This is a genomic window from Pseudomonas triticifolii, from assembly GCF_014358015.1.
Taxonomy (GTDB): domain Bacteria; phylum Pseudomonadota; class Gammaproteobacteria; order Pseudomonadales; family Pseudomonadaceae; genus Aquipseudomonas; species Aquipseudomonas triticifolii.
This window is the reverse complement of record NZ_JACONV010000001.1, coordinates 115,344-344,921: the sequence shown is the minus strand read 5'-3', so window position 1 is coordinate 344,921 and position 229,578 is coordinate 115,344. Positions and strand designations below refer to the sequence as shown.

Genomic DNA, 229,578 nt, shown 5'->3' with positions numbered 1-229,578 from the left:
CGTCCCATAGCAAGAGATGGCGAGCTTCCGGGTACTGGCTGCGCTGCCCTGCGTCATGAAGTTTTTGCTGCACGGTGATTAAGGCCATGATAGCCGGGTCATCGCCGAGTTGAGTCAGGTCTTCGCGTACGCTGCGGTATAACCGTTCGAGGAACCCTTGATCCGTCGGTGCGGCTTCGCGTAGAACCAGATTTTCAGAAATCTCATGCATGGGTTAGTCAGCCGGATTGCAAAAAACGTATCGTGGAGAGGTGAATGTTCTCGAAAAATAAAGCACGCTCGTTTTATATTCCACCGTCATCATTAAACGAGGGATGTTGTTGATGTATCCACAAATGACCATCGAATCATTGTTACCGTTGGTGGGCAGCTGCTTTATGTCGCAGACCTCGCACGGCTCGATGCCTCTGTATCTGTATAGCGTCGAGGCGCTGGATCGACGAGGACTCCCCGAGCACTTTGCTGCGCCTCTGTCTCTGATATTCAGCGGTTCCACGCAGCAGATGATGTCGCAGGACAATTATCTGTTGGAGCACGCCGAGATTGGTTCCTTGAAGTTGTTTCTCGTTCCCGTAGTGGCTCCGGGCACAGCCCCACGTGATTCAGCTCATTATTATCAGGCGCTGCTCAGCTGAGTCTGAGTGTCGTGCGGGATCGAAGCATTTCGGGCCCGCACAGGCATTCAGTTGCGCGATGGCCAGATCCCTTGCAGGCAGATGATGTACGTGACGGTCTGGAAGGGCGGTAGTGTCGCAGCATTGGCGCCGACCAGCCCAAGGTTGATTGCAAGCGGCTGACCACCATTGGAATTTGCACCTACTGTCACCGAGCCTGTACCTGTGACCGTGGTGTTAACACCGCCCAGATTGACTGTCGAAGAAGGTGTGGATGGTAGAAAGATCGCTGCTGACGTCGGGCCGCTGGTAGCTGTACTCGACAACGCGGCGCCTTCAGTTGCCGTTGTCTGCCCGTTGGTCCCAAGGCTGACGGCGACCTTGGTTTGACCGGTCAGGCCACTTAGCGACAACGATGCTGGGTGGCTATGAGGCGGCAGGTTAGCGGCCTGGATGTTCACGGTGCCGCTGACGACGCCACCGGTAACAGCGGAACTCGCTGCGCCACCCTGAGTTGCCAGTTGGGTAGTTGACGGTGGGAAGTTCGCAGCACCCATCGGCACCCGTCCGCACAAGTTCGGAAGCTTGAAGGTGGCACCTGCGGTGCCGCCGTAAATATTGCCGATCACTGCATAAAGTGCCTGATACTGTTGAACCTGCAACTCTGCGCCATTGCAGAATGCCCAGCCATGAGGGGCGTAGTTTGCGGGCCAGATCAGGATAGTGCCTAAAAATGCGTCCATTGCACCGCTCCTTGAAAAACCTGTGTTAGTCGACTCATCGTTTTAATGACCAGGCCTCTGTTGGCAGAAGCCTGGCTGCTCTCTGAATACAGCAGGTTGGCGGGGTGGCCGTCCGAGTATCCAACACCGGCGATCGTTAGTTCCGAATTGGGTAGATGCCGGAAAGACAAATGATGTAAGAGACGGTCTGGAAGGGCGGTAGGGTGGCCACATTCGCGCCGACAACTGGAAAAGTGAAAGGTAGTGGCTGGCCTCCTGTATTTTCACCTACGGTCACGGAACCGGTGCCCGAGACCGTAGTGGTGACGCCGCCCAGATTTACTGACGAGGTCGGTGCAGTGGGCAGGTAAATTGCCGCAGATGTCGGTCCGCTTGTTGCTGTACTGGACAGTACGGCGCCTTCAGTGGCTGTTGTTTGCCCGTTGACGCCGAGGCTGACGGGGACTTTGGTTTCACCGGTCAGACCGCCAAGTGAAAGTGTGGCAGGGTGGGTGTGTGCCGGAAGATTGGCGGCGCTAATCGATAACGCGCCACTCACTGTGCCTCCCGTAACCGGAGCGCTGGCTGCACCACCGTCAGCGCCTAAAGTCCCCGGAAACTGCGCCGCGCCCATCGGCACGCGTCCCCGCAGATCAGGCAGGCGGAAGTCAACGGTGCCGTTACCGCCGTAGGTGGTACCGATGATCGAAAAGAGTGCCGCATTTTGTGAAACAGGGAGAAGCGCTCCATTGCAAAATGCCCAGCCCTGAGGGGCGTAGTTGCCAGGCCAGATAAGAATGGTTCCAATAAATGAGTCCATGATTACTCCTGAGTATTACGACTACGCCGACACACTGTCGGCACTGTTTTCAGCAAACAGACAGCGTAAATCTCAATAAAATTAATTATTGAAATATTTTATAAGGGGTGTGATACCGATTGGTATTGGTAATCGCTAACTGGGTGCTATCCAGAGAATACGGGCAGTATCGGATAACTCAACAGAGGCAGACTTCCATCTGTAAATGGCAACTTTGCAGTCCATGGCATCACTCGCGGAACACTTCTTCGACCAAAGACTGCACGCAAGAGTGTCAATTGGCTAGCTGTGTTTTTATACAGGCAGAACGCCTTTGGTAAGCTTGAGATTCACTACCATGTCGGCACGTTTGTTCAATCCGTTGGCAATTTGACATCATTGAGATCGAAGGCTATTTTGTCTTGCCGATGAGTGGATGTTCATATCGTTTAAAAAAATCTAAAGATTTTGTGAAGCGAACGATATAAAGACGAGAGAACATCGCTATAGAACTGTTCAATTTTGTATAAGTTGGCTTGAGAGCGGCCTTACTCACCTATCGAGTATTTATCTGTTGTAAAAGATCGAGCTTTTGCTGAATGTCAGACTGCAGGTCGACAGGCGGCTGGGGCGAAATGGATATTCACCTAACGAGCCATGCTCGTTATTGACCGACGGTGTCAGGCCGTCATGGGCATAATGCCTTTCGATCAGGGGAACTTATGTTTTATCGGCTTGGCTGTGCCGCACCTCATTCATCACCCATCAATACACCTCGCTTCCTTAAAGGACTGCAACTGAGTGCGATCACTTCGGTATTGTTACTGAGCGGTTGCATGAGCCTTGTGCCAGAGCCCTTGGACAAATCCGCGCTCAAGGACCAGGCCAAGCAGGATGCCATTACGGCCCGGCAGGATGTCGCACCGATCACCGGCCCGTTGACGCTTGAAGAAGCCATCGCCCGCGCGCTCAAGTACAACCTCGATAGCCGCTCGCGGCAGATGGAAGAAGCGTTAGCGCTGAACCAGTTCGACGTTGGCAATTTCGACATGTTGCCCAAGATGATTGCCGCTGCCGGCTATAGCGAACGCAGTGAATACGCGACCACCCGCGCGGTGGACTCGGTCACTGGTCAGCCGTCGTTGGCCAACCCGTATATCTCCAGTGACAAACAACATGCCACCACCGACCTGGGCCTGACCTGGAGCGTGCTGGACTTCGGCCTGTCCTACTACAACGCCAAGCAGAACGGCGACCGCGTGCTGATCGCCTCCGAACGTCGCCGTCAGGCGATGCATGTGTTAGTGCAGGATGTGCGCAGTGCTTTCTGGCGCACTGCCAGCGCGCAGAAACTGCGTCAACAGGTTACCGACGCCACTGCCTTGGCCGAGTCGGCCCTGACCGATGCCCGCCAAGCCGAAACAGAGCGTCTGCGCGCGCCGATCGAATCCCTGCGCTATCAGCGCCAGGTATTGGAAAACCTGCGCCTGCTGGAAGCCATCGAACAGGAACTGGCCACCGCTCGCATAGAACTGGCTGCACTGATCAACGCGCCACTGGGTGTCGCGCTGCAAGTGGTGGAGCCTGCCGAAAGCTTCAACAAACAGATTCTCGATTTGCCGGTTGAGCAGTTGGAGGCTCAGGCCCTGGCGCAGAACGCCGAGCTGCGCGAACAGAACTACAACTCGCGCATCGCCAGTCAGGAAACCCGAAAGACCCTGTTGCGGCTGTTCCCGAACCTGAGCCTGAATTACAACCTGCGCCATGACTCCGACAAGTACCTGATCAACAATAACTGGAACGAGGCGGGCGCGCAGATCTCCTTCAATCTGATGAACCTGCTCAGTGCGCCGTCGCAATACCGTCTGGCCAAGGCCGGGATCAGCCTTGCCGATCAGCGCCGTGTCGCCACGCAAATGGCCGTGTTGGCCCAAGTGCACATCGCCCGTCTGCAGTACGCCAACGCCCTGCAACAGTACGACCGCGCCGATGCGATCTGGCAGGTCGATGACCGCCTTAATGCGCAGAGCGCCAACCGCGCCCAGGCCCAGACCACCAGCAAGCTCGACACCGTGGCCAGCAACACCTCGGCAATCCTGAGCCTGCTACGTCGCTATCAGGCGCTGTCGGTGGCCAATGCTGCGGCGAGCAAATTGCAGGCGACCCTGGGCATGGAGCCGACCATCGGTGACGTACAGGCGCAGTCGCTGGCGCAATTGCAAAGCAATGTCGGGCTGTCCCTGCAGCAGTGGAATCGGGGCAGTATTGGTGCCGAAGGGCAGGTCAAGTGATGAGGAACACTGCGCTGACAATGGGGGCTCTATTCGCCAGCGCAGTAATGGCAGCCGATCTGCAACCCGCCGCTCTGGTGCCCTCGGGTGCTGCGCCAGCCGTAACGCAGGCGGCAGCCCCTGCGGCAACAAATGAATCCCGGGATATCCGCGCGCAACTGTCTCCCCGCCAATTCACCACTCTGGCCGCTGAGGTCGGCGCGAAGATCAGCAGTCTGCCGGTGGCCGAAGGCGGTTCGTTCAAGAAGGGCCAGGTGCTGGTGAGTTTTGACTGTTCCCTGCAAAAAGCCCAGTTGAACAAGGCCCGTGCCGGGCTCTCGGCGGCCGAAAAGACCTGGACGGCCAACAAACGCTTGAGCGAGTTGAACTCCATCGGCCAGGTCGAACTGCAAGTGTCCGAGGCTGAGGTGTCAAAGAACCGTGCCGATGTCTCGCTGATGAGCACCATGCTCGGCAAGTGCAGCATCACTGCGCCGTTTTCCGGGCGAGTGGCCGAGCAAAAAATGCGCGAGCAACAGTTCGCCCAGCCTGGCCAAGCGATTCTCGACATACTCGACGACAGCGTGCTGGAAATCGAATTTCTTGCGCCATCGCGCTGGTTGTCCTGGCTCAAGACCGGCGTGGTGTTGCAACTACGCATCGACGAGACCGACAAGAGCTACCCGGCGCGGGTTACTCGTATTGGTGCACGAGTTGATCCGGTCAGCCAGTCGATCAAACTGGTGGCGACCATTGACGGTCATCACCCTGAGCTCATCGCGGGCATGAGCGGCACCGTGCTGCTTGACCCGCCGAGCGCACCGTAAGTTGACAGGGACGTTGCCCATGAGCGCTTCACCGCAAAAATACCATTTCATTTCCGGCCTGCCACGCTCGGGCTCGACCCTGCTGGCGGCCCTGCTATTGCAAAATCCCCGTTTCCACGCCGGGATGAGCAGCCCGGTGGGTGTGCTGATCAACAATATGCTTACCCAGTTTGGTGCGGGCGGTGAGTTGGGTTCGGTGCTTAATCAGGATCAACGCCGTCGCTTGTTGCGTGGTGTTTTCGATGCTTACTACGCGGACCAGTCGGATAAACAGGTGATTTTCGACACTAATCGCTGTTGGAGCGGGCAAATGCCGTTGTTGGCCGATCAGTTTCCTGATGCCAAGGTTATTGCCTGTGTACGCAATGTGGCGTGGATCATGGACAGTGTGGAAAGGCGCTTTCGCTCCAACCCTTATGAGATCACTCGATTGTTTGTCGATCATGTGGAGCGTAATACGGTCTATAGCCGGATCGAGACACTCGCTCAGCGTAATCGCATGGTGGGCTCATCCTGGACGGCGCTCAAGGAGGCCTTCTATGGCGAGCATGCCTCATCGCTGTTGATTGTCGATTACGACCTGCTGGCCCAGGCGCCGCACAAGGTCATGCCACTGGTCTACCGCTTTATCGGTGAGCCCGAGTTCGAGCATGACTTCAACGCGGTGAGCTACGACGCGCCGGAATTTGACGCCTCTCTGGGCGTGCATGGCCTGCACAAAGTCCGCGCCAAGGTCGAGCTGCAACCGCGTCGAACCATTCTGCCCCCGGATCTGTTCGCCCAGTTCAACGACCTGTCGTTCTGGAATGATCAGGACGGCAGTGCGGCCAATGTCATCGCGGCCAAGCCGACGACCGGCCTAACGTAACGCCAATGAAACACCGATAACCTTTCTATTCTTTGTTTCGTCTGCGCTGCACAGCATTTCTTGCAAGGATCGCTATGACTACTGATCGCACTTCCAGCCCTGATTTCCCCTCTGTGCCTCGCGGCCTGCAACGCCGTAAACCGGCACCGCTGGCTCTGGAAGCGCGGATCATGTTTGATGGCGCGGCAGTCGCTACGGCCGCTGAGGCGGTCAAGCCAGCCGCAGCCGAAGCGCCAGTGGCCCTTGTCGCCGAACTGGGTAGTGTGGTCGCGGCGTCCCAGGCCGATAATCGCAGCACTGCGCCTGCTGATACGGCCAAGGCCCCAGTTACCAGCAAGAATGTGACTGATACGGCCAAGCCCGCTGTAGCCGAACGCGCCACTGACGGCCTGGCCAGCAGTGCCTCGAAAGTGCTGTTTGTTGATTCGCGAGTGCCGGATTACCAGAAGGTCGTGGCCGCCGCCGATGCCGATGTGAAAGTCGTGATTCTCGATGCCGATCACGACGGCGTGCAGCAGATCGCCAATGCGCTGGCAGGCATGCACGACGTGTCATCGATCAGCATCGTCTCCCACGGCGACAGCGGTTTGCTGCTGCTCGGTAATACCGCCCTGCATGCCGGGGATCTGGCCCGGTATCAGGCTGAGCTGGGCCAGATCGGCTCGGCCATGCAGGCCGGTGGCGAGATTCTGTTGTATGGCTGTGATGTGGGGGCAGGCAGTGCGGGGGAAAGCTTTATCCGTAGCTTGGCCGATGCCACCGGGGCTGTAGTCGCGGCCTCCACTGATTCCACGGGTGATATCGCCCATGGCGGTAACTGGGATCTGGAAATCGCCACGGGGACGTTAATCAGTGCGCCGGTGCTGGATGTGGCGAAGCTGGCGGATTATGACCACACGCTGGTGACTACCACTGTCACGAACCTGACGGATCTCAAGGCCAAATTAGCCACTGCGGCAGGTGATGGTGTCGACGATATCATCACCTTGACCGGAGATATCACGTTTGCTTCAGCTTCCGACACCATCACCCTGACGATCACTGATGGCCACAAAACCACCATCGTCGGTGCTGGTTACAAAATCGACGGCGCCAACCTGACGCAGGTCCTGCACATCAACAGCGGCTCCGGCAGCGTTGAGCTGAATAATCTGACCATCACCAACGGTGTCTCCAGTGGCAACGGTGGTGACAGTCTGGATCAAAGCACCAACACAGTCGCTCTTAACGCCGGTGGATCTGCGTTGGGTGGTGGTATTTACAACGCGGGTAAGCTCAGCATCATCAATAGCTCGGTCATCAATAATAAAGCCGCTGCGGGTGGCGGTGGTGGCGGTCATAAGAATGACCCTACGGGTGGTGGTGGCGGTGGCGGTGGTGGCATCGCTGCGGCCGGTGGCACTGGAGGTACTGCGAAAGATGCTTCAGGAAACGTTGCTGTCGGAAGCACGGGTACCGTTGGTTTGGGCGGGCGCGGTGGTTCTCTGTTTGAACCGGAGAAAAACGGTGGCGCGGGTGGCAGCACGACTGGCGGTGTTGGTTACCAGCCTTATGACTACCTCGCCAAGGGCGGTGATGGTGGCACCGTCTCGATGAACGGTGCCCAGATTGGCGGTGGCGCGGGCGGTACGGGTATCAATGGCCTGGGTGCAAGAGGCGGGGATGCTGTCGGCGGGATTTATAACAGCGGAACGCTGGTGATCCTTAACAGTACCGTCAGCGGGAACATTGCAGCTGCCGGTGGTGGTGGCGGCAGCTCCGTAGGCACTGCATTTTCCGGCGGCGTGGATAATGTTGGTAAAGCCGGTGATGGCGGTAATGCCTATGGTGGTATCTGGAACACCGGTGTCCTGAAAATGGATGCTACCAGCACCGGGAACATGAGTAATGCCGCTGGCGCGGGCAAGGGTGGATTTGGCGGCGGAACGGGCAACTCGCCTGGTAACGACGGCTCAGCAACCGTGAACGCCTCGCTGGCAGGCGGCGATTTTGCCTACGTCTCACCGGTGCTTAGCGGCACCGCCAGCAGTCAGGCAGTCAACGACAACGCCACACTTTCGCCTTTCGGCACTGTGACACTCACCGGCTCCACCGCGACTCTGACCATTACCCTGGACAGCGCGAGCAAAGGTACTTTTACCGCTGCATCGCTGACGGCTTCGGGTTTTACTAGCAGTGATGGCGGCCTGACGTATACCCATTCATCAGCCACGGCCAGCGTCCTCCAAGCGGCGTTGCGCGCGCTGGTGTATCAGCCTGCCTCCAACCATGTCGCTGTTGGCTCGACCGAAACCACGACCTTTACCGTCAAGATGGATGATGGCGTCGCCACCGCCACCGGCACCGCCAGTGTGGTCGCTACCTCTATCAACGATGCGCCGACAGGGCTAGGCAACACCAGCATTCCGGCAGTTCTGGAAGATGCCGCGTCGCCATCGGGTGTAGCGATTTCGACGCTGACCGGTATCAATTTCACAGACCCGGACATCAGCTCTTCCCTGGGCGGTATCGCCGTGACGGGCAATGCCGCCAACTCGTCGACCCAAGGCGTCTGGCAATACTCTGCCGACGCAGGCGCGCATTGGTACGCTATTGGTACGGTCAGTGATGCGTCGGCACTGATCCTGTCGGCCAGCAGCCTGCTGCGTTTCGTACCGGTTGCCGACTTCAACGGCACGCCGACGGCCCTGAACGTCCGAGCGGTAGACAATACCAATAGCGGCTACACCACCTCGGCCGCGACTGAAACGCGGACAACTGCTAACGCAAGCACCAACGGTGGCAGCACGGCTTTTGCAGCCTCTACCAACACCATCAGCACCTCGGTCACGGCGGTCAACGATGTGCCGGTGTTCACCAAGGGCGGCGATCAGACCGTATCTGAAGATGCCGGTGCGCAAACCGTGAGCGCTTGGGCGACCGGTATCAGTGCAGGCGCTGCCAACGAATCCGGGCAGGCCCTGAACTTCATCGTCAGCAATAACAACAACGCCCTGTTCAGCACTCAGCCAAGCATCGATGCCAGCGGCAACCTGACCTTCACATCAGCTGCCAACGCCAACGGCACTGCAACCGTGACGGTATCTCTGCACGATAACGGTGGTACGACTAACGGCGGCGTGGATACCAGTACCACCCAGACCTTCACCATTACCATTACGCCGGTCAACGACGCACCCACCGGCGTGGGCAACCTGACCCTGCCTACGATGCTTGAGGATGTCACTGCACCCGCTGGTACCGCCATCAGTGCCCTGAGCGGCCTGGCCTTTACCGATGTCGATAGCGGTGACACCCTGGGCGGCCTGGCCATTGTCGGCAACACCGCCAACGCAACCACTCAAGGTGCCTGGCAATACTCCACCAACGGCACCAATTGGTACGACATTGGCACGGTCAGTGACGGGGCCTCCCTGATGATTTCGGCCAGCACCCAAATTCGCTTCGTGCCGGTGGCCGATTACAACGGCACGCCGCCGAGCCTGACGGTTCGCGCATTGGACAGTAGCTATGCCGGTTCCTATAGCGTCGCAGCGGCTACGCAGACTCGTCTCACCACCGATACCAGCAGCCATGGCGGCAGCACGGCGATTTCTGACAACACCAATACCATCGGCATCACGGTAACAGCGGTCAACGATGCACCGACCTTTACCAAAGGCTCCGACCAGACCGTACTGGAAGATGCCGGCGCGCAAACCGTCAGCAACTGGCCGACCAATCTGGTCAAAGGGCCGTCCGACGAGTCGTCGCAGACCCTGAGCTTCACCGTCACCAATAGCAATAACGCGCTGTTCAGTGCTCAACCGAGCATCGATGCCTCCGGCAATCTGACCTTTACCGGGGCTGCCAATGCCAATGGCACCGCGACCGTGACCGTGGTCCTGCACGACAGCGGCGGCACTGCCAATGGTGGCGTGGATACCTCGACCCAGACCTTCACCATTACCATCACCCCGGCCAATGATGCGCCGACCGGTTTACCAGCTCTATCGGGCAACAGCACCGAAGGTCAGGTATTGACGGCCAGCACCTCGGGTATCGCTGACGTTGATGGCTTGGCGGGCGTTCCCTTCAACCATCAATGGCAGGTGTCGGCCGACGGTTTGACCGGATGGGTCGATATCAGCGGCGCGACCGCGTCCACCTACACGCTGGATTCGGCCCAGGTCGGCAAGTATGTGCGCGACAAGGTGACGTTCACCGATCAGGGCGGCACCCTGGAAACCTTGTTCAGTGCCGCTTCGTCGTCGATCGCGGGCGTAGTGCCACAGGTGGACTCCATCAGTCGAGCGGGCAGCGCAGCGGTATCTGGCTCGGCAACGTCGGTGGTCTATAACGTCACCTTCAACGTGGCAGTGACTGGCGTCGATGTCGATGACTTTGTGCTCACGGCAACCGCAGGCAATGCTGCGGGCGTGATCTCTTCCATCTCTGGTTCGGGCTCGAGTTATCAAGTCACGGTCAATACGCTGACTGGTGACGGCGATCTGCGTCTGGACCTGAAGAGTTCCGGCACCGGTATCGCTTCCGGCAGCGCCACGGCCATTGCCGGCGGTTTTACCGCTGGCCAGGCGTACACCCTCGACCATACCCCGCCGAGCCTGACAGCCGTCAGCATGCCCAATTCGCCGCTCAGGGTCGGGGATGTTCAAACGGTGACCTTCACCGTCGCCAATGATGGTGGTTCGCCCCTGACTCTGGTCAGTGGCACTGTCGGTGGCTATAGCCTGAGTGGGCTGACTCGCATCAATAGCACGACCTACAGCGCGCAGTTCACCGTTGCATCGGGTGGCACCGATGTCGCCGCAGGCAGTGATGTGCCGGTCAGCATAGTGCTGGCCGACGCTGCCGGTAACCAGAACACAGCCTTTACCATCCCGATCAGCCAGGCCAACGACTCGATCAACGGCAATGCGCCGACGCTGTTGAACCTGAGCAACGCCAGCGTGCAGACCACCAGTGGTGCCAACGCTCTGGTTGGCGTCTTGTCCACTACCGACGCAAGCGTGGGTGACACCTTCACCTACGCCTTGGTCTCCGGCGCGGGTGACACCAATAACACCGCGTTCACACTTGTAAACGGCAATAACCTGACGGTCAATGACCCGGCGACGCTGGGCGACGGCATCTATTCGGTGCGTATCCGTACCACCGACAGCGGTGGTAACCAGTTGGAACAGACGTTCACCATCACTGTCAGCAGCTACTCGGCACCGGTCGCCGTTGCCGATACCGCCAGCGCTACCGAGGCGGGCGGGATCGCCAACGCCACTGCCGGGGTTAACCCGACCGGCAACGTGCTCAATAACGATCAGAGCAGCAACACCAAGACCGTCACCGCGATTGCCGGTGGCACGGTGGGTACGGCGCAGACCGGTACTTACGGCAGCCTGACTCTCAATGCCGACGGCACTTATACGTACACGGTCGATAACAGCAATGCGGCAGTGCAGGCACTGCGCACCAACGCCGACACACTGACCGAAACTTTCACCTACACCTTGGCCGACAATACGGCGGCCACCAGCACTTCGACCCTGACCATCACCATTAATGGGGCCAACGATGCGCCGCTGGTTGCCACTGCACTGACTACCCAGCAAGTGACGGTCAGAACGCCATTGCTGTATGTGGTGCCGGTCGGTACGTTCGCCGATGTCGATGCAGGGGATACCCTGACCTATACCGCGACCCTGAACGGTGGCGCACCGTTGCCTGCCTGGCTGACCTTCGACGCGGCAACCCGCACTTTCAGCGGTACGCCGACGGCGGTGGAAAACCTGAGCATTGTGGTGACAGCTACCGACCTGTCGGCAACCTCGGCGAGTAGCATCTTTAACTTGCAAGTGGCTGCGGCGGTGCCCTCGGGTGGCGGTGGTACACCGCCAACGACACCGACTGATCCGGGAACGCCGACGCCCCCGGTGACGCCACCGACCACACCTACGGACCCGGTGACGCCTGTGACCCCGGTAACGCCACCGGTGACACCAGTCACTCCGGTTACGCCCGAGCCGCCAGTAGTCACTACTCCGGTGCAGCTGCCGGATCCGCAGGTACCGAACAATCCGCAACCGGTGCAACCGATTACTGTGCTAGAGCAGACGCCGTTGCAGATCGTCGCTGAGACAGTGGTTGACACCGTCGCGACGCCGGACTGGAGCGCGAACCAGATGATCAGCGAAACCCTGATCATCAGAACGACCAATGCCCCGGTTGTGCCCACCACGTTCAGTAACACGGCGCTTGTCGGCACGGGGACCTCGTTTGTCTCCTCCAGTGGCAGTTTCAGCCCGGCCAACGAGCGCTACTCGCCGCTATCGCCGACGCCGTTCAATGACTTGCAGCGCACCCAGACCGACGGTGGTCGGGGGATTTTTTCGGTGGTCATTTCACCTACCGGGCAATCGGGCCTGACCATCTTGCGCGGTATGGACGATCAGTCGTTTACAACCAGCGACCGCCTGTCCTTCACCGTCCCGGCCGATGCCTTTGGTCATAGCGATCCACAGCCGGGCATAGTGCTCAAGGCGACCCAGGCTGACGGGCGTGCGCTGCCGACCTGGTTGACCTTCAACAGCGCCACCGGTCTGTTCGAAGGCACACCGCCACCGGGCTTCGAAGGCGAACTGGCGATCAAGGTGACGGCCAAGGACAGCAGCGGCGATCAGGCAGAAGTGATTTTCCGGGTCAAGGCGCAGTCCGGTCGTACCAGTGCTGAAGTGCCCCACGGTCGCAGCGGGCTGAGCGAGCAATTGCGTTCGGCGGCCGTTCGTACGGCATCGTGGGCAAGCGGGCGTACATGACCGATCTGTCCTCGGTGAACCAGGGTGTTTCGGCGATGGCCCTTAGCACCCTGACGCAGCTGTCGCATCAGGCCCGGCACGCGGTCGACAGCGTTGAGCTGGGCTTTCTGGCGGTCAATGAAAGCCATGCCCTGGCCACTTACCGCCAGGGCGCGATGTGGCTGGCGGAGGGTGGTGTGCAGGCGTTGTCCGGTGTGGTGCAACCGGAAGCCAACGCGCCCTACGTGCAATGGCTGACCCTGGTCTGTCGCGAGCTGCAAGGCCAGCAGCGGCCCAGCGGCAGCATCACTTCCAATGACATGCCCGAGCACCTCGGCGAGCACTGGCGCGAGTGGCTGCCAGCTTATCTGTTGTGGTTACCCATGCAGATACAGGGTGCGTCTGGTCATGTCATGGGCGGCGCGCTGCTGCTGGCTCGTGATGAGCCCTGGGCGCCCCATGAAATTGCTCTGCTCGATGAGTGGCGTGACATCTTGCAATACGCTTATTCCCAGCGTCTGCAGGCCGAGCCATTGACCTGGCGTCGGCGCATGACCCGTTTGCCGGGGCAGATTCGCCGCCGGCCCGGGCGCCTGGCTATCGGTCTGGTAGTCGTGGGCTTGTTGCTGTGTCTGCCAGTGCAACTGACGGTGCTGGCCCCTGGTGAACTGGTGCCAGCGCACCCGGCGATGATTCGCGCACCGCTGGACGGGGTATTGGGCAGTTTCATGGTCCAGCCCAACCAGCAGGTCAGCACCGGTCAGCCACTGTTCAGCTTCGATGACGCGACCCTGCAAAGCCGCCTGGATGTCGCACGCCAGGCCCTGACCACCGCCGAAGCCGAACACCGGCAAATGGCGCAGATGGCCGTCTACGACAATAAATCCAAGGCGCAACTGGCGGCCCTGGCCGGACGCATCGCGGAGCGCCGCGCCGAGGCCGACTACCTGCAAGGGCAGTTGCAACGCTCGCGGGTGGTCTCTCCTCAGGATGGCATCGCGTTGTTTGACGACCCTAGCGAGTGGATTGGCAAGCCAGTAACTACTGGCGAGCGGATCATGCGCATTGCCGTGCCCGAGGATGTGGAAATCCAGGCCTGGCTGGCGGTGGGCGATGCCATCCCGTTGGAGGAGGGCGCCGCGGTCAAGTTGTACCTCAATGCGAACCCGTTCTCTGCGGTGGCGGCCCGTTTGCGCTATGTAGCCCATGATGCCGAGCAGCAGCCCGACGGCAGCTACGCCTACCGCCTGCGCGCCACCCTTGATGCGCCGACCGACCAGCGCGTCGGCCTCAAGGGTACGGTCAAGCTCAGCGGCGAGCAGGTATCGCTGGCCTACTGGGTACTGCGCCGTCCCCTGGCCGTCATACGCCAGATGATTGGTCACTGATATGCAGTCCAGCGCAGCGCCCACCCTGTCGATGCAACCGGCACCGCTCTGCCTGCCGCCCCTGCGTGAAGAGCTGGAGCTGTTCAGCGCGCCTACGGCGGGGGACGGGCAGCCTAACTGGACCCTGCACGACCCGGTGCGCAACAGCTTCTTTCGCATCGACTGGCTGAGTTTCGAAATCCTCAGCCGTTGGCAGATGGCCGAGGCAGATGTCATCGCTGCCGATATCGCCCGCCACACCACTCTGCGTCCCGAGATCGAGGATGTGCTGGTGATGGCCAGCTTCCTTCAGGACAACCAACTGCTGCGCACCCCGCCCAATAGCGCCCGGCAGATGGCCGACAGCGTAAGACGCAGGCGCGGCACCTGGTTCAGTACCTTGTTGCACAGCTATCTGTTCTTCCGAGTGCCACTGGTCCGTCCTGATGCCTGGTTGCAACGCCATATCGGTTGGGTTGCGCCGCTGTTCACAAAAGGCTTTGCCTGGTTGACCCTGCTGGTGCTGTTGATCGGCCTGGTACTGGTCGAGCGCGATTGGACCCGCTTCACTTCGACCCTGATGGATACTTTTTCCTGGCAGGGTCTTGTCGGCTACGGCGTAGCGTTGATCGGGGTGAAGATCCTCCATGAACTGGGTCATGCCTTCACCGCCAAACGCTTTGGCTGTCGTGTGCCAACCATGGGTGTGGCGTTCCTGGTGATGTTTCCCATGGCTTACACCGACACCAACGAGGTGTGGAAGCTAAGCCAGCGCCAGCAGCGCTTCAAGGTAGCCGCCGCCGGGGTGCTCACCGAACTGGTAGTGGCCGTCTGGGCCACTCTGGCCTGGACCTTGCTGCCCGAAGGCCTGCCCAAGTCCATCGCCTTCATGCTGGCTACTACCACCTGGATTGCCACCCTGGCGATCAACAGCAGCCCGTTCATGCGTTTCGACGGCTACTTCCTGCTTTCGGATTGGTTGGACATGCCCAACCTACACGCGCGTTCCTTTGCCCTGGCGCGCTGGCACATGCGCGAATGGCTGTTCGGCCTGGGTCTTGAGCCGCCGGAATATTTTTCGCGCAGGATGAGCGTCGGCTTGATCCTGTTCGCCTATGCCACCTGGATCTACCGCCTGCTGCTGTTCCTTGGCATCGCCGCGCTGGTCTATCACTTCTTCATTAAGGCGGTCGGCATCCTGCTGTTCGTCGTGGAAATGGGCTGGTTCGTCCTGATGCCGTTATACAAGGAAATAAAGGAGTGGCCGCACTTGCTCAACAGGCAGGGTAAACCGGCGCGACTGTGGCGGCCGACGCTGATTCTGCTGGTGGCGGCGTTAATCCTGATCGCGCCCTGGCCGACCCGCCTCAGCGCCTCGGGCATCCTGCGGCCGAGCGAAAGCTTCCCGGTCTACGCTCCGGCTGGGGCGCAGATCGCCCGCCTGCCTTGGGCCAATGGTGAATCGGTCAAACAGGGTGACGTGCTGCTGGAAATGGCCTCGCCCGAGCTGCAACTGCGCTGGCGCCGCGCCCAGGTCAAGCTCGACAGCGTGCGCCACCAGGCCGAACTCACGGGTATCGACGTGCAACAACGACAGAACATGCAGGTGCTTCAACAGCAGGAAATCAGTGCCCGTACCGAGCTGGCTAACGTGCAGGCCGAGCTGGCCTTTTACGCGCCGCGTGCGCCTTTCAATGGTGTGGTGCAGAACATCGAACCGGGCCTCAAGGCCGGAGTGTGGGTCAGCAACCACGAGCGCCTGGCGACTCTGGTCGACCCCGGTGACTGGCGCGTGGAAACCTACCTGGATGAAGATGACGTCAGGCGGATCAAGGTCAGCGACACTGCGCGTTTCTATGCAGACGGCGACAGCCGCCTGAACCTGCCGTTGCAGGTCACCGCCATCGAACGCGACGCCACCCGGCAACTGGTCAATGGTGTGCTTTCCAGCGCGGCAGGCGGCTCGGTCCTGACCCGGGAAAAACACGGCAAACTCATCCCCGAACGCGCCGTCTACCGCGTCACCCTGCACAGCGCCCAGCCACCCCCGCAGCAGGCCAGGGACCAAAGCTGGCGCGGACATGTGGTTATCAGCGGGACTTGGCAGTCACCGATACAGGGCTTTGCGCGCTCGGCACTTGTTTTAGTCTGGCGTGAAACGGGCTTTTAGCACACGCGTCGTCTCTGGCGCTGCGCTGTCGCGCAGCTAGCACCTCCAGGAAAATAAGCTCTTAAATCCAGGTAGTTATGTTGTGTTTAATGAGAGCGGTAACAGAATGCAAAACCGGTTGATCGAGGCAGCACCGGTAATTTGGCTCACCGGTTTAAGTGGTGCTGGTAAAAGCACGATAGCCATGCAGTTGAAGTCAAAGCTGGATGAACAGGGCATTGCGGTCGTCATTCTAGACGGTGATGAGCTTCGCGCAGGGTTGTGCAGTGACCTGGGTTTCTCGGACGAAGACCGAACCGAGAACATTCGTCGAGTCATTGAGGTCGCCAGGTTGTTTCGGGATACAGGCGTCTGTGTGGTCGTCGCATTGATATCACCATTTGCCAGGGACCGTGCCGCCGCGCGCGAGGCTCTTAACGAAGGATTTTTCGAGGTCTTTGTCGATACGCCCTTAGCCATTTGCGAAGCCCGAGACCCGAAAGGGCTCTATGCGAAAGTCCGCAGGGGCGATATCAAACAGTTCACAGGGCTGTCGTCGCCCTACGAAGTACCGCTGGCGCCGGATGTTCATTTGGATGGTGCTATGGGATGTAAAGTTGATGAGCATGTGGACGTAATATTGAAGGTATTGAAAGGACGAGGGGGAAAGGGCTTCACGCTGCGGAGATAGTGGAGGAGAGGGGCGTATGCCAAGGGAAACACCGGCAGGCTTCCCGCGTCCCGGACACAGAGCCTGATCAGTTGCGCGTCGATGAGACTTGAAGGCGTACGTGAAGCAGCCCGAAGGAACAAGGGCTTGCAGTTCACGGCGTTGGGGAACCCGATACGTCTTGGTGGTTTTCGTCTGGCGTTATGCCATCTATGGCGGTAAGCCCTCAAACGTCGTAGCCAGCGTCATCGGCTTCAATGGTCGAGGCGGCCTGACAACCAAGACAACCAAGACAACCAAGACAACCAAGACAGCTGAAGAAGACATTTTCTTCTTGAACAACCTAAACGTTTTCATCGTAAACGATCAGACGCTGGCGCGTTCCAGAGCCACTGGGCGAATGGCGTTTGATTGCTGGTACGCAGTGCCGGAATTGACCGGTCGCACCATCGTCAACGAGTGGAGGAGGGCTGAAATATTTCTGGATGACCTGACGTTCAGTCCGGAAAAGCAACTCGTGTTCTATAACGATTACCTGACACAGAGAAAGGCATTGGAAAGCTCGGTAAGCGCTGATGTGCTGCGCCGTGACTTCCATTCTTTCTGGATGGAGTTGGGCAGGGAGGACACGCCACAATCCCGGGAACGCTGGGTCGATCTGCGCGAGCGGATGGCAGTTGCGTACCCAGATATAAAGCTTCCGAACTCTCATTGGACAGATCCATTCCAAGGGGCCGTGTCCATTGTGCTGAGCGCCCGCTATGGTCGACCGATCGGGTACCGATTCGAGCGACTGCTCAATGTCAGCAACCAGGCCTTCGACTCCTACAAACCCTTTCTGCTGCAGTTCGGCTGGACGCTGGAAATCTTTGAACAGAACGAACTATTGGCCGGACAAGACAGGAAGGGGACTTGGGCGAAGCGGCGCCAGATCATCCGCACTGCGCTGCAAGCTCGGGATGATGCTTATCGACCCGATCGGCAATACAACCGTCTATTCGCATTCTTGGTGCCGGAGCTTAAGGAACGTATGATCAACATGCGTGAGTGGTGAAAGCGGGGCATCGATAACTCTGCAACGCCAGCGATGCAAAAACAGCCGTAACCTTGTGGTCAACCTTTCTTGAACTCCGCATGACCCAGAAGCTCTTGAGCTTCACGCCAAGCTCTGTCGAAGAGCTGAGAACGGGTTTGCGAATACAGACTGGGTGAATGGTAAGCGTCTGCCCAGCACATCTTGCTCAATGTTCAGCGTTTGTCTGGGAGTAGGAAATCTACCTCGTAGATACCACGTGCCGCACGGATGGTCACAGGGTATGTGACTGGCCTTATGTCACTCAACTCCCATGCGAGCCAGCCATCCTCAAAATAGCTTGCACAGGCCGCTTGCATATCAGCGAGGATGAAGGGACGCACGGCTTTCACGCGCACAATTGCCACAGCAATACCGTTATCGTCTTCGTCCCCATCGTTATGGAGAAATCGCCCGTTTTCCACAATCAGTAGATCCTCGGAAGGATCTAAGTCTGGAAGCCAACGACGGACTTCGAGGATTTTCTCGCCAGAAGCAATTCGGCCGCCACTGGGCCGTACAATTGATAAAGCCTTTATGGTTCTCTCCTAAAAATTAGACGCTTGGAAAATAGTCGCTTCGACAGTAGTCCACTCGAGGTTGCACGCCACAGTTGCCCACCCACTGCGCCAAGGTCGAACGAGCGATGGGCAGTCCAGCGAGGCCAATTCGGAGCCGTGTCGCACACCAGGCCAAAAGAAGCGCCCTTGATTCAAACGCCGGGCTGCAAGCCAAATCCCCACGCCGTCATGCACCAACACTTTTATACGATTGGCGCGGCGATTGGCGAACAGATAAGCACAGTGGGGCTTCGCCACCGAACACCGCGACAACTCGCGCCAGCGCCGTTTCAGTGCCGGCGCGCATGTCCATGGGCTCGATGGCGAGCCAAGGTGGGAACAGAGGATATGTCGGTTGCGGCTCTGCCATGTAAACCAGTCCTAATTTGAGTCGATGGTGTTTGATATTGCAAGGATCGGGTGCTCGGGCGTTCGATCTGGACTCAAGGTATCAATGATGGTGTTGGGGCTGGCGACACGTACGAGTGCTTGAGCCCTGGCGTTTGATATCCAATCTGGCAAGCCCAGGCGCTGAGCGGTCAGCCGTAATATGACCAGACGCGTAGGCTGCAAATGGGCTTGTGGCGAACATTCGGCGATCTTCTAGAATGGTGGCTGCGGATGTGATCGCGGTGACACAACTGGCGGGGTCGGTATTCTGGTTTTCAGTTCTGCAGGATGAGGAGGCTGGAGCAGATGAAGCTCACGAGATGGAGAGGAAGTGCGCGCGTGGTCTTGATTTCAAACGATTCTGGTAATTCTAGGCAAATCCCGGTTTTCAGATACAGGCGACACAAACGGTGCTACGTAACAAACAGATAAAATTTAACATAATATACATTATGCGGCCATAAGGGTTTTTCTCGCGCACGCCAGGACAGCTCAGTTCAAGCACAGCAATCGCTCAGTGACACTCTGCGCAAGCCCTTGGATAATCGACAGCAACCACCGTCGGCTCACGTTCAAGGATGGAACATGAAACACACCCTGGTACTCGTCTCTGTCTGTTTCAGTTCGCTTGCCTGGTCGGCAAGCTCAATTACAGAGATCACCAAACCTTTCGGCAAACATATTCACGCCCTGAGTAACGCTTTTGCCTGCGACATCCTGGCTGGCACCAGGTTGAATCAGGCCCCTCAATGTCGTAACAGAGATAATCCTGCGCTTACGGATTCACGTGACATCGATAAGGCTGCCGACAGGAAATCCCTACGCGAATGCATCAAGCCGGACAACCTGATCGATGACGATGTGCGTAAATGCATGAAGGGCTTTTGACATGTCGTCAGGTCCGCCTGGCCACGCCAGACGGACCTGCGATCAGGCAAACAACTTGAGCGCGGTATCGTCCCAGTCGTGCCCTTTGGCCGACCAGCTTTTACTGCTTGGGGACGGACACCCAGTGCGGCAATAGCCTTGCCGGGCCTGGAAATCAAATACGGCATGAGGCTGGTCGTTGATTAACAGAACCGCCTTGGTATGGTCCATGGACCAGCCAATCCTGACGTTTGACGGCTTGTCTCGATCAATAACGTCTGCCACGTTGTAGATATGCAGTGCATCCTGAATCGGATTCTCATCAGCCTTTGGGACCAGTGCGTAAAAATAGCCGGTGGTTTCATCATCTTCGAATACGACGACAAAGTTGCCTTCCTTGGCCGGGGCTTCCACAACAAGCGCCTGTCCTACGTTCAATGTCTGATCAGCGGCCAGATAGATAGGCATGGCTGCACTCCTTAAGTCTTTGAGGTTGGTAATGAACACTGCATTGTCCCTGCATATCCTTGTCGAACCTACTCAGATAAGGAAGCGCAAGCTGAAGGGTATTTCCGAAAAACACCGTTTACACTATCCTCCTCGCTCACATTATTATAAAAATCCCTGATAACTCAACTAAAGAGTCATTTAGTTGAGTTATATCTACAGTAATCCAGATGGGCTGAAACATGGAGCGGCAGCCCTGTCCCCTTCCCTGTTTCGCATCGCTTGCGACACCTCATGTTCAAACGCTCTCGATAACGTCTGTCTGCAATGACAGCAAGACCCGACCTGGTGGCGTCGCCGTACCGACAGCCTCGATCAGTATTTGCGTCGCCCGCCTCGCAAGCGTTTCTACCGGATGCGACAGCACGGCCTGCACCAGTCCCGTGTGCAGCGCATCTCGGGTCAGATTCGTGACGTCATGGCACACCACCGTTGGCAGACGTACGCGACGCTTGCGCAACTCCTCCAACGCACTGATTACACCTTCTATACCGCCTCCCGCTACATACAGACCCGCCAGATCGGGGCACGCAGTCAGTAGATCCAGCGTGTTGCCCCGCGCAAACTCTTCGTCCTCCAGCGTCAGGCGCGAAGCCAGCAGCTCCCAGTCGCCGGCTGATTCGGCCATGTAGCTCTGAAAACTCAACTCGCACAGTTCCTGACACTGGAACCGCTGGCTGCCGACCATGACGGCCACAGGACCTGGACACTCAGCCAGTCGACTGATGAACCAGCCGGCCACTCGCCCCATTTGGCGGCTGTCTACCCCCACGAAACCGGCGCCTGCATGGCTTCCCAGTTCAGAAATCATCGCCAGCACAGGAACCCCGCTGCGGACAAGCTCGGCGACTGCGTCTTGTACCTCATGATGGTCGGCGGCCACGACGCCCAGCGCGTCAACGTCCTTGCCCAGCGCAAGAATGCGCTGGGCCACGACTCGCGGGTTCAAATCATCCAGGTAGCCGATCATCACCCGAACCCGGGCAGTCGGGCTGACGGCGGCTGCATCCGCTAACGCCTGCGCCAGACCTTGATAGAACGCCACGCCACTTTTCTGCAGTAAAAACCCCAGCCGTACCGTAGGACGACTGTGCTGCAGGCGCTGCTCGATGACGTTACGCGCATGAAAGCCAAGACGTTGCGCTGCGGCCGAAATGCGTTGGGCCGTGTCGACGCGTACGGTAGCGCGCAGATTGAGTACGCGATCGACTGTCGACAGGCTGACCCCCGCTTCTCGAGCGACATCCGCCATTGTAGGACGACGTAGGTCGCCTTCATGCTCTGACATAAAATGAAAGCCCTTCTCACATTGATGAAAGGTTTTGACAGCTTTTTCGATTGGACTATAGCAGTGCCAGACGCACCAACCTAGGATCCAGAAGCGGCCATCAGCCCCCTCCTCCGATACCAAAACAACCGATGCGGGATGGCCATCCCTTTATCCAACGTCCGCTGCTGGGGCTTAGGCTTTCAGGGCGACATATGGATCGACTACTGAATCACCGATCAGGCGAGGCCCGGTACGGGCTGCTCAAGATTTCCCCACTGGAGAACAAAAATGAAAATAGCGCTGGATCCGTACATGCATCGCCACCTTAGTTTGCCCGAGGTGTGCCGCAAGGCTGCAGAGATGGGATACGAATACCTGGAACTGTCACCCCGCGATGATTTTCTACCCTGGTGGGTCAGGCCTCGTGCGCACAAGGACCGTATCGCAGAGCTCAAGAAAGCCTTGAAAGATCATGGCGTACAGATCGCCTCATTGTTACCCATGTATCGCTGGGCAAGTCCACACGAAGATGAGCGCAGGACAGCAGTAGAGTATTGGAAACAGGCCATCCAGGTCGCCGTCGAACTGGGTTGCGACACTATGAACTCCGAGTTCGGTCGCGGACCTTCGCCAGAGCGCGGGCACAAAAGCAATTGCTGCGGCGGCAGTCACAGCCATGAGTCAAGCGAAGCAGCGTGGTGGCGCTCAATGGAGGAATTGGTGCCTGAATTCGAAAGACAGGGCGTCAGCCTCAATATCGAACCTCACCCTGAAGATTGGTGCGAAACATTGCAACCGGCGTTGGACATGCTGAAAACCATCGACTCCAACAACGTCAGGTTTCTTTACTGCGCGCCCCACACGTTCTTCTTTGGCGATGACATGGCGAAGATGATTGCTGAGGCAGGTCCCATGATCGCCCATGTTCATATTGCCGATACCTGGAACCACAAAGCTTCTTCGGGATTGCGCTACATCGTCAATCCACCGGGCGCCAAAGTGACCGTGCATCAGCACATGGACATGTATCAAGGAGAGATAGACTGGGACGTCTTCTTCTCCTCTCTGGCCAGAGTTGGCTTCGACGGCATTGTGACTGCTTGTGTGTTCGGCTGGGAAGAACGCGCCGATCAGTCCGGCGCATTCATGCGGCGCGAGATCCAGAGCCATGTCGACAAGTACTGGCCAGACAGGTCCAGGCGATGAGCCCAACGTGTCACGCCAGGTTATCTTTTTAGAACGTAAAAAGGGGGAACGATAACGTTCCCCCTCTCGAGTAGATCAGCTCAACGTTTTAATTACACCGCTGAAACGATCTTCGCAGGTGGCTGAGTACGACGACCCAGTACGCCCGCACCGGCAGCAACCAGACCCGAAATCACCAGCGTAATCAGCAGAATCCATGCGCCTTGCGATACACGCTTGGCAGCCACTTCAGCTGCTTCACGGGCTTTCTGTTCGGCCTGTGCCTTCAACTCCTGATACTTGGCATAAGCCTGACGGTAGCTGGCCTGTGCCTGATCAACGATCTGGTTGGCTTCAGCATCCGTCTTGTTGCCGCGTGCCTTGATCAGATTGACCAACGCCTGACGATCAGCTGCATCCCAAGCCTGGTCACCCTTGGCCTTGATGCGATCCATCAGACCGCCCAATTGTTCGTCTGCCTGTTGTGGGTTCTGAGCGCTGCGCTCGGCAGTATTCTGTGCATCTTGCTGAGTTGCCTGAGCTTCCTGTTTGATGGCGTCCGGGTTCAGTTCGGCTTTGCCGGTCTGACGCATGGCCTTCTCGATTTCACCCTGAATGTCGTTCAGGTTGAAGTCGATACCCTGATCGCGAAGCTGATCCTGGATCTTGCCGCCCAGTGCCGGAGCAACCTGAGCAATACCGCTACCCAAAGCCGACATGCCGCTGCCTGCCAGATTCAAGCCACCACGCACCACGCCAGTGACAGCACTGCTCACCAGGTACACAGTGATCAGCGAAACGCTTGCCCATACCAACAGGCCATGGAAAGCGCCTTCACGCTGGGCCAGACGACCTGCGGCCCAGCCACCCACGAACAGTGAGATGACCGAACTGACTACGACCCAAATGCCAGCACCTGTGCCAATGCCTGACATAGGATTAGCTTCTTGCATGGGATCAATACTGGCAGTACCGATGGCCGTGCCCAACAAACTCAACAATAAGGAAACAACCATGGCCAGTACCACACCGGCCAGAATCGCACTCCAGGATATACGTTTCAGCAAAGGTGCCATGGCATGAGTGTCTTGATAGACAGGGGTGCCCGGAGCGATACGGTCATCGCGAATCATAGTGGTAATCCTTCGAGTCAGTGGCAGAACACGCTAAAGTATTTGGCGTACGTTTTAATGACCCAAAGGCAATTCAAGAAGTTTAATATTTTTTATAGGTTTTTTTAAAGAGTAAATACTCTACGAATAACCGTTACTGAAGACGGAACGTAACGGCTCACGCACGTTCCAACTGTGCCGTGATTGCAGGCGCGCCACGTTACATGAGAGCGCTTCATAAATGAGACTTGAGTTGCTTGATGTCCGCTATTGAAACGCAGTGCAAAGAAAACCGTTATATAAACCTCGCGTGAACAATGCCATTCGGTGATCGTCCTTATCACCGAATGGCATTAGCTTCCTTATTCGGCCAGCTTGCTTGCCTCGCACCCGGTCGAACTGCACTCACGCTGACGTTCCTTCAGGAACTCAGAACGATCCTGCGTCATCGTCACGGCGCAATCGAGGTTAACAAAGTACCCGTTACTTTCCTCGCGGCTGCACTTGGCATCCCGGTCCTTTATCCAGCTCAGCTGTGATTTCTTGAGCATATTCTGCTGATCCGCAGGCAGTTGTTTACGCAGTTCGGAGTACGTTTGGTTCAGTGATTTGTCAGCCTGGGAAAACAGATTGCCTGCACAGTACACAGTGTCAAACGCATTGCGCGGATTACCACAACCGGCAGCCTGCACACTTGTGACAGTAACGGCACTGGTGGCAAGCACGGCGAAACAGATCAGCGACTTCTTCATTTTCGTTCTTCCTGAAAGACGGGTTATTGCACGCGATAACGGCAATCGCGCCAGTATAGAGACAAATACCGGCGCTCTGGAATCACCTCGATTGCGGACGATCAGGCAACGCCATTAGGCCCGTCCAGGACTTGCCGAACCTTCCTGGCCAGGTCATGGGGCATGCAGGGCTTGGAGACCACATCGAACTCTGATCCGCCAATGTCGGTTCGCTCGATCGAGCTCTCTGCATAGCCTGTCGTGAGGAGTACTTTTATCTTGGGATAACGGCGTTTAACTTCACGAGCCAGCATGACGCCGTTCATACCGCCAGGCATGATCAGATCAGTGAACAGCAAATCGTAGGTGGCGCCGGACTCGAATTTCTTCAAGGCCTCACGTGCGTTGAGTACGATGTCTGAGCTGTAGCCGTAGTCGTCCAGCACCATCTTTGCCAGCTCGGCGACATCAGGCCGGTCCTCAACGATGAGTATCCGTTCGCTGGTGCCCGAACGTTGTCGTTGCTCCAGCGCCTGGATCGATTCACTGTGGGTAATCGTAGCCTCATCAACCGGGAAATACAGACGCAGCGTCGTGCCGACGCCCTCTTCCGTATAAATACGCGCTGCGCCACCAGATTGCTTGGCAAAGCCATACACCATCGACAGGCCAAGTCCAGAACCCTTGCCCTCCTCCTTTGTCGTGAAGAACGGGTCCATGACACGGTCACGAATGCTGGCAGGCATACCGATCCCGTTGTCTGTAACAGCAATGCTGACATAGCGTCCGGGCAGCAGACCGTCATAAGACATGTTAGCCAGCTCATCGACAACGAGGTTACGCGTCTCGATGAACACTTTGGGCTCAGGTCTGCCGATCAACGCATCACGCGCGTTAATGAAAATGTTCAACAGCGCGACTTCGGCCTGGGTTGGATCGATTCGGCAGTTCTTGAGCGCAGGATCCAGGTCCGTCTCGATCATCACTTCAGGGCCGAAGGTTCGCTCTATCAAGGGTTCAGTGGTAGAGATCAGGCCGTTGAGATTGAGTACCCGCCCATGCAGTTTTTGCTTACGGGCAAACGCAAGCAGTTGCTTGGTCAAGGTACTGGCCCGTTCTACGGCCGATTTGGCGTGGTGAACGCTGCGCTGTACCCGAGCCACATCGATAGAGGGTTTTTCTGCAGCGCTGCCGATCAAGTCGATATAACCGCCCATGACCTGCAGCAAATTGTTGAAGTCGTGGGCAATACCGCCGGTCAATTGCCCGAGGGCCTCCATCTTCTGCGCCTGACGCAATGCATCTTCGGCGTCCCGGCGTCGGCTGATATCGAGTTGCGAAGCAAAGAAGTAAATCAGATCACCGGCATCGTTATAAACGGGCGATATAAACAATGCATTCCAGAACGATGAACCATCCTTGCGGTAGTTGAGGATTTCGGTCGAGATTTCGACACGATCCCGAATCGCGTTGCGAATGGTCTCTACCACCGCAGGGTCTGTGTCCGGACCTTGCAGGAAGCGGCAGTTCGATCCGACGATTTCATCGGAATGGTATCCGGTCATCTCCAGAAATGCCTTGTTGGCAAAGATGATGGGGTTATCAGGGTTATTGGGATCGGTCACGACCATCGGCATGCGCGTCGTTTCTACGGCCGCGAAGAAAATATCCTTGCCCTTATGAGAAATGGTTCCGTTCGCCGTATTGTCGACACGGGTTTTATTTTCCGACACGCCATGACTCCCAGAATAATGTCCGCGCTGATGCACGCTCACCCGACTACGACTTCTCTACCGTGTAAAGGGTTCTGAACGCAGGTTAAAAAACATGATTATATTCATATGACTAGCCGACGTGCGTTGAGACGTGACGCGCCATCCACATCCAGCATCGAACCTTCTTTCCCCAGAAAACGCATGGCCTCGGCTCTGCGATGGCCGATGCCTTCTTTAGTGCGTACGGCCCCAGCCAAGAGGCTCTAGCACGTGCAACACACGCCACTTCCCTCCCTTTCTGCCTTGCTGCCACTGCTTGCGCTTGCCAGCGTCAATCACGTCAATGCCGATCAGACTGTAAACCTGTCCAGCATCGAAGTGGATGGCAGCTCGATTGAGCGCCCTGCCGCTATCGCCCGCGAGGCTTCGCGTAATGTGCCGGGCGCCACCAATGTGGTGGACCTGACTCGGGCTGAGCAGGGTCGCGTGGCCACCAACGAAGATGTTTTCCGCTACCAGGCAGGCATCTATGCCAAGGCAGCCAACAATGAAGGCGCCAAGATTTCCATTCGAGGTTCCGGGTTGAACCGAGCGCCAGGCGCCCACGCATCGGGCTTGTTTGAAATGCTCGACGGACTGCCGCTGACAGGCCCCGGCGGGACACCTTACGAGCTCAAGGAGCCGCTGTGGCTTAGCCATGTCGAAGTCCGACGTGGCGCGAATGGCTTTGAGCTGGGGTCACTCGCACTGGGTGGCGCAGTCAATTACGTCACACACACAGGGCACGATGCACCGCGCTTGCAGGTGCGCTATGAGGCCGGAAACCATGGCTACAGCAAACGACAGATCAGTTCCGGTGACGTACTCGGTGATCTGGATTACTACGTTGCGCTAACCGAATCGAGCTATGACGGTTTTCAAGACCACAGCGCAGGCGGCAGCAAAGGCATGACGGCTAATGTCGGCTACCGCTTCAGTCCCGATCTGGAGACCCGTTTTTTCTTTCGTTATCGCGAAACTGATAATGATTCCCCCGGCAGGCTGACTCGGGACCAGATCCGCCACGATCCACGTGCAGCCAATGCCCTTAACAGCGCACGTGATTCCAAACGATTGCAAGCAGGCAGCACTTGGCTGGGCAACAAGACCACCATTTATCTGGATGACAGCTCGCGAATCGAAACCGGACTGGTTTACCACGACTACCCGATGGACTTGCGCGAAGGCACCAACCGCCTGAAAGTGGCCTACACCGACATCAGCGGTACGCTGAATTACATTCGCCAGGACGCGCTGTTCGGCCATCAGAGCAACACCACAGTTGGCCTGCGCACCACCAAAGGCCTGCCAAACAACGGCGCTTCGGAATTCGTGCGCATACCCGCCGGTAACACGGCCGGCTACGCGCCTGGTACACGAACCCGCGATTACAGTTATCTGGGTTCGGACAGTGCTGTGCAGTTGAGCAATGACCTGGAACTGGTTCCCAATCTCTGGCTGACCACAGGGGTCGCCGCGATCTTTACCCGACGTGAAACAGAAGTCACCTACCCCGCCACGCAGGAAGCTGTCAGCACCCGTGACTGGGATTACGCATCGCGCCTGGGCCTGCGTTACGACTTTACGCCGCAGTTGCAGGTGTATGGCAACCTGAGCCGCTCGGTCGAGCCGCCTCACGCGTGGTCGATGATCTGGGGCTCGAACCGGTTTTTCCCCGCGGGAAGCGGCCCGGCGACCGGGTTGCAGAGTGTTGGCGTGAAACTTGATAACCAGACCGCGACTACTCTGGAACTCGGAGGGCGCGGCCAGGGATGGATGGGTAACTGGGAGTTGGGGTGGTATTACTCACAGGTCAGGCATGAGCTGTTGAGTGTGGAAACCCAGGCTGCGGGTGCAACCACGTCGCAGGTCATCGCCGAATCCAACGCCAGCCCCACGATCCATACCGGTATCGAACTGAGCCTCGACAGCCTGCTCTGGCAAGGCGGCGCGGCGGGCAAACTGGATGTGCGTCAGGCGTACACTTTCAGTGACTTTCATTACCGAGACGATGAGCGGTTTGGCGACAACGCCTTGCCAGGCATCCCAAGGCATTACTACCAGGCGGAGCTGCGCTACAGCCACCCCACCGGCTTCTACGCCGGGTTGAACACCGAGCATGCGTCGAGAATCGCGGTTGATTACGCCAACTCGTTCTATGCCGATCAGTACACGTTGCTGGGCGCGACGTTTGGCTACGCCTCGCCCAAAGATGACTGGCAAACGTGGCTGGACCTGCGCAATCTGACCAACCGGCGCTACGCCAATACGGTCACACCGGGCTATGACGACAACGGTCGCGACGTGGCACGCTCGACGCCCGGCGATGGCATGGGCGTCTATGCGGGGGTGTCCTGGAGCCTGCGCTAAGGTGCAATGGGCGAAGGTGATCAAAAGTTGGCAGGCGTGTTGGCGCTGATGATTTCCGCTTCATCCTGACCGATGTTGCGGAAACGATGCGGCAAGGTGGTGGGTATATAGTAGCCATCGCCGGGCCCGAGAATATTGACCTGACCGTCGATGGTCAGCTCGACCGTACCGCGCGTGACCAGACCGCACTCCTCGCCTTCGCTGTGCACGATTGGCTCCTCACCGGAGTCAGCACCAGGTGCGTACTGCTCGCGCAGAAATCGCATCTGTCTGCTTGGCAACGTGGCACCGACCAACAGCAGACGCACGCCGTTGCGGCCCAGATCGGGCTGGTCGCCGGCACGAAACACGTATTGATCCTGACCGGGCGGCTGATCAAAGGTAAAGAAGTCTGCGAGGGACATGGGAATGCCTTCCAGCAGCTTTTTCAGAGAGCTGATTGATGGGCTGACACGATTCTGTTCAATCAGAGAAATCGTGGCATTGGTCACACCACTGCGTCTGGCGAGTTCGCGTTGGGACAGCTTGTAGCTTTCACGCACCAGCTTGAGTCGTGCTCCCGTATCCATTAGCGGCCTTATGTGAAAAATATCCGGTGGAGATCAGGCTGGGCATTTTGAAAGCGCCCGCTGCCATAGAGCCGGATATTAAATCACGTTTGTCCGCATAGCTCAGTAGTTGATCGCTGATCGCTCACGGGCATATTTCTCGCAAGCGTCACGGAACGCCTCGAACATTCGCAGGGATACTGGGTTATCTCTGAAGGCCCACTCCGGATGCCACTGTACGCCCAGCACGAAACCCGACGAACCCGGCATCGAGACGGCCTCCACCAGGCCATCAGGTGCCAGCGCCTCGGCGCGCAAGTCCGACGCCAGTCGGTCGATGCCCTGGCTGTGAAGGCTGTTGACTGCAAAGCCAGGCGCAAGCCCCAACGCGTCAAGCACCCCGCCCGGCTGCACAGACACGTCATGCTGCGGCACATACTGCTCGGCGACCACGTCGCTCTCCGGCTCGCGATGATCCAGATAACCGGGCAGATCCTGCACGCGCTGATGCAGACTGCCGCCCAGCGCCACGTTGAGTTCCTGGAAGCCTCGGCAGATGCACAGCACTGGCACCCCTTGCGCGATGGCGGCCCTCAGCAACGGCAGCGTGTTGCGATCCCGGAACACATCATGCGCGGTGCCCTCGGCGCTGGGAGTGCCGTTGTAGTGGTGGGGTTCGACATTGGACGGCGAGCCGGTGAACAGCAGGCCATCCAGTTGCTCCAGCAACCGTGCCGGTTCGATCGGCACATCCAGCGCAGGCAAAATTACCGGAATACCCGCGAATCCAGCTGCCTCAACATATTTGTCACCTGCCGTATGCGAGGAGTATTTGCCCAGTTGCTGGCGACACGCAGTGACGCCAATCAGAGGAAGTCGAGACATGATTCAGCCCTGCCGTATAAAAATGAGCGCCGAGGAGCCTCGAAAAGTGACTTCCCGGCGCAATTGAAACCAGTCTAGGATAGTCAGCTACGCAATCTACATGGGCATTCAGGCAAAGGAACTGTGCAATGACGCAATACGAGGTCAGCTACTCAGATCTTTCACTGGTGCTTGCTCTGGTCAGAGGGCGAACCCTGGCGCGAGCCTCGGAATTACTGGACGTCGACATTTCCACAGCCTTTCGCTCCATCAAGCGGCTTGAGTCCGCGCTGGGCGTTGCGTTGTTCGAAAAGAGCCGGCGCGGCTACATACCGACCGATACCGCCACAGCGATGGCCGAACAGGCTGAACGCGCCGAACTTGCCCTGAACGCTGCGCGAATTGCCTTGCAGCAGGGCGAAAACGTCGTGAGCGGTACCGTGCGACTGACCTGCACAGACGCCGTGTTACACGACCTTCTGCTGCCCGCCCTCGCCCGCTTCATGCCGAACTACCCGGCGCTGACCCTGGAGCTGGCCACATCCAATTCGTTCGCCAACCTGAGCCGACGCGACGCCGACATTGCGTTGCGTCTGACCAATACGCCACCCGAGCATCTGGTGGGTCGACGTATCGGCGCGGCTGACTATGTTATGTGCGGTTTACCCGATTTTCGCGACGCGCTACAAGCTGCACCCACATCTGTCCCGTGGATCAGTCCTGACGAATCGATGCCTGACCACACGTCCGTGACCTGGCGCCGTCAGGCGTTCCCGGACGTTGTGCCCCGTTACCGCTGCAGCAGCATGTCGGCTGTATCGCAACTGGTCAGTGCTGGACTCGGTGTCGCCGCGTTGACCGACTTCACCGCTCGGGCGCTCGCCGGCGTTGAGCGCTTGAGCGGTCCACTCGACGGTTGCAGCACCGACCTGTGGCTGCTCACCCGCCCGGACTGCCGCGCCCTGCGTTCTGTCCAGACCCTGCTCGACGAACTCGCCCCCTTGCTGCGCGATGCGCTACAGCCCTGAACCGCACTGATCGCGTCCATATCGCCTGCAAGCCACAACCTCCTATAGCCAGCTCAATGGATCCATTAAATAATAGTTAATCAACTTAATCATTTTAATTTCCCATTTCTTGTGGCATTAATATCTCCAGCCACACATCTGGCAAGCCCTGATGGATCCATAAAAACAACATCGAGCCGTGGAGAGTCCTCATGCACCCCAAAAATACGTGGTACGTCGCCTGTTCAGCGGATGAAGTGACTGACAAGCCGCTCGGCAGGCAAATCTGCAACGAGAAGATGGTCTTCTTCCGCGATCCGAACCAGCAGATCGTGGCGCTCGAGGACTTCTGCCCGCACCGTGGTGCCCCGCTTTCTCTGGGGTATGTCGAAAACGGACAACTGGTGTGCGGTTACCACGGACTGGTGATGGGGGGCGATGGCAAGACCGCCGCCATGCCCGGCCAGCGAGTACGGGGTTTTCCGTGCAACAAGACCTTTGCTGCCGTCGAACGCTACGGGTTCATCTGGGTGTGGCCAGGTGAGCAGGAAAAAGCTGACCCGGCGTTGATCCACCACCTGGAATGGGCTGTCAGTGACGAGTGGGCCTATGGCGGAGGCCTGTTCCATATTCAGTGCGACTATCGCCTGATGATCGACAACCTGATGGACCTCACCCACGAAACCTACGTCCATGCCTCCAGCATCGGACAGAAGGAAATCGACGAAGCGCCACCCGTGACCACCGTCGAGGGCGAGGAAGTCATCACCGCGCGGCACATGGAAAACATCATGCCCCCACCGTTCTGGAAAATGGCGCTGCGCGGCAACAACCTGGCCGATGATGTACCGGTAGACCGCTGGCAGATCTGCCGCTTCACACCGCCAAGCCACGTTTTGATCGAAGTCGGTGTCGCCCATGCCGGCAAAGGCGGTTACAACGCGCCCCACGAATTTAAAGCCTCAAGCATCGTGGTCGACTTCATCACGCCCGAAACCGATACCTCGATATGGTACTTCTGGGGCATGGCGCGCAACTTCAATCCTCAGGATGAAGCACTGACGGCGAGCATTCGCGAAGGCCAAGGCAAGATTTTCACAGAGGATCTGGAAATGCTTGAGCGCCAACAACAAAACCTGCTTGAACACCCGCATCGCAACCTGCTCAAGCTCAACATAGACGCCGGCGGCGTGCAGTCACGCAAAATTCTGGAGCGTCTGATCGCCGCCGAACAGGCAGCGGTCGCCAGCCAGATTCCTGTGGCCAACCTGAAGTGAATCCGAGGTGCGACATGATCGACGTGACCGTGTTATCGCGTACTGACGAAGCACTGGACATCTGCAGCTATGAACTGGTGAGAACGGATGGCGGTATGTTGCCGCCCTTCACTGCCGGCTCGCACATCGACGTGCATGTGCCTGATGGCCCGATCCGGCAGTACTCACTGTGCAATGCGCCTGACGAGCGTCATCGCTACCTGATCGGCGTGCTTAACGATCCTGCCTCTCGAGGCGGCTCACGCACCTTGCATGAACAGATCCATCCCGGCGCTCACTTGCGCATCAGCGAACCGCGAAACCTGTTTGCTCTCGCACAAAATGCCAGTCGCACCCTGCTGTTCGGGGGTGGTATTGGCATTACGCCGATCCTTTGTATGGCCGAGCATCTGGCGCAGCATGGCGAGCCTTTCGAATTGCATTACTGTGCCCGTTCCGCTGACCGTGCAGCCTTTACCGAGCGCCTGCAGCAATCTGCGTTTGCCGACAACGTCAGTCTGCACTTCGATGATCGCCCGGAAACCCGGCTTGACGCGCTGGCGATTCTGGCCGGTCCCGACGCGAACGCCCATGTGTATGTCTGTGGGCCAAACGGTTTCATGCAGCACATCCTCGACAGCGCGCGCACTCAGGGCTGGTCGGATGAGCAACTGCATCGCGAGTACTTCACCGCCGCGCCGGTGGATACCAGCAGCGATGGCAGCTTTTCGGTCGAAGTCGGCAGCACAGGACAGGTGTTCAACGTTCCAGCCGACAAGACAGTCGCTCAAGTGCTGGAAAGCAATGGCATCGACATACCGCTTTCATGCGAACAAGGCGTATGCGGAACGTGCCTGACGCGGGTCTTGAAAGGCGTACCCGATCACCGGGACCTGTTTCTCACCGAGGCCGAGCAAGCGCTCAACGACCAGTTCACGCCCTGCTGCTCGCGATCGAAAACGCCGTTGCTGGTACTTGATATCTGATTAATCGGAACGCTGAATGACCTTCATGCGCTCATGGACGCCGCCGCCGAAGATCTCGGCGTAACGCAATGTCGCGTTGGCGTGCTCGCGCATGATGGCTTCGGCTCGCGCCCCCTGACCGTTGACCAATGCATCCACCACTGCGTGATGTTGCATGTGGGCAAAGTTGAAGCGCCGGAATTCACGCACCAGATCGTTCCGGTCCACTGCCAGAGCAGTAACCGAAGCAAACGGCAGATGATCGTTGCGCGCCAGAGCATCGGCAATGGCCGGGTTGCCGCTGCCTTCCACAATGACTTTATGCAGGCGCATGTTCAGGTCGTGATAGACCTCAAGGTCATCCTCGGTCACGAAGCCTTTGGCGAACAGGGCATCACCCTGGATCAGGCAGGTTTCAAGCTCATCCCTGGCTTGCTGGCTGATCCCGATTTCAGCCATCTGCCGAGCAGCCAGTCCCTCTAATACCCCGCGCACTTCAACCGCGCCCGCAATCTCATGCGCGCTGATCGAGCGCACCTGAAACCCACGACCGCCAAACGGCACCAGAAGCCCTTCCTGCTCAAGCGTGCGGAACGCCATGCGTACCGGCATGCGCGAAACGCCGAATCGCTCGGCAGTGGGGACTTCCATCAGGCGCTCTCCAGCCGCCAGTTCACCTGAAGCGATCATTCTTCGCAGCGCTACAAGGACGGTCTGGCCGGGTTTGCTCATGGACGGGGTTCCGCAAAAAGGACGGGCGCATGATAACAGCCCTGAGAGCGATCGTTTCCTGCGCGCCTGCCGCGCTGATAAGGGTCGTTCCTCAATACGGCGCACGGCCACGATCCGCTCACCCGAAACTGCGTTCTTCATCCGGTATTTCGAGCCATTTGAGCGTGTCTTCAAAGCTGATCGGGCGGCTGTAAAAATAGCCCTGAACCATCGTGCAGCCCAGCGTTTGCAAAGTGGTGAGTTCCTCTTGCGTCTCCACGCCTTCGATGACGCAACCCAGCGACATGTCCAGGCTCAACGCCACCAGCGATTTCACGATCTTGTAGCTCGCCGGATTGTCATGCACACCGGTCACAAAGCTGCGGTCGATTTTGAGCTTGGTCAGTGCCAGGGCATGCAACTGGCTGAGGCTCGAAAAGCCCGTACCAAAATCGTCCAGCGATATGCCACAACCCAGCTGACGAAACTGGGCGACGGCTTGCTGGACCTGGACGATATCCTGCATCACGGCCGTCTCGGTGATCTCAAGGTCCAGTCGCGAGGGATCAAAACCGCTGTTCTCGATGATCCCGACAATCAGATTGACGCTCTCACAGGTCGCAAAATCATGAGCCGACAGGTTGAACGCCAGCCTGATAGGGTCCGGCCAGGAAAGCGCTTTCTGCAGCGCGAGGGTCAACAAGGGCGCAGTCAGCTTGTTGATCATGCCAATACGCTCGGCAATTGGAATGAAACGTGCCGGAGATACCGGACCCAGCTCAGGGCTGTTCCAGCGAGCGAGCGCTTCAAACGCCACCGTCTCGCGACTGCAGCTTTCCATGATTGGCTGAAACAGCACGTAGAACTCGGTTTCGAGGTTGGCCCGCCGCAACGCCTGTTCCGTCACGCCATCGGCATGCAACTGCTCGCGGTGAGCGGTCGAGAACAGACAGGTCGTGCCTTGGTTGTGGTTTTTCCCCTGATAGAGCGCGTAGTCAGCGTATTCGAACAACTGTGTCGCGTTGTCGGCCGTTGCCGGGTATGTCGCAATGCCGAAAGTGGCGCCGATCTGAATCGGCATGTCCAGCAACTGGAAGTTGTCATGCATCTGATCGCACAAGCGCTTGCCCAGCGCCAGCAAAGCATCGTTGCTGATATTGCCCTTGATGACCAGGGCAAACTCGTCGCCTCCCAACCGCGACACGTGCACCGTGTCACTCACCACTGCCCTCAAACGCTCGGCCACCATGATCAGTAACTGATCGCCCGTGCGATGACCGTACAGATCATTCACCGGTTTGAAACCGTCCAGGTCCAGCACACCGACCGCAAGCCCCGTGCCCTGCTCCAGCGCTTGACTCATGGCCAGGTCCAGCGTCTGAAAGAACTGACGTCGGTTGGGCAGTCCGGTCAGGCTGTCCTGATTAGCCAGCAGCAGATTTTCGTTGCTCAGCCGCTCGGTCTTTAACTGTACGTTCACCAGACTCTTGAAGTCGCGGTACTGATAGCGAAGGATAATCAGCATGCCGATCGACACCAGCACGATGTTCACCGCCGTGGCGATGAAGATCATGTTATGGGTCGAGGCGAAGAACACCACGAAGGCCGCATTCACCACCACCGCGGTGGTCAAGGCCGCAGGCTGCAGGTGCATCATGCAGAAAATGCACACGATCACGGTGATGCCCATGAAAAAGGCCACATGCGCCTGGGCGTAGGCATCGCCATAGGGATACAGCGCCAGTGACCAGCCGGCAAACGCGGCTGCAATGATGCCCGCCAGGCCGTTGGTGCTGCGCAAGGTGGCGAGAATGATGGATTCGGACGGAATTCTATTGACCGTGCGCAGCCACATACGAGCACGAATCCCGCACACCAGCGTCAGCAGCGCAGGAACCAGAAGGGTCAGCCACAGCGGCGCGGTACGGTGAGTGAATGCGAGCGCCCAGGTGTTCACCAACAGCACGAAGTACATCAACGGCAATTGACGGGACAACGCAACGTATTGCGCCTGAAGCAGCCTCGGATTATGAGCGGGCACCGACATCAAGGTACGCAGCGTACCCAACAGTTTTTTCAGCATCGCAAGGCTTCTCTGTTACCACAGTCAAAGCGCACGTGGCTTGCTGCAAATCATGCGGGCCGGGCAACGTGCGGCGCGCTTGTCAGTCTCTCGGCCATTTGCGCTGTTTCTTTAATACGAACCTTATTCCTGATCCGTTTTTAAATCACATCATTTCCAACTTTACCGCCGGCCAGTGCCTCGACGGACACCGGAAGCTGTTGTATATATCAACCGCCTTTTAAAAGCATGGCTGATTAAACCGAACGACTGAAATACACTCGCGCCACAACTTTTTTCGCCGGTGTCTTTAAAACCTCTACGCCCACGCCACAGCACACGGAGAAGTAACATGAACAGGAAAGTTATCATTGACACGGATATGGGCTGGGACGACGTACTGTCCATCGCGTACCTGATGAAAAGGCCGGACATCGACATCGTCGGCATCACAGTCACCGGCTGTGGCGAAACGGATCTGGGTTGGGGCGTGATCATTGCCCAGCATTTGCTGGGTATCGGCAACCGGCTCGACACTGTCGTCGCCCGCGGCACCGATATACCCCTGGCGCATGACTACCGGTTCCCACAGGACTTCAAGAACGACATGAATGGTGTCATGGGGCTGTTGGGTTCGTTGAACCCTGCGCAACTCCCCGCTTTGTCAGAGGCCAACGCCTGGACGTTCCTGTTTGAAACAATCAAGAACAGCCAGGACCCGATCACGATTCTGTCGCTGGGCGGTTTTACCAATATTGCAAAGATGCTGTCGATGAGTACCGGCCCGCAGGACTTCGCCAGGCTCGACGGCATTTACGCCATGGCAGGCGCAGTGTATGTAGACGGCAACGTCGCGGCTTTAAACAACGCGCAAGCGATCTGGGATCAGGGGCCTGCCTACAGCAGCAACTATTATGCAGAGTGGAATGTTTTCGTGGACGCAGTGGCCGCCAGGATCGTGTTCGACTCCGAACTGCCACTCACGCTGGTGCCATTGGACGTGTGCAACCAGGTGGTGCTCGACCCGTCCTATTCGAAGCTGATCACCGCCACCGATCCCGTCGCGACCCTTGTGCGTGAAGTGCTGGAGATCAAGTCTGGCAGCCATGCCGAAGGCAGCTTGCCGGTACCGATCTTCGACCCGTTGGCGACCCTGCTGATGGCGCGTGGCATCAGCGCCACCAAGACCAACACCGAGTACCTTGCGGTCGACACGACCAGCTCTGAACACGACAACCACTGCGGACAGACGTTGGTGAAAGACAGCGGCTCACGGCCTATCGCCTTCGTCACGGGCGTTTCACAAACCGCTTTCGCCACGAACTTCGCCCAAGTCATCAATCGTCCGTTGAATTGACGTTGCGTTGCATGCTGTGCCCAAGCGTCCTGCTCGGGCACAGACTTGACCCGGTCATCCTGAACCATGTGAGACGCCAAGCAGTCAGAAGGCTACTTCACGCTTTGCTCAGGATTTGCGCATGTTCAGTCGTACCCTGTTGGTTGCCGCCACACTCACCTGCTCATCACTCGCCCTTGCCGACGACTCGCTGCGCATCGAGCGCCTGCAACGCTGTGATGACCTGCTCGATAGACAGCAGCAGACGTTCTGCCTGAGCGCAGCCGGTATAGGCGAAGGCCCGATCGGGATCAAAGTCGGCGGCAAGACCGTTCCAGAGTCGGCCATCCAGCGCGATGGCCAGCGTCTGCGTGTGCAACTCGACTACGCGGACTGGCCAAGCGGTCCGCTCTGGTTGCAGCAGTCGGGCAACAGCAGCAACGCGGTGTGGCTGAGCATGGCCGGCAATCATGTCGTGGCCGCAACACCAGATGAGGTCGCAAAAAACATGGATGGGCTGACCACCTACGTCAACCTGATCAGCCTGATCATCGAAGAACGCTTCAACGGGCGTGAAGAAGCTCAGAGGATCGCGCAGAAATTCGGCGCAACGGTGGTCGGCTCGATTGCCCCGCTCAACACCTGGCAGTTGCGTCTGCCGACAAAGAATCTGGTGGAGCGCGACGCGATGGTGCTGCGCATGGGCAGCGAGGTGAGTGTCGACGCTGTGGTAATTGAAGAGTCCCAGGCCGAAGCCGCTGAAGGCGAGGCACCACCGTCGGACGGCAAGCAGGAGAAACCAACGCGTGAGCAATGGACCGCCAACCGCTTCATGGACGCGGTCAACTACTACCAGCGCAGGATTCCCGGCAAGGCTTCCCCTATCACGCCGGTTCCGATCCGCATCGGCATTATCGAACGCGACGTAGACTTCGACAGCCCGGATTTCGCCGACTACCGGGGCGACTGCCACAGCGGTGCACCGCGCACTTGCGTGTTCGCCAGGGATGCCCGCAAACCCGACGGGCACGGCACTACGGTGACCGGCATTCTGGCGGCCAATACTGCTGAAGGCGGCAACACCGGTTTTCTCAGATCGCTGGATGGTGCCAGTCAGGGCTTTGATGTGATCGTAGAGCGCAACTCCGACGCCGGCATCACGGCCAACGTCGCGGCCTCGGTCAATCTGGTCGAGGACGGCGTCAGGGTGTTGAACTGGAGCTGGGGCATTCATCGCATCGGTGCCAAAAACATCGAGGGTGATGACGTCGACTCGCTGATCCGTTCGGGGCTTGCGATGTCCGGCTATGAAGAGCTGCTGGAAGAGTTCTTCCTCTGGCTGCGCGAGAAACACCCGGACGTCATGGTGGTGAACTCGGCTGGCAACGGCTCGTCCTTTTCCAGCACTGACGAATACCGCCTGCCCTCCTCGTTCATCACTGACCAGTTGCTGGTGGTGGGCGGCCATCAGCGCACGGAGCGCGATGATGTCGCCGTGGATGACCCGGCTTACGTTGAAAAGCGCGCATCTTCCAATGTCGACATGCGGGTCGACATCATGGCGTCGGCCTGCACGCGCGCCTCGACCGCCAAGGCTGGCGAACAAGGTGCGGTGCATTGCGGCACCTCTTACGCCACACCCATGGTCACCGGCATGGTCGCGGCCATGCTATCGATCAACCCCAGACTCACGCCCGAGCAGATCCGCATGCTGCTGCGCCGCAGCGCCATGACCATCGGCAGCAACTATGACTTTGAACCGGTAGGCGCCGACGACCTGACCGCCCCGATCCTGCCCTCGGAACGTGAATTCAAACGGCATGACAAAGACGTGGGACGCTCGGCGCGCCTGGACATGCAAAAGGCTCTGGACCTTTCGGTGCAGAGCCTTGATCGGGTGCGATGAGTCACGGGACGGGGTTCAGTTGGCTGCGACCTGATCCTGCTTTGCCTGCATGACCAGGGCCTTGAGCGATGCGTCGAACTGCTTCAAGGCCGTCACCTGCAACTCGCGTTGCTGATCGATCTGCGCCGCAATTTCAGGAGCGGCCTTGCCCTGCACCCAGACGGAAGGCATTTGCTTGCCGGTCGCGCCTTCTGCCTTGCCGATATATTGAAGGTTCGCATCGTAGAATCGCGCCAGGTAACGCGCCTCAACCTGACTGTTGCGCTTGCTCACCAGCTGGTTGTAGGTGTCCAGCATCACGACCACGTCAGGCCGCCCCTGCATCAGTGCATCCAGATTGTCGTAAACCGTCACCGAGGCGAATGTTTTCTGCAAAGACCCTGTTAACCAGTCGATGGCCAGTTTGGGGTCCGAGCTGTTGATGAACGCATCACGGATGCGCGAGTCCAGCGCGTTATTGCGAGCGCTGCGCTGGGCGACAGCGTGGTAGTTGTTCAGGTATTGGAGGTTACTGACGGTGTTCTCGCTATAGAGCACTCCCACCGATTGCGAGTGCTGAAGGCTGGTCGTGCTGTCCATCACCGGTTGAAAGTGGCAAACCTGCGCGTCGTTGACCTGACTGGCAGCGGAAACGGATGAGGTGGCCAAAGGCGCACTGATCAAAACAGCGACAAATGTCAGCAGGTTGAAAATTTTCATCGTTCGTTTCCTTTTGTGCGGAGCAAGTGGCTATGACGCCATCCTCCTCCTTTGCCAAAAAAACAGAACTTGCCTTTCTTGATGGTGACTATCGATTGAACGAATGATAGTAGACGGCCATGAGTCGCATGGGGTTTCGGCGCAAATAACGTCAAATATTCGTATCACCCCTCACTGCTGCACGAATGGCTTCCAGCAGCATGATGCACGCCGGATTATCGTTGTCGGTACGCCACACCAGATGCAGCTCGCTTTGCACGCCCTCGCCCAGATCGATCTCGCGAAACACCACATCCTTGAACACCACATTGGTCGCGCAGCGCGGCACCAACGCCAGGCCCATGCCCGCATTGACCAGCGCCAGAATGGTCAACGACGAGCCCAGCCATTGCACGTACTCGGGTGCCACGCGGGCCGAACGAAACATGCCGGTCAGCAACTCATTGAACGGCGGATAGGCCGAATGCGAATACATCAGAAACGGTACGCCATCCAGATCCTCGACCGCCACCGACGCGGCCTGCGCCAGCGGATGACTGCCGGGCACCGCGAGCACGAACGGCTCACGTACCAGGCATTCAGTCTCATAACCTGGCTGAAACAACGGCGCACGCACGATACCCAGGTCGATACGCCGCGCCCTGAGCGCTTCATGCTGCTGGTAGGTATTCATCTCGGTGAGGGATATCTTCACCTGTGGCTGGTTGAGCCTGGCTTCGGTGATCACCTTGGGCAAGAACTCGTAGACCGCACTGCCAACGAAGCTGATCGTCACGGAGCCGATGTCACCTTCAGCAAAGCGTCGTGCGGAAATGGCCGCCTGCTGTGCACGCTCCAGCAACGTCTGCGCTTCAATGAAAAATGCTCGACCCGCTGCCGTCAGCGCCACGCTGCGAGTGCTGCGCGTGAACAACTCGACGCCCAGGTTGTGCTCAAGCAGTTGAATCTGTCGGCTCAACGGCGGCTGGGTCATATTCAGACGTTCAGCGGCCCGACGAAAATTCAATTCCGTGGCCACCGTGGTGAAGCAGCGAAGTTGTGCCAGCTCGAACATTGATTCATTCCAGGTATCAATCAAATCACAATCTAGATTAGACGGGAATAATACCAGCGTCCATGATCGGCTCATCCCCAAAAAAACAATAGATGGGAGTCGCCCTTTGAATACCGTCCCTTACGCGTCGGACCCCACGGTGCTTGCCCGTGCGGCCAGCAAGGTGAAGCGCCACGTACTACCGCTGTTCGTGGTGATGTTCATCGTCAATTACATCGACCGAGTCAATATCGGCTTTGTGCGCAGCCATCTGGAAACTGATCTGGGCATTGGCGCTGCGGCCTACGGGCTCGGTGCAGGTCTGTTCTTCGTTGGCTATGCGTTGTTCGAAGTCCCGTCCAACATGTTGTTGCAACGTTACGGCGCTCGCGCCTGGCTGACGCGCATCATGTTCACCTGGGGCGCAGCCGCGATGGCCATGGCCTTCGTTCAGGGCGAAACCAGCTTCTATGTGCTGCGTTTTGTACTCGGTGCCGCCGAGGCAGGTTTCTTCCCCGGCATCATTTATTACTTCACACAGTGGCTGCCCGCCAGTGATCGCGGCAAAGCCATGGCGCTGTTTTTGAGCGGGTCGGCCATCGCCTCGGTGATTTCGGGTCCGTTATCCGGCGCACTGCTGGGCATCAGCGGCCTGAGCCTGCATGGCTGGCAGTGGATGTTTCTGATTGAAGGCTTCGCCTCGATTGTGCTGTGCGGTTTCGTCTGGTTCTGGTTGCAGTCCCATCCTCACGAAGCCAAGTGGCTCACCGAGGAAGAAAAAACTACGCTGGTCAACGCCATCGCCGAAGAGCAGCGCGCCCGTGAAGCGACGCAAACGGTCAAGCCTTCGATGTTCAAACTGTTGGCTGATCGGCAGATCATGCTGTTCTGCTTCATCTACTTTTCCGTGGCGCTGACCATCTACGGTGCCACCTTCTGGCTGCCGAGCATGATTCGCAAGATGGGCAGCCTGAGCGACTTCGAAGTGGGGCTGTTCAACTCGGTGCCGTGGCTCATCTCGATTGTCGCCATGTACGGCTTCGCAGCGCTGGCCGCACGCTTCAAGCATCAACAGGCCTGGGTGGCCGTGACGCTGGTGATCGCAGCATTCGGCATGTTCATGTCCACCACCGGCGGGCCGGTTTTTGCCTTTGTTGCCATCTGCTTTGCCGCGATTGGTTTCAAGGCTGCATCGGCGCTGTTCTGGCCGATCCCGCAAGGCTATCTGGATGCACGCATCGCTGCCGCCGTGATCGCCCTCATCAACTCCATCGGTAACCTGGGTGGCTTCGTGGCGCCCACCGCATTCGGGTTTCTGGAACAGACCACCGGCTCCATTCAAGGCGGTCTCTATGGGCTGGCGGCAACGTCCCTGCTGGCAGCCATCGTGATCTTCTTTGCCCGCACTACGCCGCGAGGTAATGCGCACCACCCGTCCAAGGCTGAGCCGGTCACGTTGCACGCCACTGGCCCGCTCGGCACCCATTCAAGCCTCAAACCCTGATCGTCCGGGAGACTGCCCTTTGAAAATCATCCGCGTTACTGTCACCCCCATCGCCTTCCGCGATCCGCCGTTGCTCAACGCCAGTGGTATCCACGAACCCTTCGCGCTGCGCTCGATCATCGAGATCGAGAGCGACACCGGCTACATCGGTCTCGGCGAAAGCTATGGCGACGCCCCGGCATTGGCGATTCAGCAACAGGTGCAGCATCAGCTTATCGGCGTCGACCCGTTCAACCTCAGTCAGCTGCGCAGCATCGTTCAGGCAACCGTGGCAGCGCACAAACCGGCCAGCCTGGCCGGCGCGGAACTGGCACCCGGCTCCCACGCCAGCAAAGCAGTGAGCAACGCCTATTCAGCCTTCGAAGTGGCGTTTCTCGACCTGCAGGCACGCTCGATCAACGTGCCGCTGGTTGACTTGCTGGGGGGAGCGGTTCGCGATCAGGTGCCGTTCAGTGCCTACCTGTTCTTCAAATACACGCAGCACGCCGACTCCCCTTATGCACCGGACAGTTGGGGCGAGGCGCTGAGCGAAGAACAGATCGTGGCTCAGGCCCGGCGCATGATCGAGGCCTACGGGTTCAAAAGCATCAAACTCAAGGCTGGCGCACTGGACCCGGAGCATGAAGTGTCCTGTATCAAGGCCCTGAAAAAAGCCTTTCCCGGCTACCCGCTGCGCATCGACCCCAACGGCAACTGGTCGCTGGAAACTTCGATTCGCATGGCTGAGCTGCTGGGTGACGACCTGCAGTACTACGAAGACCCGACGCCGGGTCTGGACGGCATGTCCGAACTGCATAAACGCACCGGTCTGCCGCTGGCGACCAACATGGTGGTCACCGACTTCGACGAATTCCGTCGCAGCGTTGCCTTGAACAGCGTGCAGATCGTGCTCGCCGACCACCACTACTGGGGCGGACTGCGCGATACCCAGGCGCTGGCCAAAATGTGCGACACCTTCGGGTTGGGCGTATCAATGCATTCCAACTCGCACCTGGGTATCAGCCTCATGGCCATGACCCACGTCGCGGCGTCCGTGCCCAACCTCGACTACGCCTGCGACACCCATTACCCGTGGCAGGAGCCGGACGAAGAAGTCATCAAAGGTGGCAAGCTGCCTATTGTCGACGGCTGCGTGAAACTCACCCGCGAGCCAGGTCTGGGGCTTGAACTGGACTACGACCAGCTCGGCAAACTCAACGACCAGTACTTGAGCTGCGGTATCCGCCAGCGTGATGACGTGAGGCAGATGCAGAAATACAAACCGGAGTGGAAGGCGGTGAAACCCAGGTATTAAAGTGGGCTTGTGTGTCACTGACTGTCGGGTGTTTCGCAGCACACAGATGACCGAGGAGGCGGCTTGCCGCGTCCTCTCAAATGCCATGCAAATTGCTGAACGACACGGGCTTCTGTGGGCAAGCTTGCTCGCGAAAAGCCTGGCGCGACGCCATAGCATACATAGCTTGTACCATTGCCCTAGCGAGCAGGCTCACTCCCACGGTTCAGCACGCATTCCTGGTCGCGGCGCTGTACGAATACAAACGCCAGCGACAACAGGACCTCAACCAGCACTGCGGCCAGAATCCCCGAACTGGCATGGCCCGACGTCCACTCAAATACCCCAAGTGCGGCGAGGATCAGGCAGGCCGTGACAAAACCGCTCACCAGCGCCGACCGGATAACCGATGGCGCGGCGTTTCTGGCCAGAAAGAACATCACGCCAAACCCCATATACAAGGCCGCGGCGCGGCGGCTGACCAGCCCAGTCTCGTTGGAAAACCCAACCCCCCAGTTCGCCAGCATCTGCGCGGGGGCAAACATCCAGACAACCGCAAGCGCCCAGAACAGAAAGGCGCTCAAGGTCGCGAGGTGACGAAACTTCATTCGGTTTACTCATGCGTAAGTGATTGGAGTCTGCAGTGTAGGGTGATTCCGGCTAGACGATCTTCAGGAAACCTCTTGCATGGAGGTGGCCAGGCATAGAGCGCCAAGACCTGCCGAGATTATGATCATCATTAGCCACTTTTAATGACGGTTAACATCAATGCTATAGTGCGCTCATATTGGATCGCAGACGAATCGAGGCACTTCATGAGGGTTACCAAAGCGCAGGCGCAAGCAAACCGCGCGCACATTGTCGAGACCGCATCGGTGCAGTTTCGCAAGCACGGTTATGACGGTATCGGGGTTGCAGACCTGATGGCCGAAGCCGGTTTCACCCATGGCGGTTTCTATAAGCACTTTGGGTCCAAGGCGGACCTGATGGCTGAAGCAGCGGCGTGCAGCCTGTCAGAAAACGTGGAGCAATCAGCGGGCGTGAGCCCTGCCCGCTTCATTGAGTATTACCTGAGCAGGCGGCATCGCGACGATGTTGCAACCGGCTGCACCCTGGCCGCGCTTGGCGGTGACGCATCGCGTCAGTCGGACGACGTCAAAAACACTTTCGCCAATGGTATCGAACAGCTGCTGGCCAACCTGGCATCCGGCGCAACGATGCACCCGGACGACGATCCGAACGCTTCACGCGCAGCGCTGCTGGACATGCTGGCCCATGCGGTAGGCGCGGTGATGTTGTCACGCGCCGTACCCGGTGATTCAAAGCTTGCGGACGAGATCCTCGATGCGTGCCGCACGACGATGCTCGCCCGAGCCAGCAAGTTGTCCGACAGCAGTGACGCCAACAGTTAGCGCACTGGTTTCAGTGCGCAACGTCAGGCATCAAACAACCGACTCAGGCACGCCAGTTTCTTCTTGTACGACTTGCGCGCCTGCAAGGCATCTTCCAGGGTCACGGCAATGAAGCGGGCCTTCTGATTCGGCTGCATCTGACCAATCAGGTCGAGGTCGGCGCTGATCACCGTGCCGATCATCGCGTAACCGCCGCCGGACACCGCATCGCGGTGCAACACAATGGGTTCCAGGCCGGCCGGCACCTGGATTGAGCCGATCGGATAGCAACTGTCGACGATGTTGGAAGGGTCGGAACCCGCGCCAAAAGGCTGTTCACGTGGCTGAAACGTCAGTGCCTTGCCGCCCTTGAAGCGATAGCCGATACGATCGGCCTCCGAACCGACCGTCCAGGACTCGGAGAAAAAGCTGGTTGCCGCATATTCGGTCAGACGTTCGTAATACAACCCCGGCACCACGCGCAGATAGACTTCGCCACCCAGCGACTGACGCAAGGCCATCGGCAGGCTGGCCCCCGCCCGGCCTTTGCCGCTGGGTGCGCCAATCGGCAATTGATCATTGACCGCCAGACGTCGCCCTTCAAAACCGCCCAACGCGCCCAGGGTGTAAGTCGAGCGACTGCCCAACACCAACGGCACGTCGATACCGCCCGCCACCGCCAGATAGGCACGAGCGCCATCCTTGGGGAAGTCAAAGCGCAGCACCTGCCCGGCCTTTACTTCAAACGCCGTGTCGTGATGCATGTCCTTGCCATCCACACGAGGCGTCATGTGCGCGCCGCACACCGCCACCAGCGCATCACATTGAAACTCCAGCTCAGGCCCGACCAGTGTGCACTCAAGACCGGCAGCGCCCGGGGGGTTGCCAACCAGATGGTTGGCCGCGCTAAGCGCATACTGATCGAGCGCGCCCGACGGAGGAATGCCCAAGTGGTAATAGCCTTCACGGCCCAGATCCTGAACAGAAGTCGCCAGTCCCGGTTTAAGCACCTTGATCATGCCAGCACCTCCTGCAATGAAGCTGGATAACCGGCCGGGTCGGCCAGAAAACGGTCGAGCGAAAACTCGACCGAACGGATCCGCAAATCGAAGCGTCCTGCGTCCACTTCGGCGACGGCCAGATCGTAGGCTTCGCGGTCAATGGGCTTGAATTGCACGATATCGCCCGGCCTGAAGAACACCATGTGCTCTTTCAGGTAGGCCAATTGCTGCTGCGGGTCGTAGATCGGGGCGGGCGTGACGCCGAACATCTGATAACCACCCGCACCGCGCACCGAGTAAATGCAGCCAAAGCAGCCGCCATGACCCAGGGTCAGTTTGGGCGTATCGGTGCGCGGGCGCAGGTATTTGGGGACCTGCAACTGGCGCTCACGCTCGACCATCTGGAACATGAATGGCAGGCCGGCAACGAAGCCCACCATCGACACGAACCACGGCGCACCACTGTGCGCGGCGATAAACGCGTCGACGTCGGCCAGGTTATTGATCCGCGCCGCATACTCAAGGTCCGTGGCGCTCGGATCCTGATGGCGGTCACGGAAGCGCATCAGGGTTTCATGGGTCCAGGGATCGTTGTACAGCACCGGAATCTCGATAATCCGGGTCTGCAGCGTACGTTCCGCGACAGCACCCGCTTCTGCGCTTCGCACCGCATCAAGCAAGGCTTGCGGCGCTATGCGGTCCGGGTCAAAACGAATCTGGAACGAGGCATTGGCCAGGCAGACATCCAGCACGCCGTCGAGCTGCAACCGTTCGACGGCCCGGGTCACCGCCATTCCCTTGAAAAAGGCTTCCAGCGACATGCTTTCGCTGACTTCGGCAAACAGGTGTTCATCAGCGCCAAAACTGTAGCGGATCGGATCGTTCATGCCCGTCCTCCGCTGGATTGATAGTCGGCCATGTCTGTCCCTCTTGTATGGATTGGAGAACGGCAGGCAATAAATGGTAACGGGACCCGGCCTCTGCGTGCCGGATGTCCTTGCGTGATCAACGGGGAGCCTTTACCTGAATGCCAGCGTTATCCAGCGCCTTGCGCGTGGCTTCGGCCAGGTCCAGCGCACCCGGTGTGTCGCTGTGCAGGCAAATGGAATCGAATTCGATGCTCAGGTCTTCGTCTTCGACCGTGCGCACGATGCCTTCCTGGCAGGCTTGCAGCACACGCGCCGCGACTTTTGCCGGGTCATAAGCCTGAACGTTTCGGGTAAAGACAATCGAGCCGCTGAGATCGTAAGCCCGGTCAGCGTAGAACTCACGAATGACCGGCTGCCCCAGATCCTGCGCGATCTTGCAGATCACCGAACCTGGCATGCAGTACAGCAGCAGTTCAGGCTCCAGACGCTGCAGGTTTTCGACCAGCAGCCGCGCCGCCTCTTCGTCGCGGGCCAGGTGCATGTACAACGCACCGTGAGGCTTGAAATGTTGCAGCTTTACGCCTTGAGCACGAGCGATTTCTCTCAGGGCACCAAGCTGGTAAAGCATGTCGTCCACCAGCTCCTGCGCCGGTGCCTGAATATGGCGACGGCCGAACCCGACCAGATCGTGGAAGCCTGGATGCGCGCCGACCGCAACCCCGAGGCGCTTGGCCTGTTCGACGGTGCGGCGCATGGTGCCGGGGTCGCCCGCGTGAAAACCGGTCGCCACGTTGGCTGAACTGATGTACTTCATGAGTTCGGTATCCACACCATCACCAATGGTCCAGGCACCGAAGCTTTCACCCATGTCCGAATTGAAATCGACTGTCCGCATGTCGCGCCCTCCTGACATCAAATTGCGATATCGCCCGGACAACGTTAGATTCCTCGCTACCCCCTTGGGTAGATCTATTAACAGATAGCCCTTTATTCGAAAAACAGATGGCTGCCTGAAGGAACGCCGATGTCTCTCACCCTTCGCCAGATTCGCTATTTTGTCGCTACTGCCGAAATCGGGCAGATCTCTCAGGCGGCCATTCACCTCAATATTTCCCAGTCGGCGGTGACCACGGCGATCAAGGAACTGGAGCACATCCTGGGCAGCCTGTTGTTTCAGCGCTCAGCTCAGGGCATGACGCTGACGGATGCCGGACGGCACTTTCTTAACCGCGCCTACGTGATCCTGCGCAGCGTCGATGATGCGCTGAACAGTCCACTGCCTGACGTGCGCGCCAGCGGTTTGCTGCGCCTGGCCGCCAGTTACACCGTGATCGGTTATTTTCTGCCACACCACCTGCAACGGCTGGAACACTGGCACCCGGACGTTTCGATTCAGGTCCATGAACAGGAGCGCCAGGCCATCGAACAAGGCTTGCTGGAGGGCTGCTTCGACATGGCCGTGGTGCTCACGGAAAACATCACCCATGCGGATATCGTGTCCGAAACGCTGTTTAACTCTGAGCGGCGTCTCTGGCTGCCCAGCCATCACCCGTTATGCCAGCGCGATATGGTGAGCCTTGCCGATGTGGCCAAGGAGCCGTATATCCTGCTGACGGTCGATGAAGCCGAGCAGAGTGCAATGCGCTACTGGAAACTGGCGCGTCAGACACCTGCCGTGCGGGTGCGCACCAGTTCGGTCGAGGCTGTGCGCAGCATGGTCGCCAACGGCAGCGGCGTGGCGATTCTTTCAGACCTGGTGCACAGGCCCTGGTCGCTTGAGGGCAAGCGCATTGAAACCATTACGGTGACTGACAAGGTGACGCCCATGAGCGTGGGCCTTGCCTGGCACCGCGAACGTGCTTTTACGCCCGCGATGCAAGCGTTTCGTCAGTATTTTCACGATGCCTTTCTGGCACCGCAACAGCTGTCAGCACGCCGCTAGGCTGTGCCAGGGGTCTTGAGAGGCGCATGCTCGGCCATTAATTCAGCCACCCAGTCGATGAATACCCGCACCTTGACGCTGACATGCCGGTTGGGCGGAAACGCCACGTACATCGGCATCGAATCCATAAGCCAGTCTTCAAACAATGACACGAGGTCGCCATTGTCCACGTGAGGCCGGGCCATATAATCCGGCAGCCAGATGATGCCCATGCCTGCGAGTCCGGCAGCCAGATACGCGTTGCCATCGTCCACCGCCAGCACATAACGGCCATGAACATGAATGCTCTCCTCGCCACGGTGCATGGCGTACGGCAACGCCTTGCCGGTGCACGAATAAAAGACCTACCAGCGACCAGCCTAGCGTTGGCCGCCCTTTCGATAACTGCGAAGAGGGATGACACGATCGTGGTCGTCAGGAACCGTAGAGGCTTCGAACTGGCTGAAAAACTCGCCGGATATCACGTCGTCCAGAAACTGCTGTTGTTCTTGCACACTGCGTTGCCTGGCCGACTGTGCGCTGGCATCAGGGTCTGCCAGCCAGACGGCTCGACGCTCGATCGCTACCGTGATGAACGCCCTTCTCTCCTCATCTGACATCCGCGTCAGCTGATCACACAATCCTTCAAGCATCCGGACAGCCAGATCCTGCTCGAGCTGATCCTCATCCGCGAACATCAAATGCCAGATGAAATCGAAAGAGAGTTCGGCGAGGGTACGCATGGCATAAAGTCCGTGGTATTTGAACCTGCGAGATTCGCGGTTCATCAGCATTTGGTCAAGCGATACAAAAGTCTACTCCTCGCCGTGGCACTGCGCTTCAAAAGTGCTGGAAAGATCAATAACCGGAATCAGGTTCGCGTGTTTCCATGTTCAGTCGTGACAGAGATAATCACACTGGCATCTGCAGGATCACGCGATTAAGGAGCAACAATGTTTTTTGGAGAGAACCGCAAAGCATTTCTGGAGTTTTTGAGAAACCTAACGCCGCAGGCGTTGTTCCTGACGCTTGCCTTTGTATTCGGTTCGAAGCTGGACCTCAGCCTGAGTCCGGGTGCGTTTGATCCAACGTTTGAGGGTATCAAAAGGACGATTCCGTTCTTGTTCAGCCTGCTGGTCTTCATCGGCGCGTGCCTGGCCAATATGAGCCTGTTCATCGAGTCGGCGGTTTCATCACCCGCCGAACTGAAAGAGCGCTTAAAAACAATAACCCGGGAAGAACCCCACTTCTTCAAGCGTCAGAAGAAACTGGCCCGTGCGACATGGCAGGATAATAAATCAGGCTATCTGGAAGTCATTCTGGTTCTACTGATTTCGCAAATTGCGTTTATTGCGGTGGTCGTGGTTGCGGCTCAGGCGGCATTGAGCAGTACGTTCCTTTGATCATCAATGAAACGCCGGCTATTAAAGGCCGGATATTAAACACGCAATAAACGCTGCAAACAGGTCGCAAATCCGCATGGCACGTCTTCAAAACAGAAAAGGCAACGGGGCCTGAGCTTTGCTGATGCTGGCGACTTTCAGGTTCAAATCCGGGAGTACATAGGTAAAGAAAAACCCTGCAGTCCGGCTTTTTGCGCCGCGTAACGGATGGCTGTGCGGCAAAGACTGCGCCACACGAGCCGCGCGCGTCCAGGCGAACGCCAGCAGCGTCAGGCCGCACACATCCAGGTAATCCCCGGCAACGCGATACGGGTACTCGACGTCCTGTAGGGCATGCCGGGTGATGGTGGCTGTTATCTGGTCAAGCCGTTCGCAGGCAACCCGTAACTCCCCTGCGAACGCAGCACATTCCGGTATGGCCGCGGCCTGTACGGCTTCCTGCTCAATGATCCGCAGTAAACGGGACAGGGTTTGGGCATCGTCGCCCAGCACCTTGCGCAGCAGCAGGTCGTTGGCCTGGATTTCGTTACTGCCTTCATAAATCATCCCGATTCGGCTGTCGCGTAACGTTTGCTCGATGCCGAACTCACTGACATAGCCGTAACCCCCGAATACCTGCAGTGCCTTGCTGGACAACTGAAAGCCTTGCGAGGTGAAGAACGCCTTGATGATCGGCGTCAGCAGACCGGCAAGTTGTCCCGCTTCGCCTCGCTCGACGGGGTCGATGTGGTGCTGCGCCTGGTCCAATAGATGTGCCGCCCAGTAACCGATGGCGCGCATGCCTTCGCAACCGGCCTTGAGTTCGAACAACGTGCGGCGGATGGCCGGATGGTAATGAATCGGGTCTGCGAGCTGCGCGGCCTGGCCTTCAGGTCGGGTCGGTGCGCGCATCTGCTTGCGCTCGCACGCATAGGCCATCGCGCTCTGGCAGGCGGCTTCGGCGTGTCCCAGGCCTTGCAACCCGACATGCAGGCGCGCGGCGTTCATCATCACGAACATCGCTGCCAGACCGCGGTGCGCCTCGCCAATCAACCAGCCTTGGGCGTTGTCGAACACCAGCGAGCAGGTCGCGCTGCCCTTGATGCCCATCTTGTGCTCGATACCCTCGCAGCGCACCGCATTACGGCGACCCTGGTCTAGACGTTTGGGCACCAGAAACAGCGAGAGGCCCCGGCTACCAGCGGGAGCGTCCGGCAAACGGGCCAACACCAGATGAAGAATGTTTTCAGTGAGGTCATGCTCGCCGCCGGAGATGAATATCTTGTTACCGGTGAGTGTGTAGCTGTCATCGTATTGAGGTTCGGCCTTGCAGCGCAAAAGACCGACGTCACTGCCCGCCTGGGGCTCGGTCAGACACATGGTGGGCAGCGAGGTGCCACTGATGATTTCAGGCAGATAGCGCTGCTGAAGCCACTCGGGCGCATGGGTTTTCAGGCACAGGTAGGCACCATGGGCGATACCGGTGTACATCGCCCAGCCGTGGTTGCAGGCGTAGAGCATTTCCTGCACGGCGGCGTCGAGCAGACTAGGCAGCCCTTGCCCGCCCAGAGATTCGGCGCACGCCAGCGACGGCCAGCCGCCTTCGACAAAAGCGTCATAGGCAGCGGCAAAACCTGCTGGCGTGCTCACCTCGCCGTTCGAAAAGCGACAGCCTTCACGATCACCCGCGGCGTTGAGCGGTGCCAGCACCTCATGACTGAAACGCCCCGCTTCTTCCAGCACCTGCCTGGCCAATGGCAGGTCTAGTGCGGCAAATGCGGGGGTCGTGGCCCACGAGGACGGGGCTTGCAGCCAGTGTTCCAGCACGAACTGCATGTCGTCTAACGGCGGTTGGTAGCGCCACATGGTGTATCTCCATTTAACGTGGGAAGTGGCGTGCAGATGAGTTGTCCGTTGCTGAAAGGTCGCCTGAACAACCGAATCGCTGCCTCCCTGGACGCACAGTACTGGCCCTTGGCGGCACGAGGTCGGTAGCTAGCCCTCGAAGGCAGGATTCTCGATCAGCAGCGCCATGCCCTGCCCCCCGCCGACACAGGCGGCGGCGATGCCATAACGCAGGTTTTCCTTGCGTAACTGTCGCGCCAGGGTCATGACCAGACGCAGACCGGTCGCCGCCAACGGATGCCCTAACCCGAGCGAGCCGCCATTGACATTCAGCCTATCCATGTCGATGTCCAGCGTCTGGGCGACGGCGAGCACCTGTGCGGCCTGCGCTTCGTTGACTTCGATGCGTCCGATCTCGGCCAGCCTCAAACCACTGCGCTGCAACAACAGCTCGACAGCGGGTGCCGGACCGATCCCCATGAATTCAGGGGCAACACCTGTCACCGCACTGGCCAGCAGGTGCGCAAGCACCGGCCCGTCAGAGTCCGAGGCCTTGCCCACCAGTGCAGCGGCTGCGCCATCGGCCACCGCGCAGCTGTTACCAGCGGTTTGCACGCCGTTGGGGTGAATGGCGCGCAAGCGCGACAGCGCTGCCAGGTGGGTGGTGCGCGGGTGACTGTCTTGCGAGACGACGTCCACGCCACGCGGCAATTCGATGCCTCTTGGCCGATACCCCTCAAGGGCAAACGGCTCAGGCGTCACAGCCACGATTTCCGGGGCCAGCCAGCCCGAGGCCTGAGCCTGCAACGCACGTTGATGGCTCAGCAGCGCATAGCCGTCCACCTGCTCCCGGCCGATCCCGTGACGCCGGGCGAGGTTATCCGCAGTAGCAATCATGTCCATGCCAGGTGCCGGGTCGTACAGCGCCTCCCAGAGAAAATCCTTGAACTGTACGGCCGCCCCCAGCCGAAAGCCGTCACGATGGGTGTACGCCGCGATCGGGTTTCTGGACATGGATTCAGCCGCAACACACAACGCCAGTTGCCCGCCCGATCCCACATGGAGAGCCGCCTGACGCAGCAGCTCGAAACCTGTCGCACAAATGCGCTGCACGCCCAGCGCCGGAACGCTTTGCGCAACACCGCAATACAGACCGATATGCCGGGGCAGCAGGTAGGCGTCAAAACTGGCCTGCGCCATGGAGCCGGCCAGTACGGTGTCTACCCTTTCGGGCGCAATTGCGGCACGAGACAGCACCTCTCGACCTGCCTTGATGCCCAGGTCGATCGGCGAAACCTGCGCCAACGCGCCGCCCAGATCAATCCAGGGGGTACGTACCGACTCGATGATGGCCACATCACTGAATGCCAAATACTGCCCGGCACCGTTCATTTGAGTGGCTCGGCGCGCAGCATACCGGGGGCCTCGCCGCGATACAGGGCTTCGACCTTCGCCGCTCGCCACTGCAACACCGCTCGCTGATTGATCGAGCCCTTGTCGGTGATTTCTCCTCGGTCAATCGACGCAGGCTCTTCCAAGAGACTGATCCACTCAAGGCGGCTGGCGTTGCCGTTGGCGTCGCGGTTCAAGCGCGCGAGCCAGTCCGCAAACCACAGGCGAACAGGTGCGCTGGCCAAGACCTCAGCGTCACTGGCATCGGCATTCAGCCCCGCGAGTTGGCGGCAGTCATGCAGCCTGGGGAACACCAGAGCCCCCAGGCATTCACGATCCGGCGCAGCGATGACCACGTCCTGAACGTAGGGCGAGCCGTCCAGCACGGCGCGGTTGCGCATCGGGCCGACACTGACGAACACCCCGGACGACAATTTGAAGTCTTCGGCCAGACGGCCATCGAACATCAGGCCCAGTTCCGGCGCCGACGGATCGGCGAGTTTGATCGCATCGCCGGAACAGTAAAAACCGTCATCATCGAACACGTCGGCGGTCTGTTGTGGCGAACGCCAGTAGCCCGGCATGATGTGTGGTCCGCGAAAACGGCCTTCCAGTTTGCCGTCAACCGGCACCAGCCGCACTTCGCAGCCCGGCGCAGGCAAGCCAATGTAGCCGGCCATCGACAAAGGCCCGGTGGTGAACGTACAGGACGGTGCGGCCTCGGTCATACCCAGTCCTGCCATCATGCGAATACGCTCTGCGCAGTGCTGTTCGGCGACCCGGTCCAGTCGGTCCCAGATGCTTTGAGAAAGACCGGCTGCCGCAAAGAAGAACAGTTTCATGCGTGCAAAAAACCGCTCGCGCAGTTCCGCGTCCTGCTCCAGCGCGTTGACCAGCTCTTCCCAGCCCTTGGGCACAGTGAGGTAGGCGGTCGGCGAAATTTCCTTGAGGTTGCGCAGGGTCTCAGCAAAGCCCTGCGCAGTGGGCTTGCCGTTATCCAGGTAAAAGGTGCCACCGTTGTACAGCACGATACCGACGTTGTGACTGCCGCCAAAGGTGTGGTTCCAGGGCAGCCAGTCCACCAGCACCGGAGGCTCTTCGCCGAATACCGGAAACGTTTGCAGCAGCATCTGCTGATTGGCGCACAACATGCGCTGGGTCGTGACCACCGCCTTGGGCAGCTTGGTGGAGCCTGAGGTAAACAGAAACTTGGCGATGCTGTCAGGCCCGGTGGCCTCGAACGCAGCCTCGGCTTCGGCTCCTCCGGGCTGCTCCAGCAGGCTGTCGAAACGGATCTGGCGACGTCCATTGAGCTGGCCGCGCACCGTAATGACCGGGGTATCAGCAGCAATGACCGCATCGACCGCACGTTGAAAGGGCGCGGCGTCACTGATGAACACCAGACCTGGCTGCAAGACGTCGCAGACGTGCCGCAGTTTGGCGAAGTCCTGCGACAACACCGAATAGGCCGGCGAGACCGGGCAATACGGAATGCCGGCATACATCGCCCCGAGAGAGATCTGCAGATGTTCAATATCGTTGCCCGAAAGCAGCGCCAACGGCCTGTCAGCCGAAAGCTGGTATTTCAGAAGGCCTTGAGCGATAGCCCTTACAGACTCGAGCATCTCGGCATAGCTGACGGTTCGCCAGCCACCCAGGTTGTCACGGGCCGCAATAAATGTCTGTTGCGGACGAACCTCGGCCCAGTGCACCAGCCGGTCGAGCAGCCGCCTTGGCAACTCGGCCAGTGGCTCCAGTGCACGCATGTGCAGGACGCCCTTTTCCTCGCGCACCTCGACAGCAGGATGACCAATGCTCACCTGGCGATAGCGCGGCGGGTTGACTGGGGTGTGCGGCGTTGAAGATCTAGGTTCGGAACTCACGAGCGTCTCTCCGTCAAGGCACGCGCACACCGAATGGCACACGGCGGTTCGTGGTGAGCGTGGCAGCGACTGGCTGCGGCCTTGTTATTGTTATGCCTGGCTGATAAACGGTGCCCCTTCTCATGAACGCCGTTATCAACCTGAACGGGTTCAGATCGGGTAGTGCCGTGGCCCGTTCTGCAACGTCACCCAACGCAACTGGGTGAAATGTTCGATCGAGGCCTTGCCACCGAAGCTGCCATATCCGCTGGACTTGACCCCGCCGAAGGGCATTTGCGCCTCGTCGTGAACAGTGGGTCCATTGATGTGGCAGATGCCTGATTCAACGCGCTGCGCCAACGCCAGGGCCCGGCTGGTGTCACGGCTGAAGATCGCCGCAGACAGGCCGAACTCCGAATCGTTGGCCAGGCGCAGCAGTTCCTCGTCGCCCTCTCCACGAATCAGCACCGCGACCGGTCCGAAAGACTCTTCGCGATACAGGCGCATGCTGTCGGTGACGCCGTCGAGCAAGGTGGGTTGCAGGATGCTGCCCTGCAACTGTCCGCCCGCCACCAGGGTCGCGCCTTGGCTGACCGCGTCGTCGATCAAGGCCTTGATGCGCGTGCCAGCGCCGACATCGACCAGAGATCCGAGCACCGAGCGGCTGTCGTCCGGACGGCCTGCGTGCAAGGTCTCGATCTTCGCCGCCAGTTTGGCAACAAAGGCGTCTGCCACTTTGCGGTCGACGATCAGGCGTTCGGTGGACATACAAATCTGGCCCTGATTGAAGAAGGCCCCGAACGCGGCAGCCTCGACGGCAGCGTCCAGATCTGCGTCATCCAGCACCAGGAACGGGGCCTTTCCGCCCAGCTCCAGCAGCGCCGGCTTTAGATGACGAGCCGAGAGTTCGCCGACGATGCGTCCGACGTGGGTAGAGCCCGTGAAATTGACCCGGCGCACAGCAGGATTGGCGATCAGCCGCTCGACGATGGCCGGTGCATCAGCCGGTGCGTTGCTGATCACATTGACCACACCATCGCCCAACCCTGCATCCTGCAGCACCTGACCGATCAGACGATGCACGGCCGGACTGAGCTCGGAGGCCTTGAGCACAACGGTATTGCCACAGGCCAGCGGCATGGCGATGGCGCGTGTGGCAAGAATCACCGGCGCGTTCCAGGGCGCAATGCCCAGCACGACACCGCAGGGCTGACGCAGCGCCATGGCAAAGCTGCCGGGCACGTTGGACGGAATGATTTCGCCATTGATCTGGGTGGTCATCGATGCTGCTTCGCGCAGCATGTTCGCTGCCAGTTGCACGTTGAATCCATACCAGTTGGCCATGGCTCCGGTCTCGCCGGCAGCCGCAATGAATTCGCCGCTGCGCGCCTGCAGTTGCTCGGCCGCCTGCATCAGGCGGGCGCGGCGTTCGCCGGGCGCCATCGCGGCCCAGGCCGGAAATGCTGCCTGAGCTGCTGCAACTGCGGCATCAGCGTCTTCAAGGGTGGCGGCAGCGACGCGGGACACGACTTCGCCAGTCACCGGGTTACGGCGTTCAAAGGTACGTCCGTCAAGGGCGGGGCACGACTGGCCGCCGATCAGCAGGAGCACGTCCAGCATGGTGATTCCTCTTTATTGTCTTTGTCGGAATGCAGTTCAGCGTGTGTTCACAGTAGCGTTCTATCGCTATCCGGCATAGCCAGCCATGCCGGAAACACCTTAGCGCTTATAGGCTTGCAGGCCTGGTTTGATGCTCTTGTCGTCGAGGAACTGCTTCATGCCCTGCTCGCGGCCACCTTCTTTATCCAGCAGGCGCGACTGATCAAGCTTGGCGTACAGGTAATCCTCGTTCTGCTCCCAGGTCAGTTCGCGGCAGCGCTTGAAGCCGTGTTTGGCGGCGCGCAGCACGACCGGATTCTTTTCCAGCAGGTTGAGCGCCAGATCGATGGTCACCTGACGCAGTTGCGCCAGCGGCACGCTTTCGTTGACCAGGCCCATTTCCGCTGCCTTGCGACCGTCGAAGGTCTTGCCGGTCATGATGTAGTAAAGCGACTGACGATGGCCCACGGTATCGGCCATGGCCTTGCTGACGAGGTTGCCCGGCGGGATGCCCCAGTTGATTTCCGACAGACCGAACGTGGCTTCGTCGGCGCAGATGGCCAGGTCGCATGCGACCAGCGGGCTGAAACCACCGCCGAAGCACCAGCCGTTGACCATGGCGATGGTGGGCTTGGCGTACATGCGCAGCAGCTTCCATTGCCATTGGGATGCTTCACGGCGGATTTTCTCCTGGAGGATTTCCGGCCCGGCATCCACCTCGCGGAAATACTCCTTGAGGTCCATGCCTGCCGTCCACGCTTCGCCAGCGCCGGTCAGCACCAGCACGCCAGCATCCGGGTCCTGTTCGAGCGTTTCCAATACGTCGATCATTTCCCTGTTCAGGGTCGGGCTCATGGCATTGCGTTTTTCAGGGCGATTGAGAATGACCCAGGCGATACCCTGCTCGATTTCGACCTTGACGGTTGACCAGCGGCCTTCGTAAGTGCTCATGGCGATGCTCTCTTGTTATTGACTGGAAGATGACTCAAACCTAAACCGCAAATATAGTTATGTCAATTAACCATTATTCATATTAATTAAATTTTTGGCACGTCGCTCGGATATGCTGGTCACAGTCGTGAATGCCCCATAGCCTTCATTCACGAACACCGGCACACTGCCGGGCTATCGCTCAATCACCCAAAAGGACTGGATTTTCAATGGCCAAGCCATCCGACATCGCTGACGCCTGCCCTGCCCTCGCACAGGCCGCCGAAGCGTCGTTGCCCATGGACTCCGCGCTGGACGATCTGATCGGTTACGCCATGCGCCGGGCACAGCTCAAACTGTTTCAGAACCTGATCGCTCGCCTCTCCACTCATGATTTGCGCCCTGCGCAATTTTCGGCGCTGGCGATCATCGATCAGAATCCGGGCCTGATGCAGGCGGATCTGGCCAAAGCGCTGGCGATCGAACCGCCACAGGTCGTTCCTCTGCTTAACAAACTGGAAAGCCGAGCACTCGCTGTTCGTCTGCGGTGTAAACCAGACAAACGCTCGTACGGAATTTTTCTCAGCAAGACTGGCGAAACCCTGCTCAAGGAGCTGAAACAGATCGCCGCCGAAAGCGACCTGGACTCTACCTCGGCACTCGACGGTCAAGAGCGCGACGAACTGCTGCGTTTGCTCAAGAAGGTCTATCAGGCCTGATGACAGGCGCGCCGACCACCCGCCACGGGGCGTCGGCGCGCCTGCACGCCATTACCAGAGCGGCAACGCGTACTGCACGATAAAGCGTGTCTGGTTCTCGTCGCGAAACGCGGCACCTGTCGGAAAATCGTTCCGGTAAATCGACTTTCGCGCCAGCAGGCTCACGTTCTTCAACGGCCCGCTTTGAATCACGTAACCCAACTCCATCTGAAACTCCCGCTCCTTGCGGTCATCGGCGTTGAAGGCGGCCAGTTCGATGTTATCGCCCCGCACGTAGCGCAATCGGCTGCGCAGGCCTACGATGCCGACGGCCGTAAAATCGTAGTCATAGATGGCTTGCCAGGTGTGTTCCTTGGCGTTGAGAAAGTCCGAACTCATGGTCAGCTCGCTGAGCCCCATTAACTCGGTGCCGGACACGTAAGGCGTCGCCGTGTCGCCACTCGAGTGCATGTACCCCAGACTCACGCTGTGCCCTCCCAGTCTGTACCCCACCAGCGCCGACAGGTTCTGGTTGTCCACCTCGCCCGCCTTGGCGCTGCCGGAGTCCTGACTGAAAAAACTGCGCAGATCGGTGGTCACGACGCCATCCCCGACAGGCAGCTTGTGCAGCAACGCCAGCGTGTTCTGGGTGTAAAGATCGTCCACCTCGGCGTGATAGGCGCGCAGGCTGAGTTCTTTGTTGACCTGGTAATCGCCCCCGACATAAGCCATGTGCGATGACGTCGCGGCCCCGTTGAATCGCCTGTTCGGCGAGGCGATGCTGATGGCCTGATAGTTGGTTGAGTCGCGTTTGTTGACTCGATCGATATAGCCCGTATTGAACGTCAAGCCTTCCAGCTCCTTAGAGGACAAGGTGGTGCCTCGAAATGTCTGGGGCAGCAGGCGAGACGGGCTAGCGAATGCGAACGGCAGAAAGATCGAGACATCGCCTGTCTTGATCGTGGTCTGGCTGAACCGCATCTTGCCGGTCAGGGCCAGGCGCGAGTATTCATCGGCCGCGCGTGCGTCGCTCGCCGACACCGGCAACAACTCAGTACCACTGCGATCTGGCGAAGAGTCGAGCTTCACGCCGACCAGGCCACGCGCATCCAGGCCAAAGCCCAGCTTGCCGGGGGTGAAACCGGACTCCACGTTCATCATGAACCCCTGCGCCCACTCCCGCGCCGCGGTTTTCGCGCCGTCGTCCTTGTAGTCCCGATCCATGTAGTAGTTGCGCAATGTCAGCGTGCCATGGCTGTCGTCCAGCAAGCCCTCGGCCAGCAACGGACCGGGCAGCACGCTGACACCCAGCAGCCCGAGTAGCAGGTTGCGTTTTTTGCCGCAAGAAGATGAAACAGATACCGCCCTGACAGCGTCCCTGGGAAGATTTGGCATGTTCGATGTCCACTTATTGTTGTTGTTTTTCGACGTCGGCCCAGCGCGTCACTGGCAGGCCGCACAGGGAGAATTGAAAGATTTTAGGCAGCAGTCAATCACCAATGATCGATAATCGAACATTAATATTGTTAACTATTTACACCGCATTCACAGCTAATCCATACAACCTACTGTTTTTAAATAAAAAACCACCACTTCATGTGCGAAAACCGACCGTATTCATTTTTTAGTTATTTTTGTTACCTTAATCCTCACCTGACGTAGCGCTCGAAAAACGTGTGAGCGTCAGACTGCTGACCACAACAAAAACAACAGTGAGGCTCACCATGAACAGTCCGTTGCGTCGTTCGACGCTGACCATCGTCTTGTGTTTTATCGTTGCGCTTATCGAGGGGTTCGACCTGCAGGCTGCCGGCACTGCCGCCGCAGGTCTGCGTCAGACGTTTGCCCTGGACCCGAAAATGATGGGCTGGGTCTTCAGTGCCGGCATCATCGGCCTGCTGCCCGGCGCTTTTTTCGGTGGCTGGATTGCCGATCGTATCGGCCGCAAGAAAATCCTGATCAGCGCGGTATTGCTGTTCGGGGTTTTCTCGCTGGCAACCGCGTATGTCGAAACCTTCTCCGGATTACTGACCGTACGCTTCATGACCGGTCTGGGCCTGGGCGCCGCGCTGCCCAACCTCATCGCGCTCTGTGCTGAAGCGGTCAGCGAGCGCCATCGTGGTGTCGCGATCAGCGTCATGTATTCCGGCGTTCCGCTGGGCGGCGCACTGGCTGCCGTGGTGGCGATGTTCACCAGCGAGCACTGGCAGACGACCTTCATCATCGGCGGTCTGGTGCCATTGCTGGTGGTGCCACTCATGATTGTGCTGCTGCCCGAGTCCAACGCCTTTCGTCAGCAGACGTCCTCTGCCCAAGTGCGCCATTCCACGAGCAGCGCGCTGTTCGGCGAAGGCCGTGCAACGACAACCCTGTCCTTGTGGCTGGGCTATTTCTTCACCCTGACCGTCATGTACATGCTGCTCAACTGGCTGCCGTCATTGCTGATTGGCCAAGGGTTCAGCAAGCCCCAGGCAGGTATGGTTCAGATGCTGTTCAACATCGGCGGCGCGTTGGGTTCATTGCTGGGCGGCGTGCTGCTGGATCGTTGCAACGGGATCAGGGTCGTGCTGTTCGTGTACGCAGGTTTGCTGGCGGCGCTGGCCGGGGTCGGCTTTTCAGTCGGAATCGTACCGATGGCAGCGGCCGGTTTTGCGGCCGGGGTGTTCGTCATGGCTGCGCAACTGGTGCTGTACGCACTGGCACCGCCGTCGTACCCGACCGCTGTGCGGGCAACCGGCGTTGGCGCGGCTGTCGCCATTGGTCGTCTGGGGTCGGTAGCCGGTCCATTGGCTGCGGGGCAACTGCTCGGTGCCGGGGCCGGGACGGCAGGTGTACTGCTGGCAACGTCGCCGGGGCTGGTCATTGCCGCACTGGCGGCGATGACGGTGTTATCCCGATCGGCGGGTGTGGTGAAGTTCAAGACAGCGAGCTGAACAACAGACACTCCCGCAACAGCCGGCAAACAAAGAATTTCAGTGCGTTACAGTCAGTCTTCGTGAGCAAGCTCACCCCCACGGCCAGTTCATGACGGCATGTGGGCGAGCCTGCTCGCGAAGGCAGTTACAGCTTGTGCAGGAAATTGAGCACCAGCTTGTTCCCTTCCGTACGGTTTTCAGCGCCTTGTTCGAAGTAGCTGTTGACCGTCAGCACGTTCTCCTTGTTGAAGGCATAGAGCACACCCGGCCCGATGGCCCAGACCTTCTCCTTACGGCCGCTGACATCGCGCCCGTCTACCTGGGTGTCGGTGAACTGCTTGAGCCAGTAACCGTTGAGCCCCACCGAGAGCTGTTCGCTGACGGCGTACTGCACGGTAAGGTTGGCGTGCAGTGCCTGGCCGGCCTGGGTGTCCGAGACATTCCCGAACGCCGCCTGCGGATCGTTGTTCTTGCTGTTCCACAGGTACATGAAGCGTCCGCTGGCCGACCACTTCGGCGAGAACCAGTAAGTCGCGGCGTAGTAAGGGTTAAACGACCAGAAATTACTGCCGGGGTTGATCGAGCGATTCCGGTCATATGAACCTACCGGAATCGCGATGTCAGCTTCGACCCTTTGGGTCAGCAACGGGCTGCCGTCAGCGTTCGTAATCGTCGGCAGTTGCAGGAAAGGACCGATGATCAGGTCGCCGAAGCCGGCCCGGGAACTGAGGGCGGTATTGCCCAGACCATCATCCACGTCAACGTGCGCCAGTGACGTATTGATCGCCGTAATCCCCGGCATGGCGCCATTGGCCAGCGGCGGTGCAACGTAGATGAGCTGAGTGGTGACGGCCAGCACCTCGACTTCCTGCTTCGGCAACTGCAGTTTGTCGCCATTGACGTCGTTAAACCGATTGGCGCGGGCGAAGTTCATGTACTCCTCCACATACCAGCCCGGCCCCGCTGGCGCAGGCGAGCCGTCGTAGAAACTGGTATTGCCCAGATTGAGGCCTGGCAAGTCGTAAGCATGAGCGGTTGAGGACAAGGCGACGATTGACGTGGCCACGACGGTACGCAAGATAGACTTCTGCATCTTGTGATTCCTTTGGTTTTTTATTGTTGTTTTCAAAGCCCCGACAGCACGGCCGTGCCGCCGGAGTTACCTCATCTGAACGTGTTACACGTAAGTGGCCGCCAACCCTCCATCCACCGGCAGATTGACGCCGTTGACCCAGCGCGAAGCGTCGGAGCATAGAAAAGCAATCACCTCGGCGACTTCGTCGGCCTGAGCCGGACGCTTCATGCGCAGGCCATCTTGCGCCACGCGCGCCTCACCGAGCATGGCGACGAAATCCCCCAGAATGGGCGTGAACACGGGCCCCGGCGCGACGCAATTGACCCGGACCGAATGGTCGCGGAACCAGGCGTGCGATTGCTGAAACGTCCAGACGATCAGCGCCTCCTTGAAGTACTGATAGCAGGTTTCCTGCGCCACCGGATTGTCCGCCAGCCAGTGCAGCCCGTCGCTGTAACTCTGGGTCGCGGCCAGCGCCTTGTGCAACTCCAGCCGTTGCGGCCATTGCGCACCGAGGACCGAGGCGATGTTGACGATGCTGCCCCCAGGTGCGATGCGAGGCAACAGACGCTGAGTCAGGTGACGCAGGCCCAGGTAGTTGACCCTGGCCACCGTCTCGACCGGCGCCGTTCCCGGCACACCCGCAATGTTGCACAGCCCGTCGACCTGGCTGGGCAGTTGTTCGACCACTGCGTTGATGCTGTCGGGATCGCCTAGATCGGCCTGATAGAAACTGTCCAGCGTCAGTTGTGGTTCGTGGCGATCGATGCCGATCACCCTGGCACCCTGGAAGCGCGCCAGGCGCGCCAATTCAGCACCGATGCCAGAGGACACACCGGTCACGACGAGTATTTTGTTGTTCAGGTTCATAGTCATGCGCTCTTGTTATTGTTGGGTAACGCCTGTGTTTTTTCGGGTGACCATCTGCCCTCAGAACGGATAGGCCGGGGGCTGGTTCTTGACCGTGACCCACTGCCATTGGCAATACTCGTCCCAGTCGGAAGGACCGCCGACGCTGCCGCCATTGCCCGACGAGCCACGCCCGCCAAAAGAGTTGACGCATTCGTCAGCCACGGTTTGATCGTTGATGTGCAGCAAGCCGCACTTGAGGCGGTCGCCGATGGCCATGGCGCGGCCGACCGATGGAGAGATCACCGCAGCTGCCAGGCCGTATTCGCTGCGATTGGCCAGCTCGATTGCCTCTTCATCGGTGGAGAATGGCACGACAACCGCTACCGGGCCGAACACCTCTTCGTCGAACACCCGCATGCCGGGTTTCACATTGCTGAGCACGGTCGGGCGATAGAACAGGCCTTCGTATTCACCGCCGGTTTCAAGGTGCGCGCCAGCCTGCACGCTTTCGCTGACCAGTTCGTGCACATGCTGCAACTGACGCGCATTGATCAGTGGGCCCAACGCCGCCTCGCCGCGCGCAGCGTTGCCGACGGTCAATGCACGCGCTTTGTCCGACAGCTTGCGGGTCAAGGCAGCGGCGATGGACTCGTGAACCAGAATGAGCCCGGTCGCCATACATATCTGCCCCTGATGAAGCCAGGCACCGAAGGCTGCGTTGCTCGCGGCCTGGTCCAGATCGGCGTCTTCAAGAATGATCAATGGATTCTTGCCGCCCAGTTCCAGCGAGACTTTCTTGAGGTTGCGCCCGGCCGTTTCTGCCACCTTGCGACCTGCGGCGGTAGAACCGGTGAAAGTGATCATCTGTACGTTGGTGTCACGGCACAACGCCTCGCCCGCGTCCGCCGCACCCGGCAAAACGTGCAACAGGCCCTTGGGCAAACCGGCTTGCTCGAACAAGCGGGCGATCAGAAAACCGCCGCTGACCGGGGTCTGCGGATCCGGCTTGAGCACCACCGCGTTACCGGCCGCCAAAGCAGGCGCCACGGTGCGCAGCGACAGGACCAACGGGAAGTTGAACGGCGAAATCACCCCGACCACGCCATGCGGCACACGCCGCGCGTAAGACAACCGCCCCGCAGCACTGGGCAGGATCAGCCCATGCCCATGGGCCTGGGAAAGCATGCCTGCGGCCTGGCGCAACAGCACGATGGCTTCGCGCACCTCGTGCTCGCCCTTGTGCAGGCTGCCGCCGGTTTCGCGTGCCACATATAGCGACAGCTCATCGAACGAGCACACGGCCACGTCGGCCGCCAGCAAGAAGATTTCCGCACGCTCGCGCGGGCCCAGGGCCGCCCAGGCAGGCTGAGCCAGCGCCGCTTCGCGGCAGGCCACTGCGATGTCGGCGGGATCGGCCATCGCGGTGTTCATCAACCGTTCGCCGGTCGCCGGTTCAATGACCGGCCGCAGCGGTGCCGATGATGGAATCCAGTTGCCATTGAAGACACACTCAGCGGAAATCGCGGGTTGCAGCAGGGAAACAGGGTCAGACACTGACATGGTGACACTCCGGCTTTTATGGTTGTAATCGCCGCATTCAGGAGGAACGCATGCGCCGTAAGAGGACCTGAGCAAGCGCTGTGCCGGTTTTGCAATCACAGTGTCATGTCTTTATGAAACCGCTCTGGATCAAGGCTGCGCTTATCACGTCAGCGTGACGCTCATCGCATCCGAATGAACGCACGAGTTGCCGGACTTGTTCATTTGATAAAGTTATGTTTAATAACTTTCTCATCCCGTTATCATTTCGATAACCGCAGGCCCGGGGCAACGCCATGAGTGATCTTCACCGCCACCTTCCCGATCATCACCCCGACCACCCTGCCGCCCCTTCGCAGTACGCACCGCGTGGCGACAGCTCCCAGGCAAGCGCCAGTCAGTCGCCGACGCCGGAAGAACTGACCGGCTGCCTGTTCTTCTCTCCGGATGACGGACGTATCTGGCTCAACGACCAGCGCATGCTTCTGTTGCACTGCTCATCATTTGGCACATTGCGCCGCGAGATCATTGAGCGTCAGGGTGTCGAGCAGGCGCGCGGCATGTTCACGCGTGCCGGCTACCTGTCCGGCGCGCGCGATGCCCGGCTGATCCGCGAACGCTGGCCCAACGCCGACGCCACCGCCGTGTTTCGCGCCGGTACGCATTTGCATACGCTGGAAGGCATGACCAAGGTCGAGCCGCTGCATTTCAAGTTCGACGCTGAATCGGGATTCTATGAGGGAGAGTTTCTCTGGCACCACTCGTGCGAGGCTGACGAACATCTGGCCGCCTATGGCCACAGTCAGGATCCGGTGTGCTGGACCGAAACCGGTTATGCCATCGGTTTCGTCAGCGGCCTGTTCGGGCAAATGGTGATTTTTCGCGAGGTGGAATGCCGTGGCATGGGTCACAGCTGTTGCCGAGTGGTTGGCAAAACCGCCGAACAATGGGGAGATGTCGAGGAGGACCTGAGTTACCTGAGCGCAGCAAAGTCTGCTGCGCCCCGCCATCCTGCAGCGCCGGCCGCTGCGCCATTCCCGCATGCAACGTCTGCCGTGGCCGAGCAACCGCTGATCGGTGCCAGCGCCTCCTTCAACGCAGCCACCCAAGCGTTGCATCGAGTTGCCATGACACCCGCGACCGTGCTGATCAGCGGCGAATCCGGGGTCGGCAAGGAAATGTTTGCCCGTCAGTTGCATCAACTCAGTCGCCATCGGGACGGGCCATTCGTGGCACTCAACTGCGCAGCGATCCCGGACAATCTCATTGAGGCCGAGCTGTTCGGCGTCGAGCGAGGCGCGTATACCGGGGCCACCCATTCACGCCCCGGCCGCTTCGAGCGCGCCAACGGCGGGACGTTGTTTCTGGATGAAATCACCTGCCTGAGTCTGTCGGGACAAAGCAAGCTGCTGCGCGCCCTGCAAGAGCGAGAGATAGAACGGGTCGGCGGCGGCCATGGCATCAAGGTCAATGTGCGCGTGGTCGCGGCGACCAACGTTGATTTACGTCAGGCCGTGGCGAATGGCGATTTTCGTGAAGACCTGTTCTACCGCCTGAACGTCTACCCCATCGCCCTGCCCCCGTTGCGTGAGCGTCGGGACGATATTCCGCTGCTCATCAACGCATTCCTCAAACGCTTCTGTGCCGAATACGAACGCTCCCCGACCGGCCTGACCATGCGCGCGCTCAAGACCTTGCTGCGTTATGACTTTCCCGGCAACGTGCGTGAACTGCAGAACCTGATCGAACGCGGCCTGATCGCCAGCGAGGAAGGCCAGGCCATTGACCTGATTCACATCTTTCGTAATGAACCGATGCCGGTCGAATCGTATTCACTGAATCATCAGGGCGGACTGTCGCTGGGCTCGCCAGTTGAGGCCCCTGTGGAACCTGCGTTGACGCTGCTGGAAACGCTCGGGCAAAAGGAGGGATTTTCCATCGACGACCTTGAACAGCGCCTGATCAATGAGGCACTGCACAAGAGTCAGGGAAATCTGGCGGCCGCCTCACGGCTGTTGGGGCTCAGCCGTGCGCAGTTCGCCTACCGCTTGAAGAAACACCAGAGTGCTTGAGGATGGACGCGCAACGCCTGAGCGGCCTTCCCAAGTGACAGCACGGGAATGACCGCTCCTTCGGACGCTAGATCATCGGCAGCGTGCTCACGACACGCAATGCCAACCCTTCATAGGCATCCAGCGTGATCGTGAAGTCACCCTGCTCGGTCAGATCGCCTTCCACACGCTCGTTGATGATGTCCACCACAGGACCCGGCGCAATGTCCGGAAGATGAAGGGTCTCCACGATGGTCTCGCTGCTGAAGTTGAGCGCGGTGATCTGAGTACCCTTGCCGGCCGGCAGCTCATGCACCATGACCAGCAGACCTGGATGCTGAACGTCAGGGATCATGATCTGACGGCTGGCGGCGATATCGTAAGCGCGGCGCACGGCCAGAATCTTTTTCAACTGCGAAGCGAAAGAGTCAGGACGCTTCAACTGGCTGACCAGACTGCCGTACAAGGATCTGGCGCGAGGCATGCCGCCTTCAGACACTTCAGCGTCGGGGTCAAGGTCTGCCAGATCATAGGCACCGCGATGGATCCAGCGGGTGTCGCCATCCAGCATCAAGTGCTGAACCTGCTCGGCAGGCAGCGTCAGTGCGCCCACCAGATCCCAGCCAGACAAGGCAAATACGCCGGGCTGCATGGCGTTGTACATCACCAACAGCAGGTGAATGTGCTGGATCTGCTGGATGTCCGCGTCAGTAATCGTGCTCAGGTCGCGAATGCCCAGCGCGGCAGTGATGATGCTCGCGGTGGTACAGGACACGCCATTGGTGACGAACTTCAGATTGTAGGGTGCATGCTCGCCGGTCAGCCGCTCGTACATTTCCTCGCGGATGTGCTCGCGCAGGATGTTGCCGGGGAAGGTCTGCCCTTGATAGTGATAGGTGTCGTGAGCGTGCAACGTCCAGAAATGCACCAGCTCCAGCGTCAGTTCGTCGTGATTCTGCAGCGCATGGATCAGCGACGCCGGGTCAATGCCGAACGCGTGAACCTGACGCAACATCAAGCGCAGAAACTCGGTCGTCCCCGTCAACAGCGCATGCTGATAAGCCGGTCGCGTGATGAAGTCGTAGGACAGGTCAGCGCCACCGTTGCCCATGGCCGCAATGTCGTCCAGCGTCAGGTTCAGTTCCTGGAAGCTGAAGCCCCCCGCCTTGCGGATGGCACCGGCCAGTAACTGGTTGCCCGTGATCGACAAGGGATGACCTTCCGACCAGGCCGTGCCCTCGGCGCGACGCTCCACACCCAGAAAGCCGTTGGCATCCAGGCGCAGAACGCGGGCACCCGACACGTCGATGGCGTGCAAGGCGTCACCGATGATCATCTGTTGCGCCGCAAAACTTGGGTCCAGCCAGTTCAACGAAGGCTGGCCTTCCTTGAAGTAGTGCAGGTACACCCAGCGACGGGCCTTGCCGTCAACGCCTTGCACCACGTCGGTGGCGCTCCAGTCGGTCTCCTTGACGCCCGGTTCGAAGAAGATCACGCGTTGCAACTGACCGACGATGTAGTGCTTGTCACGCAATTGATCGACCACATCGGGCATCAAATTGACGGCATCGCGACCCGCCGGAACGTCAGGCAGTAGCTGCCAGTCCTCTTCGCGAATCTCCACCATGTGGTAAAGGCCCGGGTAATCCTCATACGCCAGCTCGGCGAGCCTGAAGTCAGCGCCCTTGCCGGTGTGCGACGGAATCACGTCGTCGATGATCACCGAGTTATGCGCAGCTGCAATACGCGTGAGGCTCAACAGCTGGGCATCAGTGCCCAGTTCAGGGTCGATGCCGAAACTGATGCGGTCGAAGTTGCCGTCAATGCTCGGCGTGCGCGTGCGGCCCTGCAAACCGCCGGACAGCTTCAGCGGGCCATTGTGAATGCCTTGAATGCCAATTTCAGACAGTGCATGCCACAGCGTTTCGTCACCCAGCGCTTCAAGCACCGAACAGCCTTCGCGCGTGACGATCGAGGCCGGGTACGCGGTGAACCAGACCGACGAGATGGCCGATGCATCTCTGGGCCGAGCCTGTGCGAACGGCCGCTGCCAGAGACGGCCCTGTCCCGAGTAGGTCTTGGCGCGCTGCCTTGCAGCATTCAGCATCGATTGCTCGACCAGCCAGTCCACGTACTGCTTGTCCGGTATCGTCATAGCGTCCAGTCTTCCTCTCGAATCGGCGGCGTTGGACGCTTGCGAACAAGCGTCCCGAATGTTTTACCTATGGGTATGAGCCTTGCGGGGGCAATTCGTTGCATCGGCAGACGCCTTGATCTCTCTGCCGCAGAGCTTTCTCGCCACGAATGAAGAATCACGGCCTCGTATTTGCTCAGTAACGCTGAACCGCCAGCACTCGCGGTTTCTTCAGTGCCTGGATCACCGCATTGGCCGCGCTGGACAGCAGCGATGTCGGACGCGCCACGACACTGATGTGGCGCGTGATCGTCCCCGGCAGCGGCACCTGCTCCAACTCTCGCAACTGTCCATTGAGCAAGGCACTGGGCAGAATCGAGATGCAGTGCTGCCTGGCGACAAGGTCCAGCAGGGTTTCCAGACAACTGAGTTCACCTCGATGGCGGAGCCGAACCTGTGCGGACGCCAGTTGCTGATGCAGCCAGTCGACGCCCGGGTGCCGCCAGGCGACGTAGCGCGAGGTCTGAGAGAGCTCGTTGAAGGTATTTGGCGTCAAGTGTCTGGCCTTGGCGGTCACCAGCACATAATGATCCGACCAGTGATGATGCTCCAGATAATGCTCGCCCAGCACCGTACTGGGCAGAATAAGGATGTCCGCCGTTTCTTTTCTCAAGGGTTCGAGTGACGGACTCTGATCGCTGCTGTACAGCACGTTCAGGTGAATATCCGGGTAGTGACGGGCGATAAAATCCAGCGAGGTCGTCAGGCTGGTTTCGAGGATATGCGTGTGATAGTGAATGGTGACACTGCCACTGACCCCATTTTTTTTAGTTGTTCAAGCGTGGCCATGACGCTGTTCAGGGTCTGGGAGATGACCTTGCCGTCCGGGGTGAGCGTGCAACCTGAGCGACTGCGAATGAACAGGCGCTTTTCAAAGAAATCCTCGACTTCCTTGATCGCGTAACTGATGTTGGACTGGCTACAGCCCAGAATGGCCGCCGCCTCCGAGAACGAACCGTGCTGGGCGACGGTTTGAACGATTTTGAAGAAATGGGTTTTCATGTGTCCTGCACTCTGGATATTGCGATAGTGGGCGCGACCTGTCGCAGACAGGGGGAGAGTCGGAATACAAGAACCCCCGCTGCCACGCCTTCATGCCCTTTTATCGGCAGCACAAAGAGATCGGTCAGTCGGGGGTGTATGCAACTGCTGGATTTTCTGGAAATGGCCCTGCAGCGCGTCAATGCGCGCACCTGATCAGCGCAATCCCGGGTATGACGCTGTGTGTGCGTCACTCACCCGGGATAATCAGCGCCAATGTTTTCCAGACCGCTGTACACGTCGCAGATGGCGTAGCAAATGCAATCAGTCGTTCTCGGTCCAGTCAAAATCCAGCTGCAGCGCAGTACGCTCGGCCAGTTCACGACTGTGCAGGCGCTCGACCAGATGCAGGCTCATGTCGATGCCCGCAGAAATACCGGCCGAAGTCACGAACGAACCCTCATCGACCCAGCGCAACGTGCTGAGTACGTCCACTGAAGGAAACATTTCCTTAAGGTCAGCGATGTCTTCCCAGTGCGTAGTGACCTGTTTGCCCGCCAGTTTGCCGGTCTTGGCGAGCATGAAGGCACCGGTGCACACAGCGGCAACCACTCGGCCGGGCTCGGACTGATCGCTGATCCAGCGAATGACGTCGGGCTTCTCAAGCTCCGCATTGACCACACCACCTGGGACGATCAGGCAATCCATGGCCGGATGGTCGGTGATCGAAAAGTCCGGATCGACCTTGAGCCCCGCGCGGGCACGAACAGACGCCGTACTGCGGCCAATGGTGAATACATTGAACAACGGCTTGTCATCACGGCTGTTGCGGGCATGCATGCGTGTTGCGGTGGTGAATACTTCATAGGGGCCAGCGAAGTCGAGAACTTCGACGTCATCATAGACGTAGATACCAATATTGAGGGACACGAAATGGCTCCTGGGTCCGCTTGCCGGACCACTTGCAGTGTTAACGATTCACCTGAGTGACAGACTGCAGATTAACCAGTAGCATCAGGCCGAACTACTGTCCGAAATGCCAATATTCGGTAACATCGCGCCATGAAAAATCATCTCGTCGTTGCCCTCATCTATAACCAGCTCTGCACCTTCGAATTTGGCTGCACAGTTGAGGTTTTTGCCCTTAAAAGGCCCGAGCTTGGCGTGAACTGGTATGAGTTCGCGACTTTTCCGGTCGATGACGGACCGATCACTGCCGCCGGGGGCATTACCATCGTGCCGACGCCCGGTGAAGTGCTGCTGGAAAACGCCGACACCATCATCGTGCCAGGCTGGCGCGGGGTCGAATCGCAAGTGCCGCAGCGTCTGATCGAACAGCTTCAGGCCGCCCATGCCCGTGGCGCACGTATCTGCTCGATATGCACCGGAGCGTTCGTGCTGGCGGCGGCAGGTTTGCTCAACGGGCACAAGGTCACCACGCATTGGCGTTTCACCGAATTGCTGGCCAGCATGTACCCCGACCTGAGCATCCAGCCCAACGAACTGTATGTGGATGAAGGCAATATCGTGACGTCGGCAGGTTCTGCTGCCGGGCTGGACATGATGCTGCACCTGGTTCGCCACGATCATGGTTCGCGGGTTGCCAATATGGTGGCGCAGCGCATGGTGATTCCGCCCCATCGCGAAGGCGGGCAGTCGCAATACGCCTCGCGGCAACTGGTGTCGGCCAGTGATGGACCGATTTCCAACCTGATGGATTGGGTTCGCAGCGACCTCAATCGGCCACATACCATCAAGGAAATGGCCTCGCGCGCAGCCGTCAGCACCCGTACGTTGCACCGCAGCTTCATGGAAAGCACCGGCCTTACACCATACGACTGGCTGCTAGGTGAGCGCGTCGCCTACGCCAAGGAGCTGCTGGAGTCTTCGAAGCTGCGCCTGAACGAGGTGGTCGACAGAACCGGCTTCGGCTCCGAAGAGTCGTTCAGGCGGCACTTTCGCAACCTGGTGGGTATCAGCCCGAGCAGCTATCGCAAGCAGTTTGCCCGGGCTTGATTGGCGGGTGATGCATGCTAATAAACAGCTAATGTCAGCGGTGGCCCTGTTTTAAGGGTCAGAACGCCCGCGTTGCAGGAAGGCTGCTCAGCGTCTGTTTGAGGCGTCTCGATACACCGCCTCGACCAACGCATCCGCAAACCCTCCCCAAGCGCCCGCCACGGCCGTATTGGTGAGCACCACCAGACTGATCCCGGCAACCAGATCGACCCAGTAATGGCTGCCATACAGACCACACCATGACCAGGTGCCGACGCCCTGTGGCTGTCCGGCGGCGAGCGGGTCAGCCAGAATCAAAGGCCCCAGACCGAACGTCCAGCCAGGCCCCCTGCCCTTGAGCGTCACCTCGCCGATGGCATTGCCCAGCAGCGCAAGGGTGCTGGTTGAGTTCAACAACGGCGCACCGCCCAGGCGCAGACATTCCAGCAGTTTCAGGTAATCATCGGCTGTCCCCAACATTCCCGCGCCCCCCGATTCATAAGCCTGTGCAGCGTAGACGCGACCCGACGAGACTTGCGCCCGTCCACTTTCGAGCACCAGCACATCGTTATCGCGAATACGTTCGGGACCGTCAGCGCCATCCTTGTAGGCACGGGCCAGGCGGCCCTGATCCTGCCTGAATGAGGTCGAGCCCATCCCCAAGGGATGGGTGACCTGCTCGGCGATGACCCGCGACAAGGCTAGCCCCGTGCTCTGCTCGATCACAGCACCTAACACATCGGTCGCCAACGAATAGCCCCAGGCGCTGCCCGGCTCGAACAGCAAGGGCTGGCTTGCCAATCGCATAAGGTTCTCCTGAAGATCGAACTCGACGCGATCCAGCCCGTCCGATACGCCTGACCGCTCATAGGCGTTGCCACATGGCTGCTCGAAGCCATAGCTCAAACCCGAGGTGTGCGAGAGCAGATGGCGCAGGGTGATGACCGGCTCGCGACCCGTGCTCAGACAGGGCCGAAACGCTGGCAACCCATCCGTGACCGGCGCATCAAGATGCAAAATCCCCTGCTCGCAGAGTCGCAACACCGCAACCGACGTCAGCAGCTTGGTCAGCGAAGCCAGGCGAAAGCGCGTGTCTTGTGTGACGCTGACTCGCCGTTCACGATCAGCCCAGCCCCGCGCGCTGACGTAACGCGGCACACCCGCCTGCGCGACCAACAGCACGCCGCCGACGATGCGCCCCGAGTCGACCCAGCCTTGCCAGACACTGGCCAGACGCTGAACCGCAAGCTCATCCACCTGCGTCATGAATCACTGCCCTCTTACTGCCCGACTGAAAATCCCGGCATACACCTCGGCCGAATGACGAATCGGGTTGGTGTGCGAACAGCCATCGGCAAACGCCATTCGGCCCACCCGCTCGGCCTCCCGATCATCGATACCGATGGCAGCCAGCGTGTGCGGAATGCCAATCAGCTCACGCAGGTTCAACACCCACTCCATCACGCCGCTGAAACCGGGCCTGGGCAGGCGCAGGTAAACGGCCAGGTCGTCCATCTGTGGCAGCAATGCGGAACGATTGGCCTCCAGCACATACGGCAGCAAAATGGCATTGAGCAAACCGTGATGCTGGTCGTACAGCGCCCCCAGGCTTTGCGCGATCGCATGCACACCGCCCAGCCCCCGCTGAAACGCCGCCGCGCCCAGGCTGGACGCCACCAGCATCTGTTGGCGAGCCTCCAGATCCTGACCGTCCGCAACGACGCGAGGCAGGTAAGTCTTGATCATCTGCATGCCCTTGACCGAGACCGCTTCGGCCATCGGATGCCAGACCGGCGAGCACCAGGATTCCATGCAATGGGTCAGCGCATCAGCACCGGTCGCAGCGGTCAGGTGGGTCGGCAGGTCCAGCGTCAGGTTGGCGTCCAGAATGGCGATGCGCGGCATCATGCGAATGTGCAGGATGGTGCGTTTGACCTGTGCCTGTTCGTCAGTGATCACAGACGCCCTGCCCACTTCCGAGCCGGTGCCCGCGGTGGTCGGCAACGCGATGACCGGTGCGATACCCGAGGGATTGGCTCGCAGGTGGTTCTGGCCGATGTCTTCGAAGTCCCACAGCGGTCGCGTCTGCCCCGACATCAGTGCCACAGCTTTGGCGGCGTCCAGGGCGGATCCGCCACCAAAGGCGATCACACCGTCGTGATCGCCGGCTTTATAGGCGTGCAGTCCGTCGGCAACGTTGGTGCCGGTAGGGTTGCCCTTGACCCGATCAAACAGACCGCAATGGCCCAATTGCTGTCGGCAGTCTTCTACAGCGCTGTGAATCATGTCGGTGCTGCCCAGAAACTGATCGGTGATCAACAGGGGGCGTTTGATGCCGGTCACCCGGCAGGCATCGGCCAGCTCAGCGGCGCGTCCGGCGCCTGCGCGAATGGAAGTCGGGTAATGCCAGTCGTTGCTGTGCATGATGGTGCTCCTTGAAATCAGTTGATCAAACCGGCTGGCAACAGACCGATCAGCAGGCGAATGCCAAAGGCGATCATGAAAAGACCTGTAACGATGTCGATGGCCTTTTTCATCCGCTGATAACGGGCCTGTACCGCAGGAATCGAGAACAGCGTGGCCAGCAGCACAAACCAGGAGATCGCCAGGATGGCAATGATCGACACCCCGGCCGTACGGACCCACATCGGCATGCCAGGCGTTGTCACGGTGGTGAACACGCTGGTGTAAAACGCCAGCGCCTTGGGGTTGGTGAGGTTGGTAAACAGGCCGAAGCGATAGGCACGCGAGAGGCTGCCGATGCCCAAAGCGCCGATGTCACGGGGTTGGGGCTGGCTGCCTGCGTTACGCAGGCTTTTGGTGCCCAGCCAGGTGAGGTAAGCCCCGCCCAGCAGTTGCAGGGCCGGTTGCAACCAGGGCAGTTGCTGGAAAATCAGCCCTAACCCGGTGGCCGCCAGCAGCGCCCAAAGGATGCTGCCTGAGGCCACGCCCAGTCCGGCGCATATGCCTTGCTGGCGCGACTGACTGAACGACAGTTGGGTGATGACCAGAAAATTCGGGCCAGGGCTGATGATCAGGACAATGAACGCACCGGCCAGCGCCGTTAGCAAAGTGATCTCGTACATGTAACCAATTCCTTTTAGAGGGTTGAAAAAGAGGTCATTGAAGGGCCGCCGAAACGGCTGGCCGAAAGTGCGGCGAGGCAAGCCTCGGCCACCTGTCGCGCCTCGATCAGTGCACGACAGGCAGGGTCTGGCGTGGGGACGTAGTGGTTGTAGAAGGTGCAGCCTTCAACGGCCGGACCCAGCGCCCACAGTCTTGCGTGAGCACTGCCATCGCTGCGCAACGCGCGCCCTGACGGGTCGGTATCGATACCATCGGCCGGATACGTATGCGCCGGGCGAATCAGGCCCTGGCGCAGCAAATCATTCAGCAGAGGGTCGCGACTGACGGACAGACCGCTGTGCGCAACACGGGCCCGGATCAGCGTGTCGAACGGCACGGGAGAGCAGGACGCGTCGTCCATGGGCGGCAAAATGGTCACGACACCGGCCTGAATCAGCGCCAGCAGGTCTTCGGAACGCTCTTTCTGCGGCCCGCCGACCAGGCGATTGGAAAGCCCTGCCCACTCGCCATAAAACGAGGCTGTCGAGCCTTCGGTCAGCCCGTTGCGATCAGCCACGGCCCGCAACAGATCCCGATAATCACGCCACACCTCCAGCGCCTGACGAACCGGACTGTTTACCGTGCCCAGACGGCTCATCGCCAGATCACGCTCGATCCACTGCACGAACCACTGCGCGTAGGCATCGTTATCGCCACACCAGCGGCCAGTAGTCAGCCACTGTTGGGGCTCGAACTCACCCCACTGTTCGGCCAGCGCCTTGAACAGCGTTTCTCGCGACGCATGATCGCGGGCAGCACCTAATGCCTGCTGTAGCGCCAGCAGTCTGCGAGGCGCGTCGAGCCGGACTTTGGCCTGCCAGAACACCGCGCGCATCTCGTCCTTGATCAGCGGCAGCACATCACGCTCGAAATCCAGCCGACCGGTCGTGCTCTGCTGACGAAGGCCGACAAGCGCGTCAGCGGTAAAGAACACTCTCGGCAGCGCCGCGTGGACCGACGGATGCCACTGAGGCCGGGCGTGAAACGGCAAGCCGGAGCGCGAATAGAGCGCTATCTTCGGCTCACGTCCGGAAGGCAGGTAGCGCCAGCCTGCAAAACCCGGATCACGCACATAACGCCCGCCGCGCCCCTGAGTCAGCCCGGCCAGCGTGTCCATCGCCGTCAGGCCCAGCCCTTCGATCAATAAGGACTCGCCGACAGGCTGCACATCATCACCCGTCGCCGAGTGGCCGCAGGTCAGCAGTACCGCATCAACGTCCAGCGCCCGATACGCCGTCTGCACACGAAAACCGCCATCAGCCTCGCGCTCACGGCATCCCGTCACCGGCTCGGCGTGATGACACACCTGAACGTGCGCAGGACATTGCTGCAGCAGATACCGATAACTGTCCTGCAAATAGCGCCCCAACAGTTTGCGCGGCACGAAGTCACCGAATTCGACCGACCTGCCCTGCCCGTCAGCGCTGACATGTCCGCGCTCATCAAGACGTATGGCCTTCACCTGGCACCACTGCAGAAACGTCCAGCCCCCGGGCTCACAGGCAGGAAAGGCCGACGAAAACGCCGACAACTGGCCCGCCATGGTATTGAGCATCAGGTAATCCGGCTGCTCGGCGAGGTGCAGCCCGCTGCCAGGTGTTCGAGGATCGAACACCTCGATGCGCAGTGGGTTCGCAACGTCATTGCGGCTCGTGCCAATCAGTTGTTCCAGAACGCTCAGGCCACGCGAGCCCATACCGATGATCGCGACGGCACGCACCCGGGATTCGAGCTGCCGGGCGGGCAGCCCGGCCCGATCAAGAGAAAGTGTCTGCATGTCCATCACCAGCGGTTCGATTCGAAGAAGAAACGCGGCACGGGCAACGCACTGCCCTCGGCTACGGCTTGCGCGTAAATCCTCTGCCCCACGGCCAGGTCGAGCACACCCAGGCCAAACGGCGAGAAGATCGACGCCCGATCCGGGCTCAGTTCCACCTGCCCGGTCATCAGTTGCGCCAGCGTGCCGGTGATGAACGAACGATCCTGATACTGCTGCACCGCCAGGTCCGGCGAGGTCTGCGCCTTCAGGCAATGCTCGACGTCGTCCAGGATGTTATTGGCGCAGGCAATGACCTCAGGCCCAAGGTCACGCAACGAGATGTTCAACACCAGTTGCCCCGGCTGAAATACGGGGTCCAGCACGTAAGGCGTGGGCGCGGTGGTGGCGAACACCACCACATCGGCCTGCAGGCTGCTGTTCAGATCAGCCAGTTCGCTGGTCAGTTGATGCCGACAGGTGGCGTGACGGACCAGCGCCAGCGCCGAATCGGCGTGCGGGTCAAAAACGCTCACCGCATCCAGCGTCCAGCCATCGCTGACAAACATGTCCAGAATGCTGCGCGCGATGAACCCCGCGCCAATGAACGCTATTCGTCCGACCTGCCTGTTCTGGTGGTTCATCCAGCGCGCGCCCAAGACGGCCGAGGCTGCCGTGCGCAGGGCGCTGATCCGTGACGCCTCAAGGCAGGCGAAGGCATAGCCGGTCTGCGAGTCGTTGAGAATCAGCACCGCCGAAGCGCGTTGCAGTCCGGACTCGGTATTGCCGGGAAAGCTGGAGATCCATTTGATGCCGCTGACCGGCTGCGCTCCACACAGGCTGGCGGGCAAGGCAATGATGCGATTGGCCGGTGCCTGTGGAAACCTCAGGAAGTAGCTGTCGGGGTTAAGGGTCTGGCCCGCTTCGTGAGCCAGATAGGCGTTCTCCACATCATGGATGCAGGCCTGAGGGTCGGCTGCCAGCAGGCGCGCAACTACCTCGCCGTCGACCACATGAAAGGGCGCCTGACGCAAGCGCTCGGCCGCCAGGTACGTGGTCCAGTGCGCCATGATCGGCAAGTCCGCCAGGGTCATGCCCAGCACTTCACTGCCGAAATGCCGCTCGACCCAGTGGTCGTCATAGAGTGTGTCCAGATAGCGCTCGCCCCAGTCAGGCGACAAGGCGACCACCACAGCGCCCGGCTCGATACGTTCACGCCAGGCATGCACCGCCGCCACGACCGTGGCCGTCGAACCGCCGACCAGCAGGCCTTTGGTACGCGCGAGAATTCGACACATGGCAACCGTACGTGATTCAGGCACCATCTCCAGCGCATGAATACCGTCAGCATTGAAAATCGGCGGGCACTGACTGGTGCCCAGGCCCGGAATGTAACGACGGCTGGCCGGTGTGTTGAAAGTCACCGAACCGACGCTGTCCACGGCAATGATTTTCGTGGTCGGGTGATGACGCTTGAAATGCTGGAGACAGCCCATCAGCGTGCCCGTGGTGCCTGCGCCGACGAACAGGTAATCGACCGGCCCTACATGCTGGCTGATCGAGCGCGCCGTCGTGCGTGCATGGGCGCGCGGGTTGGCGGCGTTCTCATACTGGTTGAGCCACACGTAACGCGGGTCGTTGCGGACTTTTTCGCGGATCAGTGCGATGCGCGTGCCCAGAAAGCCGCCATTGGCGTCCGGCGTCTCGACCCGGATCACCTCGGCGCCGTAGCTACGCATCATGCGAATGTTGTGGTTCGAGCTGTTGGGGTCGACCACGCAGGTAAAACGAATCCCGCGCTCGGCGCAGAGCATGGCCAGTGCAACGCCCAGATTGCCCGAGGAGGATTCGATCAGAATCGTATCCGGGCCTACCAGACCGCGCGCTTGCAGGTCATCCACCAGGCCGACCGCGGTCTTGAGCTTGATCGACCCTGCCGGATTGAGCGATTCCATTTTCAGGATGAAGTCAGGGCCTAGGCCGGAAACCTTCAGAAAGGTCTGATCGTGAACGATGTCGCAGAGAGAGTCGTACATGAGGGTCACTTCCACTGTGCCATGAGCGGCGCTTCGGCCGAATGTTCGGCGGCCTGTACCAGGCCATTCGCGATACGTTCGGCGCGCAGGGCCATGAGTGAGAACGACTGACTGTCGCTGATTCCATGGCTGCGTTCGGAAAGGCCGTTGACCCAGATGTTCACCTCGCAGTCTTCGTCCATCGCAACGTGGTAATCCCGGTCGATCAGCAGGCCGCCATCCAGGTCCGCTTTGAGCCAGGGTTGCAAACCGCTCAGCAACGGCGGAATCAGGTACTGCTCGTAACCGGTGCCCAGCAGGACTGCGTCGACTTCCAGCACCTGAGTGCGCTGGCTGAAGGTGTCGGTGATTTCAATCCGGTAGCCGTTTTCGCCCTGTTCTATTGAAGAGACGACGCTGTAGCCATAGGTTTGCAAGCGCTTGCGACCAGCGATGGCGTCTTCGTAAATCAGCGAAAACAGTTTCTGGCTTTCGTCCGGGTCAATGCCTGCGTAGTTGGTCGAGCGGCTCCAGTCGAGAAACCGGTGCCGCGCCGCGTGGTCGAGGCTGTGGAAGTAATCCACATGGTCAGGGGCGAAAACCCGATTGGGGAACTGCCCCAGTTGCGTCAGCTTGAAGCCCGCCGAACGATGCACCGAATGCACTTCGATGCCCGCGTCGCGCGATACCAGCTCGATCACCGATTCACTGGCGCTCTGCCCTGAGCCCAGGACCAGCCAGCGGGTTGGCAGTTGATCACCGAAGGCTTGCAGGCGGGTCAGGAACTGCGAGGTGTGGAACAGCGTCGGCCCGATCAGCGACTGAAACATCGCAGGCACATGCGGCGCACTGCCACTCGACAGCACCACGTTACGCGTTGTGAAGCAGTCGTCAGGTGTGCGGACCTTCAGCTCGCACAGACGACCGTTCCTGACAACGGGTGCGATTTCCGTGACCTGAGCATTGAAGTGGGTGTGGCTGTCGACCTGTTGCGAGACCCAGGCCACGTAATCCGACCATTCGTGACGGCTGGCAGGCCGGCCCAGCAGGCCGAAGTCAAACATCCGGCCTTTGCTCTTCAGGTACATGGCGAACGAAAAGCGGCTGCGCGGATTGCGCGGCGTCACCAGGTCGCGAAACACATGGTGATTGATATCCGTCCCGGCCAGCAGCAGTTCGCGGTGCCACTGAGTGTCCGCTGCGGCTTCAAGAAAACGAACGGAAAGGCTCGCCAGCGGGCTGTCGTCTTCCCGCGCGTCCTCGAACGCGCAGGCCAGCGCGATGCCCGCCGGGCCGAAGCCAATACACACGGCGTCCGATTGATAAGGGTGTGCTGTTGAGTGACCCATGAAATTCCCATCCTTAGAGTTGGTGTAAAGGCGTTGAAAAGCAGTTGCAGGTATCAGCGAGAGATCGGGACCAACCCCTCGGGACCGAGCCTCCAGATACTGTTGAATGCATGGCAGGACTCGCCCTGAGCGAAGCTGACCGTGCCCAGCGGCGTGCTGAACGCAGTGTTGTTCAGCACATCCAGTAGCTGCTCCTTGCGCCACGCGCTGTCGGCAAGCACCGCCAGCACGTAGAACATCAGCAGGCTTTCCCGGTAGTAGGTCTGCGGCGGCACACCGAACAGCGACCGATGCAGAGCCTCGGCAAGCGGGTTGTCCGGCTCGCCAAAGCCAATCACGTAGGTGTCACGGTCCTGCTCCGGCGCGCAGCCCAGATGCGGTGAGGCGGCGTCATCGGTCAGCACCAAGGGCCGTGTGCTGCCGGTCTGGCGTCGTGCCTGCCAATGCTCGCGACTGGCCCGCAGGCGTCCGGCGAAAACCTCAACGTCTGCCTGCTGCGGGTCGCTCACTGCTCGCAGCCCGGCACCCGCCAGTGCATTGCCGATAGCCACGGCCAGCGCCTCTCCGTGTGCGCTGCCGTCTGCCTGAAGATGGACCGCGCGCCATTGACGGACCGACAGCCAGTGCGTCAGGTCACTGGCCAGTTGGCGGTCCGAGGGGCAGAGGCGAAACACGTTGGAGTGCTCCTGCGTCAGCCGGTCAATCGTTGCCGCAGGCGTCAGCAGTGCAATATCGGCTTGCTGATAAAGCGGCGCTGCGCCGATGGCGGCATCGGACGAAAAATGACCGATGACCAGATCGGCCTGCCAGTCGATCATCTGCTGCGCCACCTCAGCGCCCCGGCGGGCGTTGGCACCATCGTCGAGAAAGCGCCACTGCACGCGGTCCAGCCCCGGAATGAAGTGGCGCGCCACCGCCATGGCCCTGAGAAAAGTGCGCGCATGTGGCGTGTCGTCCGGGTCAAACAGCGCACTGACGCCCACCCGCAACGCCGCGAGCTCCTGCACCGCAGCCGTCATGACTGAACCCCTTGCTGACGGGTGCTTCGTAACAGGCGGCCTGGCGCAAGCGCCGACCAGCCGGGGCATGGCGACAACGACCCGGACAAGCGATGGCGCAACTGATCGAACGCAATGTGCGCAATGCCCGGTGCGAACTTGAAGCCCAGCCCCGACATGCCAGCAGCCACATAAATCGGGCTGTGCTCGTCGCAAAACCCCACTACCGGTCGGCCATCCGCGCTATAGCTGTCAAAGCCCGGCAAGACGTCCAGCACGCGAACCTGCGCCGCCCACGTATCGGAAAGCTGCGCAACACGCTTGCAGGCATCTTCGCTATGGCGTGCATCCGGCAGCGCAAGATGCTCCGGCCACACGCTGCTGTCGCGCAGCCCGCAGCCGGTTTGCACAATGTTGCGGGTCAGCGGTATGCCGTAGCTCTGAGTGACAGCGTCGATCACCGGCATGCTCCAGTCGCTGTCAGTCATGACCCGTGCCAGCGGAATAGAACGCGCCTCAAGGCCGAGTTGCGGAACGAGCTGCTGGCACCACGCACCGGTGGCGATCACCACCGCACGGCAGCGCAAGGTCGCATCGCCCAGCTCAATGTGCACAAGGTCGCGAGACCGACACTCGATGGCCTTGATCTCGCGATGCTCCAGCAGCAGACCGTGTTGACGCACGACGCCGCACAGCGCAGCAACGGCCTGGCGTACGTTGCCCACGCAGGCACGTGTCTCGAACAGATTGACGCGGTTCTCGTCCGGGCTACGCGGATAGCGACCGCCGTCCAGCTCACGATGACTCAGCAGACGCATCGGGTACTGTTCACTGCCGTAGAGCTCGATGGCGCGACACAGGGTTTCCAGTTGATCGGTTGCGGCCCGGTAGATCACCCCGGTGCGCCGTAACGCCTGGCTGTAGGTCGTGGCGAACACGCCCTCTTCCATCAAACCGATTGAATAGGCCGCCAGTTCCATCAACAGCGGATCGCTGTCGTACAGACGGACCAGCCCGCCGGAGTAACCACTGGCCCCCAGGCTGCCCGCAGCGCCCTTGTCGATCAGCGCGACCGACATCCCTGCGCTGCACAGCCTGGCCGCGATACTGGCGCCGATGATCCCGGCGCCAATGACCGCTATTTCGTAATCGATGAACATCGTGGTGAGTCCGTTCAGATGGAGTATTCGGCGGCCGATCCCGACAAAACGGTGGCATTAACCCTGGCTTCCGGCAGATCGAAGGCCTGAACGATGCGTGCCGATGTCTCGGGGATCAGCGCCTTGCCGATCACGGCAATGAACGCTGCGAGATGGCTGACCGGTCGGCCTTCCGCCAGCCGGGTGCGAGTGATCGCGATCACATCCAGCAGCACCTGAGACATGCCTTTCATGGAGAACTGATTGGGCTCGCACGCCTTGCTCCATTGCAGGCGTAGCGCTTCCAGCAGGCCTGCGTCCGCGCCACACACGCCACTCCACCAACTGCTGTCACGCTGCCCGCCTGCTTTGAGCAATGCCGGGAAGAACTCCCCGAATACGCCTTCGCGCCAGTGCAGAAAGTGCTGCAGCCGGAAATCGCCTTCGCTTTCCTCGGGCGCGATGCTCGCCAGGTACAGCCGGGCACTGTCGGCGCAGGCCTCGCGTGCCAGATCACCGACCCAGATTGCATGATTGCGGCTGGTCGACAGATTGAGGCCGTCCAGCTTGAGAAACTGGTTGGGCACAAAGCGTTGCTGGACCCGAATATCGTCCATCACCGACAGTTGCGCCGGGTAGACGACGGCGTGACTGAACACACAGTCGAAGCCGAGAAAATGCACCAGCGTGCCCTGCCCCGACTGCCAATACTGACGAAACAGCTCCGGACGACCGATGCGGTCGGCGTACTCGCGAAACGCCGCCATGTAGCCAGGCAGCCCCATGAACCAGGTGTGCACCCGGCACGAGCCGTCTGGCTGAAGATCCAGGCCACCATCGTGCGGACGTGTGACGCCCCAGTCGTGAATGTGTTCCAGGGTCTCGCGCAGCCAGGTATTGAGCGGGCTGCGCCACTGGCGATCGAGCAGACGATCGCGCAATACCGGTTTACAGGCGGCCAGTTTCAGGAAAGCACGGTGTGCGGTTTTCCATTGCGAAGGCCGTTTGCAGAGCTTGCAGTGCAGTTCGGTCATCAGTTGCGCGTCAGGTGCCTGTGCGCAGTTCTCACACTGGCTGGCGTCGGACTCCGCCCCGCAATAATTGCAGTTGCCCCGCGCAAACGCCTCGTAACCCCAGACATCGCAGTCGGGGCAGTAGGGTTCGCTGGCATCGCGAAACTCGATGAGCCCTGCATCGCGCACCTTGTTGAACACCTCGGCCACCGCCTCGGTGAACCAGCGGTTATCGTAAGGTCGCATCCAGTTGTCGGGCTGGATGTTGATCGCGGCGAGTGACGCTTCGATGCGGTCCGAGTTGCGGTTGGCGAGTTCCACAGGATCGATGCCGGTTTCCAGGCCCTTGCGCAACATGTACGACTGATAGTCGTCCGAATAGGACAGCAACACACAATCATGTCCGCGCTGACGCTGAACCCGAGTGAAAACATCCGCTGCCAGAAACGGCCCTGCAATGTGACCAATGTGCAGGTCGCCATTGGGCGTGGGCGGCGTGATGGTCACGATGAACTTAGTCATTGAGGCACCCCGTAGTTTCACAGTGCTGCTCGACGAAGGCGTTCACGTAGTTCATGTCCCACCACACCACGTAAAAATGAAAGTCCTCACCCGAATCATTGATGACGTAATGATTGGTGTGTTTCGGAATGGCCGCGATGTCGCCCACCTCAAAGGGCATTTCCTTGTCGCCCACCACCAGGCGTGCACTGCCCTTGATGGCGATGAAGATCTCCTGATCGATCTGGGTGTGCGCCTCGCTGCTGGTGCCGGGGCGTACCACGCACCAGCCTCCCGCGAACGGCATTGGATAGCCTTGCCAGGGCAACAGGCGGCTGCCGTCGAGCCCATACTCATGTACCAGGGCATCGAAGTTGGTTTTACGGTGTATATCGAACTTTTCCATGCTCAGACCCGTGTGCTGTGAGTGGGGCAAAGCATGAAATTTGCGGAAACGATTGGCTATCCGATCCCTTGATACGTGGTCAGGGTCGGATCGATTTTCTGAATGCCTGAGCGCGCGCCTGCCGGGCAGCGAGAAACTGTAAACACGCTACGCACTTATCCATTTCAATGATTAAGCGTATCGATAGCCATCATTTCGGATCGTACAGATCCGTTGCTTACAATGGCAGCATCCGCAACGCCAAGTTGCTGGCGCTGCCATGAAAGAACATCAGGAGAACTTCATGAACTATGTACTGTTTGCCGCATTATCTGTATTCAGCGTTGTTGCAACTGCAGGGGATGCTCATAACAATGCCGAACACGATCAGCGCACACCTGCTGCGGTCGAGTACAACTACTCACAGACACTTGATATTGCCAAGGTGATCAGCCTGTCGAGCGCGACCTCTGACGAATGCGAGCCCGTCCAGGCCCACATGATCTACCTCGATAGCCAGGGCGTGCGCCACAATCTCGAGTACCTGCGCCTCAGCGAAAGCTGCGCGCGTAGTTGATCAACACCGCCCTCCCGGAGAGGACAAAGGGCACTATAACGCGTCTGGATTGCCCATCTTCGCGGCACGCTGTAATTGATGATAGTCACTATCGACACGGCTGATAATCGTATTCAAGCAACCGGTGTTATTGTCACACCCGATGAGTGAACATGTTTCCCGGCACGGCGAATCCGCATCGCGGTGCCGAAGAATACCTGCTCTTCTTCATTACTCCTTTGGTTAGATCTTTAAGCCATCTCGCACCCCAGTGAGGTGGCTTTTTTTTTGCCTAAAGATCGAAGCGATCCACCACATTGCGTCGCTCGTTCTCACTGCGCATGTCATAGCTGGCGGTGGTTGCGATGTGCGTGTGGTGGGCGAGTTTCTGGGCGATCGACAGATCGTATTCTTCGATGACTCGTGTGATGAACGAGCGACGAAAATCATGGGGCATGATGTTGACCCCCACCTGCCGTCCGCGCTGCTTGGCAATGAAATAGATGGCATGCTTGGTGATCCGTTCACGCGTGATGTTGCTGCCCCGGCGAATCCGGTTGAACAGAAACGCGTCATCGTCCTGCCCCGGCGGCAGGCAGGAGCGGCGCAGTTCCAGCCAGTCATTCAACGCACTGAAGGCCCATTCGGGCGCGTATTTGACCAGTTGTTTGTTGCCCTTGCCCATCACCCGCAGGCTGCGTTCGGAAAAGTCGACCTGAGCCAGATCCAGATTGACCGATTCCGACTTGCGCATCCCCGAGCCGTAAAGAATCGCGATGATCGCGGCATCCCTTCGCCCTTGCGGCCTGGGGTCCGCGGCGCAGGCGTCCATCAGTTCACGGATCAAGGTGCGACGGATATTGCGTCCCTTGGCCAGGCGCGTGCCATTGACCGGTTTGATCGAGCGGATTTTCAGCAACTGATCGTGACTGATCAGATCATGCCGCCAGGCCTCGTTCATGACACCGCGAATGGCGTTGACGTACAGCGACGTGGTGTTGGGTGCGTAGTCATCCTCACGCAGCGCCGACACCAGCGCAGTGACGTGGCCCGGTTGCAGCGTGTGCCAGGGAATGTCGACGATGTCGACATCGACCATCCCCAGCCGGTCGGCGGCATCCTGCAGGACATACTTCATGGTCAGGCGGCTGGATGGCGCAAGGCGGGCGAGATAAAGCTGCAACGGATTGCTGACGTCCGGAAGCGTTGGGGATGGCCTGACGCTGACGGCCGGGTCGGTGAAGGGGTTGTGCGACATGTCGAGCAGGGCCTTTCGAGTGCAGGTGCCCGCCGTTCTGCGCGGCACCTTTCAATCATTTCAAAGCATTGACTCTAGCACGCTGACCGGGAGCAAACCTCGGTAACATCTTCGGGCTTGAACGGGTAGTCATGTCCGATAGCCTGTGCGGCCCGGTTTCTACCGTCGTACGTCGAGCATCCGTTTCAATGTCCGTAAGCAAGCAAAACCCCTCTGGTAAACAACCACCTCACAGCGCTATTGGCACAGCCGGCGCTGATTTCTGGTTGCTTGCCCATCAGCTCACCCAGCACAGCGAGGCCGAGCGACTGGCCAATATTCAGGCAGGCCTGGCAGCCAAATGGGTGCGCGCCATCAAAGACGCCTTCAGACTCGGCGGCGATGATCTGCAAACGCTGCTCAATATGTCCACGTCCACGCTGGAGAGGCGCCAGCACCAGCAACGTTCTCTGGATCGTGTCGCCTCGGAGCGTGTGGATCGGCTTGCGATGGTCGCCATCCACGCGCTGCAACTGTTCGAAACACCCGAGCAGGCCAGCGTGTGGATGTGCACCGTCAACCCTGCGCTGGGTCAGCAAATGCCATTTCAGATGTGCGAAACGGACATCGGCGCGCGGCAGACCCACCGGGTACTGGCGGCACTCAATTGTGGCGCCCCGGCCTGATGGACGCCTGGAGAATTTCCCGAGCAGCCGTCGCCATGGATCGCTCAGGCCAATACGCTGCGCAATTCGGGGGGCGCTGGAATCACCCGCAACACCCCGCTCTTTATTTCGGCCTCACGCCCGCCATCTGTGCGCTGGAAACGCTGATGCAGGGCCCGGAAATCCCCAGTGACATGAAGCTTGTTCACATCCGGCTGCCAGACGTAGCGCAGCTTTACCACAGGCCTGCGAGCGAGCAACTGCCAGGCGGCTGGAATGCGCGGCCAGCAGACACCCCCAGCAAGAATTTCGGCACACGCTGGCTCAGCGATGGCTTGCACCTGGGCCTGATCGTGCCCTCATCCTTCATGCCGCAGTCGGCAATCATCATGCTTAACCCTCAACACCCGGCGGCCGACCGGATCGAAATCGTCGATATCAGCCCGTTTCCTTATCGGGAGGTATCCACCACGACGCGGCCTCGCACCTGACCGGCGATCAGTTGTGGCGCAATGTCGATGACTTCGCTCAGTCCGATTTCCCGACTGATCAGAGGCAACAACGACACGTCGAGGTCATTCGCCAGCCTTGACCAGGCTTCGAGGCGATCGGCACGAGGCCGGGTAACGCTGTCGATCCCCGCCAGCGTCACACCACGCAGAATGAACGGCGCGACGGATCCCGGAAAGTCCATGCCCTGTGCAAGTCCACACGCAGCAACGATGCCGCGATACTTGATGGCAGCGCAGACATTGGCCAGCGTGTGGCTGCCCACCGAATCCACGGCAGCGGCCCATTGCTCCTTCGCCAATGGGCGACCGGGCCCGGAAAGCGTTGCCCTGTCGATGATGCGTACCGCGCCGAGCTGCTTCAGGTAATCGCTTTCTGCGACACGCCCTGTTGAGGCGACGACCTGATAACCAAGACTGGCCAGAATGGCGATGGTGAAGCTGCCCACCCCACCGTTGGCACCGGTGACCAGTATTTCGCCGTCATCGGGTTTCACGCCATGTTTTTCCAGCGCGATGACGCTGAGCATCGCCGTGTAGCCGGCCGTGCCAATGGCCATCGCCTGGCCGGGCGTAAAAGCATCAGGCAGTGGAATCAGCCATTCGCTTTTTAGACGAGCCCGCTGTGCAAGCCCGCCCCAGTGCCCTTCACCCACACCCCAGCCGTTGAGCAGTACCTTTTCACCCACCTTGAATTCTGAAGACTGGCTGGCTTCAACAGTGCCTGCCAGATCGATGCCCGGCACCATGGGGAAACTTCGGACAATCGGGCTTTGACCGGTAAGCGCCAGGGCGTCCTTGTAGTTGAGCGTGCTGTGGGAGACGCGCACCGTGACGTCACCTGCTGGAAGGTCTGCCTCGTCGACCGCCGTCAGTTTGACCTGATAACCCGACTCGTCCTTATCAATCACAATGGCGTTGAATGTGCTTACCGGCATGGGCGCCTCCAATTTAGACCGATCGTCTTTAAATAGACGAAAAAAATCATTGCGGCAGTCCGCGAAGAAAACCGGCAATGAATGTGTTCAGCGGGGTATCGCTTTTAACCAGACGGGCGCGCAGTACAGCCCCTTCCCAACCGATCCAGAAAAACGCCGCCAGCTCGGCGCAATCGGCATCCCTGGCCAACTCGCCAGCCTGCTGCGCAGCCTTCAGGCAAAGCGTGAGTCTGGCCTGCCAGTCCAGCAGCGTCTGCTCCAGTACATCCCGGAACGCATCCGGCAGCAGACAGATTTCCTGGCCCAGATTGCCGACCATGCAGCCGCGTCGGTAATCGTGACGCGCCATGCCCGCCTTTGCGCTCTGCACAAAACCCACCAGCCGTTCCAGGGGTGAGAGACTTTCATCGAGAAACCAGCGATCCAGACGCTGCGCGAAGTAGTTGCAATACTGGTCCAGCACTGCCCGACCGTACGCTTCCTTGCTGGGAAAATAGTGGTAGAACGAGCCTTTGGGGACGCCAATTTCCTTGAGGATGTAATCGATGCCGGTCGCGGAGAAGCCCTGTTCAGTCAGCACCTCAAGACCGCGACGCAGCAGCGTTTCCCGGGTTTCCAGGTTGTCACGGTCCACTTTGGGTGGACGGCCTGGACGGCGTGTTTTTGGATGCTGGTCAGGTAGAGTCGTCATGCGCCGAATATTAGACCGATCGTCTTTTATGTCAACCGACGTCTGGGCAGGCAACTTGAAGTGGCAGACCACGCGGTTGCCAAACCCCGCATGCCGCGCTCAAATGATTGCTTTGCTTTGCCACGGATCAGGAGACCCCGCATGAGCCTTTGGCCAGATACGCGCATTCTGGAACTCTTCAATATCGAACACCCGATTCTCCACGCCCCCATGGCGGGAGCGACGGGGTCGACCATGGCGATCGCCGTCGCCCACGCGGGAGGTCTGGCGTCGCTGCCCTGCGCGATGCTCACGCTGGATCAGATCCGCGACGAAGTGGCCGTCTTTCGTGAAAACAGCCATGCACCGTTGAACCTGAACTTCTTCTGCCATCAGCCTCCTCCGTTCGACGCCGAGCAGGCAGAGCGCTGGAAGCGGGCGCTCAAGCCGTACTACGAAGAACTGGGTGCCGACTACGAGGCGCCGACACCGGTGTCCAACCGTGCACCCTTCGACAGCGACAGTTGTGCGCTGGTCGAGCGGCTGAAGCCTGAGGTGGTCAGTTTTCATTTCGGCCTTCCCGAACAGGCGTTGCTGGACAGGGTTCGCGCCACCGGGGCAAAAATCATTGCCTCGGCGACCACAGTCCAGGAAGCCCTCTGGCTCGAACAGCATGGCTGTGATGCGATTATCGCCATGGGCTATGAAGCGGGCGGACATCGAGGCCTGTTTCTCAGCGATCAACTGGATACGCAGGTCGGCACTTTCGCATTGGTGCCACAGATTGCCGATGCGGTGAGTGTGCCGGTCATTGCCGCTGGCGGCATTGCAGACGGGCGTGGTGTTGCAGCAGCGTTCGTGCTGGGGGCGTCCGCCGCGCAAGTGGGCACAGCTTACCTGTTCTGCCCGGAAGCCAAGGTGAGTGCGCCTCACCGGCAAGCGCTCGGCACTGCCAGGGACAGCGAAACCGCCGTGACCAACCTGTTCACGGGCCGTCCTGCGCGGGGCATCATGAATCGGATAATGCGCGAAATCGGCCCCATGAGCCCGTTGGCCCCAGCCTTTCCGCTGGCTGGCGGCGCGTTGATGCCGCTGCGGGCCAAGGCCGAGCCCCAAGGCAGCGGCGATTTCATGAACCTCTGGGCGGGCCAGGCAGTCGGTATCAAGCACTCGCTCACCGCCGCCCAATTAACCCGCAAACTGGCTGACGATGCATTAAGCATTTTGAACCGCGCCTGAAACATTGCTTTCGCAAGGGTGAAGGATCGCTATATATTTAGATATATAGCGAAACGCCTCCAGCTCGTTGGCGCGCCTTTTCTTTCCGGAGTTGCTGCATGCAAGCGTCCCTGCTTCGAACCCTTTTGAAATTCAGCACACTTGCTTTCACCCTGACCGGCACGGCATCTGCCTTGGCTGACGAGGTACAAGTGGCTGTAGCGGCCAACTTCACCGCGCCCATTCAGGCCATTGCCAAGGACTTCGAGCGCGATACCGGCCACAAGCTGGTTGCAGCCTTTGGTGCCACCGGCCAGTTCTACACCCAGATCAAGAACGGCGCGCCGTTCGAAGTGTTCCTGTCGGCCGATGACACTACACCCGCTAAACTTGAACAGGAAGGCGATACCGTCAAGGGCTCCCGCTTTACCTACGCCATCGGGACGCTTGCGCTGTGGTCAGCAAAAGAAGGCTATGTCGATGACCAAGGCAGCGTGCTCAAGGGCAATCAATACCAGCACCTGTCCATCGCCAATCCCAAGACCGCGCCTTATGGCCTCGCCGCCACGCAGGTACTGGGCAAGCTGGGACTTGTCGACGCGATCAAGGCGAAAATCGTCGAAGGCCAGAGCATCACCCAGGCCTACCAGTTTGTCTCCACCGGCAACGCAGAACTGGGCTTCGTTGCCCTGTCGCAGATCTACAAGGACGGCAAGCTCACCAGCGGCTCGGCCTGGATCGTTCCGGCGGCTCTGCATGACCCGATCAAACAGGACGCGGTCATTCTCAACAAAGGCAAGGACAACCCTGCCGCCAAGGCGCTGGTCCAGTACCTGAAGGGTCCGCAAGCGGCCGCCATCATCAAATCGTTCGGGTATCAACTGTAAATGCCGCTTGGAAGTGCCGATATTGCAGCGATCTGGCTGACGCTCAAGCTCGCCTCGCTGACCACGGTGATTCTGCTGGTGATCGGCACGCCCATCGCGCTGTGGCTGTCGCGCACCCAATCATGGCTCAAAGGCCCTGTAGGTGCCGTGGTCGCCCTGCCCTTGGTGCTGCCGCCAACGGTGATCGGCTTCTATCTGCTGCTGTTGCTCGGCCCCAACGGCGCTGTTGGTCAGTTGACGCAGAGCCTGGGGTTGGGAACGCTGACGTTCAGCTTCACCGGGTTGGTCATCGGCTCGGTGCTGTACTCGATGCCCTTCGTGGTGCAACCGCTGCAAAACGCGTTTTCGGCCATCGGCCCACGCCCGCTGGAGGTTGCTGCAACCCTCAGAGCCGGCCCGTGGGACACCTTCTTCAACGTCATCCTGCCGCTGGCCAGACCGGGCTTCATCACCGGCGCGATTCTCGGCTTTGCCCACACGGTCGGCGAATTCGGGGTGGTACTGATGATCGGCGGCAACATCCCCGAGAAAACCCGCGTGGTGTCGGTGCAGATTTTCGACCACGTCGAGTCCATGGAGTATCTGCAGGCCCATTGGCTGGCCGGGGCGATGCTAGTGTTTTCATTTCTGGTGCTGCTGGCGCTGTATTCCAGCGGCAAATCCAGAACGGGATGGAGTTGATCGATGGCCTCGCCTATCGAAGTGCGCTTGCAGATGGACTACCCCGATTTTCATATGGGGATAAACCTGGTCCTGCCAGGTTCTGGCGTAACAGCGCTTTACGGACCTTCCGGCTCTGGCAAGACCACGTGCCTGCGCTGCATTGCCGGCCTGGAAAAAGCCTCGCAGGGCCTGGTTCGAATCAATGATGAAGTCTGGCAGGACAGCGACAAGGGCATCTTTGTGGCACCACACAAGCGCGCCATCGGCTACGTCTTTCAGGAAGCCAGCCTGTTTGCGCACCTGTCGGTCAGGGACAATCTGGAATTCGGATTCAAGCGTATTCCCCGTCATCAGCGCAGCATTGAGCTGGCGCAGGCGACCGAGTTGCTGGGCATCGATCATTTGCTTGAGCGGCGTCCAGACAAGCTTTCCGGCGGCGAGCGTCAACGGGTCGGCATCGCACGCGCGCTGCTGACCAGCCCGCGCCTGATGCTGCTCGACGAACCGCTGTCCGCGCTGGATAGCCGCCGCAAGAGCGAAATTCTGCCCTATCTGGAACGTTTGCACAGAGAACTGGATATCCCGATGCTGTACGTCAGCCATGCGCAGGACGAAGTGGCGCGCCTGGCCGATCACCTGGTCGTGCTCGAAGCCGGCGATGTACTGGCCAGCGGACCCATCCGGGAAACGCTGGCGCGCCTTGATCTGCCGCTGGCAATGGGCGACGACGCAGGCGTCGTGATCGAGGCAACAGTGAGTGCTTACGACCCGCACTATCAATTGCTGACCGTCACCCTGCCTGACAGCGCCCTCTCCATGCGGGTCACGCACGCAGAAATGCAGCCAGGCACCCTGCTGCGCATCAAAGTCCAGGCTCGAGACGTCAGCCTGAACCTGCAGCCCGACGACCAGAGCAGCATTTTGAACCGGCTGCCGGTTGTAGTGATCGAGGAGATGGTTGCCGACAATTCGGCTCATGTTCTGGTGCGCCTGGACGCAGGCGGCACCGCGCTGCTGGCCAGAATCACCCGTTTTTCCAGTGATCATCTCAAATTGCATCGTGGCCAGTCGTTGTGGGCACAGATCAAGGCGGTGGCTGTTCTCGCGTAATGGCCATTGCGGCTGGGGCCCACGCAAATAAACGGCACCACAGCAAAAGGCTGCGGTCAGTGTTGTTAACTGCCTCTGGAATTTTGCCATGCCTGACTCGACGGTTATCAGCCCCCTCGCCAGCGACCTGCATTACGTAGACGACACCCAGCCAGGGTTCACACGCAAGGTCCTGCGTGGCAAGTTCGCTTATTTCGACACCCAGGGTGAACACATCAAGGACGAGTCGGAAATCAAGCGCATCAACGCGCTGGCCGTACCGCCCGCCTACACCGACGTCTGGATCTGCGCCGACCCCAATGGCCACCTGCAGGCCACCAGCCGTGACGCACGCGGTCGCAAGCAGTATCGCTACCATCCGCGCTGGCGCGAGATACGCGACCAGGATAAATACTCACGCATGATTGACTTCGGGCACGCGCTCCCCAAGGTGCGCAAGCAGATAGAAGCGCAACTCGCTCAGCCTGGCATGGGCCGTGAAAAAGTCATGGCAACGGTGGTGTCTCTGCTCGATGCGACACTGATCCGCATCGGGAACAGCCGGTATGCCAAGGAAAACCGCTCGTACGGCCTGACCACCCTGCGCAACAAGCACGTCGAAGTCAAAGGCGGACAGATTCTGTTCGAGTTTCGCGGCAAAAGCGGCGTGGAGCACAGTGTCACAGTAAAGGACCGACGCCTGGCCAACGTCATCAAACGCTGCATGGAGCTGCCTGGGCAAAACCTGTTTCAGTATCTGGATGATGAGGGCGTACGCCATAAGGTGACCTCATCAGATATCAACGCCTATCTGCACAGCCTCACCGGCTCGGACTTCACCGCCAAGGACTACCGGACCTGGGCCGCCAGCGCACTGGCATTAGCCACCTTGCAGAAACTTCACTGGGAACCCGAGGCAGACGCCAAAAGGCATATCGTCGAGATGGTCAAGGCGGTGTCCAGGCAGTTGGGCAATACGCCAGCCATCTGCCGCAAGTGCTACATACACCCCGCCGTGCTGGAAGGCTTTCTGCTGGGCAATCTGGCCGCTCTGCCACGCTCCAGACAGCGCAAGGGCCTGCGGCTTGAAGAAGTTGCTTTGGCCAGCTACCTGCGCACCCTGGCAGACCGCGTCGAGTCCGCTGCGGTCAAAAGCAAGCCCTGACCAGCGTCTGTGAGCGCTGGTCCACATCAGGACCAGCGCTCACTATGCCGTTGATTCTCTCCTGTGACTGTCGGAAAACTTCAACCCGATGACGCAACCACCAGCCCTGGGCCGCCTCGTGCGTGTAGCTTCATGATTTTTCGATAGATTTTCCGAGCCATGCAGGTTACATCTTGTTCCATGTGGAGGACGCGCGAGCTTGCTTCATGGCAGCTGGATGTATATATTCCCCCGTCTTGGCGCTACCGCCCCGATGGCGAAATTGGTAGACGCAAGGGACTTAAAATCCCTCGTCCTTTGGACGTGCCGGTTCGACCCCGGCTCGGGGCACCACTTATAGAACAAGGGCTTACGTGCTTTTAGTGCGTAGGCCCTTTGTTTTTAAATTGCCGCAATTCTATATTCTTGCCGCAATTCTCGTTCCAAGCCATCTCCGGCGTCCTGCCGACGAACACCACTCCCCAAATCTGAAAGACTCAAGTACTGTATTTCTATACAGAAATTGAGAATCACACCATGGACATCGAAGTCACCGACGACTGGCCTTGCAACCCGACCGAAGAACAAATGATCCGGCAGCATGTCAACCTTGTAAGCGAAGAGAACCGATTGCTGCCTGATGAGGTGGCCCGTAGCGGCGATCTGCTGAACGTAGATTCCACTGGCTAGCCTTGGCAACATAGCCAGACCGAAAATCAACCGAGGGCGACAGAATGTTCAAGTTCATGTCCACGCTATTCGGCGACAAGCCATCTGAGGTAGCGCCAACAGAGAAGTCGGAACAGCCAAGTATCGTTTCAACGGCACCGGCACCGCATCCAGTGGTGCCATCTGAATGCATCGCACCACCGATACACCGCGGTAACTCGCCAAAAACAACCACCGCACGGGATCGAAGCGAAGTACATGTGGAAATTAGCAGCCCGCTTAGTCCGCCGATCCAAGTCGGCCATGCCGTTTACAGCTCAAGCGACGACACACTGTCACGTTCGCACTACGGCGGATTCAGCAGTGGCGACAGTTACGACAGTAGCTCGAGTTGCTCAGCCAGCGATAGCGGCTCGACCGGATCAGGCGACAGCGACTAAACAACCAGCGCCAGCGTCAGCCTGACGAAAACTGCCCCAAGCCCTGATTCCCCATCGCCTGGCCGCTTCGGAGATTGATCGCCGCGTGCCCGAGCGGGCTGCAGCGCCAGGCTCGCAAAGCCCCCGGAAAAGTCCTGAGCCGGATCTGCCAGCCAATACCAGAAACGCGGCGGGATCGACATCAGCGCTAGATGTTTACCGATTGTGCAGGGTCAGTGTGGCATCGGCAAATGGGTAAGTTCGGTGTCATTCACACCAGGATGGAAACCGTGTCGGCCAGAGGGGATGGCCAACAGATACAGACTCCTCACGGTCGCAGCATACAGAGCGGCCCATTGATGGCTGTTGGACGGTCAGCAGAAATGAATTAGGATCCTGTCGCGTCTGGCACCCCGCAGCAGCCCTGCGTTGCATGCCATCTCTCTACACCTGTTTCTCAAGGACGATGGCAATGATCAGCTTTGTACTGTCAGTTATTTTCAATACGTTGGCGCTGGTCCTGGCTTCGCGAATCATGGACGTTGGCCTGCGCATTTTTCCGGCTTTTCTGATCATCGGCCTGTCTCAGTCAGTGGATGCTTTACTGCCGGGCAGCGATAAAAACTTTGACATTCTCGGGCTGATTATCAGTGTGATTATTTACTTCGCGGGTTTGAAATTCTTCACCGGCGAAAGCTTCTGGACGCTGTTCAAGCTGGGTATTGTTTCAATTGTACTCTTGGTTGTAATCGCGCTGGCGCTTGCACGCTTGTTCTAGAAAAGGGCGTCGCGGGCTTTTACTTTTGCCCATGCCCCGGCGTTGTCTGCGGTGTGGCGTCAATGCTCGCACTCGTACCAATGGTCATCGCTGGCCGGATGTGAATCGTCCCAGTGCTACGTCATCGCCTTGAAGTGGCACATGGGCACCGGGCCAACGTCGAGGTTGCGCATCAGGTCGTCGTAATCACGCATGACCTGAAAATAGCGAGCTTCATCCTCGAGGCTAATAGGCTGCTTGATCAAGAACATAGCGGCTTGTTTCCTAGATTCATGATCATATCGATTGAGATAACGTTTTGAACAGCTCTACAGCATTGTAAAATCGTATGATCTCTACTCGCATCGGTAACTATTGATCATCGTCAAGATCTGCGCATGCATCGCCTGAATGCTGACCGGCTGTAGCAGGTGAAAGGTTTCATGGATGTCCTTCTGCTGCTCGAAAATCCTGCTAAAAACCTAATTCCTTTTATCCTTTTTAAAGAGGGTTGGTCAGTAGTTTTCGTTCATCGTAACAGCCCATTCACGGCTAAAACGAATCTAGACATTTTATTCAATCAACGCTGTGAGTGTGCATGACCCGGAAAAAATACTTACTGACACTAAAATTTTGCTACCCACGGGATAAACCATATGCGAGTCAATAGGCACTTTGCAGCCTTCCGTATCACCGCCGCCTTTTCTTGTAAAGTATTCGAGTCTGCCGCCCTGAAAAGTATGCGGCTTTACCATTAACACAAAATCATCCGGTGTACGACGATCGTCATATGAAGCAAGCAACAAAAACACCAAAGACCCAAGTAACGAAAATAAAACCCATACTAAAACAATCAAGCAACCTATCACTTTAAAAATTCTCAATAAAAACATAAACGCTCCCTATACGTTAACCGGCTATCGTAGGCTTACGCTTTTATAGCGCTCCTTGCTAGACAATGGGTAGGCTCGCATTGGGCGAACTTTATGGAATTATCACTTCAGACCATCCGTTTGATGTAATGCAGTGCAGGTAAACCGGATCCGCTGTCCATCAATCGCATCTGGCGTATTGCATAGGGTGCGTGCAGCAACCTTCTGCGAAGCATGATTATCTGAACCCCGACATACCGGGGCAGATCGGTTAAACGGGCCGGGCTGCATCCAACTCGACGCGATAGTTCATAAGGTCGCCACTGATTTCTGCTCGAAGATGGATTCAACAAGCATTACTGATATCGCTATGCCAGCGCAACCCCGGGTGCATATCGAATTGTCGCTAAGTCGACGGTCAAATAGGGCTTGCTCTGGTCTAGGCAAGTATGGCCAAAGACCGTCTGCCGCTGTGCGGCCATCCCTGCTTGATACCGGCCTGCCGGTAGAGCCTGCTTATGGTTTGCTGGAGTGAGTCACAGGCCCGGTATGTCTTTGGCCTACCCAACCGTGCAACGCAGCCAGATCGACCAGTACGGTCGCCCGGAGTAGTGATAGCCCTGGATGACTCGTCATCGATGCATGCATCAGGGCGATTTCCATTGACGTGGATCAATGCCCCGTCGGTCATTAGGCACAAGCTGAGATCAGGTAGCCCAAGGCTGGTGGCGAAGATGCAAAACACTTATGAAATTCATTATCTAGTCGGAAAAACCAAGCGGACGGTAACAGTCCCAGCACCTAACATGGATTCCTCTCTGGCACTGAAGATCGCGATCACTCATGCAGGAGCATGCGCAGGCAGCTCTCTTCCGCTACCAGCGCTACGGGAAATTCTTGGGCTACTCAAGCAGTGGAAAGTCGCTAATGTCAGGTGGAACAAAGCAGTTTCCTTCACTCGCCGCGAAGTAACGCTTCAGCACCAGCAGCTTGTTTGCCCGCGCTTGCTAGAAGACACGGCACGTCAAGCGTGTACACGGATAGCCTGCCTAAGCAATCCAGAGGTCTGCGCCTCCAACCATCAAAGTGAATCAACCAAACAAGTCAGTTAAATTGGGCTGACGTTACCTGCTCTGCCCTAGCGGAATCATCGGGAATGATTAGTGGCCGGTAGCGCTGACCATCCAGTTCTTCTAGGTCATGGTCACCCCGCGCCACGAAATGGCAGCTATCGAATTTGTGGCGCGCTACGGCGTCTGCCGCCCTACCGCCCCGTTGACCTTGTCGGCTGCCTTGCTGGCTACCTCTGCCGCTTCAGTGGCCTTGCCTGCCGCACCCTCAACCTTTACGCCTGCTCCGATCGCGGACTTGGCAAGTTTGTTCAGCCGCATCTCGCGCTGAAGGGTCGCTTCTTCGTAACCCCGGTGCACCTCGGCGACTTGAGCGGTGTACCAGTTGGCCAACCTCCATTGGGAGATCTGAAATCCAAGCATCGCGCCGCCGGAAAGCAGCAGGATGGTGATAAACCAAACCTCGACTCGTCCCGGTGCCACTCGGCTGAAAGCAGCCCACATTACCGAAGCGATTGACCTGTTTGCCGACCTCGACGGCTGGAGCACCGGCGCACGCGCCGCACGCGTCCAGGCTCTATCTACAGCCAACCGCTGGTCTATGGCAGTTGAACGATTGCGACATTGACTCTCGGAAATACAAAGGCACACTAAGGTAACGGGGAATGCGATATGAGGTCGTTTGAGAGGTCCTGGGTAAACGCGGTGATCAAAGGTTGCGAGGGAGTTCTAGTAAAACTCACATGGCCTATGTGGCGGTGCTCCACGCTAAGCGCTATAAAGCTCTTCGCCATTAATCAGATGTCACGGACGAACCATGCTTAAAATAACTCTCGCGCTGCCTGCTTTCATTGCATTCTCTACCCTTCCTGCCCAAGCCGCAGATTTCAGTCCGGCAGAAATATGTAAGGCCGCCATTTCGGTCGAAATGGGCCGCCCTACGAAGAGCATGAAGACCGAAAGCTCATCGCCATATCCTGTTATTTATTACAAGCGACCGGACGGAGACTCTTTTAAGTATCGATGCCAAGTGAGTGAGACACGCGTAGTCTGGTCTACTTTCTTGACTGACACTGGCGAATGGGGCCGCTGGAGAAAGCAATATTCGGAGGGTGATGCCTTGACGACTTATGCCGTAAAAAACAGCATGCTGACGATAAGCAACGATCAGTCAGGGGATCAGACGTTCAAAAGCAAGGATTTCTGACCGCAGAATGCGACCATCCTGTTAGGTGAGTAAAAACGCAGGCATAAAAAACCCAGCGCGCTGGCTGGGTTTTCATTCATTCGCTGTCGCAGATCGCGACACGCTGCTCCTGAAGAGTCAGCAATCCCAGCTTTCTTGGGTTACCGCACATCCAGCATGAACAAACCTTTCCATGATTTGCAAAAAGACCGGCATTCCTCTCGCTGGTCGTCCAGCACTCATATGCCTTTTGCTTGGCGTAAAATCTGGCCTTTATGCGGCGCGTGTCGTGTCGTCGTTGTGCTCTAGACATAGCTTTCTCCTAAGCCGAAGACGACAAAGCCCCGGCAGGATGATCTGGCGAGGCTATTCGACTTACCCCTCAAAAGCGCAGGAGTAAAAGGGTGAGCGGATGATGCAACATGGCGACGTGCCATTTCAAATACTTTGAGCGGCTATTTCAGACTGCGCCTTGCTCAAGTGCTCAAGCCGCCTCAAGCATGTGCTGATCCTCCTGTGCAGAAATCTCACGCACCTGTCGCTGATTCCTGTGGCACTGAGTGAATAGGTGCGGTGCTGGGCTTCTGGCGTTTCAGACCAGACGCCCCACTCCAAACGCTAGCCCCTTAGTCCCGTACTCACAAAAAACTTCGTGATTACTACGCGTGCAAGCCACGTTGTGCGTAATGCCCCGCAGACTGTTAGCCTGAGTTCTCAGTCTGCAAGCAACAACAGGTACGCACCTATGAAACTTGAGGAGATGGACATCGCGCCGGAGATAAAGGCGCAGGCAGCAGAGCTCGTGCGACGCGTCGAGCAGTCCGACGGTTTGCTGGAATTGGCGACTGCGGGCGGGGTGACTGAAGGTTTTCTGATCGGCCTGGGCTTTCTCGGAACATTGCGCCCTCATGATATTGACGCGCTCGACAACCTCTTCAACCAGGCGATGGAACGCAAGATGGCTGAAGCTCGCAAGCAGTAAGGCCTTTACCGGGACGAAGACTCTGTGATGGAGGGCTTTGGCGCCGACCGGTGCGCCATATGGCTCGCTGCTTGCAGTACAGACGTTGACGACGTCGGAGCGCTGTAATTCTGACGTCCGAGCCCTCTGGAATGCAGCAATGCGCCGATCAGTCATCAGGAGATGTATCGTGTCAACTCTCAGTGAAATCGCAGCGAACCACGCGAGAAACACATTAGCACTGGAAGCAGAGTCGGCTCGATTGAACGCGCTCTGCACGACCGTTGCGCAGGTATTCGAAGCGCCGTCGTTCCCTGTCGTCGAGCAGCTACAGGCGCATGCCATCGCTACCCTCAACGAAAGCCAGGCGCAGGCAACCCACTACTCGCTCTGAGTGGATAAACCGCACGTCGGCGTCAACCTCCACAGGTCTTTTCGAGCCTTGAAGACACCGTCGCCGACGAACTGCACACAACATTTGCTCAGGTCCGCCGATAGAGGTATCGGTCGATATTTCAGGGAGAGAAAAGCATGCCTTTTTCGGACACTCAGGTTATCCAAGCGCTGGAAATCTTTATCCGTCGCAATGAACAGCTTCAGCAGGAACTCGCCAACTTCAATCGTCATCCCGGCGGCCTGTTCATCAGCGAGCGTCGCGCCGAACATGCACGGTCTGCGTTCCTGCGGGCTGCACAGGAACGCGATACGACACCTCTCGATTTTGCATTACGGCTGATTGCCCGTACGCCTTCGGAATTGGAGCAACTGCGCGAAGAACGTCGGATGCGGTTGGCGAGTTGAGTCAGGATTTGGATGCGGGCTCGACAAAGTTAACGTCAAAGGTCTGATAGAAAGCAGCTCCGGTATCGGCGACGATCCAGAGCAGAAGGATCAAATGGTGCCCACTCTTTCCGGTTGGCAGCACGACCGAATGCTTGTCCTTGGGTGGCATGTCCGCCTCATGATCATAATAGGGCTCATATGTATAAAGATCGTCGAAGAACGGGTCGGGATCAAGTTGAGCACGGGAAATTCGAACATTTTCGTCCCAGCCGTCCTTGGTGATGAACCAGCGGTAACCGCGAGTGATGTGGCGCATCGTGTACTTCCATTCCACTTCAAATGTTTCACCCGCTCTGACGTCCTGTCGATTCCATTTCGCGCCAGCTTTTTTCTTCGCCAGCTCCTCGTCAGTGAAATTGATGCAATCACGTGCGTCTTCACGACCGCCGCTAAGGATATAGTCATCCTTAGGAGGCGCGGTGCTTTGAGTATCCTCAGAATGGCCAGGGAACGCGCCGGCACTGGTGGCGGGGAAGTTTTTGCCGCCCTCAAGCTCGACGACTTGCCACTCTTCCAGGAGTTCCAGGTCCATAGCCTGTGAGCCACGACTAGGCGGCGAAGTGACCCTCCCATGTCTGATGTCTCTTGGGTTGTTAGCGTTTTTTTTGCTCATGTTGGTAGCCTCAATCATTGAGTTCGGATCTGCACTACGTACCTACCGAATGAAACGCTCATCCACACCCGCCGACTACCTCATAACCCTGCCAGTATCTTTTTCGCTCAATGTCAGAAGAGATCATCCGCTTCGTCAGTCTGGCTGCATCCCTGTCAAGCCAGTCGATCTAATCACCCATTGCTGAAGCCTCACCAACCTGGGCGCCACCCAATATATTCGATCTATTCTTCTGTTCATGCAGCGCCAGCGCATGGGTCGTTGGCGCCTGAAGCCTGTAGATTTACCCTTATGGGTAATTCCACGCAGCCAATGCGTTTGATTCTGGCCTTGCTGTCGACCGCTAACATGCCCCGCATCTATACGCTGATGCGGCGTGATCCGGCCGGAGAACACACACCTTCGCTTACGGCGCGCAGTGAATTATTTTCTCCCCGTTCTTGACATGCCATTCGAACCGGTACAGAATTGCGTCCATTCCCGACTGGGGAATTGAAAAAAACCCTTTAGATTCAACGGGTTGGAAGACAAAGAATATTTTCTTCCGAAATGTTTACTACGTTTGATGCAGCTGTAACGCATCGGATGTTTGAGGCCGAGTAGCAAAATGGTTATGCAGCGGATTGCAAATCCGCCTACGCCGGTTCGATTCCGACCTCGGCCTCCACTATTGAAAACCCTGTCAATCACGATTGACGGGGTTTTTTATTGCCTGCACAAAACTGCACATTCAATACAATACGATGCGCTGGGCGTCCTGTTGGATATGATCACAGTCTGGCACGCTCAGCGCTGTAACGGCTCATAAGGCTTGAACAACTCGCTCCCGATCCATTTCGGTGTCTTGTCAGTCGTCAGCGGTGCCGAGCGCTTGTACTCCTCGAATTTGGCTTTTGCCTTGGCATCGGCTTCGCCGAGGATCACGGTCTGCAGGTTGAAGATCAGCACCCTGGACGGATCGCGCCCCGCCTCGGCCGTCCGGCGGCAAGCGGGTGCCGGCCAGTTCGAACAGCTTGCTGCTAATCAGCAAAGCTGATCTGTGCCGACAGCACCTTGGCCTGGGCGGAGTTTTTCCAACTTGCCAATCAGCGCCTCCTTGTTTTCAGCGACGGTGGTCATCTCGACCCAGGCCACTTGCTGACCGTTCTCGATCCGGTTGCCCTTCACCAACTGGTAGACACGTTCGGCACCATCGGCATAAGACTGGTAACCAGCGCTGATCTGGTTAATTAATGAGCGCTCGTCGTCGGATGTGATCAAGGGGGGTATAGGCTTGAATGGCTTTCTGAAAACCAGCTTCTTCTCCTGCAACTCCGAATACACTTGGTCGACCTGCTGGGCCGTGCGGGTCGAGAGTATTTTCATCGCGACGGTCCGGTTTTTTTCGATGGACAGGGCGATGTCATCGCCCAACGCAATCCCTGGAAGTGAATCGTTCTCGATCTCCAGCGATTGTTCGCGAATGCTGCGCAGTGGCACATGCCACCGTTACGAGAGGCCCACTGGGCAAAAGTGTTGTGGTAGCGTCCGTGCTGCTCGATCAACCCGGACTTGACTGGCCTCAGCCGTCCGTGAAAAACCCGGTATTCGTGTCGACTTGTTGGCCAGTCTGCATTGCTGGAGATTCAACGTCATGAAACGCTATTGCGCTGCATTCTTTGCCCTGTCCCTGCCCGCCTGCGCCTTCGCGGGCGATGCGCTTAACGATCTTCCCGCCATCACCAAAGCGCTTAACACCGGTGAGTCGGTATCGGTGGTGATCGACCTTGGGCAGTGCACCTCCTCGATCAAGGGGGCCGAACCTTCCAAAACCCAAGGCGGCAAACACATCGATGCTTACCGCAGCACGCCTGACGGTGCACTGGCTTTTTCGGACACGCACTTCACGCTTGATCGTGATAACAAGCCCATCGAGCAATTCATCCGGTATCGCGTTCGCCCCGACGGCAAGGCCGATTTCAGCATGACCACACTCACGGTTCCCGGCTATCAGACGGTAGGCCAAGCGGTGAGCTATGACTGTGCGGTGGGCAAGGGGTTGAGTTTCTTCGCGGCGAAGTGATTTGGCTGCATGAACCAGGCACGCGTGGCGGCACGGTATCTGTGAAGGTCGAAAGGCTGAAAGCTTCAGCGATATCAGCGGGGCTTATGAACCGTGCAGCCATTGTGCTGCACCCTGAAGACTGAGGACGCTTCATACGCGCGCTTGCGTGCGCGCATCACGCCGCCCATCGGGGTTGCCGACATCGTCCACATACGCGTCAGTCAACGCCGAAACGCTTTTTTAAGGCCAGGAGCCATGTCAGTGGTTTTGGCGGCCTTTAGATACGGCACTGATGGCACTCTGGGTTGTTGAGCGCGCCCGCCCCGAAGCCGTTCGCTGCACATCGAACAAATGCGGACCAACGGCACACCCGCAAAATCCGCTGAACCTTTCTCCGATCGGCCTCGTCCCAGCCTAATCATGCAACCTGCTGATTAGCCTGGAGCGACCGATGCTGATTTACCCCAAAACCCGTTTCAAACCCTATACCAACGCCAGCGGCGGCTGGGGTTCGGCGAAATCGGTGGTACAGATCCTGTGGCGCGAGCAGGCGCTGGCCAAGGCACCTGCAGCCTTGTTCAGGCTGAACAAGCCCGATGGTTTCGCTTGCGTGAGTTGCGCGTGGGCAAAACCCGGCCACCCTCGCGCGCTGGAATTCTGCGAAAACGGCGCCAAGGCCACCGCCTGGGAGCTGACCTCCAAAAAAACCGACCCGGCGTTTTTCGCCAAACACACGCTCAGTGAATTACGCGGCTGGGCGGATTACGACCTGGAGCAACAGGGCCGCCTGACTCACCCTTTGCGCTACGACGCTCAAAGTGACCGCTATAGGGAAACGTCATGGGAAGAGGCATACCGGGACATTGGCGCTCAGCTCAAAGGCCTGGAGCCCGACAGCGTGGTGTTTTACGCATCCGGGCGTGCTTCGCTGGAAACCTCCTTCATGTACCAACTGTTCGCCCGCGCCTACGGCACCAACAACCTGCCCGACAGCTCGAACATGTGCCACGAAAGCACCTCGGTCGGCTTGCAGGAAAGCATCGGCGTGCCCATCGGCACCGTGACGCTGGACGACTTCGAGCACACCGACTGTCTGTTTTTCTTTGGCCAGAACGTCGGCAGCAATAGCCCGCGCATGCTTCACCAGTTGCAAGAAGCCCGGCAGCGCGACGTGCCCATCATTACGTTCAATCCATTGCGTGAACGAGGACTGGAGCGCTTCGTCAATCCGCAATCGCCCACTGAAATGCTGATCCCCGGTTCAACCGTGATCAGCACGCAATATCATCAAGTGGCAACCGGGGGTGATACCGCAGCCATTACCGGGATCGCCAAGGCGTTGCTCGCGCTGGAAGACGAGGCGTCCGCAAAAGGTACGGCACCGGTCCTCGATCACGCGTTTATCGCCAGCCATACCCAAGGTTTTCAAGCCTTCACTGACTATGTGCGGCGCAGCACCTGGCCCGAACTTGAGCGCCAGAGCGGCCTTTCACGAGGTGCGCTGGAAGCAGCGGCCATCGTCTACGCACGCAGTCAACGCGTGATGTTCGTCTACGGAATGGGGATTACACAGCATCGGCATGGCGTGACCAACGTGCAGATGCTGGTGAACCTGATGCTGATGCGCGGCAATATCGGCAAACCGGGGGCAGGCATCTGTCCAGTGCGCGGTCACTCCAATGTGCAGGGCCAGCGAACCGTAGGTATTACCGAGGACCCGAAAAAAGTACCGACGCAGCTTATCGAGCAACACTTCGGCTTCAAGGTGCCCGAGCAGCCCGGCATGGCCACCGTCGATGCGTGCGAAGGCATACTCGACGGCCGCGTGCGCGGTTTTATTGGCCTGGGCGGCAACTTCCTGCGAGCGATTCCCGACACATCGCGCATGGAGCCTGCGTGGCGAGGGTTGGCGTTGAGCGTTCAGATCGCCACCAAGCTCAATCGCACGCACCTGGTGCCCGCACACAATGCCTGGCTGCTGCCGTGCCTGGGACGTATCGAAATTGATCGACAAGACGGCGTTGAACAAACCTACACCACCGAGGACAGTACCGGCTGCATTCACGGCTGGAAAGGCAGCGCCGAGCCGGTCGGCCCTCATGTACGAGCAGAAACCGCTATCGTCGCGGCCCTGGCCATGGCCACCCTGCCCGACGGCCATTCCATCGACTGGCAAGCCTGGAGCACTGACTATTCCCGAGTCAGGACCGCCATTGGCAAGGTCTATCCGGAAATCTTCCATGACATGGAAACGCGCATGAAAGAGCCGGGCGGATTCCACCGCCCCATTGCCGCTGCTCGGCGCGAATGGCTGACCGAGAGTGGCAAGGCGCAGTTCATCACGCCAGCCACGCTGTTAGAAGATGATGACGTCACACCTCCGGAACCTGCACGAGACGTGCTGCAACTGATGACGCTGCGCAGCAACGACCAGTTCAACACCACCGTCTACGGTTACGAGGACCGATTTCGCGGCGTCAGCGGTACGCGCGAAGTCATCTTCATGCACGACAACGACATCACCCGCCTGGGTTTCAAGACAGGCGAGCGCGTGTGGCTGACCACCGCAGTTGAGCCTGAAGTCAAACGTCAGGTCGGGCCTTTCGAAATCATCGCCTACGATATTCCCGAAGGCTGCGCCGGGGCCTACTACCCCGAGTGCAACGCGTTGATTCCCGTATGGCACCACGCCGAACGCAGCAAAGTGCCTGCGGCAAAATCAGTGCCTGTAAGGCTGACGGCAATGCGATAACTGACGAAATCGAGCCTGTCGATGAGGATTGGCCTCAAGCGTGCTGACCACCGAGAAAGCGCCAGCCTCATCTTATCTATCAGGCTCTGTACATAAAGTCAGCGAGCATCGGTCGTCATGGGCCCTTTCCATGGAGCCGTCCACCTTGCTGTGGTCGACACAGCGCGTTGCGCGCTCAAAATGTTAACTATTGTTAATTCAAAAACCACTTCACAAAATCAGATCACCAGAGGATTATCCTTCCTGCACGCATAACGCCCTGACAATAAAAATCAAACAGGATACCTCTCATGCAGCGCTCTACGTCCCGGCCCGCCACTGGGCTGCTGTTTCTCTCGCTTTGTATCTCTTGCGCCCTCAACGCAGCGCCCCTTCCGCCCGCGAAGGAAGGCGACTGGATCGCCCCCGAATTCACCTTTCACACCGGTGAAAAACTCGCCAATCTGAAACTGCACTACACCACCCTCGGTGACCCGAAGAACCCCGCCATTCTCTTTCTGCACGGTACTTACCGCCCCGGCAGCGACATTCTGAGCAAGGATTTCGGTGGTGAACTGTTTGGCGAAGGCCAGCCACTGAGCGCGAGCAAGTACTACATCATCTCGACCGATGGCATCGGCGTGGGTCAGTCGACCAAACCCTCGGACGGCCTGCGCGCCAGTTTCCCGAAGTACAACTACGCCGACATGGTTCAAGCACAGTACCGGCTCGTAACCGAAGGGCTTGGCATCAAGCACCTTCGGCTGATCATCGGCAACTCCATGGGCGGCATGCAGACCTGGATGTGGGGGCAAACCTGGCCGCAGATGATGGATGCGCTCGTGCCGATGGCCTCGCAACCCACTGAAATGTCCTCACGCAACTGGATGATGCGCCGGCTGCTGGTGGAGTCGATCAAGCAGGATCCGGCCTGGAACAATGGCAACTACACCGTCCAGCCGCCTTCGCTGCGCCTGGCCAACGCGATGTTCAGTATCGGGACCAGCGGCGGCAGCCTGGCTTATCAAGCAATGGCTCCGACCCGTGCATTGGCGGATAAATTCGTGGAGGATCGGCTGAACACACCACAAACATCAGACGCCAATGACTTCATCTACCAGTGGCAGTCTTCCGCCGACTACGACGCGGCGAAGGGATTGGACAAGATCCAGGCACCGGTGCTGGCCATCAACTCGGCGGACGACGAACGCAATCCACCTGAGACCGGGCTACTGGAGGCCTCGCTGCGTAAGGTCAAAAATGCCAGGCTGCTGTTGATCCCTGCCAGTGCCGAGACCCGCGGCCATGGCACAACCAGCATGGCGAAGTTTTACAGCAAGGAATTGGGGCAGTTCATGCAACAGACTGAAAAGCCTCCGCGCACAGGCAGTTAAACAGCCGACCGCGCAGGGGCCGAGCCCCTGCGTTTCTGGCACTGAGGTACGCCTAGTTCAGCTCGCTGTCCTTGATATCGGCAATCGGGCCAAGGAGCGACGGGTCGAATTCGTTGAGCTCACGACGCGCCGATAGCCGTTGCGCAAGGTCCGGGTTGGCCAAGGCAGCCTTGCCCACGGCGATGATATCCGCTCCACTCTCAATCACTTGCTCGGCCCTCCTCTCGTCGTGCAGACCACCATTGGCAATCAACGTAACGTCAGGCGCATAACGACGGGCCAGCGTGACCAGGCTGGCGTCATTGCTGGAAAACGCTGGCTGCCAGGCTTCGTATTCAGTGACGTGTATGAAATCGACGCCTGCGTCAGCCAGGCTACCGAACACAACCTCCGCGCCCTGCTCGCCCTCAGCCCACTTGTGCTGAAAGTCATTGACCTTGCCTTGCGAAATACGCACACCTACAGGTGCGCTGCCGACGACTTTTTTTACTTCGGCGACAACCTCAAGCGTCAGGGCAAGGCGCTGACGGATATCGCCTCCCCAACGGTCTGTACGCTGGTTGGTAGAATCCGTCAGGAACTGATCCAGCAGATAGCCGTTGGCACCGTGGATCTCGACGCCGTCAAAGCCTGCCATTGCGACGGCCCGCTTCGCCGCCTGGGCAAACCCCGCAATGGCGTCTGCAATATCCTCATCACTCATGGCCCGAGGAACACGGTATTGGCCCTCACCACGATAAAACGCCATCTGCTCACCTTTAGGACGGACGCTGGAAGGGCCTGCGCAGCCATCGACGAACCGATTACCCTGGCTAAGCGCGCCAGCATGCATGATCTGCGCGATGACAGCGGCGCCATGCCGATGAACTGCATCAACGACAGGCCGCCAGGCCAGCGCCTGCTGCTCGTCGGTGATACCCGGCTGAAACCGATAGCCCTGAGAAAACAGGCGATCGGTGTAGATGCCCTCAGTGATCACCAACCCGAAGCCGCCCTTGGCAAATCGCTCGTAATACCGTGCCATGGTATCGGTGGCGCTTCCGGTCTCGGTCGCGCTGACGCGCGTCATGGGGGCCAGCGCAAAGCGATTCTTCAACTGCAGATGATTCATATCGAACGGCGTTACAATACGCGGGCTTGTCGCATTCATTCTTCACCTCCTGGACGTTGGCGTTCTGCGTGAATTGATCAGATAACACACACGTTAAGCACTCACAGAGCCCAGTAGAAGACGAAATTCCGATAAGGCGCCTTAACGAAAACGGATAGAGTCATGCAGATCCCGGAAATAGAAGTCTTCATCGGTATTGCCGCCAGCGGTAGCTTGTCTGAAGCAGCGCGTCGGCTCGGATTGTCCGCCATGACGGTCTCGAGAAGGCTAGCGTCGCTGGAAAGCGATCTGGGCGTACGACTGGTGCATCGCACAACCCGCTCCGTGTCGCTCACGCCTGAGGGTGAAGTTTTTCTGCCTCACGCCAGAACGATGCTCGAGGCAAGCGAGACGGCGCGCGCGACGCTGAAAACCGATACGCGCAGCGCGGGCGGAACGCTGCGTGTAACAGCCCCAACGGTGTTTGGCCAGACGGTCATCATGCCTCTGCTACCCGCACTGCTTGCCGGCAACCCGACACTCAGTATCGACCTTACGCTGTCGGACAGCATCGTCGACATTGCCGGGCTTGGTATTGATGTCGCGATTCGCATCGCCACGCTGCGCGACTCGGCATTGGTGGCAAGAACGCTGGCTCCCAACCCAAGGGTGGTCTGCGCAAGTCCTGATTACCTGGCGCGATTCGGTACGCCCGAAACGCTCGATCAACTCAGGCATCATCAATGCATCGTGCTGCATGCAATGCCCTGCTGGTCGTTCTCGAAAGGCGGTGAACCATTGAGCGTTCGAGTCCATGGGTCATTTGCAGCCAACAGCGTCGAAGCGGTGCGTACGGCAAGCCAACAGGGCTTGGGACTGGCCATGCTGACGTACTGGGATATTCGCAGCGAGCTTGCGCAAGGCGTTCTCAGATTAGTGGAACTGAACGATGCCACCCCCGAGCAACTGTCCATTACCGCTGTGCTTCCAACACGCCAGCAAGTTCCTCATAGAGTCCGGGTCTTCATTGAGCATCTGGAGATTGAACTCAATAAGGAGCAGAGCCTTGGGCACACCTGACCGTCAACCAGCTCTAGCAGAATTACCCTTTTCAGTGCACATCATCCGTAGCGCATCGGCCTGAGGTGCTGTTGGTTAAACGAGCGAAAATCACTACCCTCTCCACGCATACCCCTATTGGAACCAAGGCTGACATGATCAGAGAGTTGAAAACCTTCATCTGTGTAGCGCAACGGGGCACCTTTGCAGCCGCCGGGCAACAGGTCGGCCTGACCCAATCTGCCGTCAGCGCCCAGATCAAAAGCCTCGAAGACACGTTGGGCGTCAAACTCTTTGATAGAACCGGCCGGTCCGCCACGCTCAATTCAGCCGGGCAGCGGGCTATACCGCTGGCTGAAGAAATCCTGCAGATCTTCGGTCGGATGGGCGCGGCTGACAGCGGCAACGACTTTCACGGGGCGCTGCGCATCGGGGCCATCGGCACGGTTCAGACCGGCATTCTGCCCAAGGCGCTGGTTGCCCTGAAGTCGCAGGCACCGTTCATTGAAACCAACCTGGTACCGGGAGTCTCACTGAACCTGCTCAGCCAGGTGGATGCAGGCGAACTGGATCTGGCCATCATGATCAAGCCGCCGTTCTCACTTCCCAAAGACCTGCACGCCGAGGTCATCGCCCGCGAAGCCTTCGTGTTGATCACGTCCTGGGACGTAAAGGGTGACGATCCGCTGACTATCCTCACCCAGCAACCCTTTGTGCGCTATGACCGAGGGTCGTTTGGCGGGCGGCTGGTGACCCAGTTTCTCAAGCAACACAAACTGCATGTTCAACAGGCGCTGGAACTCGATGAACTGGATGCCATTGTAAAAATGGTACGCAGCGGTCTGGGTGTTTCGCTGGTGCCAAAAGCCGGTTTGTGGCTTGAACACATGGCAGACGTCAGGGTGCTGGAGCTGGACAAGCTGACGTTCTTCAGAGAGATCGTGCTGATCTCGAAATATCGCCAGAAACATTCGCCGCTGTTCAACATTTTCAGAACCTGCGTGCTGGATGCCGTTTGAACCGACACGCCTGCACGCTAATGAACCACCCGGGTACAACACGAACAATTATGGTGCGAAACGACATAGAATCGACTTAATCATCGAAATTATTCGTGCTCAGAACACAGATTTTCCGCTTTTCTCGAAGGGCTTTCCGGATAAGAATTGATTCAGACCAAAACAAATCAATAGGAAATCACCGTGAGCCTCTCCCCCTTCCATCTCGCAATCCCCGTCTACGACCTGGCGGCCGCGCGTCACTTTTACGGTGACGTGTTCGGCCTCTCCGAAGGCCGCTCAAGTGAGCAATGGGTAGACTTCGATTTCTACGGCCATCAACTGGTCATCCATGAACATCCAAAAACTGCCTCGCAAGAATCCGTGCACTCCAATGCCGTCGATGGTCACGATGTTCCTGTTCCGCATTTCGGCATCATCCTGCACTGGCCCGAATGGGAAGCCCTGGCCGAACGGCTGAAGGCGCGTGACACCCAATTTGTCATTGAACCCTACGTGCGCTTCAAGGGCCAGGTCGGCGAGCAGGCGACGATGTTCCTGTTCGACCCGTGCGGTAACGCACTGGAGTTCAAAGCGTTCAAGGACATGAGCCAATTGTTCGCCAAGTGATGCCCCATTCAGGCGACCGTCGCCAGTAGAGCGACGGCGCACTTTTAAGCCGTGAGGCCTTCGTGATCGGCCGAATAAGAATCGCAGGCAAAAAAATGTAGTGGTCTGCCCTCCGAGTCTTTTTTCGGGTATGTAAAGGAAGTTGTCATCCTGGATTCGTGCCAGTAAGTCTTGCCTGGTTGGAAGGTCGAAGGATAGCGACTGCAGCCCCCAACGACATACAAAGGACGGCTTCAAAGCCGCCCTCTGTATTAAATCTTCACGCGATTCAAGCCCTACTACTCTCCCAGTGCATCGCGCCCGTACCGCCGCCGTATGAGGGGCACGATTATTCAGATAGGCTCGGCCAGCATCGCCGTGGACTCCCGCATGATATGGGCATGCTCTTCCTTGCCCACACCACTTTTTTCTATTTCGCACAGGCGCGCAGAGTTCACGACCACCAGCTCGCAACGCTCCCAACGCCGCATTTCAAATCGGCTCAGGGCAATCTGCAAGTCGTTGTGAGCGACCAGTTCTTCAGCCAGTACGATGGCGCTTTCAATGCCGATGCCAGCCCCGGAAGCCAAGTGTGGCGTGGTGGCATGCACCGTGTCCCCAATCATGACAACGCGGCCTTTATGCCAGGGCAATGGCACCAACAGATTGGCCAGCGGACGATAGTCGATGCAGGCGCCCGACTCGTACAGTTGCGGTACAAGCGTTTGCAGAATCGGCGCGGGGAACTCACCCAGAAGGCGCGCCATTTCTCCCGCCCAGGTGGACGGGTCAATCCACTCGGAAAACGCGCGGTTTTCCATGAGGAACATATACATATGCGTCTCGGAAATCGGGTTGACACCGACCTTGGTCCGTCCTATCCAATGACTGGGCCGCACGATTTCCTGTGGTCGCTTAAGCACCGCACGCCAGACGCTCTGGTGAATAGCCGTGGGCGATGGGGCCTCGGGAAACAGATCCTTTCGTGTCCGCGAATGCACGCCATCGGCAGCAATGATCAGGTCGTAGCGCCCAGAGGTTCCGTCGGAGAAAGATACGTCAACACCCTCTTCGTGCTCGACAATGCTGTCGTACGTAATACCAAGGCGCACAAGGGTGCCCACTTCCCGCGTCTTATCGGCAAAAATCCGAGCCAGCACCGGGCGCAGGATACCGCCGCCACAGGGAATTGGTTTATCGCTGACCGGCGGTTTAAGCGCCAACTGCACGATCAACTCGCCGGCCGGTGAAAACACGTCGAAATTGGTCGACAGATAGCCTTCGCTTGCCACTCTATCAAGGATTCCAACGGCATCCAGCGCTCTCAACGTCGGCCCACTGAGCGTAATGCCAGCACCGAGAGGGCACCACAAGGGGTCTATTTCAACCAGCTCAACTTCGACACCCTGGCGAGCCAGTTGGATCGCCGCGGTCATACCGGAAAACCCACCTCCGATCACCAGGACCTTATTGACTGCTGCAATCATCACGCTCTCCTAATTATTCTTATTTCAATCGGGCTGACATTGCATTGCGCACCGACTAGCTCTGCGGCGCCATGGTCTCAAGGCCGCAGACTCATAAGATTCCGACTGAAAATATCGGATCAACGACGAGACTATCGAATTGGATATGCGTGCTGAAATCGCTTTCCACGCTCTCAGGTATCGCCGCAGATGATGGCTGACGGCAGGTCATGCTGCTCGAGTGGTCGGGGCGTCTGACGTTGCGTCAGAACCCGATTCAACCCAAGAAGTGCGGCTCATATGAACCACACCTGGCGAGCATCACCCCGCCAGCCGCCGCATCAAGGTCAGCGGTTTCTGGCTCGCCGGTTTCACGACCATCGTGCAGCCCGTCGCACGCGCCGGGGCGGCCTTGCGAGTGATCATGGCGGCCGGGAAGTTCCACGGCGCTATTGCCGCGCAGACGCCAATAGGTTCGCGCAACGCGACGATTCGCTGGGTATCCTTCACCCCGGCAATCAGATCACCGCGTACCCGCGTCGCCTCTTCCGAAAACCATCGTACGAGGGAGGTGGCGTAATCGACTTCGCCCCTGGCCTCTTCCAATGGCTTGCCCTCCTCCAGCGTAATCAGCGTGGCAATCCCCTCCCGATGTTCAACCATCAACTCGTACCAGCGGCGCATTACCTCGCCACGGCGTTTGGCCGTGAGGCGACGCCATGGGCCAAAGGCCTCATACGCCGCGTCGATGGCGTGTCAGACTTCAGTTTCACGGCAGCGCGGCAGTTCGGCCAGCACCGTTTAGCCCACCGGATTACGCAGCGTGTAGTGATCGTGCTGCGTCTCGGTCAGCCACTCACCGGCGATATAGGCACCGTCACGCCACAGCGTGGGATCTTTAAGTCAATGCTTCACTTTGCAATCCTCGTAATCATGAAGGGTGACGGCCGATCATGAAGGCGCTATCAGGATCCAAAGTCACCGGCAGGCCCGCCGCAACCAGCCCTTGGCGCAAAGATTTCATGAGACGATCCGGCACGCGCATCGCCGGGGCACGAAGTGGGCCGCCATTGAAGCCGGCGAGCCAATCCTGGTATTTCCACATCGTGCGATTGAGCACGCCAGTACCGCCGGCATAGCTTTGCGCTGCGGCACCGTTGGCGCTGCGTGCCGGATTGACCTTCCAGTACAGTTCCATCGCCTCTTCAAAGCGGCCCGTACGCGCCAGTTCGAACGCTTTCGGGTAGTAGTCGCTCATCCAGGCGGTATTGCTGGTGCCGGAAAACTGCAGCTTCATCAGGCTCATCAAAGGGATTGCGTCAGCTTCGATCGGGCAACTGATCACTACCTGATCGCGGAAGTGGTAGTACATCTCGCAAATACCCGCCGGGAGCGGAAACCCTTGTTCAGATTTGATGGCCGCGATATTCGGGCAGTCGGCCAACAGGCGACGGACCAACTCCAACGACATCCCCGCCGGATGCACGCGCTCAAAGCCCCAGAGCGGAATCGGGAACAGCATGACGGCAAGGTCCGTGGCGTCACAGAATGCCTTGGTGTAGTCGTAGATTTCCTGTTCGCTGGTCGGCCAGAACTGTGGCGGGTAGGAAAGCAGGACGATATCGGCACCCGCATTCTCGGCTAGCTTCACCGCCTCGATATTCTCGGCTAGCGTGCCAAAGGCCGCATGAAAAAACAGGATCAGGTCTTTTCCTGATTCGCGGGCCCAAGCCGTGAATTGAGCGTTCTCCTGGGCAGAGATCGCCAGCTCGCTGCAGAGCAACGTGCTGCTGTATCCCAGTCCAACCGTATGCTCGATGTCGTGGCGGATGCCACGCTCATTGAGGCGCTTGAGGTCAGCACTGAAGCTGGGGATGGTGACGGCAGAGCAGCCCAAAAGGTTTTCACGGGCCCAGGCGCGGGCATCAGCTTTTTTGTAAGTGGCCATGATGATTTTCCTTCGAACTGTGGAGGGGGTTATTTCGAGATAGGGACAATGCTGGCAGGCAGCTCAATGCCGAGGCCTTGTTGCCTGGCGCGCTCGTATAGCGCTTGCGCGATGACGACGTCCTGCAGCGCCGAGCCCACCGACTTGTAGAGGACGATGTCGCTTTCGTGTTGGCGCGGACTGACACGACCCGCTATCAAGTCCGCCAGTGCTACCAATTTATCGGCGACATACACGCCGGCACTGATCGCGGCAATGGCGTCACCCGTATCGTGGAGTAGCTCTTGCGGCATGTCCGCGACGATGCAGACCGCTCGCTCCATCGTGGCCGGGTCAACTTCCCTTTGCTCAGGCAAGGTGGACCCCAATGACACGACAGTAACGCCTGCAGGGAGCCACGCCCCTTGCAGAACGGGAGATTCGTCACGACTGCGGGCGGCGCAAATCACCACGTCGCAGTCCTGCACGGCCTCCTGGGCGGTGTTCACCGCTTGGATATCCAGCGCCGACCTGAAACTTTCGGCAAACCGCTCACGGCTCGCAGGCGTTGGACTGAACACCCTGACCTGGGCGATATCGCGCACGGACTTGAGGCAGTCAAGCGCGCCACGCGCCTCAAATCCGGCACCAATCACGCCCACCCGCAGCGCTCGTTGGGGGGCCAGCAAATCGACCGCCAGCGCAGCGGTTGCAGCAGTGCGCAACCCCGTCACCCGATTGCCATCAATCAGGGCACTGAGCGCCATGGTTTGCTGATCGAACAATGCGATCAGGTAGCTGGCGCAGCGCGCCCGCATGGAGGCCGCGATTAGCTTGCAGCCCATATGGCCACCAGAGGGGGAAACAGCGGTCAGACTGCGCAGCCAGATGCCATCGCCCCGGGCCATGGAGCGAGGCGGCACCATGGCATCCGATGCAGGGAGTGCATACGCCACGGCGAGCGCGGCAACGGCGGTGCTCCAGTCGGCGAGCGAGGCCACATCGGCGTCGCTGAGAAAAAGCGTCGGGGCAATGACCTGGGGGTCTTGGGCGTGATGCATAGCGCTAACCTCGTAATCGGGAATCAATCGTTGGTTGACTGACACCCTACGAGGCGCACCCCACACCGAATACTGCTGGGGATCGAAAGCAGCTATCGCTCAAATCGATGGCATCGCCAGATTGCAAATCAGCCGTCGCACTTCACGAGAGGCACGGGTCAAGGGGCGACGGGGCGACTCGACCAGCACAACAAAGCGCTCCAGCACAGGCTCGATAATACGCGATGAAATCAGTCGTTGATCCAGCGAGCCCGGCAGCACAGAGGCAATCGCATAGCCTCCGCCTGCCGCGACGACTTCGTACTGGAGCTGGACCGAGTCGGCTTCCACGGCAACGCACAACTCCACGCCTTGCTCGGTGGCCAAATGATCGAGCCTGGCCCTCAGCAAATGTGGTCGCCCTGGTACGACCAATGGCAACCCCGATAGTTTTTCCAACGCAATATCTCGATTGCCGAACAGAGGATCGGCGGCGGGCCCTGCCAGGTGCAGCGGTAGCCTGGCCACGAGATGCGCTTGCCCGATGCTCGCCTCGCTCTCGCGCAGTACCAGCGCCATGTCCAGACGACCATCGTGCAACTGTTCTTCGAGTTGAGCGCTCGCGCCTTCGATCAGATGCAACCTCACGCCTGGCATCTGCGCGCGCACCGCAGAAAAAAGCGTCCCCGCAAACCGGCGCACCGCAGACGGCAACATGCCCACGACCACCTCCCCCACCGGCTTTCCACGCAGGTTGCGAATGTCGTCGGCAAGGCCTTCAGCGTTCGCAAGAAGAGCCGATATGCACGGCAGCAACTGTTCGCCAAACTCGGTCAGGACCACCCCGCGCCCGGTGCGATGAAACAGGCGTTCGCCACATTGCGATTCAAGCAACGCAATGTTGCGACTCACCATGGACTGCGGCATGTCCAGCAATATGGCCGCTTTGCTGAGACTTCCAGCCGCCACGACACGCACGAACAAGGTCCAGCGAGGATCGATGATCGTTAGCGCTGTTGCAGGATAGTGCCAGGCAATCTCAGGTTCAGGGGCACGCCAAGGCTCCTTCATGGCATCAGCTCCTGGCGGGCCTGATGCAGATACTCACGACTGTCGTGAAGATGCAAGCGCATGGCCGCACGCGCCCATTCAACGTCCTGATTGAAGATCGCCTGGTAAATCTGTTCGTGCTCACTTTGCATGCGCTGTTCATAGTGCAACGGCTCATCGTGAAACAGGCGCGCGCAATCCAGTCGGCTGCGCGGAATAATGACGACCCCCAGATTGAGCAGCGTGTTGGCGATGTAGTGATTACCTGTAGCCTGGGCAATGTTCAAATGGAACTGAAAATCCAGCGCGGCCCGTTCATTCACGCTGACCGCAGGCTGACCAAGGCGATCGAGAAGCTCGCGCAACTCATCCAGATGGTCCGCTGTTCGTCGCTGAGCGGCAAGCCCGGCTGCTTCAACTTCAAGACCGAAGCGAAACTCCATGATCGCCAGCGAATCAACGAGGGTGCCGAGCGTCGTGAGGTCGATGAAAGCCTCCACCGAGAGCGCACTGCCCCGAACAAACGTCCCGATGCCGTGGCGTGTCTCAACCATTCCAGCCGCCTGCAGGCGCGAGAGGGCCTCGCGCACGACGGTTCTGCTGACCCCATGCTCAAGCATGAGAGCCGTCTCGGTGGGCAACTGTTCACCGCCACGCAGTCGCCCCTCAAGAATATGCTCTGACAGCAGCGCCTCAAGCTCCTGAGAGAGGCTGACGCGCTTTTTACTGCCGTCCGCAGGCAGGCTCATTCCTCGAAAATCGCCACAGCACGGACAAAACCAGCCGAGGCGTGCTTGATTTTGTAGGGAAAACAGGACACCTGAAAACCATTGGCCGGCAAGCATTCCAGATTGGCTAGCTTCTCCATCTGACCGTAGCCAATGTCGCGCCCTGCCTTGTGGCCTTCCCAAATGATCGAGGCGTCGCCAGTGGCCGAGAAGCGTTCGCGGGTGTACTTGAAGGGCGCATCCCAGCTCCAGGCATCGGTACCGACCACGCGCACGCCCTTTTCCAGCAAGTAAAGCGTCGCCTCACGCCCCATACCGACACCGGCCTCCAGGTAACCTGGCTTGCCGAATAAAGCCCCCGCCCGGGTATTGACCAACACGATGTCCAGGGGCTGCACGTCATGCCCGATACGGGCCAGTTCCGCTTCCACTTCAACGGCCGTGACCACGTGGCCATCGGGCAAATGTCGGAAATCGAGCTTCACGCCGGGTTGCAGGCACCAGTCCAGCGGCAGCTCATCAATCCCGTAGGCCGGTTTGCCGCCATCTGTGGTAGACGCGTAATGCCAGGGGGCATCCATATGCGTGCCGCTGTGAGTGGTGATGTACAGCCGCTCGGCCGCCCAGGACTCATCGCCGGGCAAGTCAGCTTTTTCCAGGCCGGGAAACATCGCGGCCATCTCCGGCCAGCCCTGCTGGTGATCGCTGTACTCGATTCTGGGCAACAAGGGAGGCGGATCGGTGTAGGGATTGTTTTCCAGGCAGACGGACAAATCCACCAGGCGTCTGTTAGTCGTTTTCATGGGCAGATACTCCATTAACAAAATCAGTCCGGCGCGCTCGCCGCACACGCGATGAAGGGTTCAACGCGTTGCGCACCAGCGCGCTCGCGTTACCGTCATGACGCAGGCCGATGGCGCGGGCTTTTGGGGTTTTCATGGGGGGCAAGCAGGCGAACGCCGCTTCCAGTTGTGCATCCGGCGCGAAGGTAATCAGCTCACGCGCCTGTTCACCGTATTGCGCTGCGAGGGCATCGATGACCTGGCTGATGGACAAGCGCAGCACCGGCAGTTGCCAGACGCGTTGGCCGCCAAGCGCAGCCTCCTCCAGCTCGGCCATGTGCACGAGATTGTCCACACAGCAATGCGCCGACATCCACCAGGCCTGCGCCTGGGGTGAAACCGGGCAACAATAGGCATCGCCCGCCGCAAACGCATGTAGCAGGTCACTCATGAATGCCGAACGTAAGCCATTGGGCGCACGAGGACGGGCGACAATACCGGGCAGGCGTACGACCCGACCATCCACTTCGCCACGCCGCGCGAGGTCATTGAGGGCAATTTCAACCATCAGTTTGTGTGCGCCATAGGACAGTTGCGGTGCCGCAGCGGCGGTCTCATCCATCCGTCCCTCCCCGCTGGCACCGTAGACCGCCACACTGCTGGCATACACCAGCATCGGTGTTCCAGGCTGCTGTCGCAATTGGTTGAGCAATTCGAGACTGGCCAGCAGATTGACGTCGTAGCCCAGTGAATAATTAGCCTCGGCGGCACCGCCAGGAATGCTGACCAGATGAAAGACAACATCAATCCCATCGGCCAGGTTGCGCCGCAGCAGCGCAGCGTCACCAATATTGCCGCTGCTGTAGCGCAGCCTGGGGTCCTCGGGAAAGTCGCTCAAGACTTTATCCAGCAGGATGATCGAACTGATCGGCTTTCCGCGTAACGAACCTGTCTCCAGCAGGCGCAAGATCAGAGTGCGACCGATGAAGCCGTTAGCCCCTGTCACCAATACTCGCATGATGTCGTTCCTCAACAGGTGGCTGGCACTACGCGTTGGTCGATCCCACCGAACAGCGACTGTCCGTCACTGTCGAGTACCTCCATGCGCACGCGGTCACCGAAGCGCATGAAGCCGGTGCGCGGTGAGCCGTGCTCGATCATTTCGATCGCACGACGTTCTGAAATACACGCCGAGCCCACGCTACGGTCGGCATTGGAAACGGTGCCGGAGCCCAGCAACGTGCCGGCGCCCAAACGACGTGTCATCGCGGCATGGGCAATCAGTTGGTGAAAGCCAAAGTGCATGGCGCCGCCGTGAGGGTTGCCGAACCATTCATCGTTCCATTCCACTTGAAGGGGCAAGTGCACTCGCCCTTCGTGCCAGGCATCACCGAGCTCGTCGGGTGTGACCGCGACGGCGGCAAAACTGGAAGACGGCTTGGCCTGGAGAAAACCGAAGCCGGTTTTCATCTCGCGTGGTGCCAGGGCCCTTAGACTCACATCATTGACTTGCAGGATAAGCTTGATGTGCGCCATTGCATCAAGGGCCTTACAGCCCATGGGGACTTCGTCGAGCAGGACCGCAAATTCACCTTCGAAATCGATACCGTGCTGCTCACTGGGGAGCGCAATATCGTCGCGCGGCCCCAGAAAGTCATCGCCAGCGCCCTGGTAGATCAGGGCTATGCTGTCGACGTCTTCAATCGGGTCGAGGTGAAACGCCTTCTGCATCAGTTCACCGTGACTGAGAAAAGACGAGCCATCGAGCCATTGGTAAGTGCGCGGCAATGGCGCTGCAGCTTGTGCCGGATCAAAGTCGAAAGCAGCGACAACCGTGCCCTCATTCAGGTCGCGATACACTTTCTGCAAGGCCGGTTCAACGGAGTCCCATCGATCGATGGCCTGCTGCAGAGTCACGGCAATATCGGCGACCTCGACAGCACGGCGCAGATCTCGCGAAACCACCACCAGATAGCCGTCACGCCCAGAGCTTTTCAGGGTGGCCAGCTTCATGATTGAGCTCCCAGGACGGTGCCCAATTCGTCGCTGTAGCGGCCGTCGAGCAAGATGAACACCATGCGCGCCAGCTGCTCGGTGCGGTTGCTCCACGCATGATTGGTGCCGCGCTGTACGACGATATCGCCGCGGACGAGACGCACCTCTTCAGTATCCAGCACCAGCCAGACTTCTCCTTCGGTGACGATCCCGTAGTCGAGCGTCTCGGTGCGATGCATCAATTTGTGCCGAGAATCCGACTTCGCGGTACCCGCCCTCGCCTCGCCGATTTCGGCAAAGGCCGCAGCCGCCGCCTCGTCACTCACCTGGTTCTGCACACTGTCTGGCGGGATATCCACCACACGAATCAGACTGCCGAGGGCCGAGGGACTCAGTTGCAATGGTTTGGCGGTTGGATCGTCTCCGTTACACAGCAATGCCGGGCTGCCGGTGCTGTTCCATACTTCATGGAACACGGTGCCTGGAACCGCATTGAGCGGGAAATTGTTCGGCGTCGGTGCCTTCGAGGCGATTCGCGCCAGACCTTGGCTATCGTGGCCGGTCACCACACGTATGAAACCGGGAAGTGCTTGCATCGTTTCAGACTCCATCAGTCAAAGGTCAATTATTCAGGGTTCGCCGTGCTGTGAAGCCCGCCGCCATACACGCCAGAGCAACCAGGGCCTGCACGCTGGCCAATAGCAGCAACGCCGTCGTCAGCTCAACCTTGGCCCCACCGACTATGGCCAGCACTATTAAAGGGCTGGCGAACTCGCCAGCGAAAAACGCTGAGGTGAAACCACCTGCCGCGTGCCCACGCTGACTGAAGGTCACTTGGTTCATGATCCAGGTGAGCAGAGTCGGGATCATCAGGCCCACGCCCAGGCCGTTGATCGTCACGGCAATAACCAACTGCATATGCGTGGAGGCGACAGCCATCAACCAGCCTCCGCAGCCAGCCAAAATGAAGGCCAATGCCAACAGGTACTGAGGACGCCAGCGCGCCAGCAACGGGAATGCAAGGGAGCCCAACAACACACCGAGCTGATTGGCCCCCATGGTCATGCCGATCTGTTGCGGCGAGTCGATATGCAGCAGGTTAAGTAGATGGCTGCTTTGCACCGGCACCACGAACAGGCTGATACCGGCCATCGCCGCCAGAAAGTACGCCGGGGCCAGCTTGCCCCAGGGAAACACGTGGGTGACCGGCCGTGTGCCCTGTACCGTCGCAGTGGCCGTCTGCGGCTCCCATAGCCAGTAAGCCATCAGTGGCAGCATCAACAGCCCGACGGCGTACAGGCCGAACGGCGCGCGCCAGCCGTGCTCACCCAGCACACCGCCCAACGCAATAAAAACGGTGGCCGAGAGTGACGTCGCAACCATCTGCAGGGCGAACAGGCGCTCACGTCGCGCACCGATGTAGTAGTCGCCCATCAAGGCGGTACAACATGTCATGATGGCGGCTTCCGCCAGGCCGATGCCGGCCCGACTGGCGACGATCGCCGGCAGTGACTCCAGCCAGATCGGCAACAGCCCGCACACGCTATAGAGCACCATCGCCCCCAACAGCAGCGGCCTGCGCCCCAGCCGGTCGGCAAGGATCCCGGCTACCGGGGCCAGCAGCGCGATCATCAGGGCCGGAAGCGTCAGGGCAATGATCACCAGTACAGCGGCACCTGGCGTATCAGTAAAATGCGCCTGCATGCTCGGCAGCACGGGAGCCAATAAAACGGCACCCAGCACCGGTAGGCAACTGCCCGCTAGCAGCAATAAGGTTTGCGCAAGACCTGCGCTGCGTTCAGCGTTCATTGACCACCTCTTTATAGTTGTTTGAGAGCACGCGGGGCGCCGTAGAAGTCTGGAGCGCCAGATCGACGTCGGGGAGAGGCACGGTCGGTTGTTGCATGCCTGCAACGCGCTTGGCAGGCAACAGGAAGTAAGCCAACGCCGGTAACAGGATCAGCGCGCCAGCCATGTTCAAGACGAACATGAACGCCAGCAGAATCCCCATGTCCGCCTGGAACTTGACGGGAGACAACACCCAGGTGCCGACACCGATGGCCAGGGTAACGCCGGTTAACATCACGACTTTTCCGGTGAACAACAGCGCGTGGTAATACGCCTGGGACAAGCTTTCACCACGGTGCAGGCGCGCCAGTACGATACTCATGATGTACAGCGCGTAATCCACGCCAATGCCCACGCCCAGCGCAATCACGGGCAATGTGGCCACCTTCACGCCAATACCCAGGGCTACCATCAAGGCTTCGCACAGCACTGAGGTGAGCATCAGTGGCAACACCGCACACAGCACGGCGCGCCAAGAGCGAAAGGTGGCCAGGCACAAAAGAATGACCGCGCCGTAAACCCACCAGAGCATCTCGCGACTGGCCTGTTTGACGACAATATTGGTGGCCGCTTCAATGCCGGCATTGCCGGCCGCGAGCAGGAACCGGGCTTGAGCGCTGTCGTTGTCGCGGGCGAAGCGTTCCACGGTATCGACCACCCGGTTCAGGGTGTCGGCCTTGTGATCGGACAGGTAGGCATACAAGGTCAGCAGGCTGCAGTCTTCGTTGTATAAACCCCGTGGCGCCCCCGCCGTCACCATGTTCAAGGTGGCCTGGTTGTTCAGCAGTTCATACCACTTGGGGTTGCCCTCACTCAGGCCAACCAGCACCCGTCGGTTAAGCAAGGCCAGCGAGTTGGTCGAATCGACGCCTTCAAGTCCCCGCAGTTGCCAATCCAGATCATCGACACGACGCAACGTATCGTAGGCAGAGCAGGCACCGACTGGTGTCTTGACCATGATCGCGAACACATCGCTGCTCGCGCCATAGTGCCCCGTCATGAACGCGTTATCCCGGTTGTAGCGTGAGTCGGCACGTAGCTCAGGCGCACCGGGGTCTAGGTCGCCGATTTTCAGGTGCTCACTGACCCTGTAGCCACCGATGGCTAATGCCGCCGCCACGACAAGCCCGACTGTGGCCCATTTGCGTTGAGTAAACAGATCCAGGAAGCGCCACACCACATGCTTTTCACCACCGGCTTGCGCCACTTGCTCGCTCTTCAGGCTGCGCAACGCTGCGGCCTGGCTGACACCGATAAACGACAGCAGGATCGGCAGCAAAATAAGGTTGGTAAAAATCAGTACCGCCACACCGATACTGGCGATCATGGCCAGGTCCTGAATCACCTGGATTTTGATGAGCATCAGCACGGCAAAGCCCACGGCGTCGCACAACAACGCCGTCAGGCCGGCCAGGAACAGACGGCGAAAGGTATAGCGCGCAGCGATCTGCTTGTGCACACCACGGCCGATGTCTTGCATAATCCCGTTCATTTTCTGCGCGCCGTGGCTCATGCCGATGGCGAATACGAGGAACGGCACCAGCACCGAATACGGATCGAGTTTGTAACCGAGCACCGGCAACAGTCCCAGTTGCCAGATCACCGCGACCAACGAACAGCACACCACCAATAACGTACTGCGCAGGCACCGGGTAAACCAGTAAAGCACTACGGTAGTGATGATCAGCGCTGCGGCAAAGAACACCAGGATCTGCCTGAGCCCCTCGATCAGGTCACCCATTACCTTGGCGAAACCAGTAATGTGAATACTCAGCGCGTCGCTCTGGTACTTTTGCCGCAGTTGCTCCAGTTGCTGCGACAGGCGCGCGTAATCCAGCGGTTTACCGTCGGCAGTGATTGCCAGCAAGGGCACGTAGATAATGCTCGAACGTTGGTCGAACGCGACCAGTTGGCCGAGCTCATTGGAACGCTCCACATTGCGCTTGAGCGCGGCCAGGCTGGCGTCTTCGCCGTTGTAGCCATCGGGCACGACCGGCCCGCCCTCTAATCCGTCCTCGGTCACCCCAACCCATCGCGTCGCCGGTGTCCACAGCGACTTCATGTACGCCCGGTCGACGCCTGGCAACAGGTACACCTGGTCGTTGAGCTTTTGCAATTGCGCCATGTAGTGCGCGTCGTAGATGGTGCCGGTCTTGTTCTCAACGGCGATACGCACGGCATTGCCAAGGCCGGACAACTGTTTACGATTTTCCAGGTAGTTGACGATGTAAGGATGATCCACCGGGATCATTTTTTCGAAGCTGGCATTGAGTTCCAGGCGGGTTGTCTGCCAACTCAGTACGGCAGTAATCAACAGACAAATCAGCAGGACCAGACGCCGATGGTTGAACAATGCCCGCTCAAGCAGCGAGCCGGAACGCTGATCGAAATCGACCAGGCGCGTGACGAGGGATTGATCCAGATGAGGCGTCTTGACGTTCATCTATTGCTCCAGTGCGGCGTGTGCGGATTGGATCGGCGAAGGGCTCACGGCAGGCAAAGACAAACGCGAAACGCCCGCAAACCCTGCACCAATCAGCGTGCCGTCGGGGGCATCTACTACAGCGCTCAACGGCGGGCCGGCGCGCGTCACCATGGGCTGCAGCGCCAGGCTGTCATCTTCCACACGCAGCAGTTCGCCAGCCTGGTTGACCCATATCGTCTGCGTCCCCATATGAGTCGCCGAACCAAGGGAAATCGGTGCAGGGTTGGTCAATGCTTCGAAGGTTTCGCCCTGGTCGCGTGAACGAAAGGCCTTGCCGCGCAGCCCCCCTACGAGCAACGCACCATCGGGTTGGACGGCCAGGCTGAAATAGCTGCCTTCGTAGGGGCTGGCGAGGCGCGTGAAATGCTCCCCGTTATCCAGCGAACGCAGCAGCAACCCTTGTTCGCCAGCCACGTACAACGTCTGGCCGGAACGCGCCAACGCATAAAGGTGCAAGCCTTGGGCGTTGGGAATGCGATCCATCAATGAGGACCAGTGCTCACCGCCGTCATCGGTGCGCATCGCCAGGCCATAGGCGCCCACAATGACGCCGTGCCGAGCATCGCTGAAGCTCAACGCGAGGAACGGTTTGTCGGCGCCGTCGGCCACCAGCCGCTGCGCCACGCTCAGTCGTTGCGCCGGGTCGCCGGACGTCTCGTTCGCCGACCGTTGCGCCGCATCCAGCTCCAACTGCGCCGCCCGCCGTCCATCAAGCTGCAGGTTCCAGCGCTGCCCCCCGTCCGAGGAATGCAGTACGACACCGGAGTGGCCGATGGCCCAGCCGTTGTGGTCATCGACAAATTGCACCGCCGTGAGGGAGCTGCTGACCGGGACCTGTATCTGGCGCCAGCTGTGGCCGTTGTCATCCGAGAGCAACGCCACGCCCCGCTCGCCCACCGCCACCAGGCGCGAGCCGGCCCGGGTAACGCCCAGCAGCACCGCACGCTCGGCCTGGGGCGTCAGGCTGCTGGGCTGGACCAACACGTCGGGCAGCGCAGCGGCCTCACTGTTCAGCGCCAGCATCCAGGCCAGCAGCCCGCACAGTAACCCGCGTGCCAGCTCGGGCTTATTAGTAAACCGAAGGATCATCGACCCTCTCCTCGTGTCTGAAGCGTCCACGCGAGTGGACGCGTCGTGCTATCAGCGAACGCCTTCACCGGCCATTGCATCACCGGTGAACACCGAGTCCTTGTAGGCCGGCATGATCCGGTACTGCTCGTTTTTGCCGGCAAAGATGTCGCCGGTAAACCAAGCCCCGGAAATCAAGTCGTAAAAGCCATTCGTGACGGTCACGACACCTGGCAGGTCAGGCAGCACCACAGGAGTGGTCCAGAGCATTTTTGCCAGTTGGCCCTGACCGTCATATCGCTCGGCCAGGACCGCACTCCAGGTATCCTCATCCAGGTAGTAAGTGCTTTTGGACATCACGTGACGTTTTCCGGGGGCCAGCGTTGCTTCCACGACCCAGACGCGGTGCAGCTCCCAACGGATCGAATCCGGATTTAGGTGATGTTGACCGAGCAGGTCGGTGGGAGCCTTGGCGGTGAAGACTTTGTTTGAGTTGTAGGGGATATACAGTTCTTTCTTGCCCACCAACTTCCAGTCAAAACGGTCGGTACGTCCGTTGAACACATACAGCTCATCGAAGCTCATGACCCCGGCACTGGCCGGTGTCGGGGTGTCGCAGCAGCCGTTGGGCAGACGGCGAACTCGACGCTGGCCAGGCAAGTAGGTCCAGATCGCGGATTTATCGGCATCAGTATTTTCACGCCCCACAATGCCTTCACCCGCACGTAGCGGCGGCCCATCGTTGACCATGCGGGTTGTCCAGAACACGCCATCGTTGTTGACACCCTTGGGCAAATACCATGGCATCTGGTAGTCCGCCCGTGAGTCATTGGTCAATACAGGCTTGCCGTCCGCCGTGATCAGGTACTGGAAAAAACTGGCATGCCAGGACGCCGCGCGCCAACGGGTCAAATGGTTCCACATCGCTTCGGTGCCGCTCTGGGGGATCGGGAACGGAATCCCGCCCTCTGCATTCTGCGGCTCAGGCCCGCCGCTGCTGTCGACCAGCCTGGCCTGGGTGGCATTTTTGAAGGTAGCGTCGTACACCGTTTGCGGCGCGGCGGCTGTGCGGTGGGTCGGGTAGACGTCCAGGTGATAGGTGTCCGGATACTTTTTCAGCATCGCCTTGACCCCCTCGGACAGCTGGTTCGCGTACTGCCCCATGTTTTGCGCGGTGATCGTGTAAAGGGGCTTTTCGTTGGCGAAAGGGTCGCTGCGTTTGCCGCCATCCTTGTAGCTCGGATCAACCTTGGTGTAGCCACCGTCCCAGGCCGGAATCGTGCCACTGGCATTGCCCGCGCGTTCCGCGCCCAAGGGCGTCAGCGTGGTCTTAAGCTTCGCCGCTTCCTCAGGCGAAACCGCGCCAAAAGCGGAGTGGGCAAGCAACAGCGAAGAGGCAACGAGCGTCAGCAGTGACGCGACTCGCTTTAACGTATTCATAGGATGGTCCCTGCCTTAAAAAGTCCGGCTGACGGAAAAAGACACGAAATCGCGATCTTTCATGGTTTGCCCGTAGGTGTAGTTGCTGTTGGCGTCGAGGAAGGTGCTCTCAGGCCCGTAGTAATGGGTGTAAGTCAGGCCCAGATTCCAGGCATTGAGGTAATTGCCCTTGATACCGATGTTGAGGTCGCCGCCATTGTTGACGCCGAACCCCGAGCCCAGAGCCGACGAGTTGCCATGGGTGTAGCTGGCCCCCATGGGAACGCTGATATCCATGCCGGAAAAGGCTTGCCGATACATCGGCTCATACACCGTGCGCATGCTCCAGGCATCGCGGGTGGCGTTGGGGTCGACGGCATCCGGGCTGCGAGTGACGCTGAGGGTACGGTTCCAGGCAACCTCGCCCATGAAACTGGCTTCCTGGGCGACTAGCGAAGGCTCAAGGCTTGCCAGCCACGACAGGTTGGCGTGCAAGGTATGCCCGGTGGCGTAGAGCGGATCATTCTCATTGTTCACGCCTTCGCCTGGCAGCAACGCACGCTGGGTCGTGGACGCCAGTGGTTGGTGCCACCGCGTGGAGATTTCACCGGCGATGTTGTAGTTGCCTTGGGTCAGGGAAAAGCTGCCGCCCACCGCCTCAATCCCTTCGGGATAGACCCAGTAATACTCACCCGCATTGCCGGTGACCGGATTGACATTGGCAAAATCCGGACGCACGTTGAGCTGCGGGGATTTATCGTGGAAGCGAATGGCATACAGGCCCCAGTCCACAGTCTCGCTACGAATCCGCAGTTGCAGACCGCCCTGCCCTGAGTTCTTCGCGTCCTTGTCCTGGCCGTGATAAAACGCCAGGGGTTCGCCACCGGGCATCACCGGCGCGCCCACATACAGGCGCTGGTTACCGTCGCCGAAATAATCGTCGGTCGAAAAATAGCTACCGGATGCCGGCAGACGGTTGGCCTCCCACTCGAACTGGTAGTAAGCGCCCAGGGAAACTTCGGGTGTCAGTTGAAACTGTCCGGACATCTGCTTGACCGGGCGAATCAACTCTTTGAACTGCGTATTGGGTACCGACAGGCTCTTGACCACATCGATAGGCGCCATGCCGCCAGCGATACCGTTGGCGCCATAGAACAGGCTTTCACCCCACTGCATGGCGTATTGGCCAACGCGCCCGGAAACTGCTCTGCCAGCGATCTCGGTCTTGCCAAAGATGAAGGCGTCCAGCAACTCGGCCTTGCGCCCGTGCAAGTCTCTGGTATCGCCGTCGAAATGATCACCCGACAGGCTGTTGATGCGATCCGGCGCGGTATTGTCGGTCTGCTTGTTATAAACATCGTCATACCAGGCCGCGCCGCTGACGCGTGCGCCGACGTTCTGGTAGGTGATATCGAACTCCGAAAGCAGGTCCAGTCGGCTGGAGATAAGCCCTTTGCCGAAATTGCGATCACCGTCGTCCAGGTTCAGAGAGGTCTGGCCCTGGGTCAACTTGTCGGACTGGCCTTCAACTCGCCAGGCAGAGCTGTATTTGAGTGTGTTGTCCCAACGCATGCGTAGATCAGGATTGCCGGAATCGAGCTCGAACGCGTTGGCGGTAGAGCCCAGCATGCCAAGCATCAACGCCGCCAGGCTCAGGGCAAAGGGAGGATGCTCGCCGCGCAACACGGCTGCAGGGATAAGTGCCATGGTGAAACCTCGCTGTTGTTTTTATTTTTCTAGTTTCATCACGCCGTTTCCTTGATCGGGAAGGCGCTTTCATCTCGTCTGCGACGCACTTGAACCGTTGCGCATAAAGCTGTGCGCACTGGTTAAAAAACAGCTTCTCGTCAAACCAGAAATTTGACCAATCGAGTCCCAGGATGCGATCTATCGTCTGCCGCGATACCTCGATCGCCGGACGCGTCAGGCCAATTGTTCGGTAGCCAGCAGCAGCCAGCCGTCTTGTTCGCTCACTACCAGCGAGGTCAACGTTTGCCCCAGGCACGGCCCATAGACGCACTCCCCGCTGTCGGGCAAAAACTGCGCGCCGTGGGCGTAACACAAAATTCGTTCACCGTCCGCGCTGAGGTAGCGATCCTTGCGGTACTGCAAGGCCACATGAAGATGCGGGCAACTGTTGAGATAAACCCGCACGCGGCCCCGATAACGCAGTGCAAACACCCTGTCACGTCCCTCGTGTAACGGGTCGAAACCATAGGATTGCCCCTCGACCAAGGTGTCCACGCGACACAACGCAACGCCGTCCATCAGGCTGTAACGGGTGCTTTGGGGGGCGGGCCGCCGACCGGCGCCCACTTCTCGCGGGACGTGAAAAGAAATAACTGCGAATTGTCAGCCGACAACGGAGCTTGTCGCGCGGCCCAGGTGTCATCGAGCGTGTCCATGTCGGCGTCGTACTCGATGTGACAACCCAGTGGGCTGTTGAAATACCAGAACCAGTTCGAGCCAAAGAGGTGCCGGCCTGGCCCCCAGAAGCTGGTCCAGCCCTGCTGCTCAAAGCGTCGACCGGCGAGCAGTACTTCGGTGCCGCTGCCCATATGAAAGGTGAAGTGCTCGCAGCCCTTCATGTGTGGTGGTGTCTGGATCATGAACAGGCAATGGTGGTCATCGGAACCGGCCGGACGCATGAATGGACCTGCGCCAACAAAGGCGTCAGTGGTCGCGAAACCCAAACGCTTGTAAAAAGCTTCGGCCTTCGCGGCATCCGGTACGAAATACACCACATGAGACAGGGTACGTGGCAGCGCCTGCATATCGGGGGTGATGCCGGGCTGATTGACCGGGCGTTGAGGGGCATGACCCGGCGCATTGGTCAGGTCGGCCGGAGCACTATAGGGGCGCCGCACACTGACCTGAAATCCAATGGCAAAACCCATATCGTCAATACTGTGCACCGAACCATTGACGCCGCGTGCCACGAAGCGATCACGACCTAATTCATCAGCGATGGCCTCAAGGTCAGTCACGCTGGCAACGCCATAAATGGTTTCACGAATCGAGGGTGCAGGCCCAATGGCCGCAGGCAGATCGGGATCGTCCGCACGCCGGATAATCACCGCAGTCCCATCAAGAGCTTCAAAGCGACCGCCCTTGCTGTCAACGTCCACGGGTAGCAAGCCGTAGTCCCGCAGGCAATGGGTACAGGCTTGAATGTCGTCGACACCAAAAATCAAGGCATCAAGGCCAATGATGTTCATTGTTACCACTCCATAAAATTATTATTCAGCACAACGCCAGGCACGCCGATGACGGGAGCAGTGCCGCACAATGCGCTGCTGAAACAGATTTCCGAGTCGATAAGGCGTCAGGGCCAACCGGCTGTGCCCCGATACTGAAGGTGCGAAAACTCACTGACTAATCGCTTGTCGGGATGCGAACTATCGGCAAATGCGATACCTGACCATGCAGCGCGGAGCGCTTGGAAAATCCAATGGTCGTGTTTCGGCTCACCCGGTCATGGGGCTTGACGCCGCGATGGGAAGGTCGGAAGGTATTTACAAAATAAATATAAAAATCGAGCCCGCCATGCGTTTTAACCACCTGGATCTCAATCTTCTCGTCGCGCTTGATGTGTTACTGCAAGAGCAGAACATCACCCGCGCCGCCGAACGTCTGCATATGACCCAGTCCGCCACCAGCGGGGTACTGGGCAGGCTACGCGCCTATTTTGAAGATGAATTGCTGGCGCAGGTCGGGCGCAAGATGCAGCCCACGCCCTACGCCCTTGAGCTGGCGGCACCGGTGCGCGAAATACTGCTGACGATTCAGTCCTCAATCACCGCCAAACCGGTGTTCGACCCTGCCACCAGCAAGCGCCATTTCCGCCTGATTACCTCGGACTACCTGATCAGCGTGCTGTTTGCCCGCGTCATCCAGAAAATCCACCAGGAAGCGCCGAATATCACGTTCGAACTGCTGGGTCCGGGAGATAGTTCCACCGAGCTGTTGATGCGCGGCGAGGCGGACATGATGATCGTGCCCGAGCACTACCTGATCGAAGGCCACCCATCGCAATTACTGTTCGAGGAAGAACATGTGTGTGTGGTCTGGCAAGGCAACACCCAAGTAGGCGACAGCATCACCCTCGATCAGTACATCGAAATGGGCCATGTATCCGTGATCTTCGGACGAAACCGGCAACTCAGCGTGGAAGAATGGCTGATGAGCCAATACGGCCTTACTCGCCGCATGGAAGTGGTCACCCACGACTTCAACACCTTGCCCCAGTTGATCGTCGGTACACAGCGCATCGCCACCATGCTCCAACGAATGGCCCGGCTTTACGCCAACTATCTACCGCTTCGCATCGTGCAACCGCCGGTGAAAATCCCGGTAATGCGTGAGTTCATGCTTTGGCATCGCACAATGGATGGCGACTCCATGCACCGTTGGTTGCGGTCAAAAATCAGCCAAATCATCAATGAGCTGGAGCAGTAGCCGATGCCGTTTCCCATGCAATCCATCGCACTTCTCAATACCAGCCATCCTGATTAGCGATTGGCCAGGTAACCGAGCAATCCCTAGTCTGGTCCAAACCGTCAAACCCCGACACCTAGGTCTGTATCCGGCCGCCTGGCTTTGCTTGCACAAGGACAATAAAAACCATGTTTCGCTATTTCCCAACCAACTACGTGTGGAATCTCTCCGTCGACCTTGCCATTGAAATGGGGGCACGCATCGGTGAGATCGAAGAGATGTGCGCGCCGCTGCAGGAGGCTGCCAAGCAAACGGATGCCGCCGGCAGCAAGGCCTTCTGTGAGACATGGGCGAGAATGGCCGACAAGCTGTGTGGCTTGGCTGAGGAAGACGAAGCAAAGGGGCGGATGTTGTCAGCCGGCGAAAAATATAACCGCGCCGCGACCTATTACCTGAGCTGCGAACGCCTGCAGGCTCATGGCGCCTCAGGCCGCACGCAGCTGTATCAACGTTTTCTACACACCTTCCAGCGGGGTATCGAACTCTCACGGGAAAACTGCGAGCGGGTGGAAATCCCTTACGAAGGCAAATGCATTTCCGGGCTGCTGGTACGCGCCGAAGGCACCACCGGACCTGCACCGATTTTGGTGCAGGTCAATGGACTGGACTCGACCAAAGAAATGAAATACCGCGTCGGCCTGCCCGCCTGGCTCGCGAAACGCGGAGTGTCATCTCTGGTCATCGACCAGCCTGGTACCGGCGAAGCGCTTCGCCTGAATAATCTGACTGCGCGTTTTGACAGTGAACATTGGGCCAGTCGTGTTGTGGACTGGCTCGAAACCCGCAGCGACGTCGATGCCAAACGCATCGGCCTGGAAGGCGTCTCGCTCGGCGGCTATTACTGCCCCCGCGCGGTAGCCTTCGAGCCGCGCTTCGCTTGTGGGGTGGTATGGGGTGCCAACCATGATTGGCGTGATGTGCAGAAGCGTCGACTGAAAAAGGAAGGCAGTTTCCCGGTTCCGCATTACTGGTCGCATGTGGCCTGGGTATGGGGCGCCAAAGACACTGATGAGTTCATGAGCATCGCCGAGAACGTTCACTTGGACGGCATACTGGACCGCATCAAAGTACCGTTCCTCGTTACCCACGGCGAAAAAGATTCGCAGATTCCGCTGAAGTGGGCACACAGCACCTACGAGCAGTTGGTGAACAGCCCCAGACGCGAGCTGAAAGTCTTCACCGAGCGTGAGGGTGGCGTGCAACATTCGAGTTTTGATAACAGCATCAATGCCGGTCAGTACATTGCCGACTGGGTCGCTGAAGTGCTTGGAGGTCGTACCGCATGATGGGTGTGAACCTACCAGACTCTCGGCATGTATTGGCCGTGCGTTAAGTTGTAGCCGTAACCCGGCGATGTTATCGCCAAACTGGTCTGGCTCCTGTATTCAGCAGGACCCAGATCAGTGGGATTCAATTGGTTGAACCAGGTCCGACACTTTTCAGCTGTCGTTAAGGCCTTTCGCTGTTCGATCCTGCTCGGCAAATCCGGCAGATCGTGACGATTGATATCGTAGACGGGCCGCCCACCAAGCGATAGCAGGATGTCTTTATTGAGGATTCTTAAGATTTGCGAGAGCATGCTCTGGCGGTCATCCCTCAGGCTCAGCCTGCGAAATTCGACCCACTGATTGAACACTGCTTCGAAAGTATGCTGTGCCGTAGTACGAACAGCAAGACGTTGCTGTTTGCGGTACTCATAGGGATTGATGCCTTGAAACCAAGGCCAGCGCCTCATCAGGTGGTGCCAGGGCTTCTTTGAGACCGATTTGTCAGTAACTACCCAGGGACATACGCTCCCGCGTACCCGCCCAGCAGTACCCGAAGCGCCAGATTTTTCCACCTTGGGCTATCACATCGAGCGCGAGCCCATCCGTGTCGCCTAACGTGTAGTCATTACCGATAATTCGGGCGTGCCGAATGGTCATATCCGAGAGTGCCATAGCGAGTTCCTGAACAGAGCCAGGACCAGATGCTCATCTCGCTATCCAGCCTGTTCCAGCAACAAACCGATGCAGTACTCATCCAGATTCAAGATTCCCATCGGGACTTAAATCGGGACTTAGACGCGGGTGGTGCTGGATTTCTGTGGTTTCTTCCGGAACGAAAAAAGGACCCGAAGGTCCTGATTTCAATCGCTTGCAGAATTCACTGGAACTCTGCAGCGCATTATTTGGAGCGGGAAACGAGACTCGAACTCGCGACCCCGACCTTGGCAAGGTCGTGCTCTACCAACTGAGCTATTCCCGCATTGTCGTGTTGACGGGCGCCATTCTAGCGCCTCAAAGTTTTACGTCAAGCCCTTGATTCGAAAACTTATTTTTTTTCTGCAGTTGTCTTGAGATGCGGCCAGGCAGCTCTCAGGTATTGCACCATCGACCACAACGTCAGCCCCGCCGCGATCAGCAACAACGCATACCCCAGAATGACCCAGAATGTGATCGCTGGAGGATTGCCCAGCAGGATAACCAGCGCCAGCATCTGCGCCGCTGTTTTCCATTTGCCCATGCTGGACACTGCCACCTGAGCCCTGGCACCGATTTCGGCCATCCATTCGCGCAGGGCCGAGATCACGATCTCGCGCCCGATGATCACCGCTGCAGGCAGCGTCAGCCAAAGGTTGGCGTGCGCCTGAACCAACAATACCAAGGCGACCGCCACCATGAGCTTGTCGGCCACAGGGTCGAGAAACGCACCAAAAGGCGTACTTTGCTCCAGACGACGCGCCAGATATCCATCGAGCCAGTCAGTGGCGGCCGCAAAAGCGAACACCGCGCTGGCTGCCATGTAGCTCCAGTGATAAGGCATGTAAAACAACAGAATGAAGATCGGAATCAGTAAAACGCGTAGTACGGTAATCAGATTAGGGATATTCATCGGCACAACTGGCTACGAGGTGAGCGAGCATTCTACTCGCTGTGCAGGTTTGCATAAATCGACTCTGCCAGCTTTTTACTAATTCCGGGTGCTTTCGCTATTTCATCGATACTCGCACGGGACAATTCCTGCAGACCACCAAAGTGTTTGAGCAGGTCACGACGACGGGTCGGCCCCACGCCTGCCACGCCTTCAAGGGTTGATGTACGGCGGGTCTTGCCACGACGGGCGCGGTGTCCGGTGATTGCGAAACGGTGCGCCTCGTCGCGAATCTGCTGGATAAGGTGGAGAGCTGGCGAATCGCCGGGCAATGTGAACTCATGGGCAGCGTCATTAAGGTACAGCGTTTCGAATCCGGCCTTGCGCGTCGTACCCTTGGCAACGCCGAGCAGAATGAGGTCGGGGATCGCCAGTTCGTTGAGCACGTCACGGGCCATAGCCATCTGGCCCTTGCCACCATCGACCAGCAGTACGTCAGGCAACTTACCCTCCCCGTCCTTGATGCGGCTATAGCGCCGGGTCAGCGCCTGGTGCATCGCTGCGTAGTCGTCGCCCGCGGTCACACCTTCGATATTGAAGCGGCGGTAATCCGACTTGATTGGACCCTCCGGACCGAACACCACGCACGATGCAACCGTCGCTTCACCGCTGGAGTGACTGATGTCATAGCACTCCAGCCGCACCGGCGCTTCATCGAGATTCAGCACCTTGGCCAGCGCCTCGAAGCGCAATGAAACGTGCTGACGGTTCGCCAGACGTGCCGCCAGAGCCTGCTCGGCATTAGTCACAGCCATCTGCTGCCAGCGCGCACGCGTACCGCGCACCCTGTGGCTGATGGTCATCTCGCGACCGCGTGACTCTTCAATCGCCTCAATCAGCGCTGGAAAATCCTCGTTGACGACGTTGACGATCACCTCACTGGGCAGTTCACGGTCAACGCCACCAAGGAAATACTGAGCCAGGAACGCTGACATCACTTCGCCAACTTCTTCCTCGATACCCACCTGCGGGAAGAAGTTCTTGCTGCCCAACACACGCCCGCCACGCACCGAGATCAAATGCACACAAGCACCGCCCGGGTTAACGAACGCGGCGACCACATCGACATCCCCGGTGCCGCCTTCCATGCTTTGCTGATCCTGAACCCGTCGCAACAGGGCAACCTGGTCGCGCAATTCGGCCGCTCGCTCAAAATCCAGCGCCATCGCAGCCTTTTCCATCGCCGCGTTCAACTCATCGCTCAAGGCGTTACTGCGGCCCTCGAGAAACATCACCGAGTGGCGCACATCCTCGGCGTACACTTCTGGCTCGACCAGATCGACGCAAGGCCCTTTGCAGCGTTTGATCTGATACTGCAGACAAGGCCGGTTGCGATTCTTGAAGTAGCTGTCTTCGCACTGGCGCACCAGAAAGGTTTTCTGCAGCAGGCTCAGGCTTTCACGAATGGCACCAGCGCTTGGATAAGGTCCGAAATAGCGGCCTTTTGCTTTTTTGGCGCCGCGGTGAATGCTCAAACGCGGAAACTGGCCATCGGACAGAAAGACATAAGGGTAGGACTTATCGTCACGCAGGAGAATGTTGTAGGGCGGCCGCCATTCCTTGATCAGCGTTTGCTCAAGCAACAACGCTTCGGTTTCGTTGCCGGTAATGGTGGTTTCGATTTGCGCGATGCGCGCCACCAGAGCGCCCGTCTTGGGCGCATGCCCGGTCTTGCGGAAATAACTCGCAAGCCGCTTCTTCAGGTTCTTGGCCTTGCCCACATACAGAAGCTTCGCGTCGGCATCGAACATGCGGTAAACGCCTGGACGACCACTGCAGGTCGCCAGAAATGCACTTGAATCAAAGGTCTGGGTCATGTTCAGGCGCTGGCATCCACCATGCCGTGACGTACAGCCAGTAACGCCAGTTCGACATCACTGCTGATGGAGAGCTTCTCAAAGATTCGGTAACGGTAAGTATTGACGGTTTTCGGCGACAGACAGAGCTTGTCCGAGATGGTCTGGACCTTCTGGCAGCCCACGATCATCAACGCAATCTGGATCTCTCGCTCGGAAAGCAGATCGAACGGCGAATTGTTCACCTGCGGCTGAAACGATTTCAGCGCCAACTGCTGGGCAATTTGCGGGCTGATATAACGCTGACCCGCGAAAACGAGGCGAATGGCCTGGACCATTTCCGCAAGACCTGCGCCCTTGGTCATGTAACCCGCCGCTCCAGCCTGAAGCAAGCGGGTCGGGAAAGGATCTTCTTCACAGACCGTGACGGCCACGACCTTGATATCAGGATGACTGCGCAACAGCTTGCGCGTCGCTTCAAGCCCTCCAATCCCGGGCATCTTGACATCCATCAACACCACGTCAGGCTTGAGCTCACGCGTCTTCTTCAACGCCTCTTCACCGGAATCGGCCTGACCTACAACCTGTAGACCATCTATGTCGGCCAACATGCGTGTGATGCCTGTCCGGACAAGATCATGGTCATCGACAACTAGCACCCTAATCAAGCAGACACCTCGCGCAACGGTCATAACGAATGCTATTCACCATAACAAAAAACGGCGTGCCTGACCTAGCGGATGTTGGCGTTTTCACGTCCTTTGTCGAAACGCAGACAACGCTATCTCACCTATGGAGACGAAAAGGCCCGTATTGTCGGCCTCAATCGTCGGATTGCGATTTTTCAGCGGTACTGTAAGAAGCTGACAGCTCAGCCATGGTGGTGGTCAGTCGCATAATCGCATCCTGATCTTCCTTGTCGAGCACACGGTAGCTGCCAAGGACCTTCTCCTCGGCGACGCTGAGATTGTCGAACGGTATCGGGGTGGGTGTACCCGTCAGTACGTAGAGCACATCGACACCTTTGGCGGCGACCGCAGCCAGATAATCGGCCTTGGGGGCACGATTGCCGCTTTCATACTTTCCTTGCGCATTCGCTTCCACACCACCAATTTCACCGAAGGCACGCTGAGACAGTCCCAGACGGTCTCTTTCTTTTCTTAGTCGATACCCGATTCCACTCATTTGAATGCACAACCTTGTTGACCCTATCCTTACGAATGGTAAAATCCAGTTAAAATTAAACTGATTTGAACGGTTTTGAACTATGCCCGGAATACGTACCGCTGCACAAGCCAAGGCCTGGCTCGAACAACAAGGAAAATCTGTTCAAGAATTCGCCCGTGAGAACAGCATTGACCCTGCGACGACCTATCAGATTTTGGCAGGACGCAAGAAGGGAAAACGCGGCGAGTCTCATAAAGTGGCGGTTTTGCTGGGGATGAAGATCGGCAGCATTCCTTCGGGAGATGCAGGGCCAAAGCATGGCGCTGATTGATCGGTAAGTGTCTGGTTGGCTTCTTCTACAATTCTCGACACCTCTACGGCACTTGCGGACCGACTAAACAGCTTTTTCCGACAGCTTTTGTCCGCACCCCAAGTGCAATTTCCCGCCTTGCCGATTTTGACATCTCAAGAGCTGCCCATTCCCCTCGCAGCTTCCCCTCGCTGCGTGACCCACAGAGCCGATAATTGGCTCGATCGAATTTTCCAATTGAATCAGCGCGCTCCTCTGAAGTAAGCTCAGACTCATTCAACGGAGACACACCATGCTGCAACCCACCCACTCACAGTTCACACTCCATGCCAGCGCCTGCCGCTCGGCGAATGGCGTATCTGTGCGGGTTCTGCCAGCGATGGCTCAGCTCAACGCTTATTACGGGTATTGGTTTAGCCACTGGCGCGCCTGATACCCATCCGGCGCCCATTTTAAGGGGACGCCAACCAGAGAATTCTCTACCCCCGGTCGGCTCCCCGACCGGGGGTTTTGTTTTTTAAGACTCCAGAAAACATCACATTCAAACGAATCGAGGAACACGACATGAACTACGCCGCCTATTACCGCAACGACATCGACTTCGCCTGGCGATTTAGCAACCTCCGTTCGGGCCAGCCAGCCGCCTCCGATCGGTCACTGCCAGGTGGCAACTGCACACGTATGGCCGAACCGGCCCTTTGTCGAACACCCCAGTAGGGCTTTGCGCGGGTAAATGACCCGCCAGCCCAGGAAGCCAGAACATGAATTCGTCCGTTGCCGTAAAACCATCCGACCTGTCGAACCATTCGATTACCCTGCCACAGGGCATTCCTGTCTCGAAGCGTCTACCCAGCGCCCTTGAACTCAAGAGCAGCCTGCCCCTCAGCAGCGCCCTGACCGAACAGGTCCGCGCTCATCGTCGCGCTGTCAGAGCCATTCTTGAAGGCGAAGACTCGCGCCTGTTGGTCATCGTCGGCCCCTGCTCCCTTCACGACCCACAATCGGCACTCGAGTACGCTGATCGTCTCGCCAATCTGGCTGCCGAAGTCAGCGACCAGATGCTGCTGGTGATGCGTGCCTACGTCGAGAAGCCTCGCACGACCGTGGGCTGGAAAGGCCTGGCCTACGACCCTCGCCTGGATGGCAGCGATGACATGGCCGTAGGCCTCAAGCTGTCACGTGAATTGATGCGTGAGATGCTGTACATGGGCCTGCCTGTCGCGACGGAGATTCTGCAGCCCATGGCAGCCGGTTACTTCGACGACTTGCTCAGTTGGGTGGCTATCGGCGCGCGGACCACCGAATCGCAGATCCATCGGGAAATGGCCAGTGGTTTGCCCATGGCGACAGGTTTCAAAAACGGCACAGACGGCGGCGTGGCGGTTGCCTGTGACGCTATCCGTTCGGCAGCCCACCCGCATCGTCATTTCGGCATGGACAGCCACGGCAACCCGGCCATCATCGAAACCCAAGGCAATCCGGACACGCATATCGTGCTGCGCGGCGGGCATAGCGGGCCAAACTACGACAGCGGCAGCATTGCCAAAGTACAGGCGAGTCTCGCGAAACAGCGGATCGCCGCGCGCATCATGGTCGACTGCAGCCATGCCAATAGCGGCAAAGATCCGCTGCGCCAGCCACAGGTGTTCAATGACGTGCTGCAGCAGCGCCTGCAAGGCGACACATCGCTGATCGGAATGATGATCGAGAGCCACCTGTTCGACGGCTGCCAGCCCTTGAGCGGAACACTCGAATATGGCGTATCCGTGACCGATGGCTGCCTGGGCTGGACCGGTACCGAGCAACTACTGCGCCACACAGTTGATCGGTTGCGCTACAGATAACGTGATTCGAAGGAACTTTGTCAGGAAATGCTGAACTGAATCCGGTAGGCTGTTTCTTTTTTTTCACAGGAGATTTTTCCCCATGGCTAAAGCCACTGCCCGCCACATCCTTGTTTCGAGCGAAGAAAAGTGCAACGAACTCAAGGCACAGATCGAAGGCGGCGCTGATTTCGCTGAAATCGCCAAAGCCAATTCGAGCTGCCCATCCAGCCGCCAGGGCGGTGATCTGGGTTCGTTTGGTCCAGGCCAGATGGTCAAGGAATTCGACACTGTCGTATTCAGCGCCCCGGTCAACACTGTTCAGGGTCCGGTCAAGACTCAGTTCGGTTACCACCTGCTGGAAGTGACCAGCCGTCAGGACTGATCCTGTCGCCCGCTGGCTACTCGACGGCTCATCTTCGGATGGGCCGTTTTTGTTTGTCGTACACTCGCCGCGCCCTCGCGCCATGTTCCGTGCAGCGTCCAGCCGCTTGCCCGCTTGGCGAATCAGGGATTTATCTGTAGAAGATACCGCTGCCTCCAACACGATGCCGGGCGCTTCTACGGTCATTCAGGATTCGAGTAATGCGTTTTGTTTTTTCTTCACTGATCACTGTAACGCTGGCCCTGGCCTCCTCCTCTCTGCTCGCTGCTGCGCAACACGCCCTCACTGTCTATGGGGAAACGCCTCGCTATCCGGCTACTTTTCAGCACTTCGACTACGTGAACCCCGACGCGCCGAAAGGCGGCAGCATGCGTCGCTCGGCGCTGGAAATCGGTCAGTTCGATCACCTGATGCCTTTCACCGACAAAGGCATGGGCGTCTCGCAAATCAACGGCATGCTGTACTCGCCACTGGCCGTGCGCTCGATGGACGAGCCCTACACCGTTTACGGGCTGGTGGCCGAAAAGATGGAACGCGGGGCGGACGGGTTGTCACTGCGTTTCTACCTCAATCCCAAGGCGCGCTTTGCCGACGGGACGCCGATCACGGCCAATGATGTGAAATACACCTACGAGCTGCTGATGACCCAAGGCAGCATGCAGTACCGGACCCAGTTCGAAGCCGTCAAAGGTCTGGAAGTCGAATCCCCCACGCAGATCCGTTTCGACTTCAAACACACCGATAACCGCACGCTACCGCTGGATCTGGCCACGCTACCGGTGTTTCCCGAGCACTGGTGGAAAACCCGCGACTTTGCCAGCGGGGCCGGCTTCGAAGTGCCACTTGGCAGCGGCCCTTACAAGATCGCCCACGTCGATCCCGGCCGCACCATCACTTTCGAGCGCGACCCGACCTGGTGGGGCAAGGACCTGCCGGTCAGCCGCGGTCTGTACAACTTCGATACGTTCAGCATCGAATATTTCGGTGACATCGATGTCGCCCGTCAGGTGCTCAAGGGCGGCGCCTACGACTACAACCGGGAATTTTCTGCGACCGGCTATTCAATCCGCTACGACAGCCCCGCACTGTCAGATGGACGACTGCAGAAAGCGCATCTGGCCAAAGGTGCCGTGCAAAGCTCGCAGGGGTTCGTGTTCAACCTGAGCCGACCGATGTTCCAGGACCGACGCGTACGTCAGGCGCTGTCACTGCTGTGGGATTTCGAATGGACCAACCGGCAGATGATGCGCAACATGTACATTCGCCAGGACAGTTATTTTTCCAATTCCGAACTGGCGGCCACTGAGCTGCCGACGCCTGCCGAACTCAAGATCCTTGAACCGCTGCGCGGCCAGGTACCCGATCAGGTATTCGATACGGTCTACAAAACGCCCAGAACCGACGGCACCGGTTTCATCCGCGACAAGCAATTGCAAGCGCTGGCGTTGATGAAAGAAGCCGGCTGGACACCCAAAGGCGATGAACTGGTCAATGCCCAGGGCCAACCGTTCAGCTTTACCTTCCTGAACGGCCAGTCGGGCTTTGAGCGCATGCTGTTGCCCTACAAGCGCAACCTGGCGCAGATCGGCATTCATTTCGACATTCGCCGGATCGACGCGGCGCAGTACCTGAACAGGGTCATGGCCCGCGATTACGACATGATAGTGACCGGCTACCCGGTATCTACGTCGCCGGGCTCGGAGCTGTACAACAGCTTCGGCTCCAAAGTAGCGATGGATCCGGGCTCCAGCAACTACATGGCGTTGCAGGATCCAGCCGTGGACACGCTCATCGCCGGACTGCTCAAGGCCGACAACAAGCAGACGATGACTGACTATGCGCACTGCCTGGATCGGGTACTGCAATGGAATTATTACTGGATCCCCAATTACTATCCGCCGGGTTCATCCACGGTATGGTGGAACCGCTTCGGGATTCCGAAAATTCAGGCCAGTAACAACGAGGCCATCGAGACGTGGTGGGAAATCAGCCCGACACCCCTGACCAATGAGCAGTTCTCAGCCAAACGTGGCGCCTCTGCCCTCGTCTCGGAGATGAAGTGAATGCTGGGTTACATCCTGCGCCGATTGCTACTGATCATCCCCACGCTGCTGTGCATTCTGCTGGTCAATTTCTTCATCGTGCAGGCCGCACCCGGCGGGCCGGTGGAGCAGGCCATTGCACGATTGCAAGGCATTGGCGGCACCACTGCGGGTGCCAGCGCATCGGAGTCGGCCGGTGCAGGGCAATCCAGAGCGTCCCGAGGGCTGGACCCCAAGCTGATCAAGGAAATCGAACATCAGTATGGCTTCGACAAACCGTTGCATGAGCGTCTGTGGCTGATGCTCAAGAATTACGCGCAGCTGGACTTCGGCAACAGTTTCTTTCGCGGTGCAACCGTCACGGACCTGATTCTGCAAAAGATGCCTGTGTCCATATCCCTGGGGCTCTGGGCGACGCTGCTGACCTATCTGGTGTCAATCCCGCTGGGCATTCGCAAGGCCGTCAAACATGGCAGCCAGTTCGATATCTGGAGCAGTACCGCAATCATCATCGGTTACGCCACGCCCGCTTTTCTGTTCGCCATGCTGCTGGTCGTGGTGTTCTGCGGGGGCACCTCGTTGAACTGGTTTCCGGTGCGCGGCCTTGTGTCGGATAACTTCGAGCAGCTGTCGACGCTGGGCAAGATTGCCGATTATTTCTGGCACCTGGTGCTGCCGGTTTCGGCGCTGGTCATTGGCGGGTTCGCCTCGCTGACATTGCTGACCAAGCATTCGTTTCTCAATGAGGTCACTCGACAGTACGTGATCACCGCCCGAGCCAAGGGCATGAGCGAACGCCGTGTGCTTTACGGGCATGTGTTTCGCAATGCCATGCTGCTGGTGGTGTCGGGCATTCCTCAAGCGTTTATCAGCGTGTTCTTTGCCGGATCGCTGCTGATCGAGGTGATTTTCTCGCTGGACGGCCTGGGGCGCATGAGTTACGAAGCAGCCGTTTCACGAGATTATCCGGTGGTGTTCGGCTCGCTGTTCATCTTTACCCTGTTCGGCCTGCTCATCAAACTGGTGGGTGATATCTGCTACACCCTGGTCGATCCCCGAATCGATTTCAGCGCGAGGAATGCATGATGCGTAGTCTTTCCCCGCTGGCGCGTCGTCGCCTTGAACGCTTTCGCGCCAATCGCCGGGGCTGGTGGTCGCTGTGGCTGTTCTGCGCCCTCTTCGCCCTGACACTGGGCGGCGAACTGATCGCTAATGACAAGCCGTTGGTGGTCAGCTACAAGCATTCGCTCTACTTTCCGGTCTTTAAGCGCTACACCGAACAGGCGTTCGGGGGCGAGTTGCCCTTCCAGCCAGATTATCGTAGTGAGTATGTGCGCGGCCTGATCGCCAAAGGTGACGGCTGGATGCTCTTCCCGCCCATTGCGTTCAGCGACGACACCCCGAACTACGAGCTGACCATTCCCGCACCCAGCCCGCCGTCTTCCACTAACTGGTTGGGCACCGATGACCAGGCCCGTGACGTGCTGGCCAGGGTCATCTTCGGGGCGCGGGTGTCGATCCTGTTTGCGCTGGTGCTGACCTTCATCAGCGCCTTGATTGGTATCACGGCGGGCGCGCTTCAAGGCTATTACGGTGGCTGGGTGGACCTGCTCGGCCAACGGCTGCTGGAGGTCTGGTCAGGCCTGCCGGTACTTTACCTGCTGATTATTCTGTCGGGTTTCGTCGAACCTGATTTCTGGTGGTTGCTGGGCATCATGGCGTTGTTTTCCTGGCTGGCACTGGTCGACGTGGTGCGCGCCGAGTTCCTGCGCGGACGCAATCTGGAATACGTGAAAGCTGCGCGTGCACTCGGGCTGAGCGACCGAACCGTGATCGTTCGCCACATCCTGCCCAACGCTATGAACGCCACGCTGAGCTACCTGCCGTTCATCCTGACCGGCGCCATCTCGACGCTGACGGCGCTGGACTTCCTTGGCTTCGGCATGCCGGCCGGCAGTGCTTCACTGGGTGAGTTGATCGCCCAGGGCAAGCAAAACCTGCAGGCGCCATGGCTGGGCCTGACGGCGTTCTTCGCCCTGGCCCTGATCCTCACCCTGCTGGTGTTCATTGGCGAGGCGCTGCGTGATGCCTTCGACCCGAGGTCCTGAAATGACTGACAACCTGATTGAAATCCGCGACCTGAGCATCGCGTTCAGCGGCCAGAAGGTGGTCAGCAATCTGAGCCTGGATATCCGTGCGGGTGAGTGCCTGGCGCTGGTCGGAGAATCCGGTTCGGGCAAGTCGGTCACCGCGCATTCGATCCTGCAACTGCTACCTGGAAGCGGCACAGTCACCACTGGCAGCATCACTTATCGCGGCCAGCAACTGGTCGGCGCAGATGACCGAACCCTGCGTGAACTGCGCGGCAACCGCATCGCAATGATCTTTCAGGAGCCCATGACCTCGCTGAACCCGTTGCACACCGTGGCCAAACAGATCGGTGAAACCCTGCTGCTGCACCGTGGCATGGGCGGTCGTGCAGCGCAGAAGCGTATCCTGGAGCTGCTCGAACTGGTGGGCATTCAACAGCCGCACAAACGCCTGAAGGCCTATCCCCATGAACTGTCCGGCGGCCAGCGACAGCGGGTGATGATTGCCATGGCGCTGGCCTGCGAGCCGGAACTGCTGATCGCCGACGAGCCCACCACGGCACTGGATGTCACCGTGCAGCGCAAGATCCTGCTGCTGCTCAAGGAGCTGCAGCAGCGTCTGGGCATGTCGCTACTGTTAATCAGCCATGACCTCAATCTGGTACACAGCGTTGCACAGCGCGTCTGCGTGATGCGCGCAGGCGAGATCGTCGAGCAGGCCGACTGTCAGTCGCTTTTCAAGGCACCGCAACATCCTTACAGCCGCTTGCTGCTGGATGCCGAGCCTGCGGGAGAGCCGCTGCCGCGTGATGCGCGAGAAAAAGTGCTGGAAGTCGACCACTTGAAAGTCTGGTTCTCACTGACTGGCGGCATCTTCAGGCGGCACAAGGAATACCTCAAGGCGGTCGATGACATCAGCTTGAGTATCGAGCGCGGAAAGACTCTGGGCATTGTCGGCGAATCGGGCTCCGGAAAGTCGACGCTGGGCCAGGCGATCCTGCGCCTGCTGGACTCACGCGGCAGCATCCGTTTTCGTGGCCACGCGCTGGACGGTCTTAGCCAGAAGCAGATGCGACCGTGGCGCAAGGAAATGCAGGTGGTTTTTCAAGACCCCTATGGCAGCCTCAGCCCGCGCATGTCAGTGGCACAGATCGTCGGCGAAGGTCTGGAGATGCATGGCGGGCTGGACTCGGTCCAGTGCGACGTCGAGGTCATACGCGCCCTTGAAGAAGTGGGCATCGACCCACAAAGCCGTCATCGCTATCCACACGAATTTTCCGGCGGCCAGCGCCAACGGATTGCTATTGCCAGGGCGCTGGTGCTCAAGCCTGCGCTGATCCTGCTCGACGAGCCAACCTCGGCGCTGGACCGCACGGTTCAGAAACAGGTCGTGGCGCTGTTGCGCGAACTTCAGGAGAAACACGGATTGACCTATCTTTTCATCAGCCATGATCTGGCGGTGGTCAAGGCCTTGGCCCATGATGTAATTGTGGTCAAGGATGGCAAAGTCGTCGAGCAAGGGGCCAGTCACGCGGTGTTCGATTCGCCACAGCATCCCTACACACAGGAGCTGCTGGCGGCAGCGCATCCAGGTTTTATCTGATCGCGTAAAAACGCAGCAGTCTGTGCGGCCAGGCGTCCGCTCCCTGACGGAACATCCCCATGAAAGACAACAATCTGAACGACCATCAGAGCATCCAGCGCCTTGCGATCCGTTCGTTGTTCGAGATTATCGAGCAGTCGAGCGAGGGCACAGTCATTGTCGACAAGGACGCGCGCATCGTCTGGATCAACAAGCGTTATGCGCGGCGCTTCGGGCTGCAGGACCCGACCCTGGCCATCGGCCAACCTTGCGAAAAGGTGATCCCCGGCAGCCTGCTACGGCAAGTGGCCAAGGATGGACAACCGATTCTGCTGGACATGATGGATACTGCAAGGGATCCACTGGTGGTCATGCGCCTGCCCATCCATGACGGTTCAGGTGGGGTGATTGGCGCCATCGGCTTTGCGCTGTTCGATCAGTTGCAAACGCTATCGCCGCTGCTCAGTCGCTACCTGAACATGCAGCAAGAACTGGCGAATACGCGCTCGCTGCTCAAGGCGCGTCAGGCCAAGTACAGTTTTGCGCACTTTATCGGCACCAGCGAGGCGTCGCTGGAAGTCAAACGCCGCGCCAGGCGCAGCGCCAGCACCCAATCTCCCGTGCTGCTGCTCGGCGAAACCGGCACTGGCAAGGAACTGCTCGCTCACGCCATCCACAATGCCTCGCCCCGCGCCAACAAGCCGTTCGTGAGCATCAACAGCGCAGCCATCCCGGAAACACTGCTGGAGGCAGAGTTCTTCGGCACCGCGCCGGGTGCGTTCACCGGCGCAGACCGCAAGGGTCGCCCCGGAAAACTGAAAATCGCCCAAGGCGGCACGCTGTTTCTGGACGAGATCGGTGACATGCCCATGGCCCTGCAAAGCAAGCTACTGCGTGCGCTGGAAGAGAAGGAATACGAACCGGTCGGCTCCAACGAAGTCCTTCAGAGCGATGTGCGTCTCATCGCAGCCACCTCGACCGATCTGGAGGCGGCGATCAAGCGTGGCGAGTTCCGCGCGGACCTCTATTACCGGTTAAACGTGCTGCCGATCAACGTGCCGCCGCTGCGCGAACGCCTGGAAGACTTGCCAGCACTCAGTGAAGCCATCCTCGAAGAGTTACGCAGCCACCACGAGCTGGAACACGAAGCCTTGGGCGTGCTGGCAAGGCATGCCTGGCCCGGCAATATCCGTGAATTGCGCAACGTGCTGGAGCGGGCTGCGCTGCTGAGCGATGAACCGCTGCTGACGGCCACAGACGTTCATGCAGCAATAGGCACGTTGACACCCTTGACCTCGCCTCTGCCCAGCGTGAACAGCCCGATCCTGCAGCAGGAGACGTTCAGCGAAGCGCGCCAACGTTTTGATAGGCATGTGATCGAGACCACGTTGCGTCAGTGCGCGGGCAGCGTGGTGCAAGCGGCCCGGCAACTGGGGCTTGGACGTTCGACGCTCTACAAGAAAATGGCCATGCTGGGGATCGCCGAGTCTCCATAACGGGATATCGAGTCTCTTTTCAGAGACAGCCCTACACCGCTCTGTTTTCAGGTATCTCCACGATATGTTCGGCGTTGCAGTCGCCGTACGGAGAACCTGATGTCTCGTTTTATGGACAAAAATCTGGTTCACCGCCTACCAGAACAAGAAATTACCTTTACTTTCAATGTGTTGAACACATGGCACGAAACCCGCTATGTCGATACGAGGGCGCGCTGAAGCCCCGTAAAAAACAATAACAACAGGAGACACCTGATGAGCGTTCTCATTGCACTGGCGGCGCTGGCGCTGCTGATGTTGGCTGCTTACCGCGGCTACAGCGTTATCTTATTCGCACCCATTGCTGCGCTGGGGGCTGTGCTACTGACGGATCCCGCTGCGGTGGCTCCCGCCTTTACCGGCGTGTTCATGGACAAGATGGTCGGCTTCATCAAGCTGTATTTCCCCGTCTTTCTGCTGGGTGCGGTGTTCGGCAAACTCATCGAGCTTTCAGGGTTCTCGCGGTCCATCGTGGCTGCCGCCATTGGCGTACTCGGCACACGTCAGGCCATGCTGGTGATCGTGCTGGTCTGTGCGCTGCTCACGTACGGCGGCGTATCGCTGTTCGTTGTGGTGTTCGCGGTCTATCCGTTCGCCGCCGAGATGTTCCGGCAGAGCAATATTCCCAAACGCCTGATTCCGGCCACCATTGCCCTGGGCGCGTTCTCGTTCACCATGGATGCCCTGCCCGGCACGCCGCAGATCCAGAACATCATCCCGACCACGTTCTTTAACACGACCGCGTGGGCAGCGCCCTGGTTGGGACTTATCGGCACGGTATTCGTGTTCTGCGCCGGCATGCTCTATCTGCAGCGCCAGCGCAACAAGGCCCAGCGTGCCGGTGAAGGCTATGGCACCGAGTTGCGCAACGAACCAGAGACGGCTTCGGACCTGAAATTACCCAATCCGTGGCTGGCGCTTTCACCGCTGGTGGCCGTGGGCATCATGAACCTGCTGTTTACCTGGTGGATCCCGCAGTGGTACGGCAAGACCCACACCCTTGCGCTACCGGGAATGGCAGCACCTGTACAGACTGAAGTGGCGAAGGTCACGGCTATCTGGGCTGTCGAGGCTGCACTGCTGATCGGCATCCTGATGGTGCTGGTCTTCGGTTTCCGCGCCATCCAAAGCAAGTTGGCCGAGGGCACCAAAAGCGCCGTAAGTGGTGCGTTGCTGGCAGCCATGAACACCGCCTCCGAATACGGTTTCGGTGCGGTCATCGCCTCGCTGCCGGGCTTCCTGGTGCTCGCCAATGGCCTGAAGAGTATCCCCAATCCTTTGGTCAACGAGGCGATCACCGTGACGCTGCTGGCCGGCATCACAGGCTCTGCGTCGGGCGGCATGAGTATCGCGCTGGCCGCCATGTCGCAGAACTTCATCGCCGCCGCCAACGCTGCAAACATTCCATTGGAGGTTCTGCACCGGGTCGCTGCCATGGCCAGCGGCGGCATGGACACTCTCCCGCACAACGGCGCAGTGATTACCCTGCTGGCCGTGACCGGGTTAACTCACCGCGAAGCGTACAAGGACATCTTCGGCATCACGCTGATCAAGACGCTGGCGGTGTTCGTCGTGATCGCAACGTTCTACGCCACCGGCATCGTGTAAGGAATTATTTATGAGTCTGCAAGGCAAAACCGCACTCGTCACCGGCTCCACAAGCGGCATTGGTCTGGGCATCGCACTGCAACTGGCGAAAGCCGGCGCCGATGTGATTCTCAACGGCTTTGGCGACACAACCGAGGTCATCAGGCAGGTCGAACAGGCGGGCGGCAAGGTCGGGCATCACCCTGCCGATGTCAGCGACCCAGCACAGATCGCGGACATGATCGAGTACGCCGAGCGTGAGTTCGGCGGTGTCGACATTCTGATCAACAATGCGGGTATTCAGCACGTGAGCAGCGTCGAGGATTTTCCTGTCGAGCGCTGGGATGCAATTCTTGCGATCAACCTGTCTTCAGTGTTCCACACCACGCGCCTGTGTCTGCCCGGCATGAGCAAAAAGGCCTGGGGCCGGATTATCAACATTGCGTCGGTACATGGGCTGGTGGGCTCGACCGGCAAGGCAGCCTATGTCGCCGCCAAGCATGGCGTGATCGGCCTGACCAAGGTCGTTGCACTGGAAACCGCATCCACCCAGATCACCTGCAACGCGATCTGCCCCGGGTGGGTGTTGACGCCTCTGGTGCAGCAGCAGATCGACAGCCGAGGCGGCACCGAGCAAGCGCGGCACGATCTGTTGGCCGAAAAACAGCCGTCGCTGGACTTTGTCACACCGCAACAGCTTGGCGAACTGGCGCTGTTTCTGTGCAGCGACGCCGCCGTGCAGGTACGTGGCGCTGCGTGGAACGTCGACGGCGGCTGGCTGGCCCAATAGTCGTCGGGGCTCAGCCTTTGGACGGCGGCTCGTCGCCGACCAGGCCCCACTCGGACATGTTGGGTTTGCTCGACCCGACGGGGGCGGCAGGCGCAGTGGTCACCTGCGTCGCGCTGCCCTCATCGTGCAGTTTGAGGCGCAGACGAAGGTTGTTCTGTGAGTCAGCGTGCTTCAGGGCCTCCTCTTCGCTGATAGCCCCTTCCACCGCCAGTTGAAACAGCGCGGTATCGAACGTCTGCATGCCCAGGCTGCCGGATTTTTCCATAATGCCCTTGAGCTCGTTGAACTCGTTGCGCTGGATCAAATCACGGATCGTCGGCGTGCCCATCATCACCTCCACCGCCGCGCGACGCTTGCCATCCGGGGTTTTGACCAGACGCTGGGACACGAAGGCCTTGAGGTTGTTGCCCAGGTCGTGCAGCAATTGCGCACGACGCTCTTCGGGAAAGAAATTAATGATCCGGTCCAGTGCCTGGTTCGCGTTATTGGCGTGCAGGGTCGAGATCGCCAGATGCCCGGTGTCGGCGAACGCCAGCGCATGCTCCATGGTTTCCCGGTCGCGAATCTCACCGATCAGAATCACATCCGGTGCCTGACGCAGCGTATTTTTCAGCGCAGCCCTGAAGCTGCGGGTGTCGACACCTACTTCACGCTGATTGACGATGGATTTCTTGTGCCGATGGATGAACTCGACCGGGTCTTCGATGGTGATGATATGGCCGCTGGCATTACGGTTGCGGTAATCGATCAACGCCGCCAGCGAGGTGGATTTGCCCGAACCGGTTGCGCCCACGAACAGCACCAGACCGTGCTTTTCCATGATCACGTCAAGCAGGATCGGCGGTAAATACAGGTCTTCGAAACGCGGAATGTCCAGCTTGATGTTACGCGCGACGATGGACACTTCATTGCGCTGCATGAAGATGTTGATCCGGAATCGCCCGATGCCGGCCAGTGATACGGCCAGGTTCATTTCCAGCTCGCGCAGGAATTCGAGTTTCTGCTCCTCATCCATGAGGCCCTGGGCGATCTTCGCCACGTCACCGGGCTTGAGTGTTTCAGTACCCACAGGCTTGAGCACGCCGTTGAACTTGGCGCAGGGCGGCGCTCCGGTGGAAAGATACAGGTCCGATCCGTCCTGGCTGGCCAGAATCTTCAACAACGCCGGGAAATCCATAATCACTACCGTACGAAATCAGGGTGGAAAAACGTTTGCCTGTCGCCTGAGCGCCAGATGCGACAAGGACAGGCATAATGGCAGGCTTTTACAGTTGCTGGGTATCGAGACATGAAAGCACAGGCCCGCCATATCCTGGTGAAAACCGCCGAAGAGGCCGAACAGCTCAAGCAGCGTATCGCCAAGGGCGAAGCGTTTGACGTATTGGCCAAGAAGCATTCTAGCTGCCCGTCCGGCAAACGCGGCGGCGATCTGGGCGAAGTGCGGCCTGGGCAAATGGTGGGTGCCATCGATCAGGTGATTTTCAAGAAACCGCTGCGCACCGTCCACGGGCCGATCAAGAGCAAGTTCGGTTACCACTTGGTGCAAGTGTTTTACCGGGATTGACGAAAACGGCCCGCCTGCGTAAATCGCAGGCGGGCCGTCAATTCGACCTCAGCTATTACTTCGCAGAAATCGCGCTGTCCACCAGCACCTGGGCTTCTTCGACCAGACGCTTCAGGTGATCTTCGCCCACGAAGCTTTCTGCGTAGATCTTGTAGATGTCTTCGGTGCCCGAGGGGCGTGCTGCGAACCAGCCATTTTCAGTCATGACTTTCACGCCGCCAAACGCCTGATCGTTGCCCGGCGCGTTGCTCAGCACTGTCTGAATCGGCTCACCCGCCAGTTCAGTGGAGGTGACCTGATCCGGCGACAGCTTGCTCAGCAATGCCTTCTGTTGCGGATTGGCCTTGGCATCGACACGGGTCGAGTAAGGCTTGCCCAGTTGCTCGGTCATGGTCTGGTAGTGTTCGCTCGGATCACGTCCGGTGCGTGCAGTGATTTCAGCCGCCAGCAGCGCTGGAATCAGACCGTCCTTGTCGGTGGTCCACACCGTACCATCGCGACGCAGGAACGAAGCGCCCGCGCTTTCCTCGCCACCAAAACCGAGCGAGCCGTCAAACAGGCCTTCAGCAAAGTACTTGAAGCCCACCGGCACTTCGTACAGGCGACGGCCCAGACGTGCAGTAACGCGGTCGATCATGCCGCTGCTGACCACGGTCTTGCCCACGGCCGCATCGGCGCGCCAGTCCGGGCGATTCTGGAACAGATAATCAATGGACACGGCCAGATAGCTGTTGGGCGTCATCAGCCCGCCGGTCGGGGTCACGATACCGTGGCGGTCGTGGTCCGGGTCACAGGCAAAGGCCACCTGATAGCGATCCTTGAGACCGATCAGGCTCTGCATCGCATAGCTGGACGACGGGTCCATGCGGATCTGACCGTCCCAGTCGACGCTCATGAAGCGGAACGTCGGGTCGACGAACTTGTTCACCACGTCCAGGTTCAGGCCGTAATGCTCGCCAATTGCCGTCCAGTAGTTGACCCCTGCTCCGCCCAGCGGATCGACGCCGAGGCGCAGTCCAGCATCGCGAATGGCGTCCATGTCGATGACATTCTTCAGGTCTGCCACGTAGGTATTGACGTAGTCATGACGATGCGTGGTGTCGGCGCGCAGGGCCTTTTCATGGCTCATGCGCGATACGCCCTGAACCTTCTCGGCCAGCAGTTCGTTGGCCTTGTTTTCGATCCACTTGGTGACATCGCTGTCGGCCGGGCCGCCATTGGGCGGGTTGTACTTGAACCCGCCGCTCTGTGGCGGGTTGTGCGACGGCGTGATGACGATGCCATCGGCCAGACCGGAGGTGCGCCCACGGTTGTAGCAAATGATCGCGTGGGACACAGCGGGCGTAGGGGTGTACTCATCGCCCTGGGAAATCATCACCTGCACGCCGTTGGCGGCCAGCACTTCAAGCGCCGTAGCCGCAGCAGGGGTGGACAGCGCATGGGTGTCGGCACCCAGAAACAGCGGGCCATCAATGCCTTTGGCCTGTCGGTACAGGCAGATGGCCTGACTGATGGCCAGCACATGCCATTCGTTGAAGCTCAGTTCGAAAGAGGTGCCGCGATGCCCGGAGGTGCCGAACGCAACGCGCTGGGTCGCGACCGACGCATCGGGCTGGCCGGTGTAGTAAGCCGTGACCAGTCTCGGGATATCGACCAGTAACTGCGCAGGTGCCAGCTTGCCGGCGAAAGGACTGAGACTCATACAACCTCCGTGGATAGAAATGGGATGTGAACAGAAAAAAATCGAACCGACCGCGAGCGATGCGGCAGTTTACTGACAGTTCGACAGCGACGCTTGGATATCGATCCTTAACTCGTTGACTCGGCGAGTCGCCACCACGCGGGAAACAGTTGCGTCACCTTGCGTTCGGCGAAACGGTCATCAATCAGCATCACCACCCCTTTATCACTCTGACTGCGAATCACTCGCCCGGCCGCCTGAACCACTTTTTGCAGGCCAGGGTACAGGTAGGTGTAATCGTAGCCAGCGCCAAACAAGGCCGCCATACGGTGTTTGAACTGTTCATTGACCGGATTGAGCTGCGGCAGCCCCAGCGTCGCGATGAATGCGCCAATCAAACGTGCACCCGGCAGGTCGATGCCCTCCCCGAATGCACCGCCCAGCACAGCAAAACCAATGCCCTGACTGCTTAACGTGAAGCGGTCGAGAAAAGCATGACGCTCGCCCTCGCCCATGCCCCGGGCCTGCTGCCAGAGTGTGATGTGCGGATGGGTAAGCGCCATCAACTCGGCCACCTGCTGCAGATAATCGAAGCTGCTGAAGAACGCCAGGTAATTGCCGGGCCGGGCCTGGAACTGTTGGGCCATCAACTCGACGATAGGTGCCAGAGAAGCCTGGCGATGGGTGTAACGCGTGGAGATGCGGCTGACGATGTGCACCTCCAGTTGCTCATGATGGAACGGCGACTCCACGTCGATCCACACGGTATTGGCGGGGAGCCCGAGTAAATCGCGGTAGTAGTGGCTCGGATTGAGCGTCGCGGAAAACAGCACGGTACTGCGCGCCGCCGTCAGACGCGGCTGGATAAAACGCGCCGGCACCACGTTGCGCAGGCTCAGACGCGACAGGCTGCCTTTGCTGCCGATGTCGCGCTTGGCGATATCAAACAGGAAGTGTTCATCGAACAGTTCGGCGATTCGAACAAAACCGATGGCTTCCAGATAAAAGCCCTGCAGGGCAACGTCCACCGCATGCGGATGCTCGTTGAAATGATCCCCAATGGTTGAGATACAGAGATTGAGGCTGTTGAGGAATTTCTCCGGCAACCGGGCATACGCCTGATAGGCACCCATCTGCTCCTTGTGCAGCGCAGTCCATTGTCGGCTGACGCGCTGCAGGGCTTTTTTCACGGGTTCCGGTGCCGCCTGAATCAAGGTCTTGATGGTGCCCTGATCGAGGCTGGCGCTGTACATCTGTCGGGCGCGCTCGACCATGTTATGGGCTTCGTCCACCAGCGTTGCGACGCGCCACTGATTCAACTGGCCGAGACCGAACAACAGCGCGCTCAGGTCGAAATAATAGTTGTAATCGGCAACTACCACGTCGGCCCAGCGCGCAAGCTCCTGGCTCAGGTAATACGGACAGACCTGATGCCGCAGCGCAACCTCGCGCACACCAGCCTGATCCAGCCAGGGCGACTGCAACGCCGCCGAGCGCGCGGCAGGCAACCGATCATAAAAGCCCTTGGCCAACGGGCAGGAGTCGCCATTGCAGGCCTTGTCCAGATGCTCGCAGGCCTTGTCCCGTGCCACCAGTTCCAACACCCGCAGCCCCAGGTGCGGAGCGCTGTCGCCGATGACCTGCAAAGCATTCAGTGCCAGCCTGCGGCCAGGCGTCTTGGCTGTGAGAAAAAAGATCTTGTCGAGTTTCTGGACCGGCAGCGCCTTGAGCAGCGGAAACAGCGTGCCTACCGTCTTGCCGATTCCGGTCGGCGCCTGCGCCATCAGACAGCAGCCGGTACTCACGGCTTTATAGACCGATTCCGCCAGCGTGCGCTGACCGGTACGAAAGGATGCATGAGGAAACGCCAGCGTGCCCAGTGCCTGGTGCAGCGCCTGGGTGTGCGCAAGCTCTTGCCGCGCATGGCTCAGGAACACAGTGCACTGCTGTTCGAAAAAGCCTTGCAGCGTCTCGGCGCTGAAGGGTTCTCGAACAAGGGTTTCCTGCTCACTGACAATGTTGAAATACACCAGCGCCAGCGTGACCTCCTTCAGACCAAGCTGCTGACAGAGCAGCCAGCCATAGACTTTCACCTGTGCCCAGTGCAACTGACGATGATTGGCGGGCATGGCGTCAAGCTCGCCGCGATACGTCTTCACTTCCTCGAGCTGATTAAGCGCAGGGTCGTAGCCATCTGCCCTGCCCCGAACGGTCAGCTCGTGGTAGTCGCCGCTCAACGCCAGCTCGGCCTGATAGTCGGCACTGCGCCGAGAGGCGACCGTACGGTGCCCGGCGATGCCTTCCTGTGCGGTCGGCGACGGTGTGAAACGCAGATCCAGATCACCAACCTTGGCGGTGAACTCGCACAATGCCCTGACAGCGACGGCATAGCGCCTGGCCGACACGCCGTCGGGCGCAGGTGTTGAGGAAGGACTGGCGATGGTCAGAGAGGTCACTGCGCGGGGAAACCATGGGTTGCGGATACTGGACAGGCGTCCAGTTAACAGGCTTGCAAGGACGCTGGCAAATACAAATGGATCGGCGGAAGGATGAACACGTCGTCACGGTGTACGCGCCTGCTCGAATGCGGTCCTCAACGTGGCAAGCAACCGATCGATGTCCTGACTCCAGTCAATGGCGTAACCGATGCGCAGATGTTGTCGATGCCAAGCGTTCGCGCTGAATAACTCACCCGGCATGATCACAATCCGCTGTCCAAGCAGGTCATCGAACACCTGCCGCATGCTCACCGGATTCGAGCACTCGGCCCAGAATGCGCTGCCACCCGCCGGTCTTTCATAGCGCAGGATACCGGCCAGATGACGGTCCAGCCCCTGATTCATTTCCAGCATCCGCTCGCCCAGCGCAAGGACAAGGCCACTGAGGTACGTATCCAGCTGCCCGCTGGCGCACAGCCGGGCGATTGCCTTCTGACGCATCGGCGGCAGTTCGAACGCGTGGACCAGAAAATAGCGCTGCCACTCACGCTCGTCGTTCTTGCACAGTACATAACCAAACGGTGCCTCGGGCCCGAGGGCTTTCGCGAAGGAGCCCATGATAATGAGACGACAAGGGTCGATCATGTCGCGCAATCGGCCCTGCTCACGAGTAAATGACAGGTCACCATGACTGTCATTTTCAAGCACCCGAACCTTGTGTCGCTCAAGCCGCTCGGCCACGGCTTGAGTGTTGCTCCATGGCCTGATGCGGCCGCACACCGGATTGAGCACCGACGGCAAAATCGCCACGCTAAAGGTGTGCGCTTCAAGCACCTGATCCAGCACCACCAGATCAAGGCTGCCGCTCTCGTCCAGCGGCAGCTCGACAATCCGTATGTCATACGCTTGCAGCAGACGCAGTAGGCCCCATGGACAGGGAGACTCCACCAGCACATGGGTCTCGCGCAAACCCAGGGTCTCGATCACGGCCTTGAGTATGCTGGACAGATCCGCTGCTATGTAGACGTCGTCGGCATACCAGCCATGTCCTGCGTCACGGGTATAGCGAGCTGCCAATGCAGTGCGCAGTTCGACGTCGCCGAATGGCTGAAAGCCGGCACTGCCGAGTCTGGGATAATGACGCGCCAGCTCCCGCTCCATGGCAATCAGCGGGCTGGCCTGAAACTGCACCACGGTGGGTTCGTCATCACCGATCACCCACATTCCGGGCCGACGTGCGCTTCTGCACATTGCACTCAGAAGATCATCGTCGTGACGATCCGATGGCCGCTCCACTTCACCGCGTTCGGCAGCAATGGTGTAGTAACCCGATTTGGGCATCGAACAGATGCGCCCTTCTTTTTCCAGCAACGAATAGGCGCTCTGCACCGTGGAAATCGATACCCTGAGCCGTCGCGCCAACTGGCGCAGCGAAGGCAATTTGAAGGGTGACTTTTCCTGCGCGTCGTTGACCAGACGCAACAGATAGCGATACACCGCCTGATAAGCGAAATCCGTTTTGTTCTTCATGGAAAATTACCCGGCACTGAGCCAATAAACGTCCCAGGCAGTCGCGACATGACACATGCCGCATCGGCAAAGGTCACGCCGCACACAGCAGGTTCAGCGCCCGGAGACAATCTGCAGCACAGATTCACCGGTTGAAGGGTCGATGGTCATGATCCGGCGCTTGTCAGGATCTGCAGCGCGAATCCTGGCGATGATCGAGCGCTCGTCATTGAAGTCCACGCGCTGCTTGACATAGAGCTTGCGCACGCCGTCGATGGTCAGGCCGCTGATATCGACCAGCCAACTCAGGACCTGATCAGGCGCGGTCGAGCCGGACAACACCTTGTGCAGGTCCGGGAGCGCGATCAGCATGCCCGGATGACACCGCCGTAAAAACGCTTCAAGCCCTCGTCCATTGTCCACAAAAGGCGAAAAGAGCATGCAAACCAGTTGGACTTCGTTGAGCCCATAGCCTTCCTGAGCGAAACCCTCGGCCAGGCTTCGACGCACTGCGATACGTTCAGGGCCGTCATAGGCGCTCAAGGCCTGGTCGATAAGCCGAGCCGGCATGCCCTTGGCGCGCATGAGCGAAGTCGCCAACTTCAGATATTCGGCAATGCCGTCGGCATAACTGCGTGCCTGAACGTACTGCGCCGTCAGTCCGCGCATGTGCGCCATCAATAGGGGGTTTGCACAGTCGGATTCGCTGAAGCTGAATGACAGGTCTTCAAAACGAAAATTCAGGAACTCGCTCAGCAGCCCCCAGTGCTCATCCGCCTTGCAACCGACCAGATCGGCAATGCCGATGAGCGCAGGTGCGCTGGACTTTAGGGGCGGGGCAACAGGCCGAACGGGCTTGTCTACGTCAGCCGGTTCTCCATACAGTTCGTGATAGAAGGCCTGCCCGACATGATCCAGCGCCCTGAGCACGCTGTTGGCGTTATGGTTTTTCCACTGGCCAGTCCCCTGCCCTGTACGTTGTGCCAGGCGCATGATCCAGGTGATGTACTGCTTCTGGTCCTTGCGCGAATCGCCGCTGACCAGCGCATCGACCCCTTTGCCCCACGACGAGGCTCGCCCCAGAAACTCGGCCAACCCCAGATAGCAGCTGTTGCAGAACGTCGTGCGTGCATCGCCGGCCGACAGATGCCCTGCCACCAGCATGTCGGAGCGGTTCTGCTCGCGCCCTGCGCTGGAAAAAGGCAGATCCGGCTCGAACGCTTGAGTGTACTGATTATCGAACACCAGCATCTCAACCCGTGGATCATCGTAGAGAAACAACGCCGCATAACTGCGATCAATGTTTTCCATGACCGCTGGCGTCATGCCTGCATGGCGCCTGTTGGCCACGCGCAGGTTGAAGGTTCCTGGGGCGCGACACGCAATGCTCAACTGCGCAGCCCGCACAAATGCCAGCGTGTAGGCACTGTCCTTGCCACCGCCGAACGCCACCAGCACCTTGAAGGTAGAGATCCGCTCGATACCGCCTGCGGCAACGATAAGACGCTGAATCAACAGTTGCAGCGCGGTGCGCTCCGCCCGCGAAAAGTAACTCAGCAGACGCTGCAATACCTGCTGGTATACATAATTCATTGCCTGTTCATGGATGGCGCTCATTGTGTGCTCCCTGCCCGCTCACCCCGGCAAAACACCGTATGGGCACGGCATTCAACATCGGGCTGATCATCGAATTCATAATCGACCATGACTCATTCCCTGAGTAATAATTACACAACTATTATCAGTATCCTTGAAACAATTACAAGGCACAGAATGGCGTTAAAAACAGTGCAGTTAAGTTACGCACCCACCCATTTTAAACATGCTGTTTATAAGCCAAGTCCATCTTCTGAAAGCGTAGCGTCTGCGATGACTGCGTACGAAAAGAGCTGCAGCGCCCTAAAACCTTGGCCTCCGCCGAAGAGGCATCACGTTGACGACCTCAATGCGACAGTTAGCGTAGGAAAGTTAGTTGGCAGTGCGTCTTTTCTGAAAGCTTGATTAAACACCATTAAACAACACCTCAACGACACAATGCGTAACCGCAACCGGTTGAATCTTTCCTGACCTGAATCAATAGAATGATCCTTAAAGACTGTTGATCAAGGCCCACAAAAAAGCCTTCCACAGAGGGAAGGCTTTAGAGGTTCATCAACTAGCGAGGCAAAGTCTGCGTATTCAGGCAGGCTCAACCTCAAGCTCCAGCACCGCCCGCCCACCGATAGGGCACGTGTCCATGTAACGATGCGCCTGCACGACCTGCTCGAACGGGAAGGTTCGCGTCTGCAAGGGTGCCAGCACCCGGTCGGCCGTCAGTTGATTGAGGTCCTGCAAGGCTCGCTTGAGCGCTTCCTCGTCCTGGGTAATCCCCAGCTCCGGCTTGCCGGTGAAGTTGCCCAGGCAGTGAACATAGAACTGGATGTTCTTCTGAAACGCCGCGCAGGCCGGAAATGGCGTCTGATTGCCACCTTGCAGACCGTAAAGCACCAGGCTGCCACGCGGCGCCAGCACATCACCCATCAACGACATCTGCGGACCACCCAGGCCATCGAACACCGCATCGACACCCCGGTTGTCGGTGTACTTATTGACCGCCATCAGCAGGTCCTGCTCTTCAGTGACGACGACCTTTTCGGCACCCAATGACAGCAGATAGTCGCGAGAATCAGCGGTCTTGGTGGCAGCAATGACGCGAACACCGAGCGCTTTGCCCAGTTGCACGAACGAAGGTCCTGCACAATGACTGGCATCGGTCACGAGTACATACTGCCCGGCTTTGACCCGTGCCAGATCGACGTAGGCAAAATAAGCCACCAGATAAGAGGTGTAATGCACGCTGGCCTGAACCGGCGTCAAAACGTCCGGATAACGAACCAGCGCCTTGCGCGGTAGCACGATGAACTCGCCGTATACCGGGTGCTGGTTGGCGTCCGCTGCCGGGAAGCTCGCTACCTTGTCACCGACGCTCAAGTCATCGACGCCTTCGCCCAGCGCTGTGACCACGCCCGCCATTTCGTAGCCCACGCCAGCCGGCAGACGTGCCTGGGTCGATGCAAGATTTTGTCGCCAGAGAACGTCATACCAGCTGACGCCGATCGCCTGGACGCGCACTTGCACCTCGCCGGGTGCAGGCAGCGCGACGGGATGCTCTTCGATCTTGAGCACCTCGGCCGGGCCAAACTGGTGAAAACGGATCATGCGGGACATTGAGAACCTCGCCTCGTAAACCTTGATGCCACAAACTCTATCCGGGCATTGCCGGTAACACTATCAGTGGCTATTAATAGTCGACATGCCTGCCATCGATTGTCTCTCCCAGGCTGCACAGCCTGTAAGACAACGCCTGAGCGCCGATTGCAAGACTGGCGGCCATTGTTCGCATGTCGACGAAACATTGCAACCCGTGTGGGCATTTAACGCAGGTCAATGATCTTTCTGTTAATTTTTGATTCGTGAAATCGACGTTTGCTCGTACTATCGCACCCTGCTCCTGCTTCCCATCGACAAATGGCCCGAGATCCTTCGTATGAATCGCAACGACCTGCGTCGCGTCGACCTCAATCTGCTCATCGTCTTTGAAACCCTGATGCATGAACGAAGCGTCACGCGCGCTGCGGAGAAACTGTTCCTCGGCCAACCGGCAATCAGTGCCGCGCTGTCGCGCCTGCGCGGGCTGTTCGACGACCCGCTGTTCGTGCGCACCGGACGCAGCATGGAGCCGACAGCGCGCGCCACGGAAATCTTCGGCCTGCTGTCCCCTGCACTGGACTCCATCTCGACCGCCGTCAGTCGTGCTTCGGAGTTCGACCCGGCCACCAGTACCTCGGTATTCCGCATCGGCCTGTCCGACGACGTCGAATTTGCCCTGCTGCCGACCCTGCTCAAGCGCCTGCGCTCCGAGGCACCCGGCATCGTGCTGGTGATCAGGCGAGTCAACTACATCCTGATGCCGCCCCTGCTGGCCTCAGGGGAAATCTCGGTCGGCGTCAGCTATACGCAAGACCTGCCTGCCAACGCCAAACGTAAAGTGCTGCGCCGCAGCAAGCCCCAGCTGCTGCGTGCCGACTCGATCCCTGGCCCGCTGAGCCTGGACGACTTCTGTGCCCGCCCCCACGCGCTCGTCTCCTTCGCCGGCGACCTGAGCGGATTCATTGACGAGCATCTGGAAAAACTGGACCGCAAACGCCATGTGGTACTGGCCGTCCCCCAGTTCAACGGCCTGGCAACGCTCCTGACCGGTACCGACATCATCGCCACCGTCCCGGACTACGCCGCACACGTGCTGACCGCAGCAGGCGGCGTGCGCGCTGAAGAACTGCCTCTTGAAACCCGTACGTTCGAACTGCACATGGCCTGGCGTGGCGCGCAGGATAACGATCCGGGGGAGCGGTGGTTGCGGTCGAGGATTCAGATGTTTTTTGGGGATCCGGACAGTCTCTAGGATCTTCGGCCAGTCTGCTCACCTAAACCTGCTTGTCATGAAGCAAAGCCAGGACGCTGAAATGGAAGCCACTTTTCAAACGCTCGCACTCAAGCTCGGCATTGAGCTACCGGAACGTTTTTCAGCACTGATCGCCATGGCGCAATCGGACGAAGGGACCATGCGCAGTGCCTATGACTTGTTTTGGCTGGAGGCCGACGAGGCCGAGCGCGAGATTGATGAATGGCTCAATCCGGATGACCAGCAAGGTCGAACGTTCCTGCCGTTCGCAGACAATGGCAGCGGTGAGCCTCACTGCTTAGTGCGGCTGGAAAATGGCGCGATGGGTATTGCGCAAGCACTGCACTACGGGCAGATGACGAGCCTTGCCCATGCCGACATATCGTCATGGGTGGCGAGCCACTATGTGCGCGTCGCAGCCAACCTGTCCCGGCTGACACATCAAACAGAGATGGGCGCAGCACTCATCCATGAAGTGCAATTGCTGCATCCGGCATTGCTGCCAGCAGACCGTGCGCTGCTGGCCGAACTTTTTTCCCGACCCTGTGTGACCATGGCATTCAAGGACGGCCCCAGGAGCCTCTCGAAAACGGTCAATGCTTTCATTTCTCAAACCGAAGAGAAATCATTGCTGAAAAGGCTCGAGCATCCAGCCTCTATCGAATTCGCAGTGCTGCGTGACTGGATGCGCTGAGTACGCCTTGCATTTGCACAACTACAACGGAGTGCCCATGAGCGAAAAACAACCCTGCCGAATGTGCGAAAATTTGATCTTGGCAACCACGGCTGCGCGCAACGACGGGATGTGCATGCCCTGCAAGGGCGGCTATCGGGAGCGTATCGAAGACGGCAAACTCCGGGCCGAAGACCGCAAGCATTACATCGCCAGCCCGCAAGCGCTGTATTGGAGCGCGCTGGTCAACCGCGTCTACGACACGCCCGAAGGTTTCTCAGGGCTGGCATTGGCAGAACAGCGCTATTACGCCGTCAGCGTATTACAGGGGGAGGTCTACAATGGCGGCTTCGACCAGTACTTCGGCAATTCTTCAGGCGAACACTACGCCGATGCATGCGCCGGTCTCCTCGAACTGGGCGCGACGCAAACGCTCGCACTGTTGGAAGAGGCCAGGCGTCTGCTGTTCGGTACCCAGCCCGTGCCAAGCGACCAAGGCCTGCGCCAGTTGAGCATGCCCACCTACGCAGACGATCCGGACCTTGAGTGCGAAGCCGCGCTGGATGCTCTCGACACGCAATTTTATCGAAACACCGAACAACTCGACGAGCGCTTACTAACGTACGCCCGCAAGCACCGCTTGTTCGACATGGAGGCTGATTGACCATCACCCCTGCCGCCAGAGACTCGTTACCCAGGAGACACCTGACATGGACGTCTCCTGCGCATTAATTGAAAAGCAACGCCAGGTTCGCAGTAAGTGCCCCGCTCACCCTCTTGCAAAACGTCCAGCGTGCGTTTCGTCACAATTGAACAACCATAGCGTATGCATGCCCTCAAGAGTGCTTTCCAGACGGGCCAACTCGATGTAAGTGCCATCGCCATACAGCCAGACACTCAGTTACCTTCGAACAGCCCCAGATAGCGTAGTCCGTTATACGTGTTTTCCGGTGGGATGCTGAGTACGCCATCGCCGTCGGTGTACCAGAACGTCGCGTTCGCCTCAGTAATGCCTAACGCTGCGCAGGCAGCCCTGGCCCTCGCCCAGTCACTCACATCAATGGGAGCGTCTTGCAGGATTTCCTCAACCGCGACCAATTTATCGCGCCGTTTAATGATGCCGATAAAATCTTCGTCATACCACCTGACACCGACATCCTTACAGAACCCACAGACCCGATATTCAGGATCATCAAAGCCATCTTCCGTGGAATAATCCAGTTCAAAATATTTTTGATAGTCGCTTTCTGGCGAAAAGTTAGTGCCTACCCACACATGAACTTTGTCATAGTTTTCTAAATCGTACGTTTTCATTGAATGTCCCCCTGGTACGCACGCACCATGATAAATGCCTGTCGCACTCCACGCATCGGTGCGCTTCCCGGCGGCACCCTGCATTTTTCGGGTGCAGAACGCCGCGCGAGTGGTTAGGGTACTTTGAATAAATCCAATCTGTTCAAGGACTCACTCATGCCGTTGATGTTTTCGCGCCCTGCCCACTCCTGCGCGCTGGCGCTTGCTGTCACGCTTGGGGTGAGCGCCCTCGCTCAGGCTGCCGCTCCCGATACACGGGTTCAGTCGGCATCCGAGCAATACAAGGAACCTGCGCTCAAGTTGCTGGAGCAACTGGTCAACATAGACTCCGGGTCGGGTTACGAGCCCGGTTTGACTCAGGTGAGCGCGATCGTCATTGATCAGTTGAAAAAGCTCGGCGCGACCATTGAGACCGTACCCAATACTGCGCCTGACAAGAGCAGCCACGTGGTTGCAACGTTCAAAGGCACAGGTAAAGCGAAAATATTGCTGATGGCGCACATGGATACAGTATTCAAGGAAGGCTCGGCCGCTGCCCGTCCTTTCCATATCAAGGACGGTCGCGCTTACGGGCCTGGGGTGATGGACGATAAAGGCGGGATTGTCGCCGGCATCTACGCGCTGCAGATTCTGAAAAACATTAACTTTACTGATTACGCGCAGATCACCTTTCTGCTGGACGCCAGCGAAGAAACGGGTTCGGCCGCCGCGACCGAGCTGATCAAGACAACCGCCAAACAACATGACGTGACGTTGAATCTGGAGCCAGGCCGTCCAGCCGATGGCCTGGTCGTGTGGCGCAAAGGCAGTGCCACCGCAGAGGTCCAGGTCAAGGGTAAAGCCTCACACGCCGGTGTTGCGCCAGAACTGGGACGCAACGCGGCCATGGAAGCTGCTCATCAGATCCTGCAACTGGGACAACTGGGTGATGCCGAGAAGAAAACCACCATCAACTTCACCACCATCAATGCCGGTGACCGGACGAACGTCATTCCTGATCAAGCCATTGCCAAGGCCGATGTTCGCGCAGCGGTGCCTGAAGAGTTCGACCGCATCGAGAAAGACCTTGCGCGAGTCTCGGCAGACAAGCTCATCCCGGAAACCGAAGTCTCGACTCGCCTGATTCGCGGACTGCCACCTATGCCGCAAACGGCAGAAACTGACAGGCTCGTGAGCATCGCTCAGGGTATCTATGGCGAACTGGGGCGCAAACTGACCATCGAAGGCAGCGGCGGCGCAGCCGATGCAAGTCTGGCGGCGAGTGTCGGTGTACCTACGCTTGACGGCTTCGGCATCGTCGGCGGCAACATCCATACCCCCGAAGAATACGCCGAAGTCGAAAGCGTCTCGCCCCGTATTTACCTGCTGACGCGCATGATCATGGAGCTCTCTGGCGCCCCATCCAAACAGTAATTGACGGACATTGGCGCCGGGGCCTTGCGAACAGTGAAGCGCCCCGCCGCTACCAGTCGCCGCGCCACCGTTCGAGAAACTCAGTGTCTCTGGACAAACCGACGCTTTCACCTAATGGGTATAAAGCTTCCATCAGGAGCTCGCGCTCTACCGTTTCAATCCCATCTTCAAACTGGTTGATGTGCAACATCGCGTTTTCGACCTGAATCCAAAACCCGCCTTTCTGGATAGAGTCAGGCACGTAGTCGGTAATGTTGAAGGCGTCGACGTGGATGGCTTTGTGAAGTTCTTTTTGGAATGAACGCGGGGTTGATCTTATCGTCAGCGGCCGCCCCAGGCTTTTAAACCAATCCAATGGATGCCCGCCAATGAGCCTGCTTTACACCTACAAAAATCCGCCTGCGAGTGCTGAAGACATCACGAAGGCCATGCAGCAGTGCGCTATAAAACCGGACGCCTGGATAACCGGATTCTGGGCGCAATGCGACGGCGCGATGATCGAAGACCTTGTGCAGATTTATTCAACTGACGCCATTGCTGAACGTCAGGAGACCTACGAAATTGCGGCGTATTTTCCTGATCATCTGCTGATTGGTGACGACTCTGGCGGCCGCCTTGTATTACTGGAGCGCTCTGGAAAGCAACGGTTTTACCTGCAAGACTCGGGAGATCCTTTCATCGATGATGCCGTGTTTTTTTCATCCATTGACGCCTTGATCAAGGCTGTCGTTGACGAGCTATGAGCACAACCAAATGGACGACATGGCTGACATCCAACCCGCACAGGACCTAATCTACCAGCCAGGCTACAAGGCGCTGTCCGCGCAGCAGCAAAGACGGGTGATCGCCAGCTATACGTTTGGAAGCCTGCGTCTTCGGCAGTGCCCGCCACCCTTGAGTCAATCGCATTAATGGCTTTGCCCCATAGACTGTGATTGTTGTTGAGCCTGATAGATGGTTCGATACGCCTGATTAAACAGCCCGACGTGAGGCCCTATGAAAACTTACAGCATTCGGGAAGTGCTGCAGAATATCGCACACATGCCTGACAGCTGGTTCTACCTGCCAGCGACTGAATGGACGCTGGATACCCGCGGCGCGTTCTCACTGGACAGTCGGGATTTCGCTCCCGACTCCACCGACTACCTGCCCCCGCAGGTGTTCAGTGACGGTTGGGTATCGACACTGGAGAAGGCCATGATTGAAGACGTGATCTTCAACGCCGACCAGCAATTGCCTCACGCCTCGCTGGAGAGCTACTTCAAGGCCTTTGAGTACTTTTACCAAAACGATGCGTTCATGGAGTTTCAGGCAGACCCGCGCTGACTCAAGATGATCGTTAGCTACAACCCGCAACGAGAACCCCATGCCGACTTTGCACATCGAGCAGTTTCAACGAGATGTCCTGAACGCGTCCCTGAGCGCCATCGAACAGTTTCGAGCGGACTTCCCGAACGTAAAGGTCCGTGGATTCGCGCTGCGTTCCGAGCCTGTTTTTAACACAGCATCATCGAGCGCAGCCACTTTACGTACAGAGGGCCAGGGATCTCAATCATGAGCCTCGTCGATACTTATCTCGCCGGCCTGCGCCAGTCGTTATTGGCCGAAGATCTCGATCAACTGAAACATGCACACGGCGCTTCGACGTCAACCCTGCAGCGCCTCAGCGCGCGTTACCCGTTGTGCCCTGTGAGCCTGTTGCAACTGCTCGGCCAGATTGACGGCACACATTATCGGGATTACCCAAACGGAGAGGTCATGGTGCTCATGCTGGGCTCTGACCTGCCCGGCTATCCCTACTATCTGAGTTCGGTAGAAAGCATACTTGCCGAGGCTGACGGCCCTGATACTGAAAGCATCGCAGAGCTCTATGAAGGCTGGTTTGAAAAAGGCTGGCTGGATCAGGACATCGATCTGATCGGAGAAGGCATTGACCCCACAGTGGGCATGAACGAGCGTCTGTGTTTTTCGCACTGCGTCAACAACGGGGGCACTTCGAGGCTGTACATCGATTTCAATCCCGCGCCGGGCGGCACGGTGGGCCAGGTCATGCGCTATCTGCACGACCCGGATAACTATGAAGTGATTGCGCCCAGCTTCGATCACTACCTGCAACAGCTGATCGATGACGACTACGCGTTCATTCGCCCAGAGTCCTGAAGCCGGCTTATTGCCAGGGAAATGAGCGATGGGTCACTCGCTGCAACGGAACCGAAAGCGCGGAAAAACGCGCTTCGATCTGTATGCACTGATCGCCGGTCAAGCGCTCTCCCAGGCACAAGGGCAAAGCCCGACAACCCTGCAACGCGTTGGCAATGTTGATTTCAAGGACAGCGCTGACCTCCCGCGCCGCAACGGTCAACCGGTCAGGCGCGCATTCAGCCAGAAACAGGTCGTACTCGGCGTATAAGTCGCGCGACAAGCCGGGTTCTGCGGGCTTTGGGTCATCACCGCCAGGCACCTCCAGGAAGGCATCCTGCTCAGAGTAATGCTCAAGAGCGATAGCGTAGTCCTCCAGGCTGGAGTGCGGCTGCTGTCGCTTCTGTACACTCAACACGTCTGCAAAACTGGCCGCTTCCAGGCATGAAGAAAGGTCGTGCCGATCGGCAAAGTCCAGCAGGCGACGTTCATCGTCTTCATCACTATTCGACACCAGGTAAAAGCGGCTCTCCAGCAACGCTGTATCACCCTCAACGTAGACCCACGCGTATCGCTGCCATAGCGCCCGATCATCAGAGCAGGCGGCAATAGCCTCTACTGTCTCGCGAAACGAAATAAGCTTGAACATCCTGCAACGCCTCCTTGCACGTAACCGTTGACCCCAAACAGATCAGCCCGACGCATATTCTGAACCGATGCTAACTTACACCGCCAATGCGCGATGAGTCAGACTCTGGTCAATGATCCGGGAGGCATCATTCCGATCTAACGGCCTGAAAAGTCAGCCCACGGTCCAGTCAAAGAGCTTCCGGTATCACATCCATCGGGTGATATCCACTTGGTCCCTTGCAGAAGGTCACCTCGTAAATCGACGACCGTCTCCACTGACCATATTGCGACATGATGCATGTCAAGTTCTTGGGATGATTGTCCAAGTTAGTGGCTTGTCGAATGGAATCGCTGCTGGTCGTGCGGGCTGTCGATAAAGGAGTAAGCCGCAAGAGGGCACGAGTTTGCATTTATGTAATGCGATGGGTTCAGCGGCGGTGCGTCAGTTTTTTAGCGGCAGAAGCTGTCCGAGGATTCCTTCCTGCGTGACGACCATCTCGTCAATCATGTCGAGTGCCAGATGCGGAGCGAACATGCGCAATGATCAGAGTGGCTGCCATGAGCTGATTTGCCGAATGTTGACCAATGCCAACTGCGACCTGAGAGGAAGTCGCCCGCCAAGGATGAACAACCGACTCAAACACCCAGCAACCGCTTGGTCGTTGCCATCGCCCTGCCCAGCGACTGCCCCGTGCGCTGGAGTTTGTTCAACAGACTGGCCCCCAGCCAAAGCTGATAGAGGGTTTCCGCCAGTTCACGGGCATCTCCGGCAGGCAGGCATTTATCAACCTGGCCCTGCTCGATGCAGGTGGTGATACGCGACACCACTCGCTCAGTACCATCACGCAGGGTCAGGCGCATGGTCTCGGACAGGTCGGAAACTTCGGCGCTGAGCTTGACCACCAGACACTCATCGCCTTGTCCGTCCGGTACACAGCGAGCCTGCCAGCCCTGCCAGTAATCCATCAGACGCTCGTAAGCGTTCAGATCAGGCAGCGTGAGGCGCCGCTCCATGTCGGCCAGATAGCCCACGAAGTAATCCTCCAGCAACGCCTGGCCATACAGCTCCTTGGATTTGAAGTAGTGGTAGAACGAGCCCTTCGGCACGCCTGCCGCCTGCAAGAGTTCGTTCAGGCCAACGCTGGTGAATCCACGCTCGGCCATCATCCGGTGGCCGGTGTCGAGCAGGTGTTGGCGGGTGTCGTCGTAGGTCGGCTTCATGGGGCGGATTACCAGGCAATAGACCAGTCGTATTCGAAGGACCGAGAGTTTGCCACATTCGATGGCGAAAAATCCCCAAGTAAAAAAATACTAGACGACTGGTCTAATTTGAAACTATGCTGCGCCCCGTCAACCTATTCCACAGGTACTCAGTGCACGCAAATTCGTTGCAGTCGCTAATGCCTGACCAATTACAGGGTGCGCTATGAAAATCTTGATGGTTTTGACTTCCCACGATCAGCTCGGCAACACCGGCAAGAAAACCGGCTTCTGGCTGGAAGAGTTCGCCGCGCCCTACTTCGCCTTCAAGGACGCTGGCGCCGAGATCACGCTGGTGTCGCCGGCCGGTGGTCAGCCACCGCTGGATCCGAAAAGCGATGAGCCGGACGCACAGACCGCAGAGACTGACCGCTTCCGTAACGACCATGCCGCTCAACAGGCACTGGCCACCACCGGGCGTCTGGCAGACGTCAGCGCTGATGACTTTGATGCCGTGTTCTACCCGGGCGGCCATGGCCCGCTGTGGGACCTGGCTGAAGACAAGCATTCGATTGCCTTGATTGAAGCGTTCGCTCGTAGCAACAAGCCCCACGGTTTTGTCTGTCACGCGCCGGGGGTGCTGCGTCACGTTGTCGGGGCAGACGGCAAGCCATTGATTCAGCATCGAGAAGTCACCGGCTTCACCAACGCCGAAGAGGCTGCTGTCGGCCTGACCGATGTCGTGCCATTCCTGATCGAGGACGAGTTTCAACGCCTCGGCGCACGCTACTCCAAAGTCGCTGACTGGCAGGTGCATGTGGTGGCTGATGGACAACTGGTTACCGGCCAGAACCCAGCCAGTTCTGCGGCGGTCGCCGAAAAACTGCTGAAGATGCTTGGCTGATCGACCTAGCCGACACCTCTTGCAGCACGTTCCGAAAACCGTGTGCCTGTCACACGGTTTATTTTTTATCCGACTTATAGTCGACTGGTCTAATTAGACCTGAAAGCAAGGTATACCAATGAACAACAGCAGCTTCTTCAAGCCCGCCACGCTGGGCACCCACACGCTGAAAAATCGTATCGTCCTGCCGCCGCTGACCCGTCAACGCAGCACACAACCAGGCAATGTCGCCAACGAACTGATGGCCGAGTATTACCAGCAGCGCGCCGGGGCCGGTCTGCTGGTCACCGAAGGCACGCAGATCGAGCCGCGCGGACAGGGTTATGCCTGGACACCAGGCATTCATACCGCCGAGCAAGTTGCTGGCTGGCGCAAAGTCACCGAAGCCGTGCATGCGAAAGATGGAGTGATTTTCGCTCAACTCTGGCACGTTGGCCGGGTGTCCCACACCGCCTTGCAGCCGAATGGCGACGCCCCCGTGTCGGCCTCTGCGGTTGCCACTGATCGCGTCAGTGTGTTCATCGAAACAGCCCCTGGCGCAGGCGAACTGGTTCCGCCCTCCGCTCCACGTGCGCTGAGCACCGATGAAGTACAGGAACTGATCCAGCTCTACATCCAGGCTGCCCGCAATGCCATGGACGCAGGTTTCGACGGCATCGAACTGCACTGCGCCAACGGTTATCTGGTCAACCAGTTCATCTCCGCGCACAGCAACCTGCGTACCGATCAGTACGGCGGCTCGCTGCAAAACCGCCTGCGCTTTCTGCGTGAAGTGGTCGCAGGTGTTGCCGAATGCATCGGCAAGGAAAAAGTCGGCGTGCGCTTTGCGCCGCTGTTCACCACGACCGATGAAGCCCGAACCTACCTGGGCATGGTCGAGGAAGATCCACACACCACGTACATCGAAGCGATCAAGGTGCTTCAGGACGTGGGCATCGCCTACCTCTCCATCGCCGAAGCCGACTGGGACAACGCCCCGGCCATGCCGGAAACCTTCCGCCGCGCAGTACGCGATACCTTCAAGGGCGCGATCATCTACGCGGGTCGTTACAACGCTGAGTCGGGCGCAAAATTGCTGGAGTCCGGGCTCGCAGACTTCGTGGCCTTCGGCCGCCCGTTCATGGCCAACCCTGACCTGCCTGCGCGGATTGAAAATGACTGGCCGTTGAACGAGCTGAACCCGGCGACGGTGTATGGCGGGAGCGCTGAGGGGTATACGGATTATCCTGTCTACAACAGCTGATTGACTGAGCACATCCCGTGCAGAGCGCTCCCGAACAGGAGGGAGCGCTCCGCTCAATGTCCGCCCCCGAAGCGAACGTTGCTCGGGCGGTGTTTAGGCAAGGTCAAAGCGCTATCGCGGTTTACGCAGAGGGCAAGTAACCTTGCAGAGCATCAGCAGTTGATGAGTCATGCACAACGACTCAGCGCCCGCCTCGCTTCACCTCAAAGGGATTGACTCTTCATGTCAGGATCACGCATTCGCCCCCTCGCCATCTGCATCTTCCATCACCAAGGGAAGATTCTGGTATGTGCTTAAATACGTCACGTACTGAATAAACCGGGCTTCCTGTGGGAGGGAGCTTGCTCGCGATACGGGTGATCACGCGCCACATCAATGACTGAAACGGCAAGCCGCCTCCCACGGTCTGGGATGCGCTGCGCTGACTCACTTTGAGCACGCCATCCAGCACAGCTGCTATCAACCATTCCCCATCATTTGCCAAAACGACGCACCCACCCCGGTCATACTCTCCCCCGCAATCAACCCCGCCGCTGCGGTAATCGCGAAACGCTCGGTCAGGCTTGCCCAGCGGCAGCTCACCAGCCAGGTCAGGATCGCGCCGAGCGCCATCATCAGCGATACCGACGCGGGCAACACGAACGCCAGACCCAGCGCAGCGGTGCTAGGCAAAAATCTGGCACGGCTTGCAGGCAGCACGCTGTCGAGAATGCCCAGCACCACGCCAGAGAGGCCACCGATGAAGATCGCCCAGCGGATGCTGGCGGACAGCGAGTCCAGCCCGTGGGTCAGGGTTTGTGCCACCGCTTTCCAGGTGGCCACCGCAGGTGCGGGCCACTCTTCGGTGAGCAGCATGCCTTGCGGATCGGGAATAAGGGCCAGGTACGCGCAAACGCCCACGATGCTGCCGACGAAGATCCCCAGGGTCTGCGCGATCAGCTGTTTGCGCGGCGTTGCGCCAATGGCCTTGCCGACTTTGAAGTCGTTCATGAGATCGGTGCACTGCCCTGCTGATCCGCCTGCGGTGTTGGCACTCATCAGGTTGATCGGCACCTGCCCTGGCGCAACGATGCCGAAGCTCAACTGGGACAACTGGCCGATGGCACCGATGGGCGGAATCCCGGTCGCGCCGACCACGCGCGCGGCGACGGCGGCCAGACAGATCGCCAGCGGGATGGTCAGCAGCGCCATCCACAGATTGATGCCGAACAGCATGGCCTGAAGACTCACCACCAATACGATTGCCAGCAGAAAACCAGCGGCAGGCCCGAATTTGGGGACCGCCCACAACGTGCCGCCGCCGTGCCTGTTGGAGCTGTACAGCGACCACAGTCGAATCGCCAGCGAGGCCAGTGTCGAGCAGACCATCAGGCTCACGCCCGGCCACAGCAACCATTCCACCAGTGCGGCGAACTGTGGACCACTGCTGTCGGGCGGCAATTGCACCAGGCCTTGTTGCAGCAGCCAGGGTGCCAGCCCGCCCCACGCCAGCAAAGCGCCGAGCAGCAGGGTAAGGCCCACACGAATACCGATAATCGCGCCAAAGCCCACCAGCAGAAGGGACGGGTCAGCGGTAAAGGTCAGGCGTTCCAGTTGGGCGCTGGGCGACCAGCGCGGTAACGCCCACATAAAGGTGTCGACCCATTTGACCGATGCCGACAGTAACGCGGCGCTGAGCAGAACCTTCAAGCGCGTCGCGGCTTCATGGCCGTGATTGTAGATGTGCAACAGGGTTTCCAGCGTCGCCATGCCTTCGGGGAACTTCAGCGCCTTGTCATTGAGCAGTGAAGGCCGCAGATACCAGGCGATCCAGATACCCAGAAAGCTCACCGAGAACACCCAGGCGATCATCGGGATGGCGTCCAGTTGCTGGCCGGTGAGCAGCGTATAGGCGGGAATCGGCGCGACCAGCCCGCCGGAAATGATCGACGCCGCGGCAGACGCCACGGTCTGATTGATATTGCTTTCGTGCAGAGTCCAGGGCAGTTGCGTTACCGAGCGTCGGGCCAGCCCTTGCCAGATGCCGTAGCCGATCAGTAAGGCAATGATCGACATGTTGAACGACCAACCGATCTTGAGCCCTGCGTATACATTGGAGGGCGTCAGAAGAATACCGAGCACGATCCCGGTGATTACTGCGCGCAGACTGAGCTCGCGCTCTACAGGTCCGGCCAGCGAAGTCGGCGAAGAAAGCGATGGCGAGGCGTGGTGCATGCGAATTCCTTATCGACAATGAAACAGCGCGCTCACTCGACGCGGCGGCTTAGGCTCCGTTTGAAAAGCCGGCGAGCGAAGGTCAGGCACGGCAAAAACAGGCGAGGAACGACCCGGGTCGCGTTCGACGCTACGGGTTGCACACGAGCATTGCGATCAGACTCGCGCACGAGCCTGTTTTTAACGCAGCATCACCGATGCTCAGCCAGTTTTCGTACATAGCCTGACAACTGAGCGCTGTATCAACGCAAGGTTCACATTGGGTGGGAAAGCTGCTGCGCAAGATCGAGAAAGCTTTCAGCTTCATAGTCCCAGTGCTGGGCGTAGTCTGCGTCTGGTGCCGGGGCTGCGCCGTATTCCTTCGGCCGATGAACAAATGCCGTCATCAGACCGCAGTCTCTGGCAGCAGCCAGATCGCTGTGATGGCATGCCACCAGACACAACTGCTGAGGCTTCAGGCCCAGGGCCTCGACCGTTGTGAGGTACGCCGCAGGGTCGGGTTTATAGGTCTGGGCAAACTCCGCCCCCAGCAGCGCGTCCCACTGCAAACCGTTGTACCGGTTCATCGCGATCATCAGTTCAACGTTGGCATTGGACAACGTCACCACGGGTAAGAGAGTGCGCAGTCGAGCCAGCCCTTCAGGCACATCGGGCCAGGGATCCAGCCGACGCCAGGCATGGGCAAGCCGCCACAACTCATCGGGATGAATCTGACTGACGTCCAGGCCATAATTCGTCAACAGCTGCTGCAGCGTCTCGTGGTGCAAGGTGTCCAGCACCACGAAGCCTCTTGCCTCGTTGATGCACTCGCGCATGGCCGGGGCGTACAGTGCGCGCCACTGCAGTGCAAACGCTTCAGGGCTGATCGAAGGCAGGTTGCTGGACAGGAACGTTGCCGTCTCGCGCGCGATACCTGAATGCCAGTCCACAACGGTTCCGAAGACATCAAACGCCAGCGCTTTTGGGAGCGTCATTGGGTTCCTCCTGAAGTTGCCATCGGGAACCACTGTAGTGAGTAAACGCGGACCTGGCGAACATCTATTGCCCGGCCAGGTTCTCGCCAGCTCAATGGGTCTGACGAGACGGCTGGGCCTGCATTGGCGGTTTTGCGTCCAGTTTCAAGGTTTTACGGATGGCCGCATCCAGAAAACCTGCTGGCGCGAAGCGACGCATGAACTGCAACTGACCTGCTGATTTACCGGCGGTGTAACGCAGCTTCGGGTGCTCGGCGGCAGCGGCCTTGAGCACCACCTGGGCGACGACGTCGGGAGTGTCGGCATTGGCCATCGCGTGGCTGACCACCTTCGAAACGCTCGCGCGGATGTCGTGGTAAAGATCGATCTTGGCGTCGGCCTCAAGGTTGTTGTTCTCGAACTGAGTCCTGGTGTAACCGGGTTCGATGACCGTGACCCTGATGCCGTGGGTGCGCAGTTCGTGGTCCACAGACTCCGAATAGCCCTCGACCGCGTGCTTGCTGGCGGCATAGAGCGCCACATAAGGCACCGGCACAACACCCAGGATCGAGCCGATGTTGATAATACGACCACTGCCCTGTCGACGCATGTGCGGTACGACAGCCCGCGTCGTGCGCACAATGCCCAGGAAGTTGGTATCGAAAAGGGCCTTGGCCTGCTCGATAGAACTCTCCTCGGCGGCGGCGGGTGCGAGTCCGAAGCCAGCGTTATTGACCAGCAGGTCGATACGCCCTTCCAGCAACAGCAGTTCTTTCACTACGGCCTCAACCGAAGCATCGTCCGTGACATCAAGGGCCAACAGCGGAAAGTTACGCTCGCCGCTCTGAGCCCCTTTCCGGCTCGTGCCATACACGCTATAGCCTGCTGCAACGAGTGCATGGGCAGTGGCTTCACCGATGCCGGATGAAGCGCCGGTCACCAGCGCTACGGGTTTGTGGATCGCCATGGGATTTCCTTCGCAAATGGACGGACTGAAGATGGAGCTATGATGATGACCACAATCTTAATGTGTCAACCACTTTGATGCTGACCGACATCATAATATCTCAGCGCGCTAAAACCGCTCTGCTTAGCGCCTATCGCCAGGTCAGTCATCATTCCCGATGATAGTAACCTTCGATTTATTCGATTCGTTAATAACACCCCGCGCGCAACAGAATCCGCCCCATTCTCACTATTGGCGGAACTTCTCATGCCCCAGACAATCGCTCATCTGCGCTATCCCCTCACCGCCCTTGCTCTGGTCGTGATCAGCGCCTGTGGTCGCACGCCTGAGGCGACTCAGGCACCAGCAGCCGCGAAGGTCAGCGTCGCCAAGGTGCTGGAACAACCCGTCAACGAATGGGACGAGTTCACCGGCCGCCTTGAAGCACCGGAAACCGTTGAAGTACGGCCACGCGTTTCGGGCCAGATCGATCAGGTGGCCTTCACCGACGGTTCGCTGGTCAAGAAAGGTGACCTGCTGTTCCAGATCGACCCACGTCCGTTCCAGTCTGAAGTTCGTCGCCTCGAAGCCCAGTTGCAACAAGCGCGTGCGGTCGCCCTGCGCAGCGATAACGAAGCCCAGCGTGGCGAGCGCCTGCGCAGTAACAACGCCATTTCCGCCGAACTGGCCGATTCGCGCACCACGTCGGCGCAGGAGGCCAAGGCCGGCGTTGCAGCGATTCAGGCACAACTGGACCTGGCCCGCCTTAACCTCAGTTTCACCCGCGTAACCGCGCCTATTACAGGCCGCGTCAGCCGTGCCGAGATTACTGCTGGCAACATTGTGACCGCCGATGTCACGCCGTTGACCAGTGTCGTCTCCACCGACAAGGTCTACGCCTACTTCGACGCCGACGAGCGTGTATTCCTTAAATACACAGAACTGGCCCGCAAGGGTCAGCGCGGCCAGACCACCCCGGTGTATCTGGGCCTGTCTAACGAAAATGGCAACCCGCACCTGGGCCATATGAACTTCGTCGACAATCAGGTCAACCCACGCACCGGCACCATCCGTGGCCGTGCGGTGTTCGACAACAGCGATGGCAGCTTTACCCCTGGTCTTTACGCGCGCCTCAAGCTGGTCGGCAGCGGCACTTATTCTGCCGTGCTGATCAACGATGAAGCTGTCGGCACTGACCTGGGCAAGAAGTTCGTGCTCGTGATGGACAAGGACAACAAGCCGGCTTATCGCCCGGTAGAGCTGGGTCCGAAAATCGAAGGTCTGCGCATCGTACGTAACGGTCTTGGCAAGGACGACACCATTGTCGTCAAAGGTTTGCAGCGCGTACGCCCCGGCCAGCCTGTAGACCCTGAGGTCACACCGATGGCCAGCGCCGACACCCTCGCCCTGCTGCTCAAACAACGTCAGGCCCTCGAAGCCAGCAACCCGCAAAAGCCGGCGCCCAACGCGACCGCCAAACTCGCCAGCGCCACCGCGCCTCGCGGCTAAGGGACTCGTTCGATGAACTTCTCAAAATTCTTTATCTCGCGGCCGATCTTCGCCGCCGTGCTGTCGCTGTTGATCCTGATCGCCGGTGCCATCTCGCTGTTCCAATTGCCCATCAGTGAATACCCGGAAGTCGTGCCGCCCACCGTCGTCGTGCGCGCCAACTTCCCGGGTGCCAACCCCAAGGTAATCGGCGAAACCGTGGCCTCGCCACTGGAACAGGCCATTACCGGCGTCGAGAACATGCTCTATATGTCGTCGCAGGCTACCGCCGACGGCAAACTGACCCTGACCATCACCTTCGCGCTGGGCACCGACCTGGACAACGCGCAGGTGCAGGTGCAGAACCGCGTGACGCGCACCGAACCCAAGCTGCCTGAAGAGGTGACGCGGATCGGTATCACGGTGGACAAGGCCTCTCCCGACCTGACCATGGTCGTGCACTTGACCTCGCCGGACCAGCGCTACGACATGCTGTACCTGTCCAACTATGCAGTGCTCAACATCAAGGATGAGCTGGCACGACTGGGAGGTGTGGGCGATGTGCAGCTATTCGGTATGGGCGACTACTCGCTGCGCGTCTGGCTCGACCCGAACAAGACCGCCTCGCGTAACCTGACCGCCACTGACGTGGTCAATGCGATTCGCGAGCAGAACCGTCAGGTTGCCGCAGGCCAGTTGGGCGCCCCGCCCTCGCCCAATGCCACCAGCTTCCAGATGTCGATCAACACTCAGGGCCGTCTGGTCACCGAGGAAGAGTTCGAGAACGTGGTGATACGCGCCGGTGCCGATGGCGAAATCACTCGCCTGAAAGACGTGGCCCGCATCGAACTGGGCTCCAGCCAGTACGCCTTGCGTTCGCTGCTCAACAACCAGCCTGCTGTAGCGATGCCGATCTTCCAGCGCCCGGGCTCCAACGCCATCGATATTTCCAACGATGTGCGGGCCAAAATGGCCGAGCTGAAAAAAGGCTTCCCCGAGGGGATGGACTACAGCATCGTGTATGACCCGACCATCTTCGTGCGCGGTTCCATCGAAGCGGTGATCCACACCCTGTTCGAAGCACTGATTCTGGTGGTGCTGGTGGTGATCCTGTTCCTGCAGACCTGGCGCGCCTCGATCATTCCGCTGGTGGCCGTGCCGGTGTCGCTGATCGGTACGTTCGCAGTGATGCACCTGTTCGGCTTCTCGCTCAACGCGCTGTCGCTGTTCGGGCTGGTGCTGGCCATCGGGATCGTGGTGGACGATGCGATCGTGGTGGTGGAAAACGTCGAGCGAAACATCGAGCTGGGGCTTGAACCGGTCGCAGCAACTCATAAAGCCATGGCTGAAGTGACCGGTCCAATCATTGCCACGGCGCTGGTGCTCTGTGCGGTCTTCGTGCCTGCAGCGTTCATTTCCGGCCTCACCGGACAGTTCTACAAACAGTTCGCGTTGACCATTGCCATCTCGACCGTGATCTCGGCGTTCAACTCGCTGACCCTGTCGCCTGCACTGGCCGCCGTTCTGCTAAAAGGACATGACGCGCCCAAGGACCGTTTCTCACGCTTCCTCGACAAGCTGCTGGGCGGCTGGCTGTTCCGTCCGTTCAACCGCTTCTTCGAGAAGGCCAGCCATGGCTACGTCGGCACGGTTGCACGGGTGATTCGCAGCAGCGGCATCGCGCTGCTGGTGTACGCAGGCCTGATGGTACTGACCTGGATGGGGTTCTCCAGCACACCGACCGGTTTCGTACCCAGCCAGGACAAGCAATACCTGGTGGCCTTTGCCCAGTTGCCGGATGCGGCGAGCCTGGACCGCACCGAAGACGTCATCAAGCGCATGTCTGAGCTGGCCCTGAAACAGCCGGGCGTGGAAAACGCAATTGCGTTCCCGGGCCTCTCGATCAACGGGTTCACCAACAGCCCGAACAACGGTGTCGTGTTCGTCGCGCTCAAGCCGTTCGATCAGCGCACCGACCCGAGCCAGTCGGCCAATGCCATTGCCGGTGCCTTGAACGGCCAGTTCGCGTCGATTCAGGAAGCCTACATGGCGATCTTCCCGCCGCCTCCGGTCCAGGGCCTGGGCACCATCGGCGGCTTCCGCCTGCAGATCGAGGACCGAGGCAATCTGGGCTACGACGAGCTGTACAAGGAAACCCAGAATGTCATCGCCAAAAGCCGTAGCGTGCCTGAACTGGCAGGCCTGTTCACCAGCTACACCGTGAACGTACCGCAGGTCGATGCATCGATTGACCGTGAAAAGGCCAAGACCCACGGCGTGGCGATCAGCGACATCTTCGACACCCTGCAGGTCTACCTGGGCTCCCTGTACGCCAACGACTTCAACCGTTTTGGTCGTACTTATCAGGTCAACGTTCAGGCTGAACAGCAGTTCCGTCAGGATGCCGACCAGATCGGTCAGCTCAAGGTGCGTAACAACCTGGGCGAAATGATCCCGCTGGCGACCTTCGTCAAGGTCACCGACACAGCAGGCCCCGACCGAGTGATGCACTACAACGGTTTCATCACGGCCGAGATCAACGGCGCTGCAGCACCGGGTTATAGCTCGGGTCAGGCCCAGGCTGCGATCGAGAAACTGCTCAAGGAAGAACTGCCCAACGGCATGGTCTACGAATGGACCGACCTGACCTATCAGCAGATTCTGTCGGGTAACACCGCGCTGTTCGTCTTCCCGCTCTGCGTGCTGCTGGCGTTCCTGGTACTGGCCGCTCAATACGAAAGCTGGAGCCTGCCGCTGGCAGTGATCCTGATCGTGCCGATGACGCTGCTGTCAGCGATTGCCGGGGTGATGATTGCCGGTAGCGACAACAACATCTTCACCCAGATCGGCCTGATCGTACTGGTGGGCCTGGCCTGCAAGAATGCGATTCTGATCGTCGAATTCGCCAAGGATAAACAGGAAGAAGGCATGAGCCCGCTGGACGCCGTCCTGGAAGCCTGCCGCCTGCGCCTGCGCCCGATCCTGATGACCTCGTTCGCCTTCATCATGGGGGTCGTGCCACTCGTCCTCTCCAGTGGTGCCGGTGCCGAGATGCGCCATGCCATGGGCGTGGCGGTGTTCTCCGGGATGCTTGGCGTCACCTTCTTCGGCCTGTTGCTGACACCGGTGTTCTACGTGCTGATCCGTAACTTCGTCGAGCGCCAGCAGGCCCGCAAGGCCGCACGGGCGCAAAAACTGCAAACACTGCCTGCGGAGACGCATTGATGAGCGCCCTTAAACTCTTCGTCCCGAGCCTGTTGGTCCTGGCCCTGGCGGCCTGCGCCGTCGGCCCGGACTACAAGACGCCCGATACTGCACCGGCGAAACTGGCCGCTGCCGCGCAGGGCAACTACGACCGCACCAAGGCCGATGCAGCGTGGTGGAAGCAGTTCGACGATCCGACCCTCGACAAACTGGTCACTCAGTCACTCGAGGGCAACCGGGATTTGCGCGTGGCCTTTGCACGTTTGAAAGCGGCGCGCGCCATTCGCGATGACGTCGCAAACGATGCCATGCCGGTGGTGACGAGCCGGGCCAGCAGTGATTTGGGCAAAGGCCAGCAGCCTGGCGTGACCGAGCGTCGTGTCAACAGTGAGCGCTACGACCTGGGCCTGGACATGGCCTGGGAGCTGGACCTGTTCGGGCGTATTCAGCGTCAACTGGAAGCCAGCGATGCCGACGCAGCGGCCGCGCAGGCCAGTCTTTATCAGTTGCAGGTCACACTGATTGCCGAAGTGGTCGACGCCTACGGGCAACTGCGTGGCGCGCAACTGCGCGAGGCCATTGCACGGGATAACCTGAAGAATCAACAGAACTCCCAAGGCGTGACCACGCAACTGCGCGATGCCGGTGTAGGTAACGAGCTGGATGTGGTCCGGGCGGATGCGCGGCTGGCAGCGGTTGAAGCCACCGTTCCGCAGTTGCAGGCCGAGCAGGTGCGTCAGCGCAACCGGATCGCGACCTTGCTGGGTGAGCGGCCCGAGAGCCTCAGCGTGGATTTGAGCCCGACCACATTGCCCGCCATCGCCAAGGCGCTGCCGATTGGCGATCCCACCCAGGTGCTGCGCAACCGACCTGATGTTCTGGCCGCAGAGCGCCAGCTTGCCGCCTCGACTGCGCGCATCGGTGTCGCCACCGCTGACCTGTTTCCAAGGGTCAGCCTGAGTGGATTCCTCGGTTTCACCGCCGGGCGTGGTTCGCAGATCGGCTCTTCAGCGGCCAAGGCCTGGTCGCTGGGCCCGAGCATCACCTGGGCAGCCTTCGACCTGGGCAGCGTCCGGGCGCAGATTCGCAGCGCCAATGCCGACGCTGAAGGCGCGCTGGCAAATTACGAACAGCAGGTGCTGCTCGCGCTGGAAGAGTCGGAAAACGCATTCAGCGATTACGATAAACGCCAGCAGCGTTTGCTGTCGCTGATTCGGCAGAGCGAAGCCAGCCGTGCGGCGGCACGCCTGGCCTCGATACAGTATCGCGAGGGCACCGCCGACTTCCTCGTGCTGCTGGACGCCGAGCGTGAACGACTCGCGGCCGAAGACTCACAGGCCCAGGGTGAGATCGAGCTGTATCGCGGCATTGTTGCCATCTACAAGGCGCTAGGTGGCGGCTGGCAGCCACAAGCCTGATAGACAATGTTCGGCAAACCCACCCCGCACCTGAAAAATGCGGGGTTTTTTACGCCTGTCGATCGAGCTTTTTGACGCGTAAGGTTTGACAGCGGACAGGCACTCCCCGAAGCTGCAAGCCGTCAAGCATTGGATATCGGTATGCCCAGTCTGCCTTCAAAGGGCTCCTCGCCTCAATCCGCTACCCGTCGTCGCTGGTTGACCGGCATTGCGATTGCCCTAGTCGTGTTGACGCTGTCGATCAGCTTCTGGTGGTGGCGCAGCGTGCCAGCACCCGCCGCTCCCGCCAGTCTGAGTCATACCTACGCACAGGCGCTGGACCAGGCTCACAATGGCAAGCCCGGTGCGGCCCGAGTGCTGTATCAGCAGCTGGCGCGTAAGGATCTGTCTGACGCGCACCGCATAACCTTGCTGACCGAACTGAGCAACTACCCCAGCCCACAGGCGCTGAAGTTACTGGATGCCGCACTGGGGCACGACTCCGCCCCCGTGCGCGAGGCAGCCATTGCAGCCAGTGTCAGGCTGGTATCCAGCAGCCAGCGCAGTCTGTTGCTCGGTCCATTGCTGGAAGATCGAGAACAATCCGTCCGGTTCGCGGCCACCCGCGCCTTGCTGGGTTTGTCACCCGACGACCTGGGACTGTACTTCGCCGTCCTGCAACAAAGTGCAGAAGCTTTCCAGGAGGCCCTCAAAAGCCAGCCACCCACTGCGCAGAACCAGTTGGAACTTGCCAGACTCTATTTGCAGACAGGTGATCTGGAGCCTGCTGTAACCGCTTTGCAACGCGCCACTGACCTGGATCCAGATAACATCGAAGCCGCCCTGGCCCATATAGAACTGCTGGATAAAAAAGGTCAGGCCGAACAGGCGCGCAGTCTTTTTGCCAGGCTGCTGGAGCGACACCCCGACTCCTCTATGCTGCAGCACGCGCTGGGAATGTGGTTACTGCACCATGACCAGGCCGAATACGCCCTGCTGAGCCTGGCCAAAGCGTCGGAGCTGAGCCCTGAAAACAGCGACTACCGCTATGACCTGGCAGCTGCGCTGCACGACCTGGACCAGCTGGAGGCTGCGCAGAAACAATTGGCACAAATTGTTCAGAGCGATCCGGCCAATCGCAAGGCACGTGTATTGTTGATCCAGTACTGGAAAGAAAACGGGCAATTGCAGAACGTCCAGGTCCTTCTTGCCGAGCTTGAACAGCAGAACCCCGACGACCCCGCACTGCAGCAAGGACTCTGAGCGAGGCACAAAAACGTCAGGGCAAAAGGCCATTCCCTGCATCGCTGAAGCCCTTTCGCCCCGGCGCTTTGAGTCCCTTCATACACTTCACGTACGCCGCCGTATTTATCTGTAGGACGTTTCTTTTTTCACGGCATTCAACGCAACGTTGCGCATCGGAATGCGGCGTCTATTATCAGAAATAACTTACACGGCGCGGCGCTCGATAACACTGCCTGTGTCTGCAACACTCAACTGAACAACGGCCGGCGATTTAAGCAATTTCAAGAAGACTGTTTTCTAACGCGAAAAAAAGGTGCATCATTTACGGGCGATCGAGTTTAACTACCCCTTATCTACGACCCGGCCAGACCGGACGGCTTAGTTTTTAGCATTGAACACGTGGGTAACGGGCAGGTATCAAACGAACCGATCAGCCAAACAGTTTTGTCTTATCGTTTTATTGGGCTGGCAACAGCCATGACATTGTCGGAGTGTGTTATTTGTCCAGACTTGCCGAGTTTCGAGCAGCAGAAAAAGCCCTTCAAGAGCAGCTGGCACAGCTGGAAGCCTTGAAGAATGACGCCGGGCTGAAGAAGGAGATTGAATTCGAGCAAAAGCTCCAGGACCTCATGGGTAGCTATGGCAAGAGCCTGCGCGACATCATCGCGATCCTCGACCCTGCCAGCTCTACATCGCTGGTTGCACCGGCTGGCCCCAAGCGCCGCCGTGCACGTATCGTCAAGGTTTATCAGAACCCGCACACCGGTGAACTGATTGAAACCAAGGGCGGCAATCACCGCGGTCTTAAAGCCTGGAAAGAGCAATACGGTGCGGACACTGTTGATTCATGGCTGCGTGCCTGATCACAACTATGTCACTTGAAGCCCTGCACCCGCAGGGCTTTTTATTGCCTGCCGGGCGATCGATTACTAGTCGCCAAACGGTGCGAGGACTATCACCGTCAAGGCGTGCACTATGACGCTACTCTCCCAAGCCTGCATCTTCCTGCTGAACTGAACTGCACGGTACATACAGGACGTGTCAGATTATTTACACCGAAAAAATAATGACGCCAATAAATTTTCGTTCAGGCATGCGATTCAGCTCACAGTTACAACTTGAAAAATTCAAGTTTATGTTCAGCGCCTCTTCAGGTTTAACTACTTAGAATAATTACTCAACGCGAAGATATCCGCTCTCAGGGCCGCACGGACGGGAGCCTGGGGCGAGACTCGATAAAAGGACGCAAAGAGGTTCACACTTTTTTCACATGCGGTCTTCCATGATGAAGACCGCTAAAGGAATAGCGCCCCATGCCCGCCTCGGCGGGCTTCTTTTTGCCCGCAGAAAAGCCCCTCACTCTCCTCCGCCAAGCTGAAGCCCCTCGCGAATGTGCAGCGCCTCCGCCTTGTTGTCCGCATACCCCTGCGCCGATCCCGCATAGGACAATGACCAGGCCGTGTTCTTATTGGCAGCCGCCACAAGCGTTTGAGTCATGACATGCACGCCGTTCTGGGTGACGGTGCAGGTGGTCTCCAGCGCAGGAACGACACTGAGCTGCCCACTACGTACATGCGTGCAGACACTCTGAAACCCGCTTCGGGCGAAATTGACCTGAATCGATTTGCGCATTTCCAGCAAGACGCCCTGCACATTGACCTCGTGACCGGGTGCAAGCCGCGTCTGGGTCAACTCCATGACCATCAGCGGATTACCCAGTTGATCGTTTTTGACCGCTCGCTGTCTGACCTGCACGGAGGGTTGAGCGGGAGCATCAGTCGCAGCGGGTAACGACTCCACTTCCCAACCGGCTGGCCACAGGATCACCGCATCGGCATGAGCGCCAGTAGCAGCCGCCAGCAGGCACAAGCTGAGGAGCGAAGGTCGGCAGTGCGAAAGAATCATGATCATGGCCATCAGTGCGGTGAGCCGGAAATTCTGAGCCTGTCGTTAGCCGCTAGCAAGAGGGCCCCTGCTTTTATCGACACACAGGTTTGGCACACGCTCCCCCACTCCGTATCATTTGGCACTATTCACACACTGGCTGGAGACAATTCATGAGCCTGCAAGACCTCAATTCCTTCCCTGGCGTGACAGCAGAACCTGAAGCCGCTACCCAGCAGTTCGTGTTCAATCACACCATGCTGCGCGTCAAGGACATCACAGCCTCTCTGGACTTCTACACTCGCGTTCTGGGGTTCAGCCTGGTTGAAAAGCGCGATTTCCCGGAAGCCGAGTTCAGCCTGTATTTTCTGGCGCTGACGGACAAAAAACTGATTCCGACTGACGACAAGGCCCGCAGCGAGTGGATGAAGTCGATTCCGGGCATTCTGGAACTGACCCACAACCACGGCACCGAGAACGACCCGTCAGCCGTTTATCACGATGGCAACAGCGACCCGCGTGGCTTTGGTCACATCTGCGTGTCGGTACCGGATGTCGTCGCCGCGTGCGAACGCTTCGAGAAACTGGATGTGAAGTTTCAGAAACGCCTCTCTGACGGCCGCATGAACAGCCTGGCGTTCATCAAGGACCCGGATGGCTACTGGGTCGAGATCATCCAGCCAACGCCGCTGTAAACTCGCGACGAACAAAAAAGCCCCCGGCGACGTGAGTCTCCGGGGGCTTTTGGTTTGGTGGCTACCTGTCAGGCTGGCGCGGACGTGCGGATCAAGTGATCGAAGGCGCTCAACGAGGCCTTGGCGCCCTCGCCCAGCGCGATAATGATCTGCTTGTACGGCGCCACAGTCACGTCACCGGCCGCGAAAATGCCCGGTATCGAGGTTTCACCGCGCGCATCGACCACGATCTCGCCGCGTGGCGACAGCTCGATGGAGCCTTTGAGCCATTCGCTGTTGGGCAGCAGGCCGATCTGCACGAAGATACCTTCAAGCGGCACATTGATTTCTTCACCGCTCACGCGATTCTTGTAGCGCAGGCCGTTGACCTTCTGCTCGTCACCGGTCACTTCAGTGGTTTGCGCACTGGTGATGACCGTCACGTTAGGCAGGCTGTTCAACTTGCGCTGCAATACCGCGTCGGCACGCAATTGAACGTCGAACTCCAACAGCGTCACGTGAGACACAATGCCCGCCAGGTCGATAGCCGCTTCAACACCCGAGTTACCGCCGCCGATCACTGCAACGCGCTTGCCTTTGAACAGCGGGCCGTCGCAGTGCGGGCAGTAAGCCACGCCCTTGTTGCGGTATTGCTGCTCGCCGGGAACGCCCATCTCTCTCCAGCGCGCACCGGTCGCCAGAATCAGCGTCTTGGCTTTCAGGCTTGCGCCGCTGGCGAACTTGACTTCGTGCAGTTCACCGGCAGCGCCAGGAATCAGCTTGTCGGCGCGTTGCAGGTTCATGATGTCGACTTCGTATTGCTTGACGTGTTCTTCAAGCGCTACCGCAAGCTTCGGACCTTCGGTGTGCTGTACGGAGATGAAGTTCTCGATGGCCATAGTGTCGAGCACCTGACCGCCAAAGCGTTCGGCTGCAACGCCGGTACGAATGCCTTTACGTGCGGCATAAACAGCAGCTGCCGAACCAGCAGGTCCGCCGCCCACCACCAGAACGTCGAATGCCTCTTTGGCATTGAGCTTGTCGGCCTGACGCGCACCGGCACCGGTGTCGATCTTCGCCAGAATTTCTTCCAGACCCATACGGCCCTGGCCGAACAGCTCACCGTTCAGGTAGATGCTGGGCACCGACATGATCTTGCGATCAGTCACTTCGTCCTGGAACAGCGCGCCGTCGATGGCGATGTGCTGGATGTTCGGGTTCAGTACTGCCATCAGGTTCAGTGCCTGGACAACGTCCGGGCAGTTCTGGCAGGACTGCGAAAAATAGGTTTCGAACTTGAAGTCGCCTTGAAGATTGCGAACCTGCTCGATGGTTTCCGCGCTGACCTTGGGTGGGTAGCCGCCAACTTGCAGCAACGCCAGGACCAGCGAGGTGAATTCGTGCCCCATGGGGATACCGGCGAAACGCAGGCTGATATCGTGGCCAGGGCTGTTCAGCGAGAACGATGGCGTACGTGCATCCGATCCGCTGTCATTCAAGGTGACGTCTTTGGAAACACTGATCACGTCATTGAGCAGTGCAAGCATTTCCTGAGACTTCGCGCCGTCATCAAGGGACGCGACGATCTCGATGGGGCGAGTGACCCGCTCCAGGTAAGATTTCAACTGGGCTTTAAGATTGGCGTCCAACATGTGGCAGCTTCCTTCGACAAATTTTCAGAGGGTAGAAATAACAACGCCCAGGCGATGACCGCCCGGGCGTTTTTTGGGGCGATGCGGTTTACTTGCTCAAGAGCTCAACGCCCCTAGCCGATTCATACGACTCAGATCTTGCCGACCAGGTCCAGAGACGGCGCCAGAGTGGCCTCGCCTTCTTTCCACTTGGCAGGGCAGACTTCGCCCGGGTGAGCAGCAACGTACTGAGCAGCCTTGATCTTGCGCAGCAGCTCGGAAGCGTCACGGCCTACGCCGCCATCGTTCAGTTCAACGATTTTGATCTGACCTTCAGGGTTGATCACGAACGTACCGCGGTCAGCCAGACCGGCTTCTTCGATCAGCACGTCGAAGTTGCGCGAGATGGTCAGAGTCGGGTCGCCGATCATGGTGTACTGGATTTTGCCGATTGCAGGCGAAGTGTTGTGCCATGCAGCGTGGGCGAAGTGGGTGTCAGTCGAAACGCTGTAGATTTCAACGCCCAGCTTCTGGAATTCAGCGTAGTTGTCAGCCAGGTCTTCCAGTTCGGTCGGGCAAACGAAGGTGAAGTCGGCCGGGTAGAAGAATACGACAGACCATTTGCCTTTGAAGTCAGCATCCGAAACGTCAACGAAAGAGCCGTTCTTGTAAGCAGTTGCCTTGAACGGTTTTACCTGGCTGTTGATGATAGGCATCGGTATATCTCCTGATGGGTTGTGAATTCGATGAAGTGAAGCTTACGCAGGATCGATGACAAAGGCTCATTGGCAAACCTCATGTCACTGATTGCTTTTCGCTATGGAAGCGGCTTATCAATAGAAGAAACCTTCATAACGTTTCCGCCTTCGAAAGCGCTCTGAAACGGCGCGGCGTCAATGTAACGCATCGCGGACTTCATGTCCCTCCAGCCCACGTACGCCATCAAGGACTTGAGATCCCATCCGTTATGGTGCGCCCAACTGGCGAAACCACGACGCAGCGAGTGACTGGTGTAGGGTTGGGCGGCAATACCTGCGCGGGCGAGCGCGTGACGCAACAGGGGTATGACACTGTTGGCGTGCAGCCCCTCCTCGCTCAGATTGCCCCAGCGGTCCACTCCCCGAAACACGGGCCCGCGCACCAATGCCGCGCAGTTGACCCAGTCGATATAGGCCTGAACCGGACACAGCCTTTGCAGCGCAGGGGTTTGATAAGTCCTGCCCGCGTTGTCCCGATCACTTTTGCTGCGCGGCAGATAAAGGCTGATCCCCGCGCCGGCGATGGCCTTGACATCCTGAACCTGCAGGCGACACAACTCGTCGCTGCGAAATCCACGCCAGAAACCGAGCAAGATAAGCGCCGCATCACGACGGCAACGCAAGACACCAGGCTGATCGTGACGCGCCTGCGCTTGCAGCGCTCCGGCGTCAAGACTGGCAACCACGCGCTCCAGATCGAGCAGTTGCAGCGGCTCTGCCTGTTTCTCCTGCGCGGGGTGCAGGGCGCGAATACCTTTAAGCACCTTACGCACCATTGGTGCGCGGGTCGGGTCGGCGAAACCCTGGCTCGAATGCCATTGAGCCAACCCTGACAAGCGCGATTTCAGGGTATTGACCGACAACTGTCCCGCGTAGAACGCCAGGTAGCGCGCCACGCTTTCGCTGGTAGCGGGCAGAAACCCGCCCCACGTCACTTCGAAATGCTCGACGGCCGCCCGGTAGCTGCGGCGCGTGTTGTCGCGGGTCGCCGCCTCAAGGTAGCGATCGACGTCATTCATGTGCAAAACCTGCGTGGATGTACCGAATGGAGGCCCAAAAATGCGATAGACGCACCTGACACGGGATAATACGCCAATATCCCATGCGATAAAATTCAAATAATGACGAAATTAACTGATCAATATAGTATGTAATTACAGGGTACATACCACAGTACGAAATCGTAGGAGCAAACATGGCACGGGGTGGCGTTAACAAGGCATTGGTGCTCAAGGCAAGGGCCGCCCTGCTGGCTCGCGGGGAAAACCCCAGCATTGATGCAGTACGTATCGAAATGGGCAATACAGGGTCCAAGACCACTATCCACCGTTACCTCAAGGAACTTGAGATTACCCATGCACCCACGCCAGACATCAACGAAGAGCTGACCGGCCTGGTAGCCAATCTTGCGCAGCGCCTGCAAGAACAGGCGCAGGAACGCATCGACCAGCTATGCCTGGATCACGACACAAAATGCAAAGCCATTCAGGAAGCTCTATCGACGGCGCAGCAAAAAATGGACGGCCTGAACGAGCACATCCAGCAGAAGGATCAGACGCTGGAACAACAAGCCACCGCCCTGCTGAATCTGCAGGAAGCACTGCAAGCCTCACGCAACGAAAACACTCGACTGACGCAGGCCAACTCAGACTTGGAGTCGCGCCTGCTGGACAAGCAGGCGCAGATCCACTCTCTTGAAGAAAAACACCAGCACTCACGTGACGCGCTTGAGCACTATCGCAACTCGATCCGCGAACAACGCGAACATGAACAGCAGCGCCACGAAGGCCAGGTACAGCAACTGCAGATGGAATTGCGCCAGGCGCAGCAAAGCCTGAGCATCCGCCAGGAAGGCATCACTCAATTAAACCGCGACAACGAACGACTGCTGGCCGAGGCTCGCAACACGCAACGCGAACTGAACAGTCAAAAGGACCTGACCGAAAAAGTCAGCGCCCAGGCTGCAGCGTCAGCCAAAGAGCATCAGCACGTTCAGACGCAGTGCGCCCTGCTGGAAGAAAAACTGCGAAACCTGCACGACGATCACGTCGATCTCAAGCAGAACCTGAAAGATGCCCAACAGCAAAACCGCATGCTGGAACTGTTGCTGATCAAGAAAGAGGCCGTACTGGAGGCACTGAAGCCGCCCACAGAGCCCACGCCAAAAGCCAGGTCAGCCCGCAAGAAGCCAGCCACGCCTTGACGCACAACTAACCCTGGCCGGTCAGCTGAGCCGATCAACCTTGCAGGGCAGGTACAAATCGACCCGAGTACCATGCCCCTCGACGCTCTCTATCTGCACATGCCCACCCGTCTGCTTGATGAAGCCGTAGACCATCGACAGCCCCAACCCCGTCCCCTGCCCGACAGGCTTGGTGGTGAAGAACGGATCGAAAACCTGATCAATCACACTTTGACTGATACCACAGCCCTCATCCTCGACACTGAGCATGACGTAGTCTCCCGGCGTCAGCGTGTTGCGCGGCGCAGCGATGGTCACAGACCGGGTCAACACCCGCAGTCGCCCGCCGTCCGGCATGGCATCGCGCGCATTGATAACCAGATTCAACAAGGCGTTCTCCAATTGATGCTCGTCCGTCCAGACCTGACTCAACGCCTCAGCCAACTCAATGTGCAGAGAGGTCTGTGCAGACACCGTACCTTGCAGCAGCTCCCGCATCGAGCGAACCATATCATTGACGTCGACGGCGCAGGTATTGAGCGCCTGACGCCTGGCAAAGGTCAGTAATCGCTGAGTGAGTGCGCCAGCACGATTAGCGGACGCGATGGCCGCGCCCACATAACGCTCGACATCGTCGAGGCGCCCTTCGACAGCCCTGCGCTGAATCAGATCCAGCGCTCCGAGCACGCCAGTCAGCATATTGTTGAAGTCGTGAGCGATGCCGCCCGTCAACTGACCCACAGCATCCATCTTCTGCGCATGGCGCAACACCTCTTCAGCCTGCGCCCGCTCATTGATCTGCACCTGCAGCAACTCATTGGCCGCTGCCAGTTCATGAGTCCGTTCGGCGACGCGCAACTCAAGACTTTCATTGAGTTCGCGCAAGGCTTCCTCGGCGCGGACCTGAGCAGTAATGTCGGTGTGAGTGCCCAACCAATGGGTGATATGGCCCTGTTCGTCGCGCATTGGCAAGGCGCGAGACAGAAACCAGTTGAAGGCTCCATCGCTGGACTTGATCGGAAAAGTGTCTTCCCAGATCGAACCCGTCGCAAAACAATACTGCAGCCGCGCAGCAACCCGCTCCCAATGCTCGGGGTCGAGAACCGAGCGCCAACCCAGCGCTCGCATGGACTCCAGTGAAGCGCCGGTATAGGCATACCAGCGCTCGTTGTACCACTGGACCCGGCCCTGGGGATTGGCCGTCCATGCCAGCTGGCTCATGTTGTCAGCCAGCGTTCTGAACTGGCGTTCGCTTTCGCGAAGCCTGTCGATCTGCTGCGTTGCAGCGTATCCCTGCCCGGCCATATACAAAGGCATGGCGACCTTTGGTCTTTCCTTGTCCACTGTCGGGTCCGTCCTCTTCAACCTTATATACCCCGGGACACATCCTGAGTCCCGGGCCTGGCCTGTTATCGCTGAACCGGTGTGCGCATGGTGACGAACTCTTCAGCCGCTGTCGGGTGCACACCGATGGTGTCGTCGAACACCTGCTTGGTAGCACCGGCCTTGATGGCGATTGCCAGGCTCTGCACGATTTCACCAGCGTCCGGCCCCACCATATGGCAGCCAAGAACGCGATCAGTCTTCGCATCGACAACCAGCTTCATCAGGGTGCGCTCCTGATCATCCGTCAGCGTCAGCTTCATCGGCCGGAAACGGCTTTCGAAGATCTGCACCTCATGCCCAGCCTCGATGGCCGCCTCCTCAGTGAGACCGACCGTACCAATGTTCGGCAAACTGAAAACAGCCGTTGGAATATGGTTGTAGTCCACTGGACGATATTGCTCAGGCTTGAACAGACGTCGAGCCAGCGCCATGCCTTCAGCCAGCGCCACCGGAGTCAGCTGCACGCCACCAATGACATCGCCAATCGCCAGAATAGAGGGCTCGCTGCTCTGGTAGTGTTTGTCGACTTCAATATAGCCGTGTTTATCGAGCTTGACGTCAACGCTCTCAAGCCCGAGGTTGTCGAGCATCGGGCGGCGACCGGTCGCGTAAAACACACAATCGGTTTCCAGTGCCTCTCCGCCTTTCATCGTCAACAGCAGGCTGCCATCGGACTGCTTGTCGATACGCGAGATATCGCTGTTGAAGCGGATGCCCATGTGACGCTTGAGCAATTCTTCATGCAGATGCTTGCGCACACTGCCGTCAAATCCGCGCAGGAACAGCTCGCCCCGGTAAACCAGCGTCGTGTCAGCGCCCAGGCCGTTAAAGATGGAGGCGAACTCGACGGCAATGTAACCGCCACCCACTACAACGATGCGCTTGGGCAGCTCTTTGAGAAAGAACGCTTCGTTCGACGAAATCGCATGCTCACGCCCAGGCACGTCAGGAATCTGCGGCCAGCCGCCAGTCGCGATCAGAATACGCTCGGCACTGTAGGTATGACCGTTGATTTCAACCTTCTGCGCGCCCACGATCTTCGCGTGCCCTTCAAGCAGCGTGACGCCGCTGTCGACCAGCAATTTGCGATAGATACCGTTAAGGCGATTGATCTCGCGATCCTTGTTGGCAATGAGCGTCGACCAGTCGAAACCGGGCTTACCCACCGACCAGCCAAAGCCCTTGGCGTGCTCAAAGTCTTCGGAAAAATGCGCGCTGTACACCATCAGTTTCTTGGGCACACACCCGACGTTGACACAGGTGCCACCCAGATAACGGCTTTCGGCAACCGCAACCTTTGCGCCGAACCTGGCGGCAAAACGGGCTGCACGTACGCCACCGGAACCCGCGCCAATTACAAACAGATCGAAATCGTAAGCCATCAATGTCTCCCTAGCAGAGGCACAGCATAACCGCTTGGCGGTCAGTCAGAAATGACAAAGCCACCCGGAGGTGGCCTTGACTTGATACTCGGACGGGCAATGAAGATGAATCAGTAAGCCTTGCCTGTCTTGTAGAAGTGCTCGAAGCAGAAGTTGGTTGCTTCGATGTAGCCTTCGGCGCCACCGCAGTCGAAACGCTGACCTTTGAATTTGTAAGCCAGTACGTTGCCTTCGGCAGCCTGCTTCATCAGTGCGTCAGTGATCTGAATCTCGCCACCCTTGCCCGGCTCGGTTTGCTCGATCTTTTCGAAAATGTCCGGAGTCAGGATGTAGCGACCAATAATAGCCATATTGGAAGGCGCGTCTTCAGGCTTTGGCTTCTCGACCATGTCGGTAACACGGAACAGGCCTGGCTTGATCTCGTCACCCGCGATAACGCCATATTTGTTGGTTTCGTTAGGGTCGACTTCCTGAATCGCGATGATTGAGCAGCCGTAATGGTTATGCAGCTTGACCATCTGAGCCAACACGCCATCGCCTTCCAGGTTGACACACAGGTCATCCGCCAGTACCACAGCAAACGCCTCGTTACCAATCAAAGGACGACCGCTGAGGATCGCATGCCCCAAGCCTTTCATTTCAGTCTGACGGGTGTAGGAGAAGCTGCACTCATCAATCAGCTTGCGAATGCCGACCAGGTATTTTTCCTTGTCGGTGCCCTTGATCTGGTGCTCGAGCTCGTAGCTGATATCGAAGTGGTCTTCCAGCGCGCGCTTACCGCGGCCAGTCACAATGGAAATCTGGCTCAGGCCAGCCGCGAGGGCTTCTTCAACACCGTATTGGATCAGTGGCTTGTTGACCACCGGCAGCATTTCCTTGGGCATGGCCTTGGTCGCTGGCAAAAAGCGAGTGCCGTAACCGGCTGCTGGGAACAAGCATTTCTTGATCATAAAAGTCCTTGATAAGGGCTGTTGGTGTTAACGGCGCAGTCTAATCAGGCGGCGGGCACCTTACAATGCCCCGCCACGGGCCACAGGATGTCATGGTAGAGGTATAGACGAACAGATAGTTCCGCACAAACGAGTATATTGCGAACACCCAGCCCTGTTTTTACATACCTCGTACGCAAACGTCCACGGCATTTATCCTTCAAACATGGCGGAACGATGGCACGCGTCATCAGTCCAACCTGCTGCATCCGTAACCCATTTGCCCCTCTTGAAGCGAACGACATGATCAGACTTTTGTGCATTATTGCTGTGCTGGGCCTCGCTGGCTGTGCCACCGCCTCCAACACCTACCTGAAGAACGGCAAACAAGGCCTGAGTATCGACTGCTCGGGCGAAGCGATGTCCTGGGCTGCCTGCTATGAAAAGGCTGACGCATCGTGCGCGGGGACCGGCTACGACATCGTCGGTACCGACGGCACTCCGCAACCCGCCGAGAGCGAAAAAACCCTGGGCGTCGACGTCGGCAACTACAAGAGCCGCAGCGTTCTGGTCGTCTGCAAGTAAGCCCAGGCCCTGCCGTTCATGCGCAGGGCCGCTGAAATATCGGGGATTCGATCACCCCGAAATGCAGGCTTCCGCAGCGTGCTGAACGTCGCGAAAGCGAATCGGCACGTTGGCCAGGCGCTCATAAACCTTGATTGAGCTGCCTCCGGAACGGCTTTCAATATCCAGCACCGCGGTCGGCGACTTGCTCAATTTCTGCGCCACTATCAGACGCAGCCCATCATGGCGGCGCTCTACTGAAGGTTGAGCACGGCTGCTGCTGATTTTCTCGATGAAACAGTCAGCGTACTCTTGCGGATTCTTGCCCGAGATCACATTCATGGTGGCAGGCGTATGTTCGATGTCGTTGACGGTTGCGCAACCAGTCATCGCCAGAGCCAGGATTACCACAGCCAGTTTCATACAATCCCTCCAAATAAAGGTGCTACGACAAGCTGCGGCCCGATTAGATCCCGAACACGTCATTTTTTATGCAAAAGACTGCAATTAACGAACGGTCGGCGGCAAATGACGGGCGCCGCATGCTATCGTTTTGATTTTTCAGAAAAAGCCATTTTCCGGAGTGCCCCATGAAATTCGTACACCAGCGTGAGCATCTCAACGAAGACGATCTGGTCGTCATTGAGTGCTCGCAGATCTGCAATATTCGGCTGATGAACGATGCGAACTTTCGCAGCTTCAAAAATGGCGGCCGGCACACTTACCACGGCGGCGCGTTCGACACCTTCCCCGCCAAGATTGCCGCACCGAGCACCGGCTTCTGGAACATCACAATCGACACCGCGGCCCGCAAGACCGACACCAACGGCGGGCGTAAACTGCCGTTCACGCATTCGATCAAAATCGTCCGCCGCTCGACCTCTCGTCTGCGCTGATACAAGGAGTCAACATGAGCACTTCCCCCGCCAGGACCACCAAATACGCCGTCAGCTACAAGCTCAATGGCGAACGCCGCTTTGAATTCGCACAGCTGCAATCGGCATCGATAGAAGAGGCCCGCGCAGCACTGGAAAAAATGCACGGCCAAAGCGACGATCAGATCAGCGACGTCAAGGTCAGTAAGGCTCTCTAAGACACTAGCAGGTGTTGGATTCGATAATGCAACGCAAGGGCGATACAAACGCTATCTTCGATCTGTTTGCCGACGAAGCACCCCAGCCAGCGGCTCATGAGCAGATTGGGCCGCATTCCTGGTTGCTGAGAGGTCTGGCCTTGCCTTTTATGGATCGATTGATACCTGCCCTGCGCGACACCCTGTCCAAGGCACCGTTCAGGCGCATGACCACGCCGGGCGGCCACATCATGTCAGCGGCCCTGAGCAGTTGCGGCCAGCTGGGCTGGATTACCGATCAACAGGGTTATCGCTACGGCGACAGGGACCCGAGAACCGGACAACCCTGGCCGGAAATGCCCGATGTCTTTATCGAATTGGCACAGACAGCGTCGGCGATCGCAGGCTTTGCAGATTTCGAACCGGATGCCTGCCTGATAAACCGCTACGTTGCCGGCGCGAAAATGTCCCTGCATCAGGACAAGGACGAACAGGATCATCGCTGGCCAGTGGTATCCGTATCGCTCGGGATACCCGCGACCTTTCAGTTCGGCGGCTTGCTGCGCAGTGACAAACCCGCACGTATCTCACTGTTTCACGGCGATGTAGTCGTCTGGGGAGGCGAGGACCGCCTGCGCTTTCACGGGATCCTGCCACTCAAGCCCGCCGAACATCCGGTCATGGGCCCGCAGCGCATCAACCTTACGTTTCGCAAGGCAGGCTGATACTCGCGAGTCACGGGCAGCCATCGATATTACCCGAGCTACGGACAGCAGCCGGACACACAACCCGATGCAAATTCAGCGCGGTATTGATGATCCCGATGTGGCTGAACGCCTGAGGAAAATTCCCCAGCATCCGCCCCTCACGCGGGTCGTACTGCTCGGCCAGCAACCCGACGTCGTTGCACAGATCGCAAAGCCTGGCGAACAGTGCAGCGGCCTCCTCCGCCCGCCCTAACAGCACGTAGGCATCGGCCAGCCAGAAAGAGCAAACCAGAAACGTACCCTCACTTCCTGAAACGCCATCAACGCTTCGCTCTGCGTTGTAACGCAACAGCAAACCGTCGCGCATGAGCGTGCGCTCGATCTGGGCGACCGTACCGATGACGCGCGGGTCTTCAGGCGGCAGAAAGCCGGTCAGGACGATTTGCAGCAGACTGGCGTCCACTTCTTCCGAACCATAGGTCTGCACAAAACTGTTGAGCCGAGGATCGAAACCATTGCGACAGACGTCCGCATGGATTTCATCAGCGACTTCGCGGTAATGCTGCGCCAGTGCGCGGTCTTCGTCCGTTTCAGCCGCCTGGGCAATCTGCATGGCGTTGCGGTCAAAGGAGACCCAGGCCATGACCTTGGAGTGCGTAAAGTGGCGAGGCTGCGAGCGAATCTCCCAAATGCCGGCATCAGGAAGGTGCCACACCTTCTCCAGAAACGGCATGACCACCCTGGAGATCGCCAGACTGCGCGGATGCCTGGGCATGCCACCCTTCAGCGCCTGAATCATCGCATCGGCCACTTCGCCGTAAACATCCAGTTGCACCTGAGTCGCAGCGCCATTCCCGACGCGCACCGGCCGGGAGTCTTCGTAGCCATTGAGCCACGGCAGTTCGAACTCTGAAAGACGACGCTCGCCGCCCACGCCGTACATGATCTGGATCTGTTCCGGATTGCCGGCAACGGAACGCAGCAGCCAGTCACGCCACGCCGTGGCTTCCTCGAAGTACCCAAGATTCATGAACGCCAGCAGGGTCATGGTCGCGTCGCGCAACCAACAGTAACGGTAATCCCAATTGCGCTCACCTCCCAGCTGTTCGGGGAGCGAGGTCGTGACCGCCGCGACAATGCCACCGGTGGGAGCATAGGTCATGGCCTTGAGGGTAATCAGTGAGCGTTTGACCTGGGCCGTCCAGGGACCGACATCAGGGCAGCGCCCGGAAAACTCACGCCAGTAGCGCTCGGATTCTTCAAGCGCCTGCTGCGCATCAATGTCCGGTTGCATCGGCTCAGAGGATGCCTGCCAGGCCAGGGTGAATACCTTACGCTCGCCCTCGCGCACCTGAAAACGACTGGCGGTGTGATGATCCTGCGCAAGCAACGGCACCGGACTGCGCAGGACGAGCATCTCCGGGCCGGCAACGGCAGTCAGCGTATGCGGGTCTTTCTTCTCGACCCAAGGCACGCTGCTGCCGTAGTCAAACCGAATAGCCAGGTCCATCTCGAAAGCAACATCGCCGACCAGCCCGACCACCATTCGCACAACATGCCCGGCAGTACCCATGGGCATGAAATCGACCAGCATGGCACGCCCGGTACGGGTTTCGAAGACGGTTTCAAGAATCAGCGTGCCGTCGCGGTAACACCTTTCGATGGATACGATGTCGGCCGCTGGCGCAATTTTCCAGCGGCCATTGTTACTGTCACCGAGCAAGGCCGAAAAGCATGAGGGCGAATCGAAGCGGGGAAAACACAACCAGTCCAGCGAACCATCCCGCGCGACGAGCGCAGCGGTCTGGCAGTTACCCAGCAACGCGTAATCTTCAATCAATGCGGCCATTCCCAATGCTCTCTATCGAAATGCCAGTTGCGCAGTTGAAGCCCGGCGTCGACCCTCTTCAAGGCGCCGCCGGCGTCAACGAGGCAGGATGTAGCGATTGATCGCAGTGGCGACGCCATCCTCGACATTGCTACCCGTGACGTGATCGGCCTGGCTGCGTACGCTGGCTTCGCCCTGCCCCATGGCAATCGACAGGCCTGCCTTGTGGAACATCGCCACGTCATTACCGCCGTCGCCAATTGCCGCCGTCTCGGCGAGATCGACGTTCAGGTACTTGGCGAGCGCGACAAGCGCCGAGCCCTTGTTGGCCTCAAGTGCAGTCACGTCCAGGTAATACAGCTGTGAGCGAGCCGCCAGTGCGCGCCCCTCAAGCGTGGGCGCCAGACGACTTTCAAGCGCTTTCAGCAGCTCGAAATCCTTGCTCGCCGCCACGATCTTGTCGACCCGATCCAGGTACGGCTCAAAGCTGTCGACCAGCACCGGCTCATAGCCTAGCGCATGACGTTCATGGTCCACGTAGTCGCCCTGCGGGTCGAGCAGCAGCCATTCATCGTCGGCAAACACCCATACGGCAACCTTTTGCGTGGCGAACAGATCGAGACAGGTGCGCACTGCAGCCGGATCGATACGATGCGCTGCCAGCACGCGCCCATCGTGATGGGTAATCGTGCCGCCATTGAAAGACACCGTTGGTAATTCGACACTCAGCGCCTCAATCACCTGACGCATCGCCCGCGGGGGACGGCTGCTTGCCAGCGTGAAATGCACACCGGCTTTCTGCAGGCCATGAACGGCATCAATGTTGGCCTGACTCAGGCTGTGATCGGGACGAAGCAGTGTCCCATCGATATCGGAAAGCAGGAAGCGCACAGAGGAAGCAGACAGTTCAGACATTGAGTTCTCGCCATTCACGACCATCACGGGCCAACAATTCATCTGCAACCGCCGGGCCGTCCTTGCCGGCTTCATACAGCGTGACTTCGGGTTGTTTGGCCCACGCATCCAGAAACGGCTGCACGGCACGCCAACCGTTTTCGATGTTGTCAGCACGCTGGAACAGCGTTTGATCGCCGGTCAGGCAGTCATAGATCAAGGTTTCGTAACCCGTCGACGGCTGCATCTCGAAGAAATCCTTGTAGGCAAAGCCCAGTTCGATGTCTTCCATATCCAGCGTCGGCCCGGGACGTTTGGCGAACAGGTCGAACCACATGCCTTCGTTAGGCTGGATCTGGATTCTCAGGTAATTGGGCTTCAGGCGGTCAACTTCAGTGTCGCGAAATTGCGCATAAGGTGCAGGCTTGAAACAGATGGCGATCTCGGTGCTGCGCGCACTCATGCGCTTGCCAGTACGCAGGTAGAACGGCACACCCACCCAGCGCCAATTGTCGACCATGACTTTGAGGGCCACGTAGGTTTCGGTGGTGCTGTCCTCGGCCACGCGATCTTCCTGGCGATAACCGGCGACCTTGCGATTGCCTGTTTCACCCGCCGAATACTGGCCGCGCACCGAATTGGCCAGCGCCTCCTCCTCGCTCCATGGACGAATAGCGCCTACCACTTTGGCTTTTTCGCCACGAACCGCGTCTGCACCAAAAGCCGCTGGTGGCTCCATCGCAACCATCGCCAGCAACTGGAACAAGTGGTTGGGCACCATGTCGCGAAGCGCCCCGGTGTTCTCGTAAAAACTGCCCCGGGTTTCGACACCGACCGTTTCAGCAGCGGTGATCTGCACGTGATCGATGTAGTGATTGTTCCAGAACGACTCGAACAGACCATTGGAGAAGCGGCTGACCAGAATGTTCTGCACCGTTTCCTTGCCCAGATAATGGTCAATGCGATAGATCTGCTTTTCACTCATGACCTTGAGCAGGCAGGTGTTCAGCTCGACGGCGCTGGCCAGATCGGAACCGAACGGTTTCTCGATCACCACACGCCGGAACGCACCCTCGGTTTCCTTCAACAAACCGGAGAATCCCAGCCGGGTCGCTACCTCGCTGAAGAATCGTGGCGCCGTGGCGAGGTAGAACACCGCATTGGCAGAACCCGTGCTTTTGATCTTGTTCTCGATGTCGCGATAGGTGGAATCATCGAGAAAGTCGCCTTGCACATAGCTGATCCGTTCAGCCAGCTTGCCCCACAACCCAGGATCTAGAGGATCCTTGCCTGACTCGGCAACCTTTGCGGCCGCTTCGTCACGAATGAAATTCTCGAGCTTCCTGGCAAAATCGGCGTCGCTGATCGCGTTGTGATCGACGCCGACGATGTGCAATCCCTGATCCACCAGACCGTCACGCGCCAGATTGCAGAGCGCTGGCATCAGCAGGCGCTTGACCAGATCACCATGCGCGCCGAACAGGAACAGCGTGGTGGGTGGCGCAACTTCAGGCTTTTGCTCGGATGTGCCGCGTGACAGGCCCATTACTTGGGTTCCTTGTGACCACCGAAACCGAAGCGCATGGCAGACAGCATTTTGTCAGCGTAAGAGCTGGTCTGACGTGAGCGGAAGCGCGCGAACAATGCGCTGGACAACACAGGAACCGGAACGGCCTGCTCAATGGCAGCCTCAATGGTCCAGCGGCCCTCGCCACTGTCGGCTACCGAGCCGGAGAAAGCGTCCAGCTGTGGATCGCTCGCCAGCGCGTCGGCAGTCAAGTCCAGCAGCCAGGACGAGACGACGCTCCCACGACGCCACACTTCAGCAATATCAGCAGTATTCAGGTCAAAGCGCTGCTCGGGCGGCAGGTGCTCGGAGTTCTTCTGCTTGAGCAGATCGAAGCCCTCTGCAAAGGCCTGCATCATCCCGTACTCGATGCCATTGTGGATCATCTTCACGAAATGACCGGAGCCTGCCGGGCCTGCGTGAATGTAGCCGTGTTCAGCGCGGTCGTCGTCAGACTTGCGGTCCCGGGTACGTGGAATTTCGCCGATGCCGGGTGCCAGGGTGGCGAACAGTGGATCAAGACGCTCAACGATCGCCTTCTCACCCCCGATCATCATGCAATAACCACGCTCCAGGCCCCAGACGCCGCCAGAAGTCCCGACATCCACATAGTGCAGGCTCTTGTCGGTGAGTTCTTGCGCGCGACGAATATCATCCTTGTAGAAGGTGTTGCCGCCATCAATGATCACATCGTCAGGTTCGAGCAACTGACTCAGCATCTGAATCGTGTCTTCGGTCGGCGCACCGGCAGGCAGCATGACCCAGACGGCACGGGGCGCATCCAGCGCTTTGACCAGTTCGGCCAGATCAGCAACTGCAGTGGCGCCTTCATTGGCCAGGGCGCCGCGTGACGCTTCGTCACGGTCGTACACCACTGTGGTGTGACCATTGAGCATCAAACGCCGTGCGATATTGCCGCCCATGCGGCCCAGTCCAATAATCCCAAGTTGCATGAAGTTGCTCCTAAACTCGTAAAAAGGGGCCTCACCTGTCATCCAGCGCATCAACAGTCCGTGAGCATGCTGGTTAGTCAAGTGAGGCGGAACGTCAGTTCCCCTGCGGGACAATGACGGCAGCGTCGCCATCAAATGATGTACATTTTCGCGTTCAGGAAACGTTCGTGACAATGAAAAATAAAAAAGTTCCAATTTAACGCAAAAGAAATCAGAATCTGAGCCGATAGAGAGGTTAGCAGCGGCCACTCAGGGATTGATAGTCATTGCCACGGGCCTTTCTGAGGTTGAATCCGCCATTTGCGAGGTGAGCAATGGGCACTGTACTACCAGCACTTGCACCACAAACCCTGTATGTCACGATCCGCCGCGACGAATTGCGTGCGCTGAAGGAAGAACGTGAGCAGCTGCAAAAACGAGTCGCTCATCTGAGCCTCATGCTTCAGCAATCCCAACTGAGCGCTCCTGGCTCAGCGCTACACGCCTGACGAACCCTTCGTCAACTGCTCTGACTGTCACGTGGCAAGCCCGATCTGCTGGCTTGCCTCCCCCGCTACAACGCTTAACCCCCTCCAATCAAATACCCTGACCAGACAGACGATCCAGCGGTCGACGCATTTTGCGCCATATAAGTGCGGCGAACCAGACACAACTCGCAACATGCCTGGTCGTCTTATTGATTCCCACAGAGCATCACGCCCTCTTACAACGTCTTCTGCCAAAACATGGCACGGCCCATGGCGGGATCAAGGCAGTAGTTGTCAAACCCCTGTTTCCGGTAGGCGTTTTGCGCCACATCGTTGCCTTCCAGCACCTCAAGCGTCAATTTGCAGCACCCGCGCTGACGGGCGATTTCCTCGACCTTGGCCAGCATCTTCTGGCTGATGCCCTTGCCCCGATGCTGGGCGATGACCGCCACGTCGTGGATATTGACCAGCGGACGACATACGAAGGTCGAAAACGCCTCGAAGCAATTGACCAGGCCTACCGGTTCGCCAGCGATGAACGCCAGAACGCTGAACGCATGAGGACGCTTGGCAAGCTCGAGCGCCAATTGCTGGCGGGTATCGTTCGACAATGGGCGGCCTCCTCCCATCACGTCCATTGCGTACTCGTTCAGAACGAATCCTATCGCTTCGGCATGTACCGGGTTGGTGTAGCTCGCTTGAAGTACAAGCACCTCTGGGGCGTCCATTTCCATCCTCGTCAACTTTCAAATATTCACAACGCGCTGCTCAGTGAAATATCAGGCTCCACCGATGCGTCACAGGATGCCGATTCTATCTCGCCTCGCTCATAAATGTTCCGGTACAGATGTAGGAAATTTCGCGTGATGCTCGTGAATCGGCCACTGCGTGCACCTGGAAAAGGCAGCACGCACAGATTCGGGCGAAAAATCGTGACAAACGGTCGCAGCGATCAAAGCACGGCTCAATACCGTTAATTGTCGAACAATCCGACGACCGGTAAATCGCCGCTGAAAACCGTAGTACTCTGCTCTAAAAAAGCGCATGCGACTCTTTAGGAATTGTCTGTCGGAAGCGCGCGAAGCCGCATGCCAGACATTTGCATTAAAAAAGTCGAAACTTCTCCAAATCGGGTAGGTCATCTGCACTGAGCGCCTATGCTGTTGGCTGACTGCAGACTCTTGCTTCATCACGCTGCAATGTCGCCGTGCGTAGTTCAAGTAGGTACTGTTCTTGCGTAGTGCATGTGAAGGTACCGGCCATAGGAAATGGCCAATAAAAATCAAGTGATGCACCAACACTGTTTTGAACAGGAGAAAACGATGATTAGCGCCGCTGTCAAAACCCAGAAGGGAGAGAGTTTTAACCAGCCGGCCAGCGAGCTGACTCATCTGCCGGTTTTCGCTACGACGAGCGTTCCACTGCTGCAACTTCCGACTTCGACTTCACAGCCCACGATTTCTCAGGTCAACAGACGCAAGGTTCTGTTTGTCACCTCCGAGCTGGCTGACCTGGTGAAAACCGGGGGTTTGGGCGATGTATCTGCTGCTTTACCGCGAGCCATGCGTCACCTGCACGACGTCCGAGTGCTGATACCCGGCTATCCACAGGTCATCAATAGCGGCAACCCTATTCACGTCATCAGTCATCTGGGCGGCTACGCCGGTCTTCCGGCCTGCAAGATCGGTCGCATGGACATGAAAGACGGACTGGTGATTTACGTATTGATCTGCCCCGAACTCTACGAGCGTGAAGGCACGCCTTACGCCGACAGACATGGCCGCGATTGGTCCGACAACCATATCCGCTTTGCACGCCTGGGCCTGGCCGCGGCCGATTTCGCCGCTGGCGCAGTCAAGACCCAATGGTGCCCTGAGCTGGTTCATGCCCATGACTGGCCCGCTGGCTTGGCGCCTGCCTATATGAAGTGGCGCGGACAGTCGACGCCGAGCATTTTCACCATTCACAACCTGGCCTATCAGGGCACGGTCAGCACGGGTTCGAGCCGTGAACTGGGCATCCCCGATGAAGCGCTGCAGGCCGAAGGGATGGAGTTTTACGGGAAGCTGTCCTTCATCAAGGCTGGCATGGCGTACGCGAACCACATCACTACGGTCAGCGCCACCTACGCCAGAGAAATCACCACCCCTGAATTTGGTTGCGGGCTGGAAGGTTTCCTGCAGAGCAAGGCTGACAAGGGCCAGCTCAGCGGCATTCCCAATGGCATCGATGCCAGTTGGGATGCTGCCACCGATGAACACCTGATTTGCCATTTCGCACCCAACGAATGGACACGCAAAGAGATCAACGCCGACTACGTTCGTGAACTGTTCGGTCTCGACGCCTCGACAGGTCCGCTGTTCGCGGTGGTTTCCCGCCTCGTCTACCAGAAAGGTCTGGACCTGACCATTGGCGTTGCCGAGCACATCGTCAACAACGGCGGCCAGATCGCAATCATCGGACGCGGGGAGCCGGAAGAGGAGGACGCTATGCGTGCCCTCGCGAACCGCTTCCCCGGCCGCATCGGGGTGCGCATTGGCTTCAATGAGACTGATGCCCGCCGCATGTTTGCAGGCAGCGACTTTTTGCTGATGCCATCGCGCTATGAGCCATGCGGCCTTAGCCAGATGTACGCCCAGCGCTTCGGCTCCTTGCCCGTGGCGCGCAACACAGGCGGTCTGGCAGACACCATCGAAGATGGCGTGACGGGTTTTCTGTTCGACGAATCAACGGTTGAAAGTTACACCGAGGCGCTGAACCGCGCTCTCCAGGTATTCGCTCATCCCGAGCTGTTAAACGCCATGCGCTGCCGCGCAATGGCCGCCCCTTTCAACTGGCACCAAGCGGTCGAGCCCTACGCAGAGCTCTACCGCGACCTGTTGAAGAAAAATGCGGGTGTTTCAATTCACTACTGAGGAAAAGGGGTTGATGGATGCCTCTGCGTACAGAAGTTGACTGGCGCCACGGCGCCATTCTGATTGACCCGGAACACACCCGGTTCGCCCTCTGGGCACCGGATGCAGACACTGTAAGCGTTGAATTGGAGGATGGTCAGTCTCTGGCCATGCTCGCCCAGCCTGAGGGTTGGTTCACACTGGAGGCTCGCTGCAAGGCGGGCGTCCAGTACCGCTTCAAGATTAACGGGGACCTGGAAGTTCCAGACCCTGCCTCCCGCGCTCAGGCCGGCGACGTGCATTCACACAGCATTGTTGTCGACCCTCTCGCCTATCAATGGCAAAACAACGACTGGCAAGGTCGGCCCTGGCACGAAGCGATCATCTACGAGCTGCACGTCGGCGCATTGGGCGGCTATGCGGGTGTTGAAAAACACCTTCAACACTTGGCGGATCTGGGCGTAACCGCTATCGAGCTAATGCCGCTGGCGCAGTTCCCTGGCGACCGCAACTGGGGCTATGACGGAGTATTGCCCTATGCCCCGCAGTCTTCCTACGGCACGCCCGATCAACTCAAGCACCTGATCGACAAGGCCCATGGTCATGGCCTGGCGGTGATTCTGGACGTGGTCTACAACCACTTCGGCCCTGACGGCAATTACCTGGGCAGCTACGCGAAAGAGTTCTTCCGCAGCGACCTGCACACACCCTGGGGCGATGCGATCGACTTTCGACGCGAACAGGTCCGGGACTTCTTCGTCGACAATGCGCTGATGTGGCTGCAGGAATACCGTTTCGACGGATTGAGGATGGACGCGGTTCACGCCATCCGGGACGAAACCTTTTTGCCCGAGTTCGCTGAGCGGGTGCGCGCCCACATCGATCGTGATCGGCATGTATGGCTGAATCTCGAAAACGAGTTCAATCAGGCCAGCCTGTTGCTGGACAAAGGTTTCGACGCGCAGTGGGATGACGACGGGCATAACACACTGCACGTGCTACTGACCGGTGAAACCGACGCGTATTATTCAGACTTTGCGCAGAAGCCGACACACAAGCTGGCGCGTCTGCTGAGCGAGGGCTTCGTCTACCAGGGCGAACAGACCCGTCACGGTCATACCCGTGGCGAACCCAGCGGGCACCTTCCGCCGAGTGCGTTTGTGCTGTTTTTACAGAATCATGACCAGATCGGTAATCGCGCGCTGGGCGAGCGGCTGCCGCAGCTCTGCCCTGCTCCGGCCCTCAAGGCGGCAACAGCGCTGCTGCTGCTTTCACCGATGATTCCTTTGATGTTTATGGGGGATGAGTGGGCGGCCAGCGAGCCATTCCTGTTCTTCACCAGCCATCATGGTGAGCTGGCCGATGCGGTACGTGAAGGTCGTCGCAGTGAATTCGCCGACTTCGCGGCCTTCGCCGACCCGGAACGCCGAGAGCACATTCCTGACCCGAACGACGTAAAGACCTTCGAGGCTTCACGTCCGGCGTTCGGCGCGCTGGATCTGCAAACCGACATCGGGCTGGATCACCGAAGCTGGCTTGACCTTTACAAGGAACTGTTGGCACTGCGCAGGCAGGCGATCATTCCTCGTCTGCCAGGTACTCAACCGCTTGGCACCGACGTACTGGCCGATCACGCTGTCAGCGCGCGCTGGCGCATGGGCGACGGCAGCCTGTTGTGTATCGACCTGAACCTGAGCGAGCACTCGGTCGCTGTCCCACCGTGCGACGCTGCCCAGGTGATTTTCTCCAGCGCGCCGAAATCGGCCGAACTTTCCCGGCCAGGCATCCTCAATCCATACACGGCCATTGTCAGCCTGACAGCAAGTGATGTGATGGAGAAACAGGATGAACAATGAGCAATTAGAGAGGCTTGCGACCGAAGCAGGACTGTCGGTGCACTGGGTGGATGCCAACGCTCGCCCCCAGACCGTAAGTCCTGAGGTGTTGCGCAAGGTTCTGGAAGCACTGGGTTATCCGGCAGACGGTGGTGAAGCGATAGATGCCAGCCTGCAGCGTCTGCAGGCTGCCCGTCACAGTGAAGGAGCCCCACCGCTGCTGACGGTCGATCAAGGCAGCAACCTCAATCTGGCAGACTGGTTCGCGCCGCAAACGCCGTTCACTCTGCATCTGGAAGACGGTTCGTCTGTGGATGCCAAGTTGACGGCCGATGCCCAGTTACCTGCCCTGGCCGGGCCTGGGTATCAACAACTGGATATCGACGGGCAGCATCTGACCATTGCCGTCGCACCCAAATCCTGTTTTAGCGTGGCGATGGCCGCTGACACACAGACACCCCGCACGTGGGGCCTGACCGTTCAGCTCTACGGCTTGCGCCGCGAGGGCGATGGTGGTTTCGGTGACACTCAGGCGCTGGAAACGTTTGCCCGCGCCGCAGGCGAACGGGGCGCAGACGCACTGGCGATCAGTCCGATTCATGCCATGTTCGCCAGCGACCCGCAGCGCTACAGCCCTTACTCGCCGTCCAGCCGACTGTTCCTCAATAGCTTGTACGCATCGCCCGGCGCGATTGTTGGTGAGCGTGCCTGGCGTCAGGCAATTGAAGACGCCGGCGTCGCCGACGAGCTGAAGCGTCTTGAGGCAATGACGCTGATCGACTGGCCGGCAGCGGCGAGCGCCAAATGGAAAGCACTGCACGCGTTGTATGAAGCGTTCAGCGCTGGCTCACACCCGCTGCACGAAGACTTCAACAGCTTTCGCCACAATGGCGGCGAAGCACTGGAAAACCACTGTCGATTCGAGGCACTGCGTGCCGAATGCCCGGGCATGGGCATCAGCGACAACTGGCACGAGTGGCCTGATGAATTCAAAGACCCGCGCAGCAGTGCGGTATCGGCGTTTGCGGCACAACATGGCCCGCAGATCAGCTTCCATGCGTTCACCCAATGGTTGATCGCACGAGGCCTGGAGCGGGCTCAGGTCGCGGCTCGCAGCAGTGGCATGCGTGTTGGCCTGATCGCCGATCTTGCAGTGGGTGCCGATGGCGCTGGCAGCCAGGCCTGGAGCCGTCAGGATGAGCTGCTGTCTGCACTGACCGTGGGCGCACCGCCCGACATCCTCAATCGTGCCGGTCAGAGCTGGGGCATTTCAGCGTTCTCGCCCGATGGCCTCAAGCGCAACGGTTTTCGCGCCTTCATCGAAATGCTGCGGGCCAATTTCGCCCACGCAGGAGGGCTGCGCATAGACCACGTCATGGGGCTGCAGCGCCTGTGGGTCGTGCCGCTTGGATCACCTGCGAACGAAGGCGCGTACCTGAATTATCCGTTGGACGACATGTTGCGGCTGTTGAGCCTTGAATCCTATCGCCACAAAGCCATCGTGCTGGGCGAAGACCTGGGCACAGTGCCGGAGGGCCTGAGTGAGAAGCTCAGCGCTCGAGCCATGCTCGGCATGCGCGTGCTGTTGTTCGAACAGAATAATGGCCAATTCAAGCCCATTCTGGACTGGTCCGACGAGGCACTGGCAACCACCAGCACTCACGACTTGCCGACCCTGGCCGGCTGGCTCAGCGAGCTGGATATCGAATGGAATGCGCGACTCGGTCACGTGGATGCCCAGAGCGAACAGCACTGGCGTGAAGAACGCGCCCGCGAATACGACGGCTTGCGTCGAGCCCTGAGCCAGAGCAACGATGGCCTGAGTGAGGACACCGAGGACGCGGCGCAGATCATCGATGCCAGCATCCGCTACCTTGGCCATACCCGTGCGCCGCTGGTGCTGCTGCCTATCGAGGACGCACTGGGCTTGCACGAACAAGCCAATCTGCCAGGCACTATCGACAGCCATCCCAACTGGCGCAGACGCCTTCCCGGCGATGCCGCTTCACTTCTTGATAATGAACATGCTGCTCGACGACTGGAATTGCTGTCCCAATCCCGGCTGCAAGCTGCGGAGCGTGACCAATGAACCTTCCACTACAACCGTTGAGAGCCACACAACGGCTTCAATTTCATAAAGACTTCACGCTCGATGATGCCGTGCCGCTGGTGCCTTACTTTGCCAGCCTCGGCATCAGCCACCTCTACGCGTCACCGATTCTCAAAGCGCGCGCGGGCTCGATGCACGGCTACGACGTGGTAGACCCGACCGTCATCAACCCCGAGCTGGGCGGCGAACCTGCCCTGCTCCGTTTGGTGGCGGCGCTGCGTGAACACGGCATGGGGCTGATCCTCGACATTGTATCCAACCACATGGCTGTCGGCGGTGCGGACAATCCCTGGTGGCTCGACCTGCTCGAATGGGGACGTCGCAGCCCATACGCAGACTTCTTCGACATTCAGTGGAATTCGCCTGATCCGCTGCTGGCCGGGCAACTGTTGCTGCCGTTCCTGAGCAGCGATTACGGCACTGTCCTGCAAGCCGGGGAGATCCCGTTGCGCTTCGATGCGCAGCACGGCGCGTTCTATATCGAGCATTACCAGCACCACTTCCCGATCTGCCCGAGCACCTACGATTCGCTCCTGGCAGGCGTCGAACAGCCACAGCTGAAAGAGCTTGGCTTGCGCTTCGCCGCCCTGAACAACTACCCGCAGGCTTACGAGCGGGCGCGTCAGGCCAAGGCTGAACTGGCCGAACTGGCCAAGGATCCACAGGTGCTCAAGGCTATTGAGCAGTTGATTGCGCGCTTCGACTCCAGCAAGCCTGAGGGTTTTGATCGACTTCATCAGTTGCTGGAACGTCAGTATTACCGCCTGGCCAGTTGGCGCACCGCTGGCGACGACATCAATTGGCGGCGTTTCTTCGACATCAACGAACTGGGCGGTCTGCGTGTCGAGCGACCGAACGTATTTGAGGCCACCCACGGCAAGATTTTTCAGCTGATTGCCGATGGCCTTATCGACGGCCTGCGTATTGACCATATCGACGGGCTCGCGAACCCACGGGGTTACGGGCGCAAGTTGCATCGCCGTGTTCAGGGCCTGCTGAGCCAGCGCCCTGACGACGCCAGACTGACCCACCTGCCCATCTTTGTCGAAAAGATCCTGGGGCCTGATGAGCCGTTGCGCCAGGACTGGAGCGTTGACGGTACGACCGGCTACGAGTTCATGAACCAGGTTTCTCTGTTGCAGCACGACCCCAAGGGCGAAGCGCCGCTGGGCGAACTGTGGAGCCGCCTGAGCGAACGCACGGCCGACTTCGACGAAGAAGTGCTGGTCGCTCGCGACTTGGTGTTGCACGGCACACTGGCAGGCGATTTCGAGAACGTTGCACAGTCACTGCTGCAGGTTGCTCGCAGCGACCTGATGAGCCGGGACCTGACGCTGGGCGCGATTCGCAGGGCGTTGCTGGCCTTGATCGTCAACTTCCCGGTCTACCGCACCTATATCAGTGTGTGCGGCCGATCGGCAGAAGATGAACGCTTCTTTCAACAGGCCATGGACGGCGCACGTTCGACACTGAACGAAGGCGACTGGCCGGTGCTCGATTATCTGGCCCGCTGGTTGGGCGGCGAGTCGTGGAGAAAGCTGCCACGCGGCCACCTGCGCAAGCTGTACAAGAACGCCTGCGTGCGCTTCCAGCAACTGACCTCACCGGTTGCGGCCAAATCGGTCGAAGACACCTCGTTCTACCGTTCGGCCGTGCTGCTGTCGCGCAACGATGTCGGCTTTCATCCGCAACACTTCAGTGCGCCAGTAGAAGCCTTTCACCAGGCCTGCATTCAGCGCATGGAGACATTTCCGAACAACTTGCTGGCCACTGCGACCCACGACCATAAACGTGGGGAGGACACGCGTACGCGCCTAGCGGTACTGAGTGAATGTGCTGACTGGTATGCCGAGCAGGTCGAACGCTGGCGACAGCTGGCTGCGCCGCTCAAGGGCGATGAGCCCACAATCAGTGCAGGCGACGAACTGATGCTTTATCAGGCGCTGCTCGGCAGTTGGCCACTGGAACTGGAAGGCGAACAGGCGCACGAGGAGTACGCCAGGCGCATGGTGCAATGGCAGGAGAAGGCCCTGCGGGAAGCCAAGCTGCAAAGCAGTTGGAGTGCGCCGAACCAGGCGTATGAGACGGCTTGCCGGGAGTTTCTGCAACGTCTGCTGCTGGCCCCCGAAGCGCTCGCGTTACGTCAATCGCTGAGTGCCACCGCCAATCGTATCGCCACCGCAGGCGCACTCAATAGCCTGGCGCAAACCTTGCTACGTCTGACCGTACCGGGCGTACCGGATCTGTATCAAGGCACGGAGTTCTGGGATTTCAGCCTGGTGGATCCGGACAACCGTCGGCCAGTGGATTACCCCGCGCGGCAACAGGCACTGAGGGACAACGTAAGCGCTCCGCAACTGCTGGGACATTGGCAAGACGGCCGGATCAAACAGGCGCTGATTGCAGCAACCCTGAACGCGCGCAGCACCTACCCTGCCCTGTTCAGCGAAGGCGAGTATGTGGCGCTTGAAGTGAGAGGCAGCCAGGCGCATCGCGTGCTGGCGTTTGCACGCACCACGCAGAATGAGCGGGCAATCGTCGTGGTGCCACGCACATGCAGTGAACTATTGGGCACCGCACAGGTTCCACTCATTAATGCTGCTCAATGGGGCGACACCCACATTGTTGTGCCGTTTGCCGATTCGCAACTACAGTGGAAAGGCCTCTTTGCTGACGTCGTCGTGATGAGTGCTGGGGAAATACCTCTCAGCGCAGCGCTTGAAGATTTTTCCGTCAATTTGCTTATTCAAACTATGTGATACCTGGGAGTGTCGAGATGAGTGCCGACGAAAAAAGAATCCGTGAATTTGCCTATCAAATCTGGGAATCCGAGGGTAAACCTTCGGGCCATGATGCCCGTCACTGGGAGATGGCACGCAAGCTGGCTGAAGCGGAAGCGCTGGCGCCAGACAAGACCACAGCACGCAAAGCCAGCAAGCCCAAGTTGCCTGAGGTAGACAGCGCCAAGGCTCCGGCGAAAGGTGCGGCCAAGCCCGTCGCCAAGGCCCCTCCCGCCACCAAGCCTGCGGCTTCCAAACCCGCACCGGCGGCCAAGGCAAAGCCTGCGCCCAAACCCAAAGCTGCTCCTGCGGCCAATGAAACCGACGCAGCCGCCAAACCCGCGCCTAAGAAACCGCGCAAGCCATCGAATACTTGAAACTCTTCTGTCCTCGTACAAGTCCATTGCAGCAAGCCTCACCTCAATCCAGGTGAGGCTTGCGGTAACCCCCACTTTAATTTCAGTGTTGAAGCCCGCTCGGCTTCGATAACGGTTTCGGCCGCTTAGAAAATCATTCGACGTCAGGAAGGCAGCATGAATACGAAGTCCACCCCCGCGGCAGATGAAAGTTCGGCCACACCAGAAAACCCTGCCAGTAATCCATCACGTATTCGTGAAGGACTTCCCTTTCCCCTTGGGGCCAGCTGGGACGGCCTGGGTGTCAACTTTGCAATCTTCTCGGCAAACGCCACGAAGGTTGAGCTGTGTCTGTTCGACTCCACCGGTGAAGTGGAGCTGGAACGCATTGAACTGCCGGAATACACCGACGAGACCTTCCACGGCTACCTGCCCGACGCTCACCCGGGCCTGATCTACGGCTACCGTGTTTACGGACCGTACGATCCGAAGAACGGCCATCGTTTCAACCACAACAAGCTGCTGATCGACCCCTACGCCAAGCAACTGGTTGGCGAGTTGAAATGGTCCGAAGCACTGTTCGGCTATACGATCGGCCATCCCGATGGGGACCTGAGCTTTGACGAACGCGACAGCGCGCCGTTCGTACCCAAGAGCAAGGTGATCGACCCGGCTTACACCTGGGGCCGCGATCAGCGCGTCGGTACGCCGTGGGACAAGACCATCGTCTACGAGACCCATGTACGCGGTTACACCATGCGTCATCCGTCGGTACCTGAAGAACTGCGTGGCACCTTCGCAGGCCTGGGATCGGCGGATGTTGTTGATCACATCCGCAAGCTGGGCGTGACCTCGGTCGAGCTGCTGCCGATTCATGCCTTCGTCAACGACCAGCACCTGCTGCAAAAAGGCATGACCAACTACTGGGGTTACAACAGCATCGCGTTCTTCGCCCCGGACCCGCGCTACCTGGCTCACGGCAAGATCGCCGAGTTCAAGGAAATGGTTGCACACATGCACCATGCCGGGCTGGAAGTGATTCTGGACGTGGTCTACAACCACACGGCTGAAGGCAACGAGCTAGGCCCGACCCTCTCCATGCGCGGCATCGACAACGCGTCGTACTACCGACTGATGCCGGACGACAAGCGCTATTACATCAACGACTCGGGCACGGGTAACACGCTCGACCTCAGCCACCCCTGTGTGCTGCAGATGGTCACCGATTCGCTGCGCTACTGGGCTTCGGAAATGCATGTCGACGGTTTCCGCTTCGACCTGGCAACCATTCTGGGTCGCTACCATGATGGCTTTGACGAGCGTCACAGCTTCCTGGTCGCCTGCCGCCAGGATCCGGTCCTGCGTCAGGTCAAGCTCATCGCCGAGCCTTGGGACTGCGGCCCGGGTGGTTATCAGGTCGGTGGTTTCCCGCCAGGCTGGATGGAATGGAACGACAAGTTCCGCGACACCGTACGTGCCTTCTGGAAGGGCGATGAAGGTCAACTGGCCGACTTCGCTGCTCGCATGACGGCGTCGGGCAACATGTTTAACCAGCGCGGTCGTCGCCCGCAGGCTTCGGTGAACTTCATCACCGCGCATGACGGCTTCACCCTGCATGACCTGGTGTCTTACAACGACAAGCACAACGAAGCCAACGACGAAAACAACCAGGATGGCAGCAACAACAACCTGTCATGGAACCACGGTGTCGAAGGCCCGACCGAAGACGCGGAAATCAACACGCTGCGTTTGCGCCAGATGCGCAACTTCTTCGCGACCCTGCTGCTCGCACAAGGCACGCCGATGATTGTGGCCGGTGACGAGTTCGCTCGCACCCAGCACGGCAATAACAACGCCTACTGCCAGGACAGTGAAATTGGCTGGGTCAACTGGGATCTGGACGGCGACGGCGAAGCGCTGCTGAAGTTTGTCACCCGCGTGATCAAGCTGCGTCAGAGCTACCCGATCCTGCGCCGCAGTCGCTTCCTGGTAGGCGATTACAACGAGGAAATCGGCGTCAAAGACGTCACCTGGCTCTCGCCGGACGGCACCGAGATGACGGTTGAGCAGTGGCATGACGCAAACGGTCGCTGCCTGGGCATGCTCATGGATGGTCGCGCGCAGGAAACCGGCATTATTCGTCCGGGTGCCGACGCCACGCTGCTGCTGGTGGTCAACGCGCACCACGAAGGCGTCAACTTCACGTTGCCGGAAGTCCCTGAGGGCACCCACTACACCTGCTTGATCGACACCAATCAGGACGATGCGCGCAGCAAGGAAACCTTCGGTTTCGGCAGTGAATACATGGTCACTCCCCGCTCGTTGTTGCTGTTTGAACTCAAGCGCGAAGACCAGCAATGACAGAGGCCTTGAGCGAGTTTCTCGACTGGCGCAGGCACGGCTATGCCGACACGCGTGCGCTGGGCGAGTGCTTGCAGGCCGTCGTCAATGAAGGGCTCGACCAGATCCCCTTGCCTGCCAGCGGCCAGACGCTTGAGCGCTGGCAGGCACTGGCCTGCGTTGCAGGTCACGATCTGGGGTTATGCAAGCTGTACGAGGGGCACACCGACGCCTTGGCGATCATGGCGGAACTGGGTGCCCCGCCCCCCGAACAATTCAGTACCTGGGGTACGTGGGCGGCCGAGCCGCCCCAGGCCCGGGTACTTCTGAGCGGCGAAGGTGACTCGCTCAGGCTCAACGGCCGCAAGACATGGTGCTCAGGTGCATCCGCGCTGAGCCATGCCCTGATGACCGTCTGGGACGAAGAACAACAGCAACAACTGGTGGCCGTGGCGCTGGATCAGCCTGGCGTACGGATCAGCACGGATGGCTGGCGCGCAGTGGGTATGGGCGCGACCGGCAGCGTGGATGTGCTGTTCGATCAGGCTGTCGCGCAGCGCGTGGGTACTCCCGGCGGTTACCTGAATCGCGCAGGCTTCTGGCAAGGCGGAATCGGCATCGCAGCGTGCTGGTACGGCGCGTCGCGTGCCATTGCTCAACGCCTGTTACAGCAAGCAGGCAAGCGTAACGAGCCTCATGCGCTGGCCCATTTGGGTACGGTTGATGTTGCGCTGTACAGCGCCGGCAGCCTGTTACAGGCGGCCGCATCGCAACTGGACCACTCACCGCACGCAAGCGCCGAGCTACTGGCCAGACGCTGTCGTGCCAGTGTTGAGGCATGCGCCGAACAGGTCATCCTTCACGTGGGACGCGCCCTCGGTGCAGGTCCTTATTGCAAAGATGCGCAATTCGCGCGGCTAATCGCCGACCTGCCGGTATTTCTGCGCCAGAGTCATGCTGAGCAGGACCTTGCGCAATTAGGTCAGCAGCTTGCCGATCAATTACCCGTCAGCCAGCTGTGGTCACTATGACTGAACATTTCATGGATAAAAGTCCATCGGAGGAAGGCTTCGCCGTCAGCGATGAGGCCTCAGGCCGCGGCACCTCTCTGCAAGCCTGGAATGCATCGAAAAAGCTCGGCGCAGTTGCTGCCATTACTGCCGACTTGCTGGTCCCGCCCAATTGCAGGGCCGTGATCATCGCGCCGCACCCGGACGATGAAGTGCTGGGTTGCGGTGGCCTGATGCGCCAGCTCGCTCAACTGGAGCGCACTATCCTGCTGATATCGGTCACCGACGGCACTGCCAGCCATCCCGGCTCTACGTTATGGCCGGTTGCCCGCCTGAGCGCGATTCGACCACAGGAAAGCGCTGAGGCGTTGAGTCTTCTGGAAATTCCTCAGGAGCGCCTGGAGTGGATTCGTGGCGGTTTTCAGGATGGCGACGTTGCCAGCGACGAGGACAAGCTGGTCGCGTTGCTCGGACAGCACCTGTGCCCCACCGACGTGGTGTTCGCCAGTTGGTCCGGAGACGGTCATGGCGATCACGAGGCCGTTGGCCGGGCCTGCGCTCGGGCCTGCGCGACATCCGGCGCACAACTTCATGAGGTCCCCATTTGGGCTTGGCACTGGGCCGACCCCGAAGACGAACGCATACCATGGGAACGTGCGCGCAAAATCCTGCTGGACCCTGAAACACAGGCACGCAAACGCAGTGCTGCACACGCTTTTGCCAGCCAGTTGCAGGGTGATCCCGACATCGGCTTGTCACCGGTTCTGCCCTCGGTTGTCCTCGAGCGTTTGCTGCAGCCGTTCGAAGTGGTGTTCTCATGAGTGTCGCCGACCGGTATTTCGACCAACTCTTTAGAGATGATGATGACCCTTGGGCGTTCAAACAGCGTTGGTATGAACGCCGCAAACGTGCGTTATGCATGGCTGCTTTGCCCAGCGAGCGGTACGCGTCAGTGTTTGAACCCGGCTGCGCGAACGGCGAACTGAGTGCAGAACTCGCGACCCGTTGCGACACGCTGCTGTGCTGCGACACCTCGCAGCGAGCCGTCAAACTGGCACGCGAGCGATTGGCAGCGTTTGCTCATGTACGGGTGACTCAGGCACGCCTGCCGCAGCAATGGCCTGAGGGTCAGTTCGACCTGATCGTGTTGAGCGAACTGGGTTACTACCTGGATCTGGAGGATCTCTATCGCCTGATCGACTGCGCGCTGACTGCGTTGACGCCTGGCGGCCAGTTGCTCGCCTGTCACTGGCGGCCCGACATCGACGAGTGTCCGCTGACTGCGCGACAGGTCCACGACACACTGGACGAGCGACTGGGCATGCACCGGCTTTTCACTCATCACGAACAGGACTTCCTGCTGGACCTGTGGGCGCGTGATGGAACATCTGTAGCTGAACAGGAGTTCTGGGATGATCGGCGTTCTGATACCGGTACATAACGAGGAGCGTTTACTGGACCAGTGTCTGGAAACCGTCCTGATGGCAGCCGCACATCCGGCCCTTAATGGTGAGCCGGTCGAAGTGCTGGTGGTGCTAGACAGCTGCACCGATCGCTCGGCGGCAATCGCTCACTTCTACGGTGTCACCACCCTTGAAGTCCGGGTCCGCAACGTCGGACACGCCCGCGCTCAGGGCGCTGCTGTGTTGCTCGACAGAGGTGCGCGGTGGCTCGCGTGCACGGATGGCGACAGCAGCGTGGCCAGTGACTGGCTGGCCGAGCAACTGGCGCTGGACGTTGATGCTGTCTGCGGAACCGTCACACCGGGCGCTTGGGGGCACGAGATTTCCCTCGCCGCGCAAACTGCCTACAACAGGCATTATCAGCATCGCGACGGTCATCGCCACATCCACGGTGCCAACCTCGGTGTGAGCTCGATCGCCTACCTGCGTGCGGGTGGTTTTCCGGCGCTGAAATGCCATGAAGACGTCCACCTGGTTCGGCAACTGGAACTGAGCGGTGCCCGCATCGCCTGGAGCTGCCGCCCACGTGTCACCACCAGCACCCGGCTGGATTCCAAAGCCCGAGGCGGGTTTGGTGATTACCTGCGGTCGTTGAATCCCTGATATCTGATGCCACGCGGCTAGCGCAGCGAGCCACAACTCACTGATGATTGGCTGTCTGCATGCCTGAGTTGTCCGACCCGAATGCGCCCAGCGTGCTGGTGAAAAACCTCGCGGCTTCTGCGCTCAGGTTGCGGTGGATGTCTTCACGGTCAACCCCTTCACGGTCGTTGCATACCATGGGCATGGTTGCGCGCTGCTCGTCGCTGCAAGGCGCCATGAAAACGAAGTGCCCTGCCCCTGCCAGCAATTTGTAATCCGGTGCCTGTGGCAGCTTGCGAGCCAGCGCTTGTGCGTTTTTGTCCACTGCCAGCAACTGATCGTCATCACCGGCATACATCAGCACCGGTACATGAACGTCGCCCAGCGTCTGCCGACCGAACATCAAACTCAAGGGTGCCATCAGCATCAACGCGCCGACACGCGGATCGGCCTGTGCATGCAGGTCCTCCCGATCAGCGACCAACTCACCTTGGGTCTTGCAGGCGTCTTTGTCCATCGGCCGCTCGATGCAGTACTGACGCAAGCGCCTGAGTTCGGGTTGCGCACCCGCAAGGATCAACGCTGTCTCACCCCCGGCCGAATAGCCGATCACGCCGACCTGGCGGGCGCTGAGGTAAGGCGCAAGCATGGGGTCCGTCAACGCTGCACTGATGGCTTCGGAAATTTGCAGAGGTCGGCCGTAAAGATTGCTCAGGCTGCCCAGACGGCTGTGATCGCGGTAATTGTCACCCGGATGAACAACGGCCACCACCACAAAGCCCTGGCGCGCCAGCGAGGTCGCCAGATCATGTAAAGCCAGCGGAGTGCCCGTGTTGCCATGAGACAACATCAACAGCGGGAAGCGCCCCAACGCGATGGCTGCGTCCTCACCTGCCTCGACCCGATAGCCCTCCACGACGCTGACTTGTTCGGGATCGGTGGACGGATAAAAGGCAACCGCCTGCATCGGTTGGGAGTCAAGCGGATCGACGAAACTCAGCTCGTGGAAGCCTGCGCTCCACTCGCTGTCTGCGAGAACGTTACTCGTGAGCGCATCATCGGCCTGAACATGCACCGAAATCAGGCTGTCGAGCAGACAAACCAGCATCACTGCACAAAGACGTACCATGGCAAGGCCCAACCTTTGTAAGTCCCGGCACCCGCCGGACAGTCCATTCGCGCGCGCGTGTCGAGCTTCGTGCTCTAGCGCTCCCTCTCTCTCAAGCAGTGAGAGTGTCTTCAAGGCAAATAGTGCATAAGCCGGGCCAGCTATTGGTCGGATGATGTCGGAACTGCCAACTACTGCGCAAAAAACGGACCGGCGCTTATTTATGCGCTTGCAGTTTACCCCCGCATGCCCGGCGCTACCTGTAAGGAAGCTGTCAATTGTTCACTGAAACGCAAGCGCAAAAAAACTCCACAGCCATGCGCAGGCGGTGGAGTCTGAGTGGAGCGGCGCGCTATCAGGCGGCGAACAGCTTCTGCTCGATATGCTGCTGTGCAGCAGCCAAGGCGTCGGCACGTGGTGCTTCACCGTACGCCAGGCCTTCGGCACGCACGAAATGCAGATCCGTCACGCCGATGAAGCCGAACAGCAGCTTTAGGTATTCCTCGTGACCTACAGCGCTTGGCTGACCCGCGTGGAGACCGCCAGCGGTGGAAACGATGATGACCTTCTTGTCGCCGCACAGACCTTCAGGACCGGCCTCGGTGTAACGGAACGTTCTGCCCGCCACTGCAATGCGGTCGATCCAGGCTTTCAACTGCGTTGGAATGGTGAAGTTGTACATCGGCGCACCGATCACTACCACATCCGAGTCCAGAAACTGCTGCAGAGTAGCCTCGTTGGTGGCGACTTCCTGCTGCTGAGCCGCATCACGGCCCTCAACTGGAGTGCCCGCAGCTGCCAGAGTGGCGGGAGAAAAATGGCTCAGCGCTTCGCTGGCCAGGTCGCGATAGGTCACGCGGCTGTCTGCGTGATTCGCCTGATAGGCCTCGACCACGCTACGGCTGAGCTGACGCGAAGCGGAGTGGTCACCAAGAATGCTGGAATCGATGTGCAGGATGTTCATAACGGGCTTCCCAGGTTATATCGTCATTGGGCGATCAAGTGGGGAGCATCCTATCGCTGTTGCTAATGCGTGATTAGTCGTCCTGAATGTGATTGTTCGTTCTATTTATGGAACAGTAAATGGATTCCGGGTTGTGGGTCAGTTCCTTGAACGAGGTTTCGAACGCGTCCAGCATGGCCCTGATGGCCGGCAGCAGCCCGCGCCGAGACGCGAACGCTGCGTGAATTACGCCACACTTGGGCCGGTGAGCATCGAACAGCTCAACGAGACGTCCCTGCTGCAAGGCGCTTCGCACCAGAATCTCGGGCAATTGCGCCACGCCAACACCCTGCAGGGAACCTTGCAGGATCGCATCCAGGTCCGAACAGACCAGCCTCGGCGTGTGTCGCACCTCAACATAATGTCCCGGCCCGTTTTCCAGCAGCCAGCGATGACTTTGGGTTGCGGAGGTCAGGTCCAGGCTGGGCAGGCTCGCCAGGTCCTCGAATGACGCATCAGCACGCAGTTGTGCGGCCAGATCAGGGTGAGCCACCAGTCGCTGGGCGCTGTAGCCAAGCGTCTTGACCACCAGCCCTTCGTCTTCCAGAGGCGGAAACCGCACACGCAGGGCGATGTCGATGTTCTCGGACAGCGGATCGACGCGCCGATTGGTACTCTCGATGTAAACCTGGACCTTGGGATAAGCGGCCATGAATCGGGCCACCGTCTCGTTGATGCCCATGGCCCCCATCGTGGGCGGGCAACTGAGCGAGATCCGCCCTTGGGGTTCGGATCTGGAACGCTGAATGGCTTCTTCCGCCGCCTCGGCCTCGACCAGCATCGCCACGCAATGCCCATAGTAGTCACGTCCGCTTTCAGTGACGGCAAACTTGCGCGTGGAGCGCTGGATTAGCCTGACCCCCAGCCGCTCTTCGAGCCCCGCAATACGACGGCTTAACTTGGACTTGGGGATGCCCAGTTTGCGACCGGCAGGCGCAAACCCTCGGCACTCGACCACCTGGACGAAATAAAACAGATCATTGAGATCGAACACCCGCCACCTCGCACGCTCAGAGGGCGCGAGTATGGCAGTGCGAAAGCGGCGATCTCAAGATCTATGGGAAGTGATCAGGCGGCTACTGGCCTGCTATCAGAAACGCCAGCACCGGCCGGGTGAAGGCGTCACCTGCCTCGACGCTCGAGAGATGAGCGGCATGGAGTTCGATCATGTCTGCGCCGGGAATGCGCTCAATCATGAAGCGCCCATCCGCCGGTGTGGTCACTGCATCTTCGGTGCCGCATACCACCAACACTGGCAGCCTGATCGAGCCGATCTGCTCACGGAAATCAGCGTCACGCACTGCTGCGCAATTGGCGGCGTAGCCTTGAGGCGCTGTCCGGGCGAGCATGCCGACGATGGCCTCGACCGTTGCCGGCTCAGCCTGCGCGAAGGCTGGCGTGAACCAGCGTGAAATCGAGGCATCACGCAAGGCGACCATGGCCGCCTCTGCGTCACGCAACACCGTTTCAATACGCGGGTTCCACACATCGGGGCTGCCGATTTTGGCCGCCGTATTGCAGAGCACGACGCGCAACAGGCGCTCAGGCGCATTGATCGCCAGCCATTGACCGATCAGACCGCCCATGGACAGCCCGCAGAATGACACCTTGTCCAGCTTCAGGGCGTCCAGCAGGGCCAGTACATCGCGGCCGTTCTGCTCGATGCTATAAGTACCTTCGCTGACCAGCGACTGGCCATGCCCACGCGTGTCGTAACGCAGCACCCTGAAATGCCGGGTCAACGCCGGGATCTGGTTATCCCACATGTGCAGATCAGTGCCCAACGAATTGGAGAGCACCAGTACCGGCGCGTCCTGCGGACCTTCGAGCAGGTAATTCAGTTGACCCTCGGCGAGTTGCACGGCAGACATTCGACGCTCCAGTGAAAGCAAAACCTGAACACTAAAGCGTGTCGGGACGTCATACAATCCAGCGCTCGAATATCCGTGCGGCTATCGAACACCTTACCCCTCGCTTGAGCGCAGCAAGGAGCACAGCATGCAAACCGAAGACATCGCCACTTTTTGCCTGGATTTGCCTGGGGCGCGCGAAGACTACAAATGGGGCGGGATACGCGTATTTTCCATCGCGGGAAACAAGATGTTTGCGGTCATGGATCTGGCAGGTCAGGGCTTATCGTTCAAGGTGGCCCCGGACCTGTTCCTGGGCTACGTCGACCGCCCCGGCATCCGCCCTGCTCCCTATCTGGCGCGCGCACACTGGATCAGCATTCCCGAGCCTCACGCGCTCAGCGACGATGAGATCCGCGATCTGTTGATCCGCTCGCACCAACTGGTGGTGGGCAAGCTGCCCAAGCGTCAGCAGGTCGCGCTCAAGCTATAACGGCAGCAGCCGCCACAGCCTGCGGCCGAGAAACAGCCAGTCGATCCAGAACGCCTGATGCACCAGCACGATCAGCCAGAACACGATTTGAAAGGACACTTTACGAGTCTTGTGCCGAAACACCTGCTGCGCCACCAATGCGCCAGGCCATCCGCCCAGCAGCTCGGTGGCATGCAGGACGTTTTCCGGCGTGCGCTGGCCGCCTTTACCGGCCTGCAGCTTGTCATGCCGGTACAGCAGAAACGCCAACAGACTCATTACCCCGATCACGACTGCCGCGACGGGTAGACCCTGCCTGATCCAGAGCTGCGCCGATCCATACACCGGCAGCGCACCCAACAGCAACAGAATGATCAGTTTCAGAGGCAGCCCTTGAACCCCGCCCTTGCGCTGACGGGCAGGCGGCCGCGGTTCACGTATCGCCGTCATGCCTTGGCCGACGCCCAGTCGATCCAGCCGAACTGCCAGGTCGCCAGAATCAGCAGGCCGAACGCGATGCGATACCAGGCAAACACCGCATAGCTGTGGGTCGCGATGAACTTGAGCAGCCCGCGTACGGCGATCATGGCGAAGATAAACGAGGTCACGAACCCTACCGCGAAGACCGCGAAGTCATCCGGGCGAAACATGTCCCGGTACTTGTAGCCCGAGTAGACCGCAGCACCGACCATGGTCGGCATGGCCAGAAAGAACGAGAATTCGGTAGCCGCCTTGCGAGACAGGCCGAACAGCAGGCCGCCAATGATGGTCGAGCCAGAGCGCGAGGTGCCTGGAATCATCGCCAGGCATTGCACCAGCCCGACTTTCAGGGCATCGCTCCACTTCATGTCATCGACCGTTTCGGCGCGTACCACATGCTCGCGGCGCTCGGCCCAGAGCATGATCACACCGCCGATGACCAAGGCAGTGGCCACGGTGATGGGATTGAACAGGTAGTGGTGAATCATGTCGGCAAAAATCACCCCCAGGACCACGGCCGGCATGAAGGCGATCAACAGATTGATCGTGAAGCGCTGCGCCTGCGCTTCTTTGGGCAGCCCCACCACCACGTCCAGAATCTTGCGTCGAAATTCCCAGACAACGGCCAGAATCGCGCCCAGCTGGATGATGATGTTGAACGCCATGGCCCGCTCGCCGCCGAAGTCGATCAGGTCTGCAACAATGATCTGGTGGCCGGTGCTCGAAATCGGCAAAAACTCCGTCAACCCCTCTACAACACCCAATATCAACGCCTGAGCAGCGGTCCAAAGATCCATCATTCCCCCATACAGCGATACCCGAGGCTCGCCTGTTAATGTTGTTGTGTAAAAAATGGTCGCTACTATGCCGTCGCAATCCTGAACGAACCTTGAAGAAGCGCTGCAAAAACGCCGAATGCTAGCAGACCTTGCAGCGCAAAGCCCCCCGCCTGCATAACCTTGCCATCGCCACCTCCCCGTTGCGCCTATAAGCGCTTACAATCGCCGCCCCGTCCTCACCACCAAGGAGCCGCGATGTCCGCACTTGAACTTTTCGCCGCCGCCATCGGCGTGCTTGCGGTCTGGCTAACAGTCAAACAGAACCCTTGGTGCTGGCCGATCGGCCTGGTCATGGTGGTGATCTACATCTGGATCTTCTTCGACGTGAAGCTCTACTCGGACATGCTCCTGCAGGTCATCTATGCCGGCTTGCAGGTGTACGGCTGGCTGCAATGGACCCGCCACGGCAGCGGGCTTCCGGTTCGCGCCGTCACAGTGCTGCAGGGCAACTCGGTGATAAGCGGGCTGGCCATCGGCGCGGGTATCAGCCTTGTGCTGGGCGCGGGCATGGCGCATTTCACTGACGCCGCACAGCCCTGGCTCGATGCAGCACTGACCGGGTTCAGTCTGGTGGCGCAAGTCTGGATGGCGCAGAAGCGCGTCCAGTGCTGGCCATTGTGGATCGTGCTCGACGTGATTTTTGTCGGACTGTTCATCTACAAGGATCTGTACCTGACGGCCGCGCTGTACGGGCTGTTCACGCTGCTGGCGGTTCAAGGGTGGCGTGAGTGGCGCAACGATCTGGCGCTGGCACGATGAAAGTGCTGGTCCTGACCGGTCCTGAGTCCAGCGGCAAGAGCTGGCTGTCGGGAGAAATCCAGCGCCGTTTCGGCGGTGTGCTGGTGGATGAATACGTGCGTCACTTCATTGAGGAGCAAGGCCGCGATACCGTTTACGACGATATAGCGACCATCGCCAGGGGTCAGCTCGACCGTGAAGACGCTGCGCGCGCAACCCGCCCCGAACTGCTGATCCTCGATACGCATTTGTTGAGCAACATCCTTTGGAGCAAGACACTGTTCGAGGACTGCCCCGCGTGGATCGAGCAACAATTGCTCAGCAGGCGCTACGACCTGCATCTGCTGCTGTCTCCAGAAGGCGTCGAGTGGATCAGCGACGGCCAACGCTGCCAGCCACGACTGGTCGAACGTCAGGCATTCTTTGCGGCCAGCCGGCAATGGCTGGAGCACCACGCGCAACACTACCAGGTGATCGAAGGCGACTGGCCGCAACGCCGCGAGCAGGCACTGACGGCGGTCACGCAACTGCTCGCTCAGCGGATCTGATGCTTGTGCAGCAGCCGATAGAACGTGGGGCGAGAAATCCCCAGAACCTTGGCCGCCACACTGAGGTTGTCGCTGTGGCGTGTCAGCACGTCGCACAGCGCCTGACGCTCGGCACGCGACTTGTATTCCTCTAGCGTTCCCATGCTGCTGACAACGGCCTCCTCACCCAACAGCCCCAGATCCGCTGCCTCGATCTGCCGGCCTTCCGCCAGAACCAGCCCGCGCCGAACCCGGTTAGCCAGCTCTCGTACATTCCCCGGCCAGTCGTGTTTGCCCATGGAGATCAACGCGTCCTGACTGAAATTACGCGCGCGCCTGCCGGTTTCCTGACTGTAGAAATGAGCAAAGTGGTTGGCCAGCATGGCCAGGTCGCCATGCCGCTCACGCAGTGGCGCTGTGCCGACCTGCAACACATTCAGCCGGTAGTACAAATCTTCCCGAAAACGCTTCTTGCGAATGGCCGCCTCCAGATCCACATGGGTGGCGGCCAGCACCCGGACATCCACGGGTATCGGCTCACTGCCACCGATGCGTTCGATCTGTCGCTCCTGTAAAAAACGTAGCAGGTGCGCCTGACTTTCCAACGGGAGATCACCGATTTCGTCCAGAAACAGGGTGCCGCCGTCCGCCGCTTCGATTCGGCCGATCTTGCGCTCCTGGGAGCCATTGAATGCACCTCTCTCGTAGCCAAACAGATCAGCGTGGATCAAATGCTCGGCAATGGCACCGCAATTGACCGCTACGAACGGTTTGTTACGGCGCTGAGACTGGGAATGCAACGTCCGCGCGACGAGCTCCTTGCCGGTGCCGCGTTCACCGCGAATCAGTACCGGCGATTCGGTGGGCGCGAGCTTGCTCAACAGCCGACGTAACTCCCGAATGGGTCGGCTTTCGCCCAACATCTCGTGTTCACTGCTGGACGTCTGTGCAGCGCCCTGTGCTCGCAAACGCGCCATGCCATAGGCACGGCCCAGCGTGACCTGCATGCGAGCGACATCGAACGGCAAGGTGTGGAAATCAAAAAACCACTCACACACGAAGTCGCCAATCTTCTCGCGACGCAGATCATCGGGTGCCAGCACAGCGATCCATTGGGTGTTGGTGCGGGTAATGAGTTCCTTGACCATGTCCGGACGCTCGAAGTGGTCAGGCATCAGGCGAATCAAACCGACATCGCAGCTGAGATTGAGCGCCGACTCGAGCGTACTGCTGTCCACCGCCCATCCGGCAGCATGCAGGACAGGGATCAATTGATGACAATCGTCACAGGGGTCAACAATTAACAGACGTCGCGTTGGGGCCGATTCATGCATAGAGGTTCCTTGGCGCCCGGCGTCGAATTGAGGTTATGAAAAACGTTTTATAAACAGTATGTTGGCGAGCCCGATCCTTACATTAGCAAATATTTGACACAGCCTTGTACCGTTTGCGTCTAATGGCAATAACCAAACGTGATGGTTGCCGTAACGTTGCGTTAACGGGATGGGCCGTAAAAAATTCTGAAAAACTTCAAAAAAGTGTGTGACTCATGTGCCCCTCGCGTTCATCAACACAAGTAACCAGCCGGACGGTAAGCCCGCCGACGTGACTGAATTGATACGGGCACTTTGAGGAATTGACCATGAACGCCCCACTGCGCTTCAACGATGCACTTCTGATCGCTGGACACGCTTTTGAACCCTTCCAGTGTGTTGCCTGGGCACCACAGGACGGGAACGGCGAACTGAGCCTGACCGTAATAGACCGCACCAGCACCCGCATTGGCCGCAAGCAGATTCCGAGCAGCACCTATTCGGACAAGCAGCAGTTAGCCAGCGCTCTGGAGCAGGCGCGTGCCGAGATCAGTAACGAAGGGTATGACCTCAAGCCCTGGACCATGCCAGCCTGAAGAGACGCGAGGGCCAGGATCTTTGACTGATCAGGCCCTCGCTTGCAGCTTGTAGCGTAGGCAAACGTGATTGAAAACCGGCCTCAGTCAGTGGGAGCGGACTTGTCCGCGAAGGGGGCGGCGTAATCAGTCGAAGGGTAGCGTCTGGAAGGCAGTCTTCGTGGACAAACGGAACGCCGCCCGGTCCACGCCTACGGATTGAAACCGGTCTCAGCCACTGGGGGGCGAGGTCCTGAAATGGGCGCTTCTGGCCCCCTGTTTTCGTGAGCAAGCTCACTCCTACGCAGTGATGGGCAGGATCGCTGGATGAAGCTCAGCCCAACGTGCCAAGCTCATCAATATGCCGATAATCCGCCCCCAGTCCGCGCGCCAGCTCTCGTGCTCTTCCCAGCCGGATCGGACCTTTTTCCATATCGACCAATAGACTCGGGCAGTCGAATGCCAAGAGCACAGGCATTTGCTTGAGCCTGCCGTCGGTCAGCACCAGTACCCGCTGTTGTTCTGACGGATAGCGCTTGCTGCGTTTGGTCAGCCACAACCGGGCCTGCTCCAGAGCCTCCGTAAGAGGCGTTCCGCCTCCCGCCCCCAATGCATCCAGCCACGGACTCAGCGCCGCTGAAGCTTTCAGACCTTGATACTGCCAGCGTGGCGCGTTGCCACTGGCCGTGAGCAACGCCAGTCGGGTGCGGCGGCGATAGGCGTCGTCAAACACTTGAGACAGCAGGCCCTTGGCCTGGCTCAGCGCCTGATGACGTTTGGTCGACGCAGATGCATCGACAATCACCAGCAACAGCTCATTGGGGCGGCTGCTGCGCGGCTGCCGAACCAGATCGCTGGCCTTTTTCGGATGCCCCTTCATCAGAGTCGGCAGCCATTGCACCGGCCCATCCGAGCCAGCACGCAGTGCGCCGGCTCTGCCAGAAGCGAGTCGACCCGGCCGGGGAACGGCATCCGCCCCCTTCGAGCGTTGGGGGCGGATGCCTAAGGCTTTTTTGGCCAGCTCGGCACTTCGCGGCGCGATCCGGTAGGCACTGCTTGAGCCGGCAGCTCACCCCAACTGCCCTGCCCGCTCTGGTTATCCTGTTTTTCGGAAGAACCTGAAGGCGGTGTTTCTGGCGATTGCGGTGATGGCGGCGACGGCTCGCGACGGCGATGGCGCAGGGCAAACTCGGCCACGGCGTCAATGTCCTGCTCCTCGATCATCCCGACACCCCGCCAGGCCGCATGTGCCCGTGCGGCGCGCAGCCAGACCAGATCGGCACGCATGCCGTCAACGCCTGCAGCAAAGCAGCGTTCGGTGATCAGCGCTAAAGACGTGTCATCCAGCGCAATGTCCGCCAGCAGTGAACGCGCCTGTTCGCAACGTTGTTTCAACGCATCCTGCTCAGGCGCCCACTGGGCACAGAACGACTGTGGATCTGCGTCGAAGTCCAGACGCCTGCGGATGATCTGGCTGCGCTCGACAGGCAGCGTCTGCCCGCTCAACGCCACGTTCAAGCCGAAGCGATCCAGCAACTGCGGGCGCAGTTCGCCCTCTTCCGGGTTCATGGTGCCAATCAGCACGAATCGGGCTGCATGACGATGGGAAATGCCATCACGCTCCACCAGATTGACGCCACTGGCCGCGACATCCAGCAGCAGGTCCACCAGGTGATCGGCCAACAGGTTCACCTCGTCGACATACAGCACGCCGCCGTCGGCTTTCGCCAGCACGCCGGGCGAGAAGCGCGCCCGGCTTTCGGAGAGCGCAGCATCCAGATCCAGCGTACCCACCAGCCGCTCTTCGGTCGCGCCCAACGGCAGCGTCACGAACTGCCCGCTGGCGATCAGATCGGCCAGCCCACGTGCCAGGGTCGATTTCGCCATGCCTCGCGGCCCCTCGATCAACACACCGCCGATGCGTGGATCGATGGCCGTCAGGCACAACGCGAGTTTCAGGTCATCGGCGCCCACGACAGCGGCCAGTGGAAAATGCGGCGTATTGGCAAGGCTTGAGTCAGGCAAGGTCATCAGTTCTCTTCTATATCCAGCAGCAGGTTTTCCAGGGCTTGCTGATAATCGCCCGGTTCCTGCCAAAGCCCGCGCTGCTGCGCTTCAAGCATGCGCTCGGTCATGTCGCGCAGGGCATCGGGGTTGTGCTGCTCAATGAATTCGCGGGTCGATGGATCAAGCAGGTAGGCATCGGCCAGCAGTGCGTATTGATGATCGTCGATCAGTTCAGTGGTGGCGTCGAATGCGAACAGAAAGTCTACCGTGGCCGCCATTTCGAACGCGCCTTTGTAACCGTGACGTTTTACACCCTCGATCCACTTGGGATTTGCCGCCCGCGAACGTATCACGCGGTTCAGCTCTTCCTTCAAGGTACGGATTTTCGGCAGGTCCGGCTGGCTGTGATCGCCATGGTAGCTTGCTGTCTTCTCGCCACTGAGGGTTTCGGCGGCGGCCAGCATGCCACCTTGAAACTGGTAATAATCGTTGGAGTCCAGCAAATCGTGTTCGCGGTTGTCCTGGTTCTGCACCACCGCCTGCACCTGAGACAGGCGCTGAGCGAAGCGCTGCCGGGCAGGCGTGCCCTCATCGGAAGCGCCGTAGGCATAGCCACCCCAGTTCAGGTAAACCTCGGCCAGATCCTCACGACTCTGCCACAAGCGACCATCAATAGCGCCCTGAACGCCCGCACCATAGGCGCCCGGCTTGGCACCGAAGATTCGCCAGCCTGCCTGACGTGCCGCTTCGTCCTCGCTCATTCCCTCGGCGATGAAGCTCTGTCGCTCTTCACGCACGCGGGCGGCAATCGGGTTCAGGTCATCCGGCTCGTCGAGCGCCGCAACGGCCTGCACGGCCGCGTCGAACAGACTAATCAGGTTGGCAAAGGCGTCGCGAAAGAAGCCGGACACCCGCAGTGTCACGTCCACCCGCGGACGATCCAACAGGCTGACCGGCAGAATCTCGAAGTCATCGACACGCTGACTGCCCGTCGCCCAGACCGGACGCACGCCCATCAGCGCCATGGCCTGCGCGATGTCGTCACCGCCTGTGCGCATGGTCGCCGTGCCCCAGACCGACAGCCCCAGCTGCCGAAGGTGGTCGCCGTGATCCTGTAAGTGACGCTCCAGCAACAGGTTGGCGGACTGGAAACCGATCCGCCAGGCTGTGGTGGTCGGCAGGTTACGCACGTCCACGCTGAAGAAATTGCGCCCGGTCGGCAACACGTCCAGTCGCCCTCGACTCGGCGCACCACTGGGGCCCGCCGGTACGAAGCGACCACTCAAAGCCGCGAGCATGCCCTGCATCTCGCCGGGGCCACAGGCGTCGAGGCGTGGCGCGACCACTTCGCGCAGGCTGTCGAGAATCAGCGCCAGATCGGCGTGCGCTGGTAGATCGGCTACGTCCTGACCTTCGGTGATACGTTCAATCAAGGCCGCAGCGTAAAGCTCAAGGCGCTCACGCGCGTCGCCGGCGGTGCGCCACGGGTCGGCGCTCAAGGCGAGTAGTTCAGTCGGACGCGGACCTTGCCAGGGTTCGGCAAGCTCACAATTCAGTGGGTCGAAGCCCAGGCTGAACGCCTTGCTCAAGGCTCGCAGCAGGCTCGACTGCGCGCCGCGCCCGTCGCCACGCGGAATACGCAACAACGCCAGCAGCGTGTCGATACGCAAGCGGCCCTCAGGTGACTGGCCAAATATATGCAGCCCGTCACGAATCTGCGACTCCTTCAAATCACATAGATAGGTGTCCAGACGCGGCAGCCAGATGGCCGCGTCG

At 58.9% G+C, this 229,578-nt stretch carries 205 protein-coding genes, 3 tRNA genes and 2 pseudogenes (2 of these 210 running past the window's edge); 96 read left to right on the top strand and 114 right to left on the bottom strand.

The features are described from left to right. On the bottom strand, positions 1–211 hold the 5' end (the start) of the coding sequence (locus tag H8S56_RS01525) for a GNAT family N-acetyltransferase (RefSeq protein WP_187517653.1). The gene continues 278 nt to the left of window position 1, outside the view; the window shows 211 of its 489 coding nt (coding positions 1–211); it begins with the start codon at positions 209–211; its stop codon lies off the left edge, out of view. A gap of 124 nt (positions 212–335) precedes the next feature. Between H8S56_RS01525 and H8S56_RS01520 the strand changes: the two genes are divergently transcribed. Beyond that, positions 336–635, top strand: coding sequence for a DUF6916 family protein (locus tag H8S56_RS01520; RefSeq protein WP_152535031.1), 300 nt, complete (start codon positions 336–338; stop codon positions 633–635). Positions 636–682: 47 nt separating this feature from the next. Here H8S56_RS01520 and H8S56_RS01515 read toward each other — a convergent pair whose 3' ends face one another. Next, complete coding sequence (locus H8S56_RS01515; protein ID WP_187517652.1) at positions 683–1,357, bottom strand: phage tail protein; 675 nt, start codon at positions 1,355–1,357, stop codon at positions 683–685. A gap of 136 nt (positions 1,358–1,493) precedes the next feature. Continuing rightward, on the bottom strand, positions 1,494–2,156 hold the full coding sequence (locus H8S56_RS01510) for a phage tail protein (RefSeq protein WP_187517651.1): 663 nt from the start codon (positions 2,154–2,156) through the stop codon (positions 1,494–1,496). 815 nt (positions 2,157–2,971) lie between these two features. On the opposite strand from H8S56_RS01510, the gene H8S56_RS01505 reads away from it, so the two are divergent. The 8 genes from H8S56_RS01505 (at position 2,972) to H8S56_RS01470 (ending at position 18,128) form a co-directional block, all read left to right on the top strand. Beyond that, positions 2,972–4,426, top strand: a complete 1,455-nt coding sequence (locus tag H8S56_RS01505; RefSeq protein ID WP_024696245.1) for a TolC family protein — start codon at positions 2,972–2,974, stop codon at positions 4,424–4,426. Positions 4,427–4,446: 20 nt separating this feature from the next. Further along, a complete protein-coding gene (locus H8S56_RS01500; RefSeq protein WP_235986724.1) occupies positions 4,447–5,232 on the top strand; it encodes an efflux RND transporter periplasmic adaptor subunit in 786 nt (261 codons plus the stop codon). A 19-nt stretch (positions 5,233–5,251) separates the two neighbouring features. Continuing rightward, positions 5,252–6,100 carry a sulfotransferase family protein gene (locus tag H8S56_RS01495; protein WP_024686965.1) on the top strand — a complete coding sequence of 283 codons (849 nt, stop codon included), beginning with the start codon at positions 5,252–5,254 and terminating at the stop codon, positions 6,098–6,100. A gap of 74 nt (positions 6,101–6,174) precedes the next feature. Beyond that, a complete protein-coding gene (locus H8S56_RS01490) occupies positions 6,175–12,909 on the top strand; it encodes a DUF4347 domain-containing protein (RefSeq protein ID WP_187517650.1) in 6,735 nt (2,244 codons plus the stop codon). Next, entirely contained in the window at positions 12,906–14,276 is a 1,371-nt protein-coding gene (locus H8S56_RS01485) for an efflux RND transporter periplasmic adaptor subunit (RefSeq protein ID WP_235986723.1), read from the top strand. The genes H8S56_RS01490 and H8S56_RS01485 overlap by 4 nt, the downstream gene beginning before the upstream one ends. 1 nt (position 14,277) lies before the next feature. Then, positions 14,278–16,425 (top strand): HlyD family efflux transporter periplasmic adaptor subunit, encoded by a 2,148-nt coding sequence (locus H8S56_RS01480; protein WP_235986722.1) that lies wholly within the window; start codon positions 14,278–14,280, stop codon positions 16,423–16,425. A 106-nt stretch (positions 16,426–16,531) separates the two neighbouring features. Further along, positions 16,532–17,095: an adenylyl-sulfate kinase gene (cysC, locus tag H8S56_RS01475; RefSeq protein WP_187517649.1), complete on the top strand. Its 564-nt coding sequence runs from the start codon at positions 16,532–16,534 to the stop codon at positions 17,093–17,095. Positions 17,096–17,195: 100 nt separating this feature from the next. Continuing rightward, complete coding sequence (locus tag H8S56_RS01470) at positions 17,196–18,128, top strand: hypothetical protein (RefSeq protein ID WP_187517648.1); 933 nt, start codon at positions 17,196–17,198, stop codon at positions 18,126–18,128. A 194-nt stretch (positions 18,129–18,322) separates the two neighbouring features. Here H8S56_RS01470 and H8S56_RS01465 read toward each other — a convergent pair whose 3' ends face one another. After that, entirely contained in the window at positions 18,323–18,670 is a 348-nt protein-coding gene (locus H8S56_RS01465) for an ASCH domain-containing protein (protein ID WP_328803359.1), read from the bottom strand. Positions 18,671–19,681: 1,011 nt separating this feature from the next. Here H8S56_RS01465 and H8S56_RS01455 point away from each other — a divergent pair. Further along, complete coding sequence (locus tag H8S56_RS01455; RefSeq protein WP_187518012.1) at positions 19,682–19,984, top strand: hypothetical protein; 303 nt, start codon at positions 19,682–19,684, stop codon at positions 19,982–19,984. A gap of 42 nt (positions 19,985–20,026) precedes the next feature. Here the strand turns inward: H8S56_RS01455 and H8S56_RS01450 are convergent, their stop codons facing one another. Together H8S56_RS01450 and H8S56_RS01445 are read right to left on the bottom strand one after the other, a co-directional pair. Continuing rightward, positions 20,027–20,431 (bottom strand): DUF2251 domain-containing protein, encoded by a 405-nt coding sequence (locus tag H8S56_RS01450; protein WP_024686957.1) that lies wholly within the window; start codon positions 20,429–20,431, stop codon positions 20,027–20,029. Between the two features lie 277 nt (positions 20,432–20,708). Continuing rightward, positions 20,709–21,758: a LacI family DNA-binding transcriptional regulator gene (locus H8S56_RS01445; RefSeq protein ID WP_235986721.1), complete on the bottom strand. Its 1,050-nt coding sequence runs from the start codon at positions 21,756–21,758 to the stop codon at positions 20,709–20,711. 270 nt (positions 21,759–22,028) lie between these two features. Between H8S56_RS01445 and H8S56_RS01440 the strand changes: the two genes are divergently transcribed. Beyond that, positions 22,029–22,946: a sugar phosphate isomerase/epimerase family protein gene (locus H8S56_RS01440; protein WP_187517646.1), complete on the top strand. Its 918-nt coding sequence runs from the start codon at positions 22,029–22,031 to the stop codon at positions 22,944–22,946. 92 nt (positions 22,947–23,038) lie between these two features. Here H8S56_RS01440 and H8S56_RS01435 read toward each other — a convergent pair whose 3' ends face one another. The 3 genes from H8S56_RS01435 to H8S56_RS01425 form a co-directional block, all read right to left on the bottom strand. After that, positions 23,039–24,058, bottom strand: coding sequence for a hypothetical protein (locus H8S56_RS01435; RefSeq protein WP_024686954.1), 1,020 nt, complete (start codon positions 24,056–24,058; stop codon positions 23,039–23,041). A gap of 341 nt (positions 24,059–24,399) precedes the next feature. Next, a complete protein-coding gene (locus H8S56_RS01430) occupies positions 24,400–24,789 on the bottom strand; it encodes a lysozyme inhibitor LprI family protein (RefSeq protein WP_187517645.1) in 390 nt (129 codons plus the stop codon). Positions 24,790–24,890: 101 nt separating this feature from the next. After that, a complete protein-coding gene (locus tag H8S56_RS01425) occupies positions 24,891–26,501 on the bottom strand; it encodes a hybrid sensor histidine kinase/response regulator (protein WP_187517644.1) in 1,611 nt (536 codons plus the stop codon). Positions 26,502–26,753: 252 nt separating this feature from the next. Between H8S56_RS01425 and H8S56_RS01420 the strand changes: the two genes are divergently transcribed. Beyond that, on the top strand, positions 26,754–28,892 hold the full coding sequence (locus H8S56_RS01420) for a TonB-dependent receptor family protein (RefSeq protein ID WP_187517643.1): 2,139 nt from the start codon (positions 26,754–26,756) through the stop codon (positions 28,890–28,892). Positions 28,893–28,912: 20 nt separating this feature from the next. Here the strand turns inward: H8S56_RS01420 and H8S56_RS01415 are convergent, their stop codons facing one another. Beyond that, on the bottom strand, positions 28,913–29,461 hold the full coding sequence (locus H8S56_RS01415; protein WP_024686950.1) for a cupin domain-containing protein: 549 nt from the start codon (positions 29,459–29,461) through the stop codon (positions 28,913–28,915). A 102-nt stretch (positions 29,462–29,563) separates the two neighbouring features. Further along, a complete protein-coding gene (locus H8S56_RS01410) occupies positions 29,564–30,325 on the bottom strand; it encodes a gamma-glutamyl-gamma-aminobutyrate hydrolase family protein (protein ID WP_187517642.1) in 762 nt (253 codons plus the stop codon). A 128-nt stretch (positions 30,326–30,453) separates the two neighbouring features. Between H8S56_RS01410 and H8S56_RS01405 the strand changes: the two genes are divergently transcribed. From H8S56_RS01405 to H8S56_RS01395, 3 genes are all read left to right on the top strand, one after another. Continuing rightward, positions 30,454–31,332 carry a LysR family transcriptional regulator gene (locus tag H8S56_RS01405; protein WP_187517641.1) on the top strand — a complete coding sequence of 293 codons (879 nt, stop codon included), beginning with the start codon at positions 30,454–30,456 and terminating at the stop codon, positions 31,330–31,332. A 191-nt stretch (positions 31,333–31,523) separates the two neighbouring features. Beyond that, positions 31,524–32,588: an aromatic ring-hydroxylating oxygenase subunit alpha gene (locus tag H8S56_RS01400; protein WP_187517640.1), complete on the top strand. Its 1,065-nt coding sequence runs from the start codon at positions 31,524–31,526 to the stop codon at positions 32,586–32,588. Positions 32,589–32,602: 14 nt separating this feature from the next. Next, entirely contained in the window at positions 32,603–33,553 is a 951-nt protein-coding gene (locus H8S56_RS01395; protein WP_024686946.1) for a PDR/VanB family oxidoreductase, read from the top strand. Here H8S56_RS01395 and H8S56_RS01390 read toward each other — a convergent pair whose 3' ends face one another. Together H8S56_RS01390 and H8S56_RS01385 are read right to left on the bottom strand one after the other, a co-directional pair. Then, entirely contained in the window at positions 33,554–34,264 is a 711-nt protein-coding gene (locus tag H8S56_RS01390; protein ID WP_024686945.1) for a GntR family transcriptional regulator, read from the bottom strand. 118 nt (positions 34,265–34,382) lie between these two features. Next, positions 34,383–36,326: a putative bifunctional diguanylate cyclase/phosphodiesterase gene (locus H8S56_RS01385; RefSeq protein WP_187517639.1), complete on the bottom strand. Its 1,944-nt coding sequence runs from the start codon at positions 36,324–36,326 to the stop codon at positions 34,383–34,385. Positions 36,327–36,657: 331 nt separating this feature from the next. Here H8S56_RS01385 and H8S56_RS01380 point away from each other — a divergent pair, with 331 nt between their 5' ends. Then, complete coding sequence (locus tag H8S56_RS01380) at positions 36,658–37,662, top strand: nucleoside hydrolase (RefSeq protein ID WP_187517638.1); 1,005 nt, start codon at positions 36,658–36,660, stop codon at positions 37,660–37,662. A gap of 121 nt (positions 37,663–37,783) precedes the next feature. Next, the gene (locus H8S56_RS01375) at positions 37,784–39,547 is read left to right on the top strand and encodes a S8/S53 family peptidase (protein ID WP_187517637.1); all 1,764 of its coding nucleotides are present in this window, start codon (positions 37,784–37,786) and stop codon (positions 39,545–39,547) included. Positions 39,548–39,562: 15 nt separating this feature from the next. On the opposite strand, the gene H8S56_RS01370 is transcribed toward H8S56_RS01375, so the two are convergent. Together H8S56_RS01370 and H8S56_RS01365 are read right to left on the bottom strand one after the other, a co-directional pair. Further along, positions 39,563–40,246 carry a hypothetical protein gene (locus tag H8S56_RS01370; protein ID WP_024686941.1) on the bottom strand — a complete coding sequence of 228 codons (684 nt, stop codon included), beginning with the start codon at positions 40,244–40,246 and terminating at the stop codon, positions 39,563–39,565. A 151-nt stretch (positions 40,247–40,397) separates the two neighbouring features. Then, entirely contained in the window at positions 40,398–41,300 is a 903-nt protein-coding gene (locus H8S56_RS01365) for a LysR substrate-binding domain-containing protein (RefSeq protein WP_187517636.1), read from the bottom strand. A 139-nt stretch (positions 41,301–41,439) separates the two neighbouring features. On the opposite strand from H8S56_RS01365, the gene H8S56_RS01360 reads away from it, so the two are divergent. Both H8S56_RS01360 and H8S56_RS01355 read left to right on the top strand, forming a co-directional pair. Continuing rightward, complete coding sequence (locus H8S56_RS01360; protein WP_187517989.1) at positions 41,440–42,783, top strand: MFS transporter; 1,344 nt, start codon at positions 41,440–41,442, stop codon at positions 42,781–42,783. A gap of 19 nt (positions 42,784–42,802) precedes the next feature. Next, on the top strand, positions 42,803–44,077 hold the full coding sequence (locus H8S56_RS01355) for a glucarate dehydratase family protein (protein WP_187517635.1): 1,275 nt from the start codon (positions 42,803–42,805) through the stop codon (positions 44,075–44,077). A 179-nt stretch (positions 44,078–44,256) separates the two neighbouring features. Here the strand turns inward: H8S56_RS01355 and H8S56_RS01350 are convergent, their stop codons facing one another. Further along, on the bottom strand, positions 44,257–44,664 hold the full coding sequence (locus H8S56_RS01350) for a hypothetical protein (protein WP_187517634.1): 408 nt from the start codon (positions 44,662–44,664) through the stop codon (positions 44,257–44,259). A gap of 207 nt (positions 44,665–44,871) precedes the next feature. Here H8S56_RS01350 and H8S56_RS01345 point away from each other — a divergent pair, with 207 nt between their 5' ends. Then, positions 44,872–45,468: a TetR/AcrR family transcriptional regulator gene (locus H8S56_RS01345; RefSeq protein WP_187517633.1), complete on the top strand. Its 597-nt coding sequence runs from the start codon at positions 44,872–44,874 to the stop codon at positions 45,466–45,468. 23 nt (positions 45,469–45,491) lie between these two features. Here H8S56_RS01345 and H8S56_RS01340 read toward each other — a convergent pair whose 3' ends face one another. The 3 genes from H8S56_RS01340 to H8S56_RS01330 all read right to left on the bottom strand — a co-directional run bounded on the left by H8S56_RS01340 (position 45,492) and on the right by H8S56_RS01330 (position 48,212). Further along, positions 45,492–46,466: a 5-oxoprolinase subunit C family protein gene (locus tag H8S56_RS01340; protein WP_187517632.1), complete on the bottom strand. Its 975-nt coding sequence runs from the start codon at positions 46,464–46,466 to the stop codon at positions 45,492–45,494. Continuing rightward, positions 46,463–47,335 carry a 5-oxoprolinase subunit B family protein gene (locus tag H8S56_RS01335; protein ID WP_024686931.1) on the bottom strand — a complete coding sequence of 291 codons (873 nt, stop codon included), beginning with the start codon at positions 47,333–47,335 and terminating at the stop codon, positions 46,463–46,465. Before H8S56_RS01335 ends, H8S56_RS01340 begins: the two co-directional genes overlap by 4 nt. 118 nt (positions 47,336–47,453) lie before the next feature. Then, positions 47,454–48,212, bottom strand: a complete 759-nt coding sequence (locus H8S56_RS01330) for a 5-oxoprolinase subunit PxpA (RefSeq protein ID WP_024695280.1) — start codon at positions 48,210–48,212, stop codon at positions 47,454–47,456. Between the two features lie 129 nt (positions 48,213–48,341). Here H8S56_RS01330 and H8S56_RS01325 point away from each other — a divergent pair, with 129 nt between their 5' ends. Then, a complete protein-coding gene (locus tag H8S56_RS01325; protein WP_024695281.1) occupies positions 48,342–49,259 on the top strand; it encodes a LysR family transcriptional regulator in 918 nt (305 codons plus the stop codon). Here H8S56_RS01325 and H8S56_RS01320 read toward each other — a convergent pair. Together H8S56_RS01320 and H8S56_RS01315 are read right to left on the bottom strand one after the other, a co-directional pair. Further along, positions 49,256–49,588, bottom strand: a pseudogene (locus tag H8S56_RS01320) (LysR substrate-binding domain-containing protein); the annotation flags it as partial. The gene H8S56_RS01325 and the pseudogene H8S56_RS01320 overlap by 4 nt on opposite strands. Positions 49,589–49,618: 30 nt before the next feature. Then, positions 49,619–49,981, bottom strand: coding sequence for a hypothetical protein (locus tag H8S56_RS01315; RefSeq protein ID WP_187517631.1), 363 nt, complete (start codon positions 49,979–49,981; stop codon positions 49,619–49,621). 210 nt (positions 49,982–50,191) lie between these two features. Here H8S56_RS01315 and H8S56_RS01310 point away from each other — a divergent pair, with 210 nt between their 5' ends. Next, positions 50,192–50,641: a hypothetical protein gene (locus H8S56_RS01310; protein ID WP_024695283.1), complete on the top strand. Its 450-nt coding sequence runs from the start codon at positions 50,192–50,194 to the stop codon at positions 50,639–50,641. A gap of 87 nt (positions 50,642–50,728) precedes the next feature. Here H8S56_RS01310 and H8S56_RS01305 read toward each other — a convergent pair whose 3' ends face one another. From H8S56_RS01305 to H8S56_RS01285, 5 genes are all read right to left on the bottom strand, one after another. Continuing rightward, positions 50,729–52,486, bottom strand: a complete 1,758-nt coding sequence (locus H8S56_RS01305; protein ID WP_187517630.1) for an acyl-CoA dehydrogenase — start codon at positions 52,484–52,486, stop codon at positions 50,729–50,731. Between the two features lie 129 nt (positions 52,487–52,615). Next, positions 52,616–53,857, bottom strand: a complete 1,242-nt coding sequence (locus tag H8S56_RS01300; RefSeq protein WP_187517629.1) for a thiolase family protein — start codon at positions 53,855–53,857, stop codon at positions 52,616–52,618. Next, positions 53,854–55,740, bottom strand: a complete 1,887-nt coding sequence (locus H8S56_RS01295) for a feruloyl-CoA synthase (RefSeq protein ID WP_187517628.1) — start codon at positions 55,738–55,740, stop codon at positions 53,854–53,856. The genes H8S56_RS01300 and H8S56_RS01295 overlap by 4 nt, the downstream gene beginning before the upstream one ends. Before the next feature lie 150 nt (positions 55,741–55,890). Continuing rightward, a complete protein-coding gene (locus H8S56_RS01290) occupies positions 55,891–57,339 on the bottom strand; it encodes an aldehyde dehydrogenase (RefSeq protein ID WP_187517627.1) in 1,449 nt (482 codons plus the stop codon). Positions 57,340–57,438: 99 nt separating this feature from the next. Then, positions 57,439–58,269 carry a p-hydroxycinnamoyl CoA hydratase/lyase gene (locus H8S56_RS01285; RefSeq protein ID WP_024695287.1) on the bottom strand — a complete coding sequence of 277 codons (831 nt, stop codon included), beginning with the start codon at positions 58,267–58,269 and terminating at the stop codon, positions 57,439–57,441. A 209-nt stretch (positions 58,270–58,478) separates the two neighbouring features. On the opposite strand from H8S56_RS01285, the gene H8S56_RS01280 reads away from it, so the two are divergent. Continuing rightward, on the top strand, positions 58,479–58,967 hold the full coding sequence (locus H8S56_RS01280) for a MarR family winged helix-turn-helix transcriptional regulator (RefSeq protein WP_024686920.1): 489 nt from the start codon (positions 58,479–58,481) through the stop codon (positions 58,965–58,967). Between the two features lie 51 nt (positions 58,968–59,018). Here the strand turns inward: H8S56_RS01280 and H8S56_RS01275 are convergent, their stop codons facing one another. After that, positions 59,019–60,341, bottom strand: coding sequence for an OprD family porin (locus tag H8S56_RS01275; protein WP_187517626.1), 1,323 nt, complete (start codon positions 60,339–60,341; stop codon positions 59,019–59,021). Positions 60,342–60,670: 329 nt separating this feature from the next. On the opposite strand from H8S56_RS01275, the gene mhpT reads away from it, so the two are divergent. Further along, positions 60,671–61,879 (top strand): 3-(3-hydroxy-phenyl)propionate transporter MhpT, encoded by a 1,209-nt coding sequence (gene mhpT, locus H8S56_RS01270; protein ID WP_024695289.1) that lies wholly within the window; start codon positions 60,671–60,673, stop codon positions 61,877–61,879. A gap of 127 nt (positions 61,880–62,006) precedes the next feature. Here mhpT and H8S56_RS01265 read toward each other — a convergent pair whose 3' ends face one another. From H8S56_RS01265 to H8S56_RS01255, 3 genes are all read right to left on the bottom strand, one after another. Beyond that, the gene (locus H8S56_RS01265; protein WP_187517625.1) at positions 62,007–62,954 is read right to left on the bottom strand and encodes a SphA family protein; all 948 of its coding nucleotides are present in this window, start codon (positions 62,952–62,954) and stop codon (positions 62,007–62,009) included. Between the two features lie 84 nt (positions 62,955–63,038). Then, a complete protein-coding gene (locus tag H8S56_RS01260; protein ID WP_187517624.1) occupies positions 63,039–63,806 on the bottom strand; it encodes a coniferyl-alcohol dehydrogenase in 768 nt (255 codons plus the stop codon). Positions 63,807–63,866: 60 nt separating this feature from the next. Further along, positions 63,867–65,348 carry a benzaldehyde dehydrogenase gene (locus H8S56_RS01255; protein WP_024695291.1) on the bottom strand — a complete coding sequence of 494 codons (1,482 nt, stop codon included), beginning with the start codon at positions 65,346–65,348 and terminating at the stop codon, positions 63,867–63,869. A 275-nt stretch (positions 65,349–65,623) separates the two neighbouring features. Between H8S56_RS01255 and H8S56_RS01250 the strand changes: the two genes are divergently transcribed. Then, a complete protein-coding gene (locus tag H8S56_RS01250; RefSeq protein WP_187517623.1) occupies positions 65,624–67,399 on the top strand; it encodes a sigma-54-dependent Fis family transcriptional regulator in 1,776 nt (591 codons plus the stop codon). Positions 67,400–67,466: 67 nt separating this feature from the next. On the opposite strand, the gene treS is transcribed toward H8S56_RS01250, so the two are convergent. From treS to H8S56_RS01230, 4 genes are all read right to left on the bottom strand, one after another. Then, positions 67,467–69,533 (bottom strand): maltose alpha-D-glucosyltransferase, encoded by a 2,067-nt coding sequence (gene treS / locus H8S56_RS01245; RefSeq protein WP_024686913.1) that lies wholly within the window; start codon positions 69,531–69,533, stop codon positions 67,467–67,469. A 175-nt stretch (positions 69,534–69,708) separates the two neighbouring features. Continuing rightward, complete coding sequence (locus tag H8S56_RS01240) at positions 69,709–70,278, bottom strand: LysR family transcriptional regulator substrate-binding protein (protein WP_235986738.1); 570 nt, start codon at positions 70,276–70,278, stop codon at positions 69,709–69,711. Then, positions 70,275–70,574 (bottom strand): helix-turn-helix domain-containing protein, encoded by a 300-nt coding sequence (locus H8S56_RS01235; protein WP_024695294.1) that lies wholly within the window; start codon positions 70,572–70,574, stop codon positions 70,275–70,277. The genes H8S56_RS01240 and H8S56_RS01235 overlap by 4 nt, the downstream gene beginning before the upstream one ends. Before the next feature lie 303 nt (positions 70,575–70,877). Beyond that, the gene (locus H8S56_RS01230; RefSeq protein WP_024686910.1) at positions 70,878–71,483 is read right to left on the bottom strand and encodes a DJ-1/PfpI family protein; all 606 of its coding nucleotides are present in this window, start codon (positions 71,481–71,483) and stop codon (positions 70,878–70,880) included. Between the two features lie 132 nt (positions 71,484–71,615). Between H8S56_RS01230 and ftrA the strand changes: the two genes are divergently transcribed. Further along, entirely contained in the window at positions 71,616–72,569 is a 954-nt protein-coding gene (gene ftrA, locus H8S56_RS01225; RefSeq protein WP_024686909.1) for a transcriptional regulator FtrA, read from the top strand. Positions 72,570–72,656: 87 nt separating this feature from the next. Here the strand turns inward: ftrA and H8S56_RS01220 are convergent, their stop codons facing one another. The 10 genes from H8S56_RS01220 to H8S56_RS01175 are packed head-to-tail and all read right to left on the bottom strand — an operon-like array spanning position 72,657 to position 84,851. After that, on the bottom strand, positions 72,657–73,814 hold the full coding sequence (locus H8S56_RS01220) for a serine hydrolase domain-containing protein (RefSeq protein ID WP_187517622.1): 1,158 nt from the start codon (positions 73,812–73,814) through the stop codon (positions 72,657–72,659). Positions 73,815–73,817: 3 nt separating this feature from the next. After that, on the bottom strand, positions 73,818–74,972 hold the full coding sequence (locus H8S56_RS01215; RefSeq protein WP_187517621.1) for an iron-containing alcohol dehydrogenase: 1,155 nt from the start codon (positions 74,970–74,972) through the stop codon (positions 73,818–73,820). 17 nt (positions 74,973–74,989) lie between these two features. Next, positions 74,990–75,634: a LysE family transporter gene (locus tag H8S56_RS01210; protein WP_024686906.1), complete on the bottom strand. Its 645-nt coding sequence runs from the start codon at positions 75,632–75,634 to the stop codon at positions 74,990–74,992. A 14-nt stretch (positions 75,635–75,648) separates the two neighbouring features. Then, entirely contained in the window at positions 75,649–77,451 is a 1,803-nt protein-coding gene (locus H8S56_RS01205; RefSeq protein WP_187517620.1) for an FAD/NAD(P)-binding protein, read from the bottom strand. A gap of 5 nt (positions 77,452–77,456) precedes the next feature. Beyond that, entirely contained in the window at positions 77,457–79,466 is a 2,010-nt protein-coding gene (gene sbnB, locus H8S56_RS01200) for a 2,3-diaminopropionate biosynthesis protein SbnB (RefSeq protein ID WP_187517619.1), read from the bottom strand. A 5-nt stretch (positions 79,467–79,471) separates the two neighbouring features. Then, entirely contained in the window at positions 79,472–80,794 is a 1,323-nt protein-coding gene (locus H8S56_RS01195) for a SidA/IucD/PvdA family monooxygenase (RefSeq protein WP_187517618.1), read from the bottom strand. Between the two features lie 53 nt (positions 80,795–80,847). Beyond that, complete coding sequence (locus H8S56_RS01190) at positions 80,848–81,813, bottom strand: ABC transporter substrate-binding protein (protein WP_187517617.1); 966 nt, start codon at positions 81,811–81,813, stop codon at positions 80,848–80,850. Further along, positions 81,810–82,952 (bottom strand): NAD(P)/FAD-dependent oxidoreductase, encoded by a 1,143-nt coding sequence (locus tag H8S56_RS01185; RefSeq protein WP_187517616.1) that lies wholly within the window; start codon positions 82,950–82,952, stop codon positions 81,810–81,812. The genes H8S56_RS01190 and H8S56_RS01185 overlap by 4 nt, the downstream gene beginning before the upstream one ends. Positions 82,953–82,966: 14 nt before the next feature. Further along, positions 82,967–84,466, bottom strand: a complete 1,500-nt coding sequence (locus H8S56_RS01180) for a methionine--tRNA ligase (protein ID WP_187517615.1) — start codon at positions 84,464–84,466, stop codon at positions 82,967–82,969. Next, positions 84,459–84,851 (bottom strand): cupin domain-containing protein, encoded by a 393-nt coding sequence (locus tag H8S56_RS01175; RefSeq protein ID WP_187517614.1) that lies wholly within the window; start codon positions 84,849–84,851, stop codon positions 84,459–84,461. The genes H8S56_RS01180 and H8S56_RS01175 overlap by 8 nt, the downstream gene beginning before the upstream one ends. 259 nt (positions 84,852–85,110) lie before the next feature. On the opposite strand from H8S56_RS01175, the gene H8S56_RS01170 reads away from it, so the two are divergent. Next, positions 85,111–85,407 (top strand): DUF2790 domain-containing protein, encoded by a 297-nt coding sequence (locus H8S56_RS01170; RefSeq protein WP_235986720.1) that lies wholly within the window; start codon positions 85,111–85,113, stop codon positions 85,405–85,407. 271 nt (positions 85,408–85,678) lie between these two features. Here the strand turns inward: H8S56_RS01170 and H8S56_RS01165 are convergent, their stop codons facing one another. Next, positions 85,679–86,644 (bottom strand): site-specific integrase, encoded by a 966-nt coding sequence (locus H8S56_RS01165; RefSeq protein ID WP_024695300.1) that lies wholly within the window; start codon positions 86,642–86,644, stop codon positions 85,679–85,681. Positions 86,645–86,832: 188 nt separating this feature from the next. Between H8S56_RS01165 and H8S56_RS01160 the strand changes: the two genes are divergently transcribed. Then, positions 86,833–87,309 (top strand): antitoxin Xre-like helix-turn-helix domain-containing protein, encoded by a 477-nt coding sequence (locus H8S56_RS01160; protein WP_187517613.1) that lies wholly within the window; start codon positions 86,833–86,835, stop codon positions 87,307–87,309. Further along, a complete protein-coding gene (locus tag H8S56_RS01155; protein WP_187517612.1) occupies positions 87,309–87,779 on the top strand; it encodes an RES family NAD+ phosphorylase in 471 nt (156 codons plus the stop codon). Before H8S56_RS01160 ends, H8S56_RS01155 begins: the two co-directional genes overlap by 1 nt. On the opposite strand, the gene acuI is transcribed toward H8S56_RS01155, so the two are convergent. Together acuI and acuR are read right to left on the bottom strand one after the other, a co-directional pair. Then, positions 87,740–88,735: an acrylyl-CoA reductase (NADPH) gene (gene acuI, locus H8S56_RS01150; protein WP_187517611.1), complete on the bottom strand. Its 996-nt coding sequence runs from the start codon at positions 88,733–88,735 to the stop codon at positions 87,740–87,742. The two genes, H8S56_RS01155 and acuI, sit on opposite strands and share 40 nt — an antisense overlap. A 46-nt stretch (positions 88,736–88,781) precedes the next feature. Then, positions 88,782–89,426, bottom strand: coding sequence for an acrylate utilization transcriptional regulator AcuR (acuR, locus tag H8S56_RS01145; RefSeq protein ID WP_187517610.1), 645 nt, complete (start codon positions 89,424–89,426; stop codon positions 88,782–88,784). 141 nt (positions 89,427–89,567) lie between these two features. Between acuR and H8S56_RS01140 the strand changes: the two genes are divergently transcribed. The 8 genes from H8S56_RS01140 to H8S56_RS01105 all read left to right on the top strand — a co-directional run bounded on the left by H8S56_RS01140 (position 89,568) and on the right by H8S56_RS01105 (position 96,272). Next, the gene (locus H8S56_RS01140; protein WP_187517609.1) at positions 89,568–90,644 is read left to right on the top strand and encodes an NAD(P)H-dependent flavin oxidoreductase; all 1,077 of its coding nucleotides are present in this window, start codon (positions 89,568–89,570) and stop codon (positions 90,642–90,644) included. A 98-nt stretch (positions 90,645–90,742) separates the two neighbouring features. After that, positions 90,743–91,510, top strand: coding sequence for a molybdate ABC transporter substrate-binding protein (modA, locus tag H8S56_RS01135; protein WP_235986718.1), 768 nt, complete (start codon positions 90,743–90,745; stop codon positions 91,508–91,510). Continuing rightward, entirely contained in the window at positions 91,511–92,191 is a 681-nt protein-coding gene (gene modB, locus H8S56_RS01130) for a molybdate ABC transporter permease subunit (protein WP_024686890.1), read from the top strand. 3 nt (positions 92,192–92,194) lie between these two features. Continuing rightward, entirely contained in the window at positions 92,195–93,283 is a 1,089-nt protein-coding gene (modC, locus tag H8S56_RS01125; protein WP_187517608.1) for a molybdenum ABC transporter ATP-binding protein, read from the top strand. An 88-nt stretch (positions 93,284–93,371) separates the two neighbouring features. After that, positions 93,372–94,427: a DNA topoisomerase IB gene (locus tag H8S56_RS01120; RefSeq protein ID WP_187517607.1), complete on the top strand. Its 1,056-nt coding sequence runs from the start codon at positions 93,372–93,374 to the stop codon at positions 94,425–94,427. A 247-nt stretch (positions 94,428–94,674) separates the two neighbouring features. Next, a tRNA-Leu gene (locus H8S56_RS01115) sits at positions 94,675–94,760 on the top strand. A 183-nt stretch (positions 94,761–94,943) separates the two neighbouring features. Then, entirely contained in the window at positions 94,944–95,096 is a 153-nt protein-coding gene (locus H8S56_RS01110; protein WP_159372183.1) for a hypothetical protein, read from the top strand. An 870-nt stretch (positions 95,097–95,966) separates the two neighbouring features. Further along, the gene (locus H8S56_RS01105) at positions 95,967–96,272 is read left to right on the top strand and encodes a hypothetical protein (RefSeq protein WP_187517606.1); all 306 of its coding nucleotides are present in this window, start codon (positions 95,967–95,969) and stop codon (positions 96,270–96,272) included. Between the two features lie 116 nt (positions 96,273–96,388). Here the strand turns inward: H8S56_RS01105 and H8S56_RS24615 are convergent, their stop codons facing one another. The 3 genes from H8S56_RS24615 to H8S56_RS01095 all read right to left on the bottom strand — a co-directional run bounded on the left by H8S56_RS24615 (position 96,389) and on the right by H8S56_RS01095 (position 98,697). Continuing rightward, entirely contained in the window at positions 96,389–96,523 is a 135-nt protein-coding gene (locus tag H8S56_RS24615) for a hypothetical protein (RefSeq protein WP_268894462.1), read from the bottom strand. A gap of 300 nt (positions 96,524–96,823) precedes the next feature. Continuing rightward, positions 96,824–97,144: a hypothetical protein gene (locus tag H8S56_RS01100; protein WP_152534982.1), complete on the bottom strand. Its 321-nt coding sequence runs from the start codon at positions 97,142–97,144 to the stop codon at positions 96,824–96,826. A 1,226-nt stretch (positions 97,145–98,370) separates the two neighbouring features. Continuing rightward, complete coding sequence (locus H8S56_RS01095; protein ID WP_187517605.1) at positions 98,371–98,697, bottom strand: hypothetical protein; 327 nt, start codon at positions 98,695–98,697, stop codon at positions 98,371–98,373. A gap of 313 nt (positions 98,698–99,010) precedes the next feature. Here H8S56_RS01095 and H8S56_RS01090 point away from each other — a divergent pair, with 313 nt between their 5' ends. The 4 genes from H8S56_RS01090 to H8S56_RS01075 all read left to right on the top strand — a co-directional run bounded on the left by H8S56_RS01090 (position 99,011) and on the right by H8S56_RS01075 (position 101,141). Then, entirely contained in the window at positions 99,011–99,400 is a 390-nt protein-coding gene (locus tag H8S56_RS01090; RefSeq protein ID WP_235986717.1) for a hypothetical protein, read from the top strand. Between the two features lie 724 nt (positions 99,401–100,124). Next, on the top strand, positions 100,125–100,361 hold the full coding sequence (locus tag H8S56_RS01085; RefSeq protein ID WP_187517604.1) for a hypothetical protein: 237 nt from the start codon (positions 100,125–100,127) through the stop codon (positions 100,359–100,361). Between the two features lie 169 nt (positions 100,362–100,530). Beyond that, positions 100,531–100,734 (top strand): hypothetical protein, encoded by a 204-nt coding sequence (locus tag H8S56_RS01080; protein ID WP_187517603.1) that lies wholly within the window; start codon positions 100,531–100,533, stop codon positions 100,732–100,734. A 137-nt stretch (positions 100,735–100,871) separates the two neighbouring features. Further along, positions 100,872–101,141, top strand: a complete 270-nt coding sequence (locus tag H8S56_RS01075) for a DUF6388 family protein (RefSeq protein ID WP_187517602.1) — start codon at positions 100,872–100,874, stop codon at positions 101,139–101,141. 1 nt (position 101,142) lies between these two features. On the opposite strand, the gene H8S56_RS01070 is transcribed toward H8S56_RS01075, so the two are convergent. Next, entirely contained in the window at positions 101,143–101,796 is a 654-nt protein-coding gene (locus H8S56_RS01070) for a lytic polysaccharide monooxygenase auxiliary activity family 9 protein (RefSeq protein ID WP_187517601.1), read from the bottom strand. A 593-nt stretch (positions 101,797–102,389) separates the two neighbouring features. On the opposite strand from H8S56_RS01070, the gene H8S56_RS01065 reads away from it, so the two are divergent. Beyond that, positions 102,390–102,463, top strand: a tRNA-Cys gene (locus tag H8S56_RS01065). Positions 102,464–102,588: 125 nt separating this feature from the next. Here the strand turns inward: H8S56_RS01065 and H8S56_RS01060 are convergent. After that, a pseudogene (locus tag H8S56_RS01060) lies at positions 102,589–102,780 on the bottom strand (5,10-methylene tetrahydromethanopterin reductase); the annotation flags it as partial. A gap of 39 nt (positions 102,781–102,819) precedes the next feature. Then, complete coding sequence (locus H8S56_RS01055) at positions 102,820–103,275, bottom strand: MCP four helix bundle domain-containing protein (RefSeq protein ID WP_187517599.1); 456 nt, start codon at positions 103,273–103,275, stop codon at positions 102,820–102,822. Between the two features lie 154 nt (positions 103,276–103,429). Between H8S56_RS01055 and H8S56_RS01050 the strand changes: the two genes are divergently transcribed. The 3 genes from H8S56_RS01050 (at position 103,430) to H8S56_RS01040 (ending at position 107,965) form a co-directional block, all read left to right on the top strand. Beyond that, complete coding sequence (locus tag H8S56_RS01050) at positions 103,430–103,858, top strand: VirK family protein (RefSeq protein WP_187517598.1); 429 nt, start codon at positions 103,430–103,432, stop codon at positions 103,856–103,858. Between the two features lie 433 nt (positions 103,859–104,291). Continuing rightward, positions 104,292–106,592 carry an FdhF/YdeP family oxidoreductase gene (locus tag H8S56_RS01045; protein WP_187517597.1) on the top strand — a complete coding sequence of 767 codons (2,301 nt, stop codon included), beginning with the start codon at positions 104,292–104,294 and terminating at the stop codon, positions 106,590–106,592. Between the two features lie 290 nt (positions 106,593–106,882). Next, positions 106,883–107,965, top strand: coding sequence for an alpha/beta fold hydrolase (locus tag H8S56_RS01040; RefSeq protein ID WP_187517596.1), 1,083 nt, complete (start codon positions 106,883–106,885; stop codon positions 107,963–107,965). A gap of 52 nt (positions 107,966–108,017) precedes the next feature. On the opposite strand, the gene H8S56_RS01035 is transcribed toward H8S56_RS01040, so the two are convergent. Then, on the bottom strand, positions 108,018–109,115 hold the full coding sequence (locus H8S56_RS01035; protein ID WP_187517595.1) for an NADH:flavin oxidoreductase: 1,098 nt from the start codon (positions 109,113–109,115) through the stop codon (positions 108,018–108,020). Positions 109,116–109,238: 123 nt separating this feature from the next. On the opposite strand from H8S56_RS01035, the gene H8S56_RS01030 reads away from it, so the two are divergent. The 3 genes from H8S56_RS01030 to H8S56_RS01020 all read left to right on the top strand — a co-directional run bounded on the left by H8S56_RS01030 (position 109,239) and on the right by H8S56_RS01020 (position 111,742). Then, entirely contained in the window at positions 109,239–110,135 is an 897-nt protein-coding gene (locus H8S56_RS01030; protein WP_187517594.1) for a LysR family transcriptional regulator, read from the top strand. Between the two features lie 134 nt (positions 110,136–110,269). After that, on the top strand, positions 110,270–111,133 hold the full coding sequence (locus H8S56_RS01025; protein WP_024685025.1) for a LysR family transcriptional regulator: 864 nt from the start codon (positions 110,270–110,272) through the stop codon (positions 111,131–111,133). Positions 111,134–111,316: 183 nt separating this feature from the next. Next, on the top strand, positions 111,317–111,742 hold the full coding sequence (locus H8S56_RS01020) for a VOC family protein (protein WP_024685024.1): 426 nt from the start codon (positions 111,317–111,319) through the stop codon (positions 111,740–111,742). Between the two features lie 332 nt (positions 111,743–112,074). On the opposite strand, the gene H8S56_RS01015 is transcribed toward H8S56_RS01020, so the two are convergent. The 17 genes from H8S56_RS01015 to H8S56_RS00935 all read right to left on the bottom strand — a co-directional run bounded on the left by H8S56_RS01015 (position 112,075) and on the right by H8S56_RS00935 (position 130,747). Then, positions 112,075–113,208, bottom strand: a complete 1,134-nt coding sequence (locus tag H8S56_RS01015; RefSeq protein ID WP_187517593.1) for an FAD-dependent oxidoreductase — start codon at positions 113,206–113,208, stop codon at positions 112,075–112,077. Positions 113,209–113,508: 300 nt separating this feature from the next. Then, positions 113,509–113,937: an aldehyde dehydrogenase family protein gene (locus tag H8S56_RS24455; RefSeq protein ID WP_328803358.1), complete on the bottom strand. Its 429-nt coding sequence runs from the start codon at positions 113,935–113,937 to the stop codon at positions 113,509–113,511. Positions 113,938–114,118: 181 nt separating this feature from the next. Beyond that, on the bottom strand, positions 114,119–115,135 hold the full coding sequence (locus tag H8S56_RS01005) for a dihydrodipicolinate synthase family protein (protein ID WP_187517592.1): 1,017 nt from the start codon (positions 115,133–115,135) through the stop codon (positions 114,119–114,121). A gap of 29 nt (positions 115,136–115,164) precedes the next feature. Continuing rightward, on the bottom strand, positions 115,165–116,175 hold the full coding sequence (locus H8S56_RS01000; RefSeq protein ID WP_187517591.1) for an ornithine cyclodeaminase family protein: 1,011 nt from the start codon (positions 116,173–116,175) through the stop codon (positions 115,165–115,167). Positions 116,176–116,274: 99 nt separating this feature from the next. Next, positions 116,275–117,225 (bottom strand): LysR family transcriptional regulator, encoded by a 951-nt coding sequence (locus H8S56_RS00995; protein WP_187517590.1) that lies wholly within the window; start codon positions 117,223–117,225, stop codon positions 116,275–116,277. Beyond that, positions 117,222–117,953, bottom strand: a complete 732-nt coding sequence (locus H8S56_RS00990) for a FadR/GntR family transcriptional regulator (protein ID WP_187517986.1) — start codon at positions 117,951–117,953, stop codon at positions 117,222–117,224. The genes H8S56_RS00995 and H8S56_RS00990 overlap by 4 nt, the downstream gene beginning before the upstream one ends. Then, positions 117,950–118,735: a cyclase family protein gene (locus H8S56_RS00985; protein WP_187517589.1), complete on the bottom strand. Its 786-nt coding sequence runs from the start codon at positions 118,733–118,735 to the stop codon at positions 117,950–117,952. Before H8S56_RS00985 ends, H8S56_RS00990 begins: the two co-directional genes overlap by 4 nt. Continuing rightward, on the bottom strand, positions 118,722–119,732 hold the full coding sequence (locus tag H8S56_RS00980) for an NAD-dependent epimerase/dehydratase family protein (protein WP_187517588.1): 1,011 nt from the start codon (positions 119,730–119,732) through the stop codon (positions 118,722–118,724). The genes H8S56_RS00985 and H8S56_RS00980 overlap by 14 nt, the downstream gene beginning before the upstream one ends. Positions 119,733–119,743: 11 nt before the next feature. Further along, a complete protein-coding gene (locus H8S56_RS00975) occupies positions 119,744–120,727 on the bottom strand; it encodes a fumarylacetoacetate hydrolase family protein (RefSeq protein WP_187517587.1) in 984 nt (327 codons plus the stop codon). Further along, on the bottom strand, positions 120,724–121,305 hold the full coding sequence (locus H8S56_RS00970; RefSeq protein WP_024685014.1) for a cupin domain-containing protein: 582 nt from the start codon (positions 121,303–121,305) through the stop codon (positions 120,724–120,726). Before H8S56_RS00970 ends, H8S56_RS00975 begins: the two co-directional genes overlap by 4 nt. Positions 121,306–121,330: 25 nt before the next feature. Further along, complete coding sequence (locus H8S56_RS00965; RefSeq protein WP_187517586.1) at positions 121,331–122,518, bottom strand: MFS transporter; 1,188 nt, start codon at positions 122,516–122,518, stop codon at positions 121,331–121,333. Beyond that, entirely contained in the window at positions 122,508–125,000 is a 2,493-nt protein-coding gene (locus tag H8S56_RS00960; protein WP_187517585.1) for an efflux RND transporter permease subunit, read from the bottom strand. Before H8S56_RS00960 ends, H8S56_RS00965 begins: the two co-directional genes overlap by 11 nt. Next, positions 125,001–126,131 (bottom strand): WD40/YVTN/BNR-like repeat-containing protein, encoded by a 1,131-nt coding sequence (locus tag H8S56_RS00955; RefSeq protein WP_235986716.1) that lies wholly within the window; start codon positions 126,129–126,131, stop codon positions 125,001–125,003. 51 nt (positions 126,132–126,182) lie between these two features. Next, positions 126,183–127,550 (bottom strand): DUF1329 domain-containing protein, encoded by a 1,368-nt coding sequence (locus H8S56_RS00950; RefSeq protein WP_187517584.1) that lies wholly within the window; start codon positions 127,548–127,550, stop codon positions 126,183–126,185. A 15-nt stretch (positions 127,551–127,565) separates the two neighbouring features. Continuing rightward, positions 127,566–129,236, bottom strand: coding sequence for a DUF1302 domain-containing protein (locus H8S56_RS00945; protein ID WP_187517583.1), 1,671 nt, complete (start codon positions 129,234–129,236; stop codon positions 127,566–127,568). 216 nt (positions 129,237–129,452) lie between these two features. Beyond that, positions 129,453–129,797, bottom strand: a complete 345-nt coding sequence (locus H8S56_RS00940) for a Rieske (2Fe-2S) protein (RefSeq protein WP_024685008.1) — start codon at positions 129,795–129,797, stop codon at positions 129,453–129,455. Then, the gene (locus H8S56_RS00935; RefSeq protein WP_187517582.1) at positions 129,797–130,747 is read right to left on the bottom strand and encodes a VOC family protein; all 951 of its coding nucleotides are present in this window, start codon (positions 130,745–130,747) and stop codon (positions 129,797–129,799) included. Before H8S56_RS00935 ends, H8S56_RS00940 begins: the two co-directional genes overlap by 1 nt. Before the next feature lie 328 nt (positions 130,748–131,075). Here H8S56_RS00935 and H8S56_RS00930 point away from each other — a divergent pair, with 328 nt between their 5' ends. Both H8S56_RS00930 and H8S56_RS00925 read left to right on the top strand, forming a co-directional pair. Beyond that, entirely contained in the window at positions 131,076–131,987 is a 912-nt protein-coding gene (locus H8S56_RS00930) for a LysR family transcriptional regulator (RefSeq protein ID WP_187517581.1), read from the top strand. Between the two features lie 167 nt (positions 131,988–132,154). Further along, positions 132,155–133,312: an alpha/beta hydrolase family protein gene (locus H8S56_RS00925; RefSeq protein ID WP_024685005.1), complete on the top strand. Its 1,158-nt coding sequence runs from the start codon at positions 132,155–132,157 to the stop codon at positions 133,310–133,312. An 11-nt stretch (positions 133,313–133,323) separates the two neighbouring features. Here H8S56_RS00925 and H8S56_RS24750 read toward each other — a convergent pair whose 3' ends face one another. From H8S56_RS24750 to H8S56_RS00900, 7 genes are all read right to left on the bottom strand, one after another. Continuing rightward, complete coding sequence (locus H8S56_RS24750; protein ID WP_408003762.1) at positions 133,324–133,761, bottom strand: phage integrase central domain-containing protein; 438 nt, start codon at positions 133,759–133,761, stop codon at positions 133,324–133,326. A 34-nt stretch (positions 133,762–133,795) separates the two neighbouring features. Then, positions 133,796–133,951, bottom strand: a complete 156-nt coding sequence (locus H8S56_RS24660; protein ID WP_328803357.1) for an Arm DNA-binding domain-containing protein — start codon at positions 133,949–133,951, stop codon at positions 133,796–133,798. 246 nt (positions 133,952–134,197) lie between these two features. Further along, a tRNA-Gly gene (locus H8S56_RS00920) sits at positions 134,198–134,273 on the bottom strand. Between the two features lie 66 nt (positions 134,274–134,339). Continuing rightward, positions 134,340–134,900 carry a CDP-diacylglycerol--glycerol-3-phosphate 3-phosphatidyltransferase gene (pgsA, locus tag H8S56_RS00915; RefSeq protein ID WP_024688279.1) on the bottom strand — a complete coding sequence of 187 codons (561 nt, stop codon included), beginning with the start codon at positions 134,898–134,900 and terminating at the stop codon, positions 134,340–134,342. 32 nt (positions 134,901–134,932) lie between these two features. Then, complete coding sequence (uvrC, locus tag H8S56_RS00910) at positions 134,933–136,756, bottom strand: excinuclease ABC subunit UvrC (protein ID WP_187517580.1); 1,824 nt, start codon at positions 136,754–136,756, stop codon at positions 134,933–134,935. 2 nt (positions 136,757–136,758) lie between these two features. Beyond that, positions 136,759–137,403, bottom strand: a complete 645-nt coding sequence (gacA, locus tag H8S56_RS00905) for a response regulator transcription factor GacA (RefSeq protein WP_024688281.1) — start codon at positions 137,401–137,403, stop codon at positions 136,759–136,761. Between the two features lie 154 nt (positions 137,404–137,557). Then, a complete protein-coding gene (locus H8S56_RS00900) occupies positions 137,558–137,920 on the bottom strand; it encodes a helix-turn-helix domain-containing protein (protein ID WP_024688282.1) in 363 nt (120 codons plus the stop codon). An 82-nt stretch (positions 137,921–138,002) separates the two neighbouring features. Between H8S56_RS00900 and H8S56_RS00895 the strand changes: the two genes are divergently transcribed. From H8S56_RS00895 to H8S56_RS00850, 10 genes are all read left to right on the top strand, one after another. Continuing rightward, on the top strand, positions 138,003–138,233 hold the full coding sequence (locus H8S56_RS00895; protein ID WP_080266119.1) for a DNA-binding protein: 231 nt from the start codon (positions 138,003–138,005) through the stop codon (positions 138,231–138,233). 740 nt (positions 138,234–138,973) lie between these two features. After that, positions 138,974–140,056 carry a 3-deoxy-7-phosphoheptulonate synthase gene (locus tag H8S56_RS00890; RefSeq protein WP_024688283.1) on the top strand — a complete coding sequence of 361 codons (1,083 nt, stop codon included), beginning with the start codon at positions 138,974–138,976 and terminating at the stop codon, positions 140,054–140,056. Between the two features lie 82 nt (positions 140,057–140,138). Then, positions 140,139–140,420 carry a peptidylprolyl isomerase gene (locus tag H8S56_RS00885; protein ID WP_002553340.1) on the top strand — a complete coding sequence of 94 codons (282 nt, stop codon included), beginning with the start codon at positions 140,139–140,141 and terminating at the stop codon, positions 140,418–140,420. A 200-nt stretch (positions 140,421–140,620) separates the two neighbouring features. Continuing rightward, positions 140,621–142,483, top strand: coding sequence for an extracellular solute-binding protein (locus tag H8S56_RS00880; protein ID WP_187517579.1), 1,863 nt, complete (start codon positions 140,621–140,623; stop codon positions 142,481–142,483). Continuing rightward, complete coding sequence (locus H8S56_RS00875) at positions 142,484–143,548, top strand: microcin C ABC transporter permease YejB (RefSeq protein WP_024688285.1); 1,065 nt, start codon at positions 142,484–142,486, stop codon at positions 143,546–143,548. Further along, a complete protein-coding gene (locus H8S56_RS00870; protein ID WP_024695328.1) occupies positions 143,548–144,570 on the top strand; it encodes an ABC transporter permease in 1,023 nt (340 codons plus the stop codon). Before H8S56_RS00875 ends, H8S56_RS00870 begins: the two co-directional genes overlap by 1 nt. Before the next feature lies 1 nt (position 144,571). Continuing rightward, positions 144,572–146,155, top strand: a complete 1,584-nt coding sequence (locus tag H8S56_RS00865) for an ABC transporter ATP-binding protein (protein ID WP_187517578.1) — start codon at positions 144,572–144,574, stop codon at positions 146,153–146,155. A gap of 59 nt (positions 146,156–146,214) precedes the next feature. Further along, complete coding sequence (locus H8S56_RS00860; protein WP_024688288.1) at positions 146,215–147,630, top strand: sigma-54 interaction domain-containing protein; 1,416 nt, start codon at positions 146,215–146,217, stop codon at positions 147,628–147,630. A 255-nt stretch (positions 147,631–147,885) separates the two neighbouring features. Continuing rightward, entirely contained in the window at positions 147,886–149,277 is a 1,392-nt protein-coding gene (locus tag H8S56_RS00855; protein WP_187517577.1) for a GntP family permease, read from the top strand. 10 nt (positions 149,278–149,287) lie between these two features. Beyond that, positions 149,288–150,046 (top strand): 3-hydroxybutyrate dehydrogenase, encoded by a 759-nt coding sequence (locus H8S56_RS00850; RefSeq protein ID WP_024688290.1) that lies wholly within the window; start codon positions 149,288–149,290, stop codon positions 150,044–150,046. A 10-nt stretch (positions 150,047–150,056) separates the two neighbouring features. On the opposite strand, the gene H8S56_RS00845 is transcribed toward H8S56_RS00850, so the two are convergent. Then, positions 150,057–151,223: a PilT/PilU family type 4a pilus ATPase gene (locus tag H8S56_RS00845; protein WP_024688291.1), complete on the bottom strand. Its 1,167-nt coding sequence runs from the start codon at positions 151,221–151,223 to the stop codon at positions 150,057–150,059. Positions 151,224–151,334: 111 nt separating this feature from the next. On the opposite strand from H8S56_RS00845, the gene H8S56_RS00840 reads away from it, so the two are divergent. Beyond that, positions 151,335–151,610, top strand: coding sequence for a peptidylprolyl isomerase (locus H8S56_RS00840; protein WP_004879573.1), 276 nt, complete (start codon positions 151,335–151,337; stop codon positions 151,608–151,610). A 55-nt stretch (positions 151,611–151,665) separates the two neighbouring features. On the opposite strand, the gene pgm is transcribed toward H8S56_RS00840, so the two are convergent. The 5 genes from pgm to H8S56_RS00815 all read right to left on the bottom strand — a co-directional run bounded on the left by pgm (position 151,666) and on the right by H8S56_RS00815 (position 160,445). Next, positions 151,666–153,312 carry a phosphoglucomutase (alpha-D-glucose-1,6-bisphosphate-dependent) gene (gene pgm, locus H8S56_RS00835; protein WP_024695332.1) on the bottom strand — a complete coding sequence of 549 codons (1,647 nt, stop codon included), beginning with the start codon at positions 153,310–153,312 and terminating at the stop codon, positions 151,666–151,668. Between the two features lie 107 nt (positions 153,313–153,419). Then, positions 153,420–155,696 (bottom strand): ATP-dependent DNA helicase, encoded by a 2,277-nt coding sequence (locus H8S56_RS00830; protein ID WP_187517984.1) that lies wholly within the window; start codon positions 155,694–155,696, stop codon positions 153,420–153,422. A 156-nt stretch (positions 155,697–155,852) separates the two neighbouring features. Continuing rightward, entirely contained in the window at positions 155,853–157,259 is a 1,407-nt protein-coding gene (locus H8S56_RS00825) for an aminotransferase-like domain-containing protein (protein WP_187517576.1), read from the bottom strand. A 93-nt stretch (positions 157,260–157,352) separates the two neighbouring features. Then, positions 157,353–158,855, bottom strand: coding sequence for a hypothetical protein (locus tag H8S56_RS00820; protein WP_187517575.1), 1,503 nt, complete (start codon positions 158,853–158,855; stop codon positions 157,353–157,355). A 561-nt stretch (positions 158,856–159,416) separates the two neighbouring features. Beyond that, positions 159,417–160,445, bottom strand: a complete 1,029-nt coding sequence (locus tag H8S56_RS00815) for a zinc-dependent alcohol dehydrogenase family protein (protein WP_024688296.1) — start codon at positions 160,443–160,445, stop codon at positions 159,417–159,419. Between the two features lie 319 nt (positions 160,446–160,764). Between H8S56_RS00815 and H8S56_RS00810 the strand changes: the two genes are divergently transcribed. The 3 genes from H8S56_RS00810 to H8S56_RS00800 all read left to right on the top strand — a co-directional run bounded on the left by H8S56_RS00810 (position 160,765) and on the right by H8S56_RS00800 (position 163,016). Further along, complete coding sequence (locus tag H8S56_RS00810; RefSeq protein ID WP_024688297.1) at positions 160,765–161,679, top strand: LysR substrate-binding domain-containing protein; 915 nt, start codon at positions 160,765–160,767, stop codon at positions 161,677–161,679. 61 nt (positions 161,680–161,740) lie between these two features. After that, positions 161,741–162,373, top strand: a complete 633-nt coding sequence (locus H8S56_RS00805) for an SMI1/KNR4 family protein (RefSeq protein ID WP_187517574.1) — start codon at positions 161,741–161,743, stop codon at positions 162,371–162,373. A 37-nt stretch (positions 162,374–162,410) separates the two neighbouring features. After that, positions 162,411–163,016, top strand: coding sequence for a DMP19 family protein (locus H8S56_RS00800; RefSeq protein ID WP_187517573.1), 606 nt, complete (start codon positions 162,411–162,413; stop codon positions 163,014–163,016). Positions 163,017–163,249: 233 nt separating this feature from the next. Here the strand turns inward: H8S56_RS00800 and H8S56_RS00795 are convergent, their stop codons facing one another. Then, positions 163,250–163,666: an immunity 22 family protein gene (locus H8S56_RS00795; protein WP_187517572.1), complete on the bottom strand. Its 417-nt coding sequence runs from the start codon at positions 163,664–163,666 to the stop codon at positions 163,250–163,252. A gap of 156 nt (positions 163,667–163,822) precedes the next feature. Between H8S56_RS00795 and H8S56_RS00790 the strand changes: the two genes are divergently transcribed. After that, positions 163,823–165,079 carry a M20/M25/M40 family metallo-hydrolase gene (locus H8S56_RS00790; RefSeq protein ID WP_024695336.1) on the top strand — a complete coding sequence of 419 codons (1,257 nt, stop codon included), beginning with the start codon at positions 163,823–163,825 and terminating at the stop codon, positions 165,077–165,079. 49 nt (positions 165,080–165,128) lie between these two features. Here H8S56_RS00790 and H8S56_RS00785 read toward each other — a convergent pair whose 3' ends face one another. Further along, the gene (locus H8S56_RS00785; RefSeq protein WP_187517571.1) at positions 165,129–165,434 is read right to left on the bottom strand and encodes a hypothetical protein; all 306 of its coding nucleotides are present in this window, start codon (positions 165,432–165,434) and stop codon (positions 165,129–165,131) included. Positions 165,435–165,447: 13 nt separating this feature from the next. Between H8S56_RS00785 and H8S56_RS00780 the strand changes: the two genes are divergently transcribed. From H8S56_RS00780 to H8S56_RS00770, 3 genes are all read left to right on the top strand, one after another. After that, positions 165,448–165,822, top strand: coding sequence for a hypothetical protein (locus H8S56_RS00780; RefSeq protein ID WP_187517570.1), 375 nt, complete (start codon positions 165,448–165,450; stop codon positions 165,820–165,822). 253 nt (positions 165,823–166,075) lie between these two features. Beyond that, a complete protein-coding gene (locus H8S56_RS00775; protein WP_187517569.1) occupies positions 166,076–166,405 on the top strand; it encodes a DUF7716 domain-containing protein in 330 nt (109 codons plus the stop codon). Positions 166,406–166,633: 228 nt separating this feature from the next. Further along, positions 166,634–167,239 carry an SMI1/KNR4 family protein gene (locus H8S56_RS00770; RefSeq protein ID WP_187517568.1) on the top strand — a complete coding sequence of 202 codons (606 nt, stop codon included), beginning with the start codon at positions 166,634–166,636 and terminating at the stop codon, positions 167,237–167,239. 7 nt (positions 167,240–167,246) lie between these two features. On the opposite strand, the gene H8S56_RS00765 is transcribed toward H8S56_RS00770, so the two are convergent. Both H8S56_RS00765 and H8S56_RS00760 read right to left on the bottom strand, forming a co-directional pair. Beyond that, entirely contained in the window at positions 167,247–167,867 is a 621-nt protein-coding gene (locus H8S56_RS00765) for a DUF7716 domain-containing protein (protein ID WP_187517567.1), read from the bottom strand. A gap of 617 nt (positions 167,868–168,484) precedes the next feature. Further along, positions 168,485–169,069 carry a TetR/AcrR family transcriptional regulator gene (locus H8S56_RS00760; protein WP_187517566.1) on the bottom strand — a complete coding sequence of 195 codons (585 nt, stop codon included), beginning with the start codon at positions 169,067–169,069 and terminating at the stop codon, positions 168,485–168,487. A gap of 205 nt (positions 169,070–169,274) precedes the next feature. On the opposite strand from H8S56_RS00760, the gene H8S56_RS00755 reads away from it, so the two are divergent. Together H8S56_RS00755 and H8S56_RS00750 are read left to right on the top strand one after the other, a co-directional pair. Next, the gene (locus tag H8S56_RS00755) at positions 169,275–169,952 is read left to right on the top strand and encodes a type 1 glutamine amidotransferase domain-containing protein (protein ID WP_187517565.1); all 678 of its coding nucleotides are present in this window, start codon (positions 169,275–169,277) and stop codon (positions 169,950–169,952) included. A 118-nt stretch (positions 169,953–170,070) separates the two neighbouring features. Beyond that, a complete protein-coding gene (locus tag H8S56_RS00750) occupies positions 170,071–171,195 on the top strand; it encodes an alkene reductase (protein WP_187517564.1) in 1,125 nt (374 codons plus the stop codon). Between the two features lie 459 nt (positions 171,196–171,654). Here H8S56_RS00750 and H8S56_RS00745 read toward each other — a convergent pair whose 3' ends face one another. From H8S56_RS00745 to H8S56_RS00735, 3 genes are all read right to left on the bottom strand, one after another. Beyond that, positions 171,655–173,409 carry an OPT family oligopeptide transporter gene (locus H8S56_RS00745; protein ID WP_187517563.1) on the bottom strand — a complete coding sequence of 585 codons (1,755 nt, stop codon included), beginning with the start codon at positions 173,407–173,409 and terminating at the stop codon, positions 171,655–171,657. 254 nt (positions 173,410–173,663) lie between these two features. Next, a complete protein-coding gene (locus H8S56_RS00740; RefSeq protein WP_024687923.1) occupies positions 173,664–174,383 on the bottom strand; it encodes a haloacid dehalogenase type II in 720 nt (239 codons plus the stop codon). Positions 174,384–174,474: 91 nt separating this feature from the next. Next, positions 174,475–175,329, bottom strand: a complete 855-nt coding sequence (locus H8S56_RS00735; RefSeq protein ID WP_024687924.1) for an oxidoreductase — start codon at positions 175,327–175,329, stop codon at positions 174,475–174,477. Positions 175,330–175,575: 246 nt separating this feature from the next. Between H8S56_RS00735 and mexE the strand changes: the two genes are divergently transcribed. The 5 genes from mexE to H8S56_RS00710 all read left to right on the top strand — a co-directional run bounded on the left by mexE (position 175,576) and on the right by H8S56_RS00710 (position 183,505). Next, positions 175,576–176,817, top strand: coding sequence for a multidrug efflux RND transporter periplasmic adaptor subunit MexE (mexE, locus tag H8S56_RS00730; protein ID WP_187517562.1), 1,242 nt, complete (start codon positions 175,576–175,578; stop codon positions 176,815–176,817). Between the two features lie 12 nt (positions 176,818–176,829). Next, a complete protein-coding gene (locus H8S56_RS00725; RefSeq protein WP_024687926.1) occupies positions 176,830–180,021 on the top strand; it encodes an efflux RND transporter permease subunit in 3,192 nt (1,063 codons plus the stop codon). Further along, a complete protein-coding gene (locus tag H8S56_RS00720; RefSeq protein WP_187517561.1) occupies positions 180,021–181,418 on the top strand; it encodes an efflux transporter outer membrane subunit in 1,398 nt (465 codons plus the stop codon). Before H8S56_RS00725 ends, H8S56_RS00720 begins: the two co-directional genes overlap by 1 nt. A gap of 141 nt (positions 181,419–181,559) precedes the next feature. Continuing rightward, a complete protein-coding gene (locus H8S56_RS00715) occupies positions 181,560–182,660 on the top strand; it encodes a tetratricopeptide repeat protein (protein ID WP_024687928.1) in 1,101 nt (366 codons plus the stop codon). 482 nt (positions 182,661–183,142) lie between these two features. Continuing rightward, entirely contained in the window at positions 183,143–183,505 is a 363-nt protein-coding gene (locus tag H8S56_RS00710) for a histone-like nucleoid-structuring protein, MvaT/MvaU family (RefSeq protein WP_073162689.1), read from the top strand. Positions 183,506–183,998: 493 nt separating this feature from the next. Here the strand turns inward: H8S56_RS00710 and H8S56_RS00705 are convergent, their stop codons facing one another. Then, on the bottom strand, positions 183,999–184,547 hold the full coding sequence (locus H8S56_RS00705) for a DUF4946 domain-containing protein (RefSeq protein ID WP_024687930.1): 549 nt from the start codon (positions 184,545–184,547) through the stop codon (positions 183,999–184,001). Between the two features lie 152 nt (positions 184,548–184,699). On the opposite strand from H8S56_RS00705, the gene gloA reads away from it, so the two are divergent. Further along, positions 184,700–185,221: a lactoylglutathione lyase gene (gene gloA / locus H8S56_RS00700; RefSeq protein WP_187517560.1), complete on the top strand. Its 522-nt coding sequence runs from the start codon at positions 184,700–184,702 to the stop codon at positions 185,219–185,221. Between the two features lie 68 nt (positions 185,222–185,289). On the opposite strand, the gene ahpF is transcribed toward gloA, so the two are convergent. From ahpF to H8S56_RS00685, 3 genes are all read right to left on the bottom strand, one after another. Beyond that, the gene (gene ahpF / locus H8S56_RS00695; protein ID WP_187517559.1) at positions 185,290–186,852 is read right to left on the bottom strand and encodes an alkyl hydroperoxide reductase subunit F; all 1,563 of its coding nucleotides are present in this window, start codon (positions 186,850–186,852) and stop codon (positions 185,290–185,292) included. A gap of 131 nt (positions 186,853–186,983) precedes the next feature. Further along, complete coding sequence (gene ahpC, locus H8S56_RS00690; protein WP_024687933.1) at positions 186,984–187,547, bottom strand: alkyl hydroperoxide reductase subunit C; 564 nt, start codon at positions 187,545–187,547, stop codon at positions 186,984–186,986. Positions 187,548–187,648: 101 nt separating this feature from the next. Next, positions 187,649–188,608 (bottom strand): site-specific integrase, encoded by a 960-nt coding sequence (locus H8S56_RS00685; protein WP_187517558.1) that lies wholly within the window; start codon positions 188,606–188,608, stop codon positions 187,649–187,651. Positions 188,609–188,784: 176 nt separating this feature from the next. Between H8S56_RS00685 and H8S56_RS00680 the strand changes: the two genes are divergently transcribed. Further along, entirely contained in the window at positions 188,785–189,792 is a 1,008-nt protein-coding gene (locus tag H8S56_RS00680; RefSeq protein WP_187517557.1) for a DNA-binding protein, read from the top strand. Between the two features lie 21 nt (positions 189,793–189,813). Here the strand turns inward: H8S56_RS00680 and H8S56_RS00675 are convergent, their stop codons facing one another. The 3 genes from H8S56_RS00675 to galU all read right to left on the bottom strand — a co-directional run bounded on the left by H8S56_RS00675 (position 189,814) and on the right by galU (position 193,489). After that, positions 189,814–191,088, bottom strand: coding sequence for a hybrid sensor histidine kinase/response regulator (locus tag H8S56_RS00675; protein ID WP_187517983.1), 1,275 nt, complete (start codon positions 191,086–191,088; stop codon positions 189,814–189,816). Between the two features lie 92 nt (positions 191,089–191,180). Beyond that, complete coding sequence (gene gorA / locus H8S56_RS00670) at positions 191,181–192,539, bottom strand: glutathione-disulfide reductase (RefSeq protein ID WP_187517556.1); 1,359 nt, start codon at positions 192,537–192,539, stop codon at positions 191,181–191,183. Positions 192,540–192,649: 110 nt separating this feature from the next. After that, positions 192,650–193,489 (bottom strand): UTP--glucose-1-phosphate uridylyltransferase GalU, encoded by an 840-nt coding sequence (gene galU / locus H8S56_RS00665; protein WP_024687938.1) that lies wholly within the window; start codon positions 193,487–193,489, stop codon positions 192,650–192,652. Between the two features lie 282 nt (positions 193,490–193,771). Here galU and H8S56_RS00660 point away from each other — a divergent pair, with 282 nt between their 5' ends. Next, positions 193,772–194,053 (top strand): hypothetical protein, encoded by a 282-nt coding sequence (locus tag H8S56_RS00660; protein ID WP_024687939.1) that lies wholly within the window; start codon positions 193,772–193,774, stop codon positions 194,051–194,053. 51 nt (positions 194,054–194,104) lie between these two features. Here the strand turns inward: H8S56_RS00660 and H8S56_RS00655 are convergent, their stop codons facing one another. After that, entirely contained in the window at positions 194,105–194,455 is a 351-nt protein-coding gene (locus H8S56_RS00655) for a hypothetical protein (protein ID WP_024695001.1), read from the bottom strand. 167 nt (positions 194,456–194,622) lie between these two features. On the opposite strand from H8S56_RS00655, the gene H8S56_RS00650 reads away from it, so the two are divergent. The 3 genes from H8S56_RS00650 to alkB are packed head-to-tail and all read left to right on the top strand — an operon-like array spanning position 194,623 to position 195,829. After that, positions 194,623–194,928, top strand: a complete 306-nt coding sequence (locus H8S56_RS00650) for a DUF1883 domain-containing protein (RefSeq protein ID WP_024687941.1) — start codon at positions 194,623–194,625, stop codon at positions 194,926–194,928. A gap of 14 nt (positions 194,929–194,942) precedes the next feature. Then, complete coding sequence (locus H8S56_RS00645) at positions 194,943–195,125, top strand: hypothetical protein (protein WP_024687942.1); 183 nt, start codon at positions 194,943–194,945, stop codon at positions 195,123–195,125. A 26-nt stretch (positions 195,126–195,151) separates the two neighbouring features. Next, entirely contained in the window at positions 195,152–195,829 is a 678-nt protein-coding gene (alkB, locus tag H8S56_RS00640) for a DNA oxidative demethylase AlkB (RefSeq protein ID WP_187517555.1), read from the top strand. A 10-nt stretch (positions 195,830–195,839) separates the two neighbouring features. Here the strand turns inward: alkB and H8S56_RS00635 are convergent, their stop codons facing one another. The 4 genes from H8S56_RS00635 to gnd all read right to left on the bottom strand — a co-directional run bounded on the left by H8S56_RS00635 (position 195,840) and on the right by gnd (position 201,095). After that, positions 195,840–197,660 carry a glycoside hydrolase family 15 protein gene (locus H8S56_RS00635; protein ID WP_187517554.1) on the bottom strand — a complete coding sequence of 607 codons (1,821 nt, stop codon included), beginning with the start codon at positions 197,658–197,660 and terminating at the stop codon, positions 195,840–195,842. Positions 197,661–197,735: 75 nt separating this feature from the next. After that, positions 197,736–198,554, bottom strand: a complete 819-nt coding sequence (locus H8S56_RS00630; protein ID WP_024694999.1) for a Cof-type HAD-IIB family hydrolase — start codon at positions 198,552–198,554, stop codon at positions 197,736–197,738. Next, positions 198,547–200,079 carry a glucose-6-phosphate dehydrogenase gene (gene zwf / locus H8S56_RS00625; RefSeq protein WP_187517553.1) on the bottom strand — a complete coding sequence of 511 codons (1,533 nt, stop codon included), beginning with the start codon at positions 200,077–200,079 and terminating at the stop codon, positions 198,547–198,549. The genes H8S56_RS00630 and zwf overlap by 8 nt, the downstream gene beginning before the upstream one ends. Beyond that, positions 200,079–201,095, bottom strand: coding sequence for a phosphogluconate dehydrogenase (NAD(+)-dependent, decarboxylating) (gnd, locus tag H8S56_RS00620; RefSeq protein ID WP_152534872.1), 1,017 nt, complete (start codon positions 201,093–201,095; stop codon positions 200,079–200,081). Before gnd ends, zwf begins: the two co-directional genes overlap by 1 nt. A gap of 272 nt (positions 201,096–201,367) precedes the next feature. On the opposite strand from gnd, the gene H8S56_RS24445 reads away from it, so the two are divergent. Further along, positions 201,368–201,541, top strand: a complete 174-nt coding sequence (locus tag H8S56_RS24445; RefSeq protein WP_032610534.1) for a DUF6026 family protein — start codon at positions 201,368–201,370, stop codon at positions 201,539–201,541. A gap of 215 nt (positions 201,542–201,756) precedes the next feature. Here the strand turns inward: H8S56_RS24445 and H8S56_RS00615 are convergent, their stop codons facing one another. Further along, positions 201,757–202,248: a GNAT family N-acetyltransferase gene (locus H8S56_RS00615; protein WP_187517552.1), complete on the bottom strand. Its 492-nt coding sequence runs from the start codon at positions 202,246–202,248 to the stop codon at positions 201,757–201,759. Between the two features lie 594 nt (positions 202,249–202,842). Between H8S56_RS00615 and glgA the strand changes: the two genes are divergently transcribed. The 10 genes from glgA (at position 202,843) to H8S56_RS00565 (ending at position 216,911) form a co-directional block, all read left to right on the top strand. Continuing rightward, entirely contained in the window at positions 202,843–204,435 is a 1,593-nt protein-coding gene (gene glgA / locus H8S56_RS00610; protein ID WP_187517551.1) for a glycogen synthase GlgA, read from the top strand. 17 nt (positions 204,436–204,452) lie between these two features. Further along, the gene (treZ, locus tag H8S56_RS00605; RefSeq protein ID WP_187517550.1) at positions 204,453–206,270 is read left to right on the top strand and encodes a malto-oligosyltrehalose trehalohydrolase; all 1,818 of its coding nucleotides are present in this window, start codon (positions 204,453–204,455) and stop codon (positions 206,268–206,270) included. Further along, positions 206,260–208,338, top strand: a complete 2,079-nt coding sequence (gene malQ, locus H8S56_RS00600) for a 4-alpha-glucanotransferase (RefSeq protein ID WP_187517549.1) — start codon at positions 206,260–206,262, stop codon at positions 208,336–208,338. Before treZ ends, malQ begins: the two co-directional genes overlap by 11 nt. Next, the gene (locus tag H8S56_RS00595; RefSeq protein WP_187517548.1) at positions 208,335–211,118 is read left to right on the top strand and encodes a malto-oligosyltrehalose synthase; all 2,784 of its coding nucleotides are present in this window, start codon (positions 208,335–208,337) and stop codon (positions 211,116–211,118) included. The genes malQ and H8S56_RS00595 overlap by 4 nt, the downstream gene beginning before the upstream one ends. 17 nt (positions 211,119–211,135) lie before the next feature. Continuing rightward, positions 211,136–211,516, top strand: coding sequence for a DUF2934 domain-containing protein (locus H8S56_RS00590; RefSeq protein ID WP_024687953.1), 381 nt, complete (start codon positions 211,136–211,138; stop codon positions 211,514–211,516). 156 nt (positions 211,517–211,672) lie between these two features. After that, complete coding sequence (glgX, locus tag H8S56_RS00585; RefSeq protein WP_187517547.1) at positions 211,673–213,856, top strand: glycogen debranching protein GlgX; 2,184 nt, start codon at positions 211,673–211,675, stop codon at positions 213,854–213,856. After that, positions 213,853–214,866 carry an acyl-CoA dehydrogenase family protein gene (locus H8S56_RS00580; RefSeq protein ID WP_187517546.1) on the top strand — a complete coding sequence of 338 codons (1,014 nt, stop codon included), beginning with the start codon at positions 213,853–213,855 and terminating at the stop codon, positions 214,864–214,866. The genes glgX and H8S56_RS00580 overlap by 4 nt, the downstream gene beginning before the upstream one ends. 11 nt (positions 214,867–214,877) lie before the next feature. Then, on the top strand, positions 214,878–215,666 hold the full coding sequence (locus tag H8S56_RS00575; RefSeq protein ID WP_187517545.1) for a PIG-L deacetylase family protein: 789 nt from the start codon (positions 214,878–214,880) through the stop codon (positions 215,664–215,666). Next, positions 215,663–216,286 carry an SAM-dependent methyltransferase gene (locus H8S56_RS00570; RefSeq protein WP_187517544.1) on the top strand — a complete coding sequence of 208 codons (624 nt, stop codon included), beginning with the start codon at positions 215,663–215,665 and terminating at the stop codon, positions 216,284–216,286. The genes H8S56_RS00575 and H8S56_RS00570 overlap by 4 nt, the downstream gene beginning before the upstream one ends. Next, positions 216,258–216,911 carry a glycosyltransferase gene (locus H8S56_RS00565; RefSeq protein ID WP_187517543.1) on the top strand — a complete coding sequence of 218 codons (654 nt, stop codon included), beginning with the start codon at positions 216,258–216,260 and terminating at the stop codon, positions 216,909–216,911. Before H8S56_RS00570 ends, H8S56_RS00565 begins: the two co-directional genes overlap by 29 nt. 37 nt (positions 216,912–216,948) lie before the next feature. Here the strand turns inward: H8S56_RS00565 and H8S56_RS00560 are convergent, their stop codons facing one another. From H8S56_RS00560 to pcaD, 4 genes are all read right to left on the bottom strand, one after another. Then, positions 216,949–218,019, bottom strand: coding sequence for an alpha/beta hydrolase family protein (locus tag H8S56_RS00560; RefSeq protein ID WP_187517542.1), 1,071 nt, complete (start codon positions 218,017–218,019; stop codon positions 216,949–216,951). A gap of 334 nt (positions 218,020–218,353) precedes the next feature. After that, the gene (locus H8S56_RS00555) at positions 218,354–218,962 is read right to left on the bottom strand and encodes an FMN-dependent NADH-azoreductase (RefSeq protein ID WP_024687960.1); all 609 of its coding nucleotides are present in this window, start codon (positions 218,960–218,962) and stop codon (positions 218,354–218,356) included. A 73-nt stretch (positions 218,963–219,035) separates the two neighbouring features. Next, positions 219,036–219,995: a LysR substrate-binding domain-containing protein gene (locus tag H8S56_RS00550; RefSeq protein WP_187517541.1), complete on the bottom strand. Its 960-nt coding sequence runs from the start codon at positions 219,993–219,995 to the stop codon at positions 219,036–219,038. Between the two features lie 82 nt (positions 219,996–220,077). Beyond that, positions 220,078–220,872 carry a 3-oxoadipate enol-lactonase gene (gene pcaD / locus H8S56_RS00545; protein ID WP_187517540.1) on the bottom strand — a complete coding sequence of 265 codons (795 nt, stop codon included), beginning with the start codon at positions 220,870–220,872 and terminating at the stop codon, positions 220,078–220,080. Positions 220,873–220,999: 127 nt separating this feature from the next. Here pcaD and H8S56_RS00540 point away from each other — a divergent pair, with 127 nt between their 5' ends. Beyond that, on the top strand, positions 221,000–221,344 hold the full coding sequence (locus tag H8S56_RS00540; protein ID WP_024694984.1) for an MmcQ/YjbR family DNA-binding protein: 345 nt from the start codon (positions 221,000–221,002) through the stop codon (positions 221,342–221,344). Here H8S56_RS00540 and H8S56_RS00535 read toward each other — a convergent pair. Beyond that, positions 221,339–221,773 (bottom strand): DUF1294 domain-containing protein, encoded by a 435-nt coding sequence (locus H8S56_RS00535; RefSeq protein ID WP_187517539.1) that lies wholly within the window; start codon positions 221,771–221,773, stop codon positions 221,339–221,341. The genes H8S56_RS00540 and H8S56_RS00535 overlap by 6 nt on opposite strands. Continuing rightward, entirely contained in the window at positions 221,770–222,600 is an 831-nt protein-coding gene (locus H8S56_RS00530) for an undecaprenyl-diphosphate phosphatase (protein ID WP_024687965.1), read from the bottom strand. Before H8S56_RS00530 ends, H8S56_RS00535 begins: the two co-directional genes overlap by 4 nt. A 237-nt stretch (positions 222,601–222,837) precedes the next feature. Here H8S56_RS00530 and pnuC point away from each other — a divergent pair, with 237 nt between their 5' ends. Then, entirely contained in the window at positions 222,838–223,401 is a 564-nt protein-coding gene (gene pnuC, locus H8S56_RS00525; RefSeq protein WP_024687966.1) for a nicotinamide riboside transporter PnuC, read from the top strand. Then, the gene (locus H8S56_RS00520; protein WP_024694981.1) at positions 223,398–223,928 is read left to right on the top strand and encodes an AAA family ATPase; all 531 of its coding nucleotides are present in this window, start codon (positions 223,398–223,400) and stop codon (positions 223,926–223,928) included. The genes pnuC and H8S56_RS00520 overlap by 4 nt, the downstream gene beginning before the upstream one ends. Here the strand turns inward: H8S56_RS00520 and H8S56_RS00515 are convergent. Continuing rightward, a complete protein-coding gene (locus H8S56_RS00515) occupies positions 223,916–225,241 on the bottom strand; it encodes a sigma-54 dependent transcriptional regulator (protein ID WP_187517538.1) in 1,326 nt (441 codons plus the stop codon). The genes H8S56_RS00520 and H8S56_RS00515 overlap by 13 nt on opposite strands. 308 nt (positions 225,242–225,549) lie before the next feature. Here H8S56_RS00515 and H8S56_RS00510 point away from each other — a divergent pair, with 308 nt between their 5' ends. Then, the gene (locus H8S56_RS00510) at positions 225,550–225,816 is read left to right on the top strand and encodes a hypothetical protein (protein WP_004879734.1); all 267 of its coding nucleotides are present in this window, start codon (positions 225,550–225,552) and stop codon (positions 225,814–225,816) included. A 313-nt stretch (positions 225,817–226,129) separates the two neighbouring features. Here the strand turns inward: H8S56_RS00510 and H8S56_RS00505 are convergent, their stop codons facing one another. From H8S56_RS00505 to cobN, 3 genes are all read right to left on the bottom strand, one after another. Next, positions 226,130–226,720 (bottom strand): vWA domain-containing protein, encoded by a 591-nt coding sequence (locus H8S56_RS00505; RefSeq protein WP_187517982.1) that lies wholly within the window; start codon positions 226,718–226,720, stop codon positions 226,130–226,132. A 77-nt stretch (positions 226,721–226,797) separates the two neighbouring features. After that, entirely contained in the window at positions 226,798–227,826 is a 1,029-nt protein-coding gene (locus H8S56_RS00500; protein WP_187517537.1) for an ATP-binding protein, read from the bottom strand. Next, positions 227,826–229,578, bottom strand: partial view of a cobaltochelatase subunit CobN gene (cobN, locus tag H8S56_RS00495; protein ID WP_187517536.1) — the 3' portion only. 2,012 nt of this gene lie beyond the right edge of the window; 1,753 of the gene's 3,765 nt are visible here — the last part of the coding sequence; the start codon falls outside the window, past its right edge; it ends in the stop codon at positions 227,826–227,828. The genes H8S56_RS00500 and cobN overlap by 1 nt, the downstream gene beginning before the upstream one ends.

Bases quoted from the DNA above. Each gene is read 5' to 3' on its own strand.
- H8S56_RS01400 (WP_187517640.1), top strand. From the start codon at position 31,524: ATGCACCCCAAAAATACGTGGTACGTCGCCTGTTCAGCGGATGAAGTG.
- H8S56_RS01280 (WP_024686920.1), top strand. From the start codon at position 58,479: ATGGCCAAGCCATCCGACATCGCTGACGCCTGCCCTGCCCTCGCACAG.
- H8S56_RS00655 (WP_024695001.1), bottom strand. From the start codon at position 194,455: ATGAAACTGGCTGTGGTAATCCTGGCTCTGGCGATGACTGGTTGCGCA.
- treZ (WP_187517550.1), top strand. From the start codon at position 204,453: ATGCCTCTGCGTACAGAAGTTGACTGGCGCCACGGCGCCATTCTGATT.
- ftrA (WP_024686909.1), top strand. From the start codon at position 71,616: ATGAAAAATCATCTCGTCGTTGCCCTCATCTATAACCAGCTCTGCACC.
- H8S56_RS00885 (WP_002553340.1), top strand. From the start codon at position 140,139: ATGGCTAAAGCCACTGCCCGCCACATCCTTGTTTCGAGCGAAGAAAAG.
- glgA (WP_187517551.1), top strand. From the start codon at position 202,843: ATGATTAGCGCCGCTGTCAAAACCCAGAAGGGAGAGAGTTTTAACCAG.
- acuI (WP_187517611.1), bottom strand. From the start codon at position 88,735: ATGCCGGTAAGCACATTCAACGCCATTGTGATTGATAAGGACGAGTCG.
- H8S56_RS01175 (WP_187517614.1), bottom strand. From the start codon at position 84,851: ATGGAAAAGTTCGATATACACCGTAAAACCAACTTCGATGCCCTGGTA.
- H8S56_RS00770 (WP_187517568.1), top strand. From the start codon at position 166,634: ATGAGCCTCGTCGATACTTATCTCGCCGGCCTGCGCCAGTCGTTATTG.
- H8S56_RS01070 (WP_187517601.1), bottom strand. From the start codon at position 101,796: ATGAGCAAAAAAAACGCTAACAACCCAAGAGACATCAGACATGGGAGG.
- malQ (WP_187517549.1), top strand. From the start codon at position 206,260: ATGAACAATGAGCAATTAGAGAGGCTTGCGACCGAAGCAGGACTGTCG.
- H8S56_RS01435 (WP_024686954.1), bottom strand. From the start codon at position 24,058: ATGATTCGCGATGACCGTATCGCTCCGGGCACCCCTGTCTATCAAGAC.
- pgsA (WP_024688279.1), bottom strand. From the start codon at position 134,900: ATGAATATCCCTAATCTGATTACCGTACTACGCGTTTTACTGATTCCG.
- H8S56_RS00800 (WP_187517573.1), top strand. From the start codon at position 162,411: ATGAGCGAAAAACAACCCTGCCGAATGTGCGAAAATTTGATCTTGGCA.
- H8S56_RS24445 (WP_032610534.1), top strand. From the start codon at position 201,368: ATGGGCACTGTACTACCAGCACTTGCACCACAAACCCTGTATGTCACG.
- H8S56_RS00870 (WP_024695328.1), top strand. From the start codon at position 143,548: ATGCGTAGTCTTTCCCCGCTGGCGCGTCGTCGCCTTGAACGCTTTCGC.
- H8S56_RS01035 (WP_187517595.1), bottom strand. From the start codon at position 109,115: ATGAATGCGACAAGCCCGCGTATTGTAACGCCGTTCGATATGAATCAT.
- H8S56_RS01385 (WP_187517639.1), bottom strand. From the start codon at position 36,326: ATGCTGAAAAAACTGTTGGGTACGCTGCGTACCTTGATGTCGGTGCCC.
- H8S56_RS01375 (WP_187517637.1), top strand. From the start codon at position 37,784: ATGTTCAGTCGTACCCTGTTGGTTGCCGCCACACTCACCTGCTCATCA.
- H8S56_RS00735 (WP_024687924.1), bottom strand. From the start codon at position 175,329: ATGGCGATCCACAAACCCGTAGCGCTGGTGACCGGCGCTTCATCCGGC.
- H8S56_RS01305 (WP_187517630.1), bottom strand. From the start codon at position 52,486: ATGTGGCGCTACCAACCGCCGTTAGACGACATGCAGTTCGTGCTGGAA.
- H8S56_RS01075 (WP_187517602.1), top strand. From the start codon at position 100,872: ATGCCTTTTTCGGACACTCAGGTTATCCAAGCGCTGGAAATCTTTATC.
- H8S56_RS00965 (WP_187517586.1), bottom strand. From the start codon at position 122,518: ATGAACGCTGAACGCAGCGCAGGTCTTGCGCAAACCTTATTGCTGCTA.
- H8S56_RS24660 (WP_328803357.1), bottom strand. From the start codon at position 133,951: ATGACCATTCGGCACGCCCGAATTATCGGTAATGACTACACGTTAGGC.
- H8S56_RS01300 (WP_187517629.1), bottom strand. From the start codon at position 53,857: ATGAACGGTGCCGGGCAGTATTTGGCATTCAGTGATGTGGCCATCATC.
- H8S56_RS00865 (WP_187517578.1), top strand. From the start codon at position 144,572: ATGACTGACAACCTGATTGAAATCCGCGACCTGAGCATCGCGTTCAGC.
- uvrC (WP_187517580.1), bottom strand. From the start codon at position 136,756: ATGACCCAGACCTTTGATTCAAGTGCATTTCTGGCGACCTGCAGTGGT.
- H8S56_RS00960 (WP_187517585.1), bottom strand. From the start codon at position 125,000: ATGAACGTCAAGACGCCTCATCTGGATCAATCCCTCGTCACGCGCCTG.
- H8S56_RS00775 (WP_187517569.1), top strand. From the start codon at position 166,076: ATGAAAACTTACAGCATTCGGGAAGTGCTGCAGAATATCGCACACATG.
- H8S56_RS01430 (WP_187517645.1), bottom strand. From the start codon at position 24,789: ATGAAGAAGTCGCTGATCTGTTTCGCCGTGCTTGCCACCAGTGCCGTT.
- H8S56_RS00985 (WP_187517589.1), bottom strand. From the start codon at position 118,735: ATGAAAACGACTAACAGACGCCTGGTGGATTTGTCCGTCTGCCTGGAA.
- H8S56_RS01440 (WP_187517646.1), top strand. From the start codon at position 22,029: ATGAAAATAGCGCTGGATCCGTACATGCATCGCCACCTTAGTTTGCCC.
- modB (WP_024686890.1), top strand. From the start codon at position 91,511: ATGCCGCTTGGAAGTGCCGATATTGCAGCGATCTGGCTGACGCTCAAG.
- H8S56_RS01500 (WP_235986724.1), top strand. From the start codon at position 4,447: ATGGGGGCTCTATTCGCCAGCGCAGTAATGGCAGCCGATCTGCAACCC.
- H8S56_RS01410 (WP_187517642.1), bottom strand. From the start codon at position 30,325: ATGTCTCGACTTCCTCTGATTGGCGTCACTGCGTGTCGCCAGCAACTG.
- H8S56_RS01255 (WP_024695291.1), bottom strand. From the start codon at position 65,348: ATGTCAGTGTCTGACCCTGTTTCCCTGCTGCAACCCGCGATTTCCGCT.
- H8S56_RS00535 (WP_187517539.1), bottom strand. From the start codon at position 221,773: ATGACGGCGATACGTGAACCGCGGCCGCCTGCCCGTCAGCGCAAGGGC.
- H8S56_RS00825 (WP_187517576.1), bottom strand. From the start codon at position 157,259: ATGAAGAACAAAACGGATTTCGCTTATCAGGCGGTGTATCGCTATCTG.
- H8S56_RS00850 (WP_024688290.1), top strand. From the start codon at position 149,288: ATGAGTCTGCAAGGCAAAACCGCACTCGTCACCGGCTCCACAAGCGGC.
- H8S56_RS01340 (WP_187517632.1), bottom strand. From the start codon at position 46,466: ATGATCAAGGTGCTTAAACCGGGACTGGCGACTTCTGTTCAGGATCTG.
- H8S56_RS01180 (WP_187517615.1), bottom strand. From the start codon at position 84,466: ATGACTAAGTTCATCGTGACCATCACGCCGCCCACGCCCAATGGCGAC.
- ahpF (WP_187517559.1), bottom strand. From the start codon at position 186,852: ATGTTGGACGCCAATCTTAAAGCCCAGTTGAAATCTTACCTGGAGCGG.
- alkB (WP_187517555.1), top strand. From the start codon at position 195,152: ATGCAACGCAAGGGCGATACAAACGCTATCTTCGATCTGTTTGCCGAC.
- H8S56_RS00810 (WP_024688297.1), top strand. From the start codon at position 160,765: ATGAATCGCAACGACCTGCGTCGCGTCGACCTCAATCTGCTCATCGTC.
- H8S56_RS00660 (WP_024687939.1), top strand. From the start codon at position 193,772: ATGATCAGACTTTTGTGCATTATTGCTGTGCTGGGCCTCGCTGGCTGT.
- H8S56_RS01325 (WP_024695281.1), top strand. From the start codon at position 48,342: ATGTCTCTCACCCTTCGCCAGATTCGCTATTTTGTCGCTACTGCCGAA.
- H8S56_RS01370 (WP_024686941.1), bottom strand. From the start codon at position 40,246: ATGAAAATTTTCAACCTGCTGACATTTGTCGCTGTTTTGATCAGTGCG.
- H8S56_RS00515 (WP_187517538.1), bottom strand. From the start codon at position 225,241: ATGCATGAATCGGCCCCAACGCGACGTCTGTTAATTGTTGACCCCTGT.
- mhpT (WP_024695289.1), top strand. From the start codon at position 60,671: ATGAACAGTCCGTTGCGTCGTTCGACGCTGACCATCGTCTTGTGTTTT.
- H8S56_RS01205 (WP_187517620.1), bottom strand. From the start codon at position 77,451: ATGCAGACACTTTCTCTTGATCGGGCCGGGCTGCCCGCCCGGCAGCTC.
- H8S56_RS01090 (WP_235986717.1), top strand. From the start codon at position 99,011: ATGCTTAAAATAACTCTCGCGCTGCCTGCTTTCATTGCATTCTCTACC.
- pgm (WP_024695332.1), bottom strand. From the start codon at position 153,312: ATGAGTCTCAGTCCTTTCGCCGGCAAGCTGGCACCTGCGCAGTTACTG.
- H8S56_RS00795 (WP_187517572.1), bottom strand. From the start codon at position 163,666: ATGAAAACGTACGATTTAGAAAACTATGACAAAGTTCATGTGTGGGTA.
- H8S56_RS01105 (WP_187517606.1), top strand. From the start codon at position 95,967: ATGATCAGCTTTGTACTGTCAGTTATTTTCAATACGTTGGCGCTGGTC.
- H8S56_RS00975 (WP_187517587.1), bottom strand. From the start codon at position 120,727: ATGAAGCTGGCCACCCTGAAAAGCTCTGGGCGTGACGGCTATCTGGTG.
- H8S56_RS01100 (WP_152534982.1), bottom strand. From the start codon at position 97,144: ATGTTTTTATTGAGAATTTTTAAAGTGATAGGTTGCTTGATTGTTTTA.
- H8S56_RS00565 (WP_187517543.1), top strand. From the start codon at position 216,258: ATGATCGGCGTTCTGATACCGGTACATAACGAGGAGCGTTTACTGGAC.
- H8S56_RS00900 (WP_024688282.1), bottom strand. From the start codon at position 137,920: ATGAGTGGAATCGGGTATCGACTAAGAAAAGAAAGAGACCGTCTGGGA.
- H8S56_RS01505 (WP_024696245.1), top strand. From the start codon at position 2,972: ATGAGCCTTGTGCCAGAGCCCTTGGACAAATCCGCGCTCAAGGACCAG.
- H8S56_RS00750 (WP_187517564.1), top strand. From the start codon at position 170,071: ATGAACAACAGCAGCTTCTTCAAGCCCGCCACGCTGGGCACCCACACG.
- H8S56_RS01235 (WP_024695294.1), bottom strand. From the start codon at position 70,574: ATGAAAACCCATTTCTTCAAAATCGTTCAAACCGTCGCCCAGCACGGT.
- modA (WP_235986718.1), top strand. From the start codon at position 90,743: ATGCAAGCGTCCCTGCTTCGAACCCTTTTGAAATTCAGCACACTTGCT.
- H8S56_RS01415 (WP_024686950.1), bottom strand. From the start codon at position 29,461: ATGGATACGGGAGCACGACTCAAGCTGGTGCGTGAAAGCTACAAGCTG.
- H8S56_RS01005 (WP_187517592.1), bottom strand. From the start codon at position 115,135: ATGGCCACTTACAAAAAAGCTGATGCCCGCGCCTGGGCCCGTGAAAAC.
- mexE (WP_187517562.1), top strand. From the start codon at position 175,576: ATGCCCCAGACAATCGCTCATCTGCGCTATCCCCTCACCGCCCTTGCT.
- pcaD (WP_187517540.1), bottom strand. From the start codon at position 220,872: ATGTCTGCCGTGCAACTCGCCGAGGGTCAACTGAATTACCTGCTCGAA.
- H8S56_RS01220 (WP_187517622.1), bottom strand. From the start codon at position 73,814: ATGACGCAGGTGGATGAGCTTGCGGTTCAGCGTCTGGCCAGTGTCTGG.
- H8S56_RS00760 (WP_187517566.1), bottom strand. From the start codon at position 169,069: ATGAAGCCGACCTACGACGACACCCGCCAACACCTGCTCGACACCGGC.
- H8S56_RS01265 (WP_187517625.1), bottom strand. From the start codon at position 62,954: ATGCAGAAGTCTATCTTGCGTACCGTCGTGGCCACGTCAATCGTCGCC.
- H8S56_RS01110 (WP_159372183.1), top strand. From the start codon at position 94,944: ATGGACATCGAAGTCACCGACGACTGGCCTTGCAACCCGACCGAAGAA.
- H8S56_RS00940 (WP_024685008.1), bottom strand. From the start codon at position 129,797: ATGGACGGCGTTGCGTTGTGTCGCGTGGACACCTTGGTCGAGGGGCAA.
- pnuC (WP_024687966.1), top strand. From the start codon at position 222,838: ATGTCCGCACTTGAACTTTTCGCCGCCGCCATCGGCGTGCTTGCGGTC.
- H8S56_RS01025 (WP_024685025.1), top strand. From the start codon at position 110,270: ATGATCAGAGAGTTGAAAACCTTCATCTGTGTAGCGCAACGGGGCACC.
- sbnB (WP_187517619.1), bottom strand. From the start codon at position 79,466: ATGTACGACTCTCTCTGCGACATCGTTCACGATCAGACCTTTCTGAAG.
- H8S56_RS01490 (WP_187517650.1), top strand. From the start codon at position 6,175: ATGACTACTGATCGCACTTCCAGCCCTGATTTCCCCTCTGTGCCTCGC.
- gnd (WP_152534872.1), bottom strand. From the start codon at position 201,095: ATGACAGGTGAGGCCCCTTTTTACGAGTTTAGGAGCAACTTCATGCAA.
- H8S56_RS00615 (WP_187517552.1), bottom strand. From the start codon at position 202,248: ATGGACGCCCCAGAGGTGCTTGTACTTCAAGCGAGCTACACCAACCCG.
- H8S56_RS00860 (WP_024688288.1), top strand. From the start codon at position 146,215: ATGAAAGACAACAATCTGAACGACCATCAGAGCATCCAGCGCCTTGCG.
- H8S56_RS00520 (WP_024694981.1), top strand. From the start codon at position 223,398: ATGAAAGTGCTGGTCCTGACCGGTCCTGAGTCCAGCGGCAAGAGCTGG.
- H8S56_RS00540 (WP_024694984.1), top strand. From the start codon at position 221,000: ATGCAAACCGAAGACATCGCCACTTTTTGCCTGGATTTGCCTGGGGCG.
- H8S56_RS00580 (WP_187517546.1), top strand. From the start codon at position 213,853: ATGACAGAGGCCTTGAGCGAGTTTCTCGACTGGCGCAGGCACGGCTAT.
- acuR (WP_187517610.1), bottom strand. From the start codon at position 89,426: ATGACGACTCTACCTGACCAGCATCCAAAAACACGCCGTCCAGGCCGT.
- H8S56_RS00935 (WP_187517582.1), bottom strand. From the start codon at position 130,747: ATGAACATCATTGGCCTTGATGCCTTGATTTTTGGTGTCGACGACATT.
- H8S56_RS01350 (WP_187517634.1), bottom strand. From the start codon at position 44,664: ATGAAGTTTCGTCACCTCGCGACCTTGAGCGCCTTTCTGTTCTGGGCG.
- H8S56_RS01365 (WP_187517636.1), bottom strand. From the start codon at position 41,300: ATGTTCGAGCTGGCACAACTTCGCTGCTTCACCACGGTGGCCACGGAA.
- H8S56_RS01045 (WP_187517597.1), top strand. From the start codon at position 104,292: ATGCTGATTTACCCCAAAACCCGTTTCAAACCCTATACCAACGCCAGC.
- H8S56_RS01485 (WP_235986723.1), top strand. From the start codon at position 12,906: ATGACCGATCTGTCCTCGGTGAACCAGGGTGTTTCGGCGATGGCCCTT.
- treS (WP_024686913.1), bottom strand. From the start codon at position 69,533: ATGACGATACCGGACAAGCAGTACGTGGACTGGCTGGTCGAGCAATCG.
- cysC (WP_187517649.1), top strand. From the start codon at position 16,532: ATGCAAAACCGGTTGATCGAGGCAGCACCGGTAATTTGGCTCACCGGT.
- gorA (WP_187517556.1), bottom strand. From the start codon at position 192,539: ATGGCTTACGATTTCGATCTGTTTGTAATTGGCGCGGGTTCCGGTGGC.
- H8S56_RS00815 (WP_024688296.1), bottom strand. From the start codon at position 160,445: ATGTCCCGCATGATCCGTTTTCACCAGTTTGGCCCGGCCGAGGTGCTC.
- H8S56_RS24750 (WP_408003762.1), bottom strand. From the start codon at position 133,761: ATGAGGCGCTGGCCTTGGTTTCAAGGCATCAATCCCTATGAGTACCGC.
- H8S56_RS00875 (WP_024688285.1), top strand. From the start codon at position 142,484: ATGCTGGGTTACATCCTGCGCCGATTGCTACTGATCATCCCCACGCTG.
- H8S56_RS01315 (WP_187517631.1), bottom strand. From the start codon at position 49,981: ATGCGTACCCTCGCCGAACTCTCTTTCGATTTCATCTGGCATTTGATG.
- H8S56_RS00595 (WP_187517548.1), top strand. From the start codon at position 208,335: ATGAACCTTCCACTACAACCGTTGAGAGCCACACAACGGCTTCAATTT.
- H8S56_RS01140 (WP_187517609.1), top strand. From the start codon at position 89,568: ATGAGCCTTTGGCCAGATACGCGCATTCTGGAACTCTTCAATATCGAA.
- H8S56_RS01120 (WP_187517607.1), top strand. From the start codon at position 93,372: ATGCCTGACTCGACGGTTATCAGCCCCCTCGCCAGCGACCTGCATTAC.
- H8S56_RS00895 (WP_080266119.1), top strand. From the start codon at position 138,003: ATGCCCGGAATACGTACCGCTGCACAAGCCAAGGCCTGGCTCGAACAA.
- ahpC (WP_024687933.1), bottom strand. From the start codon at position 187,547: ATGCCTATCATCAACAGCCAGGTAAAACCGTTCAAGGCAACTGCTTAC.
- H8S56_RS01250 (WP_187517623.1), top strand. From the start codon at position 65,624: ATGAGTGATCTTCACCGCCACCTTCCCGATCATCACCCCGACCACCCT.
- H8S56_RS00745 (WP_187517563.1), bottom strand. From the start codon at position 173,409: ATGCACCACGCCTCGCCATCGCTTTCTTCGCCGACTTCGCTGGCCGGA.
- H8S56_RS00590 (WP_024687953.1), top strand. From the start codon at position 211,136: ATGAGTGCCGACGAAAAAAGAATCCGTGAATTTGCCTATCAAATCTGG.
- H8S56_RS00855 (WP_187517577.1), top strand. From the start codon at position 147,886: ATGAGCGTTCTCATTGCACTGGCGGCGCTGGCGCTGCTGATGTTGGCT.
- H8S56_RS01345 (WP_187517633.1), top strand. From the start codon at position 44,872: ATGAGGGTTACCAAAGCGCAGGCGCAAGCAAACCGCGCGCACATTGTC.
- H8S56_RS01050 (WP_187517598.1), top strand. From the start codon at position 103,430: ATGAAACGCTATTGCGCTGCATTCTTTGCCCTGTCCCTGCCCGCCTGC.
- H8S56_RS00715 (WP_024687928.1), top strand. From the start codon at position 181,560: ATGCCCAGTCTGCCTTCAAAGGGCTCCTCGCCTCAATCCGCTACCCGT.
- H8S56_RS01450 (WP_024686957.1), bottom strand. From the start codon at position 20,431: ATGCCTATCTATCTGGCCGCTGATCAGACATTGAACGTAGGACAGGCG.
- H8S56_RS00890 (WP_024688283.1), top strand. From the start codon at position 138,974: ATGAATTCGTCCGTTGCCGTAAAACCATCCGACCTGTCGAACCATTCG.
- H8S56_RS01015 (WP_187517593.1), bottom strand. From the start codon at position 113,208: ATGATTGCAGCAGTCAATAAGGTCCTGGTGATCGGAGGTGGGTTTTCC.
- H8S56_RS00720 (WP_187517561.1), top strand. From the start codon at position 180,021: ATGAGCGCCCTTAAACTCTTCGTCCCGAGCCTGTTGGTCCTGGCCCTG.
- H8S56_RS00945 (WP_187517583.1), bottom strand. From the start codon at position 129,236: ATGGCACTTATCCCTGCAGCCGTGTTGCGCGGCGAGCATCCTCCCTTT.
- H8S56_RS00530 (WP_024687965.1), bottom strand. From the start codon at position 222,600: ATGGATCTTTGGACCGCTGCTCAGGCGTTGATATTGGGTGTTGTAGAG.
- H8S56_RS01085 (WP_187517604.1), top strand. From the start codon at position 100,125: ATGAAACTTGAGGAGATGGACATCGCGCCGGAGATAAAGGCGCAGGCA.
- H8S56_RS00740 (WP_024687923.1), bottom strand. From the start codon at position 174,383: ATGACGCTCCCAAAAGCGCTGGCGTTTGATGTCTTCGGAACCGTTGTG.
- H8S56_RS01290 (WP_187517627.1), bottom strand. From the start codon at position 57,339: ATGCTGGACGTGCTCCTGCTGATCGGCGGCCAGTCGTGCCCCGCCCTT.
- H8S56_RS00925 (WP_024685005.1), top strand. From the start codon at position 132,155: ATGTTTCGCTATTTCCCAACCAACTACGTGTGGAATCTCTCCGTCGAC.
- H8S56_RS00840 (WP_004879573.1), top strand. From the start codon at position 151,335: ATGAAAGCACAGGCCCGCCATATCCTGGTGAAAACCGCCGAAGAGGCC.
- H8S56_RS00765 (WP_187517567.1), bottom strand. From the start codon at position 167,867: ATGTTCAAGCTTATTTCGTTTCGCGAGACAGTAGAGGCTATTGCCGCC.
- H8S56_RS01195 (WP_187517618.1), bottom strand. From the start codon at position 80,794: ATGGGTCACTCAACAGCACACCCTTATCAATCGGACGCCGTGTGTATT.
- H8S56_RS00755 (WP_187517565.1), top strand. From the start codon at position 169,275: ATGAAAATCTTGATGGTTTTGACTTCCCACGATCAGCTCGGCAACACC.
- H8S56_RS01335 (WP_024686931.1), bottom strand. From the start codon at position 47,335: ATGAACGATCCGATCCGCTACAGTTTTGGCGCTGATGAACACCTGTTT.
- H8S56_RS00500 (WP_187517537.1), bottom strand. From the start codon at position 227,826: ATGACCTTGCCTGACTCAAGCCTTGCCAATACGCCGCATTTTCCACTG.
- H8S56_RS01480 (WP_235986722.1), top strand. From the start codon at position 14,278: ATGCAGTCCAGCGCAGCGCCCACCCTGTCGATGCAACCGGCACCGCTC.
- H8S56_RS00705 (WP_024687930.1), bottom strand. From the start codon at position 184,547: ATGATTCTTTCGCACTGCCGACCTTCGCTCCTCAGCTTGTGCCTGCTG.
- H8S56_RS01455 (WP_187518012.1), top strand. From the start codon at position 19,682: ATGAAACACACCCTGGTACTCGTCTCTGTCTGTTTCAGTTCGCTTGCC.
- H8S56_RS00970 (WP_024685014.1), bottom strand. From the start codon at position 121,305: ATGCAAGCACTTCCCGGTTTCATACGTGTGGTGACCGGCCACGATAGC.
- H8S56_RS00880 (WP_187517579.1), top strand. From the start codon at position 140,621: ATGCGTTTTGTTTTTTCTTCACTGATCACTGTAACGCTGGCCCTGGCC.
- H8S56_RS00950 (WP_187517584.1), bottom strand. From the start codon at position 127,550: ATGAATACGTTAAAGCGAGTCGCGTCACTGCTGACGCTCGTTGCCTCT.
- H8S56_RS01040 (WP_187517596.1), top strand. From the start codon at position 106,883: ATGCAGCGCTCTACGTCCCGGCCCGCCACTGGGCTGCTGTTTCTCTCG.
- modC (WP_187517608.1), top strand. From the start codon at position 92,195: ATGGCCTCGCCTATCGAAGTGCGCTTGCAGATGGACTACCCCGATTTT.
- H8S56_RS01515 (WP_187517652.1), bottom strand. From the start codon at position 1,357: ATGGACGCATTTTTAGGCACTATCCTGATCTGGCCCGCAAACTACGCC.
- H8S56_RS01275 (WP_187517626.1), bottom strand. From the start codon at position 60,341: ATGCCAAATCTTCCCAGGGACGCTGTCAGGGCGGTATCTGTTTCATCT.
- H8S56_RS00845 (WP_024688291.1), bottom strand. From the start codon at position 151,223: ATGGATTTCCCGGCGTTGTTGAAGATTCTGGCCAGCCAGGACGGATCG.
- H8S56_RS01185 (WP_187517616.1), bottom strand. From the start codon at position 82,952: ATGTTCATCGATTACGAAATAGCGGTCATTGGCGCCGGGATCATCGGC.
- H8S56_RS01510 (WP_187517651.1), bottom strand. From the start codon at position 2,156: ATGGACTCATTTATTGGAACCATTCTTATCTGGCCTGGCAACTACGCC.
- H8S56_RS00510 (WP_004879734.1), top strand. From the start codon at position 225,550: ATGAACGCCCCACTGCGCTTCAACGATGCACTTCTGATCGCTGGACAC.
- H8S56_RS01165 (WP_024695300.1), bottom strand. From the start codon at position 86,644: ATGTCGCACAACCCCTTCACCGACCCGGCCGTCAGCGTCAGGCCATCC.
- galU (WP_024687938.1), bottom strand. From the start codon at position 193,489: ATGATCAAGAAATGCTTGTTCCCAGCAGCCGGTTACGGCACTCGCTTT.
- zwf (WP_187517553.1), bottom strand. From the start codon at position 200,079: ATGGGCCTGTCACGCGGCACATCCGAGCAAAAGCCTGAAGTTGCGCCA.
- H8S56_RS00980 (WP_187517588.1), bottom strand. From the start codon at position 119,732: ATGCGAGTATTGGTGACAGGGGCTAACGGCTTCATCGGTCGCACTCTG.
- H8S56_RS00820 (WP_187517575.1), bottom strand. From the start codon at position 158,855: ATGAGCGCCATCCATGAACAGGCAATGAATTATGTATACCAGCAGGTA.
- H8S56_RS00575 (WP_187517545.1), top strand. From the start codon at position 214,878: ATGGATAAAAGTCCATCGGAGGAAGGCTTCGCCGTCAGCGATGAGGCC.
- H8S56_RS01380 (WP_187517638.1), top strand. From the start codon at position 36,658: ATGAACAGGAAAGTTATCATTGACACGGATATGGGCTGGGACGACGTA.
- H8S56_RS01405 (WP_187517641.1), top strand. From the start codon at position 30,454: ATGACGCAATACGAGGTCAGCTACTCAGATCTTTCACTGGTGCTTGCT.
- H8S56_RS00685 (WP_187517558.1), bottom strand. From the start codon at position 188,608: ATGAATGACGTCGATCGCTACCTTGAGGCGGCGACCCGCGACAACACG.
- H8S56_RS01030 (WP_187517594.1), top strand. From the start codon at position 109,239: ATGCAGATCCCGGAAATAGAAGTCTTCATCGGTATTGCCGCCAGCGGT.
- H8S56_RS01495 (WP_024686965.1), top strand. From the start codon at position 5,252: ATGAGCGCTTCACCGCAAAAATACCATTTCATTTCCGGCCTGCCACGC.
- H8S56_RS00780 (WP_187517570.1), top strand. From the start codon at position 165,448: ATGAGCCTGCTTTACACCTACAAAAATCCGCCTGCGAGTGCTGAAGAC.
- H8S56_RS01155 (WP_187517612.1), top strand. From the start codon at position 87,309: ATGGACGCCTGGAGAATTTCCCGAGCAGCCGTCGCCATGGATCGCTCA.
- H8S56_RS00570 (WP_187517544.1), top strand. From the start codon at position 215,663: ATGAGTGTCGCCGACCGGTATTTCGACCAACTCTTTAGAGATGATGAT.
- H8S56_RS01160 (WP_187517613.1), top strand. From the start codon at position 86,833: ATGTCCGTAAGCAAGCAAAACCCCTCTGGTAAACAACCACCTCACAGC.
- gloA (WP_187517560.1), top strand. From the start codon at position 184,700: ATGAGCCTGCAAGACCTCAATTCCTTCCCTGGCGTGACAGCAGAACCT.
- H8S56_RS01000 (WP_187517591.1), bottom strand. From the start codon at position 116,175: ATGCATCACGCCCAAGACCCCCAGGTCATTGCCCCGACGCTTTTTCTC.
- H8S56_RS00995 (WP_187517590.1), bottom strand. From the start codon at position 117,225: ATGAAGGAGCCTTGGCGTGCCCCTGAACCTGAGATTGCCTGGCACTAT.
- H8S56_RS00650 (WP_024687941.1), top strand. From the start codon at position 194,623: ATGAAATTCGTACACCAGCGTGAGCATCTCAACGAAGACGATCTGGTC.
- H8S56_RS00645 (WP_024687942.1), top strand. From the start codon at position 194,943: ATGAGCACTTCCCCCGCCAGGACCACCAAATACGCCGTCAGCTACAAG.
- H8S56_RS00555 (WP_024687960.1), bottom strand. From the start codon at position 218,962: ATGAACATCCTGCACATCGATTCCAGCATTCTTGGTGACCACTCCGCT.
- H8S56_RS01310 (WP_024695283.1), top strand. From the start codon at position 50,192: ATGTTTTTTGGAGAGAACCGCAAAGCATTTCTGGAGTTTTTGAGAAAC.
- H8S56_RS24615 (WP_268894462.1), bottom strand. From the start codon at position 96,523: ATGTTCTTGATCAAGCAGCCTATTAGCCTCGAGGATGAAGCTCGCTAT.
- H8S56_RS01395 (WP_024686946.1), top strand. From the start codon at position 32,603: ATGATCGACGTGACCGTGTTATCGCGTACTGACGAAGCACTGGACATC.
- H8S56_RS01095 (WP_187517605.1), bottom strand. From the start codon at position 98,697: ATGTGGGCTGCTTTCAGCCGAGTGGCACCGGGACGAGTCGAGGTTTGG.
- glgX (WP_187517547.1), top strand. From the start codon at position 211,673: ATGAATACGAAGTCCACCCCCGCGGCAGATGAAAGTTCGGCCACACCA.
- H8S56_RS01445 (WP_235986721.1), bottom strand. From the start codon at position 21,758: ATGTCAGAGCATGAAGGCGACCTACGTCGTCCTACAATGGCGGATGTC.
- H8S56_RS00635 (WP_187517554.1), bottom strand. From the start codon at position 197,660: ATGGCCGCATTGATTGAAGATTACGCGTTGCTGGGTAACTGCCAGACC.
- H8S56_RS01390 (WP_024686945.1), bottom strand. From the start codon at position 34,264: ATGAGCAAACCCGGCCAGACCGTCCTTGTAGCGCTGCGAAGAATGATC.
- H8S56_RS00725 (WP_024687926.1), top strand. From the start codon at position 176,830: ATGAACTTCTCAAAATTCTTTATCTCGCGGCCGATCTTCGCCGCCGTG.
- H8S56_RS00675 (WP_187517983.1), bottom strand. From the start codon at position 191,088: ATGCCTTTGTATATGGCCGGGCAGGGATACGCTGCAACGCAGCAGATC.
- H8S56_RS01260 (WP_187517624.1), bottom strand. From the start codon at position 63,806: ATGAACCTGAACAACAAAATACTCGTCGTGACCGGTGTGTCCTCTGGC.
- H8S56_RS01330 (WP_024695280.1), bottom strand. From the start codon at position 48,212: ATGCGGACAGTCGATTTCAATTCGGACATGGGTGAAAGCTTCGGTGCC.
- H8S56_RS00630 (WP_024694999.1), bottom strand. From the start codon at position 198,554: ATGTCTGAACTGTCTGCTTCCTCTGTGCGCTTCCTGCTTTCCGATATC.
- H8S56_RS01210 (WP_024686906.1), bottom strand. From the start codon at position 75,634: ATGTACGAGATCACTTTGCTAACGGCGCTGGCCGGTGCGTTCATTGTC.
- H8S56_RS00790 (WP_024695336.1), top strand. From the start codon at position 163,823: ATGCCGTTGATGTTTTCGCGCCCTGCCCACTCCTGCGCGCTGGCGCTT.
- H8S56_RS01170 (WP_235986720.1), top strand. From the start codon at position 85,111: ATGAAAGAACATCAGGAGAACTTCATGAACTATGTACTGTTTGCCGCA.
- H8S56_RS00990 (WP_187517986.1), bottom strand. From the start codon at position 117,953: ATGAGCCTGCCTGCGGACGGCAGTAAAAAGCGCGTCAGCCTCTCTCAG.
- H8S56_RS01520 (WP_152535031.1), top strand. From the start codon at position 336: ATGACCATCGAATCATTGTTACCGTTGGTGGGCAGCTGCTTTATGTCG.
- H8S56_RS01215 (WP_187517621.1), bottom strand. From the start codon at position 74,972: ATGCACAGCAACGACTGGCATTACCCGACTTCCATTCGCGCAGGCGCC.
- H8S56_RS01190 (WP_187517617.1), bottom strand. From the start codon at position 81,813: ATGACGGCTGCGGTGCAGGAGCTCGCGGCGTTGCGGGTGGGCGTCAGT.
- H8S56_RS00955 (WP_235986716.1), bottom strand. From the start codon at position 126,131: ATGATCCTTCGGTTTACTAATAAGCCCGAGCTGGCACGCGGGTTACTG.
- H8S56_RS00930 (WP_187517581.1), top strand. From the start codon at position 131,076: ATGCGTTTTAACCACCTGGATCTCAATCTTCTCGTCGCGCTTGATGTG.
- H8S56_RS00560 (WP_187517542.1), bottom strand. From the start codon at position 218,019: ATGGTACGTCTTTGTGCAGTGATGCTGGTTTGTCTGCTCGACAGCCTG.
- H8S56_RS00680 (WP_187517557.1), top strand. From the start codon at position 188,785: ATGGCACGGGGTGGCGTTAACAAGGCATTGGTGCTCAAGGCAAGGGCC.
- H8S56_RS01285 (WP_024695287.1), bottom strand. From the start codon at position 58,269: ATGAGCACTTACGAAGGCCGCTGGTCAACCGTCAAGGTCGAAATCGAG.
- H8S56_RS00805 (WP_187517574.1), top strand. From the start codon at position 161,741: ATGGAAGCCACTTTTCAAACGCTCGCACTCAAGCTCGGCATTGAGCTA.